The sequence below is a fragment of the Sphingobacterium sp. NGMCC 1.201703 genome, from assembly GCF_047784615.1.
In the GTDB taxonomy this organism is placed as follows: domain Bacteria; phylum Bacteroidota; class Bacteroidia; order Sphingobacteriales; family Sphingobacteriaceae; genus Sphingobacterium.
This window is the reverse complement of record NZ_JBLOHD010000011.1, coordinates 1-230,686: the sequence shown is the minus strand read 5'-3', so window position 1 is coordinate 230,686 and position 230,686 is coordinate 1. Positions and strand designations below refer to the sequence as shown.

The following is a 230,686-nucleotide window of genomic DNA, read 5'->3' as shown; positions in this document are numbered from 1 at the left end:
GAGACCGCAAATGCACCGGCTCATCTCCGGGTCGCAGATAATGTAACTGTAATATTGAGCAACATAGATGCTTTCCGTCGATATGATCTAGCGAATGAGCCATCAGCAGCAATTTTTCGTAAGCAATTGCGAGATTGGAAAGCCAAATCCGCACATGTATTTGTCTGGGATTACCTAACTCAATTTACCAACTATCTCGCGCCTTTTCCAATTGAAGGAACATTGCAAAATAATCTGGCCTATTTAAAACACGCCGGGGTAGAAGGTCTTTTTCTCCAAGGTGGTGGCGCAAGTTATACCGATATGGCTGAGCTTAATACCTATCTTTTGGCTCATTTGGTCTGGGATAGCGATATTTCTGCTGATATGCTTGTAAAAGAATTTGTACAAGGATATTATGGGAAAGCTGGTATTTTGGTATATGAATATCTTCAAGCAAGGCGAAAAGCACTACCTCCAGCTGCATCTGCACTTTCTATTTATGGCAATCCGATTGACAATAGAAGGGACTTTCTAAGCCCCGCTGCAATGGACCATTATAGTAACTTGCTGGCAAAAGCCGAGGTGCTGGTAGAAGGCGATACGCTGTTGGAACAACGCATTCGACGGATAGGCCTTAGTCTGGATTATACTTACTTACAGCAAGCCAGGTTTTATGGCCCCCGTCAACATGGAATATTTGAGGAGGTCGATGGACAATGGGTAGTTAGGCCGCTTGTCAGACGGAAAGTACAACAGTTTGTTGAAGATGCTAAAAAATTAGGCGTTTTGGAGCTTTCCGAAGGCGGCGCAAGCCCAGACCAATATCGAGATGAATGGGAAGATATATTTGTGGCTGGGCTGCGCCTAAATAAAGCGTCAGCTGCGCAAATGAAGATGCGGAATCCTTTCGACCCTTCATTTCCGGCAAATGGTATAAAAACATTGACTGATAGTGTATCAGGATATTCGGATTATAGCTATAACTGGCTACTATGGACCGGAGAACCGATGGATATTACTTTTGAGTTTAAGGAGAGCAGTAAGATCGGTGTTGTTGAGCTTAATTTTCTACAAGATCCGCGACATTGGATTTTTCCGCCTGAGGAAGTTCGCATTAGCATCTCGGTTGATGGGAAAAATGAGCAAGAGGTGCTAATGCAGCGAACGGAAACATTGGACGAAGATTATACGGTTCAGAAAGTAAAATTTAGCACAGCTATAGAAAGAGATGTGAAGGTTGTGCATATCGTGGCCAAGCCATTCCAGCATCTTCCCGAATGGCGCTATCATCCCAGACGAAAAGTCTCGATGGCTTGTGATGAAATATGGTTAGAATAAAATCGTTGAAGTTTGTTTTAAGTGTGGATATTGTTCTACAATAATTTTTTCGTTATTCTTCTTTTATATAGAAAATGAGTAAATTAGAGTTAACTAAGTTATAAACAGATTCATATGGAAATTAAAACATCTTCAAAGTTTGTTGCCGAACTAATTGGAACATTTGGTTTGGTACTGTTTGGTTGTGGCGCAGCTGCTATTGCTGGCGCTAATACCATGGGTGGACTTTCAGGGCTAGGCCTTTTGGGCATTGCGGTAGCATTTGGTCTATCGGTTGTGGTCTTCGCTTATGCCATTGGCGGCATCTCAGGCTGTCATATTAATCCAGCCGTGACAGTAGGCGTACTATTGGCTGGAAGAATGTCTGCTAAGGATGCCATCGTCTATATCATTGCGCAATTTATCGGTGCACTTTTGGGCGCATTTGTGTTGCAACAGATTTTAGGTGGTCAATTAGCTGGTTTTACAGCTGGCGAATGGGCTTACGGATCTAATGGATGGGGGAAAGGTTATCAAAATGAATATGGTACAGCTTCGGCTTTCCTTATTGAAGCTGTTTTAACTTTTCTCTTCCTTTTTGTCATATTGGCTACAACATCAAAGGTTGGAAACGGTACAATGGCAGGTTTAGCAATCGGATTTACATTGCTTTTGATCCACTTAGTGGCCATCCCGGTGACGGGGACTTCGGTTAATCCCGCGCGTTCTTTTGGTCCTGCAATCCTTGCTGGAGGAAATGCATTATCGCAATTGTGGTTATTTATCGTAGCCCCGTTAGTTGGTGCTGCGGTCGCCGCTGGCGTTTGGAAAGCCGTGGAACCAAAAGATTAATGTTTGATATAAAATTGAAGCGCGCAAGGAAATAACGTATTCTTGCGCGCTTTGTTTGTATCGTGCGCCCATCGCAATAAAATGTTCGTCTTAATTGATTACGCTTCCTGTAGATCCTTGATAAAGGCCGTCACTTTTTCTTCATCCGTTGCCCAGGAGGTGATAAGTCGGATAGCAGCATAATCAGTATTAATATGTTTCCAAATATAGAATTGATAATTCCCACTCAGCTGTTCAATGACTTTATTTGGAAGAATAGGGAACAACTGATTTGTACTGGATTCCGTTAGAAATGTATAACCTTTCTCCCGGACTGCCGATGCAATACGCATGGCTAATGAATTTGCCCTTCGGGCCAGATCAAAATAGAGATTATCTTTAAATAGTTCCAGAAATTGAATCGAAAGGATACGTCCTTTTGCCAACATCGCACCTTTTTGTTTGATGGCATAGTCAAAATCGGTCGCCAATTCAGGTTTATTAAAGACAATGGCTTCTCCTAAAAGTGCACCATTTTTGGTTCCGCCGATATAAAAAACATCGGTATACTGGCTAATAGCTTCAAGTGTCAAATCGTTATTTTCAGCAGTAAGGGCATGCCCCAACCGGGCACCATCCAAGTACAGCAGCAACTGATGGGATTGACAAAATTCAAAGAGCCCCCTGAGTTCAGCATGCGTGTAAATTGTGCCAATTTCTGTTGAATTTGAAATATAAACTATTCTTGGTTTTACCACATGGGGAGCAAGCGCATACTCCGCCAGAACATTAGCGATATCTTCGGGTCTTAATTTTCCGTCCACGGTTTCAGTAGTAATGACTTTATGTCCCGTGGCTTCGATTGCACCAGTTTCATTTGCTGCAATATGTCCGGTTTTTGCACTTATTACCGCCTCATGGACACGTAATAAGAACGATATGACCAATAAATTCGTTTGTGTTCCACCAGATACAAAATAGATACCCGCATCTGGGTTGTTTATTTTATCTTTCAAGACTGCTTTTGCCTGTTGTGCATATTCGTCCTCCCCATATCCGGATTGCTGTACGAGATTGGTTTCAATGAGTTTATCTAAAATACGGGGGTGAGCCCCTTCCGAATAATCGTTTTTAAAATTGTACATAGTAAGTGTTTTAGCTCAGGTGTCTTTTTAATTAACCAATGGGTATTGCTGCTTTTTCCAATCTCTCTAGTAAAAGGATGAACAGAGAAAAGTCAATCACCGCTTGCGTTTTCAAATGTATAAATACGTTCTTACTTTTTCCTGATTTTGAACAAAAAACACGTTCGGAATAATTGATTACCTTGTTTTTTGTTAAAGCTGCGATGCGGGAATCCTAAAAAACAGAAACCGCTTATCATTATTTTCTGACAAGCGGCTTTAGTTAAAGTATGCACCTATCTGAAACTTCATTTTACATCCAAACAAATTGCGCAATTGCAGAATATTACTGTCAGAGGAGTTGAAATCCACCGTTATAGGCTGCGGAAGAAATTAGAGATTGATACGGAGTTGTCATTAAATGATTATCTGAATGCGATTTGAGAAAATTATACCTGTAAATTAAAACGCCGATAAGCGATTTATTTAAGGCTTAATCACTACATTCGTTACGGACAACAACCGATTAAAATATGAAAAGAATCTTTTTTATTGTCAGTATATTATCAGCGTTTTGTATGGGTTATGCTTTTAACCTTATTCTTTTCTATTTTTTCTTGGATCGGTGAAAAGATCGATCCAAGAGAAAAGCGATAGCAGATCCAGCGATGTAGGCGATCAAGTCAGACCAGAGAAAGCCTTGGCCAAATAGCAGTCGTAATAGCGGATGGTTTCTGACGCTGATCAATAGTGGACGTTGTACCAACTGTAAAAACTCAATTGTAAAGCAAAATGCCAGTGAACTTACAAAGCAAAAGCTGAAAGACCGCTGAGAAAAAATAAACCGACATAACCAATAGATCATCACGGCATATAAGCCGTCGCCCATAGATAAAGGGATGCCTGTAATTTTCCGCGATAATAATCCAAAGACTATTGTCGTGCATATTAAAACTAGGTAGTGGACTCTCTTTAATTTTATCATTGGGATTATGCCTTTAAAATAAATGGTGGTATGGATTAATGGCTAAATATAAAAAGAAGTTTATAGAGCATAAGGTTATAGGGCAAAAAAGCTCTTGTAGAAGGGGGGCTACTAAACTATATTCCTCGTGCTGGGTTCATGTTGCGGCTGTTCTTTAACGATTTTTGACAGTATTTTAATGACTATTTTATATTTTAGGTCAATAATTTCATTTATGGCAAAAATATTATTTTTCCTATGTATTTTTTTTAGTTGCAACGCTCTATTCGCTCAAATCCGTATCGTTGATAGTTTAAGTGGCGAACCTGTGCCTTTAGTGAATATTTACGCTGAAGACGGGACATTATTAGGTGTAGCAAATGCGAAAGGGGAGTTCGATATTGATTCGCTTGGACAGGATGCAAACGTAAAAATCATATTACAGCATATTTCTTATAATAACTATCAGGAATCGACTTTGGAGCTGCGCAAGCAGAAGCTGATCAAATTGATTCCACGTAGTATAAAAATAGATGAGGTAGCAATCGGAGATAAGAGTCAGTATGACTTTCTGATTTTGAAGGGATATTTTAGAAATACCACTTTTTTCAATAAGCGTACACGTTATTTCTACGACGGAATAATTGAATATTATATTCCGTTGAAAAACAAAAATGGAAAGGTCTATCATCGGATTTTGGATTACCGGATTTTCGAGGATTCCATCACTACGCAGAATTTTAGAGAGGTGATGGGTAATTTTTGGCAATGGAAACCGCATGTGATGCGTATGAAGACACAGTCTGTTGCGAATGATCTTCCTTCAAAATTTGTTCTGGTTCAGGATAAAGGGCGGAAGATCATCAGGACGGGTAATCTGAATACAGGATATATCCAAGAAACGGCCCGTGGTGATGTACAGGTATATTTTGATATTATCCCACCCAATAGCCAAAAAGAAGTAAGCTTCTTCAAGATCAAAGGACAGCAATATACCGGCGTAACCATGGAAAATTATTCGCCTACAAATCTTGATCAACCTGAACAAGCCAAGTTGGTCAGCAGGGTGGTCATGAATGTCGGTGCTATTAAGAGAGGTCGTAAATCGGAATTTATCCCTTTTGATTTTTTGAGCGAGTTTTATACACAGGAACGTCGATTTATCACAAAAGAAGAATTCAAGAATATAAAGAAAGAGATTACTTCAGGTCTTTGGCTCGAATTGAAAAGTCGGTATACAAACAAATTTTGGTTAGACAATACTAAATTCGGCATCCCACCGATGAATCCCTTTATTGAGAAAAAATTCGGCAAAGAACTGCTGGAACTAAAGTAAGTTGGGATGCTGTGCTCTTGCTAAAAACAGGATTACCTATTTCTAACAATAACATTATCGTTGTTGTTATTGTAACGCAAATGTGCTAGAAGATCCAGCTTTTTCAAGCTTTCTGACAAATCTTTTTGGATTTTTCGGTATCGCCTCTTAGTAATACTTAGTTCAAGCGCTGTAGAAAGTGTTTTCACACGATTGCCGTCTTCGTCCAAAGGATAGATAAAAAAATAACGTGACCGACCCGTATATTTTGTTGAAAATGTCCGATGGGTAAAGGTGTCATAGGTTGGGCCTACGACAAACTCATGATCTATATAGTGAAATGATTGGGGCTGTTGAAAGTTTTGGCGGAGTTCGAGCCGATCTGCATAGATGATTAATTTGGTTCCAAATCTTTCGTAAAGGCAATAGCAAAAATAGAGAAAAGAAAATAAAGCAAAGCCTATAAAAACCAGGGAAAAATCCCTTTCCACAAATATGAAATAGCAAAGACCTACCCAGATGATGAGCGGGGAAATCATATAAAATGTCCATTGGTTATTGGGATAGTATACCTTCATATAATATTTTTATGCTATTAAAGACCTTGGCGTTATTTGAATTACTTAAGGGATGTTAATCTGCTTCAGTTTTAAAGCTTCCTTAAGTAGGACATAGTCTCAATAGGATTACCAAAGATCTTCCTGCTACCTTTTTCTTGGGTGAAGAATGTGTGCTGAGCGATTTCAGCAGCAATTCCATAAATGATTTGCATATCCTGTTGGGGGTGGATCGTTATGATTAACTGTCCTTGTTGATCGAAGATCTGCAGCTGATTAACCAATGAATGGTTTATCTTCATGCTATAAATGTCCTCTAGAGGGATTTCCTGATCCGGTTTCTTCTTTTGTTTGATCAGCATATGCTGGGAACCGATATGTACTTCTATTTTGGGGTTAATTAGCTGCAGTATCACAACAAATGGACCAATGACAAGTATTGCGACCAAGAAACCCAGCGCTTTAGCTGATCCAAAGTTATTGACTGCATCGGCCATCCCATTGATGCCACCGTAGATAAGGCTGAAAATAATAAAAACAATAATCAAATAGCTGAATCCAAAGATTAAGCCTTTTTTAACATTGTGTGATTTAAACTGAAAAGTCTTCATAAGTCAAATGTTAATTACTCATCTTCTATCTAATATTCATTAATTGGATAAATATAAATATCTTTATTCAATTAATGATATACAAGTGATTAAGAAAGTAATCCTTATTTTAAAGCGCTGAGACTTGAGAAATAGTATTAAAATCGAACGAAAAAAATTAGGTAAAAAGGGGGATTATGCCACTTTGGTTTTGTTTGGCCTTATTTTTTTATTAGGCTTTCTTTCCATCTTTTGGGATTTGAAATTAGGTATAGTTTCTGTGGTCTGTGTGATTATTAGCTATTTTCTGAATCGAAAAATAGACCTCATCTTGTATCTAAAATGGTTTTCCATTGCTTTGGTTCTTTTGGCACTGCTCGTATCCTGGTTATTACGGCTTTCTTTTTGGATATTTATCCTTCAATTTCTGGCATTAAGTTGTATTCATGCTGTGATAGCTTTAATAGCCGCTATTCAGGATGATCATACGGATATTATTTTTTCAATGAATGCGGATAAGTTTTCTTGTCTCTGTCCCGGAGATGATTATAAAGGCTACGCTCTTAATCCAATGGGGTATTTAAAGCACTTTAAAACAAAGGATATTGATAGTATTCAGCAAGACAAGCATGGGTTGCTTATTGTTGTAAAAGGGGAGAGTTTGCGACCACGGGAATTAACAGCATCTGAAATAACACAAATTTTAGCCTACTTCAAAGCCGAGGAATTTAACCTGGTCGAGGTTATTCCTACTCGTGATATTCATCATGCTGAGTCCGAATTAGCATGGGGGAAAATTATGGCCATTGGTGTTCCAGTTGTGTTAGGTTCGCTTTCGGCCTACTTTTTGGGTGATAACGGACGAAATACAGTCGTCAGTATGGCCAGTTTATTAATACCCTTGCTATTGATTCCACTACTGTTGAAACTGGTCAATAGATGGAAACATCGGTCGGAAAAGAAGTAAGATTTATTTTAAGAAATTTGCATACCAGTGGCCTGAGGATTTTATGATACGTTGCTGGTTTTGAAAATCTACATACACCAACCCAAATCGTGGTCGATATCCTTCCGCCCATTCAAAATTGTCTAAAAAAGTCCAGACAAAGTAGCCTTTCACATTTACACCTTCTTCTTTTGCCTGATAGACATGTTGTATGGCTTCCTGCAGATAGTTCAATCTTTTAGGATCATGTACCTGTCCGTGCTCAATGTGATCCTTAAAGGCAGCACCATTTTCGGTGACAATGAGTGGCGGTATATTGGGGTAGCTACTGAATTTTTTCAGCATTTGATAAATGGAGCTGGGGTATACTTCCCAGTTCATTTCGGTCATTTCAACTTTACGTTCCTTCGCCGTCACGATTTTTGCCTGAAGATAGGGGACAAACATTGCGTAACGGATTATCTCCCGGGTATAATTTTGAATACCAATAAAATCCATATCAAACTTTAAATCGTTCTCATCACCTGGTTTGATGTATTTTTCAATTCGATTGAGAATTTTGATTTCCTGTGTTGGGTAGCCCATACCCAATAGTGGCTCGATGAACAACCTATTGAGTAATACATCGGCTTTTTTTGCCGCAATCACATCTTTTTCTCTTGCTGTGAATGGTTCTACATGGGAGCAGGAAAAAGTGGTACCCACCTGGCTGTCCGGTTGTAAAGATTTTATGATCCTAGCGCCATGGGCTTGTGCTAGTGCAGCATGGTGAACCGCTGCAAGAAAATTGCCCAAACCTTTTCTTTCCGGGGCATGTACACCAAAGAAGTATCCTGCGGCCGTAAATACAGTCGGCTCGTTGAGCACCATCCAGTTTTTTACCCGATCTCCATAACGGGCAACACAGGTGGATACAAATTCACCAAACCAATCCTTGACATCACGGTTGACCCAGCCCCCCCTTTTTTCCAGCGCGTGGGGGAGATCCCAGTGATATAGGGTAACCCAAGGTTTAATCCTCAATTCCAGTGAGAGGTCGATCAGACGATCGTAAAAGTCCATACCTGAATGATTGGTCTGTCCAATACCATTCGGCAAGATACGACTCCAAGCTAGGGAAAAACGATAGTTAGGAATGTGCATACCTTGCATTAATGCAAGGTCTTGTCTGTAGCGGTTATAGAAATCACAGGCATGATCGCCATGTTGATTCTGAAATATACGGTTTCTTTTCTTTACAAAGATATCCCATATAGAAGGGCCTTTGCCATGTTGATCATGTGCTCCCTCGATTTGATAAGCGGCGGTAGATACTCCCCAAATAAAATCTTTGCCAAAGGCATCTTTGGTTAAATGCATTTATTGAAATATAGCTGTCGGATGTGTCATCCGACCTGAATATGAATTAATTTTTGTGAAATCTTAATGGTGAATAGAACGAACTGAACCGACCTAAAAAGATTCTAAATATAATCCGTTGGAAAAAATAGTTGATCGTTTTCATAATTGATACATTAACCTGTTGACTGCATTAACTATCCTATTATAAAGGAACGAAACTGATATTAACTGGATATGAATTATTTATTAAATATATAAAAAAATATCTACTAACCATTTTGTGATAACTAGCAATCAAATTGTGCCGTACCAATAAGCGGATATCTGCAGTGGATGGAATGATGATTGTTCTCGATTCTTCGTAATCATGTGGATTGGGGAGAGGTCGACATTGAATTCGGTATTATTTATTTTTTTTAACGATTATGGAATCCATTTATTTACTGCATCCTTTCAGAAAAAAAATGCTCATATTTAGTAGATATTTAGCGTCATATTATATGAAAAGATACATCTGGTTATTGTTAACATGTCTCCCGATCTGGGGGTTTTCGCAGGAGCTTAAGCCAGGCAAGGTGGAGGCAAAGTGGAATGAGGTCGAAAGACTTATTGCAATTAAAAACTTCACACAGACATTGCCCATATTGGCAGATATTAAAGCCGAAGCTCGACGCTCTGGCAATCAAGCCGAATGGGTACGTGCATTTTTGGCGGAAGGGAAAGCGTTGGAAGTAAACCAATCTGAAGACTCCGCTTTTTTGCGTATCCAGAAACATTTTGAAGACAATATCCGGATTGCTGAAAAGCTGGATAAATCGGTTCTCCAAAACTTTTATGCCCTTTATTTATTTTCGAATATCAACCGATATGCAAGTAAGAGCCAAAACAAATTTGTAGCAAAAGATGCAAAAGGTAAAGTCGGTATGATCGATTCTATTTTTCGTCTCTCGATTTCGGATGTAAACAGTTTAAGTGCGGAACCTGTAGCGCGCTGGAAGGGGCTGTTTGTCGAAACACGAAATATGAGCTTGAATCCCACTCTTTACCATTTTTTAGGTTATCAATATCTGGATTTTTTGAATACATTAAAAGCTACTAATGCGGCTGATAAGGATAAACTTAAAAAGCAATTGTTGGCAATCAGCACCAAGAATGATTATCCAGATGCAAGCAGCTATATCATGTCTTATGATTGGAAATGGAATAATATCGAAGAGCGGGAAGGCGACTACCTGGAGCATATAAAAACCTATAAAAGTGACTACAACGCATTTTTACTTTATCGGTTGGCGGCAAGTTTCAACGACATCGGGAAAAAGACAAAGGCAATTACATATCTTGAACAAGCGTTAAAAGATTATCCAAAATCAGCCTGGATTTCTAATGTAGATAATTTGACGAAGGAAATAAAAAAGGCTTTCATCCAACTAAATCATAAGAGAATGACGCCGACGGATGAATATGTCCCTTTCCAGATTAACCACACGAACGTGGATACTTTATATATCAGGGTTTATAATACAAGTCCTACAGTTAAGGACGCAAAAGATTTTACGGTAAAATACGATTCTGCAAGTTACCAGACTACAGTAAATGCGCCAGTAGTCTATGAGGAACAGGTGGCATTGAAAGCCTTTAAAGATTATACGACGCACAATACAATTTATAAAATTAATCCCCTTAAAGCTGGTACCTACACGATTTTGATCGGTAATAATAAATCATTTCAAGATAATGGTCAGGATCGCGATGTGGCTGTTTCTCAGCTGATTGTTTCTGACGCATTTTTGTCTGGAAATATAAATATAAAACCTCAAAATGAATTTGTATATACGGGTTTGCTATTGAACCGGAAAACGGGCGCTCCCTATGCAAATGAAATGGTGGAACTTTATCAATTGAGAAATAAAGCCCTGCCTAAACTGATCACGCAATTAAAGACCAATGCCGCGGGCGAGTTCAATTACAAATCCACCTATTCTCCCAAAAATGCGGCCTACTTACATAATCACATGCTGTTGCTTCATGGGGAAAAAACGATGATTCCTTTGGATCAGCAACAAAATAATGTTTATTATGAAGATCGGATGAGGTCTGTAGTGGAGAGCAATAAAAGAACAAATATGCGTGCGCTCAGCTTGATGGATAGAGCCATCTACCGTCCTGGGCAAAAAGTCTATTTTAAGACTATTCTTTACGATGATCATGTACAACAAGGCAAAGTCCTGGAAAAGCAAAATGTGAAAATCTATCTTCAGGATGCCAATCGTCAGAAGATTGACTCGATCAGTTTGACAACCAATCTTTTTGGATCTGTCCATGCGAGTTTCCAATTGCCTTCAAAGGCATTGAACGGAAATTATAATCTATTGGTTTTTCGCGATTCTAAACAGCTTGATCAGCAATATTTTCAGGTTGAGGAATATAAACGTCCAACATTTGAAGTAACTTTTGAGCCAAATAAGTTCACCTATACTTCGAAAGATACAGCGGTGTTCGTTGGCAAGGCGGAGAGCCTATCAGGTGTTTCGCTAGTCGGCGCAGCAGTGAAGTATAAAGTTTCGTTCTATAATGCCAGGGAAGGAAAGGATATCGTTTATAGTGATTCTACCACTACCGTAGACGAGAAGGGGAACTTTACGATACGCGTGCCATTGATGGATCGTCAGTTTCACGGGCTGAAAGATTATGTATTGGTATACAGGGCTGAGGTGATCAATCAGACCGGGGAGATGCAGATGGCATCTGGAGATTATACCTATTCATCCCGTCCATGGCAGCTTCAGATTCAGGTGCCGAATTTGATGGAAGAAAAAAAATGGCGGAATATTACCATCTTAAAGCAGAATCAAAATGGCTTTCCACTAAAATTCAGCGGAAAGGTCAACATCTATAAGTTGGAGCAGGCAAGCCTAGCGCTGACAGATGAATATCGGGGGAGTTTCGCAAGGGCTGAGTACCATTTGCTTTCAAAAGATCTCTATAACAAGTATTTTCCGCTTTATTTCGATCCAGCCTCGCTCGACAAAGAAGAGAAAAAAACGAAGATTGCCAGCTATGATTTTGATAATGCAGATACGAGCAAGATCGTACTGGATTCATTACAATTTGATTGGGGGCGGTATCAGATCGAAGCCATCAGTATACAGGAGGGGGATACCGTACGTGCTATTGGCTACACCAGCCTATATCGGTCGAAAGATAAGAAACTAAGCGACCAGCAGTTTTTCTCCTATCGGTTGGATAAAGTCAAATATAAAATTGGCGATCAGGTTACCATCCATATGCAGACGGATGTTAAAAATGCCAAGAAACTACTGCTGTTTCGCGAGCGGGCTTCGCAGAAATTAGAGACAAAGGTATTAAGTTGGAAAGAGGGTCGTATTGCCTATCAATTTGTGCTGACTGAGCAGGATGTTGTAGGGCAACTGCAGCTGAATGCATTATTTTTGGTTGATAATAAAATGACACTATCCCATATTGCTGTTCCTATTTCACAACAAAATAAGGAACTAACAATCCAAACCAAGACCTTCAGGGATAAAATAACACCCGGTCAAAAAGAAAAATGGAGCTTTACAGTAAAACAAGAGGATAAACCAATCGCGACAGAGGTATTGGCGACAATGTATGATGCATCTTTGGACGCATTCGCTAGCCACGCTTTAGGTTCTTTCCAATTTCGTTATCCGTATTATCCAAGGTCAAATAACTACTATATTATAAATGCTTTTCAACAGCAAACCTATTCAGGGAACATTTTTACTTCGAATTTCTATGGAGCTTATGCAGATAATCGGCGCGATGAAATTTACAACTATGATCTATTGTCAGCCCGCCGGGGCTTCATTGGAAATTCCCTGGAACAGGATGCCACATACGAGGAGTTGATCGACGAACAAGCTTATCGTGCTGCGGCAACACTATACTTTGGATCAGGGGAACCACGTCTTAGAAACGGTGGTTCCCGGGTTGTTCTTCGGGGTATGTCTGTGGCAGCAAAGCAGTCGGCGCCATTGCCTACTTCGGCAATTATGTATGAGCCTTTGGCTGCGGAGGATGCAGTAAACGCAGAATATATGGTGGTGAATGAGGAGGTCGCCCAGTCTGAGATGAGCGGTAGTGCGACAGCTAACGGCGGGATGGACTTACCAGCGTATAAACAGCTACAACATATAAAAGCCCGCACCAACCTACAGGAAACTGCTTTCTTCTATCCCAATTTGTATACGGATGAAGCAGGGAATATCAGTTTTGAATTTGATAGTCCCGAAGCATTGACGAAATGGAAATTGCTGCTTTTCGCCCATGATCAGCATCTGGCATCGGCTAGTGGGACGTATTTTACACAAACCCAAAAGCAGTTGATGTTGCGTCCGAATATTCCGCGCTATTTTAGAACGAACGACCAGCTAACGATCAAAGCGCAAATTCAAAACCTGAGCAAAGAGCCTATTCAGGGGAATGCAAAAATAGAGCTTATCGACCCACGAAATAATCAGGTAGTTTCAACTGCTTTCCAGATCGATTCTGCGCTAAAAAACTTTAGTGTTGAGGCATCCAATAACAGCATGGTAGCGTGGTCGTTAAAGATTCCGGCAGAGTATCCGACGATACAGATTCGTATCGTTGCAGCTGGCGGCGAGTTTTCGGATGGTGAGATTGTTGAAATCCCCGTGCTGCCAAATAAGATACTGATTGGCGATACTGAGAAGATTGTCCTAAAAGCCGGTGAATCCAAAAATTTCACAGTAAAGGGAAGTGCGAAGGATAATCTCATGGGGAGAATCCAGGTACAAAGCAATCCCATTTTAGAAATACTCTCCGCACTGGACTATCTGAAAAATTACCCTTACGAATGCAATGAACAATTGAGCAGTAAGTGGTTTGGTCTCAAGATGGCCCAATATATTCAGTTGCATTATCCAGCAGTGACAGACTACTTCAAAAAATTGAATGTCGATACAAGAAAAGGCCGATTGGAAGAGAATAGTAGTTTAAATGAGTTCAAAATGGAAGAAATGCCCTGGCTGCGTGACGTACAGGGCGATGCCGAACGATTAAAGAAAATTGCTGCGTTCTTTGGAACAGATATACAAGCGGAAATCAATACTGTTGAGCAGAAAATACGTAATAATCAATCCGCAGATGGTTCATTTCCATGGTTTGATGGGGGGGAGCCCAATACTGAAATTAGTATCCGTATGCTGGAAATCATTGGAAAGGTGCTCTATTTGGACAAAAGCTTGGTCAATAGCGATATCCGTGCGATGGCCTCAAAGCTTACCCAATATCTCGACCGGGATCCAGCTATATTTTCGCCAAAGTCCAGCACTGATATGGGGATAGACTATTTGTTTGCACGAAGGTATTGGACGGAATTTAATCCTATACCAAAGGATTCCCTGCAGTTATTGCAACGCAAATTGCTCAATTCTTCATTAAGTAGCGCTGGTCGTAGCGCGGGATTGGCCGCAAAAACATGGATTGTGAGTCAGATCTTCGGTCAGGGCAAGCAGAGCATGGAGATCAAGAATAGACTTGATCAGGAAGCGGTTATCGATCTACAAAAAGGAATGTACTGGAAAAGTAACGAAAATCAATACAATAAGATTAGTTTGCAATCTTATCTGGTGGAAGCTTACAAAATAAACAATCCGGCTAAGCTAAATCAGGTTACCCAATGGATCTATTACAATAAACAGATAAATCATTGGTATAGTACCTGGATGACTGTAGATGCGATTTATGCATTACTACTGGCCAACAATCCAAAAGATTTCGTTACTGAAAATACCGTTGCGATCTCAATTAACAACAAAAAGACCGAATTAAGCAATACTGTTTTGGGCGAAGTCAGTAAGCAGTTCGATAAAGTCGATTTGCAGACCGATCTCGATATTCAAGTTCAAAATCATAACGAAAGAACAGTTTATGGTGCTGTCGTTCATCAGTATTTTGCTGATCTTGATCAAATAAAATCAAGTACAAATGCACTTTCGGTTCAGAAAGTATATCTAGTGGAACGAAAAGGGCAATGGGTAGAATCCAAGGAGGCTAAACTGGGGGAACGTATCAAAGTTAGGATTACGGTAGTTAATGATGAGCCAATGCAATACATTCATCTGAAAGATAGCCGTCCAGCTGGTGTGGAACCGCTGTATAGTCCTTCGGGATATCAATGGCGGAAGAACTATTATTTCAGCTCGAAAGATGCTTCAACAAATTATTTTATGGATCGCTTGCCTAAGGGAAGATCTATGTATGAGTATGAGGTTAAAGCGAATAACCTGGGGATTTTTAATTCAGGAATCACGACAATAGAATCTATGTATGATCCTGGAGTTAACGCACGGAGTACAAATACAGTATTGACTATTGTGCCTTAATTGTTTTTTAAAAAGACCTAGAACTTTGGCTACTCTTGGAAATCTCTGGGAGTAGCCTTTTTATTAATATACCATGAAATAGCAAGTAGGGGTGGTTTTCTAATCTAAAAATAAGTACGCTAGACAGCTTTTTTTATCTTTTTTGTGAAAATTGGGTTTAAATTTATTGAATATAAATAAGTGCCGGTAGTCTATTTTTGTTGTTTAAGAGTGTTATGAGGAAATAATTATACTTATTAGATTGTTTTTGTTTTAGTATAGTAAATAATATAAGCGAATGACGAAAGGTTTGTTGTCAGCCTGAATTTATAAGCTTGTTTTGAATTTTAAAAATATAGATTACTTTTGTTTAGAATTTGTCTAAATAAAATATTCAATAGCATTAAAACCATTACAATTTTTATGAAAAGATCGATACTTTTTATCGTCTCAATCCTGCTGTTTTTCACAGCATTTGGCCAGAAGGCCGATCGTATATCCGGCAAAATCATGGTAGACCAGTCCGTTGTTGCCAAGGATGCCATTGTCCGGCTATTAAATACATCTTACCAGGGGCGGACAAACGCTGCTGGAGAATTTTATTTAGAGCATGTTCCTCCTGGTGATTATATTCTACAAGTCAGTCTAAATGATATCGAATTATTGCGGGAAAATATTCATGTTGACAACCAGACAACTGTCCTTCCGACGATTTATGGGACTAAAAACAATTATTATTTGGATGGGGTGACCGTGTATGGTTATCGACGCAATAAATTCTTAGAACGCGATAGCTCAAAAGTTGCAAAGGTGCAGTTGGGCTATATGGAAAACCCACAGTCCTATTCCAATGTCAACAAAGAACTAATGAAAGAGCAGTTGACCACAGATTTGTCGGAGGCTGTTAAAAACGTTGTAGGGATGGTGAAAGTGCAGGGAAGCCCAGGCCGTGGGTCAGATGGTGCTATTTATTACAATCTGCGCGGATTCCCAACGAAAATAGGTTTGGTGGATGGCCTCCCTGCAAATACGAATGGTGAAATTGATCCTGCGGATGTGGAACGTATCGAGGTCATAAAAGGTCCTTCAGGTACTTTGTATGGCGGAGCAGCGACCTCTTTCGGTGGATTGGTCAACCTCGTCACGAAGAAACCTAAGGATTACTACGGCGGCCAAGTATCTTATTTATTTGGCAGCTACAACTTAAATCGCCTGACAGCGGATGTATTCGGACCTATCACCAGCAACCGTAAGACCTTGTTTCGTTTAAATACGGCCTATCAGTACCAAAACGGTTTCCGTGATTCGGAATTTAGAAAATCATTTTTTGTTGCGCCAACATTTAACTATGAGGTCAATGATCGGTTAACGTTTAATCTGGGAGCACAGCTATACAATTACGAAGGCACCAATACCCCCATAATCTTTCTCACGCGCACACGCCAGTTTATTGCAAAGAGACCTCAAGACCTTGGATTTGACTGGAATAGATCCTATTCGAATAATGATATTACGCTGAAAGCCCCGTCCATCAATATCAAAGGTGAGGTAAATTATAAGATTTCAGATAATTGGACTTCTCAGACGTTGATCTCCAGAAATTTCAGAAAAACAGAAGGTATGTATCAATACCAATTCATTCGGGGCAAGGAAAGTGATGCGCTACTTGAACGCAATGTCCAATGGCAGAATACCGAAGGAAGTTCTACGAGTATCCAGCAAAATTTCAATGGCAGCTTCCAGATCGGAAATGTTAAGAATAAAATTTTGATCGGCGTAGATTACCTGAACCAGACCTTACGGAATAACAATTCACCTATTGTTGTGTTTGATACCATCAATGCGTTGGATTTAGAAAAAGGTTATTTGCCCATATCCAATCAACTCGCCTCACAAAAAATACAACTGTCTACAAGACCACTACAACGTAACTATTCCTCAAGCAACATCTATGGCGCTTATATATCCGATGTACTGTCTCTGACGGATCGTCTAACAACTATTTTGAGCTTACGAGTAGACCATTATAATAGCCGTGGTCAATTGAACTTAAGTACAAATGTAAGAGAGGCAAACTTCAAGCAAACGGCGCTTTCACCAAAGTTTGGAGTTGTATACCAGATTCTTAAAGATAAATTGTCGGCTTATGGTAATTATATGAATAGCTTTAGTTATGTGCCCCCAGCTTTAGAGAATCCTGAGGGACAAAGAGAGATGAAACCGCAATTGGCCAATCAATGGGAAGCGGGGATCAAAACCAATTTCTGGAATAACCGTTTTAATTTTACGGCATCATATTACGATATCGTCGTGAATAATATGACTCGTTTGGCTGCCAATGATGGTCCTAAGATAACAATTCAGGATGGGGAACAACGCAGCAAGGGTATTGAGTTGGAACTGATTACCAATCCGATAAGAGGTTTGAATATTCTTACGGGCTATACTTATAATGATAGTAGATTCCAACGGGCAGATTCTACAGTAGAGGGACGACGTCCTGCTTCTGCGGGTCCGGCGCAAGTTTTTAACTCCTGGTTCAGCTATGTCTTACAGACTCCAAAACTACAGGGACTGGGTTTTGGATTTGGTGTCAATCATGTTGGAAAGCAGGTTTCTGCTGATAATTCTACAACAGGGAAATTTGTTTTCCCATCCTATACCTTGCTTAATGCTTCGATCTCTATTGAACGTGATTTCTATCGTTTTGGTGTAAAGATGAATAACATCAGTAATGCACATTATTTTTCTGGGCAGGGGGTAGTTGTCGCCCAAATGCCACGGAATTTCGCTGCCGAATTGAGTCTCAAATTCTAACATAATTGCGGCGAAAAATGCTAAAAATATCATGTAAAGGCTGGTGGGAATAGGCAAACAAAAAAGCAGGCACTCCTAGTGCCTGCTTCATTTTATAAAGAGCTGCTAGCATTAATAAATGCTCTTCGCATAGGTTTTAAGTTGCTTTTGTAGTGACTTACGTGCCATATGAATACGCGTTTTCACGGTTCCTTCGGGAATTTGTAGGTGTTCAGCAATTTCATAATATTTAAATCCTTCTAAAAATAGAGCAAAAGCATTGTAATAATCCTTCGGTAGATTATTGAGTGCAAGCTGAATATCCGATGCAACAAAGTTATTTTCGCAACGATTACGGGTAGTCTCATTGGCATAACCAGTGCTTATGTATTCATTACGGTAATTCTCCAACCTTTTATTGCGAGTATATTGATTGATATACGTATTTTTCATAATGATGTATAACCAGGACATGAGTTTAGGATGCTTTATAAACTTCTCTATGGAAGATAATGATCTGACCATAGTTTCCTGCACCAAGTCTTCTCTTTCATCTGGATCACTTGTAAATTGAGCGGCCAAATATTTTAATGTAGGTCTCTTTTCCTTAAACAGTTGATCGATTGTTGTAGTTTCCATATTATCAATTTTTAAGTGTCTATCAGTGCCAAGATTACTACAATTAGGGTGCTAGAAAAAACGATAAAAACTCATGTTTTTAAGTTATAAATCAATCCAAATAATTTTCTTAAAACTCTAATTAACTGAAAGTCAGTGTGTGTTTTGATTTTTTGAGGTTATAAGGCCAGCAATTGCTAAATAGAAATTAAGGTGTTTTTTACTTTAACAACAAGTGTTTTCCTTGGCTAGATCGATCCTTTATCCCATGGTGTACCGTATTTATACGTAGTACTATAAACAATACAGTATCTTTTAGCATTTTATCAGTTTTTGAAAACTGTTCGAGTTTGATAATGGTTATTACTCGTAAGTAAGAAAAAAGAGAATACTATGGGGAACGATGACGAAAATTTATTCTTAGATCGATCACAGCGAAACGAGGGGGGGCGGCAGGATCTAAATCTGATTTGGGGTGGAAGCCAAGAAGAATTTTACAAATCCATTATCCGGAGTCAACAAGAAGATTTGGGACGTATCGGGCGTTATTTTAGGGATGAACTTGCGCAGGAAGTTTATGGAATGCGCATTTCCCTACAAAATTTTACGAATAAACATGGTGACTTTGAAGAGCTGCGCTGCTTGCGTGATTCGTTGACTTCTCTCGTGATCGAGCTGCGCAACAAAGCTACACTGCTGTATAACCCAATCTTGAATGACCTTGGGATTTTCCATGCGATTGACGAAGTCGTCGCCTCCTATAAACAGAAGCTGGGTTTTACAATAGATATTATTCTCGATCCCAATTTAAAAGAACTTCAGCGGCATGTCCAAGTTCGTCTTTTTAAATTGCTTACCGCATTATTTGAATATCTGAAGGAGGAAATGCCTGTTGAAGCAAGCTCGATATCTGTACAGCTTATTGATTTCGCGGTTTTCATTAAGGTGTTGCCTTATTTTAAAGAAAATAATACACTACAGACACCCAAGCGCGCGGACAGTCCTTTGCGTTTAAAAAAAATAACGGAGCTTTATAGTGCTCAGATTATTAGTGACAGCCCCGAAAAGAGTATGATACTTAAATTAACTTTTTAAAAAAACGATATGATAAAAATCCTATTGGTAGAAGACCATATGGTGGTGCGTAATGGTATTAAATTACTTTTAGAATCCCAGGACAGTTTCGAAGTAATTGGAGAGGCTTCCAATGGGATGGAAGCCTTAGATTATCTTGAATCGAACCCTGGATCAATGCCGGATATTATTTTAACGGATATCAGCATGGACGAAATGGATGGTATCGAACTCCTGCGGATCTTATATAAACAATATAGCAGTATAAAAGTAGTCATACTGTCGATGTTGAACCAAATCAACTATGTTATTGAAGGGTTCGAGTATGGACTTATGGGGTATTTGGTGAAAAATATCGGTTATAATGAACTACTTTTTGCACTCAAACATATTGCTGCTGGAGGTCGGTATATGAGTGAAGAAATCTCCATGTTGCTATTGGAACATATCCGTTCGGGTCAACGTTACGCGCAGGACTCAATAGGAATGCGAACAGATTTCGAAATTTCTGAACGGGAACGGGAAGTCCTGGAGCTGATAGCTGAGGGCTATACCAATATCGAAATTGCAGACAAGATATTTTTGAGTAAACGTACAGTAGAAGGGCACCGCCAAAATCTCATTGATAAAGCGGGTGTAAAAAATACCGCGCATTTGGTCAAGTTTGCCTTCGAGAACGGGATATTAAGTTAATCATTTAAACCCTTATTTTTTGATCGTTTTTCTCAGCTCGGTTTAGCTGCTATTTTTATTGAGCACTTTACCTCGCGTGGGGCATACGGCATCGGTGTCCAAATTTAAGCTAGTATAGCATGACAGGCAATGGCGCAACGCTCGCATGCTTTTGCGCAGCTTTGACAATATTCTTCGTGATGTTTGAAACATTCTTCGGCACAGTTGGAACATATTTCTGCACAAATTTTAATAAGTTCTTTTGCATAGAAACTATTTATTGCAAGTAACTGCGCCGTAGATGTACATATTATAGCACATTCGATATTTAATGCGATGCATTTTGCTTTTATGGCAATGTCATGCTCTTTTGTAGATGCAAGGGTGCAATGCTGACAGGCTGTAATGCACTGCCAACAGGCCGCAATACAATGCTGATATTCCTGTTTATCCATCGTTAGTTATCCTTTCTAAATTCTGGTTAATTGATAGATTTTGATGCAGCAAAACAGTCCGCTAGATATTTTAGTATATTATCGTAGTCTGATTGTGTAATCTCCCCAGCCTGAAGTTTACGTGCAGTATCATTTTTAATTCTCTGGATCGCATCTTCTTTATCCATTGCTTCTAGCGCTGTTTTGGCGTTGATACGATCCACAACAGTTTTTCCCAGTCTTGTATATAATGATTTCGCTTCTGCGTTGGAAAGTTGCGGTGCGGGAATTTTGGAGATAGCCTCGTTCGCTGCTGCTATATTCGAATAAATGACCGCTTCCGTATTTTTAGCAGCTGCGCTTTCAGATGTCGCCATCGCATCTTCGCTAGAAGCCTGGGCTTTATTTTCGGCTTTTTCCATTTGGTCGGTAGCTTTTTCTTGCGGCGTTTGGTTGTTGCATGCAAAAAATATCGCACCCATAGCCAACGACATCAAATATAATTTTCCTTTTTTCATCTTTTTTGTTTCAAATTGAATGAGCTTGCTTTTATTATAAGAACAGGTGTAAAAAATAAATAGTTTTTTTTAATGATAATTCAACGAAATGTCGCTCATCAATGTTCATCAGATAGAATGATTTTAAAATTTGAAGACAATGGGTATGGAAAATAAGAACAATTCGACCAAAAAGGTCAAAGGCAATACAGTCTTAAACAAAAATAATCTCGATAGTAGGGAGTCAACAGAAAACGAGATTAAAGCTGGAAATACCACGCACAATAAAAAAGAAACCAAAAGTGAAAATAGGAAAAAAGGGACAAATTGACCTTTGTTTATTATATACTGTATGGTAAGAGGTGCTGCGCTATACAATACGTAAGCTCGGGATAGCGCTTCAGCATGGTACTAAATAGGCTGACGTTAATCTTCATTTTCCTTTGGTTTAGTCGTTTTTTTCGAAATAAGGGACTGGTTTGGTTTTTTATTAATTAGATGCTGTCTGACATCGGAAATGTCGGACTTGTCTTCATCTGTATATTGTGTATCTTTCTTGGGACATACGATTCCCTCGTCACTATCCTGCATAGATGTAGTTGTATTTGAGGCCGGCACGCGGTTTTCTGTAAATAGACATTTACGATACCATCTATTGCTGAAATAATATAGAATAATTAAACCTTGTTTTACTATCGAATGTTGTAATGTCTTTTCCATTGTTTCAATAATTGAATATGAGAGCTATGTCCTTTAAACTATTGTTTTATAGAGAACAATTACAAACTACAATTGGTTTAAACTAATCAGATTCAAACCACTTGGAGCTGACAGGAGTTCTCTATATTTGATAAACAACGTAAATTATAATGAGAACACCCCATACTTTAGCGAATGTATTGATAGCCATAGTAACGCAACCCAGGCAAACAGAAGCATTAAATACAGGGAATTCAAATGAATGGTATACTGAGCCCGGGATTTGGCTTTTTGTCTTCATTTTTATTTTTGTGATGACTTTAGTAGTCTATCGAAAGTTAACGAAGAAAAATTAGCGTTAACTTTCGTAAAGTCTCCGCCTTCATTTCCTGTAGCGGCCTGAAGAAACCAATCCACCTGTATATGGTTAATCATTGAGCATATGTTCGGGAAAAGGGGCTACAATAGGGAAATATAAGTGAACTGTCGTTCCTAATCCGACCTTGGATTCGATTTCTATAGTACCACCCAAACGTTCCATGACACGCTTAACAAGAGATAAGCCAATGCCTGTGCCCGGAATTCCACCAACATTGTCTGCCCGTGTAAACATTTCATAAATATGTGGCAGATGTTCTTGAGGGATGCCTATACCATTATCTTGGATGCAATAATAGGTCATATCATCTTGGTTGGTACTCTCAATTTTAATCGTCGGTTTTTCTGATTGACCGGAATATTTAATTGCATTTACAATGAGGTTTGTGAATATTTGATAAACAGCGCTCTTTTCTCCCCATATGGGTAGCAATTGTCCAAAATGGGATTGACATTCCGTTGCATCATATAATATTTTGTTTTCCTGGAAGATCCGCTGTAATGTGTAAGCCATTGGAAGAGGCTCTTTATTCAGAACACTTGCCCGATTCTGGCTCAATTGAACGATATTATTAATAATGTCTTCGATATTGGAAACACTTCTGCTGAAATTTTGATACCATTTGTTGGTTTTTGAAAAATCGATGTTGTCGGAATGCTGTTGTAAAAATTGAATACCCATTTTTAAGATCGATAAAGGATTTTTCAGATCATGTGATAGGGTATAGGTAAACATTTCTAACTCATTATTCAGGCTCAGCAGTTCTTCGTTCAATAATTGTCTTTCTTTGAGCTTTCTAAATATAGATTCTTTGATAATTTGATTTAAACGCAATACGAAATTGATTTCAGCATCATTCCAGGGTTTTGCAACATCATGACGAACGTCTTCCCATAACTCTAAATGATCAGGGTGTTGTAGCCGGCTTCGATTCGGTTTGATTTGCATTACGCGACTTTGAGTTGCTTGTCTGAACCATACAAGGTAATAATCGTTTTCGAGCCCAACTTTGAGATACATCAAACCCGCGAAATTCAATTTTTCTTTAAAATGATGCTGATGATTTAAGCTAAAATTGTAATCCTTGAATAAGGCTTTATCGCTGTGTTGTTGGAGAAATTGAATGATTTTATAAAATAGGGGTTTAGGTGGTGTATAACCGTGACTGAATACATCGCCCTGATTGAATATCGATAACCCATCAGCATTCACTAACTGCGTCAAGGTATCCATGTGCTGAACTAAAGCACAATTGACCATCTTATTTTCAGATAAGCTTTTTTTTAGTTCAACTTCTGCGATATTGAGGAGTTCAGTTCGTTCAAGCAGGTTTTGTTTAATATGACTCTCATATTTGTTGGTCGCTGCCTGTATAGCAAATGTACAAAGTTTACGCTGCTGTAGGTCAACAACTTTTTCTTCAGCATGTTGAGCGATAACGAGGCCCCAAAATTCATCGTCAATGCAAATCCGGAAAAATAACGCACTCTGTACATGGATTTTTTCCAAAAAAAGACGATGGAGATGTGGAAGCGGGCAGAGCAAACTGGAGAGCGTGTCAATGCTATCTTCTTTATACACAAAATGTTGGTCATTTTTCCTAATATTGGGAACATAACGGTATGAATAGCCACTGTAATAATCCATTGCCTCTTTGGGCATAAATTCCCTGGAAAATTCCTTCCCTTTAAAATAAGGTTTCCCGTCGGCCGTGTGTTCAGCGATTACTTCACTATAGCCTGTTTCCTGAACTTGCAAAACAAAAACACGATCGTAATTCAACAATTTATTGATCGCCAGACAGACCCGATCCCAATTATTGGGTTGGATCGTGTCAAGTAAAAAGTTGAATTCGTTTATTTTTCTTGCCGATATATATTTTTTATGTTGTTGTTCCCATTCAATGTAAAAACGATTTTTATGAATCTTAAACTTAAAATAAACCCGTTCCCGGAATACTTTAATTGGAAGAATATGACGTGATTGGCCATTTTCGCGTAATTCGCTCAAGGTATTCGCTATTTTTTTTATAGCGTCTCCAAAGACGGTACCAAAACTTTCAAAAAAATTAGTCCCCAATAGGGTGTTGATCGCGCCGGCAGCTTTTTCAGCTGCAAATTCGCTCAGCGCCAGAATAGTATATTCTTCATCAAGAACGACAAGACTACCAAAATGCTGAAGTTTGATCATATTTTGGTTGTTAGATTGAAAAGCAGTACTCATAGTAACCGAAAAACTCCTTATGATATTACTTAAATGTACGAAAAAAAATAATACAAACTGAATGGTTAACTATGGCAAATAGCATATTTTTAGTTGCTGGATTTCAATCTTTGAAATTATTTTCTTTGAAATAGATTTATATTTAGCTGTGTTCGCTGCGGATATGGTTTGCAAGACCTTTGACGAGCAATTTCCATTGTGGATAAGAGGCACCTACCTTAGCTGCCATTCCGATGATTAAGTTTCTGAGATTGTCTCCAAGGTTATGATTTTCTACGTTGATAATTTCGTTTCGTCCGGCATATTGAATTAAAATGCTATTGCGTCGTTGTTCTACGAGAAACGTAGAGGAAGAGACCCCTTCAAAAAAGTGGGCAGTATCTTTATTTTCTGGATGCCTTGGATCGGGGCAAGGTTTCAAGGTTAAAGCATATAATTTATACTCGGGAGTTGAATCTTGAGTGATATTGACGACATTAACCCAATCATATCCCGCACTACTGGGAAGGCCAGGTCCCGGAATATCCAACCTAATATAGTCATGCAGCGCCAAGGGACGGTCAATAGGAAAGCCGTTATGATCCGTTAACTGAAAGGTCGTCGCCGGAATGGCGGCTAATTCATACCAGTGATTAACCTGGGAGAGATGGAAGCATGCCGAATCAAAGGCTGTATCCGCTATTATAGTACTCTCAAAGTCAACTGACTCGAAGCAATCCAGTTTCTTGCCTTCTTTTTGTTCGGGAATAATATTTTTCATTGCCTTTTTTATAGAGAACCCAATTCGATTCAATTTGGTTTGACCAGAATTTTGTGAATTTAGCGAGTTCAATTAAATATGGAACATCTAAAAATCCTGGAAATAAGCTTGTTTATCGTTATTAAAGTCAATACAGCAATAATAAGAATGCAGCATATTCGGTTGAACGTTTTAAAAGATAATCCAAAACTTTTTCCTTTTGTATTTGGTTATAAGTGCATTTGTTGGAGACTGATATGGATTTAAAATCTAATGAACCTTTTTGGTTGGTAAAAAATGGAATTATACAGACTTATCCCTCATTGCATCAGGACAAAACCTGTGATATTTTAATTGTTGGCGGTGGAATTACTGGCGCACTCATTGCCCATCAATGCATAGCCATGGGAAAGAGCTGTATCCTCATTGATAAGCGGGAAATCGTGAATGGGAGTTCCGCAGCAACGACTTCCATGTTGCAGTATGAGATTGACACACCACTGTATCAATTGAAGAAACTGATCGGTGAGGAGGGGGCTATTGCCAGCTATAGAGCCTGTAACAAAGCGATAGATGATATTGGCTCAATTGCTCGGCAGATTAAATCTAAAGCTGGTTTTCGCAGAAAGGATTCACTATATTATGCAGCACGTAAAAAAGATATTTCATGGCTAAAGGAGGAGTTTATGGAAAGGAAGTCCGCGGGGTTTAAGGTTAACTGGTTATCCGCTGATGATATTCAAACCGGATACGGTTTAGCCAAAACTTATGGAGGAATACTTTCCAGGCACGGTGCCAGTCTGGATGCCTTTTGTTTTGCTCATGAATTGTTGAAGTATAATACCAAACAGGGATTGGAAGTATTTGATAAAACTGAACTTATTTCTGTTAGGAAGAATAGGCTGCACAGTCTGGTTAAGGTGTCGACAGGGGCAACCATCCGGACAAAAAAAATTATATATTGTACGGGCTATGAAACCGCTAGTGTCATCCCCGAGAAGTTTGTAGACTTACTGAGTACTTTTGCCATCGTCTCCGAAGTGGATTCTGTATTGTATCAGCAGTATAAAGACATATTGATCTGGAACACTTCTGAACCTTATCTTTATATGCGAACGACTGATGATGGCCGATTTTTGATCGGCGGAGGGGATGAAGAGTTTCACAATCCCCAAAAGCGAGATGCATTGATTACTCGAAAGTCGAAAACACTGGAAAAGTCTTTCCAAAAGATCATCAATAAACCATTTTTTACAGATTTTAGTTGGGCAGGAACTTTTGGAGTAACCCATGATGGCCTGCCGTATATTGGGGAACATAGAGAATTTGAAAATAGCTATTTTGTTTGTGGCTTTGGTGGTAATGGGATTACATTTTCGGTCACGGCAATGGAAATGGTTGCCTGTTGGTTGGAAAATAGAAAACATCCCTTATCCGAATGGTTTAAGTTTGGGCGTTAGGGGATTTGCTCGCTTTTAATAAGAAGCGGAATAGCCGGTTTTCTAGTTTGCTGAGTGTCAGTTTTTCCTTAATGAATGGAAATACTCCTTCCAGAAATGTGATTTGTATAGCCGGATGGATATAATAATTTTGAGAGACTGTTTTGGTATTACCAAGCTGTTTGGCCACTGTTTTTATGACTTCATTAAGTTGCTTTTTTCGTGTATTTAAAGTGTCACCTTGTTTTATCTTGGATAATAGATTGAAAGCCTCGCGGCTAGCTCCCCATACGCGGATATCCTTACAGCTGATTCGGCCAGGACAATGTTGCTGCAGATAAGAATTAAAAGCACGGCCGCAGAACGTATTTTCGCATTGTGTTTTATCAAGTTGGAATACATTTTTTCCCTTAAACTGGAGCAATTCTCCAAGTAATTTCGCTTGTTGTTTGTCTTTCCAGGATTTTTTCTGAAAAACTCCTTTCTTCCCTTTATAGGTTAAAGTAATCTTGTTGTCTATTATTTTAACATGCCTTTTTTCGAGGGTACTGAGACCATAGGATTTATTTTCTAATGTGTAACGCTTGTTTCCAATCCTTACAAGTGTGCTATCCATTATTTTAAAAGCAATTGCGCATAATTTTTCCATATTCCAGTCTTGATATTTCAAATGGCGCGAGGTTATCTTTCTGAGTTCTTGTAGATACTGCCCCATATAGCGGATATTCCTAAATTTCTCTTCCTGTTTTTGTTGAACAAATTTGTGATGATAGATGTATTGTTTGCGGGCTTTTTGATCAAAACCATAAGCCTGTAGATCACTTTTCGCATTTTTTGAAATCCAGACATCTTTCCAATTTGGAGGAATGGCCAGAAGATTTATTCTTTCTAATATCTTCTTATCCGTAATCTCATTACCTGAATAATCAAAGTATCTAAAGGTCTGTCTAACTTTTCGTCTTGTATATCCTTTGCTATCCCTTGTTTTCATATAGGTTATTTAGTTTTTAACAAGCTGTTGTATTAAAAAGATCCTCATAATTGGATAATAAGGATCTTAGTTCGGTTGGATAAAAACAATATGAATTAAGAAGCATTATCCCGTAATGTTTTGATGTATTCGTGAGCTTCAAGTTGTATGGCGAGCTGTTTTTCGATCAGAAGGAGAAGATCGTGGGTAATTTCCCAATCTTGATTGTCTATGACATCCTTATAGGTCTTTTTAAAAGCATCTTCGCCCTGTTCGCAACTTGATAATAAACTTTTTTCATCGTTTCCTGAAATGGCAGATTTGATATCCATCCATATTCTAAAAAGCTTACCACTGACCATGTTGCCATCAGTAGCCGCTTTAGCTTGCTGTTCCAGATATGGTTTGAGTTCTTCAATAAATATTTGGGATTGACTCATATATTCAACAAAGATGTTATTTAAGTTACCGATATGTAATCGCTTAGCAATTTCAATAGCTTTTTTATATCCAGCGATACGGTCGTTATTGATTTGTATCAAATCATTGATTAACTTGCTATCATTTACTGTTATCGTTTCCATTATTTTTTATTTAAATGCATTATTTCCTGTCAATCTAAGAACTCATCCTACCCCAGTTCCGTTTTAAAAAAACAACGTACAGGTATTTTTACCTCCCTGCACTAGATAGCAAGTGAAAAAGAATGTAGCCTTGTTGATTGCTTAACAAAAAGAAAGACCACTTTAATCGAATAAAGTGGTCTTCTTTTATTTAATTGTTTTTTTACTTTGTTTTATTAAAACCAGTTTTTTTTTCCGCTTCTGTGTTGTCCGTAGAATGTTTTTTATTTACAGGCGTGGCTGTATTTGATAAAACAGCTGTTTTGTTATTTTTCTTTCCAATGGGACCACCACAAATAATCAGCAAAATCGGCATATAGTGCTGATTGAATTTTATAATTTTAGACTCCATATTAGTATTTTTTTGTGTATTGTTAAATTTTGTGCAGAACTAGTTCTATGTTAACAGCAAAAATGATATTTAGTTTTATTTAAGTTGGTATACTTTTAACTGTTTCTGTAGTTTTTTACGGGTCATATGTATTCTTGTCTTGATTGTCCCTTCCGGCATGTCAAAATAGGAGGCTATTTCATGATATTTATAACCTTCCAGAAATAACTGAAAGATTTGGTAGTTTTCCTCCGAAAGATTACACATTGCTTTTTCAATATCATCGGATACAAATTTGTTTTCACCTTTATTTGATTCTGTTGTATTGTAGGATTCGAGACCAATATAGGTTTCATGGATATCGTTGGTTCTTTTGGCCTTACGGTACTGATTAATGTAAACATTCTTCATAATCACATATAGCCAGGACATTAATTTGGGATGTTTAATAAAGTCATCGATCGACTTCAATGCGCGAATAAGCGTTTCCTGAATCAAGTCCTCCTTTTCGTCTGGATCAGTGGTGAATTTTCCAGCGAAATGTTTTAATAAGCTTCTTTTTTCTTCGACAAGTAAGTTTAAATTGGAATTATTCATGATATCTCTCGTTTATTGAATTGACTGATTTGTTAGCTGAATAGTACAATTAGAGTGCTAATTTTTGCTGTAATAATGCGGTTAACGCTTGTTTAAACAGCTAAATGCGGAAAATACGTATAGTCGGAATTTTATGCCTTGTAGCGGAAATACTACAAGCTAAGCTGATTTATGGGAGAAATATTACTCTTTAAACAATTCACCTTACTTTTTTTGCCACGAATGAATAGGGTATTTATTCCCGCAAGAAATGTCTTAACTACGTGGACACAAGTATGGCCGTGCATCCTAATGACTGTTCAGCTTTAGGGGCATATTAGACAGTTTTCATTTTTTTTGAACTAAAGATTCTTGAACGGGGTTTCTTTAATAAAGATTAGTAAACAAAAATAAGTCAAATATGAAAGAAGTAAAGACGTTAATCGCTATCATTGGAATTGCACTGCTCTTTGGCACATCATTATCTTCCTGTGGAAATTCTTCAAATAGTAAAGAGGGAAGCGGGCAATCGGATAACATTGCTCCGAGCGATGCTGATGAGACAAGATATAACTTAAGTGAGCAGCAGAAGATGAGTATGCAAAAAGATACAACCTTACTGGACTCCACACGAAAAGACAGTTCCATGGATGTCAGATAATTGACGGGTTATAAGCGGGGTAATAGGAAGCCGCTGACCAAAAAAAACTCCCTTTACTAAGGGAGTTTTTTGATTAGGAACGAATCGCTTTGATCAGTTTTTCTTTAGTCATTTTATGGCGCCCTTTTATTCCAATTTTCTTTGCTTCAGCGAGTAATTCAGTTTTGTTTCTTTGATCCAAATCAGGGCTTTTACCGCCTTTTTCCCCAGAATCGGGTGTGTTGGCTATACGGGCTGATTTTTCTTTACTATAACCTTCACGACGTAAAGCTTCATACTTTGCGTCATCTTTGATCTGTTTACCATGATTTTTAGTCATAACGTCTATATTTTTAATCCTTGATTATAAGCCTTTTTCCTCCACATCCTCATCCTGATCAGCGTCGGGCGTATAGATATCTTCTTCTTTATGATCTGGCTGCTCCTGATGTTTGTCGTGGTCTGGATCAATATGGGCCAGATCATCTCGATCCCGTTGTTCTTCCTCTGTGGGATCGGGGCCTTCAGCACTTTCTGGATAATATTTATCGGGTATTACTTCTTCCAAATCAGGAACTTTTGGTGCTTTACGGATGCGGGTACCATCATCGGTACCGGGATTATTGCCGATAGGATCTATTTCGTTTAATAGCATAAAAGCATCTTCGAATGTCATCGGCATACCACTACGAAATTGAATTGTTGTTCTCATGATTTCTTTTTTATAGTTGAACAGTTTTCAGCATCGAATCGTTGACTTTTTCGTGCGATGGATCCGCTATTGGCGAGATAAGATAGTTTCTGTAATAAAAATCAAATTAATAATAAATTCAAAATTTTTCAAAGAGAGAGCTTGTTATTAAATTAAAGTAATTTATTAAAGAAAGATACTATGAGAAAATTTGCACTACTTTTATTGATTACAGGCGGTATTTGTTTACAGGCGAATGCACAGAAAATCGAAACTACCCCACAGATGTCGTCAGATGTTGGCGTTGAGCCAATTCGCCAAGGGAATTGGATGGTCGGTGGATCAATTGGTAGTTTGGGTTATAGTTTCGAAGGAAAGTCATTTAATGCTGCACTGCAACCACGCGCAGGCTATTTTGTATCAGACGGTTTAGCCATCGGTGCACAGGCTAATCTTGGATTGCGAACACAGAAGGATGCGGACAATGAATGGACCTATGGTATAGCTCCTTTTGTTCGCAACTATTTTCCGAGGGGAGGCTCGTCTACAGGACGTTTTTTCGGTCAGGGTGATATCGGTATTTCTGGGAGCTCGGTTGGAAAAAGTGCAGCATTGGCATTAGGCGCTAATGTTGGCTATGCACATTTTATTACCAAAACGGTCGCTCTGGAAGCAACTTTCGGTTACAATTATAGCAAGGCCAGTATTAATACCGGTACCGGAGCGAGCGGTTTAGGGGTAGGTGTTGGATTCCAGATCTATTTGCCAGGGAGACGATAAAATTTACTCCATGGGTCCTTTAACATTAAGTTTCCATTCCGAAAGGTTTGGAAACTTTATTTTCAATCGAGCATGTTATCAGGGTATTCTCAATGAAATTGGGGAATTGGAAGCATTGGTAGCCTAGGTCGGAGATAATAGCCTACTCGCGTTAGGATCAATAGTAAGGGTAGGTAGTCAACAGCTCAGCGGACGTATAAATACGGTGGTCTTCACAGTAAACACTTGTTCTGTTTTTTTGCGTTGAATTTTTGAAACATTTGATCTTTGACAACTGTTCTAAAAATAGAAAAGACAATAACAATGGTGAAAACAAAAGACATCGGATTGATACTTAGAGATCGAATGGGAAAATGGTCTTCCTACAACATTCCATTGCTGAAGGAATGCCACCTGAAGGATAAGATCGTTAGAAGCAACGAACTTGAAGGCATATTTGTGATCGGAAATATTGCTACAGGTTTGTATATTTTTTCACTATATAAAAACCGCTTTATTGATCTAATGGGTAAAAGTATCGGAATGGAAGAGATATGTGAACATTTCGATGAATATAAACAAACGCTGATATAAAAATCTTTAATATAATAGAATATATCAATTCATTTTTAAACTAAAAAAGAAGTATTATGAGTAATTTAACATGGAAAGGACGTTGGAACGAGTTAAAAGGAAAAGTAAAGCAACAATATGCTGATTTGACCGATGATGATTTGTTATATGCAGAAGGTAAAGAAGATGAGTTGTTGGGTAAGTTGCAACAAAAAACCGGTAAGACAAAAGAAGAGGTAGAAGATTGGTTAAATAAAATGTAAGCATTCGATTAATTGTAAACTTACATATAATAAAGAGAATGCGGTCAGTATTATTTGACCGCATTTTTTGTGCGTTATAATGAAAAGATGGGTTTGTCCAATTTAATGGCGAGGCGATATACAGCGTTCATCAATCCTACGTGGCTATAGGCCTGTGGAAAATTGCCCCATTGGCTACCATTATCTTCTGTAACATCCTCACTGAATAAGCCCAGATGGTTACTGTAAGTTAACAGCTTTTCCAGTATTTCTTTTGCTTCTTCAACTCTTCCAACGCAGGCCAAAGCTTCTACATACCAGAATGCACAGACCAAAAAGGTAGATTTGGGTTTGCCAAAATCATCTTGGTGCTTGTACCGATAAAACAGTCCATTTTCACCTTTAAGTTCTTTTTCAAGCATTTGAAGATGCTGTCGGGCCCGGTCTGATTTAGGATCTAGGTAATCCATGACAATCAGCTGTAGCGTGCTTGCATCCAAATTCTGACTGTCCAATGCATTTTGATAAACTTTTCTTTCTTCGTCGTAACAGGCTTCGATATAGGCGGCGGCCTTTTCGAGCAGGACAGTGGCCCGCTGTTCCATATCCTGATAACCATTTTGGCGGGCGATAAGCAGGGCTGCCTTGCAGCCAACCCATTGGAAAAGGTTGGAATAACAGTGGTGGTTGGCAAAATTTCGAAATTCCCAAATTCCGGCATCTTTCTCGTCGATCGTTGCTTCTATTTTCTCCAGGATAAAGTTTACCCAACCCAGTACATTTTTGTTCTCGTGGATTTTGAAACGTTGATCTGTAAACAGTGGGAGTAAGGCTATCATTGCCTGTCCATATACATCGTTTTGGATATGTTCGAATGCTTGATTGCCGATGCGAACGGGGCCGCTATCCTGATATCCTTTTAGATAGGGTAGAATATGCTCTGTTAATTCGGAGGTCCCCAGTATGCCATATAGGGGCTGAAGTCGGCCGGGATTGTGATGTGTAATACCGGCGATATAATTAGCAAAACTTTCCATTTCTTCAAACTGGCCAATATGTGCTAACGCGGTCAACACATAATAGCTGTCACGTACCCAGCAGTAGCGATAATCCCAATTTCTTCCTGAGTCCGGAAATTCGGGCAAGCTTGTGGTCGATGCAGCAATAATAGCTCCGGTATCTTCATATTGGTGTAGTTTGAGTACCAGGGCCGAACGAATCACTTCTTTTTGGTATATATTGGGGATACTGCATCGCTTAATCCAGCGTTGCCAGTAGCTTAGTGTTTTATGCAGGAAATCTTCACAAGTGCTTGCAATTGCGGATTCAAAAGCGGCGTCATAAGTCAATATAAGATATTTATTCTCGCTGATGATCGTCCAGCTGTCCTGTTGGAAAAAATGGGATATCGGCACATCTGTCGTTAGGCGGATGCGTTCACCGATATCAGCACTGCTATAGAGAATATGGTTGCTTCCCCGTGTAGCTTTTAGCATATTGCGGCCATAATTTCCGGTTGGTTGACATTGAATATTGACACTAGGGGCACCGCGTAGCGGTTCTATTTTCCGGATCAACATCAGCGGTTTGAAATATCGTCCAAATTGTTCGAACCGGGGTGCGAAATCTGTAATGCGATAGGCAAAAGATTCCGTATGGATTTCTGTACAGAGGATATTTGAGTTTTTGATGTAATATTGTTTCGTTTCCACAATTTCCTCTTCCGGTTTTATGGCAAAGCGGCCCCCTTGGTTTTTATCGATTAGGCCCCCAAAAACAAAACTATCCTCAAAGGAGGGCCAACACAACCAGGAGATATTGCTGTGGATGTCTACATGGGCTATATAGGAGCAGTTACCAATGATCCCTGCTTGATATATATGTCTGTTTGTTGCCGTATTTTCCTTCATGATTTTATAATAAGTTGATTTAAAAATTGAAGCACATCTTCCTGTTGATCCAAATAGTATTTTGCAGCGGATTTATTGCTGCCAACCTTGATGCTTATGGTTGAGCGGGGCAGGTATTTGAAAAGATCTTCATCGGTGACATCATCACCGATAGCCAATAAGAAATCGGCCTTAATATGTCCCGCGATCTCTAGCGCAGCTTTCCCTTTATTGACTTCGGTATTTTTTACTTCAATAACGGCATTTCCATCAAGGAGCTGTAATCCATAGTCATTCAACATGGGATTTAAAATTTCCTTCAGTTCTGCCGCTTTGAGTTCTCCAAGTCCCTGTTCCACTTTACGGTAATGCCAGGCCAAGGAATATGGTTTAGCCTCTATATAAGCACCGGGTGTCTGATCAGCCAACTTTTCCATGAGCTTTTTGACTTCGGGCATCCAGTGTAGGGCTAAGCCCTTTTTATAAGCCCAGTTAAAATTGGGGAAATTAGACCAGATCCCATGTTCAGCGACCAAATAGTAGGAGCGTCCATCAAACCAAGAGGACAGACTTTCCTGCGAGCGCCCGCTGATGATAACTAGGGTATTGAGCGGATCAGCTATAATACTATCCAGGAGATTGTACAAAAGAACGGTTGGGCTAGCCTTTTGCGCATGATTTTGAAATTTGACCAGGGTGCCATCATAATCCAAAAAGAATAACCTGTTGTGGCTTTGTCTGTAACGTTCAGCTATACTGTTAAAAACCTTATCCGAAATCCGTCGGGCCCATTCATCACGTTGTATGGCTTTCGTTTCTGCCATACGGTTTAAAAAGAGACGAACCCAGTGTTGTACATTAAATTTCTGTATAATCTGGCGATTCGCTTCCGTACGCTCGCGAATTTCATCTGGTGGCATTCTAAGCGCGTAATGGATACTCTCCGCAGTTTCCGCTCGGTTGTAGGGATTGACAATAAGTGCATCTACAAGTTCCTTCGAAGCACCGGCAAATTCACTCAGGATCAATACGCCATCAGAGCTGGTCTTGGAGGCAATATATTCCTTGCTAACAAGATTCATTCCATCCCTTGTAGAAGTAATCATGCAAATATCGGATGCAACATAGAGTCCTACGAGTTCTTCAAACGGAAGGGATTTATAAAAATAGAGTACGGGAGTCCAGCTCAGATTACCATAAATTGAATTGATCTCGCTTACTTTTCGGTTGATTTCATCTTTCAGTTTTTTATATTGGGACACCTTATCCCTGGAAGGAACAATAAGCATATACAGTACTACTTTTGAATGCCATTCCGGATATTTTTCAAGGAAGGTGAGAAAAGCGCGCAGTCTTTCCAATATGCCCTTGCTATAGTCGAGCCGATCTACAGATATTATTATTTTTTGATCTGGAAAATGACTGCGAAATTGGGTAGCGATGGCGTTAACCTGGGGGAGGGAACTGGTGTGGGCAAACTTGTCGTAGTCTATTCCCATCGGAAAGGATTCGACAAATATATGTCTATCTCTGTATTTGAGCTGATTATGACCGCAAGGTACGTGTAATACTTTCTTACAGGCGTTAAGAAAATTCTGACTATCTGCAAAGGTGTGAAATCCAACAAGATCAGCTCCCAGTAAACCTTCGATAAGCTCCTTCCGTTGGGGAATATTCATGAATAGCTCCTCTGACGGAAAGGGGATATGATGAAAATAGCCAATATTGAGTTCCTGATTTTCTTGACGTAATAATTGTGGTAGCAACATGAGCTGATAATCTTGTACCCAAATAAAATCGGGAGATTGTTGTGCTGATAGCGCGGCATCACAGAATTTTTTATTGACAGTAACATAAGTTGACCAGTATTCCCGATCAAAGTGGATATAGCTGGGTTGATAATGGCATATTGGCCAGAGGACTTCATTCGAGTACCCTTCATAGAAGTTGCGGATTTCCTCTTTTGATAAAAAGACGGGGAGTAGGTTCATCGGTTCAAGCAATGCGATGATTTTCTCCTTTTCACGGTCATCTTTAGGGACGATTCCCGGCCAGCCAACCCAGAGGATTTCAGTTGGGTCAAAGGCTGAATTTAAGCCCGTCGCCAAACCACCAGCGCTCGGTTTGATGATAAGTTTTTCTTTTTTTCGTTCTATTTGTATCGGCAGTCTATTTGAAATTATTATTTTCTTTTTATTCTTCATAAAAATATTAGATCGATTTATTTGCAGTGTAGAAGAGTTATAATGAATATAACGATGGGTGCATATCTACATAATTGAACAAACCCTGGCGCAAAATCGTTTTGATTAATTCAAATAAAACCTATAGATGATTTTTTATTAAACTTAAATAGAAAATTTAGTGGAAGGCTGGGTACTGTTTATATTTAGATGTAAGTGGAGGATAGCTCTTACAAAAAAAAGCCTGTAGCTTACGCCACAGGCCCTTTTATAAGGTATCCAATCTTCTTAAAGACTGGGGATGTCTATTTTTTCTTTGACCAGTCGGTCACTCATAAACTCATCGAGGATCGTCCCTAATCGTCCGGAAATTTCACCAAGGATACTTTCCCAATCTTTTACTGTACCATCACAGTTATCTGAAACGATCTTAATACTGTGAAAAGGTAAATTTTTTAGCATGCAGAAATTTGCCAGCGCATAGGATTCCATATCAAAGGCCAATGGGTTCAGGTGTTTGATATCTTGATAGAAGGCCGTATTGACATTGATAAAACGATCAGAAGTCAGGAGTGCTTCCTCGTAGTTAAATTCGTCAAGAGAAACCGATTCGATTGTTCCTTGCCCTTTTAGGAAAAGTGTATTTTCTAAAAAGAATCCATCTGTATAAGCATCACCCTGTGCATAGTAGTTCGGATACAATACATGCCCGATTGGATGTCTTGTGCATCCTATTGTACCGACATTCAGTAGCACAGGGTTGATGCCCAGTGCTTTGATGTCTTCATAGAGCATTGCCAGTGACAATACTGCGTTTACTTTTCCAACACCTATTTCATAGATGAAGGTTGATTTATTTTCGGTAGTAAAAGATAATTCATTTTTATTTGCTACCAGAATGATTGTTTCAATCTCTTTGTTAAGAATCATTTAATTTTCTTCAATATAAGGGTATTCGAAAGCGAGCTCTCCAGCATTGATCAAATGCAAGAAATTGACACAGGCTTGTTTAGATGAAGGGAAATCCATGAACGTATAGTTACCACAGCTGATCGGGTTTTGGAAAGGAACTTCATAGCCTTCGGTCAAGATTGTTTCCAGGACTTCTTTCATCAATTCAGAAACAGCCTGAGGGCTTCTGTCTGTACCAGCTAAAACCACATAAAACCCGGTGCAGCATCCCATTGGACCAACATAGATAACTTCATCGCCCAAAATTGTTCGAATTTCTGTCGCAAAACAATGCTCCAAGGTGTGCATTATCTCCGGAGATAACATGCGTTCCGGCGAATTCGGTCTGATCATGCGGATATCGTAAGTCGTATAGCTTTCAATTGCACTACTGTTGGTATTGGAAGCTTTGGCATATATCCCTTGTTTCAATTTGGTATGGTCTACCGTGAAACTGTTTACTTTAGCTTTTTCTTTTGTATACATCGTATTCTGTATATAGCCATAAAGTCCGAGACTTTACAGGGGTTAAAAGTTGAATTTATAATTCCTACAAAGGTAGTAGATATTATTGAAAAAGATGGATGAAAAAACTATTTTAACACTTCATAATGTTCCACTGTCGGGAAGGGGTCATAATAGTGATGTAATAATTTTTCCCATTCCTTAAACAATTGAGATTCTCTGAAGCCTACTGTATGGTCCTCTAAAGTTTCCCATTCAACCAATAGAATATACTGATTATCCTTTTCAAGGCATTTGCGGAGTGAATGTGTGATGTATCCCTCGCTAGCGCTAATGTACTGGCAAGCAGTCTTATAATCACGTTCGAAATTAGACTGTTGTCCCTCGATAATTTGTAGTACGGCTACTTCTAAAATCATAATTTGTTTTTTTAAATGTATAGTCAAGTAAATATATCAAATATTTCTACGATAAAAAAGGTCTACGTTTCCGTAGTGAGGCCTTTCGGGCCCTGAGAAGCAATAATATCCAAAACGAAGGGTATCCCTGGGTTACGGTTTTCGGCATTCCATACCAACGATAAAGTGGTTCGCTGTGCCAAGCTATCCAGTTCAAGAAAACGCACATCAACCTGATAACCATTTTTTAAAGATGCCGGTACAATGGCGACCCCGAGTCCCTGTGCCACCATATTAAATATGGTTAATGCATTTACTGTACGGAGCGTAACTTTTGGTGTAAATTGATGATCCTGAAAAATACTCATGACCAAATCATAATAGGAATGACTGTAATTTTTGGAAAACAGAATAAAAGATTCGTTCTTCAATTGATATAGATCAGGTTTCTCCTGTTCTAACATGGGATGATTGTTTGGCAGTACCAGACTGAAATGTTCCGTATGGATAGGAAGGCTATGCAATCCTATCGGTGTTGCGGTAAGACGCACAAAACCAAAGTCAAGTTCCTTTTTTTGAATGAGGTCCAATTGTGTTTCATTGGCAAGTTCGTGTAGTGATAGTTCGATGTCGGGTTGCTTTTGTTTGAGGGTGACCAACAACTGAGGTAATATTGTTTGTACTGCCGAGCCTATAAAGCCCAACTTTAAGGTGCTGATCTTCCCATTGGCCAAACTCTGGAGTTGGGTTTCAATCTGATCCATATGCCTAAACAGTTCTTTAACCTCGTCAAATAGATAAGCTCCGGCTTCCGTCAAAGAGACATTTCTTTTATTACGTTCAAATAGCGTTACCTGGTAGTTTTCTTCCAGCTGCTTGATCTGTCTGCTCAGTCCCGGTTGGGCTATGAACAGCCGTTCAGCAGCTTTTCTGAAATGGAGCTCTTCGGCTAATACTTTAAAATAAAGAAGATGTCTAAGTTCTATTTGATAATTCATGGTTATCAATTGATGATAAAAATGGTATTTCTGATTATTAAATATAGCGGCTAAATTTGATAAAAGCTTTATAATAATGGAAAAATTTTTATATGGCAGTGGACACTTAACAAGTTCCATTGCCTTGGCAATAGCAAAAGGGGAAGTCAAAGGAGAGATCTCGGCACAGGTGAAGGCCGATATCGATCGGAGTGCAGCCTATGTACGTCAGATTGTCGAACGCGGACAGGTGGTTTACGGTATCAATACGGGGTTTGGGCCGCTTTGCACGACACTGATCGATGCGGATCAGACGCAGGTATTGCAGGAAAACATCCTGAAGAGCCATGCTGTTGGGATGGGTGAGCCCATCGCAAATGATTTGGCCAAACTCATGCTTATATTAAAAGTACACGCCCTAGCCAAAGGGTTCTCAGGTGTTCAGTACAGTACATTAGAACGTATTATATGGCACATCGAAGAGGATATTATTCCCGTTGTACCCAAACAGGGCTCAGTTGGTGCGTCAGGAGATCTGGCACCATTGTCCCATCTTTTCCTGCCTCTGATCGGGCTTGGAAAAGTGAATGTCAAGGGCGAGATTTATGCGACGGAGACTATTTTAGCGCAACATGGCCTCAAGCCTATTCAGTTAGGCGCTAAGGAGGGTTTAGCCTTGATCAATGGGACGCAATTTATGGCGGCTCATGGTGTGAAAGCTGTTAGCGAGTTCAAAAGAGTACTTCAAAATGCAGATATTATTGCCGCATTGATGATCGAGGGACTGAATGGATCCATTAAACCTTTCTTTTCCGAATTACATCAACTGCGTCCACATGCTGGCAATCGCTATGTTGCTTCAAATATCCATTCCTTACTTTATGGGTCAGCTATTTTAGAAAGTCATAAAGATTGTTCGCGTGTTCAAGATCCGTATTCTTTACGTTGTATCCCACAGGTGCATGGTGCTTCACGTAATGCATGGCTTCACTTAAAGGACACGATCGAGGTTGAAATCAACTCGGTAACAGATAATCCTGTTGTTATAAACGATGAATTAACGATCAGTGGTGGTAGTTTCCATGGACAGTCTATTGCTTTACCTTTGGATTATGCCACACTTGCTGTATCGGAAATAGGTAATATATCAGATCGGAGGGTGTATTTATCCCTGGAGGGGCAAACCAATGGCGTGCCTAAGTTGTTGATGAAATCGACAGGGCTTAATTCTGGTTTTATGATTCTTCAATATAGCACAGCTGCTATTGCAAGTGAGAATAAGGGTTTGTGTTTTCCAGCAAGTGCGGATAGTATCCCAACATCACTGGGACAAGAAGATCATGTGAGTATGGGATCTATATCGGGTAGGAAGCTGCTTCAGGTCATAGATAACGTGGATAAAATACTAAGTATTGAATTGTTATGCGCAGCACAGGCGAAGGATTATCATCACCCGCTGCGGTCTACTCCGGCATTGGAAGCGGTTCATGAACGCATCCGGCAGTTTATTCCACATATTGAATCCGATCAGCCAATGGAAGCTTTGTTAACGAATGCATTGGAATTGGTCAAATCGGGCGAACTGATTACCCTACGTCAGCAGACTAATCCGAAGCAAGATGTTGAAGCCGCGCTGGTAGAACGTTTTGATACATTTTAGATTGGCATATCATGGAAAAAGAGTTAAAACTTATAGGTCCTTTCAGGCAATTATTGACAATGGATCATATTTCATTGAAAGGTGCTATAAAGGATGCCGAATTACAGATTATAGATCATGCTGGCATTTTGATTGAAGGCGAAATCATTCAAGAAATAGGTGATTTTGACCTTTTATGTCAACAATGGCAGGAAAGAGGTACCATCATCCATCTTGAAGGTGATCAGGTTGCTTTACCAGGCTTCGTGGATTGCCATACCCACATTAGCTATGCAGGGCAGCGGGCAAATGATTTTGCGCTTCGTAACGCAGGCTCTTCCTATCTGGAAATTGCGGAATCCGGTGGTGGAATTTGGAGTACAGTATCCCACACAAGGGCCAGTACAGAAGATGAATTGGTTCAACTCACCATCGATCGCGCTAATTTTCTATTGCGTCAAGGTATTACAACCATCGAAGTTAAAAGTGGTTATGGTCTTCAAGTTGAAGAAGAACTTAAGATTTTACGCGCTATTAAGAGGGCAAATAACCAGACTGCTGCGGATTTAATACCGACTTGTCTAGCAGCACATATGCTGCCTAGGGACTATAAGGGGTCGGCAAAAGATTACCTTGATCTGATGGAGGCAACGCTCTTCCCCGAATTGAAGGCGCAACAGCTGGCTAACCGCGTGGATGCTTTTATTGAGAAAACAGCATTTGACGCCCAAACAATCAGACCGTATTTGCAACGGGCCAAAGAAATGGGCTTCGATGTGACGGTCCATGCGGATCAGTTCAGTACCTCCGGAAGTCAAGTCGCAGTGGAATTAGGCGCACGATCAGCCGATCATCTTGAAGCATCCACAGCATTAGAAATTGAACTTTTGGCGCATTCAGATACCGTTGCAGTGGCATTGCCTGCGGCGTCTATCGGTATTGGCTGTGCATTCACACCAGCACGTAAACTGTTGGACGCTGGTGCAAGTTTAGCAATCGCAAGTGACTGGAATCCGGGTTCTGCACCGATCGGCCAATTGCTGACCAGTGCCTGTATATTGGCAACAATGGAAAAGCTCAGCAACGCGGAGGTTTTGTCAGCATTGACCTTCCGGGCAGCACATGCCCTGAATCTGCATGATCGGGGCAAGCTGGTTAAGGGAATGCGAGCAGATTTTAGTTTATTTCAGACCGATAATTATCAAAATATCACTTATTATCAAGGAAGTATGCAGCCTTCGGCTGTCTGGAAAAATGGTAGAGAAGTGATTTCAATTGAACGATGATGGACAATGTATTTAGTCGTGTAGTGGCCGAAGGAATTCCTTCGCAGCTGCCCCCAAAGATAGCGCGTGATCTGACTGTAAGTCATGCACCGCGACGCAAAGATATTCTTTCGAAAAAAGAGGAAAAGCTTGCGCTCAGAAATGCCCTGCGTTATTTTCCAAAATCATGGCATGCGGAATTAGCGCCAGAGTTTTTGGACGAATTAAGAGCGTATGGGAGGATCTATATGTATCGTTTTAGACCAACTTATGAAATGTACGCCCGTCCGATAGCAGCCTACCCGGCAAAAAGTAAACAAGCAGCAGCCATTATGCTGATGATTCAGAATAACTTGGATCCTGCTGTTGCCCAACATCCCCATGAGCTGATTACTTATGGTGGTAATGGTGCTGTATTTCAAAATTGGGCACAATACCGCCTGACGATGCACTATCTTTCCCGGATGACAGATGAACAGACCTTGCATATGTACAGTGGTCATCCAATGGGCTTATTTCCGTCTTCGGAACATGCGCCCCGGGTTGTTGTCAGTAATGGTATGATGATTCCGAATTATTCGAAACCCGATGATTGGGAGCGGTACAATGCGCTGGGTGTCACCCAATATGGGCAGATGACTGCAGGTTCCTATATGTACATTGGCCCACAAGGTATTGTGCACGGAACAACAATTACGGTCATGAACGCCTTCCGTCGGCAGCTTCCAGTTGGAGAATCTATCCAAGGAAAAGTGTTTTTGACCTCCGGCCTTGGGGGGATGAGTGGTGCACAGCCGAAAGCAGGCAATATTGCTGGCTGCATTACCGTCTGTGCTGAGGTCAATCCAACAGCCGCGAAAAAAAGACACGAGCAAGGTTGGGTAGATGTATTGGTGGAAGATATTGCCCAATTGGTGGATCAGGTTCGCGTAGCGATGGATAAAAAGCAGTCGATATCTTTTGCTTATATCGGCAATATTGTGGAGGTCTGGGAAGCCTTTGACCGCGAGGATATTTATGTGACTGTCGGATCGGATCAGACTTCGCTCCATAATCCTTGGTCAGGAGGTTATTATCCGATGGGTTTATCGTTTGATGAATCCAATGCGCTGATGGCCGCTGATCCTGTTAAATTTAAACAATTTGTACAGACAACATTGGTCCGTCATGTAGATGCCATTAATAAACACGTTGCCAAAGGGACCTATTTCTTCGATTACGGCAATGCATTTCTGCTGGAAAGTAGCCGCGCTGGGGCAGCAATATTGGACTCGGATGGGGATAAATTCATCTATCCGTCTTATGTTCAGGATATTTTAGGTCCCATGTGCTTTGACTATGGTTTTGGTCCTTTTCGTTGGGTGTGTACTTCGGGAGAACCTTCGGATCTGGAAAAAACAGATCAACTTGCGATGGATGTACTGACATCGCTTCAGGCGATAGCGCCAAAAGAGATCCAACAGCAAATGTTGGACAATATCCAATGGATCAAGGAGGCCGGAAGGAACAAGTTGGTTGTTGGATCGCAAGCCCGTATCCTGTATGCAGATTCTAATGGCCGTATCGCTATTGCCAAAGCATTTAACGAAGCCGTTCGAAATGGAGAACTTGCTGGTCCAGTTGTATTGGGACGAGATCATCACGATGTCAGTGGAACGGATTCCCCTTATCGGGAGACGAGCAATATCTACGACGGAAGTCAGTTTACCGCGGATATGGCGATACATAATGTGATCGGTGATAGTTTTCGGGGTGCAACCTGGGTTTCCATTCACAATGGTGGCGGTGTTGGCTGGGGCGAAGTAATCAATGGTGGTTTCGGAATGTTGCTTGATGGTTCGGTAGCCGCAGATGGTAAACTGGAGAAAATGTTGTACTTTGATGTGAATAATGGTATTGCCAGGCGTGCCTGGGCGCGTAACAAAGAGGCAAACCAAGCCTTGGATAGTGCGATGGCAAGTAATCCAACGTTACAGGTTACCCGGGCACAACTTGTGGACGACCATATTATTGATGAATTATTTAATGAAAACGAATGAACCTTTTACTTAACCAGCAGGACTTATATACCCCGGGGGACCAAGCCGTCTGGAAAGGACGGATCGATGGCGAACAAAGGGATTGGATGCGCTGGCATCAATTAATGGAATGTACTGACCTGATGGTCAATCCAGATTTGAGTCAGTCAGTGGTGTTTCTGGGATTTTGCAGTGACGAAGGTGTCGTCCGCAACCAGGGGCGGATAGGCGCGAAGGATGGACCTGGTGCCATAAGAAACGTACTTGCTAATCTTCCGGTTCATTTTTCATCTAAACTTAAACTTAAAGATGCTGGTGATATTTTTCTAAAAGATAGTGATTTAGAATCTTCACAATTAACGCTAGGATATGCCTTGTCCTCTATTCTTAAAGCTGGCGGATTTCCGATCGTTTTGGGTGGTGGACATGAGGTAACTTATGGCCATTATCTCGGAATAAAAGACTATTTACGTGACGGTGGGCATAAGATTGGTATGATCAACCTAGATGCGCATTTGGATATGCGTGCGCTTGCTGGGGGAAAGGGAAATTCAGGAACCGGGTTTTATCAGATCGAAGCGGACCGAAAAGATACGGACCAAGCGTTTCATTATATGGCGATAGGTATACAGGAGATCAGTAATACAAGTGGACTTATCAATTATGCAAAGTCTAAAGGTACACAGATTGTTGAACGCAAAGACCTGGTTCCAAGTAAACTCAATGCTATTAAGGATCAAATTGAAACATTTGCCAGCGAGGTTGATTATATCTACTTAACTGTTGACCTGGATGCTTTCGCGGCTCCGTACGCACCCGGCGTAAGTGCGCTAGCCTTTAATGGCATTGTTCCGGATGATCTATTTTTCGATTTGTACAGCGCTATTATGGGGCTGCCTAATATGAAATCCATGGATATTGCAGAGTTAAATCCATATTTTGATATCGATGCCCGTACAGCAAAACTGGCGGCAGATCTTATCTTTAAATTTGTAAATAGATTTTAGTCAGGTGTATCCGGATTAGCTTCGGTAAAATAATAAGGTTTATCTAAATGATAAAAGCAGGTTGGATTTTTTTCCAGTTAGATTCAACCTGCTTTTATTTTTCCCATCACGCTAAAAAAGCACATCAGCCAACGCTGCTTCTTTGTCAAACACTGACTTTGCAAAGGGGCAGAGGGGGAGGATTTTAAGATTTTCTTTTCGGGCAAATTCGACTGCAGCCATTAGTAGTTGCTTGCCTAATCCCTTGCCCGTATAGTTTTCGTTGACTTCGGTATGGTCAATGATAAATTTTGTTGGTCCAGCCCAGGTGTATGTCATTTGTGCAGCTGATTTTCCTTCGTCTACTGCCTCAAAACTGCCATGTTTTTCGTCGTTTTTATGTACTATTTCCATTGATGATAATTTGATATGTTATATAAAAGTATATCCAAAATAAGCAAAATCTTATCAACATTATTTTTAAACTGCTTATCCTATCAAATATGGCTGAAAATTGACCAAATGATAGTAGGCTGATCTTAGTTATTCTGCGATATAACATTACTTTAAGCTCTTTCGTTAAATAAATGCTAAAATACATAGATATACTAAATATGTTAGTATATTTGTTTTAGGAATGACTATGAATCGGAGCAAAAAACAAGAATTTGCCATTGTGGATATAGAAACCACAGGGGGTAATGCAAAATCCAGTCGGATTACTGAAATCGCAATCGTTATACACGACGGTAATCGCGTGTTGCATCGTTGGGAGACTTTGGTAAATCCAGGCGTTGAAATTCCAAATTCTATTTTTGCGCTTACCGGTATCGATAATGACATGGTTGCGGATGCACCTTTATTCGAGGACGTTGCAGCAGAAATTTATGCATTATTGAAAGATCGGGTTTTTGTTGCACATAACGTCAATTTTGATTATTCCTTCGTTCGCTTTCAGCTTCAGGAGGCTGGAATAGACTGGTCTTCCATTAAATTGTGTACCGTACGCTATGCCCGTAAGATCAAACCAGGGCTTTTATCCTATAGTTTGGGCCGTTTGTGCGATTACCTCGATATACCCATCGAAAATCGGCACCGGGCAGGCGGTGATGCCGACGCAACAGCGATTCTGTTCGCTTATCTTCGTGCGCTTGATACAGCACAGGTGTTTCAGGAAATGATCAAACATAAGGCTATCGATCAGCGGTTTCCGCCGCATCTAGATCGGAAGGAATTCGAGCAATTGCCCGATACTGCCGGTGTTTACTATTTTCATGATAAAGATGGAAAGGTGGTCTATGTGGGGAAGGCGGTCAATATCAAGAAAAGGGTGTTATCCCACTTTACAGGTAACAATATTCAGGCGCAGCGACAAAATTTTTTAAAAGAGATCTATCACATTAGTTATGAGTCCTGTGGCACAGAACTGATGTCCCTGCTACTGGAATGTGCGGAGATTAAACGACTTTGGCCCAAATATAATCGCGCACTAAAACGGTATGAACCAAAATTTGGTTTGTTTTGCTATGAGGATCAAAGCGGGTATCTCCATTTGGCAATAGGTAAAATGAATCGGATCCAAGATTGCATTCAGCTATTTCAACGCGAATACGATGCCATTCAATTATTACAGTCCTTTATGAAAGAAGGAGAGATTAGCGCTCAATTTTGTCATTTTGGCACTGCTAGTTTGGCAGCTAAATCTGTCAGTCGAGCTGATTTGCCTGACAAAGCATTGCATAACACACGTGTCGAGCGTTGTATTGATGAATGGTTGAAACAAAGACCATCTTTTGTATTTGTCGATAAGGGGCGGAGTATAGAAGAAAAGAGCTGTATTGTCATTGAAAATGGCCGATTTTACGGTATGGGATATATTGAGCTATATGGCCAGTATGTAGATTTTGAAGATATCAAAACCCAAGTAAAAGTTTATCCAAGTAATCATTATATGATGGAGCTGGTCAGGCAAATGGCTGAACGCTATCCAAATAAGGTGCATTTTCTGACGCAAAATCCGGCTGGACTTGTCGCGGCTGAAGCTGACATGGATTATGACAAAATTACCACAGAAAAGCTCTTCCAATAATATTAAATATCATAGTTTGTAGTGCCCGAAAGAGGAGATCCGTCATATCAATCTCAGCAATGTGTTAAAAAAATGTGAAATATAAAATCGACACTCTTTTTGGTCTAATAGTTGAAATATTCCTTGTGTAGAATAATAAAAAAAGACTTTTCATAATTTAGGTTAATAATTGGTTAGTTATGACCTGGGGCTCCCAACCTCAGGTCTTCTTTTTTATATGCTAAGACACGTCTGTTTTTGATCTCGTAGATGCAAAGCGCTTCTGATTTAAAATGGAATCCTGTTATTTTTATTAAAAACATACTATTTGTGATTTTATCGTGTAACAGTAATAGTTTGTATATCAATTTATTGTAATTTGTCCCCCTTTTGTCCCCCTTGTTTTTTTCTCTAAAGGGTTAATTTGACTTACTTTAGTACATGCGTACTGTAATGGCGGAATTAGTAAACAAATATGGGGCGTTTTCTAAAAGTAGCTACGGTATATCTTATCCATATCTTTATATATAAAAAGGGCTTAGGCCCTTTTTTTGTGGCATACTGCTGGAGCCCGCTCCTTTGTTCTCCAATAAATCAACCTGCTGTTGCGCTTCATTAGAAGATTTGATGCTACTTTTTTGTACAGCTATCTAGGCTTAATTGTGTCGGGTGTGCTTATCTAGTAGTTAAAATGAATAGAAGTGTCTTTTTTTCTATTTTCTCCGTTTTCAGGAGTTCAATACCTCGTTTAAAGTACTGCTAAAGTACATATTGTTTTGTAACAAAATGGTACTTTATCTGTGCTTTATCTGTACTTAAGAGGTGCTATATCTGTAGGGGGGAAGTGGGACCTCCGTTTAGCCGCATTGAACGAATAGATAAAGTGTACTTTTTTAACTTTTGTATTTAGAATATTTCTTTATGTTTAAGGCTAAAATGCCGCTTACTTATGTTAAACAAACACGAAGTGAAGTAGTCGTATGAATGCACAAAAAAAGTAACAATGTCGGGGCAGCCCTGATTTTCATTAGGATGGAAGGTTGTGGATAGATGGCGAGTGCACGAATACACAAAAAAGAGTATCCAATTGCTTAGATACTCTCTTTTTTTTTGTATTATTTAATGTTATAGCGATTAGAAGTTCGGTTTTAACAGATACTTATCATAGAAACGGAAGATATGATCTGCTGCTTCTTGAGCAGTATCGACAATACGGAAAAGTTTCAGATCTTCTTCACTGATATATTTGTTTGAAAGCATGGTGTCTTGCACCCAGTCTATAAGGCCCTTCCAGTACGCTGAACCAACCAATACAATTGGGAAGCGGGCAATCTTACCTGTTTGAATTAAAGTAATCGCTTCAAAGAGTTCATCCATTGTTCCGAAACCACCAGGCATAACGATATAACCTTGGGAGTATTTCATAAACATTACTTTTCGTACAAAAAAGTATTTGAACTCAAGCAGTTTATCGCGATCAATATATTTGTTGTGAAATTGTTCAAATGGAAGTTCGATATTCAAACCCACGGATTTTCCGCCAGACTCATAAGCACCTTTATTTGCTGCTTCCATAATCCCCGGGCCACCTCCAGATATAATACCGTAGCCACGTTCCGTTAGTAGTGCGGCGATATCTACAGCCATTTGATAATATTTGTGTTCACGTGGTGTGCGTGCCGAGCCAAATATGGATACGCAGGGACCAATTTTAGCCAACTTCTCGAACCCGTCCACAAATTCTGACATGACTTTAAAAATCTGCCATGAATCTTTAACCTTAATTTCCTGCCATGTTTTGTTCTCAAAAGCGCGGATAATTTTATCTTCTTTTGTAATGTCCATATATAACGTTATACATTTAATTTCTAAAACCCATTTTTTTTCAAAAAGGAATACAATATAGCTATTTTTTTAATACTAGCTACTTTTTACGATTATTCTTACATTTGCATTATGAATTTTTCTTCTAAACTTCTTGAGAACGCGGTTGCGGAATTTGGTAAATTACCAGGTGTGGGACAAAAGACAGCATTAAGGCTGGTTTTACATTTATTGAAGCAATCTGATTCCGAGGTGGCGCGTTTTACGGCGTCTATTGACCGTTTGAAAGAAGATATTCAATATTGTCAGGAATGCTTTAATATTTCGGATCAGGCGACCTGCGAAATATGTGGATCATTTAAACGCGAAAAGAGTTTAATCTGTGTAGTGGAAGATACGCGTGATGTGATGGCCATCGAAAATACAAATTCCTATCAAGGTGTGTACCATGTACTGGGAGGACTGATTTCGCCAATGGACGGTATAGGACCCGCTGACCTTAAAATTGAAGGATTGCTTAACCGTATTCAACGTGGTGGTGTTGAGGAGGTTATTTTAGCCCTTTCAGCGACGATGGAAGGGGACACAACCATCTTTTATCTGTACCGAAAATTGCGTGAGTTTAATGTCAAGATTACAACAATCGCGCGTGGTATCGCATTTGGCGGTGAACTGGAATACGTGGATGAGCTCACCTTGGGCCGGTCAATCGCTACCAGGGTGCCGTATGAGCGTCATGTTGGGTAGTTGTATGTCAAATAGATCTGTTTGACTCTCTCGTGGACTTTTCGGCCTTCCCGTATTTGTTGCTGTCGAACCTCATCCTTTAAGATCCGGCTGTTTTCTTTTTTGTTTTTAAGAATGTTGAAGTAGGCGATCTTACCGATGTTCGTCTTTTCCAGTCCCAATAGATTACAGGAGTAATTGCCCAGTAGATAATGGTTATAGTACAAATGTACTTCCCGCATTAATTTTCTGCCAAACTTGTTTCTTGGATAAGCTGCATGTATGGGTTCTTCCATGAGGGCCTGGGCTAATGCAATGCTATCCTGATCTCCTTCTTTTTGGGTCATGGTCCAATAATATAGGGCTTTGATGGCTTCTTCCTCAGTGTCTGGAAGCAGATCCAATGGGATACCCAATAGGCTTCCGATATATTTCCAAAGGTGCATGATTCCATTTATTTCTATTTCTAATAAATTGAATTTCATTTGTTTAAGACCTACCAGATAAACTAATGAAAAACCTAAGTTTGTTGCCAACATATCCCAGGTATTTAAGGGGATACCCCATTTATCAGTTCTCCAATCGCCATGTTTCAATATATTCAAGCGTGCGAAGGAATGGATACATCGTGTCAATAGGATGGCTTCAATGCCCATACCACCTTTTCGTAATGCCTGGTCAGCGGTGATGTCAACCCAAAATGTTACCGTCTCGGTTAAGCGCTTGACTGCGCCTTTTTTAAGTGCTCCGGTAAAAATCAAGGGTTTATTGATCGCGCTGGATTCATAACCACCCATGAGGCAATAATCGCGTAATACAATGAGCCCAGTCAATCCCGAACGCTGACTGAGTGCAATTCCCTGTTGTATCTTTTTCCAATCGAGCCACTGGGGCTCTATTGGAAATGTGTTCATAAAATCCGAAATCAGTTTATCGTAAACGCTGTCGATGGCTTTGCCCTGCAAATAATCCCGAATCAATTGTTGCCCTTTTGCAAAGCCGATTTTCAGGTGTAAATGTTCTACCAGTCGGTCGCAGGCCTCATCGTACTGATATAACAATGGAATATATTGATCCGCATCAGCCAGGTTTGGTTTATTGGGCAACTTATCTAACAACTTAGCACCGATGCCCTTGGTCCAATAATAGGAAAAGGAGCTTGCGTTAATTTTATAGCGCTCGGGGATGTTCATTTTTAAATGGGGCATGTCTAACTCGAAATCAATTGATCTATTATTGATCTTGAATGGCTAATTTTATTGAATTGACCACGTGGTATAACTTCCTGTACCGTAGATTTTTTTATCTTCTTTTATGAAGTTAAAGTCCATGTAGTCTGTCTGACAGGAGGATATATCGCTACAGCAGAATTGTCGGGAAATTTTGAAATGAAGGCGAAAGGAACCCTTTAGTGTAACGGGATCAAAGATAATATTGCTGATACTAAAATCTGTCAGTGTCGGAGCGCCATCTTGATCATCGAGCTGACCAACAACATGATCATCAATCAGTCGCTGCTGTTCGGTGCCTAGTAATTCTGAGAATTGTATTGGATCATTTTTCAAAGATTCAAAGCTGCTGTCTCCTGGTATTGTTAATTGTATGCTGATGCCTGCCATGTCTTAATATACGTTTAATGCCCTCCAGTTGGGGATGTACAAGTTATAGATCGCTTCTGACTCTTTCCTGTTTTTTTTGGAAAATTTACAAAATGCTGCTAAAACAACCAGATTAATCTGTTCTTTATCGAAATCAATCAATCGGGGTGAAAAATAAATTTCATTGCCCTTGATTTTATAATTCCTGGTTGATAGCTTGCCTATACGGATAGCTGAAATAGCGTAGTTATCCAGCTGTTCTTCCCAATAGCTTATCCTTTTGATCAGTTCATTGTACAACAGTTCATGACTCCAGGCTTTCAGCAACTTGAGTGTATTTACAGCCTTTCGTTGATGAACGCAGATACTGCTTGATTTAAGTTCAATAATTGCTGCTGTTGAGGTTTGAAAAACCTTAACCAGGTAGGGTTTTGCAAATAAATAATAGGGGTCTTCCAAGTAGGAATAGGACTGATCATGTCCGGAAGATGCTGGTGGATTGAGCATGATATATTGCTTGAGGGAGGCAACATCATAAAAAGGTGGTGCATACACCCGAAAGGGGGAACAGGTACCTTGGATTTGGATATAATCTTTGTCCCAACTGACTATTTCATAATAATTGTGATCAATTTCAATCTGCATATGAAGGAAGTGGTGTTTTATAAAACAAGTTCAAAGTAACTATATTTTTGTATTAAAAACAGGATTAAGTGAAAATTCATGCCGAGTTCATATTTTATGCCGCAGCCATAATATTTACAAATGTTGTGATAATATCTACAAATCAAAAGGGGCTAAATAGCTTAGCTTTGAAAAAAATGATATTTTCATGAACGAACTCAATCAGCACAACGAACAGTATACTTTAGAAAATGTACGATTGGAAACAGGTTTTCTCTATAGTGAAGGGAAAATTGTTGGAACCGATACAGCACTCTTTACGGTAACAATCGCGGGCGGAAAGATAAGGGAAATTCGGCTGGGTCAGACGACAGTTGGGGCCGGAGGATTCGATGCGAAGGGAAAATTGGCCTTACCCGCCTTTAGGGATATGCACATCCATTTGGATAAAACCCTTTATGGTCTACCCTGGAAAGCTGTATTTCCTAAAAATAGAACCGTGAAGGATATGATTGCCCGCGAGCAGGAAATTATTCCAGAGCTGCTTAAAACCTCGGTGGAACGGGCTGAAAAGCTAATCATGCTGCTACAGGGCTACGGAACTAATTTTGCAAGAACACATTTTAATGTCGACCCAACCTCTGGTACCAAATCATTGGCAAATCTATTGCTGGCATTGGAACATGTGAAAGATTCCTTTGGCGCGGAATTGGTCGCTTTCCCACAACATGGCTTATATTATACGGACTCTGTCGGGCTGATGAAGGAAATTGCCGCTTGGGATAAGGTTGATTTTATTGGCGGTCTAGATCCCTTTAGTATCGACGGAAGTATCGAAAAACCCATGGACTTGACTATTCAGTTAGCTTTGGATAACAAAAAGGGAATCGATATCCATCTGCATGAAGGGGGTGAATCTGGTGTCAAAACGATCCATTATTTAATAGATAAAGTACTTGAGAATCCCGCGCTGCAGGGACGGACATTTATCAGTCATGCTTTTGCATTGGGCTATATGTCTCAAAAAGATCTTCAATATACAGCTGAACGCTTGGCTTCCGCCAAGGTCGGTATTGCGAGTTCAGTACCGTTTCGCAATATGCTAATGCCATTGCCTCAACTGCGGAAAGCAGGAGTGGAGGTACTTACCGGAAATGATAATGTGCAGGATCACTGGGGGACGTTTGGCAGTGGAAATATGTTGCAAAAAGCGAATCTTGCTGCACAGCTCTATGGTTATGAGACGGAATTTGATTTGTCCCGTTGCCTACACTATGCGACAAATGGAAAATTACCTTTGGACGACAGTGGTCAGCCGGTATGGCCAAAGGTAGGAGATGAAGCGAGTTTCCTATTGGTGGATGCAAGCTGTTCTGCAGAAGCTGTATCACGTATCTCAGCTGTCGATGGCCTATTGCATAAAGGGAATATCGTCAAGTGGAGCAATTCGTCTCCAATTTAATCGGCTTACACGCCCCATTTATTGTTTTATTATATGGCCACTTTTTATCCGTTAGTAATAGAAGGTGGCTTTTTTTCGAATTGTCCGGTTTTTGTTGATTCGTTTTTTTTCATTCAGTTATCCATCAGTTTATCACAGTCTGTTTAATGATTAGGCAGAACCATCCGTTGATTATCCTCGCTGTGGTACGGAAGGCACGAAGAGTTTATTGTACAAAGCTTGTCTTGCAATAATCAATTTTATAGTTACTGTTTTCAAGAACCAGCTGAACCTCATTTTGCGTTTTTATATTGTTACCATAATCTATAAATACGCTGTACTTGTCTGTGCTTAGCTTCTTTATTTCGACGGTATTAATGGCCAGGGCATCATCATTACCTCGGCCGAATAACCACATTTCCTGCGTGTAGAGCGGGTAAATTTTTCCCCACTTCGCTTTGTATTGCGCTTCCGCCACCAGTAATTCTGCGTCTGTTAGATTGGAGGGGCCATAGATTTCATTGGCATCTGCTAAGAATTCCATAAAACGTGCCGTGCAGAGGGCTTCTTCCTTGTCCAAATAATAACAATACTTCCCTGATTTATCGTCATCGCAGTGAAAAATTCGCTCCAGCCATACTTTGGCCGGATCAAGATCTGTTGTTGACTTTACCTGATCGCTGGCTTTGGCAGTATCAGCGCTACTTTTTGTTGTTAGGCTGTCGCCAGCGGGCTTTACAGCATTATTTTTAGGATTTGAACCCGTGCAACCTGTAGCGACAAAATAGATAGCCAGTAGAACCAATAATGTTTTTGCTCTCATTTAATAAATTCCAGTTAATTATAACGCTGTAAAAATAGCACTTCTATCAGTTAGCTTTCTCATGGTAATCAGTGATATTTATTGTTATCTCATGATCATTTAGGCAAATCTCTCGTCTAGTCACTGTTAATCTACGCAATATAAATGCGCAATTTGGTCCCTAATTTTTAATGCTAACATTTGTTTTTAAATTTTTATAGCTTATTATCAGTATGTTGTGTTTGTTTTTGTTATTTTATTTGTGTTTTATTTCATTGCGCAAATGGTCTGCACGTTAACAGAGTGATCTTTGTAATGTCAGCAATGATAAACGTTCTTTGATGAAACTAGCAAAATGCTTTTAAGATATGTACTTCTTTTTAGGAGAAGTATAAAAAGACTCTTATTCTTTGATTTGCATCCTAGTCTCCTGTTTCTGTATAGCAGGATAGTATTGTTCCCGATGGGACTCAATATACTGATAAGAAGAGGAGAATGAGAGAAGGTTGCCACCAGGGTTGAAGGTTCGAATCCTTCCCTCGAAAGAGGTAGCTCAAGGGTAGAGCACGGCAGTTCCGTTGTAGGTCGCAGGTTCGACTCCTGCTCCTGAGCAATCAGGATAGTTCAGCTTGGTTAGAACAACAACTCAATCGTGTGGGTTCGAATCCCACTTCCATTTTCGGATGGAATAGCATAAGGGTATTGCACAGAATTTAGGTTCTGGTTTTGAAAGTTATGCCTTCTTTAAAAAGGTTATTAAATAAAGCTTGCTATAGTCTGTCCGGCACTGAAGAGAACTTCGTTTTTCTTCATCGCAGTCGGTGGTGAGCCCGTGATCGGGAACATCTCATACAGAGACGATACAGGAAGAGCGTTGTTATGAATTGCTAAGGCGGCCATTTCGAATGCTTCTACGGTAAAGCTCCGTATGGGCTCTTTTTGATCCCGCTCGGCATCGATGGACAGCTCATAGCAAGTTTTGTCATTGGTAAATAGTATAAACAATAAATATGATGAAAAGAGTACAAGTAAATGTCAATGAGATTGGATTGGTTGTTAAAAATAACCAAGTTATCCGTGTATTGGAAGCCGGTAAGTACTGGTTGGGTTTCGGTGAGAAACTGGAGACATACAATAGGGCAAATTCGTTTCCATCTAACCATAACATTGATGTGCTCTTGCAGGTGGAGGGCTTTCGTGAACTGGTGGATATTGTCGAAGTGGCGGATACGGAAATTGCGTTTGTTTTCTTAAGCAATAATTTTGAAAAGACCTTGGCGGCAGGTAGACATGTGTTCTGGAAAGGGTTGCAAGTGCGCAAATTTCAGCTGGAGGATATTTCGGAGATCGAAATACCAGTTTCTGTCAACCGTCAATTGTTTGAAAAGCAAACGTTGGCTTATTATATCCGTCAATACAAAGTTGAACCAAATGAAAAAGGATTACTTTTTGTTGATGGCGTGTTTACAGAAATTTTGGATCCAGGAACGTATTATTGGTGGAAGAACGCAAAGACCATTGCGGTGTCAAAGGCAGATATGCGTGTGTTAACTTTGGATGTGGTGGGTCAGGAGATTCTATCGCGGGACAAAGCACAAATACGGATCAATTTCACTTTACAATATCAAATCGTTGATATCGTCAAAGCGTTATTGGATAATAAGGAATATGAGAAGCAATTGTATGCTGTGATGCAGTTAAATCTCCGGACCTATATCGGTCAGATGACGCTGGATGAACTGATGGACAAGAAGACAGAGATAAGCACTTATATTTTGCAAAATACGATGGAGTATATTGCTGGATTAGGCTTACGTCTATTAACTTGCGGAGTCAAAGATATTATTCTGCCAGGGGATGTTCGTGATATCATGAACCAGGTGTTGATTGCTGAAAAGCGCGCTCAGGCAAATATTATTATGCGTCGTGAAGAAACTGCTTCTACTAGAAGTTTGCTTAATACGGCAAAACTTATGGAGGAGAATGCGATGCTGTTTAAATTGAAGGAAATGGAGTATGTGGAGAAAATTGCCGAAAGGATCAATAACATCTCTATTTCGGGAAATGGGCAGATTGTAGATCAATTAAAGCAGTTGTTTGTGAAGTAACAATAAAGGGAAGTTAATAAAATTGAGGACAAAAGAGGTGCGGGTAGCAATTGTAAAGAGGTATTGCTACCTGCTTGGGATTGGAAAGATCCCCCTCGTTAAAAAAGATAAAAATGGAAAATAAAAGAATTAATGGCAATGATCTGATTGCTTTAGGATATAAAGAGAACCATACATTGGGTGCTGCGTTGAAAATCAACAGCAAGCGGCATGGTTTTACGCGAGCAGAAATGTTGGCCAAATTTAAATCAGTGCTGGAAAATCCAACAGCGTATACTGAGGATACTATTTTCAGTGTATTGGCGCAGGCCATATTGGGACAGGATGTTGTTGATGCTACATTAATTGCTTTGAATGAAGATCCTGTGGAATATACGATTTATGGCGCGTCCGGAATAGAAGCGGGAGCTAAAGAACAGATGAAAGTAGCCATGAAGCTGCCGGTTACGGTTGCTGGCGCTTTGATGCCGGATGCCCATCAAGGATACGGACTGCCGATTGGTAGTGTATTGGCTACCGATAATGCTGTAATTCCTTACGGAGTAGGCGTTGATATTGGTTGCCGAATGGCTTTGTCCATCTTTGATCTGCCAGCATCCCTATTGGATACAGATACAGCGACATTAAAAGAGACGATTCTGAAACATACGCGATTCGGTGCCGGAAATGGCTATCTGAAGCATGAACGTGTGGATCATGCGGTACTGGACAATAAATTGTTTGCAGAAAATGATCTGCTTAGATCCTTAAAAGACAAGGCATGGACACAGTTAGGTTCTTCCGGCGGGGGGAATCACTTTGTGGAATTTGGGATTGTGGAGTTTGTTGAAAAGGATGAGGTGCTGAACATTGAGAAAGGACTTTACCTGGGTTTGTTGACACATTCGGGATCCCGGGGTCTAGGCGCAACTGTGGCTGCTCACTATACCAAATTGGCGAAAACTTTATGTAAGTTGCCCTATCAAGCTCAAAATCTGGCTTATCTGGATTTAAATACAATGGAAGGACAAGAATATTGGTTGGCAATGAATCTGGCCGGTGATTATGCATCAGCCTGCCATGAGGTTATTCATGACAAGATCAAAGATGCTTTGGGTGCTGAGTTGCTAGCGAAGATTGAAAACCATCATAATTTTGCATGGAAAGAGACCTGGAATGACCGGGAGGTTGTGGTGCACCGAAAAGGGGCTACTCCTGCGGCAAAAGGCGTGATGGGAATTATCCCAGGTTCCATGGCTACTCCTGGATTTCTGGTGCGCGGAAAAGGGGAGATGGCTGCTATCCAATCGGCATCTCATGGTGCAGGACGATTGATGAGCCGTACACAAGCAATCAAGACGCTCGCTGCTACTGAGTTGAAAGATATGCTTGCTGATCGGGGGATTACGCTTTTGGGAGCCGGGATGGATGAAGCACCCATGGCCTACAAAGACATCCATACCGTCATGGCCTCGCAAGAGGAGTTGGTGGACGTCGTCGCAAAGTTCTCACCAAAGATTGTCCGTATGGCTGATGATGGTAGCCGCGAAGATTAGCGATATTTTGAAGCTTCATTGAATCAACTAAAAAAGGATCAAATTCTTAGTGAATTTTGATCCTTTTTCTTGTTTGTTAGTATTTTCAAAGCTGTTGCCCAAATTTAATTTTGGTTTACATTTACAATTTTCAATTTGGAGACAGCCCCTTGAAGCCAATGCTGGCTGCTAGTTATGGGCGACTTCCTTGTAGGTATATACATTATAAGGATAGATCCTTTGGGCAAGTATTTTAGCGATGACACAGACCACCAATAAGGGTGCAAATAGTAGATAACCTGAAGGGACGATGCTGGCAATAATGAAAATTGCAGTAAATGGCGCATGGATGGCAGCAGAAAGCATCGCTGCGGCACCAAATAGCGCAAAATTAATGACAATAAGATGGGTGCCCAGATAGTGATTGCAAAGTTGCGCAAAAAGTACACCTAAAAGTGCGCCTGTGACAATACTGGGGGCGAAGACACCACCATCACCACCAGCCCCTAAGGTAAGTGCTGCTGCAAGCGGTTTTAACAGGACTAATAGCAGTAACGGCAGAAAGTAGAGCCAATTGATAGATCCATGTAAACTGCTTTCCAGGATCTCTCCGAGACCGTGATAGCTGTCGCCATATAGGGCAGGCAAAAAGAAGATCAGGATTCCCACTGTAACGGCTCCCAAATTGACCCGGATAAAATTATTCTTTATTCCGGCAAAGAAAGATTTTGCGTAGATCACAATTTTTGTGAAATACAAGGCTAATAGACCAGCGATTAAGCCTAGTACCACGATAAAAGGGACAGCCTGCCATTGCCATTGCTTCGCTGCAAAGTTGAACAAAGGATTGTTATCCATATAGTGTACGAATAGCGCGGCGACCAGCATGGAGCTGATGCCACTGATCAATAGTGTTTTGTTGTATTTTCTGGCGATGACTTCAAAGGCAAATAGCAAGCCCCCAAGCGCACTGCCGAATAATAGTGTTACACCGGCAATAACGCCCGCGCAGATCAGTTCTGTTTTATAGGCCCAAGCAGGGTGAAGACGCTTATAGGCCTGGTTTCCCACGGTGGCTGTGGCTACTACAGTAGAAACTTCAATCCCGGTTGATCCACCAAAAATAACGGTCAAAAAGCCGTTGATATAGTGGGATGGTATTTTGAAAAAAGGCAAATGATCCTTCCGGGTTTCCAGCGTTGTGTAAATTTCCTTGATTCCTTTGTTTTTCCGGTTTTGAAAAGCATACTTTCGTAGAAAATATATTGCCGTAATACCTACACTTGGTAAGAGGATAAATAGTCTAGGATCCCAGTTTAAAACGCCTTCAGCTATTTTTTCCTGTACATATCCGGTCATATGTTTCAGGCTATAAGCGAGTAGGCAACAAATCAGGCTTACCAAAACTGAACTTCCGATTAATTTTATGTAGCTGTATCGTACGATTTTCTTACGGTGGGCTGTGGTGTCCTGCATTTTAGTTTAATTAAATCGGCACAAAGGTAAAAGATATTTTGGCCAAAATAAATGCAAGAGAGGTCCGACATACGTTTTGTTACATTCACAGGGAAGTAAATAAAAATTGTCAGGGCTTCAACAGGTTTGAATGTTGTTGCCCTGACGAATAGTGTAACAGAATTCTTGACTATTGAAGCGCAATGAAAATATCAACCTTCGCCTGCTCTGGGTTTTGTGCTTTCTCACCGTATATTTCAAAATCTGCTGAAAATGCTCTTGGAAGACCGGCTTCCCAGATGTTTAACCAGGCATTGTAAACAATACCTGCCGCCAGGTTGCCTTCAGCCTCAACATGATGATACAGACTTTCTTCGATGCGTATGCCATCCATATCTTCCGGGAGATCATCAAGATGAGCAACCTTACAACCCAATAAGGTGGTGTAGGGTAAGGTGTGATCCCTTTCATATTCTGTGTAAACACAATAGAGCTCATTGGAAACTTTATTTGGAATCCTGCTCATGATATCGTTTTCAAAAAATCTGGCCCATAGTTCAGGAATATCTTTGGCGGCTTGATTATTCTGATTGCTTGTACGTATAGCAATTCCAATAATATTAAAAGAAGGGATAGATCTATTTTCCATGTGTTTTTATATTTTTCTCAAAAATAGATCTGACAGCTGACAGCAGTTTGTCATTAGTAAATGCTGGATCGAAAAAAAATGGTTCTTCCCAATGGACTCAAAATCTTATGCAGGCTAGTCTCAATGTGCTTTTTTCCATATTTTTTCAGAAAAAGGTAGGTATTCGGGTAATGCTGCTGAGCCGTACCAAGAATAGTATAAAGCTTCCAAAAGGCCATTTTTAATAGCCGGATCTGTCTGAAGTAGTTCTTTGGCCTGTTCAATTGTTGCGACCTTATTGAGGATAAAAAGACCTCGAAAGCCACTGTCATTTTTTCCAAATGGGCCGGCTACAATCAACTGCCCATTCTTGACCAAACGGCCGATGTTTTCCATATGTCCTTTAAAACTTTCGCTGATCAGTTGTTTATCTACGGTTTTGTTTTGGCCAGTTTTTAGCAGTACGAAAATATAACTTTTCATTCCATAATCGTCAGCGCCCAACTTGGCTGCTAAGTCGCGGTCATAATTGGGGTTGTCACCCGCACTGTCATTTTTTATTTTGTGGACATAAAAAGCATGTGGCTTTCCGGATTTCCCTTCAACTGAAATATGAATACGGTCTCCGGCAAGTTGTTTATAACGTATTCGATTGGGAAAATCGTGGCGCTCATTGACAAACGAATAGGTGCTATCCTTAAAAGTCAATTCGAAGTCTATTTCTTTTCCGTTATTTTGACCGATTACTAAAGCGGTATAAATAACTCTGTCGCCGACTTTTTTGATTTTCAGATACTCACTGACGATCTTTTGGTCATTTTTAATGCTGTAAGAAACACCCTTTAATTCACTGTCACTGATACGATCCCAGTGTTCATAGCGTTCTTTATCGGCTACTTTCCAGGTGCCCTGGAGAAATGCGGGAAAGGGGGATTGCGCGAATACTGATCGCGAAAGCAAAATGCAGATGAGGCTAAGCCATAAAATAATCGACTGTTTCATTTTGGATGTAATCTATTTTAAATTAGCTTGTTGTTCCTTGTGAATTAAACGTATAATACCGCCCGAAAGCCACGCGCCGCATAGTAGGAGATGGCACCATTGTGATAGGTAAAAACATGGTCATAACGTCGGTCACAGAATAGGGCGCCTCCGAGTTTACGGATATCGGCCGGTGTCTGTATCCAGCTTGAAGTTTTCAGGTCAAACTGCCCCAGTGTTTGTAACTGTCGATATTGTTCTTCCGTTAGCAATTCGACTCCCATCTGTTTAGCCATTTCCAGAGCGCTGCCTACAGGTTTATTTTCTTTTCTGGAGTCCAAAGCAGCTTGGTCGAAACATAGGCTTCTTCTTCCTTTTGGGGTTTCCTCGGCGCAGTCAACAAACAAATAAGCTGCATTAACCGGATCTATTCCAATAACATCAGGTTCGCCGCCACTCTGTTCCATTTGATGTAGGCTCCAGACCCTGGCCGGATTTTCTTCCAGTTTATGTTGTATATGTTCCCAAACAAGAAGCTGATGTCTGTTCATATTGGTCTCAAATCGCTGCTTTAGTACTTCGTATAATGCGGCCTGATCGGTAGCTGAAAGTGATTTTTTCATATTTGGTATAATTTGAATCTAAAATACACAATTAAAATAAATCTGTTTGTAGTCTATTATTGTCATTCAATTAAATTACTTATTTGGGAATTGAATTAAATTTATATTTTTACGTTCAAATTTTTAATAAAATATGGCTTCAGGAATATTTGCAATATTAGATGATATTGCGGCTTTAATGGATGATGTTGCAGTTGCTAGTAAGATAGCAACCAAAAAAACAGCTGGAATTTTGGGTGATGATTTGGCCGTGAATGCGGAAAAAGCGACCGGGTTCTTGGCATCTCGGGAATTGCCCGTTCTGTGGGCGATTACAAAAGGTTCACTTATCAATAAATTGATTATTGTCCCGATCGCATTGTTATTGAATGTCTTTTTTCCGATCGCCATCAAATATATCTTGATCTTGGGTGGATTTTATCTGGCCTTCGAAGGGGTAGAAAAGATTATTGAGTATTTGTTTCATCGTAAACATCAGGAGGGCGAATCTAAGGTTGAGGAGGTTATTGAGGAGAATGATATGGAGGCTGAAAAGTCAAAGATCAAGGCAGCTATTACGACTGATTTTATTCTTTCTGTAGAAATTGTGATTATTGCATTGGGGACGGTACTTGATAAAAGTCTGAGTTTGCAAATCATTACCGTCTGTGTGGTTGCTTTACTTGCGACAGTTGGTGTATACGGCATTGTGGCATTGATCGTCAGAATGGATGATGCTGGATATAAGTTGATTAAAAGCGGGAAAGAAAAAGGTCCGTTGGCCAGTTTAGGTAGATTACTGGTTCGCGCTCTGCCTTTTATTATCAAATTGTTGGCTGTGGTAGGTACGATTGCCTTGATTTTGGTTTCGGGAGGTATCTTTTCCCATTATATAGATTTCCTACATCATGCCTTGCCTAATTTCCCAGGTATGGTTAAAGAGCTCTTGTTCGGTTTGGGAGGCGGTATTATCGCTGTGTTACTTTTTACGGTAGGTAAGAAAATTTTCGGCAAGAAGAAAGCGGTAAGCACAAATTAATAGCGCAAATAAGTAAAACAATAGGGGTTGGTAATATTACCAACCCTTATTTTTTTGAATGCCTTGTTAGGCCTTAGATTTCTTCGGCTGCTGCTTCAGCAGCTGCATCCAATTCAACCTGTTCCCCTTTTGTATTGATTAGAATGACGTCATCTGAACCTTCTTTTGTAACGGATGCTATGCCGTCGCTAAATGCTGTAGCACCGCTGTAGATAAAAGGAATGGCAATTTTTCCCTGATCATTTAAATAGCCGTATTTGCCGTCTTTACTCGCAAGGAAAAGATTCGGCTCTTCGGTTACTGAAATAAAATCATAAGCGGGGGCTAATGCTTTGTTTGTTTTAATATCAATGAGACTATATTTGTCATTTTCGACACTAATGAAATGGGTGCCATTATTTTCAGAAATGAAACTATAACTAGCCGGTACAATGATTTTCCCAGCTTGATTTAAAATACCATATTTTTCATTTTGCTGAAAAACGGCATAACCACCATTGATAAAGGAGATCATATCGTAATTTGCTGGGATAAGGACTTTACCTACCTTGTCAAGTAGGCCATATTTTTCATTAAGGCCGAATAGAAATTGTCCCGAATTATCGTCATAGCTTAAATATTCGTATCGAAAGGGGATAATGGCTTTTCCTGCAAGATTGATTGCGCCATATTTCTCATCTTTAAATTGCACCACACTGATTTCACCTACAAATGGTGTAATGTAATGATATTGAGCCGGTACGACGATTTTCTGCGCATTATCTTGCAATCCCATAAGACCTGAAGTACTATCTTCAAATAGGTATAAATTTTCGGCCATTTGATTGCTTTCCTCACCTTCCTGGTCTTCTTCGTAGATCGATTCCACTTGATCATAGTCCTCGGGAACGATAAAGTCATTATCATTTAACTGACTGTTAGCTACACTTTGTGCTACAATATCCACACCCAGAGGTGTGGTTACCTGAAGCACAGCCCCAGGAATTTTTTTGAAGATATCAAATCCTTCCCAATAGATAACTGGTAGCTTCTCGCTGTACCAGATGGACAAGTTGGTATTACCTTCGATATCTTCGATATTCGGGAGCTCAATCTGTGCCAGTTTGCAAGCATAACCCGCAATGGTTTTAGTTTGACCGGGAACCAATTTTATAGAGAAGGAAGTTGCTTCATCTTCGTGCACGATGTATTTCGATAAAGACGGATAAAGGATGGTTGATTTATCTTCATTCTTTTTCGCAAGAAAAATGGACTCTTGTCCCTCCGTCGAAGAAATGACTTTTATCTTGTCGTTACTGACATAGGCTTCATACAGCGACACAGGGGATTCTTGTTCCGAAGCTTCACTGTTGTTTGCGAATACGATGGCGTAATTAATTTTAAACGCTTTATTGACCTGCCCGAAGGATATTGTACTAGTAGCCAATAAAATTGCGAATGATAAGAATGTTTTTTTCATCTATATAAATTTGCTTTTTAGTGGTGAAGAAGCGATCATGAACCCATATACATAGGAATATTCACTATAATAAGGTCATTATCCTTTCATCTACCTAAAATTGATAAGCAAATATGATGATTTAGAGCAGGCTCTTTTATCCCTGAAATCCGTTATTTCGTAATTTATCGCTAGAGATTTCTTCTGGAATGCTCTCCATCAATCGATCAGCAATTGATATTTGCTTAGCAAGCCGGGCAGTTGTTCTGATTCAAATTTGCTCTTTTTCATACGATTGTTTTCTGGATCCAGCTGGATATTAACTGAGGTACGAAAATCACAGCCTTCCAGATTGCATTGTTCAAATCGGGCACGGAGAAAGTCGCAATCTTTAAAGATCACCTGTTGAAGGTTTGCTTTTTCAAAATCGACATGCTGTAGTGAACACTGGTCAAATTTGAATTTTTTCATATTCCGTTCGAAAAAAGAAGCATAGTCGAGCGTGCTATTTTTCACTTCGATATGGAAAGCGAATGAGCTACATTCGTTGAACTGTATGCCCAACATCTTACAGTCCTGAAAAACGATATGATCCAATTGGGTTCCCTGGAGCTTAATGTTGGATAAATTACAGGATTTAAATTGACAATCTGTAAAGATCATGTCTACCAATGCGGCATTTTGGAAATCGCAATATTCAAATGTGCATTTATAAAATTCTTTAATTTGCTGCAATTCACTATTGAAGCTTACTTTAGAAATCGTCTGTTTTACCAGTTCATCCATGATTTATCCTTCTACGTAAATATTGTGATCGATAGCCTGCGAAAATACATTTTTAGGCTCGATAATGGAAGCATAGCTGACATAATTGCTTATTTTGCCGAAAAAAAACACCTGACTTCAGGGAGTAAAAACGATTGTTATGGGATGTAACTTTGGAGCAGTTGCCGAACAATATTGTATGTTGGCCGGAAATATTTTCCATTGAAACTCTGGTAGGTTTTATATAGGTTGTGGAAAGGGGCATAGTTTTTATCTTGCCCCTTTTTATCTGTAAAATGTGCTGTTAGTCAGTTGGATTTATTATTAATTGTTCTTCAAATATTGTCTTAGCACATATTGTAATATACCATCATTCTTGAAATATTCAATTTCGATGGCAGAATCTAATCTTGCTTTGACTTGAAATGTTGTCGTGTTCCCGTTGTCATGTACAGCTTTTACGTCTAGCAGTTTATGTGGTATTAGTTCTTTTGCTAAGCCGGTGATGGAATAGACTTCAGTGCCATCAAGTCCAAGTGTTTCTGCATTTTCTCCATTGATAAAGACTAATGGAGCGACACCCATACCGACAAGATTACTTCGATGTATACGTTCAAAACTTTCGGCAATTACGGCCCGTACACCAAGGAGAAAAGTCCCTTTGGCTGCCCAGTCACGGGACGAGCCCGATCCATATTCTTTTCCCGCTAAGACAATTAAAGGTGTATCTGTTTTGCGATACTCCATTGCCGTATCGTATACTGTTTTAACCTCATTCGTTGGGAAATACCTGCTATAGCCACCTTCCCGGTCTGTAATTTTATTTTTAATCCGCACATTGGCGAAGGTGCCACGCATCATGACTTCATGATTGCCCCGTCTGGAGCCATAGGAGTTGAAGTCTTCTTTGTTGACCTGGTGCAACTTGAGGTATTTTCCAGCAGCAGTATCTTCTTTAAAAGATCCGGCCGGAGAAATATGGTCTGTGGTGACTGAGTCGCCCAAATAAAGTAAGACTCTTGCGTCCTGGATGTCCTGAATAGGTGCCGGAACTGCCTGCAAGTTTTCAAAAAATGGAGATTCTTTGATGTATGTCGATGTGTCATCCCATTGATAATTCTGATCAAGATTGACTTCCAGATCCTGCCAATCCGTAGAACCGTCAAAGATGACGTCGTAGACCTCTTGGAAATCAGATTGTTTGACGCATTCGTTGACTGTTTTCATAATTTCTTCACGACTTGGCCAGATATCTTTCAAATAAACGGGCTGTCCATTCGGATCATAATCCAGCGGGTCTTCCATCAAATTGATATCCACGCGGCCAACAAGGGCATAGGCAACAACCAGCATCGGAGACATTAGGAAATTCATTTTTACCTGTGGGTGAACCCTTGCTTCAAAGTTTCTATTCCCTGACAATACTGAGGCAACGATCAATTCCCCTTTCTCCACTGCTTCTGCAATTTGTGGTGGGAGTGGACCTGAATTACCGATACAGGAAGTACATCCGTAGCCTACAGTGTGGAATCTGAGTGCATTAAGATCTGCATTGAGCCCCGATCGTTCCAGGTACTGTGTGACTACTTTCGATCCTGGTGCCAAGGAGGTCTTTACCCATGATTTTGTCCGTAACCCACGTTCAATAGCATTTCTGGCCAATAGCCCAGCGCCAATCATGACTGTTGGATTAGACGTATTCGTACAGCTTGTAATTGCAGCAATAGCGATACTACCGTCACTAACAATATATTCCTTGTGATTGTGTTTGATGCGTACAGCATGTATGGACTCCGAAATGACTTGATGTGGTGAATCATGTTCTACAGGTACTTTCCCAAAAGTAAATTCGGTACCCGAGCCGCCATCTGCCAACCAGGCTGATTCGGAACGTTGTGGCATCGGTACGTATTGTCTATGGTGTTCGCTATCAAGAAGCTGTGAAAACTTATTGTTTAAATCCTTGACCAAAATTTTGTCCTGTGGACGTTTGGGGCCCGAAACTGTGGGTTCGAGTGTACTTAGATCGAATTCGACAACGGCAGAGTATAAGATCTGTTCTTTTCCTGTGCGCCAAAGCAGATTTTGTTTGCAGTACTCTTCCACAATCTTGATTTCCTGCTCGGTTCTATTGGTGCTATGCATATATTCCAATGTGCGGTCATCTATCGGAAAATAGGTGACCGTACAGCCAAATTCTGGCGACATGTTGGAGATGGTGGCCCGGTCTGTTACAGAAAGGGTATCTAATCCTTCCCCAAAGACTTCGACAAATTTTCCGACAACACCTTTATCCCGTAGAATTTTGGTGATGGAAAGAACCATATCCGTAGCTGTACAGATATCGGGAATACTACCCGTCAGCTTAAGTCCGATAACCTCTGGACAGGTGAAGAAAATGGGTTGTCCCAACATTGCTGCTTCGGCTTCGATACCGCCAACACCCCAACCCAGGACACCGATACCATTAACCATAGGCGTATGGGAGTCTGTACCGACTAAGGTATCCGGAAATAACCAATTATCACGGGAAATAACACCTTTGGCGAGATATTCTAGATTTACCTGATGGCAAATTCCCATCCCCGGAGGAACAACAGTGAAATTTTTTAAGCCTTTTTGGGCCCATTTCAGAAGCTCATACCGCTCACGGTTGCGTTCATATTCCAATGTTACATTTTTGTCGTAGGAATACTCGGTGCCAAAATAATCCACCTGTACGGAATGGTCAATAACCAGGTCTACTGGGATCGCTGGGTTAATTTTTTGGCCATCCTTGCCATGCCGAACAAATTCCGCCCGTAAAGAGGCCATATCTACCACCGCAGGGACACCGGTAAAGTCCTGCATGAGAATGCGCGCTGGCTTGAATGGGATATCTTTATCGACAGGCTGAGGTGTCCAGTTGATTAATGTGCTGACATGCTCATCCGTGATACTAAATCCATCATAATTACGTAGCACATTCTCCAGGAGAATCCGAATACTGAAGGGCAGGTGCCCGATCTCACCTTCAGGCAGATTTCTTAGCGAACTATACTGATAAACTTTTCCATTGATCTCGATTTCCTGGATTGATTTTTCCTTGCTCATATTGATTTACTTATTATATAGTATATAATAATCATATCTGCCAATTTGTTTGTAATAACTTTTAGACAGATCACGGCAATCGATCGGTCGTTTCACCAAAAAAAATGGGATTGTGAATAAATCGCCATTTGGTTTTGTTGGGTTTAGATCCCCGTTGGACAACTTATTATGTCTTTATTTTATAGTTGGTTGCTTTTGTTAAAAGACAGTTTAAAATCAGCTTGATGTATTTAAATCTTCAAGTTTAGCCTTTTGTTGGCATGGAGTTTTAGTTAAAATGCTAGGATAAATTAAATTTTATTGTAGTTTGGCCTGATGAACACAATCAATTTATACAATAAACGTTGATTGTGTGTCCTTCATGAAAGAAACAATATGCAAAGAAAAAATAGAATTGGATCTGTTACGATCAGCATCTTATTGTTGTTGGCATCTGCCTACACATCTTGTTATGCGTATGGAAATGATCCGACAACACATCCTAGCTTGCGCCTTAAGTATGAGGAAGTCAGTTTCAAAGATAGTAGGGGCAGGGTGATTTCGTTAAACCAGCTCAAGGGTAAAGTTGTTTTGATCAATTTTTGGGCGACGTGGTGTCCACCTTGTTTAGCAGAAATGCCCTCTCTGGATAAACTATATAAAGATTTTCAAGGGAATAGCCGAATAATATTTCTGTCAGTGGACGTTGACGGTAACCTGAAGTCTTCGGAGAAGTTTTTAAAGAAAAGAAAATATAGTCTTCCGGTCTATCAGTTAAACTCTGCATTACCAAAAGATCTTCTTACGACGAGTATTCCCACAACCATCATTATAGATAAAGCAGGCAAATTGGTCAATAAGCACGTGGGCGGGATGAATTTTGGCTCGACGAAGTTTCAAAAGGCCCTACGACAATTGACCGAAGAATGATCTGAATGGGAAAAGTTATGATTTGATGCAAACTTAAATTTGCGGTTTCATTTAGTATTCTGCCATTTTCTTGTTAATTTTGCATGCTAATTGTATAAGGAGAAATTTATATATGCCAGTCAAACTTCCTAATAACCTTCCTGCGATCGAGCTTTTAAAAAAGGAGAATATCTTTGTAATGAGTGATCTAAGGGCAAATGAGCAGGATATTCGACCATTACGTGTGTTGGTCCTCAATCTGATGCCGCTTAAGATCACAACAGAGACCGATTTTATCCGCTTACTTTCCAATAATCCTTTGCAAGTTGAGATGGAGTTCCTTCGATTGGAAACTCACGTTTCAAAAAACACACCCGAGGAACACTTAGAGATGTTTTATAAAAGCCTAAGTGAAGTGAAGGAGAATTTTTATGATGGTATGATCATCACAGGAGCTCCGGTTGAAATGGTCAGATTTGAAGAGGTAACCTATTGGAATGAAATTCAGACGATATTTGACTGGGCAAGAACGCATGTAACTTCAAGTTTGTATATCTGCTGGGCGTCACAAGCCGCATTATATCATTTTTATGATGTGGAGAAAAAACCTTTGGATGAGAAGCTTTTTGGTGTATTCAAACATACGGCTCTCGACAAAAGACATCCGTTGTTTCGTGGATTTGACGATGAGTTTTTTATTCCCCATAGCCGGCATACAACCATTGAAAAAGATGATCTGCTTGCTAAAAATGAGGTAGAAATTCTTTCGGAGTCTCTTGAAGCGGGTATTGCCATCGCATCCTCCCGTGGTGGTCGTGAATTTTACCTGACTGGTCATTCTGAGTACGCACCATTTACTTTGGATGAAGAATATAAAAGGGATTTGGAGAAAGGTCAGACTATTCGTATGCCAGCAAACTACTATAGAGATGATAATCCGGAAAATCAACCTTTGGTGCGTTGGACGAGCCATGCGAACTTGTTATTTAATAATTGGCTCAACTATTTTGTATACCAGGAAACGCCTTTTGATTTAAAAGATGTCGTTCATCTGGGTGAGATCAGACAAAAAGACTGAATACAAATTTTATCTTAAGCAAACAAAATAGGCTGGCGGAGCATTCTATCTATATAAGGTAGATCATATGAAAAGAATGTTTTTACTGTTTTGTTTGCTATTTTCCATTATTAAACTTCATGCAGAGGTGCCGATTGAAGAAAATCAAAAGCTCAAGGAGGCAAACGGCACGTTGTGGTATGCCAACCCCTGGATTTGGCTGGGTGGAGTGGCACTTTTCCTAGTGATTTTCCTTCTTTTGCTCCGTAAATCAACACAAAACAAAACACAGACATAGGTTAATATATATTACTTCAATTGTCTGCAAAACTATGTTTTGTATTAGGAACAATAGCAAAACTTTTCTTAAGTTTGTTTAGATACATAACAAACTAAAATTTATATGAAGAGAAATATACTTTTGGCTGCTTTGTTGGCATGTGGTTCTTTGGCCGGCCATGCGCAAAATAATGCAATCAATGTAAATTACATGGATAAAAGTGTTCGTCCACAGGATGATTTCTACAATTTTGTGAATGGTCAATGGATGAAAACGGTTAAAATTCCGTCTGATAAGGCACGTTGGGGTTCTTTTGATGAGCTGCGTGAAAATACAGACATCGCTACATTGAAAGTGTTGCAGGAATCATTATCGGGACAATTTACAAAAGGAACTGATAACCAAAAAATAGGGGATCTTTACCGTTCTTTTGTAGATATGAAGACGCGTGATAAATTGGGATTAGAACCTGTTCAGCCCTATTTGACAAAAATTACTGCGATCAAGAATTTTGACGATCTTTATAAATACCTGGTCGAGGTGGCACCTATCGGAGGAAACCCTTTCTTTGGTGGATATGTATATGCGCATCTCAAAAATTCTAATGTCAACACGGTTTATTTGGGCGGTGGGAGTCTAGGCTTAGGCCGTTCTTATTATCAGGTTAAGGATCAAAAAAATGAACAGACATTAAAGGATTATTCGGAATATATTTCCGCGCTTTATGCCAAATCCGGGCAACGTACAAGAGATCTTAAAGGTCCTAAAATTGTTGCATTTGAAAAAGAATTGGCTGCTAATCTAAAAACTGTAGAACAGTCGCGTGACGCGAATGGCCGCTATAATCCGGTGGCGGTTGCTGATTTGAAAAAGATGGTAAAAAACGTCGACATTGCTAAATATCTAAGCGATGTAGGATTCAAAGCGGATACTGTTATTGTACCCGAACTAAAATACTATGAAAATTTAGATAAGATCTTCAATCCGGCGAACCTTCCGATTATTAAAGATATCTTGACATTTCATTTATTAAATACCGCTGCATCGTATACAACTCAGGAATTAAATGACCTTTCGTTTGATTTCTGGGGCCGTAAGTTAAAAGGGCAGAAGGAACAACGCGCACTGGACAAAAGAGGAGTAGAATTTGTTAATTCTATCGCTGGAGAACTTTTGGGCAAACTATATGTAAAAGAGAATTTTCCGCCAAAAGCCAAAGCCGATGCGGAGGAGTTAGTAAGTTACCTTGTAAAGGCATTTGGACAGCACATCAATGGTCTAACATGGATGTCTGCAGATACAAAAGTGAAGGCGCTGGAAAAGTTGTCGAAGTTTAAAGTGAAAATTGGTTATCCGGACAAATGGAAGGATTATAGCAAACTTGATATCGGAACATCACTTTACGATAATGTTTTATCATCCAGCAGATGGGCCTTTTATGAGAACCTTGCAAAACAGGGTAAGCCAGTTGATAAATCTGAATGGGGAATGACACCACAGACCGTCAATGCTTATTATAGTCCACTTTTTAACGAAATTGTATTCCCCGCAGCAATTCTACAGCCGCCATTCTATGATTATAAAGCAGATGCGGCCGTGAATTTTGGTGGCATCGGTGCAGTCATAGGACATGAGTTATCTCATGGTTTTGATGATCAGGGTGCAAAGTATGATGGTAATGGAAATTTGAACAACTGGTGGACTGATGGTGATAAGGCTAAATTTGAAGCTGCAGCGGACGCGTTGGTCAAACAATTTGAGGCTTATGAACCAGTTCCTGGAGTTTTTGTAAATGGTCGTTTCACTTTAGGTGAGAATATTGGTGATTTGGGTGGTTCTTCTGTCGCTTTCGATGCACTACAACTGTATTTAAAAGACAAAGGAAATCCTGGATTAATCGATGGTTTTACACAGAATCAGCGTTTCTTCCTTTCCTGGGCTACCATTTGGAGAACCAAGACAACAGATGAATTTGTTGTGAACCAGGTGAAAACAGATCCACATTCTCCGGCGCAATATCGTGCTTTCGCGCCAATCATCAATTTGGATGCATTCCATGCTGCTTGGGAAACGAAAGATGGTGATAAAATGTTTATCCCTACGGATAAACGTATTAAAATCTGGTAGGGAAATCCACCGATCTTATTTAAAAGATAAAAGGGACATTTCATTTGAAATATCCCTTTTATTTTTTATCTCATCCATTTCAGCACAAGGTAAAAACCGAGTCCTGTAAGGGAGAGGGTCAGTGCTGTGGCCCACCACAATGTTGTAAAGCCAAAGGAGTCGACAATAGAAGTTCCAAGCAGCGGTGAAAAGATATTTGCTGCAGAGAAAGCGAGTGAGTTGAATCCCATGTATGCTCCCTGAGTTTTGGGCGTAGAACGATTGACCGATACGGTTGCCATAAAGGGTAGTGTTAGCATTTCCCCGAGACCGAAGATGAAAAATGTGAAATATAGCCAGCCAAGTCCTCCCATATAGTTTAACATGGCATAGGAGAGCGCACATAAAATCGTTCCAAACACCAGGGTGCTGATCAGCGAAAACCTCTTTTCGGCAACATGGACGACAAACATCTCCAATAAAACGATCACAAAACCACTCCAACCCAGTAGAAATCCGATCTGATGATCGTCCAAGTGGTGTACTTCGCGATAAAATATAGGTAAGGTCGTAATGAGCTGGAAAAAGCAGAACGAGAAAATGCAGCAGAATATATTAAATAATATAAAGGGAACGTCGGTGTATGGATTACGACTTTGTTTTACGGTTAGATTGCCGTCTACCAATGCTTCTTTTTTTGCTTTTACATCTGTTCTTTTTTGCCTTTTATTAAAAAAGATAAAGAAAATCACAGCGGCACACATCACTGCAAAGGAATTTCCATAGAATATCCAGTTAAACGAGATCGTCGCCAGAAAACCTGCGACAGCGGGACCGATTGAAAAACCCAGATTAATCGCTAAACGATTGAGTGAAAAGGCTCGGGTAATGTTCTCCGGTTTAGCGTAACTGGCCACTGAAACAGAGTTTGCAGGTCTAAATGCATCAAAAATTAGACTTAATGTAAAGATCATGACAGACAGGGATTGAACCTCTTTAAATAAGGGAATCAACAGAAATAGGGGCGAGGCCAATACTAAACTTCCGAATTGTACCTTAAAGCTGCCAATCCGATCTGTCAACCATCCACCGATGTAGGAGCCGCAAACGGAGCCTATGCCATAGCTCATTAGTACGATCCCAACTTGTTTGATATCAAAATGAAGGACCTGTGTCATATAGAGTCCAAGGAAAGGGATGACCATACTTCCCATTCTGTTGATCAACATAACAACTGCCAAGAGCCATGCGGCCTGTGAAAGGCCTTTGAAGGAGTCCAAGTATATGGATATGATTTTTTTCATGCAAATAATTTGCTTTTTTAAAGCTGGTCATTTATGATGAGCGTTTCCATTTTTCCGGTATGGGCTGGTTTTGGCTCACAAAAACTTCAACGGATTCTGTCAAAAAAATGCCAAATTGATTTGGTCAATTTGGCATCTATTATAAATGGATAATATTATGCCAGTTGCGATTCTGCTATTGACGGGTTTACCTGATAGGTGCTTGCTATCATCTGCTTTTTGCCTGATCCCGGTTCCATAATAAAATCGATGCGACCAAGATTGATACCCGCAAAACCAACCTGGTTGACCACGGTCTGCGTACCTTTTAAATTTGTGACCAAGGTCGGTTCATTTAAAAAAGTATGGGTGTGCCCGCCAATGATCAGATCGATATCTGATGTTTTGGCTGCCAGAACCAGATCTGAAACTTTATCATTCTCATATTGATAACCGAGGTGTGAAAGACAGATAACAAGGTCGCACTTATGTTTTTCTTTCAGGATTTTAACGATTTTGTTGGATATCTCAATCGGATCCAGGTATTTCATCCCTTTATAATTATTGGGATCTACCAAACCTTCGATATCAACCCCCAGCCCAAACACACCTACCTTGATACCGCCCTTATGAAAGATTGTATAATCCTGGGTCTTTCCTTCAAGTACGGTACCTTTGAAATCATAGTTGGCAGTCAGAAATGGAAATTTGGCGTGATCTAGATATTTCACGAGTCCATCCAGGCCATTATCGAATTCATGGTTGCCAAATGTCCCTGCGTCGTATCGCAATTTGGTCATCAGATCGAGCTCTAATTTACCGCCAAAGAGGTTGAAATAGGGCGTTCCCTGAAACATATCACCTGCATCCAATAATAGTAGATTATTTTCCTCGCTACGGATCTTATTGATCAGTGTGCTACGGCGAGCTACACCACCCAGTCCCTGATACTTACCACCATCCATTGGAAATGGCTCAATGCGACTATGCACATCATTGGTATGTAAAATGGTCAATTTGATCTTTTTACTTTTTGCCGCTGCCTGAAAAGGTAAGGAACCCAATGCAAGTGCTGCAGAAAATCCACCGGCCTGTTTGATAAAGGTTCTCCGATTAATTGATTTTAATTCTTCCATCTAATTCCGCATTTACTTGTTTACCTGCTTTTGTTAATTCACTTACATATTCTATCAAACCTTCACGCATCCGTTGGGGATAGTTGGTTCTAGCGATCGATTGTGTCAATAGGACGAGATTATCGCCACCATTGGCCAGATAATCATAGGTGACGAGTTTGTATGTTTTATTGTCATCTATTGCCTGTCCTTTAATTTTGATCTCCTGTACCTTATTTCCCGTTATTGTTAAGGTCATACCTGCAATAGGCTGGCCGTGTGTTGTTGCGATATAGTCAGCAAGCTGGCGTATCTGGCTGCCTTTTAGTTCAATAATCGTCAATGTATTTTCAAAGGGCATGACTTCAAAGATATGTCCTACCGTGATATTCCCAGCTTTGAGATCATTGCGAATTCCGCCTTTTGTTGCAAAGGCAAGGTCGGCGGGATTGTGGGCAAAATGGTCACTCATCCATAACAATGCTTCACAAAAGAAATTACCCATTAATGTTTCAGGGGTCTTCTCTTTTGTCAATGCCTTATTGGCATGTCCGATAACGCGGTTCATTTCAGTTTCCATTTTTTGCTTGAATGGTTCATAGATGGAAACGATGGTGGGATCTGCTTGTACGTCCTTGTTAATTTGGTATTGTTTGAAGTCCTTTTGTGTAGGGTGGAGTTGCTTTGAACAACCCGTAACCATCAAAAGCGCAGCTACTCCAAAACTACCCATAAAGGCAATTTGCTTTGATATATTCATTCTAGTTAGTTTAGCCAAATACTAGGGCAAAGTTAGCCAATTTAATATGAAGAAATCTTATTCATCCTGGTCTAATTTTGCTAAAAAGATAAAAACAATAAAAGCTTAACATAGATCTACGTTAAGCTTTATCATATAATTAGAAAAATAACAACCTAGTGTACTAATTCTGCTTCGGGAAGATCATCTATAGTGGATTGACGATCATCATGCTTTGGTAAAGTATCCAATGTACCTCCTTGCAGGATCTTTTTGTTTTTATTTTTAGCTGACAATTTGGTGCGGTAAGCCTTCCAGTTCATCAGTAAAACAGAGAACAAAATAACGGCCAAACCTACAATCTGTAAGGACGTCACGGCATGTGAAGTGAAAAAATGACTTAATATTAACGCAATGATGGGATTTACGTAGGCATATGTGCTTACTTCCATCGCTGGGCGCACCTGTAAGAGCCAGATATAGGAGCTAAATGCTAGGATAGAGCCAAAGGTGATCAAGTAACCCAAATTAAACCAATCAACAGGGGCAACGCTACTTAAATCAAATGATGCATATTCGCCTGTGAAAAGGGCGGTAATATTAAAAAGAATACCTGCAGTGACCATTTGCCAGGCTGTTTTGACCATAACGTGCAAATCTTCTTTTTCTTGTACTTCTGATTTTTTGAAGTATTTAGATGCCAAGGAACCTACTGTCCAGGCAATGGAGCCCAATACCAAAATACATAGCGCAATGATTTTCAAATTTCCATTGGCATTGTCGTTGGAAGCCATGATCTGTTCTGCAAATAACATAACAACCCCAATGAATCCGAGCACAACACCGGCTACTGTGGTGACACTGCTAAAATTTTCTTTCCATTTGGGTTTGTCAAGTAAAATAAACCAGATTGCGGCTGCTGCAGCTATAATCGCGGCTACTCCTCCCGAAACATATTGTTCGGCCCAGATGACGCCGGCCATATCCACAAATAGAAGTAAGAATCCTACGAAGGCAGCTTCCAATATGGAACGTTTATTAAAAAGTTTATAACCTTTTATGGCACAATAACTCATCAGTATGGCACTTGCGGTAACAAAACGAAACGAACCTAATATAAATGGTGGAAAGCTATGCAACGCTTTTTCTATAAAGAAAAAGGTGGAGCCCCATACCACATAAATAATAAAATAAGCAACTACAACCATTAGAGGGTTTGCAGCTTTTTTGTTTCCTTGCAACATAATTAAAGCCTCCTTTCTGTTATTCAGGTATGACAACCTGTTGATCTTCTTTTACCGTCTGAAGTACGATTGTGGTACGTGTAGAAATTATACCTTCTATTTTACCCAGTGTATTCCGCATTAAATCGACCAAAGCTGTTGAATCTGCCGTTCTAACTTTGATAAGATAACCGTCATCTCCAGCTATGTCGTGTACTTCTTGTACTTCCGGAATTTCCGCAAGCGCAAGGCCCACGCGTTGTTCACCAATGATATCATTGGCTTTGATGAAAATAAATGATAAAAGTTTTTGATCAACAGCCGCAGGATTGATCTTGGCGCTGTACTTTAAGATCACATCTTTCTGTTCGAGCTTCTTGACCCGCTCCAGTATTGCTGAAGGAGCCATGCCTAATTCTCTGGCAATATCAGCATTGTTGATACGCCCGTTATCCTGCATTAAACGAAGGATTTTGTAATCTACCTGATCTAAATTATATTCTACTTTTGTCATTTCGACTGCAAAGGTAAGGAAAAAAGTAGAATATTCAAAATATTGGTGTTAATAATGAATATTATTCTGAACAATTGGTTTTCGTTACGAATTTTATTCGATAGATAGCCTTGCTAATTCGCTGGGTTCGCTTTAATTTATTGGTTGAAAAGAAGTTACCTATGTGCTCTGGTTTATGCAACTCAACAATTATACCGATTTCTCAATTTAATAATAATATTTCGGGTGGATAGGATGACACCTAAACCGATCAAACATCCTACACAAACACAACCGAAACGGTCAAGAGCGGCAAAATAGGAGCGACTTTCCTGCTCATGTAAGTAGACAATAATTAACGCCACCATAGATGTGCGGGCCACAGCCATAATATTTAAAGCCTTGCAGATAACCAAAGATGCGAGTATACCAATAATCATAGCGTAAAGTTGTGGAATTGGCACGAAATATAGACTAAGGCCGATGGCGGAGCCAATAAAATTTGATTTTGCACGGTCAATGGCAATTTTTTTTGACTCATTTTCCTGCGGGGATATGACCAGGATAATTGAAATGAGTGTCCAGGATACGGAGTATTGTGGAAAGCTAACAAATAGCATATAGCCAGGCAGAAATCCCAGTAATACCCTTATTGCATATATAATAAAATCTGAATGTAATGTGTATCGGAGGATAAGATTACGCATATAACGGAGAAGATGTTAATTCGTTAAAACAGTGTTGCTGTAGCAAAAATACGAGCAAATGAGGAAGATGCGAAATAAAATTCAAGTTTGTTGCATTTTGCATTTGCGTCTTTATGCGTTTTGCATTAAGAAGTTGTGCGTTTCTTGCAATTAAGCCTTTTCCCAAAGAAGAAATTTCACTAGATTTGTTTTCTACATTTAAAAAATTATATCCAGTGAAAGATCAGAGTCAATTAGCCCTATTGGCAACTCAACTAAAAGGAGAGTTGTATTATACAGATGAAGCGTCACACCAAACGATGTTGTTTGCTTATTCGACGGATGCTTCGGTATACCAAGAGAAGCCGTTGGCTGTCGCTATTCCAGCAGATATAAATGACATCAAGAAGCTGATTGATTTTGCCCGGACAGAGCAAACAACCTTAATTCCCCGTACAGCAGGTACATCCCTAGCTGGTCAGGTTGTCGGAAATGGTATCATCATGGATATATCGCGCCATTTTAACCGAATCCTGGAATTGAATGTGGAGGAGAAATGGGTGCGTGTGCAACCTGGAGTGATTCGTGATGATCTGAATAGTTACCTGAAGCCTTTTGGACTGATGTTTGGCCCGGAGACATCCACGGCAAGTCGGGCTATGGTGGGTGGAATGATTGGAAATAATTCCTCAGGTCTCCATTCCATTGTTTGGGGTGATACCCGTCATAACCTCATCGCGGCAAATGTACTTTTAGATGATAAATCTGAGGTAAGTTTTGTTGCACTGGATGAGGCAAGTTATTTCAAAAAACTTTTACAGGCAGATCGTGAAGGGGATATCTACCGTCACATGAATGATCTATTGACAGATCCTCAAAATTTAGCGGCGATTGAAACTGGTTACCCCAAACGTTCGATTACCCGACGAAATACGGGCTATGCCTTGGATATTTTGAGCGATCGCGCACAACCGTTTAATATGTGTAACCTTTTGGCGGGTTCAGAGGGGACTTTGGCGATTGTAACGGAGGCAAAGCTTCGCTTGATGGATTTACCGCCACAGGAACTTGGACTATTATGTGTTCATTTTGCTGATATGGTGGAATGCATGCATGGAAATGTCATCGCGTTGAATCATCAACCTGCGGCATCTGAGCTGGTTGATAAATATATCATGGATTTTACGGTCGGGCATCCGACTTATAAATACAACCGCTTTTTTATTGAGGGTGATCCTCAGGCACTGTTGATCGTAGAATTTAGAGCTCATACTGCTGCGGAAACTGAGGCCAAGGCGATGGCTTTAAAGGCTGAACTGATTGAGAAAGGTTTGGGCTATGCCTATCCTTATATTACCGGAGTGGAGCAGACTAATCTTGTCTGGGATGTTCGAAAAGCTGGACTAGGGCTTATTCGTAATCTTCCCGGAGACAGCCAACCGGTCAATTTAATCGAAGACTGTGCGGTTTCTCCAGAGGATCTCCCAGCCTACGTCAGTGACATCCAGAAACTTTTGATTGAAGAGGGGGTGCATGCCTCTTACTATGCACATGCCGGAGCGGGTGAGCTACATATCGAGCCTTTTGTCAATCTGAAAACAGCAGAAGGTAAGCGCACTTTCCGCTCCATATTGGAAAAGACAAGTGACCTTGTGTTAAAGTATAACGGGTCCTTGAGTGGGGAGCATGGTGACGGACGTTTGAGGGGCGAATTTATTGGTAAAGTACTCGGAGAAAAAGTTTATAAACTTTTGGAGGAAGTAAAGTTAATCTTCGACCCCCTAGGAGTTTTTAATGCAAATAAGATTGTAAACACTCCACCAATGGATGCCCATTTGCGTTATGACAATGAAAAAAATAGAACGGACATAAAAACCTATTTTGATTTTTCCAAAGATGAATCCATTCTCCGTTTGGCTGAAAAATGTTCGGGCTCGGGTGATTGCCGTAAAACAGAAATTACCGGTGGCACGATGTGTCCATCTTTTATGGCGACACGGGATGAGAAGGATACAACACGAGCACGGGCGAATATGTTACGTCAATTTTTGACCAACTCCACGAAAAAGAATCGCTTTGACCATGAGGAAATCAAGGAAGTGATGGATCTATGTTTGAGCTGCAAAGGCTGTAAAACGGAATGTCCGTCGAGTGTGGACGTTGCCAAGATGAAAGCCGAGTTTTTACAGCATTATTACGATGAACATGGGGCTGGGTTCAGGACCAAATTGATCGCGAATTTTACTGATTCCCAGAAACTGGGATCGCTCGTCGCTCCAATCTATAATTTTGTTGTGAAAAATGACTTTTTATCCGGGTTGGTAAAGAAAACCGTAGGGTTTGCGCCAAAACGCTCTCTTCCTACGGTGAATGGAACGACGTTGAGCCAATGGGTCAGGAAGCAAACGACAGTGCCGCAGACCAAACGCAAGGTCTATTTATTCGCAGATGAGTTTACGGAATATAACGACGCTGAGATAGGTATTACAGCTTACAAGCTGTTAACGGCATTGGGCTATGAAGTGATTATTCCAAAACATGTACAAAGCGGACGGACTTACCTCTCCAAAGGATTTGTCAAAGAAGCAAAAAAGATTGCCAATCAAAACATTAATTTCCTAAAAGGCCTGATTACCGACGAAACACCGTTGTTGGGTATTGAACCATCTGGCATCATTACATTTAGAGATGAATATTTAAGTCTGGTTGATGAAAATCTTCGTACTGATGCACAGTTGGTGGCTAAAAATGCACTTATGATTGACGAATTTCTATTGGCGGAAATCGAGGCGGGCCGTATTCATCAGGAGCAGTTTACAGCTGTGGAAAAGAACATCAAGCTGCATGGACATTGCTATCAGAAAGCTTTTCATCTGGTGGGCATTACCCAGCAAGTCTTAACGTTCCCGTCCAATTATTCCGTTGAAGTGATTCCGTCGGGCTGCTGTGGTATGGCGGGGTCATTTGGATACGAAGTTGAACATTATGATGTCTCGATGAAAGTCGCCGAACTGGTTTTGTTGCCGGCTGTACGTAACACAGATACAGCGACTCTAATTGCTGCTGCGGGTACCTCGTGCCGTCATCAGATCAAAGATGGTACTGGAAGAAAATCTTTTCACCCCGTTGAAATTTTATACGACGCTTTATTGAAATAAAATAAAAACATTGCGAATAGTTGTTTGTTATCAGTAATAGTAGTAATATTATAGGAACAATATTTCAATGATTACTGATAATAAACAATTCACCATGTACAAAATTCAATCTATAGCCCTTCTTGCAACAGCTACGATGATGGTGGCTGCTTGTGGAAATTCCAATCAGAAGAAAACTGATGGAAGTGATACTGCGACAGCGAATACCATTGAGCGGGTGCGCATCGAACAACTGACGAATGGTACTCCAGGACCTGAAAAAAAGAACTTTTTTCTACGTATTACCGACGAAGTTAAAACCGATTCAAGTCGCATTTATACAACGAAGTCAATTTACAATAAGGATACAGTAGGTGCTAAAATTGAAGTCGTTGATTTTATCCCAGCAGGTATTATCGATGGTCAGCCAAGTGATGATGTGGGCTTTACGAAAGGAAAAATTAAAATTACAACCTTAGGAACGCAATCTGATAACTTAGTTAAAGCTTTAGGTGAATTGTTTCAAATGCCAACTACTGATGGTTTTACGAAAGAAGTAGTTCTGCCAAATGTATTTTCATCCAATAAAGTGAATGTTGATCTATCAAAGAAAACTGCCTATAGTTTCAAACTATTTTTAGAGAATAAAAAGGCGGAACCTGCGGAGTTATTTTTTAATGTGGATACCTATAAACACTCGATTGAGTTTTCCGAAAAAGATCCATCGTTCCGTGCTGGATTTATATCGGCTTTGACTGGAAAGTAAATCTTTAACTGTTGAAAGAGATTAAGTAACCGGCTTTGACCGGTAATATATTGAAATAGCGAGAAGGCTGTATAATCACACGATTATACAGCTTTTTTTATATTCGGTCATTATTGGTCTGATTTCCTGGTTTTACATGCTACTGATTTCCTTAGGCATGTATAGGGTTTTGGTGTTGTAAGTGATAAACCCCAATGCGCTGGATCTCTTGTTTAACAAATAAAAAGCGCTACATTTGTACTAATATATTTAGTTTTATTTATGAGGCATTCAGGAACGGCGGATTTGCCGCTACACTATGGAAAGGTACCGGCTTGGCTGTATGAACGGATGAGTTCACTGGGCAAATCCATTGTGGAGGTCATCCTGATGGATTATGGACAAGACGAGGTGCTCCGGAGATTGGCAGATCCGTTTTGGTTCCAAAGCTTTGGCGCTGTACTCGGCATGGACTGGCATTCATCAGGTATTACAACATCGGTTATGGGCGCTTTAAAACGAGCGATCAATCCCTGTGCGGATGCATTCGGGCTCTATATATGTGGCGGTAAGGGTAAATTTTCTAAAGACACACCACAGGAGCTACTTTATTTGGCAGATAAAACCGGTTTGGACGGGAATAAATTGGTTCGAACAAGTAAGTTAGTGGCCAAGGTGGATAATACGGCGATACAAGATGGTTATCAGTTATACCTCCACAATTTTATTGTCAGCAAGGACGGTCACTGGGCTGTGGTACAACAGGGTATGCATCATCATGATGGAACTGCCCGCCGCTATCATTGGCATTCAGAGAAAGTTCGCTCTTTCATTGACGAACCTCATGCTGGTATTGAAGGGCGTTCGCAGGGCCTTATTTTGAATTTGACAGCTTCTGCTGCAGCCCCTAACAGGACAGGCATTATGGCTATCGTTAACGAAGACTCTTCCCGTGCATTATTGGACTTTAAAAAATTGGTCATGCCTTCCCATCACGATGTACGTGCTGCAGATGTCGATCTCAAAAGGTTAGGAGCAATGTTATATGTGGCGCGGGAAAATCAGCCTCAGGATTTTGAGGAGCTCTTGCTGTTAAAGGGCATGGGGCCGCGTACATTACAATCCTTGGCATTAGTCAGTGAGGTGATTCATGGCGCTCCGGCGCGATTTAAAGATCCCGCGCGCTTTTCTTTTGCCCATGGCGGAAAGGATGGTCATCCTTTTCCTGTCCCTTTGGATATTTACGACCAAAGCATTCAAATCTTACAAAAGGGTATCGAAAGGTCAAAACTGGGGAATAGCGATAAATTAAAATCCATGCATAAACTCCATCAGATCATATTGGACGCTGAGCGTAATTTCACACCCCAGTTTGATATTCAACAGGTCATAGCGGAAGAACGTAGAGACTCCTGGAAGTACAATGGTCGAACCGTATTTGGTCAGGCAAAAGCTCCGAAGGATGGCGACATAGGGCTACAGTTGTCGCTTTTCTAAACATTATTGTTGGATTGTAATCATTTTGTTAAATTGTGTTAAACCCTATTGAAATTGTTTATACGCTAGTATATTTGCCCTCAAATGAAAGTGGTTATTACAATTCTATGTTTTATAGTGTTCCTATTGATAAGGAGCGGTAATAGCCATGCTGTGCTAAACGAATCTGATCGCCCTACGGTCAGTTTTATGTACCAGCACAATGATGCCAACCTGAAGGACAGGATTAATACGCTAAGTGCTCACATCGATCCTTTAAAAGCTGGAAGCGTACATGATGAGAATCCCGTTATCGAAGAGTTTAACAGTGAGAATTTCCAGTTGACCAAAGACCTCGAAGCAGCTTCCAATTTTGTTGCTTTATTGTTCTGTGCGGTTGTACTTTTTATCTTTGTATTTCGTTTTGCAAAAAAGATTCCTTTTTGCAATTTTGTCGCTTATTTACACCCCCAAAGGTATATTCTTCAACAAAACTGGAGGATTTAATAGCCAATCCCCGAAATAACCCAACTTTATTTTCGTTGTATTCCGAATAATTCACTTTCATCGAGAGATGAATAATCCTGTGTTTTTACGTGCATTACAACGATCTAAGAGTTAGTTTATTTCAACTACCATATCAACAAACAATCAAACTTATTTTTAATTAGACGCTTACAAATGAAAAGAGTATTTATGCTCGTTAATTTGGCTATGGTATTATGCCAAATTGGGTGTACTTCCAAAAAGGAAGAGAAAGAAGAAAAGGAAAAATTCAATGTTACCTCTCCCGTACAGGTGGATACTACAATCCGTAAGGATTTTGTTTCTCAGATTAAATCATTTCGCAATATCGAATTACGTGCTCAGGAGAAAGGATACCTGGAGCAGATTTTTGTGGATGAGGGACAATTTGTACACAAAGGACAGCTACTGTTTCGCATTATGCCCAAAATGTATGAAGCAGAGTTTAAGAAATCTATGGCGGAAGTGAGTGTCGCCGAGATTGAAGTGCAGAACACCAAGAGCTTAGCCGATAAAAATGTCGTATCCCCCAACGAACTTGCTATGGCGAAAGCCAAACTGGAGCAAGCCAAAGCGGCTTCCGCAATTGCCAAACTGCACCTTTCTTTTACGGAAATAAGAGCACCATTTGATGGTACAATTGACCGTATCCCGCTAAAACTAGGAAGTTTGGTGGATGAGGGCGAGTTACTGACTAGCCTCTCCGACAATAGTCAGATGCTGGTATACTTCAATGTGTCAGAACCGGAGTACCTCAATTATCAGACAAACGTGAGTAAACGCGGCGATACCCATGTTGGATTATTGCTTGCCAATAACGAATTGTTCCAAGAACATGGTGTGGTTGAAACCATAGAGAGTGAATTTGACAGCGAAACTGGTAACATTGCTTTTAGGGCGAGATTTCCAAATCCCAATCGATTATTGAAACATGGTGAAAGTGGTAAAGTCGTAATGAATTTTCCATTGAAGCAGGCATTGATTATTCCACAAAAGGCAACCTACGAGTTACAGGACCGGAAATATGTTTATGTCGTGGATAAAGCGGGCAAGTTAAAAGCGCGTTATATCACAATCAGCAATTCCCTTCCTGATCTTTATGTGGTCAGCAGTGGACTTCAAAAAGATGATAAATTCCTATTGGACGGTATACAGAAAGTGAAAGAAGATGAAAAAATCAGCTATAGTTTCGTTCAGCCCAAAGAGGCCATTTCTAATTTGAAGTTAAAAACAGAATAAATTCCCATACTCTTAAATTACTATGTTTAGTCGTTTTATAAATAGACCTGTACTTTCGATTGTCATTTCATTGATCATCGTGTTTCTGGGGGTTCTTTCGATGGTACAACTTCCAGTAACTCAATTTCCATCCATATCGCCACCTAAAGTAAACATTACAGCAGAATACCCGGGTGCGAATGGGGAACTCATGATAAAATCTGTTATCATTCCACTTGAGCGCGCCATCAATGGGGTTCCGGGAATGAAATATATGGCTTCAGATGCCGGTAACGATGGTGAAGCCAGCATACAGGTGGTATTCAATTTGGGTACAGACCCGAACCAAGCTTCATTGAACGTACAGAACCGTGTGGCTTCTGTTGTTAATAAGCTTCCACCGATCGTTGTACGCGAGGGGGTGAAAATTACAAGGGAAGAATCCAATATGTTGATGTATATCAACCTATATAGCAAGGATAAAGACCTTGATGGAAACTTTATGTACAACTTTGCCGATATGAATATTGTTTCGGAGTTACGACGTGTGGACGGGGTTGGTGTGGCAAATATTCTTGGAACACGGGAGTTGGCAATGCGGATCTGGTTAAAACCTGATCGCATGACAGCCTATAAAATATCCGCTGAGGAGGTGATGAAAGCTCTCTCAGAGCAAAGTTTGGAAGCATCTCCGGGCAAGGCCGGCGAGTCTTCCGGGATTACTTCACAGTCTTTTGAATATGTCCTGAAATATCCGGGACGTTTCACAACAACCGAAGGCTATGGAAATATCGTATTACGAACAAATGCAAACGGTGAAATGTTGCGCTTGCGCGATGTTGCCGATATTAAATTTGGATCCGCCATGTATGATATTTATTCTACCTTGAATGGGAAGCCCTCTGCCGCTATTGTCCTGAAACAATCCTATGGTAGCAATGCTTCTCAGGTAATCCAGGATGTTAAAAATAAAATGAAGGAACTAAAGTCTTCTTTTCCGAAAGGACTGGATTACGAAATCAGTTATGATGTTTCTAAATTTTTGGATGCTTCAATCGAAAAAGTGATCCATACCTTAATTGAAGCCTTTATACTGGTGGCAATTGTTGTCTTTTTATTCCTTGGGGACTGGCGGTCTACCTTAATTCCAACCATTGCCGTACCGGTTTCCTTAGTGGGATCATTCCTGTTTATGCAATTTTTTGGTATCACAATCAACCTGATCACACTGTTTGCCCTGGTATTGGCGATAGGTGTCGTTGTGGATGATGCCATTGTCGTCATCGAAGCCGTACACGCCAAGATGGAGGAACTGCATATTTCAGCCTATAAGGCAACGAAGAAAGCGATGCATGAAATCAGCGGTGCTATTATCGCTATTACATTTCTGATGGCGGCCGTATTTATTCCTGTTGCCTTTATGTCGGGGCCTGTCGGTATTTTTTATCGCCAGTTCTCCATTACGATGGCGACATCTATTATCCTTTCCGGTGTAGTTGCATTGACGTTGACACCAGCGTTGTGTGCGATTATGCTGAAGAACAATCATGGCAAACCTCGTAAGAAATCCATCGTGGACAAATTTTTGGATGCGTTCAATAGATTGTTTGATAAGATGTCCAACAAATATGTTTTCTTACTGAAAGGTATCGTTGATAAGCGTCTTTTTACTTTTGTGGTATTGATCGGATTCTGTATTGGCGCCTACTTTTTAAATAATTCCGTACCAGCAGGCTTTATTCCGAACGAGGATCAGGGGATGATTTATGCTATTATCCAAACGCCACCGGGATCGACCTTAGAACGGACAAACCTGGCCGCTCAAACTTTGCAGAAGGAGGCGGAGGACATCGATGGTGTGCAATCCGTTTCTTCATTGGCCGGTTACGAGATATTGACTGAGGGAACCGGTGCGAATACCGGAACCTGTCTGATCAATTTAAAAAGTTGGGAAGAGCGTAAGGAATCCTCGCAGGAAATTATCGAACAGCTGGAAAATGCAGCGAAAAATATTCCCGGAGCTTCCATCGAGTTTTTCCAGCCACCAGCAGTACCGGGATATGGTGCCGCAGGGGGATTTGAGTTGCGGCTTTTGGATAAAGCGGGTTCGGGTGACTATAAAAAAATGGAGACCGTAAGCAAGGATTTTGTCCGTGAATTGAATAAACAACCGGAGTTGTCCTCAGTTTTTACATTTTATAGTGCTAGTTTTCCGCAGTACATGCTCCATATCGACAATGATATGGCCCAATTAAAAGGGGTCACTATTGACAACGCACTGAATACGCTTTCTACGTTGGTGGGAAGTAACTACGAAACCAATTTTATTAAGTATGACCGGCAATATAAAGTCATGGTACAGGCATTACCGCAGTATCGGGCTCTTCCTGAGGATATCTTGAAATTATATGTGAAAAACGATAAGGATGAGATGGTGCCTTTTTCGGCTTTTATGCATATGGAAAAGGTATATGGGCTCTCCGAGATCACGCGGCACAATATGTACATGGCTTCTGAAATTTCAGGTTCTGCCGCTCCTGGATATAGTAGCGGTGAGGCTATTGAAGTGATCAATGCCGTAGCTGCGAAAACCTTACCACAGGGCTATGGTATTGATTGGGCTGGTATCTCCAAAGATCAGGTGGGACGTGGTAATCAAGCGATCTATATCTTTTTGATCTGTTTGGGCTTTATTTATCTTATTCTTTCAGCACAATACGAAAGCTTTATCATGCCATTTGCGGTTCTGTTATCATTGCCAATTGGTATTTTTGGAGCCTTTTTCCTGCTCAAAGTTTTGGGACTGGAAAACAACATCTATGCACAGGTGGCCTTGGTCATGCTCATTGGATTATTGGGTAAGAACGCGGTTTTAATTGTTGAGTTTGCCACACAACGACATGCGCAGGGACTCAGTATCATCGAAGCAGCTTTGGAAGGAGCCAAGGTGAGATTTAGACCTATCCTAATGACATCATTTGCGTTTATTGCAGGTTTGATTCCATTGGTAATGGCTTCTGGGCCAGGAGCGATCGGCAACCGGACCATTGGTACCGCTGCGGCAGGAGGGATGCTGTTTGGAACTGTCTTTGGTATCCTTGTCATCCCAGGGCTCTACTTTATTTTTGGAACAATCGCATCCAAACGTAAGCTTATCAAACATGAAGATGAAAATCCATTAACTGAAGAAATCGATAACAATGGCTAGTCAAACAAATAAATATTGGGTAGTAGGGGTTTTGCTGTCCGCAGCAATGACAGGCTGTAAGGTTCCTAAAGCGACTCAGATTCAGGAAAACAAGCAAGTGCCACAGCAATTTGCTGAAGCACTTGCACAGGATACAACGAATTCGGCCAATATGAAGTGGCGTGATTTTTTTAGTGATCCTAATTTAGTTGCTTTAATTGATACGGCATTAAAAAATAATCAGGAGCTGAATGTGACCTTGCAAGAATTGGCTATTGCCAAGAATGATATATTACTGCGAAAAGGTGCATTGAAGCCGAGTGTGGGTTTACGTGCCGGTGGCGGTGTGGAGAAGGTCGGACGCTATACAAGTCAGGGAGCTGGGGATGCCAGTACAGAGATCGCACCAGGGAAGGAAATGCCCGATCCACTGGGTGATCTAAAGATAGGTGCCTATGCAAGCTGGGAAATCGACGTCTGGAAAAAACTGAAAGATTCTGAACAGGCGGCATTGAACAGGTATCTTGCTACGGTGGAAGGTAAAAACTTTGTTCTGAGCAGTCTTATCGCTGAGGTTGCGCGATCTTACTACGAATTGTTGGCTTTGGATAACCAGCTAACTATTATCAAACAGAATATCGAGTTGCAGGACAATGCATTGGAGGTCATAAAGCTACAGAAGCAGGCGGCGCGTGTGACAGAACTTGCTGTTCAAAAATTCCAGGCAGAAGTGTTAAAAACCAAAGGAATGGAATTTGAGACACGCCAGCAGATTAAGGAAACTGAAAACCGAATTAATTTCCTTTTAGGACGTTTTCCACAGGAAATCAAACGCGATAAAAGTAACTTCGTGGATATGGTACCTGCGAAAGTACAAACGGGGATACCGAGTCAACTCCTGAGCAATAGGCCTGATATCCGTGAGGCTGAATATGAGCTGGCCGCAGCAAAATTGGATGTACAGATTGCGCGGAAGGAATTCTATCCTTCTCTGGAAATATCAGCTGCGCTGGGTTTGCAAGCTTTTAAGCCATCCTATCTGTTTAAAATGCCCGAATCGATGTTGTACAACATAATAGGAGAGTTGGCAGCTCCGCTGTTAAACAAAAATGGATTGAAAGCGGAATTGAATACCGCAAATTCGAAGCAGATACAGGCAGTCTATAATTATGAGAAGGCAATTTTAAATGCCTATTTGGAAGTGTCTACCCAACTGTCTAATATCGAAAACCTTGGCAAGAGTTATGATTTCAAAACCAAGGAAGTTGAAGTGCTCAATAATTCGGTGACGGTATCAGACGATCTGTTTAAGTCGGCACGCGCCGATTATATGGAAGTGCTGATGACACAGCGCGATGTATTGGATTCAAAACTTGAATTGATTGAAACTAAGAAGCAACAGCTTAATGCGGTTGTTAATATCTACAAAGATTTGGGAGGAGGCTGGAAATAAGTTGTTTGTTTGAATGGACCCTGCTAGGCGGGGTCCTCTTTTTTTGTATCAATGCGATGTAATTCGACAGGCTCTGCTTAAATTATTTATTGTGAAAATCGAATTAATGCTTATTTTTAATGTATATTAATACATTTTATTTAACTGTTTATGGAATCACAAGAGTATTTACTTGTCAACGATGAGGCTGAAAGAGGCGTTTTCTATAAAAAAACGTATCTACACGTTGCTCTTTCTATTTTGGCATTTATCGTTTTGGAAACCCTATTGATAAAATTAGTTCCATACGATCTTATTGTATGGATGGTCAGTGGGAAGTTTATTTGGTTGTTCCTTCTCGGATGTTTCTGGTTGGGAGCTTCATTGTCCTCTCGATGGACATTAGCGCAGAGCCGTCAGACCCAGTATCTTGGACTGGCATTTTACATTGTATTGGAAGCTATTATTTTCCTACCGATGATTTTTATTGCCGCTTCGATGACTGATGGTGCGGGTATGCTATATCAGGCAAGTATAATGACGCTGGCCCTGTTTACAGCACTTACAGCTGTTGCTTTTATGTCAAACAAGGATTTCTCTTTTCTGAAAAACATCCTTGTTATTGGTGGCTTCCTAGCATTGGGGGCCATTGTCGCGGGCGCATTATTTGGATTTCAATTGGGACTTTGGTTTTCTATCATCATGGTGTTGATTGCTTCAGGAAGCATTTTGTACCAAACACAAAATCTGAAATATAATTACGGCAATGAACAATATGTAGGGGCTGCATTACAGCTATTTTCTTCTATCATGTTGTTGTTTTGGTATATTTTACGTATTCTGATGAGTCGTCGTTAATTTAATCCGTTTTTTGAAGAAAAGGTATTTAAAGATCATTTGATTATGCTTTAAATACCTTTTTTTATGATGTATGAAACTATTTCAAGACATCTTTTAAGTTTTTGAGCCCCTGATCAAAATCCTTATCCATATTCATAAATAGGCTCATTAGATTCCAGGGGTAAGGTGACTTACCGGTAATGCCCCAGGTCACCGCTGTCTGGTTCGGTGATATTTCCTTCAGCGTAAAATAACCTTTTGACGGTTCGCCGAATCCAAAGTCAAGTGATGTTTCGATCGTTTCTCCATCTACGATGCGCGTAATGGTTTGCGAACCTTTTCCAACTTTCTCGCCATCCCAGCTGTATTTAAATCCAACCTGACCATCGGTACCCTGTTCGGATTTCTTCATTTGTGGATCGGAAAGCTGCCATACTCCAAAGTGATCTTGATTTCGAAGCATTTTCACATAGTTGAAGACCTCCTGCTTGGGTTTGTCAATGGTAATCTCACTTTTTGCTTCAAAATCTTTAGGAACAAAAAGAGCCACGATTAAGGGAATGGCAATGAGAATAACCAAAACAATTAAAAGTTTTTTAATGATTTTCATTTTTCTGCGTTTAATTGGTTTAATAAACTTTTTCGGATTAAAGATAGCTGATTATTGTGATTTGTGGGCTGGTGGATTTAAGATTTTATCGACTGGTTATTTTAAACGAAAATGGGGCCGTTCGTGCTAGACCGCCCCCATTTTTATAGATTCATTTACATCCTATCGGGAGCGATTGAATTCGCATCCTGGCGGATATGCCCCTGGTTTACCTACTTTAATAATTCCAAATGTGTGCTTATACCAATTCTATTCCAGGCATTGATTGTAATAATAGCCATAATGATCTGTGCAATCTGTTTTTCGTCAAATTGTTTCTTCGCTTTTTGATAAGTTTCCTCTGTCAGGCCCTGTTGATGAATTAGGGTAATCTCTTCAGTCATCTCCAATAAAACCTGTTCTTCGGCATTAAATAATTCAGTCTCACGCCAGGCGTTCAGCAAGAATATACGCTGTGGAGTTTCACCATACTTTAATGCATCTTTGGTGTGCATGTCAAGGCAAAAAGCACATCCATTAATTTGGGATGCTCTTATCTTAATAAGTTCTTTCTGGATAGGGGTAAGAAAGATACCAGTGAGGTAGGTTTCTAAACCCATCATCGCTTTATAAGCTGTTGCATCTAATTTTGCAATATTTAATCGTGCTGTCATTGTTTTATATTTTGATACGACAAAGTTGCAGGAAAGATTGAATAATAAACTTAAACTGGTTTAAGAAAGCACGCGTCAAATTAATATCTGTTAAATCTAACCAACGCATATTGTTGCGGACGAAACTTCTTATTCTGAAATAATCAGGTAATAATTGTCAGGATCACGGAGGATAAACTGATTTCTTAATGAATTTTCATTGTAGTGAATTTCTTTTTCGAACATGGCATCGAGTTTGGTGGCATTTTCAAACACTTCCTGGAGATTATCTACCCGAAAGAATAGGATTAGACCATTCCCGGCATTTTTGGGTTGGAGCATGGTGGGATGTGCGTGTTCACCCCATTTGTGAAGGCATAAAATTACATTATTTTCAACTGTTAGAATTTCAAAAGTCTCGCCACCATGTTCGCTGGTACAACCTAGCAAATCCTGGTAAAAGGTTGAACTTTTAGAAACACTTTCTACAGCGATTATTGTTTCTGTTCTCACCATTGGTTTATTATTTTGGTATTTTAATTTTTCCTAAGCCCGCATATAGCTATGCTGACTTAGGAATTAACAAGCAAAACTGGAATTCGGTTTTGCAAACGATTTAATTTAAGGGATCTGATCTATTAGTCAAATAGGCTCAAATGGTTGGCCTTCACCAGATCTAGGATCATGTGATAACCTGCAAGTGAGTTGCCGTGTTGGTCCAACGCCGGACTAAAAGCGCCTATTCCCATACTATGGGGAACGCTGACTACGATTCCGCCACCTACACCAGATTTACTCGGGAGCCCAACGGTACGGGCATATTCACCACTGAATTCGTACATGCCGGCAATCAGCATTTGTGACTGAATAAGCTGTGACAGATTAGCATCTTGAAATTGTTTGTTTCCATCATATCGGACACAGTGATTGGCAAAAAAATAACCTATTTTGGCAAGATCCTCTACTGTGATTTCGATGGAACATTGCTTGAAGTAATTATTGAGCTTCTCTTCTCCTTCACCATCAATTAACCCACTATTTCGCATAATGTAGAACATACCGCGATTCCGATGACCTGTTTCTCTTTCTGAGTTATATACCGCATGGCTATAATCTATCAGTTCATTGTTTGTAATGAAACGTATCATCTTGAGGATTTTAGCGAAGGGTTCTTCAGCATTCCCTTTAATAAGGGCGGTGGTCAATATAGCACCTGCATTCATCATGGGGTTAAGCGGTTTACCCATTGTTTCTAAATTGCCAAAGTGATTGAAAGGTTTGTCGGTTCCAAAATATCCCATTTTCTCAAAAACAGCTTTTTCACCATTCTCCTGTACCGCAATCATCAACGCAATTATTTTTGATATGCTTTGGATCGTAAATTTTTGATGTATATCTCCGGCACTTACCAGCGTACCATCGTTATTTACAACAGATAGTGCAATGGATTGTGCATTTGCTTTGCTCAGTTCTGGAATGTAATCTGCTACTTTTCCCAGTTTAAAGCGCTGACTATTCTTTTCAAGAATGCTATTTAATGTTGCTTGATCGATCTTTTTTGCATCCTTTACCGTTGCGGTGCTTGTCGTCTGCTGCGCCCGGCATACGTCTGTCCCCCCTGTATAGCTTAGGATAAGTAAAGCTGTTATCAAACCAAAAGTTCTATTCATTTCTTCAATCTATTTATGAAAGCCCAAAGATAGGAAAGTGCCGATACTTTAGCTGTTCGAAGGTGCAGGATCAACATTCCAACCCGAAAGTATGTCACCATAGAAAAAGAAGGTCACATAGAAGTTTTTGTTACTGACCTTATCCTTTACAAGATATTTTTTTGTGACATCGTACGCATCAACTTGCTTATAATTAGATAATACCACAGGATTTGCTGCCGGATTTTCAGCTTTTACCATGTCTTGAATTTTTTGGGTGATCAATTTCATAATCCCAGCTTTCTTAAAAGGGTCGTTTTCTACTTTATTGGTTGAAATACGAGGTAAGGTTCCATTATTTTTTTCTTTTTTGGATTTAGCTGCTGTCGTATAGGCTCTGAAGCGCTCTTTAATTTTTGGATCTCGGAGACTGTGAATGGTGAAAATAGAGATTCCTTGAGCACCATTATTTAAAGCCTCATCCATATCGACAAACATTTCATCATTGTTTTTAGCCATCAATCCACAGTATAAAGTGGTATTCGCGGCCTTATCTCTGACATTTTCTATAGTACAATCTTTTATAAAGCTTGGGTCCTCGGTGTAAAAGTTGCTGTATACCATAGGGAATACAACGTCCAGTTTCCATTTACCCCAATCTTGACGAACCATTCTCGAAGCCATTTTTGGTGTAGGAAAAGGTGAGGCTGCCATAGTCTTTCCATGGCTGTGGACAACATCAGCAATCATATTAGCGATGTCAGTGATCTGGTCACAGCGAAACTGCCTCCATTTCAGATCTTTTGATGGGTCTTTTTGTGTCCTAGGATCATAACCATATTGTTTTTTGAATTTCTCTATGGCAAAGGGGTGATATCCATAATCCCATGCGGGGTATTCGCGATCTTGAACGATATTATACTTTGGCCACAAGGTGGTTGGTAATACAACATCTACATAGCGGTTGTAATCTATTGATATACCATCGAGACCTTCAACTTCGCAATAAGACTGGATTTTTTGTTTAATATATTCTTTTACTCCTGGTACAACAGGTGATAGGAATTTGTAGTAGCCAACATACGCAGTGGTATCAGCCAGACTTTTTCCATTTCTATTGACACTAAACCAGTCTGGATGCTCTTTTAGGATCTTATCCCGATCATGCTCCAGGTTCATCGTCCATAGCCAGGCAATTACCTGTATCCCATATTTCTTTGCAATAGGAATGGCGACTCTATATTCATCCGGACTAGCTGCATTCAGCATAACCCCGTCAATACCCAGGTAATTCATCTCACGGCAGATAGAATCAAAATTTGTAGTTGGATTATAATCAAGCCAAGTCCAAAACATTGCCAGCTTCTCCCGTTCCGCCGCGTTGGAAACAGGGATGAAAAACCCATAAATAATTAGTACAAGGCAAATACAGCATTTTCTGATTAATTGTTCTTTCATATGATTTATTGATTCTAAAATTTATCTACAATCTGTTCTTTGGATATTTGGTATCTGTTTCAATCTTGAAATTTTTACTAATTCAAAAATTGAAACCTGGATATATCCAACCGTGAAAATACACAAAAACGTGGAATTTAATCAATTTGAGCTCTCTTTGGAGAAAACTTTCTTTTAGTTACAAAATTTATAAAAAAAAATAAAACCATCTATCAGTTAATATGTTATTAAAGCGAGAATAATTTTGAATAGATCATTTATTGACGGTGAAAAGTGTGCTGGGCTACTAGCAAATAGTTAATTATTTTAGATATGAGGAAACTTTACATTCCAATTTCTGTCTTATACTTATTGTTATACACGGCTGTAAAGGGACAAGAACCGGGTCCAGTTGAGCCGATAAAAAGAGATTCTGTACAGCAAATCAAAGAAGAAATCACCTATCCCAAACTGCAGATAAAGGGGCTTTTTCAGGCGCGATACCTTGTGAGCACAACTAAAGATGTTGACGTGAATGGGCTTCACCATAGTGATGGTTCTGGAACCGACAATAATTTTATGGTGAAATATATGCGGGTGCAGATGCGCGCACAGATCAGTAAACGAACTGAAGTAGCTGTTCTGGCCAATTTAGCCGATTTTAAAAGTGACCCAAAAACAAAGGTACTTGAAAATGCATATTTAAAATATACGTTTAGCCCTAAGCTGGCCATTACAGTTGGTCAGTTTCGACCATGGTTTGGCATTGAGGAAACTTATCCAATAGACATTATTAAATCGTTGGATTGGTCAAATCAATACCTTGAGTTTGGTAAATTAGGCTGGGCGAGTTTCCAGATTGGAATGGCTGCAACAGGGGAGGTCAGTTTAGGAGATATGCCGTTCAGTTATTCTTTTTCCGTGGTCAATGGAAATGGTAAAAACCAAATCGTCGACAATGACAACGGAAAGCAATATTCAACACGCTTGGTATTTGGGCTTTCAAAAAAATATGGAGTCAATCTTGGGTTGAATGGCGGTGTGGGTGAGGTCATGAAAAAGCAAGTACATGCGCTGGGAGTGGATCTGAGCGGAAATGTAGATTTTGGCAAACGTTGGAACCTGGATATGCAGCTGGAAGCAAAACAGGCTATCAATCATAACTTATATTATGCGTTGGACGAGAGTTCGCGTACCTCAAAATTAAGTGACTATCTCGTCCGGGGTATCTATTTCCTGCCGAATTTAAGGTATGAAGTCAACTATTATAACCTCAGTGCATTTGAGCTTTCCTGTCGTTATGAGTATATCGACCCAAATTATAAGTTAAATGCAAATGCAAGGCAAACTTTTACGCCTATGTTTGGTCTGGAGTTTTTGAAAAATTATGGCGCCCGGATACAGCTCGGTCTTCAACTCGATCGCTATAAGAAGCAGACTCAGAATACCAATGAATACAATAAAAACTTATTTATCGTACAAGTACAAAGTAGATTCTAGTCTTTTAAACCTCAATTATTATGAAAGAAATTAGTATCAAAAATGTAGCCATCACCTTTATTGTTGCGCTCATTTTGTGGTTTATTCCAGTTCCTAAGGGCGTTAGTCCCGAAGCGTGGCATTTGTTTGCCATATTTGCTGCGACCATACTCGGGATCATTCTGAAGGCCGCGCCAATGGGTACGATGTGTATGATGGCGATTGGATTTACGGCGCTGACACAGGTTCTAGCTCCAGGAGATGCGGGTAAATCTATTACGAAAGCCTTGACCGGCTTTGGGGATAAGGTGATCTGGCTGATCGGGATATCTTTTTTTATAGCACGCGGGTTTATCAAAACGGGCTTAGGCAATCGTATTGCATTTCTTTTTATTCGGGTTTTCGGAAAAAGTTCGCTTGGGCTGGCTTATGGTTTAGGCTTGGCTGACGTGTGTCTGGCACCCGCGATACCTAGTAATACGGCCAGAGGCGGTGGTATCATTTACCCGATCATGAAATCTATGGCCATCAGTTTTGATTCTGTTCCAGACAAACCAGAGACGCATCGAAAGCTGGGATCCTATCTGACACTGAATAGTTACTACATGAATTTGATTGCATCCTCCATGTTTTTAACCGGGACAGCGAGCAACCCGATGTGTCAAAAGTTTGCTGCTAATCTAGGTATTGATATTACGTGGATGTCTTGGGCCGTTGCAGGATTTATTCCGGGCATCGTTGCTTTTTTTGTTGTTCCGCTTGTACTTTATAAACTGTACCCACCTGAATTAAAAAAGACAGGCGATGCCCCCAAAATGGCTGCGGAGAAATTAAAAGAAATGGGACCCATATCCAGGAATGAGTGGTTGATGTTATTGGCATTTTTTATACTTCTGGCACTTTGGATTTTTGGAGGATCGCTTTCGATTGATGCGACGACTACTGCATTTATTGGTTTGACTTTGCTTTTGCTGACATCGGTACTGACCTGGGAGGATGTAAAAGCAGAGAAAGGGGCTTGGGATACCATTGTTTGGTTTGCCGTTTTAGTCATGATGGCCAGTTCGCTGAATGAACTTGGATTTATAGGTTGGTTTAGTGATTTGATCAAGGTACAGATTGGCGGGCTGAGTTGGCAGATTGCATTCCCCGTAATTGTTTTGGTGTATTTCTTTAGCCATTACATCTTTGCGAGCGCGACAGCCCACGTTGCCGCAATGTATGCGGCATTATTGGGAGTAGGTGTATCATTAGGTATCCCGCCCATGTTGTTGGCTATGATGCTTGGGTTTCTGGGTTCCATATATGGCGTGTTAACACATTATGGTCATGGTCCGGCACCCGTATTCTTTGGTAGCGGTTATGTTGACCTTAAGTCATGGTGGTTGCGTGGTTTGGAAATCGGGATCGTGCTGCTGATTATCTATATGGGTGTAGGTGGTTTATGGATGAAAGTTATTGGTTATTATTAAATAAAAGGCTTATGCTATCGACCTTATCAAAGAAAATACTTATGTGCTTAACGGGGTTATTTCTCGCTTTCTTTCTGCTTATCCATTTTCTGGGAAATTTGCAGCTATTTTTACCTCAGGAGCAGGCACATCTACAGTTTAATGCCTATTCACACTTTCTCTCCGGAAATATCCTGATTAAAATTGTTTCTTATGTCCTTTACCTGAGTATTGTACTGCATGCTATTGATGGATTGGTCATCACTATAAAGAATAAAAAAACAGGTGGGGATTATCAGTCAGACCAGCGTGGACGCGCGAGCAAGTGGTATTCCCGAAATATGGGAATTCTGGGCACGCTTATTCTGATATTTTTGGTCATCCACTTTCAGAATTTTTGGTACGTATATAAGTTTGGAGCTCTACCACTGGATGCAAAAGGAAATAAGGATCTCTATGTATTGGTTATTGCAGTGTTTCAACAATGGTGGTATGTGCTTATTTATGTCTTGTCCATGGTGGCCTTATGTTATCATCTTATCCATGGGATTCATAGTGCGGTGAGAACCCTCGGACTGTATCATCCAAAATTTGTCCATTGGTTTAAGGTAATTGGTACAACCTATTCCATTGTCATCAGCATAGGGTTTGCGTTAATGCCAATTTATATATTTTTTACTGTTAACTAAAGGCGAAGATATGATTTTAAACTCAAAAATACCAGCGGGACCTTTGGAGCAAAAGTGGACACGCTATAAAAAAACTGCAAAGCTTGTCAACCCTGCCAATCGCAAAAAATTGGATGTGATTGTTGTGGGGACGGGTCTAGCGGGAAGCTCAATAGCGGCATCTCTTGGCGAAATGGGCTATCAGGTCAAATCATTCTGTTTTCAGGACAGTCCCCGAAGAGCTCATTCTGTAGCAGCCCAAGGTGGTGTCAATGCTGCGAAAAATTATAAGAATGACGGCGATAGTGTCTATCGTATGTTTGTGGATACTTTAAAAGGGGGTGATTTTCGTGCGCGTGAAGCGAATGTCTATCGAATGGCTGAATGTTCGTTGAATTTGATAGATCAGGCGGTGGCGCAAGGTGTCCCTTTTGGACGTGAATATGGAGGGTATCTAAATAACCGTTCTTTTGGAGGGGTGCAGGTAAGCCGAACATTCTACGCAAGGGGGCAGACCGGACAGCAGCTGCTATTGGGAGCTTATCAAGCCCTGATGCGGCAGGTTGGTAAAAAAACTGTTCAGCTCTTTTCCCGCCATGAGATGTTGGATGTCGTTGTCATTGACGGGAAAGTGCGCGGTATTATTGTTCGCAATTTAGATACTGGAGAGATTGAACGACATGCAGCGCATGCTGTTATACTTGCAACAGGTGGATACGGCAAAATCTATTATCTATCTACCTTAGCAATGGGTTGCAACGGCTCGGCAATTTGGCGGGCACATAAAAAAGGTGCATTGATGGCATCCCCAAGTTGGATTCAGGTTCATCCGACCTCTTTACCGCAATCAGGCGATTATCAATCCAAGCTGACGTTGATGTCAGAATCCTTACGTAATGATGGTCGCATTTGGGTTCCATTAAAACAGGATGAAAACAGAGCCGCCAATGATATCCCAGAAGAAGATCGAGATTATTACCTCGAACGTCGATACCCCGCATTCGGGAATCTTGCACCGCGGGATATATCTTCTAGAGCGGCCAAGGAGCGGATTGACGCTGGTTTTGGTATAGGTCCTTTAAAAAATGCCGTCTACCTTGACTTTGCGAAAGCAATCAAGGAACAAGGGAAGCAAAAAATTGAAGAGAAATATGGTAACCTCTTTGATATGTACCATAAAATAACGGGCTATGATGCGTATTCTGAACCGATGATGATATCTCCTTCGGCCCATTTTTCGATGGGTGGACTTTGGGTTGATTACGAGCTGATGACAACTTTGCCTGGGCTATTTGCACTTGGTGAAGCTAATTTTGCAGATCATGGCGCTAATCGCTTAGGGGCAAATTCGTTGCTTCAAGCCTCAGTGGACGGTTATTTTATTGCGCCTTATACCATCGCCAATTATTTATCGAATGAAATTCACACTGGAAAGATTTCTACAGATCATCTGGAGTTTGAAAAAGCGGAGTTAGCGGTTAAAAAGCAAATTGATGAATTATTACAGATTAAGGGGAATAAAACCGTCGATTATTTTCATAAAACACTTGGGAAGCTGCTGTATGATTATTGTGGCCTAGCCCGGAATGAACAGGGACTTAAATATGCAATAGCGGAAATCAAGAAGCTTAAGCAAGAGTTTTATCGTAATGTCATGGTTAGCGGGCAACCAAATTCTTTAAATACCGAATTGGAGAAAGCTGGACGTGTTGCGGACTATTTTGAAATCGGTGAATTGATGTGCTATGATGCGTTGACACGTGAAGAATCCTGTGGCGCACATTTTAGGGAGGAATATCAAACAGCTGATGGAGAAGCGCTGCGGAATGATGCTGAATTTCAATTTATATCTGCTTGGGCCTGGAAAGGAGAAGGGGAAGAACCAGAATTGATCAAAGAGCCATTAACTTTTGAAGAAATACAACCTACTGTAAGAAGCTACAAATAAAATGAACAATTATGAATCTACATCTTAAAATCTGGCGGCAAAAAGATAATCAAACAGCAGGGAAACTGGTAGCCTATGATCTACAGGACCTTAATCCACACATGTCTTTTCTTGAAATGTTGGATTCCTTGAATGAAAAGCTCATTGTGAGCGGAGAGGAGCCCGTTGAATTTGACCATGATTGTAGGGAAGGGATCTGTGGACAATGCGGTGTGATGATTAACGGTATAGCACATGGTCCGTTAAAACATACGACTACTTGTCAGTTGCATCTACGCTCGTTCAACGATAATGATACCATTGTGATAGAACCGTTCCGCTCGTCTGCATTCCCGGTGAAAAAAGATCTTAAAGTGGATAGATCTGCTTTTGACCGAATTATTTCACAAGGGGGCTTTGTATCTATCAATACTGGCCAGGCACCAGATGCCACAGTTATTCCCATTTCACATGAACTCGCTGAAGAAGCATTTGATTCGGCTGCTTGTATTGGATGCGGTGCATGTGTTGCCACCTGTAAAAATGGGAGTGCAGCGTTATTTACTTCAGCAAAGATTACGCATATGGCCTTACTGCCGCAAGGAAAGGAGGAAAGAAATCAACGTGTACTCAACATGATTAAGCAAATGGATGCGGAGTCTTTTGGACACTGCTCAAATACAGAAGCTTGCGAGGTCGAATGTCCACAGGGTATATCTGTCCTAAATATTGCCAGGATGAACTTTGAATACAATAGAGCTTTGATTTTTAAAAAAAGATAAACTGTTGTAACATGTTGACCATCTCTCCGATGATAAATGTGATATTAAATCTCTTAGATAAATATTTTGGTTGCTTTTGTAGCTGTTTATCACGGAAAACAGGGATTTATAAAATATTATACTTTTTAAGTTGGTTTTTATAGTATTTTTGAAAAGTAAAAAATCACTTAAGTTATTAGGATAGATATGAAGTGTAGAAGGTTATTGGTTGCAATGTTCACATGTGGTGTGATTTTGGGTAATGTGTCGTGCAAAGATTTCTCCAATAAAGTATTGGGTAGTGGTAAAGAGGCCGGTAGGGACACTTTAAACGAAAAGTTGACCCAAATGGAAAAAGTACCTGTTCTTTTGAATAAATGGGATTCTCTTCAAAAAAATCAGCTACATTTTACAGTCGATAGTTTGCATCCTATTCCTGTAAAACAACAAAAACGCAACTTGAAAGACTCCTTGAGGAGAGCTTTTGATGCCCATCCCAAACATATCTATTTGACATTTGATGATGGGCCTTTGATCGGAAGTGCGGCGATAGATTCATTGGCAAAGGAGAAAAATATAAAAGTAAGTGTTTTTCTCATCGGTAAGCATGCAAACATGAGCAAGGGCAGAAAGCGGGATCTTCAGAAATATGAAAGTAATCCATTAATTGCTTGCTATAATCATAGCTATACGCATGCAAATAACCAATATTCACGATTCTATAATAATCCGGAAAAAGCTTTTGCAGATTTTGAAAAGAATGAAAAGGATCTTAATCTTCAGCATAAAATTGTTAGACTTCCGGGTAGAAATATCTGGGTGTATGATGATATCCGCAAGATAGATTTAAAAAATGGCTCTACAACAGCTGATATGCTTCATAAAAATGGTTATCGTATTTTTGGCTGGGATGTGGAATGGCGTTTGAATAGCGTTACCGGTAACCCGATTGTGAGCCAAGAAGCGACTTTATCCCATATACGCAACTTTATGAACAATAAAAGTTCAATGGTACCCAATAATGTGGTGTTTTTAATGCACGATGATATGTTTCAGACTAAAAAAGGGCAACAACAATTATCATCATTGATCGATGCACTTAAAAGTGATGGATATCAATTCGAGTTTATGCAGGATTATCCCATTAAATATTAAATAAGAAAAGGGTTGGCTGCTACATATGGCCAACCCTAAGTTATACCAAACTCTTTTGGATAGACCACCATTCCCTTAACTCCGACGAGAGCCTCCGGAAGGAGTTCGATAATCATACAATTTTCATCCGGAACGTCAAATGGCATTTTAATACCATATTTGACCATTTGCACATAGCCATATCTCGGATAATAATCTGCATGCCCCAATAAGATAATAGATCCGAAACCGAGTTGTCTTGCAATCCGATGAGCTTCCTTAATGAGTTTGCTTCCAATCCCTTTTCCTTGAAAATCAGGTAGTACTGCAATTGGGGCCAAAGCAAGGGAGGAATGTGCCTTCTTATTTTCTTCATCGACGATTTTGATCTTTGTAACTAATATATAGCCCACAGGTCTACCATTGATCTCCGCGATCAGTGCGAGCTCAGGTATAAACCCGCTCGATTGACGTAGTTTTTGAACGAGAAACTGTTCTTGATGATCCGTATACTCAGCATGTTCGAATGCTTTCTGTATAAGTTCAAAAACGGTTTCATAATCTTCTGCACTTTCTTGTCTAATATGTATTTTCATTTTTTAGCAGATTTTTTTGAGAAAAATATATTTTCCAAATTACTGTGGTTGTTGCGGTTCGCAATTAACAAATAAATACGTTGATAATAAAAATACGTGTTTTTATATAATTATTGCGCCATTCTAATTAAAACTTATAATATGTTTTTTTAATAATACAACTGTTCTTTTTTAAGTAAAATGATGACACATTATGTATTTGAACGGATATTTTCGATGACTTTCAGATAGCAGGATTTATATTATATATTGAAGATAGGAGGCCTAGACACGATGACATTTAGAAAGATTCTTTTAGCACATTTTTATCTATGGTATGATTGTTAATTAATTGTAAGTAAGGTGATTAATGTGTAGTTTGTAAATAGTGTTAAAATAACACTTGCATTGTTTATTTATTTTTGTATTTTCATATATTCAAAATTCAATTATAAACCGCCTTTGATAAGATCCTAAACCGAGCATCTTGTGGAAGCAAATAAATAACTAATAAACATACAATTTTAAACCATTAAGCAGTTTTTATGATTAATTGCCATTATTTCTCAAATCAATGGAAGAGAGCATTTTGGACCGGATCAATATGCTCTTTAGTAGCATTAAGTCCCCAGTCCGTGAATGCCGCCGGTTTCGCGCATTACGCAAACCTCTTTCAACAAGAACTAAGTGTTACCGGTGTTGTCCGAGATGAAACAGGAATGCCAATTTCTGGAGTAACCGTTTCGGTTAATGGAACTAATTTGGTGACAAAAACAGACAATGAAGGTCGTTACAAATTAGACAAAGTTCCTTCTAATAGTACTGTCAATTTCCGGATGGTCGGTAAACAGAGCATGGACGAAGTAGTCAATGGTCGACGTGCCATAGATGTGACATTGCTAAACTCCCAATCCAGCTTGGATGAAGTCATTGTGGTTGGTTATGGCAAACAACGGAAAGAAACCGTAACTGGTGCAGTCGCTACGGTAAAAGGGAGTGATCTAGCACAATCGCCAGCGTTGAATGTTTCCAATGCGATGACAGGCAGAATCCCGGGTGTAATAGCGACAAATGGTAGCGCGGAGCCTGGATATGATGGTTCTACCATTAAGATCCGTGGTACGAATACCTTGGGAAATAGTAGCCCGCTCGTGGTTATTGATGGTGTGCCAGCCCGTGAAGGGGGAATCGAACGGCTTAATCCTCGCGATATAGAAAACATCTCGGTGCTAAAAGATGCGTCAGCAGCGATCTATGGTGCAAGGGCAGCGAATGGTGTTATCCTTGTGACAACCCGTCGTGGAAAGACAGGTAAGCCACAATTTTCTTATACCTTCAACCAAGGATATTCCCAACCAACAGTAATTCCAAAGTTGACGGATGCCACACAGTTTGCGGAAATTCGCAACGAGCTCGAGATCTACAATTTACCTGTGGACGAATGGTCAGCAGCATTGACCGCTATAAACGGGACAGGATCTTATACAAAAAAGGACGGAACCGTATTAGGGGCACCTTTTAAACCTGATGATATTCAGAAATTTAAAGATGGTTCAGACCCCTGGGGACACCCGAACACGGATTGGTATAAATCTACCCTAAAAAATTGGTCGCCCCAACAGCGTCATAACCTTCAGATCAATGGTGGTACCGAAGATGTAAAATACCTGTTGTCCCTGGGTTATCAAAATCAAGATGCTTATTACAAAAATTCTGCAACCGGTTACAAGCAATATGATTTACGGATTAACCTGGATGCGAATATAAGTCAATATATCAAAACACAGTTTGGGGTTTTGGGAAGGCAGGAAAACCGTAATTTCCCTACAAAAAGTGCGGGTACTATTTTTAGGATGTTGATGCGCGGAAATCCGACGCAACCAGCGATCTGGCCTAATGGAAAACCTGGTCCTGATATTGAGAATGGCGAAAATCCTGTTGTCATTACAACGAATGCCACCGGCTATGATCGTGATAAGCGATATTACTTCCAGACAAATGGACAGGTAGATATCACGAATCCATGGGTTGAAGGACTAAAATTGACGTTAAATGCATCCGTAGATAAATACGTAAAGAACCAGAAAACCTGGGTAACTCCCTGGACCTTGTATTCCTGGCCGGGCGCCTACGAAGCCGACGGTAAAACACCTTTATTGCAGGCTGGCCGACGTGGCCCAGCGGACCCCAACTTAAATCAAAGTAATGAGGATCAGCTCAATATCCTATTAGGAGGAATTTTAAGCTTCGACCGGAAATTTGGAGATCATCAAGTGAATGCAATTGCAGGGGTAAATAGAGAAACGATAGATAACGACAAATTCAGCGCCTATCGACGTTATTTTCTGTCAAATAGTATAGATTATCTATTTGCAGGTGGGGAACAGGAGAAAAATAATGACGGAGCAGCCTGGAAGAGGGCGCGCTTGAATTATTTTGGGCGTTTTGGTTACAACTATAAAAGTAAATATATCGCAGAGTTTCTTTGGCGTTATGATGGCTCCTATATGTTTCCTGAAAGTGAACGTTTTGGATTTTTCCCAGGTGCAATGGCTGGTTGGGTAGTATCTGAAGAGAATTTCTGGAAAGAAAATATTCCAGTTATCAACTATTTTAAAATTCGCGCATCGTATGGGCAAATGGGTAATGACAATATTTATTGGGAAGATAAACTGCAAGAGTATCAATATTTTTCTACCTATTCATTTGGAACCTACATTGTGGATGACAAGCTGGCCAAAACATTATTTGAGAGCCGGGTGCCAAATGAAATGGTTACCTGGGAGGTTGCCAATAATTATAATTTAGGTTTTGATTTCCAATTCCTACAAGGCAAGTTAAATTTTGAGTTTGATATCTTTAAAAATCGTCGGAATTCGATCCTATGGCGAAAAAATGCTTCTGTTCCGCAAAGCACGGGTATGACGCTACCTGCTGAAAACATCGGTAAGGTCGATAATAAAGGTTGGGAATTTAATCTTGGCTATAAGGGTAAAGTCGGCGAACTTGGATATACTGTCGGAGTCAATGGCGGTTATGCAAAGAACAAGATTATTTTCTGGGATGAGGCTCCTGGAGCTCCTGCTTGGCAACAAAGTACAGGTAAACCTATCAAGACCGATATCTACTATATTTATGATGGTGTGTTCCGGGATATGGATGATATCGCCGCTAATAAACTTGATTATAGCGCCATTACCAAAACTTTGCGTCCCGGTGATATGAAATATAAAGACTATAACGGCGATAACAAAATTACTCCAGACGATAAAGTAAGAAGAGACAAAAATAGTGACCCAACATTCCAGGGAGGATTTAATTTCAGTTTGAGCTATAAGGATTTTGATTTGTCTGTTTTGTTCCAAGGAGCAACAGGCGGAGAAATCCGTGTTGGTACCGATGAATCGGGTTCTATTGGTAATTTTCTGGAAGAATTCTACGATAAACGTTGGAGTATAACTAATCCGAGCAGTGAACACCCTCGATTAACGGATCGTAGTAATCAATATTACTCATATAACAATACCTATTGGATGCGGAGTACAAACTATCTGCGTCTAAAAAATGTAGAGTTGGGTTACAATCTTCCGTCAACAATCTGTGATAAGATTGGTATCGGCTCATTGCGTGTATATGCAAACGGGATGAATCTGATCACTTGGAGCAAAATCAAGATGTATGATCCAGAGGCTGTAAATGCACTGGGACAATATTATCCACAGGCAAGACTTCTTAATGCGGGTGTGTTGTTATCCTTTTAAATACTAAAGAATATGAAAACAAATGAAGGGCTAAAGGGGATCGCTTCTGTATATGCAGGCTTCAAAGAGAATGAAAGGCCTATGAAAACTTATTCTCAGAAATATAAATTAGATAAGAAAATGAAAAAAATCGCAAATATATCCCTATTATTAGTTGCATTATCGGCTGGTTTTCAGTCTTGTAATGACGATTTTGTAAATACAAAGCCACTCAGCGAGGTGCCAAATGAGCTGGTTTGGTCCGATGCCGGATTGTCGGAGGCTTTTGTTATCGAAATATATAACGGTTTTGGTGCTGGCGGTTTCTACGAGCAAGAAATGGCTTCAATGACAGATGAAGCACTATTTACCCACCCAAATCGGGGGATTAATACGGTAACTGAATCACGGTCTAATCCGGCTGATCAAGGCTATATCATGGATACCTACGAATATGGACGTATGTATGTACGTATCCGGGCAAGCAATATGGCTATTTCAAATTTGAGACAGGCCAAGTTTGATCAGGAAAAAGCGAATAAAATACTAGGCGAAGCATATTTCTTGCGCGGATATTATTATCAACAACTCTTGCGTTTCTACGGAGGTGTACCAATAGATAATAAGATCTATACCTTAAATGATAAGGATTTTATGAAGCCGAGAAATAGCTATGCCGAATGTGTCGATGCGATCGTGAAAGATCTGGATAGTGCAGCGCTACTTTTAAAAGATGTAACGCCAGCCAAAGGGAGAGCAAGTGAAACGGCAGCTTTGGCGCTGAAATCCCGCGTGCTGTTATATGCTGCCAGCGATCTTCATGATGCGAATAAAGCTGGTATGAAGTCCGCACTCTTAAAAGCTTATACCAAACCGGAATACCTAATGTACACGAGTGGGAGTCAGACCGAACGTTGGAAAAAAGCGAAGGAAGCAGCAAAAGCAGTCCTGGACCGGGCAAGCTTTGCTTATAAGCTGGATCTGTCCGCTCCCGTAGCTGCAACAGAAGGAACTGCAAACTATATGGCCTTGTCCTTAGGTGGAGGAAGTAAAATTGCCGACGTCGCAGCAGCAAAAGACATTATTTTGGGCCGTTTTTTTATTAATGAAAAAGACGAACGCGGAGGATGGGTTGGACGTGACAATGGACCGAATGGATATCATAACTGGGCGGGGAATACGCCGATCCAATTACTCGTTGATGACTATGAAACGGATAAAGGACAAAAGTTTGATTGGTCAAATGCTACGATGGCCGCGGCGCCTTATCAAAATCGTGACCCGAGAATGAAGGCAACAATTTTATACGATGGCTCCGACTGGAAACCGAGGACAGCAGATGTAACAAAAAGGGATCCCAGCAATCAGATCCAAACCGGTCAGTACGAAATTGTTAATGCCCAAGGTAATAAAGTCACACATTTCGGCTTGGATACCAGAAAAAGCCCTGTTGAAGACTGGAATGGTTCAAGAACAGGATATTATATGCGTAAGTTTGTCGACCCAGATCCTGCGCAGGAAGATCAAAATACTAGACAGCGTATCCCTTGGCCGATGTTGCGCTATACTGAAGCTGTATTAAACTATGTGGAGGCTTGTATCGAACTAGGTGAAGAGGCAGAGGCAAGAACTTGGCTAAACCGAATCCGGTTCAGAGCAGGGATGCCCGCGATTGCTGTTCAAGAGACTGGAGTAGCACTTAAAAACCGATACCGTAATGAGCGCCGTATTGAACTCGCTTATGAAGAGCATCGCTTTTTTGACGCAAGACGTTGGATGATAGCAGCCGAAACGATCGGGCGCAAAGCGAATATCATCAATATCACGGGCACGCTGAAAGATAATAAAAAAGTAACTTTGTATAAATACGATCCGACTAGTTACACTTACAGATATGTCGTGAGTAATATTGATCCGGGAATCGAAAATAGAAACTGGGATGATAAGATGTATTTTACTTCTTTACATCGTGACGAAATCAATAGAAATACCCAGCTCATCCAGAATCCTGGATACTAAACTTTTTAAAAATATCTCACCGATAATTTTCGGTGAGATGTTTTTTTATCGGGCTTTTTTGTGATGCTCAATGTTAGGTAATAATCCCGTCGCAATACCGATCAATGGGAGGTAGGCGCAGATGTCAAAGACATGTTCAATGGACGTTTTGTCGGCTAGCCACCCCAAAAGGGCAGAGCCAATTCCACCCATCCCAAAGGCGAGTCCAAAGAAGAGTCCTGCGATCATGCCTACTTTGCCGGGAATCAATTCCGTGGCGTAAACCAATATAGCTGAGAATGCAGAGGAAATAATCAGTCCGATCAGGATAGACAGTATCATCGTTAATGTCAGCCCGACATGTGGCAAAAGTAGAGTAAAGGGAGCCACACCCAGTATTGAAACCCAAATGATGAGTTTACGTCCATAACGATCACCTAGGGGACCGCCGAGTATTGTTCCGATAGCCACTGACGCGAGAAAAACAAAAAGATAAATTTGTGATTCTTGCACAGTAATGCCAAACTTGTCAATAAGATAAAATGTAAAATAACTGGTCATCGATGCCATGTAGAAATACTTTGAAAATATAAGGATTAACAAGACCACTAAGGCAAAGATGACTTTAGATTTGGAAAACCTCGAATTTACCTCGGTATTATGTGTTACTGCAGTAGATTTTGGTTTTAGATGCAATTGATACCAATTTCCAACATAGGTAAGAATTAAGATGGCTAGAATTGCCAATACACCAAAAACGCCGATGTATTGTTGGCCAAATGGGATAACAATCAGCGCAGCTAGGAGGGGACCTATGGCACCACCAGCATTTCCGCCGACCTGAAAAATAGATTGCGCCAATCCCTTTTTGCCACCTGAAGCTAAATGCGCAACACGGGAGGCCTCGGGGTGAAAAATAGAAGAACCCATACCAATTAGGCTCACCGAAAGCAAAATATAAATAAAACTCGAAGCGAAGGCAATACAAAGCAAGCCTGCAAGTGAAAATAACATACCGATAGCTAAGGACCGGGGCGTAGGATTCTTATCGGTGTAAAGTCCAACAAAAGGCTGTAGAATGGACGCTGTCAGTTGAAATACTAAGGTAATAATGCCAATTTGAGTAAAACTAAGGGCATAATTAGATTTTAACAGCGGATAAACAGCCGGAATAACTGATTGAATAAGATCATTCAATAGATGAGAAATACTAATTGCAAATAAAATAGGGTAGACTGTCTGGGAACTATTCCAAGAACCATCTGCTTTTAAGGATTCTGTTTTCATAGACTAATACATCAGGTCATCTGATGTTTTGTTTTGTGATTACTTATATTTGATTGTCGGGATGGCAAATTAAAAGGAACTTAAGGGATTATTTGTGCTGGATAATTTGATTGGCTACTGCAACAGCTTGTTGGATATTCTTGTCTTTAATTGCGTCCATTAAATCCTCGTGTTGCTTCTGCGAGACAAGAAATGGGGTAGTGTCCTTATAAATTTCAAGGAAAAATTTGTTAACGTGAGTGGATAAGGTATGATACAACGCTGTCAGAATGTTATTTCCACAAGATTCAGCTATAGCGCTATGAAAGGCAATATCCGCCTCGATACAAGCGATTAGATTTTCAGCAGCGGCATATTTTGCTCTATTTTTAAGGGCTATAGCCATGTTTTTGAGACCTTTTGCTGTTCTATTTATTGCAGCCTTCTCAATAATTTTCAATTCAAGAACATGGCGCACCTCAAAAATATCGTTGAAATTACCCTTTTCAATTTTAGCGTCGAGCGCATGATGTCCGGTCACACTTTTAATAAATGTCCCCAGTCCCTGCTGCACATGTAAATAACCAGACTGACTTAAATACTTAACGGCTTCACGAATTGTTGATCTACCCACTGCAAACTGTTTCATTAATTCCGGTTCAGTAGGTAGTTTTGAATCTAAAGGAAAATTGCCCAATTTGATCTTTTCTTCAATTGCGGCAGCTACCTCTTCAGCCAACGATCTTCGTACGATGTGTTCAGTCTTCATATAGTCATATCATCTGATGATTTCAAAGGTAGGATAAAATTCCGCTTACACAAAAATAATTTTCAATTTCCATCTAAGTGTACTCATCGTTCTCAAGGTGTTGTACTATTTTGAAAAGAACAATTTTTAAGATTAATCAAATCTCGTAATGCTTTAGCGGGAACCGAATTTACTGGTGCGAGCACAAATGTAAATTTCTGAGATGCAGATATACTTTAATAAGTTTTTTCTAAATTAGATCTTTAAATTGATCCCATGAAAAAACTTCCGATTTTATTTTTTCTACTGATTTCTAAAATACTCTATGCTCAAAATATTACACCCTACGAAAAAGGTAATGGCAATCAGTCAACGACTTTTGAGGAAATGCGTGAATTTTATATAAATTTGGCGAAGCAATTTTCCACAATAAGTTATGAAACAAAAGGGGCAGACGATAATCAAGCTCCGATTGATGTCGTGATTTTCAACCCGTCTCAACAGTCTTTAGAGGAGGGGCGAAAGGACAAATCAGTGCTGTTTATAAATAATGGTATTCATCCGGGGGAGCCGGATGGAATTGATGCAACCATGATGCTCATGAGAGATTTGGCGACCGGAAAGATAAGCGTACCTAAGCATGTTATTATCGCTGCAATTGCGAGCTATAATGTAAGTGGGATGTTAAACCGAAACGGTTTTTCCCGAGCGAACCAAAATGGGCCAGAAGAATACGGTTTTCGAGGAAATGCAAGAAATTATGATCTGAATAGGGATTTTATTAAAACAGATACTAGAAATTCGCGGAGTTTTCAGCAAATCTTCCAATGGATAAAACCTGATGTTTTCATTGATAATCATGTTAGCAATGGCGCAGATTATCAGTATACCTTCACCTATATTTCGACTAATAAGGAGCGTTTGGGAGGAGTTTTGGGTAGTTATTTTAACAATGAAATGCAGAGAATACTGCTAGGAGATCTTGAAAAAGATGGGTTTATCTCTGTTCCCTATGTCAATATCCATAATGATGTTCCCGACGCGGGATTCCCAGTTTTTATGGATTCCCCAAGGTATGCAACGGGCTATACCAGTCTATTCAACGTCATTGGAACAGTGGTCGAAACGCATATGCTAAAACCCTATAAACAACGTGTAAAAGCGACCTATGATTATATGCTAAATACGCTCAATTTCATTGAGCGCAATTATAAAGTTATTCAACAGAAAAGAGTGGACAATCTAAAACAGTATAAGATAGGGAGTAAATATTCCATTGCTTGGAAACTTGACACAACGCAATATGAAAATATCGATTTTAAGGGGTTTGAAGCAAAATATAAACCAAGCGATATTTCTTCAGAAAATAGGTTGTGGTATGATCGAAAGTCCGCATTTTCAAAACAGGTCAAGTTGTATAACACTTATGTTCCTACAAAGGAGGTGATTATTCCAACTTACTATGTCATTCCGCAATCTGAATGGAAGGTGCTTGACTTATTAAAAATTAATAATATAAAAATGTACCCGATTCAGCGGGATTCTGTGATAGCTGTAGAACAGTATAGAATCAAAGATTTCAAAACTACTTCTACTCCTTATGAAGGACATTATGTACATTACGATACCGATGTTATCAAAGAAGAGAAGGAAAGGACCTTCAGAGCTGGGGATTTTTTGGTTCCGCTGGATCAAGAAGGTGTCAAGTATCTGATGGAGACGCTTGAGCCCGAAGCGATAGACTCATATTTCAACTGGAATTTTTTTGATGCGATTCTTGGACAAAAGGAATATTATTCTGCGTATGTTTTTGAAGACACAGCGGCTAAACTTTTGAAGGAAAACAACGAAATAAAATCCGCTTTTGACAAAGAGAAAGCCAGCAATCCAAGATTTGCTACCCACGGGCGTGCCCAATTAGATTGGGTGTACAAACACTCAGATTATTATGAAAAATCACACTTATTGTATCCGATTTTCAGGGTTGTACATCAATGAGGTTTATATCAACTAAGTTTACTTTAGAAAGCCGTATATAAACTGACCAAATGAAATATTCAAAGCGATCCATTAGACACAGGTATTTTCACCTCTTTTGAATGGAAATTTTTATATGATGTTTATTTGTCCTCAGGACTTATAGGAAGATTTGAAGGAGTGATATTTTTGATGTCAAAGTCCGCATTGACAAGAACGACAGACGTTTCAATCTGGCGGATTGGAATATTCCAGTATTTTCGCAATAGCATTTCTTTTTCCATATAACTTACTTGTCTAAAGCCATGTTTTACGTAAAAACCAATTGCCCAAGTGGCATCGGCCCATGTTCCGATCAAGATTGGCTGATCAGTAAGACGCGACAAATAAGTCAATAATTTTCCTCCAATTCCTTTATTTCTCGCGATTGTTTTCACGTAAGCGTGGCGGATTAAAGTTACATCTGATCTATGCTGTATCCCCATTACACCAAGTATTGCCTCATTTTCGAGATAACACCAAAATTCAATTCCATCCGCAATTTGTTCCCTAAGTTCATCTTCATCCATATACGGTTCTTTCCAACAGTCGTACGGTATTTTACCTTTATAAGCCGAAGAAGCGTCGTTAATAATTTCGTAAATTGTATTAAAATCAGATTGTTGGCTTTTTTGTATCATGCCATTCATAATTTGATTGTATGAAATGTTGCTTTATATTATTGTATTTATCAAAAATACAGCGTTAAGGTGGTATAGTATTTTACATATGTTGAGAAACTTTATTTTAGCTGTCTACGAATCCTGCTTAGTTGGGTTGGGGTAATTCCCAAATGGGAGGCAATATCCTGTAAGGGCACATATTTTTCGATATGTCGAGTACTTTTCAATAATTTCTCATATCTGACCTGAGCGTCTTCCATAACAATGGATATTTCTCTTTCTTCTTTAGCAATGACCCAATTCTTTTCCAGATAATAAATATAAAAAGATTTTAGGTCATCAGTTTTGAAAATCAGCTCCCTGAATTTCTTGTAAGAAAGATGAAGCAATGAACAATCGGTTATAGCCTGAATAGTAAATTTTGACGGTTGACCCAACAGACAGGAAACTGTCGAAGCGATGAAATCACCTTGAACAGCGATATTTTTTGTATATATTCGCCCTTTTTCATCGCTAATATAAGCACGCAGATAACCGTTATATAAAAAACAAAACTCACGTGCAATGGTATCTTGATGTACGAGTATCTCATTTTTTTTCAGATGTACAACTGTTGCAAGTGCTACAAGCTCCTGAAATGATTCCTCTGAAATAGGATGATAATAGTTTATCTTTTCTTTAAATTGTTGTATCAACGATGTTTCCATATGAATAAATAACAAATTTTAGAGGCTGCTAATAGAATTTACTTTGAACATTTAAATATGTTTATTTTTGGTTCTTAAAATGCATAATGGATTCTATAAAAACTTATCCGTAAACAGAATAGTCTTCATAACAAACGTAACAATTTTTAAAATGGTGAAATGCCATTGACTTCACGTTGTAATTCATCTAAAATCAGCTTTATGAACTGTTGAGGAACTAACACCCCATTCCAATAGAAGGGGTGTTTTCTTTGGGCAATCCGCGCCGATTTCTTATGCCTGTTTACAAACTGATGGCGCGAGTTCCGGTCTACTTGTCTCGTCCTCGGTTTGTGGCTGTAGGAAAGTAACAAAACTCATGGCAAATGTTATTGCTAATAATAGGATACTCACCCATAAAACATTATTTATGCTGTAATGTACGCTTATCATTCCTCCAAGAAAAGCCCCTAAGGAAATTCCAATATTGAATGATGAAGTGAGTAAGCTATTCACAAATTCAAGTGCATGATGAGGGATTGATTGAGTTGTCCGAATATTTGAAACCAAAAATCCTCCTGTATGAATCATTCCCCAAATGGATACAATAATAACCATTGGTATAAATATCCCACCTAAATAGTAAGCGAGCACCTGTACGGCGATCAAAGACGTCAAAAATAATCTCGCTGTCAATAGTACATTTCTGTTTAACGCTAGACCCATCAGCCAATTTCCTACCGTTCCCATACTGCCGAAGAGAAGTAACATAATACTAATCTGTGCGCCATCCATTTTAGTAATTTGTTCAAGATAGGCGGTAAGATAGGTGTAACTGGAGAACATCGCTGCTAATGTGCATATGGTAGAAATCAAGTTAAGCCATAGGAGAGGACTTTTTAGTATGGTCATCTGATTCTGTATAGTTTTCGTATTATCCGCTGGAATAGAGGGTGTAAAAAGCAATAGGCCAATAAAAGCAATTAAACTGATTGCACTACTGAGAAAAAACGAGGCTTGCCAATTATTGAAAAGATCTACTGCGTAAGTTGTTAATGGAATTCCGAGTACAGTCGCTAAGCTAAGTCCCAGCATAACTGTTGAGACACCCTTTGCTCCATTATTCTTAAATGCAATAGCGATAGAAATATTCCAAAAGAGGGGATGTAATATTGCTGGTAGTATACGGGCTACCATCAGCATTGCGAAATTTGAAGAAAATGCGGAGATCAAGTTGGAGAGAACAAATATGCTCATAACCAGGCATAAAAGAAGCTTTCGGTTTATTTTTGTTGTAAAAGAGGTGATGAAGGGAGAGGAAACTGCGACTGTTATCGCAAAAGCACTAAGTAACCATCCAGCAGTATCTATTGATACTTGGAATTCCCGGCTTATGGTTGGAAGGATGCCCACTATTCCAAACTCAGTAGTAATTATGCCGAATGCACCCAGTGCCAGGACGTAGATCGATTTTTTCATTGATGTCTAATATTTATATAGCAAAGTTGAACAGAAAAACTCTAAAAAATCAGTATATTTTAATGATAAAAAAGTATTTTTACATGATGAAAAGAGAGAATATCGATCAACTGGTTAAGGTAGAACATCATAAAGAGGTAAACTGTCCGCTAAGAGACAACCAGTTCTCTTTTTTTCAGATCATATATGTTATTTGTGGAAAAGGCTTTCTGAGGATAAATAACAACACAACAACCTATAGTGAAGGCAGTCTGATCCTCCTTACGCCCAATGATCAGCACCATTTGGAAATCGTTGAGAAAACGGAACTTTTGCTTATTAAATTTAGCGAACGTTATGTTAAAGATTACAAGTGGAACAGTATTAATTCTATGGAATGTTTACTATATGGCGCGTCCTATTTGTCGGGTTGCATTTTACAGAATAAGCCAGATGTTATTTTGGTTGATTCGATCGTATCGTCACTTCTTCATAACATAAATCATCCGGATCTCTTTCATGAAGAACTCACATTACATTATGTGAACGCTATAATTGTAATCGCTGCACGCAATATTTCAAAGATGCGAGTAGAACATGTGGCTTCCAACACAGACAAAAGAGCTCTGGATATTATCAACTATATTCAGGGAAACATCCATGATCCGGCCTTGTTGAAAGTATCGTCGATAGCACAAAAATTTGGATTTTCCGAAAGCTATCTTGGAAGTTATTTTAAAAAACAGTGCGGTGAAACAATTCAGCATTATATATCGAATTATAAAATGAGGTTAATTGAACATAGACTTCTTTTTAGCGATATGCGGGTTAACGAAATTGTCTCCGAGTTTGGTTTTTCCGACGAAAGTCATCTGAATAAATTCTTCAAAAAAAGGTACTTAATGAGTTTGACTGAATTCAGAAAGGCAAAAGGACAAATAGAATTATACCTTTAAATAGCATATAGATATTCTATCACCCAAAGAGGTTTAATAGCTATAGCAGGCTATTTGTTATTGATGGCAGAGTAGATTTTAAGGATTTTATTATTTTCTAAACTACGGATCGCATATAAACATACCTTAAAGGCGAATTACAAATGGCAGCCATCGAATATGTAATTGTGGTTGGTTACAGCAAAGAATACAATAAATTTAATTTGAATTTAGAACAGATCGGGCATCGAAATGTTAGAGATATGGATAAGGATGTTTGAGTTGATAGCATTTAAAATGCAGTTTATAATATAGATATTTACCAGAGATTATATGAAAAAAATAATATTTAGGTTCGCACTATTTAACCTCCTAATAGGTGTAGTACTATTTATTCTTTATAGAGTTGTTATTAGCGGACTAGAGCCTGTCAACACGAACTTCTTTGAGCGATTTCTTAGTATTATGGATTTATTTCTAAGTCTTGGTTTATCAACTATATATGTTATCATTATTGCTGTTAGTACCCTGTTGTTTTTTCTTAATCAAATTGAAAAAATTAGAAAAAGTTATTTTTTGTCTTTGCTGACATTTTCGGGCATACCTTTCCTTTGTATTATCATTCTATCTATCAATATTTTGACAGATTTTTATCAATATAATATAACACCTGTTTCTTTAAAAATATTGTTAAGCTTTTCAATAGTCTATTTGCTATGTACCTTTATTGAATTTCTGATGTACAGAAAAAAGATGCGAAACCTAGCTAATATATGATTTCAATAGGACTGTATGCTGTGAATATTTTAAACAGTAAATGAATAGAGATAAGGCGCAATTTCTCTGATTCAGTCCTTGGCTTTTAGGTAAAGAATTGTCTATTTTTAGATATTAAAATGACGAACATGATTTTATCTCAAAGGAGCTTTGCTGCTTTCATTTCCTTACTATGTTGGACCGCCATTGTTGCTCAATTTTTAATTAGTTATAGTAATTCCACAATAGCAGTTGGCGAATTGGTTGTTAGGTTCTTTAGTTATTTTACAATCTGGACAAATCTGATGGTGGCGATCTGCTGTACTTGTATCGTACTGTTTCCAAATAAAGCAATAGGAGACTTTTTTACCAAGCCGACAACGATCACGGCAGTCACACTTTACATCCTAGTCGTAGGACTAATTTATAATATTGTACTTCGCTTCTTGTGGCAACCTATAGGAATAGCACGGGTTGTTGATGAAATGCTTCATTCAGTGGTTCCTATTTTAGTTTTAATTTTTTGGTGGCGTATGGCGGATAAGCGAATTGAACATTGGAGGTCTATATTTAACTGGCTAATATATCCCTTTATTTATTTGCTATACACCCTATGGCATGGAGTGCTGTCCGGATTTTATCCATATCCTTTTGTAGACGTTTCTGTATTGGGAATTAATCGCGTACTAGTGAATAGTGTGATGATAACTTTTATCTTCTTGATAATAGGATTGCTTTTAATTCAAATAAATAGACGGATCGCCAAAAAACGCTAATAATGAATGTTTCTGTATTAGGAATGAAAACAAACAGCAAGAAATCAATCCACTATCTAAACAGTGGAAGTTTTGTAATTTTAGAGGATAGGATAATTAAAAACAATTTTAATTTTATATAAGTTGAAATATATGTTTGATATGAGTGAAATTCTAAAAGAACAGTTTCAGAAGATTATTACCATAGAACCAGCGGATTTCGAATATATATTGGGCCATTTTACCTATAAAAAGTTTAAAAAACACCAATTTTTAGTACAAGAGGGCCAACAAGTTACTTTCGATTATTTTTTAATTTCAGGATGTGTGAAATCTTATTACACTGATGAGAATGGGAAGATGCATATTCTACTTTTTGCACTAAGAGACTGGTGGATTACCGATTATGAAGCATACTATTATCAGAAACGTGCAATTGTCAATATTGACTGTTTAGAGGACACGGAGGTGCTGTGTCTGAGTAATGATAATAGAGAAAAATTATGTCAGGAGTTCCATCAGGTTGAGCATTTCTTCAGAAGGAAAACCAATCGCAGGAATGTTGCTCTGCAGAATCGCGTTCTTTCTTTATTGAGCAGTAATGCAAAACAACGTTATGAAAAATTTCTTTTAGAATATCCCTCGCTTGCACAAAGATTGCCAAAGCATATTTTAGCATCTTATCTCGGCGTTACCCGCGAAACACTTAGTCGATTGTATGTACAAAAATAATTTTGATCTACGTCACATTATTTTTGTGCGGTAGATCCTTGTATACCTTAATACTTACAGCGAATTTTATCTTGTTAAATGATAAAAATGAAGACAATGTGGAACGATACAAAATTTACACGATTATTAGGGATTGATTTGCCCATTGTTCAAGGACCTTTTGGAGGAAAAGTGTCATCTATTGATCTTACTGCTATTGTTTCCAATAGCGGGGGGCTGGGTTCATACGGTTGTCAGCCTTTTGATGCAAATGAGATCGTGAAAATTTCGGAAGGGATTAAGAAAAAGACAGACAAGCCTTTCAATCTCAATCTTTGGGTAAAAGACCGAGATGATAAGATAAGGGATTTTGACGATTTAGCGCTTCGTGAGGTAAATCAGCTTTTTAAACCTTATTTTAATGAGGCGGGAATCGAATTACCACGCTTTCCATTTGCCGATAGCCCTTCATTTGAAAACCAAATTGAAGCTATTTTTACAATAAAACCTGCAGTATTTAGTTTCGTTTATGGTATACCATCTGCAGATATTCTAGAAAAATGTCGTCAATTAAATATCAAAACGGTGGGTGCCGCTACGACGCTAGACGAAGCCATTGCTATTGAAAATGCTGGCGTTGATGCATTAGTCGCTACAGGTTTTGATGCTGGGGGGCATCGGGTTTCATTTCTTGATAAACCTGAGGAAAGTCTCATCGGAACATTTTCGCTGATCCCCCAAATCGCTGATCACGTGAATATTCCGGTTATAGCAGCCGGCGGGATCGTAGATTCTCGAGGTTTAAAAGCTGCTTTTTCACTAGGTGCTGATGCTGTGCAGATGGGGACAGCATTTCTAGCTACCGAGGAGTCAGGTGCAAGTCAAGCACACCGCAAGAAATTATTCTCTAAGGAAGCACGATACACTACATTAACAAAGGTATTTACAGGCAGATTATCGCGAGCAATAAAAAACAGGTTGACAGAAGAACTTAAAGCTTATCAGGAGCAATTAGCCCCTTATCCATTACAGGGTAAGATTGTAGGAAAACTTGGTGCATACCCTGCAAATTCTGAATCCGATCCGGAGCTAAAATCATTTTGGTCAGGGCAGGCAGCGTCAATCTTAAAATTTCATCACGCCAAAGATTTAATTGATCATATTATTGCTGATATGGGAACATCTTAATAGAAAAAAGAAATCGCCAGCAATTATCCTGTTGGTGTGGTGATGCTAATCATGACTCCGACATTCCGCCACTTTAACCCCAGTCTTTCTCAGGTAGAAAAGCTCTGGAGATATCATTTTGTGAGCCGGATAAATGTTGAGTGTTATTTATTTATTTATTTAGGCTTTAAATAAGCTGCGCCAAAAGACTTGGCGCAATTCCAAATTGCTTCTTAAAAGCATAGGAAAAATGGGAAAGGTTTTCGAAACCTACTTCATAACATACTTCTAGCGGCTTTTTTTTCTTTTCAGCAAGTTGATAATAGGCAAGTTCCAGACGCTTAAATGTTAGCCACCGTTGTGGAGTCATTGTAAAAGCTTTTTTAAAATCACGTTTGAATGTTGTCAGGCTTCTACCTGTCAGATAGCCAAATTTCTCCAGTGGAAGATTGAACATAAAATTCTTTTCCATATAATTGGCAAGGTCGATTTTCCCCGGTGCTTCAAAATTTGCGAGGACATGATCGATCTCCCTATTCAATGCCCTGAGAATACTTATCGCTTCCGTAATTTTAATAGATGCAATGTCGTCAGGGACACTCGCCATCTCAAAATAAGGCATAAGTGATAGCAGGCAGCTTTCCAACAATGGATGGTTATTGAAACGGAAAATCTTGGATGATTCTTGTGATTGACAAACAATGTTCTTGCCCGCGTAAAAATTCTTTAATATTTCCAAGGATAAATGCATGACCACTGTTTTGTGGGGCTCACCGTCTTTAGGATAATTAATAATGGTAGCTAACTGGTTTCTCGGGATCAAAAAAATGTCTCCTTTTCCAAATAAATATGTATTATCTGCTTGTACGATCTTTGTTTCACCTGAAAGAAACCATACTAACATATGTTGGTCAAACATAATGTCTGACCTGAAGAATTTGTCTTCATAGCTGGAGAGTTTTATATCTTCTGTAATATATCGGGCTTGGTATTCCATGATTTTTTAGCTTTTTGCAGGAAATCAATAAAGTAAAGATAAGAATTTTTCACCTTCTTATAATTTTAAGACAAGTGATCCGAATAGGCCAAAGTATATTCAAACCACTTGTCGACGTCAGCATTTATGGCCTAAACACAATTCCGCTCATCTCCTCACTCAACTTCCACAGTTTCTTTGCATAGTTTTCATCTAACGAATATGGATTTACACCTTTTTTATGATTGATATCCGATGATACTTCGGCAATATCACCATCTTCACAGTATACGCCACCGATATGATCCAATAAAGGGCTCGTTGCACACCATACCGTTGTTGCTGCTCCTTGTGGTACGGATTTTAAAGATGCAGCGATTTCAGGTAGCATATGACCATCTGCATCTACAAATCCCATTTTTTGAAACATCTCCAAAGGAGCCTCTCTGCCCAACTCTGTTCCACTGATAGAACCTGGATGAACAGCATACGTTCTGATATTGGAGGATCGCCCGCGGATGTCCAACTCGACAGAAAAAAGATTAACCGCTGTCTTGGACTGTCCATATCCCAGTAGGGTTTCATATTCTCTGTTGAGAAAATTAGGATCATCAAAATCAAAAGGCGCAAAATGATGACCATGAGAGGAAACATTCACCACTCGCGCGCCATTAGCTTTTTTTAATGCAGGCCACAATCTTGCGGTTAGTTGAAACAAAGCTAAGTAGTTGGTAGCAAGTTGTGATTCTATATTTCGTTCATCTCTACGCAATGGAACCCACATAATACCGGCATTGTTGATCAATAAATGCAGAGGTCTTCCAGAAGCAATAAAATGATTGGCAAAGGCATCAATCGACAGGGGAGACATTAAATCCATTTCAGTAATTTCTACATTGGCCAAACCTTGCAGATTCTGTTTTGCTTTTTCAATATTTCGTGCAGGTACGATTACGGTAGCCCCAGCTGCTGCCAGTACTCGCGTGGTTTCTAGCCCGATCCCCGTGTTCCCTCCTGTGACGACCACTGTTTTTCCAGTAAGACAAATGTTATTAACAACCTCGTTCGCTGTTGATTTTGCATTAAAGCCTGATCCTATAGCTTGCTGTAGAGTCCCTTGATAATTATTCTTTTCCATGTTGACTATATTTAACTGTTATTGAATAATACAAAGTTAAGGTAGATCCTCAGGTGCCGTTTTGTTTAAAAGGCCTAATTCACTTTGTTCAAAAGGTCAGATTATTTTGAACGGGTTAGCCGTATACACATCTCTGATTTTAGAAAACCAAATTTCAATAGCCTCAGAGCTCGCGCGATCAGCTTTATCAAAAAAGAAATGCTCCCTGACCTCGAAGCCACAGTAGGTATAAATGCCTTTATCTGAGGTTAGCAATAAGGCCTTATCCATACCAATTGCAGCATACTCTTCATTGGATTTCCCATGAGTATTAATGATTATAGCCTGTTTCCCCCTTAATAGTCCTTTCTGCATTCCTTGATCATAGCTATAAGCAAATCCATAGCTAAATACCTTGTCAATGTACCCTTTCATTATTGCTGGCATACCTGTCCACCAGATCGGATAGATAAAGGTGACGAGATCCGCCCAAGAAATGTATTCTTGTTCTTTTTTAATGAGGTCATTGACGATGCCTTTTCGCTGTCCTGTCATATCGTCCAGAGACAGTACTGGATCAAATCTTATACTGTAAAGATCTCGGACGATTACTTCTAATCCCCGCTGTTCCAGCATTTTTTCTATACACTGTTTAAATTGAGCATTCAAGCTTTCTTGATTTGGATGCGCGTAAATAATAAGATGTTTCATACTGTTATTTTAATTGATTGAACAGTACAAATTTAAAATAGGGAGCACCGGAAAAATTGTAAGAAAACGAAAAGGCTATTGATCGATAGGTTGGCAGATATCCCGCTGAAACTTTAGGTAATTTCTGGGTGATAGCCCTATAAAATACTGAAAGTCATGGATAAGTTGGCTTTGATCATAATAACCACATTGGTCAATGATTTTAAACCAGTTTATCTTTTCATTAGACAAATTAATCTGTTGAATCAACTTTATGGTTTTTAAAAAGCGATGGTAACGCGTGATCTCTTTTGCACTGAAACCAAAGTGTTTTTTATGTATCAATTGGATGTTTCGTTCACTTTGTTGCTCTTTAGCTGCTATAGATTTGATTGGATTTATTGCGCTCGATTTAAAGTTGGCTAAGAGCTTGGAAGTGGCATTTTGTGAATTGAGGTAGGGTCGGCAGAAATTGATTATATACGCCACCTTTTCCTGAACGCAATTTATGCAGTTCAGTTGGGTCCATATATAGGTGAAACAATTCTCATTAAGGGCTTCATCGGGATGAATAGGCAGATCGTTTGATAAAACGGCTTTACCGAAAAAGCGGTAGAATGAGTCATCTTTGAAATTCGCAACCAGTATGCTGGAATTTTGGGGGATACCATATTCAAATGCAGACTTAATAGGCCCCAGGACAATACATTTCCCAATTTCAATTTTCTTTTTTTGCTTAGAAATCAAAAAAGCAGCGGGCCCGAAGCTGAAAACCATTATGGTTTGGAAAGACGGTAAAAGCGTTTTGGTGATTGTTGTTTTAGTCTTATTCTCGGCAAAATAAAAATGAGAGAATATTGCTTCAAACTCTTGTGGAACAGGAATTCTATGATCATCATATTTTAATTTGTCTGAGTCCATTTATTGGTCACAATTTAGGAAAAAACGAACGTTATCTTGGTATATTAAAATGTATTTCTATAAAACTTTTGGTTGTGAAGACTTGTTCGATAAATAACTATTGGATTGTAAGGTGAGCTTTAATAAGTTAAAATAAACAAACGCAGTCATACGAATTCTTTTGGAAGAGGAATAGCCAGGATACTGCAGGTAACGTATTAATATTCATGAATTTATATTCCAATAAATTTAAAGAATTACCTTACTTGCATTATAAATTAAAACTATAAAAATATGAGAGCAATCTGGAATGGAGCAATAGGTTTTGGATTGGTAAATATACCAATCAAACTGTATTCAGCTAGTGAATCGAGCACGTTAGATTTAGATATGCTAGATAAAAGAGATCTCGGCAACATCAGATATAAAAGGGTAAATGAAAATACCAACAAAGAAGTTCCTTGGGAGAATATTGTAAAAGGCTACAAAATAGAAGATAACTATATTGTATTGGATGATGATGATTTTGAGGCAGTAAGCCCGGAAAAATCAAAAATTTTGAGCATCAAACAATTTGTTAGCGAAGATGAAGTAGATGTGGCCCTTTTTGAAACACCCTATTTTCTTGAACCTCAAGCACATGGTGATACTGCCTATAAATTATTGTTAGAAGCACTTCTGAAAACCAAAATGGCAGGCGTGGGATCCTTTATCCTTAGAGAAAGGGAAATCCTCTGTATGATTCGTCCTTACCAAAAGGAAATTTTGATGGTAAACAGAATGCGATATCCTGAGGAAATGAGAAGTTATGCAGACCTGAAAATTCCAAAAGGAAAAGCACCTAAAGCCGAAGAACTGCACATGGCAGAAGCTTTAATTAAATCATTAGCGGAGGCTTTTGATCCGTCGAAGTATAAAGATACCTACAATGAAGACCTACTGAAAATTATAAAACAGAAAGCAAAGGGTAAAAATATAAAATCTAAAAAAACAAAAGAGCCAGAAGAAAAAACAATAGATCTTATGGCAATGCTAAAAGCTAGCCTGGAATCTGGGAAGAGAAAAGCAGGATAGATTATCAAAGTTGGACATTTGTAATCATCATTGCTTTAACTTTTAAGATGGCACTAGAAGAATCTCCTATGAAGAGAAACTTTAAGTCGACTTGCTGCTTTCGTCAAGGTTTTTAAACATAAACCTCAATGGTGTGGAACTCAATAGTCAACCCACCTTTGCCTAACATTTGTCCAATATCACACCCGCATTACACCCGGTCGCCTTGCCAATGGCAAAACATATTCAGGCAGATAAAGAATATTTTGTCCACTTCAGTCTTGAGCTGTCCGCAGATAAACCTTGGATCATGAAAGGGCAGTGCTTGCCGCCGAACAGATTCAGTTGAGCGGTCCTAGCTATCCCAAAAAGATTACCTTTGCCGACTTAGGCAAAAATGGCTCCTGGAAAAATATTCGTTCGGGAGCCGTTTTTGTTTAACGAAATACGAAATTGTATGTTAAAATAAAGTTCGGATACTTTGCTCCACCTTGGGCATAATCATTTCACTAAGCAATTTTTATCTTTTATACTTTGATTTTCGTTAGTTTTGTCATTCATCTAACATTGAAAATAACCTTTAATGGATAATATCATTACATCTATACATAAACATTTCGATATAAATAGCGAGTCTTTGGAAATATTGCTTAAGAATTTAAACCTGCTAAATGTCCGAAAAAAGACAAAACTGATACAGCCAGACAGAACTGATAAAAACATTTATTTTGTCGAAAAAGGTATTGCCCGGGCCTACACCATACTCGATGGAAAAGAAGTTACTTCGTGGTTCAGCGAAGAGGGAGACTTACTTTATTCAACAAATAGTTTTCACGGACCTGTGCCAGGGTATGAGACAGAAACAGTGCAGGTTCTCGAAGATTCGGTGTTGTATTATATGGCAATTGACCAATTGGAAGTACTTTGCCGCAGCCATATCGATATTGCCAACTGGATGCGGTATGTGCATCAAAGAGCTTTTGTGCAGATGGAACGTCGGCTAATCAACCGCTTTTATCTTTCTGCCGAAAAAAGATATGAAGATTTTATGGTTAACCATGCTAAATTGATCCGTCGGGTAAATTTGGGATATATAGCGTCTTATCTTGGAATATCACATGTGACCTTGTGCGCGCTGCGAAAATAGTGCTATTTCTTTAACTACTTAAAAATTACTCAAAGCCAGATTGTTTATTTTTGCATTTTAACCAACTATTTTGAGCATGCAAATTTCTAATGCTAGTATTGATCAGGAAAGAAAGGTCTGGGTTGATGTATTGCGTTTTGTCGCTATATTTATGGTGATTGCCATTCATTGTTCGGACCCATTCAATGTATCGGCCGAGGCAAGGTCTAATCCAGATTTTAATTATTGGGGATCCATTTATGGATCAGTGCTCAGGGCCTGCGTACCTATTTTTGTGATGATTACGGGATTATTGTTGCTGCCTGTGAAAATGAGTATTGGTGAGTTTTATAAAAAGCGTCTGCTGCGCATTACTGTTCCGTTTTTATTGTGGTCCGTACTTTACAACCTTTTCCCCTGGATAACAGGGTTATTAGGACTTCCGTCAACGATCATTTCAGATGTATTTGCCTATGCAGCAAAAGATTCTTCACAGTCTTTGGAAAGCGCACTTGTTCAGATTTCTTTAATTCCGATTAAATTCAATGTCTATACCGTCCCAATGTGGTATATCTATATGTTGATCGGTTTATATCTTTACATGCCCTTCTTTTCTGCATGGGTTGAAAAGTCAACCTTAGGCCAGCAGAAGGTATTTTTGGGAATTTGGTCATGCACACTGGTTTTACCCTATGCTTATTCGTTTTTCTCAAAAGAGTTATTTGGACTCGGTACATGGAATACTTTTGGTACATTCTATTATTTTGCAGGCTTTAATGGATATTTATTACTCGGATATGTATTAAGCCACAGTTTGAAAGCATGGTCTTTTCGCAAAACACTTTTAGTAAGTATACCATTATTCACTGTCGGTTATGCGATTACATATATTGGTTTTAAATGGATGGCATCTAATCCGAATTCTAGTGAAGAACAGATCGAGCTGTTCTTTTTATATTGTTCCCCCCAGGTTCTTATGATGGCTTTAGCTGTTTTTTTGTTGGTCCGCACCATTAAGCTAACTTCAGATAATTGTAAGAAAGTTTTCTCAAATATTGCAAAATGCGGATTTGGCATTTACCTGGTGCATTATTTTATAGTTGGCTTTGGCTATTGGCTCGCTAATGTATTTTCCATCCCCATATCGCTAAAGATTCCCATTACCGCTGCGATTGTCTTTTTGATTTCTTGGGCATTTGTTGCATCGTTTTATAAAATGATGCCAAGAGTATCGAAATGGATATTCGGATAACGAATTGTACCTGATGTTTTATAATTAAATACTACTTAAACAGCAACTAGCTGGGGCTATAATTAATTAATGATCGAGATTTCCATATCTGCCAACATATTCAATATAAATTAAATAATTAGACTAGGAATAACAATGTAAAGATGTAAATTTGAGGCATCACCAATAATAAATTAAAGTTATGATATATCTAGGAATTCTCATCTTTTTCGGACTTATAACATTATTTGCTTCTTTTTATACCGTCAAACAGGAGTCTGCTGCTGTGATAGAAAGGCTAGGCAAATTCTTAAAAGTGAGCCATGCAGGTTTACATTTGAAAATTCCGTTTTTTGATCAGATATCTAAACGTCTGAATCTTAGGATAAAGCAGTTGGATGTTATCATTGATACCAAAACGCTAGATAATGTTTTCATAAAGATGAAAGTTTCTGTTCAGTATCAGGTAATCAGAGAAAATGTAAAAGATGCATACTATCGTTTGGAAAATCCTGAAAATCAAATTACATCCTATGTTTTTGATGTGGTGCGTGCTGAGGTACCAAAAACAAAGTTAGATGATGTATTTGTCAGAAAAGATGATATTGCAATTGCAGTAAAAAGCGAATTGCAAGATGCGATGCAAAGTTACGGTTACGATATTATCAAAGCTTTAGTAACCGATATTGACCCGGATGAACAGGTAAAACATGCAATGAACAGAATCAACGCTGCCGAACGTGAAAAAACTGCCGCAGAATACGAGTCTGAAGCCCAAAGGATACGAATTGTTGCAGTAGCTAAAGCGGAAGCTGAATCCAAAAAGCTTCAGGGACAAGGGATTGCAGATCAAAGAAGAGAAATCGCAAGAGGATTGGAAGAATCTGTAAAGATGCTGAATGCCGCTAATATCAATGCTCAGGAAGCATCTGCTCTAATTGTGGTTACGCAGCATTATGACACCTTGAATGCTATCGGAGCAAATAGTAGAAGCAATTTGGTTTTACTTCCCAACTCGCCAACAGCAGCGAGTTCCATGCTGAATGATCTAGTTGTTTCCATGGCAGCAGCACAAAAAATAGACGAAGATGCTAAAGGTCAATTCCCTGTACTTCCGAATGATAGGGGACAACAAGAATAGAAATCCGCAGGAGTTTCATATGCAAAAAAAATAGCCAGTATTGAACTGGCTATTTTTTTTTAACCCTTACTCAATTAAGAATACCCTCCATTCATGTTCATGTTTCCATTTTACATTCCACATTCTGCCATCCAACTGGTCGAGCAAGATGAAATTATAAATATTCACGGTTGGATAAAGCATGAATCTACCATTTTTCTCATCGTCTTTATTTACTAGGGCGGCATCCGATACCGGATTTACTTTTTTATTTTTCGTATCCCACTTGACTTGCCACATCTTCCCATTTCTTGTATTTAATTTGATAAAAGTATAGCCATTTTCCGTCGGAAAAAGTCGAAATACCCCCGTACTATCAGTAGCAGTATGCTGAAAAGGTAGATTCGATGCCTTCTGAGCAAAAGATGTAATTGTAAATAATATAAATAGTAGGGTTACCAATCTTGTTTTCATAATAATTGTATGCTTAAGAACTTAATAAAAAATAAAATAATTGTTTTGAAATTACAAATTGTAGATGGATTATGCAACATATTGTTTTAGAATTACTGTTAATAATATTAGTTTTACCCTCTGTTGAAAATCGATTTTTATTTTAGGGATTTAAAATTGCTTTACAAAACCAACTGTGAACTGTCTGTTGCTATAGCCCGGAAACAAAGAAATCGTACGCTGATCATCTCCGCCGATATGGATTTTATCGTAAAGCCAATAAGAGAGTGTCGTGGATAGGATACCGACGCCAGCCCCGGCAGCAACATCACCCAGCCAATGTTTATTATTATACAGGCGCAGAATGCCCGTTCCGGTAGCCACGGCGTATCCCCCTACACCTATCCAGGGTGATACATGCCAATACTCCCTACGCAAGAATTCAGCAGACGCAAATGCCAGTGTCGCATGTCCCGAAGGAAAAGACCGCCTATCACTTCCATCAGGTCGTTCTTGACGGATCAACCTTTTGGTAGAAAACACAGTTGCCGTTGAAATTCCTACAGACATGGCATATACAACCGCTTCTTTTTTTACAGAGCTTTCACCTTTTATACCAAATGCCTGAAGTGCGAAAACCGCTGCTCCCGGCACAATTCGCGTATAATCATCGATCTTTGTTTTGAAATTGGGGTGATTTGCTACGATCTCATTTCTGACATCAAGATTTATGTTTTTAAAGAATTTAGCATCTGTTGCTAGGAGACCATACCCGATTAGCGCGGCAGGTACAATAAATTGTTTTGCCTTAAGTTTAAATGGAGATGAATTAAAAAGACTATCGGTATTGTTATTCTGTATAGTTAAATCATCATATTTTGGCAGACTAGCCAAGGAGTCAGTCTGTGGGGAGACTGTGAATGGTAGTAATAGTAATAATAGAAATCGCATCATTCGGTACATTTTAAATAAACATTATTTAAAAGAGGAGGAAAAATAATTAATAGAAAGAGCAAAGCTACCAAAAATTCTATATTACAGCAATTGATAGAGGAGAGAATGAAATGGTCGATGGATGGGTAAATTCTTTGATTTTAAACTGTTCCATACTTGTTCATTCAGCTTTTGCGGAGCCACATTGCCAGGGGGCTAATATAAAAGTCAGTCCCCGAAGTATTCGAAAGAAAGGGCTGAAATTACTACTGTGACTGAATAGCAAATCAATATCCGAAAGTCCAAGCTTCCATTTTCTGAATGGTTAAATTGCGTATATTTGAGTGTTAGCTGCAATAATTTAATCAAGATGATGTCAAAAATCTTTTATACCTTTTTAATAGCTGCATTACTACTATTTCAAAATTGTGGTGGTCGAAAAACAGAAAAGAAAACTACGGAAATAGAACCAACAATCGAAGAGGTTGCAAAAGACAGTACCTATCTAAAATCAGATATCGATTCCTATGCTGATAGTGGTTTGCTGTCAAAACTCCCTGTACGGGATTTTCCGATAATAGACAGCACCAGATTTGAGAGCTTTGAAAAGTATGGTATTCGTGACAATGATTTTCTGAAACGAATTAAGTTTGATGCGGGGCACGCTAATGCGACAAATTTTAGGATCAACTATAGAGTTCCTTTCTCTGAGAATTTCGGTACAGTAGTCATATCCTATCAAAGCGGTGAGCACGAATTATTCACCACAATGATTACTATAGATAAGCACAATAAAATAATCGATAAACTAGACATTTCCTATGACGAAATAGCTGAATCTGCGTTCAGTAAAACTGGTAAAATAGAAAAACACAAAATCACAGTAATAAGCAATAATTGGATGAATGAAGTACCTGTTTTTGAAAGTGAAACGTACATTTTAGATAACAATGGTAAGTTTAAAAAAATACAGACCGATCCGAGAAGTCAATGAATTTACACTGAGAACCTAGTAAATCCAATTAATTTAAAGATGTTAAACTGATGCCAACAAAACTAAAGATTATATCGCATGAATTTGTGAACGAGAGTTATCTTCGGCTCGTAATAGTTTCAGATAATCAGCCTTGCGGCACCATCGATTTGATTACAGAAAAAGCAAATTTCAACATCACTGGCAAATATTTCTTTAAGGGAATGGAAACTATTAAAAATATCCAATTGGAATATAAAGGCAAGGAATTGGTTTTTACATTTAGCAATAAAAAGCATCTATTGTTTACTTGTGATAGGACGATGTTCACAATAATCAGTACGTACACGCGAGCTTTTCAATAGCACGCAAAAAAATAATAGAATTCACTAGGATTAATCTGGTTTATAGCGATAATAACTAAAAACTAAAGGAGGCTGTTTTTTTATTAGGGACAACCTCCATTTATCATGAATAGTAATTTATGAGAATAATGCTTTTTTTAATGCTAGCGCAGCAAGCTCTGTTGAAAATTTAACTGCTTCTATACTATCCAAAGGATTTAGTAATCCATAGTCATGGATAAAGCCATTGAATGTTTGGATGGTCGTTGGAACTCCAGCTTCATCTAATTTTCTTGCATAGGCTAATCCTTCATCGAAAAGGATATCGTTTTCCGCCAAATGAACTAGGGCAGGGGGAAGACCTTTCAGTTTTTCCAATGCTGCATTGAAAGGAGTTGCATAATACTCTTTTCGCTTTTCGGTATCAGGCAGATAATTATCCCACATCCATTTCATTAACGGCGCGGTAAGGAATCTTTCTTCAGCATATTTTTGCCAGGAACCGCGGGTAAAATCAGCATCAGTCACTGGCCATAGCAACAATTGGAATTTGATTTCCGGTCCCCCTTTATCCTTGGCCATCAAACAGAGTACAGCTGTCATATTACCACCCACGCTATTTCCAGCAACGGCCATATTCTTCCCGTCCACACCAATTTCAGCGCCATTTTCCGAAACCCATTTCGTGGCGGCATATATTTGATTGATTGCTACTGGATATTGTGCTTCGGGAGAAGGGCTATAATCTGTAAATACTGCTGCTGCGCCACTATTTACAACCAGGTCTCTCACTAATCTCCTGTGAGTGGGGTAGTCTCCCAAAATCCAGCCACCTCCATGGGTGAACATAAACACCGGAAGATTTTCAGAAGTAGCATTAGCTGGTTTTACAATATGGATATTGACTGTAATGCCGTCCTGGGTAATCTCTCTTTCAGATTCGATAATACCCGAATAATCCACTTCTACTGACTTTTGGGCATCAACCAATACCTGTCTGGCCTCCTGGGGTGTTAATGTTTCCAATGGTTTTCCGCCGCTGTTATTCAAAGCCTTTAGAAAATCTCTAATGCCGGAAAGGATCTGAGGATCATTTTCTGCCTTAATGTTCTGTGCCATAATTTAAATATTTATGATTAATAAGTAATAACCATATTCAGGTCATCAATGTTTATATTTTTTCCAGTTGCTCAACAAGTACTTTTGCTATTTCTTTAGAACTGAATGGATTTTGGCCTGTAACGAGGTTCTTATCCACTACAACATTTGAGGTCATAGGAATAAAAGCTTTTCTTAAATTGGCGCCTCTGTTTTTGATCGCTGCCTCGAGATTGAAGGGAACCTCGCGTTTGCGTCTGGCAATGGTTTCCTCGAACCAATCAAATCCGGTGATTGATTTCCCTGTGATCATATTTTCACCATTGCTCAGCCTTACATTTAGCAATCCACCTACACCATGACAGATTGCGGCGACTAATTTGCCATTTTCATATTGTTGGCGAATAATTTCTTGGATATTCTCATTGTCTGGGAAATCATACATGGTAGCGTGTCCACCAGCAAGATAGATACAGTCAAAAGGTTCATTAATTACTTCATTCAGATCTTCCGAATGGTTCAGTTCATCCCTAAATAATGGATCTTCATAATAATTTTTTGATATTTTGTCCAGAACTAGCGGTTTCAGGCTTTCAGGCTCAATAGGCACATGACCGCCCTTTGGACTTCCTATTGTTATATCCCATTTTTTCTCTTTTGCCTTATGATAAATATGGGTCAGCTCACTGAGCCATAGTCCAGTTGGTAGACCACTTGCATATCTATCGATGTTGGTAACTACTAATAAAAGCTTTTTCATGAATCAATAATTTGACAATCCTAAATTCGCAATATGCTTTGATCTGACGGTAGCCTGATTACTGGAATTAGTAACGGAATCTCTGTATTTCAATTTTTCTTTTAAATCGATCTCATTAATTTAATGACGATCTGAATTCAAGTGGGGAAACTGAGGTACGGTTTTTAAAAAGACGGTGAAATGACTGGGGATGTTCAAAACCAAGTTGATAGGCAATCTCTGAGACCGACATTGAACTGGTAGAAAGCAGTTCTTTTGCTTTTTCAATCACTCGATTCTGAATATGTTGCTGTGTGGTTTGTCCTGTTTGCACTCTTAACATATCGCTCAAATAATTTGCGCTCAAGTGTAATTGATCAGCAATGGAGTGGACTGAAGGTATACCGTTGATGGTTAATTTATCATTTTTGAAATAGTCATCCAATAATAGTTCTAACTTGGAAAGAAGATCACTATTCACTTTCTTTCTGGTCAAAAACTGGCGATTGTAATAACGATCACAATATTTTAACAAGAGATCAAGGTTAGAAACAAGTAGATCCTGTGTAAAGGAATCCATATTGATACTAATTTCTTGTTCAATATTAGCGATGATATCAAAAATAGTTTTCTCTTCTTTTTCGGAAAGATGCAAAGCTTCATTGGTTGTATAGGAAAAATAACCGTATTCCTTAATCTCAGATGCCAGTCTATAACCATGCAGAAAATCTGGATGGACCACCAAAACGAACCCTCTTACTTTATTAAGCAGTATATCGTCAAACTGAAGGACTTGATGTGGGGCAATGAAATACATAATACCTTCGTCAAAATCATAATATTGCTGGCCATATTTGCATTTTCCGCCAGCACAGTCTTTTTTTAGAGCAATAACAAAAAAATCAGTAGTTATTGCACTAAGTATAGTCTCCGGTTCGAGTTTAACATCATCAAAATTAAATACGCTTATCAGCGGGTTAGCGGGTTTCTTTAATCCCAGGAATTGATGGAGCATACTTATTGATGATACTTTTTCAGGAGTTTTCATATGCTGATTTTCAGATTTACACATGACTAATTTACTTAAATATTTTGTTTCCTGAAAGCTGTTCATCTTTAATGAAGCTGATTCCCTGTTTATATGATGTGACTTGAAAATCCGGAAATTTCCTTCTGAATTTTGAGTCATCAAATACATTGTCGTGCTCATATCTGGGAAGGAGCTCCAGAAGCTCCTTTACACTTTTGTTGAAAAATGAGCCTATTTTGAATATCAATTTTGGGACAACAGAATATTTCAGGTCTCTGTCGTAAATTCTTGAAGCCATTCGGATAAACTCTTTATAGGTTGGATGGCTCTTGTCCACAGGCAGATGCCATGTCTGGCCAAATGCGTCCGGGGTATTCCCGATCAAAGCAGTGGCACGGCTCGCATCAGGAGTCCATATCAGACTTCTCTTTTTGCTCACGCTCAATGGAACCTTCAGCTTTTTATCTTCTCTGATGTTGTTAAAAATCAAGGTATTGGTAATACTCTGTGTTTTGCCGGGACCGTAAAATTCCGGAGCGCGGCAGATCACGGCTTCAAGTTCACCTGATTCAATTTCCTTCAACAGCATTTCGGCCATTTTTCTTCTGACTCTTCCTTTTCTACCCACAGGTGCAAAATTCGTTTCTTCTGTCAATATGCGATCATCCTGCGGGTACATATAGGTGTTGTCAAAGAATACGAGTTTTGTACGGTTGATCTTACAGGCTTCAATTACATTACCAAGGATCAGTGGAAACTGATTCTCCCAGATCTCCGAACTGATCGGAAGGCCTAATGTGAAATAGACAATTTCACTGTCTTTTACCGCTTCAATCGCTTTTTCTCGAATTGAGAGATCCGCAGAAAAGACCTCGTCTGTGTCATTTACTTTTTTCGCATTCCTGCTGACAATTCGTATAGATGAAGTAAAATTTCTTTTAAGCTCTCTTGCGAGCTCTTCGCCAATCTGACCATTAGCTCCTAATATGGTTTGCATATCTTTTGCAGTTTTAAATTATTATACAAATTTCAGAAGATCTGCAAAGATCTGAGTAGCTCAATTCAGGTAAGATGTAACGGAATCTCTGTATTAATTAGAAAAGTCTCATTAAAATGTTTTATAATGTATATAAAAATTACCCCCTTCCATGATGTGATGTTGGCTATTTCGAGTAACCTGTTTTATTTATGTATTGTGTGCATTACCGTCTATGTGCTTAAATCAAAACTCAGCTTTTTCAAGTATTATTGCATGTTCTGTTTGTTTATATTTTACTTTGCAACATATTTGTATATTACAGGACAGTGGGGCTTGCTATCATTAATACAGAAAATTAATAACGGCCGCACCATTATATTAATTATAGAACTCGAATATTTTACGGATCAAAGCGATTTTTCCATAAGGAGGTTTCAATGAAGAAATTATATTTAATCATATTCGTCGTTTCGGCGCTCTTTTTTGTTATCCTATTTTTCAGTCGTTTTATGATTGCTATTGTGCCAATTATTGCTGCAATTACAATCTGGTTTGCTAGTAAAACTTCTATCAAACTAATTAAAACCAAATTTACCTCGATCAATGCTGTAAAGGAGGGGTCGGTTAAATTGCATGGTACTATTACAGCTCCTGATACCTTTATCACGCCATATTTTAAGCAAGAATGTATTGGCTACCATTATAAAAAAGCAAATCTAACTTACGACAGCGAAACCGGCAGTGACTATGAGATCAATGCAATCATTGATGAAAAATTCCAGGACTTGTTTATTGCCGATAGTACGGGAACCATCAAGGTGACTTCACAAAGATTTAACCTTTCATTTTTACCGGTTAAAACAGCTACCCTTCATAGCTTCGAACATGCCGTAGATGATGTAAGACATACCGAAAGAACCTTGAAAAATGGTGACAGGATATCGGTCATGGGCTATGCACGAAAGAATGCCAATGATGGCTTCGAAATTATTGAACAGCCAAACAATCCCGTGGTGATCAGCAATGCTTACTTTGAAAATAAGAGTCGAAAATCATTCCAGGTTTTCAAATATTTACTGCCTTATATCGTACTGATGTACTTATCAGTCAACTATTTTATGTTTTTTGCTCCGATAAAGCACTGGCCGCAGCATGACGCTTTAGTGGTATTTGGCTTCTTTGGTGTACCTATCTTAGGGCTGATCTTTGCTGTTTTGGGCAAACGAGTAACTGGATATCCGAAGGTATTTTTTACTGTATTAGGAGGAACCCTTCTCTTCGTATCTTTACTAACTTTTCCGTTATTGTGCCTACTCTTGATCACCAAAACTGCCTTCTACACTATTGTTTGCGTATGGCTTTGTGTCTTCAGTTCTACATTGCTAGGGATAAGCATCAATCATAAGAAATTGTCCGATCTCAACGAATAAATACACATACAGCGAATTGTAAATTCAGTACGTACTGATGAATCAATCGCTGAGTTCTTTTCGGACGGAAGAACAATTGTATGATTGGGTTTTACATAACCGCCAAAACGGGCAATTTACCGACTAATTCTTCTTATTCACCGAAAACTCTTGGTGAGAATATTATCAAATGGATATAATGCAATAATTTATTCTTAAACTATATTTAAAATATGAAAAAATTAATTGCAGCTGTATCTTTGATTGGATCGTCAATAGCAATAACGAAAGCGCAGACGATGGAAAATACTATGAATTTGGAAAAATTGATTATGAAAGCATACCATGCAGACCAAGAAAATAGGACCATTGTCGAGAAGCTTCTTCTAGATAAATCAACTCCCCAAGATAGCTTGAAGAAATATGCACTACAATTGAAAAAAAGTGATATGATGAATCAGAAAGTTGTGTTACCTATTTTAGATAAATATATAGCGAGTGAAGTTAAATTATCTGATTCCTCATTGAATGCTGCATACTATATTGTTCAACATGCAAGCAAAGAAGATCAAGAGAAATATTCAAATTTTGTTGGAAAATTGTATAAAAATCAGGTTATCAATAAAAATGAATATACTCGATTTATCGATAGAGTACTAATAAGGAACCATAAGGCACAAGTCTATCTAAAGCAAGCTCACATGGATACAGACATTAAAGACATCTATCCATTTCCACTAAAGGCGAATGCCAAAGAGATTGCAAAAAATAATAACCTTCTGGAAGAATTGGAAAAAGAAATTGACATTAAAGCCAAAAGCTTTCCTGCGGAATATGCTCCTGTATTCGTTGTTGATGATGAGTTTGTAGTGTTTGGTCATATCAAGAAAAAAGAAGAGCAAAGCAATGTACCAGTCAGCGATGTAGAAATTTCTTACGGAGGTAAGGTATTGACAAAAAGTAACAAAAATGGCTTTTACAGTTTTAAAATTATTAAATCAGCTACGATAGGTGATATTTTATTTACGAAGGGATCTATTTTTATGAATAAGAAGCTGGATAGTATGGATAAAGACTGGCAGATGATAGATGTTCTTTTTTAAATCCGACTTCACGTTTTTCATTTAATCAATATTGAACCTTTTTTTTGCTAATCGCTCGAGAGTATCAATAGGGAGGACGGTCGTAGCCAACCCCCTGAAACCGAAATCCGTTAGATGGTAGATAAATTTATTTCATTCTGTATTAATTAGTTAATTAATACAGAATTGCTGCGTACTGAAATTTTCTTTAATTTGCCGTTTTATAATTTCTAATTTCTTCAATTTATGCTTTTCATTTATACGCGTTACGAATACGTGCTAGGAAGTAAAGATATCACGGCAACATTAAAAAATGAGACTAAACCGCAGCGTTTTAATCTTCACATCATTACACCTGCGACTAAATTTTTAGGATTTCCTGTTGGAGGCGGCTTGGTAAAAATGTCTCGGCTAGTGAATCAACAAGGACAGGTTATCCACGCTAGAAATTATTCGCCTGAAATAAAAGAAGAGGTGAAGAATTTTAAGAAAACACTCACGATTCCATATTTCAAATTATGGAAGGGGTATTTGTTTATTGCCTCGATAGCGATTGTTGGATCTATTATTTACGGTATTAAGCTCAATTCAGATGGCAAAAAATACCGAAACGAAAAAGAAAATCTTGCTAAATCAGCACAACAATTACAAACAGGCCAACTCTATGGAGCTAATTTCTTTACCGATGCAGAGGGAAATAACATACAAGGCTTACCTGCTGGCTGGGTTAAAATCGTAAAGATAGAAGGCGATACCGTTTTTGTTCAGCGTTCTAAGAAAACGTCAGATCGCGCCATGTTTGAAATGAAAGATCTGGCATCGATCAAACCCACATCAGACGCAGATTGGAATGATCATATAGAAAAAATGAATTATCCATTATTTAAAGAAGCTATCCAGAATAAAAATTTATCAGGCATAGATTTGTCATACATTGGTGTAGACCATGATAAATATCCTGGAGTTATTATGTCCTTTAAAGGCGTTGAATAATAGTTTTAAAAAATAATAAAAGAAAGAATAGGGGATAAAGCTTGTCTATAAACAATTTGGATGGAAGCGGCTGCTTTTTTCTCTATTCTGAATTTTATACCGATATCCGGTCTATTTTCTTTTCTTCTTCGCAGCTTTTGCCATGGGGTTATAATCAAGACAGATTTGTATCCAATGTTCGAAATCATGAGGTTTTTGAAAACCGATAGGTTCTACATAACAATATCCTTTTAATTGCTTTCCTTTCATAGTCATCGGTAAGAAGCCTTTTCGTTCCGAAACTTCATCTTCTAGTTCAGCATTATAACGACACATCAGATTGTCATGGCTGACATTGACGCACATTTTTCCATTCACAAGAAAAGATAATCCGCTAAACATTTTCTTTTCCTCGACTTCGATGTTTTCTTCCATTGCAAGTCTTTCACGGACTCGGTTGGCAAGTTCATTGTTATAAGCCATCACTTTAGTTTATCTGATATTTAATTAAAAGAATTCGAGGTGCATTTTTCATAAGTATTAAATACTAATATATTTTTTGAGTACTTCAAGAAGGTCTGCCCGCCGTATAGGTTTGGGGAGAAAGTCATTCATACCTGATTCGAGGCATTTTTCTTTTTCACCGAGCACATTTCCAGCTGTAACGCCTATGATAGGTATATGTTGATATTCAGGCAACATTCTAATATTTCGTGTTGCCTCGATACCACTCATTATCGGCATCTGTACATCCATAATAATAATGGAGAATAGCTTTTTACCGCATTCTTCCAAAGCCTGTAAACCATTGGCAGCTTCCGTCAGATGTATATTGGGGGCGAGAGATTTCATGATCCTATTATTCAGTACCATATTCACCGGGTTATCATCAACCAAAAGGACCTCTAATCCGGGGGCAAATAGATCTGAATCTTTCCCAGACTCATCCTGAATAATTTCTACTGCACTGCTTTGGTCTACCTTTTTAAGGGTTTTGTACAGATCATGTGATTTTATAGGCTTCAACAGTAAATGGGTATTTTCTATTTTCCTAACTGAAGCAAAAATATCCAGTTCTTCCGAAGAAGATGAAAGTATGATAAATGGAGCAATCTCATTTCGCTGACTTAACAACCCGATAATTTTATCTATTGTTTCCAAACCAGACATAATAGGCATATGATAATCCATTAGGATTACATCGAACCGTTCACCTTTTAGCATGAGATCTAGTGCTTCCATACCATTGGAAGCCAAAGTAGATTTAATGTTTTTATAAGTAAGCATGTGTTCAAGAATGATCCTGTTGGTTTCATTATCATCCACCACTAAGGCTGTCTTGATAGACATTGCATCCTCTTCTCTCAGTTCGGCAATTTCGTAGGGCACCTCAATATCAAAGAAAAATACGGAACCTTTTTCCATTTCGCTGGTCAGCGACAATCGGCTCCCCATATATCCTAATATATTGTTTGAGATGGTCAGCCCAAGCCCCGTGCCGCCATATCGTTTGCTGATGGAACTGTTTTCTTGGGTAAAGGCATCGAAAATATATTTTTGTTTCTCAACAGGAATGCCAATTCCTGTATCTCTTACCGAGAAGCGCAAAGCAATAGTATTATCATTCATGCGCAATTTCTCTACTTTTAGCTCGATCTCGCCCTTTTCAGTGAATTTTACAGCATTCCCCAGGAGATTGATCAAGATCTGTTTTAACCTTGCTTCATCAATGAAAAGTATTTTTGGGAGGCCCGGCTCAACATTGAGCAGGAGTTCTATATTTTTTTTCTGGGATTGATAAAGAATAACATTAATGACTTGGCTTAACATATCATATATATCACTTTTTTCAATCAAAAGTTCCATTTTTCCAGACTCTATTTTAGAAAAATCCAGTATATCATTGATGATGCTAAGTAGGTTTTCCCCTGATTCATTGATGTAATTCAGATATTGTTTTTGTGTTTCATTCAGCGGTGTCCTGAGTAGGAGGTCTGAAAAACCGATAACTCCATTCAGAGGAGTACGGATCTCATGACTCATATTGGCCAGAAATTCGGATTTCGCCTTGCTGGCTATATCCGCAGTTTCCTTAGCATTTTTCAGTTCTTCATTTATTTTTACGGCATTTGTAATGTTCTGAATGGAAATAATTATACCTCCAATGTCATCGGTCGTGAGATACCAGGGGCCCACCTTAAGGTCATAATGCTGGATTTCTTCTTTTCCTTCAACGTTCAGCGCAAAATCCCCGTCATTATACGTTTTTCCCAAAAGTGCATCCATGTAAATCTTCTTTCTTTCTTCGGGAACATGGGGCGATATTGTAAATAGGTTATTGCCGATAAGATCTACATTATTCATACCAAATTCATCTTTCCATCTGCTACTTACAGCAACGTAGTTAAGGGCTTTATCAAACATGGCCAAAGGAATGGGAACATCATGGGCAAAGGACTGCATCATAGCTTCCTTTTGGGCAACTTCCAGAAACATTTTTTTGAAGGCATCAATGTCCTGAATAATTCCAAAGACCCTGATGCAAATGTCATCTTTAAATTCGGGAATACCTTTTACTCTTACCCAGATCGTAACGCCGTCATCACGTAGAAGCTGAAGTTCTTCATCAAAAGAAATCCCTTCTTGTATTGCCCTATTAATGAGATATCTTATTCGCTCTCCGTTTTTTCCTTCGTAAAATCCAAGGGCATTTTCAAAAGTTGGCTGGAAACTATTGTTGACTTTGTGAATTTCTCTTGTACTTTGGGACCAGAAGACCTTTCCGGTCTTCATATTGGCTTCCCAGCCTCCCACTTGGGCAACTGCATTTGTTTCCTCAAGCATTTCCTTCGTGTAAAACAGATCTCTTTCCAGCTTATCCCGGCGGACAAGGTCAGATTTTACCCGTATATAGACGAAGACAGAAGCACCGATGGCGGCAATGGCCGAAAAGATAATGAATAAAACGGTCCGTTTGGAAGATTCATTTAGATTCTCATTTTTTATAGCAAGCTGAACTTCCTCGTGTTTTACAAATTCCCGGACGAGCATTCGACATTTATCCATAGCCCTTTTGTTATGCGCGAGTTCTTCCGGGCTCATTAATATTCCCTTTTTACGATTCTCAACGAACAAGTCGTATCCTTTCATCAACAGATCCGAGGTATGTAACAGTTCACTAAGAGTATTAATCTGGTGTTTATCTTTAAGACTAAGCCTATCTTTGTTAGAAATAAGCCGTGGGTATTCATTCCTGCTTTTATTTAAAGGTTCAAGGAAATTTTCGCGGCCAGTCAGCTGATAGCCACGATTTCCTGTTTCCGCGTCCAACAAGTTGTATAAGATATCTTTGATTAAGCTGATAGATTCCCTGCTTTTTAATAAGCTTTGCCTGTTTTCCATCTGTTTATGTATGCTGATATAAGATGCTATAGAACTCGCAATCAGCATTATTAAGAAAAGCACTAAGCCTATCTGAAGATTTCTTATAATTTTTTTTGGCATTGGATGGTAGTTTGCTGTTAAGATAATAAAAAATATGAAAGTGAAATAATGTGATATCCACGTTTGATTGGTAAATGGTAAAAATTATATTTAGTTTATCATCTCGGATGACCCTAGGGAAATGAAACCTGATGCCAATGCATTATTGGCAGGTAGCACTCATTATTTGGAGGAGGATGGCCTGAATAGCGGTAAGCCGCATTGTCTGTTTTAATGCCGTCCATAATTTAGTTGCAAGATAGCTTGGAATAAAAAAATACACGATGAAAACAGGCCAATTGATAAAGGATTTAAGACTTAAAAAGAGCATGTCCAGAAAATAGGGAATACACGATCAAAAAGTGGGAAATCGTTTGGGTTTCTTGCCAAAATTTCTTTATATTAACGACAGACCGGCTATTAAGGACAGTTTTAAAAACGGTCAATGAAAAATGCTCAAGAAACTATTTCAAAAAAAGAAAACACCTGCGGAGCAATACTTAAATCATTTGAATAGGATATTTAAGAAAACACCACTTTTGTTCAAAGAGGGTAGTTTAGATGAAGGTCTTCCGGATGTCACCACTATTGTGTATGAGAACACGCCCGAAAAGGGCATGATTACAGCATTTACATATGGTCTTTCCTTGGGACATCATCCCGATTGGCGAAATGGAAGGCCAGAACTTACATTAACCGTAAGATCAGATGATTTTGCCTGGGGGAGAGTGTCAGGTTACTTAGCAAACTGGCTGCGAAATAAATGCCCTTTTTCTTATGGAAATCCTATCGACTTTGGGGAAAAGATTGCTAATGATTCCGAAATGGATGGATTTTTAGTATTTGCTCCCTCGATTTTTAGAGACAAAAGAAACTATGAAAATATTGATATTGGTGCAGGATATAAGATTTATATCAAAGGTATTTATCCCATATATGCAACGGAAATTGATGTAATTTCGAAACTCGGATTAGAAAAATTTTGGAAACATCCAAAATTTGACTTTTATAATATTCATAGAGAGCGAATTTCTGGATAAAGTAAATGAATCACTTGCCTTCAATCAAGTTCAGAAAATCCTATAGTCCTAAACAAATTCAAAAAACTTGATGCACATTCCCCATATCCTTTGGTTGTGAATAGAAATGAATATGGAAATATTTGGACGAATTAGAGGCTTGACTATGAAGGAATAAGGCCTTAATTAGATACGAAAAGATTAAAACCTTTTTCAGCCAATTGGTATACCAATTGGCTGAAAAAGGTTATTTGAAGTTGCTACATTTGACTGGAGTAAGGAGCATGGCCTGCTTCTCCGTATCGATAGGATACCAATGGTAACAATAAGCTATATATCGCCTTCCAAAACCATGGAATTAAAGTAAGAGAAATGTTAATGCTTTAAAGAATGCTGCTGTAAAGCGTTATATCTATCGTGCGGTCCTTTGCTACTTGGTGAGTGCCATATCCCCAGCCATAGTTACCGTAGAGCGTGTGGTGAACAATAAAATCAAAACTTTTGTTGGCAGGTACTTTTAGGCTTACGTATCCATTTTTGTCTGTGAGCCCCTTTAGCGTCGAACTTTTTACTACATCAGCGACATTATCAGAGGTGACATGGATCTTATCGACAGGAAATGCGACAACCCCCTGACCGTGAATAGGGGTACCGTTTTGGTACGAGAGTAAACGAATTTTGAGGGTACCCGAAAAATCGGTTACCTTTGTTGTCTTTTTACGTTCTACACCCGCTGTAATCTGTACATATTCATCGATGCTGTAATCATTGTTATTTAATTTGATATCAGTCTTTAGTTGATAATTATTAGGTAACAAATCACTAAAAGAGACTTCGCCATCACTGTTCGTAATGGCTGAATCTATCCGTAAATTAGGTTCTTGTTTGCTCCCAGGGTCATAAAGGTAAACGTTGAGGCCAGGCAATCCCTTACCGGTATCGTCTGTTAATTTGTAGTTTAGCTTTCCCGTAGTTTCACCTTCTACCAGATTGACAATGACTTCCTTTTTACAGGAGACGGTTGCAATCAACAGCGTGAGCACAATAAAAAAATAGCCTTTCATATCATTAAAGTTTCCTATCAGCTATTTATTGATAAAAACCTGCAAAATAGTTCATCGTCGTACCTTTTTGGACGGACGTTGTACCCGAGCTAACATTTGAAAGTGTTGTTGTATTGTAGAGGCAGACAACATAATCTTTGCCAGATGCAATCTTAAATGTAGCGATACCATTCTCGCCGGTCACACCTTTAAATTCTGCGGTGGCTAAGGATTTTGAAATATATTGCTCATATTCGTAATTACTAGCAGGAATAATAAGTACACCTACATTTTTTGCAGGTTGATTCGTGTAATAGGAGGTTACTTTAACGACTAAGGTTCCTGAAAAGTCTGTCACTTTGGTCTCTTTATTCCTTGTCATACCGGTAGTGACCTGAACATAATCTCGAACAATATAATTTACATTATTTACTTTCGCCGAATCAGCGACTATTAGATAACTTTTCGGATTTAGATCGCCAAAATCAACTTGACCGTTTCCGTCGGTACGACGCTCATCTATTAAGATACTGTTGCTTGCATAATAGCTATCCAAGTGATCGAACAAGGATACCTTGACATTAGACAGACCTTTACCATTTGCGTCGGTTAATCTGTAACTAAGTTTTCCACTATTAGAGAGCGACATTTCTACCTCAGTGGTTTTCTTACAAGATACAAATGCTAACGACAAGAGCATTAAATAGGCTAATTTTAATTTCATAAATGTTAATAAATTGTTTGAAGTTGCAAATATATAATTTTAGTTGTGATGTCGCACTTTTCAAATGACGTCGCATAAAATAATTTTTGTGATAATAATCTGCAATTTTCCAATCATCTTTTTTAAATGATCTTTATTTATGAATATATTCGTTCAATATTAAAATCTGTCGCCTTGAACACTAATGTGATAAGTCTCCCTCTGATAAAGAACTGAATTTTAAAAAGAAGAATGAACAAGATATATTAGAAGATATACCTTTAAGACAGAGGGGAATAGCTGTATTGCTTCATGATGAATAGACTGCATAATACAGGTATTCAACTATGAAGAAGAATACCTGTAATGCGTAAATGGTTAACGTTTTTTCATTTTCTTAACCTCTTCTAAAATTCTGGCGAAAGATTTATCCCTTTTGCGTTTTTCATGCTCCGAAGTAGAAAAATGCCAAGATTCTTTCTGCAGCTTGAGGTAACTATTGTATATTTCAGGTTCTAACAGGCCATTGTTTACTGCTTCTTTGACAGCACAGCCAGGTTCACTTACATGTTTACAATTTTCAAAACGACAGGATTCTGCAAAATCAGCAAGCTCGAATATCTCTGCTAATGTTTCAGAATTGTCTGAGGCTAAACCAAATTCCCTAACACCAGGCGTATCTATTAAAACTCCACCATCCTTCATCAATATCATTTCCCTTCGGGTCGAGGTATGTCTTCCTTTACCCGATGATTTGCTTACCTCAGAGGTCGAAAATATGGTCAGTTCACACAAGGCGTTGATCAAAGAGCTTTTTCCGACTCCAGATGATCCCACAAATACGATAGATTCTCCCTGCTTGATAAATTTTCGCAACGGATCTATTGTTTCAGGAGATAGCATGCTGGTGAAAAGTATTGGCATTTGACGTCTTATATGTTTCAGCGATTCCTCTACTTTATGGCGATTGAATTCCAAATCCGATTTAGTGAGGATCAATATCGGATGAATGTTTTCTTCCACAATCTGGACCATAAATCGCTCCGTTCGGCGAACGCTGAAATTGGCATCAAGGCTTTGTACAATAAATGCTTTGTCAACATGGGATGCTAAAGCTTGCCTATCGGTCTGCGTGCCACTCTTTCTTCGGTATAACGTATGCTTGCGGGGTAAAACATCCACAATTATTCCTTTGAAATCGTCAAAAGGTTGAAAAATAATCCAGTCACCGGTACAGGGAAGTTCAAACGATGATCGTCCATAAAGCATATTGCCTGCCAGTTCGCACAACAGCCGACCACTCTCGGCGACGACCTCATAATTGGTTTTGTTTACCGCAGCCACACGACCATGAAAAAGATGTTTATATTGTGAAGCTTGTTTGAGTTGGAACAGCGTGTCGTTCCAACCATATAATGATAAGTTATTCACTTCTTAATAATTTAAAATGATGAAATAAAATTGCTTAATTCTCTGTCATCCGAATGGTTTGTTCCATATCAACGCCTTTGGTAATACTTAAACTACCAAACCGATGATTTAGAAACAAGACACCCGGAATTAGGCAATCATTCCAATCGTCAAACTATAATATGTGAATAGTTGTCTTTGCATAAGATACAAAGATATAAAAATTTAATTCAATACGTTAATCAGTTATTTAAGAAGAAGTTGCTTTGGATTTTTGTAACTTACCCAACCTTATCGTCTGACTTTACTTGGCGCCATGCCAAACTTTTTCTTGAACGCCTTACTGAAGTGCTGTAAGGAACAGTACCCCAATTCAAATGCTATTTCAGTGGCTTGCTTTTTGCCCTCCAATAGCTCATTTTTTGCCAGATCCAAACGTAGGTCAGCTAAATAGGAAAAAGCAGTTTGATTAAATATCTCTTTAAACCCTCGTTTTAGTTTATATTCATTTACCCCGGCTATTCTCGCCAATTCTATCAACGTTGGGGGTGCCCCGATATTTTTAACCAGATAATCACGGGCATATACAATTCTTTCTTTATCATAATCGTGTTTTATGTATCTTGATGTTGAATCCTGAAGGTTATTTAAAGACTCTGCTTGCAAAACAAGCAGCTCAATGGTCTTCGAAAGAAGAAACAGTCTCTTTAACCCTCCGGAATAATCACATTTCAAAATCGAGTGGATACAGGTTTGTATTGGCAGGTCAATATTTAGACTAGAATTTGAAAAAGCAACCGGAGTTCCCGAAACTATTTTATCAGCAAACCGCTTTAGGGATTCGTTTCCATCTTTTGATATTGTTAAAAAAGAGTCTTTTTGAAATTGCACCATAAATGATTTCATCTGCAAACCATCAAATTTCATTTTACCATTAGCCTTGGTTCCATAGAATAAATTGTGCTGATTAGCATTTAATTCAAAGGAATTGCTCATGCCATTCTGTACTATTGATGTTCTTCCTTGCAAATTAAAGTGCATGGTTACCAGTTCAGAATCTCCTTTCCAATCCAATTCGGTCGGTTTATCAAGGTCAGTTTCGGAATATAAGATCTTAATACCGTCAAAAAGCCATTGTTTAGCAGTTAATTGTCCGAAAGGGATATTCGTTTTAAAGGTGTTTTCTTTAAAACCATGATCACCAAGATCATTCTCTTCAAAGGCTATTTTAAAAGCCTTTTTATCATTTTTCAGTTCAAATCCCATTGCGCCCGAATTTACCAGTTTAACTCCTTTTTTTGCAAGCGCATTCTTTGACAGCGCGGTACTTTTGCTAAGTGAGATAATGTAAGAAGTAAATTTAAAAAAGTTTATACAAATGGGAAATACATACCAATACCCGAAAGCTACTCGATGGCTATTTTATTCAATCTGCGCATACTTTATAATGAATGGAGCCCAGTTATGGGAAACTGCTATAATGGTACCTGCATGGACATCAGCTCCGCCTTCTTCATTTATCTTTTTTCAAAAACCTTACGGGCTGGATTTTAAAATGTTTTGGATAATAACCCATGGAATTCATGAATCGATATTTATTACAGCTTTGATTTTTAACTGGAGGATAAAGACCCGTAGGAAGTTGATATTACCGGTTCTTGTTGCGCATATTGCAGTTCGGATATGGACATTAATGTATTTCGCGCCCCTTATCACGGAATTCCAGCAATTACCATATAGCGATACCCTTGATATAAACTTGCAGGAAAAAGCAGCTCAATGGCGTAATTTAAATTATGTGCGCGTTTTCATTTTTTTTGCATTGAACTTATTACTGCTGCCCGGATTAAAAATAAAGGAGGAAAACAATGCATAAAAAAGTACTCATTATCAGTGCTGGCTTAGCTGGGCCAATACTAGCTTTACAACTGAAAAAAATAGGTTTCGATGTTGAAATATTTGAAGCGAGATCAGAACACAATACCAAATGCCTTTTTACAAAGAACATACTAGCTTTATTTGTTATAGAAAACTTTAAATTAAATGGGAATTAGCTATATTTTTGAATGAAGTTTATCAATGTTTAATAAAAAGGGAATAATTATTGTACCTTCAAGTGGAAAAGATTATTTTAAAAAGGGGAGAGCGATTACATCGTCTCCCCAACACTCAAATACTATTGACTTCATCGATTTTTCTTCCATTTTATTTCTCCACGCTGTATCATAGCAATGTACTTTTTTATATGGTCATCGGTCAGTGCTGTATCATCCTCCAGATGATATTTAAACTTCTTTGAAAATTGGTCATATTGAATGGAAGCCACATAGGTAGTATTAACATACACATGCCAGATACTTGCTTTTTTAGCGCTTATCCTAACGATATTTCGTTTACCGCTGTTATAAAACAGCTCGGGTGAATCGTGGTCGTATCTCAGAATGAGTGCGTCGATACAGGCCTCCCGAACATCGTCCGGCATGACACCGTCGACCAATTCCCAGATACCCTGCGACCTTCTGAAGATATAGTATGATCTGCCATTTTTTCCATACAGATAATAATCACGCATACCCATCCCTTTATCCGCTATAGTCATTTTCACGAACATGATACGATTACGGCAGTGAACTTCTAACGGTTTCATAAAAACAAAAATACTAATATAATTAGTATTTTCAATTTATCATTGTATATTTGACTGATAACCAATTCATAAAAATTATGGCTAGATCAAAAAAACAGCTCGGTAAGTACGTCGATCCGCGTACGGATTTCGGCTGGAAATTTTATTTCGGTAGAGAGGACAACAAAGTGTTACTAAACTGCTGAAGATGTTGCCAAAGCCGTTATTTATCTGTCAGATAACAATGTGGCAAGCTTCATGACCGGAACTGAAATCCTTATGGACGGCGGAATGGTATTATAACCTTCCGCTCCTAAGGTCGTCCATCCGCTCGCATTAAAAAAATCGGACAAATTGCAGATCCTTTTTGATTTCATCAAATTTCCAGATAAGGCCGATTTTGAGAATAAGTAATAGGGCTCGAAATAAAAAAAATTTTTTTGATCTAGATCATCGTTTTAAGCGATCGGAAAAATTGAACTTTGAATAGTTTTCAATAATTGAATTCTCTCAGATTAAATCAGTAATTATGGAAATAGGAATAGATAGTTTTATAGCTACCGGGGCATACAATGGTAGATTGAGTTCAGAGGAGAATATGACAGCCATGGAAGCCCTGTTGTCAAAGATAGCATTTGCAGATCAGGCAGGATTACATGTCTTCGGGCTCGGGGAACATCATAGAAAAGAATTTTTAGATGAATCACCGGCAGTCATACTGGCGGCAGCGGCAGCCAGAACTCAGCATATCCGTCTAACGAGTGCCGTTACTGTGCTGAGTGCGGCAGATCCGGTAAGAGTATTCCAGGAATATGCAACATTGGATATTATTTCTAAAGGGCGGGCTGAGATTGTAGCCGGAAGAGGATCATTTATTGATGCTTTCCCATTATTTGGATTCAACACACAGGACTATGACGCACTTTTTGAGGAGAAAGTCAAATTGCTCCTTGAAATACGTGATCACGAAACAGTAACCTGGAAGGGTAAATTCCGGGCAGAGCTCATACAACAGGCAATATATCCGAGGCCGGTGCAGGATCAGCTACCTGTCTGGATAGGAGTAGGAGGCACGCCACAATCATTTATTCGCGCCGGAAAACTGGGGCTCCCATTAATGGTCGCCGTCATCGGTGGTGAAACCCGTCGCTTTCGGCCTTTAATAGATTTATATTATGAGGCCGGAGAAAAAGCCGGGCATCCTCGGGAGAAGCTTAAAGTAGGATTACATTCACTCGGTTTTGTTGCGGATACAACATCGAAAGCTAAAAATCTCTATTTTCCGGGATATCAGGAAATGATGGGCAAAATTGGAAAGGAGAGAGGCTGGTCGACGCCCACAAGGGAAATGTTTGAAGCCCAAGCTGAGCCGGCCGGCGCCTATGTTATTGGCAACCCCGAAGAAGTTGCAGAAAAGATATTGCGGCATAGTGAGGCATTGGGTGGTATCTCAAGATTTACATTTCAGATGGATAATCCAGGACTGAGCAAGGACGATATATTCAGAGCTATTGAATTAATCGGAACAAAGGTAATTCCCCTTGTAAATCAATCCTGATTATTTTTTGACTGCCCGGGACCTGATTCTGCTCAGCGTTTCTTTGGTAATACCTAGATAAGATGCAATCAGCTGCTGTGGAAATCGCTGTGTAAATTCAGGATAGCTATCAATAAGCATATTATAGCGTTCTTCAGCCGTCATACTTAGGGCGGCATTGATCCTTTTTTGGCTTGCATAAGAATAATTTTCGTCCAATCGGCGTGTAAGTTCATTCATGATTGGAAGGGAAAATACCTCCTCTGCGGCGTTCTTGGTCAAGATAAGCAAATCAGTATCTACACAAGCTTCTATATTGAATGCGGAGGGTGTGATTTTTGCAAAACTTTCACGATCACCGACCCACCAGCCTTCAATATAAAGGCTCATGATGTGCTCGGTACCTTTCGCATCTATACTGTATTTTTTCATAGCACCTTTAACAAGAAATCCCATGTAATTACATATCTCACCTTCCTGCAAAAATGCCTGACGTTTTTTGATTCTGCGGTGGACAAAATTATTTTTTAGGATCCCGATTTCATCTAAGGTTAGGGGGCTGGAGACCCGCGAATTGACATAGTTGATTAAAGTATCGTACATGAGCCGTTGTTTTACCTGACACAAAAGTAAATATACCTTCTTTCATTTTTATGAAATTTTATTTGTTTGGAGTCTTCGGCTTTGATTGACTTTTCGAAAATTGTTTATATTCGTTAATGTTTATTTATCAATTAGATATAATAAAATAATTAAAAAGTGGAACAAATTAAAAATAAACCTATGTGGCAATATTATATAATCCTGGGAATAGGTATAGTGTTCCTTTTACTGGCAATATTTAGCTTCCGCAATACAATGGTATTTCTAAAAAATGGAGAAAAAACCATTGCAACTGTTATTGACCTTCACAGGTACGAATCAGAAGGCGAAGTATTTGCGCCGATCTTCACTTTTCGTACAAAAGATGATCAGTTAATTACTTACGAATTAGCCGAAGGAAACGGTCCTCCAACCTGGGAAATAGGGGAGACAACAATTGTCATCTATGATCCTGCCGATCCGTCGAAAGTAGTTTTGTATAGTTACTTCAGAGTATTTATATGGACATTGATTCTGCTATCAATAGCACTTCCATTATTAGTTATTGGGGGCGGGTATTTTATCGCAGCAAGATTTATTCTTTAATACCCAAACTATTCCAATAGCTTTATTTAAGGAAGGTAAACCGCTTTCCATTTAAGCACTTAAAAATTATGGACTTTTTTCCTATGCCATTTGAAATGAATACCGTACTAATCGCTTAATAAAACTTCAACATATTTTGCAAGTGTTTTAAACCCGACGGCGAACCATCCAGCCATATGAGCGTACATAATAAGAATTTGGTAATTTTTAATGGTACCAAGAGGGACTTCCTTTTAAAATTAGTAATTCATCACCGAATTCATTACTTTTAAATACTTCAGTTTTTTGGTGAGAGGTCACAAAAATAGAATTATGCATGGATATAAATTTCATCAAAGAGAAATTACGCTTTCTACAGGATAACCCGAATAAATTAAATAAAATTACACCAAAAGAGTTTTTTCTTAATCCTCCTATTCCCGAATCCGAGGTTTTTTATATTGAACGCAATCTAAGGATTAGGTTTCCTGAAAATTATAGAGACTTCATTACCAAAATAGGGAATGGTTGCAGTGGACCAGATTATGGGCTTTTGTCCTTAGAGGAATCAATGATAGACTTTAAACTTAAAACAAAACCTGCTATTGATCTGACAATGCCATTTACTTATTCTGAAAGCTGGAATGAAGACTGGGTTTTTGATATTGATTGGGAGAGTGGAGAGCGACCGGATGAAAATCAGTTAAATTCATATATGGATACAGGGCATATACATGGATGTTTGCAAATTTGCCATATTGGACATGGTTGTACTTATCTTTTGGTTGTAAATGGAATTGAATACGGCAATATTTGGACAGATGAGAGGCCTGACTATGGGGGAATAACCCCTTTATTAGATACTAATGGCTTGAGGGTGTCTTTTGAAGATTGGTATACCAATTGGTTGAAAGAGGTTATTTGAAGTTATCACGTGCCGGTATTTTCATAAAGAATGGCCTAGTTAATGGAAGGATAACCCCTCACTAACATGGATGGAGTGAAAATGAAAGTTTGACCTTTTTCATAAATTTAAAAAATAACAAAAAGCTGTTGTTAAGGAGCTTAATGCAGTATGATTTTTTTGGTGCCAGATATATCTGATATAGAACAATACTTGAATAACTAAGTGAATTGCTAATTTTTAGAAAAGTATGATGATACAACAAGCATTTGCATATAAGGCAAAGGAAATTTTAGAACCGGACGACAATGTGATTGGTTTGGCAATTGCGGGATCCTGGCTAACAAATGAAATAGATGACTTTTCAGATCTTGATCTAGTTTTGGTAACGAGACAGCGAGTTTCCGAGGACAAAAATATTATGCTTGACTACGCAAAAAGATTAGGAAATTTTCTATCCGGTTTTACCGGAGAGCACGTCGGAGAACCAAGATTATTAATTTGTCTTTATGCCGATCCTCTTTTGCATGTTGATATAAAATTTTTAACAATTGATGAATTTAAAGTCCGTATCGAAAATCCAACACTGCTAATCGATAAAGATAAACAATTGGAAAAAATAATTTCTCAGACAGTTGAAAAGTTTCCCTATCCAAATTATCAATGGATTGAAGACCGTTTTTGGACCTGGGTACATTATGCGTTGTTGAAAATAGGACGGGGGGAATACTTTGAAGCATACGACTTTATGGCATTTTTACGGGCGGTTGTTTTTGGTCCATTGTTGCATATCAAAAATGACAATTTACCACGGGGTGTTAGAAAAGTCGAATTGGACTTGCCTTCCGCAGATCTCGAAATACTAAAACTCACTCTCCCCATGTATGATAGGAAATCTTTATTTGATAGTTTGAGAAATGGAGTATTGTTATATAGACAATTGAGGAGAGATCTTTTTGACGATGGAGTTATTTTGCATAACGAAACCGACAAGAAAGTAATGTCGTATTTTGAAGAAATTGAAAGGCAAAGATAAGTCTCGTTCCTAATAAGCGAATTATGCTCATAAGTTCAAGATTAATAGAATTATATTCATGAAGTACAAGATCTCAAAGAAAAGAGCCGAATTTTTAAGCGATACATTTTTTGAATACAGTTTTAAAGAAAATGTATTTGATATAAAGTTGCTAGCAGAAATTACCGAACCAATTGAGTTGGACTTTATTGCAAAAAAACACAATTACGATGACGGAAATCATTTGCTACTTTCTATTGTAAACCATCCTTGCTGTGATATTTCGACCGCTAAGATGATCTTACATAGGGCTGATGTAGAGGGATATTTAAAAAAAGGCGAGGGGTCAGGTGATTACAAGTTGGTACACACCATTATTAGCCATATGAATACTGGATTTTATAAGCATGAAAAATTTTATTATGATCCTAAGAATGACCCTGAAACATTAACCTTTGATGAAGAGGAGTTAAAGAAATTCATTAAAAATGATTCAGTTATATTTGGTAAACCAAAAGGAAAGAAGTGCGAAATATCATTTTCAGATAATTTTCATCGCAGAAATTTAAAGTTTTATGATGGAACTATAACAATTGTTAGCAATTCTGATGGTCTTTGTGTGAAAGCTGCTAATTATAATTTTACTTTTCAAGTTCCTGAAGGAGGTTTTAGAAAAGTAGAGGAAAATACAATAAAGGATTTTATAGCTTGTTATACATTTCCATCAGGCCTAAAAGATCTGTCCGGAGTAAGTGAGAGACAATTGAGAAAGGTCATTATAATGCCAAATCTGGTCATTGAGAATGATGAGATCCTACTTGTTCTATTTCTTTTTAACAGCCGCGCGTTACAGTTAGAAAATGCACTCGCCAATGTTTCGACAATGATGCGCAATGAGTTTTTTTATATTCAGGCTTTTGTTGAAATAGTAGCAGTTGAAGCAGACTTTGAAAAGATCATTCGCATTAAAAAAAACGATGTATGGTTTGCAGTCAGTAAAGTAATGCAGGTCAAAATAAGTAATGTAGAAAATTTAAAATTCCTGAAATTTATTTTAGTGGAAAAAGGAGGTATCTTATTTTCGTTCTTGGTTATTTCAGATCAGCTTGAAAAGTTGGAAGAAAAGGTGATTAAAGATCTGATACATAATTGTTCATTCGAAACGCTCAGGATGTGAGATAGTCCCATTAAGTGTAAATAAAAATTGCGGAATTTAGTGAATCGCTAATAACATATGCGAGCCGGTGATGAACGTCTGTTGACGTTTTCCTTAGAGGTTGTAGTTGTTTAGTATTATTTAACATTAATTATAGAAGTATATTAGCTATCTTGTCTTTGCTAATAAATCTATATTATGAGGAAAGTAATCATGCCTTTGCTGTTGACCTTTGTTTTGGCTGTTTTTATTTCAGTTTTTACCCATGCGCAACAAGTCAAATCCTATAACGTTGATCAGCAGATTATTAAAAACGGGCTGCCAGCAGGTTGGTTCAAGGCGGAATCCCGAGGCTATTCTTTCAACATTGAAAAGCATAGCACGCAGCCCGATAAAACGCAATTAAAAATTAGCAGTATAGCCGACAGCAACGGGTATTCGGGTGTCTTGATGTTGAATATTCCTGAAAACCTAGAAGGTGAGCATATCTTTTTTGAAGGAAGAATCAAGACAGAAAATATAGCTCCTGATGGATTTGCCGGATTATTCCTCCAATTAAAACCCAAAGTTGATATCGAGAATATGGAATCCCTGAAATTGAATGGAACGCATGACTGGGAAACCTTTGGTGTCAGGCTCAAGCTAAAGCCAAAGGAAACACGGAGTATTGCCATTGCGACTTATATCATTGGTAAGGGAACAGCCTGGTTCGCTGATCTTAGCCTTAAAATAGATGGTAAGGATTATACTCAGGCGCTGAAATATCCAAGTATTAACAAAGCCGATACCATCTATAATTTTAAGTCACAGTTGAAAGAAATACCACTGACAACAGATAATATTACCAAATTAACCCATACGGCCCAGATCTGGGGGATGTTAAAATACTTTCATCCAGCCGTTACTGCAGGAAAATGGGATATGGACACCGAGCTTTTCAAATTCATTCCACACCTTTTAGCCAGCAAGGATCAGTCCACTACCGAACAACTTTTCGATGAATGGATTCATCATTTTGGGCCCTTTCAACCAACTGTGAAGCAGCCGGCCATTGCTCAAGAGCAAATTGCAGCATCGACCAACGATGCATGGATAGAAAAATTACCGTATTCGAACAAGCTCAAAGAAAAACTTGCGGTACTGTCCCATGTACTACCGCTATCACCAAACCGATACGTAAGCTATTATGATGGTGTTGGCAACCCCCAGTTTTATGAATACAATTATAAGACAGTTCCGCTTTCCGACGTAGGTTTTCGGCTTTTAGGTTTATTCCGATACTGGAATGCGATACAATATTTTAACCCTAACCAAAAGCTTTCAGCACAGCCATGGGACCAGGTACTGACAGATTTTATACCGCAATTTATCGGAGCGACAACCAAAGCATCGCTGGAGGGAACTTATCTTAAGCTTTTTTCCAAAATCAATGATACCCACGCGTTTTCCTCCTTTACAGATTACTATTATAAAGATATATTTGGCCCACGTGCTGTTGGGTTTAAGGCCCGTTTTATCCAAAATCAGCTGGTAGTCACTGCGCTGTCAGATGATCAGTTCAAAACAGGACAGGAGTTACAGGTCGGCGATATCATTATGGAGATCGCAGGAAAGCCCGTTTCTGCTATGATTGATTCATTGGGACAATACGTCGCTGCGTCTAATGAAAGTGCCCTTAAGCGCGACCTTCCGAGCCGGATGTTAAGGACTGCAGATTCCCTGTTGTTGTTGAAAGTTCAGCGTGAGGGTAGAGAATCGGATGTTTATATTCCCACGCGTGCCGTCGAATCCATAAAGTATGCGGATGAAAAACCCAATCCTGCGATCCGGAAATTGAAAGATGGCATTGTGGTGGTCGATATCGGTGTGTTTAAGGATTCAGATACCCAACGGCTAAAAGATAGCCTTCAAGGACAACGTGGGCTTATTTTGGACTATCGTACTTATCCATCAGCGAGCATGCATGATGAACTGCGTGATATAGTCTTTCCATCAGAAAAAGACTTTGTCATCTTTTCGACGAGTAATGGCATGCGTCCCGGATTGTTCAGATACACTGAGCCGGTCAAGGCAGGAGCGGTAAATCCGAAAGCTTTTACCGGTAAAGTCGTTGTCCTGGTTAACGAGACCTCCCAGAGCGCATCTGAATTTCAGGTGATGGCATTTCGTACTATACCCGGATCTCAGGTTGTTGGCTCTCAGACCGCGGGTGCGGATGGCAATATCAGTTCGGTTCCACTTCCATTGGGCTATTCCACTGCATTTTCTGGCATAGGGGTTTACTATCCTGATAAAAGCGAAACACAGGGTATAGGTATTGTACCCGATAAGGTTGTATATCCCACAATTGACGGCATCCGGAAGCATCAAGATGAGGTACTCCAAGCAGGTATTGATCTGATATTGAGACCATAATTTCCCCCTGTAAGTAGAGTATACTTTCATTTTTTTCTTCCAAGCGTTAGGTCAAAAAAATACTTGTTAATTTTTCGGTTGTAGATGGATTCCAGCACTAGTAAATTTGTTCTATAATCATAGGTAATTGTATTATGGAATTAAGTTTTGAGCAAATGTACCAGGCAATACTAGACAAAGATATCAAGTACGAAGGTGTGTTTTTTACTGCCGTGAGGACAACGGGTATTTTTTGTAGGCCGTCTTGTACAGCAAGAAAACCGAAAGCAGAGAATATTGAATTCTTTAGGTCGACTAAGGAGTGTATCCTTCGAGGATATCGGGCATGTAAGGTATGTCATCCACTTGAAATGTTGAGCGAGACGCCTTCCTATATCAAAAAGATTATCGCTGAGTTATCCGCAGATCCGAGCTTAAAATTTAAAGATTACGATTTGCGCCAGCGTGGTATTGAGCCACATCAGTTGAGACGCTGGTTTTTAAAAAATCACGGTATGACATTTCACGCCTATCAACGAATGTACCGGATAAATTCTGCTTTTAAGAAGATCCAAAACGGCGAATCTGTGACAGACGTCGCTTTTAACTCAGGGTATGAATCACTCAGTGGTTTTGGGGATTCTTTTAAGCATATCTTTGGAGTCTCTCCCAAAAATAGTAAACAACAAAATATAATCGATCTTAAAAGAATAGAAACTCCCTTGGGCACCATGTATGCATGTGCTGTAACTCAAGGAATATGTCTTCTCGAGTTTACGGATCGGAAAATGCTGGAAACAGAATTTAAAAATTTAGCAAAAACACTAAACGCAACGATCGTGCAGGGCGACAATCCCCATTTTCCTTTGCTGGAAAAACAATTGACGGAGTATTTTGAAGGTCATCGGCAAGAATTTACAGTACCACTTTATAGCCCTGGAACGGAATTCCAGAACAGGGTATGGGAAGCGCTTAAAAACATTCCCTATGGCAAAACCAAGACCTATAAGCAACAGGCAATTGCCATAGACAGTGCAGATTCGGTGCGTGCGGTCGCAAACGCGAATGGTTTGAATAAAATTTCGATCTTGATACCCTGTCATCGCGTCGTTGGAACAGACGGAAGCCTGACCGGTTATGGCGGCGGTATCTGGCGTAAAAAATGGCTCTTGGAATTGGAGAGCAAAAAATCCTAGGCACTCCCGTTATCGATCTACAATACTAATCCTTTATTCTTATGAAAACTGTTAACAAGTGGTTTGCACTATGTGTAGTGCTTACTGCACCCCTGCTATATGTAATTGATATCTTTATTATCAATATCGCGATTCCGACGATCAAGACAAATCTACAAGCCACTGATGGTGAAATACAATTAGTAATAGCCTCCTATCTATTGGGCAGTGCCTGTTTTTTGGTGACTGGCGGGCGAGCCGGAGACTTTCTTGGTAAAAAGAGGGTTTTCTTTTGGGGAATGCTGGCATTTACAGTCACATCCTGCATTTGCGGATTATGCCAAAATGCGACACAATTAAATATCGCACGTTTTTTTCAAGGTGTTAGTTCCGCATTTATGGTGACGCAGTCTATTTCATTAATTCAAGTTTTATTCACTGAGAGCAAGGAGAGAGCGGTTGCAATCGGCTGGTATGGGATAACATTGAGCATAGCAGCCATTATTGGACAGGTTTTAGGCGGGTATTTAGCAGAGACACATTTTGTAATAGAAGGGTGGCGTTTAATATTTTTCATTAATTTGCCTGTTGGTATATTGTCTTTATTGACCATACATTTTTATCTGACCGAAACACCAACATTGGAAAAAGTGAGGTTCGATTACCAAGGAGCTTTGTATTTAACAATCGGATTGGCCTGTATCATCTATGCATTGACCGAAGGTAGAGATAATGGATTTCCTTGGTGGTTTTATACGTTAATATTTTTATCGATCCTTTTTTTGGCGAGCTTTATTGTTATTCAACAAAGAAAACTGACACGCAATCAAGACCCTTTAATTGATATTTCTTTATTCAAATTAAAAGGTTTTAAAATAGGCTTATATGCAGTACTATTTCATTTTATGCTGCACACTGCTTATTTATTGATTGTTGCAGTTTATCTACAAAGTGGATTGGGCATATCCGCATTGGCCTGCGGTATGTATTTTATTCCCCATGCTATTCTATTTATGATTTCATCGGTCTTTGCTGGAAAACTCCTCCCTCGATATGGTAAGCGTGTTCTACAATTGGGTTTGTCTATCATTTTAGTATCCTTTGTTTTACAGATGATATTCTTTTCGCACAGGGACATTCCATTCCTTTCTATGCTCTTGATAGGTTTGTATGGATTGGGCAACGGTTTAGTTCTTCCGTTTCTGTTAAATGTGGTTTTAGATAATATTGAGGAGAAAGATGCAGGTGCTGCTTCGGGAATATTTTCTACGTTTCAGCAGACAGCTTCCGCATTGGGAATAAGTATCATCGGTGGAATTTTTTATTCGATTTTGGAGCATGAATACTTCAAAGATAATTATCTTTTTGCGCTACAAGCAGGGTTGTCGACGGGCATTTTTTTTCTGATCATTGTATGGTATATGTTATCAAAATTACCTTATTCTTATAAATCCGAAAAAGCTGCTTTACATAAACTGGATTAAATCGCTCGAAGTAGCATGTTGGCGGCCGCTCATCACGTGCGGCCTAATCAACCGAACAAAACCTTATCTATTCAAGTTGGGCTCATATCCATTCCATCGCACAGGGCTTGTCAATCTGGGTAGACTATTCGCCCAGTTTCATCTTTACCGCCATGATATGTTTGCAGAGCCCTCTATTCGTCCTATTATTCGTAAACCAGGTACAAGTACATTGCAGATCATTACCTCTACCGACAACAATATAACTCAGGTCAGCACTGCCTTTCACTTCAGCCCTAATACCATTTTTGTCATTCTGGAGGAGCAGCACTGCATCTTCATGAAACAATTTAATTGCATTTTGCAACCTTGGATTAAAGCGTTTTAAGCGTGAAAGTTTAAAGGGAAGCTTTCTGTAAAAATAATTGTTGCTCAATAAATCGTAACCCAATAATCCCATGCTGGAAAGTGAGGCCTGCATGGTTTGCATGGTCCCCAACTGAATGTCATGTTCTATGGAAATCAGCGTAGGCTGAAAAACCTCATTGGTTTTAAAATAATTATTGATACCCAATAGCCATTCTTCTGGCAGTTCAACCAGCAGGTTTTCGATATGCTTACTTTCACCGGAAAACCCGCGGTATACGCTCTCCGAAAGTAGAAACAGCATTTGTATGTCCTTGAAGTCAAGTACTACTGCTGTACTTTGCTGATCTTCGTGTTTATAGAAAGAAACACTGTCTATATGCACCAATAGGTTTTCTAGTAGATTGAGCCTGTGAATGCCTCCTATTTTTAAACTATTGGGTTTGGCAGTTGCGGAAAAAGTATAGCTGTTCCCAGACCTAAATAAAAAGTACTCGGGCTTAACCGCTGTTTTAGGTATGGCTTTAAAGAGCTGCAAAGCTTCAATTTTATTCAATTTAAAGGCAAGCTCCATTTGCGATAAGTAGACCTGCACATTTCCCAAGCCCTTAATCCAGCGATCAGGCAAACTCACTTTTTTCTCAGTGCTCTCCGTGCGCGCTGTAATGATCTTCAGCTCATTGGAACCTACGCCAACGATCAATTTATCTGTCCGGCCGACGGTATTAAAAGCGCGGATCGTCATATCGTTAAAATCCACATTGGTACAGCCGGATTGGATAAACTCTCCGTCTATTCCTGTTTGTAGTACATCAATGCGAGCGTAAACACTGTTACAGGATGAAAAAGCCTCAAAATGAAGCTGATTATTCCCGACAGAAACGATCGGATCACGCATATTGATGCGCTGATCCGGGCTGATAGCAAAATGGGAGCGTACTGTTTTACCGAGCGTACTCAAACATTTTGAAGCGACAAATGAATTGATAATATTCCCATGAAAAAAGCAGGGAACCTGATTGTCCTGTTCAATTTCAGAACAATGCGCCAGGATAAAGGATTTGTCCCGTCCCCCCGTAGCGATCGTAGAAGCATGTTGATACTGATATTCAAAGTCTATATTCATTTGCGTTTTACTTTACTTAGAAATGCCTGATTTACTTCTTTATGAAGTTGGGCCGAAATCTCTATATAATAAGCGACTAATTTTTTGCTGTTTACAGGGAGATGCTGGCCATCGAGATGTTCCAGGGTCTTCTCCATACATAATAATTGGAAATCCTTGATCTGCTGTGAGACAGATGGACGATCCAAATATTCTATAAACCTATTAACAGGTGCATATCCGCCGGCAAGTAGTCTCCCGATAGCAAGAGCAAGGTAAGAAAGATCCCATTTTCTATCTATCAGTGAAAACTGAACATATTCTACCGCCAGATCCCTCGAAATCTTCTTTTCAAACAATAAACAAACCGCAATATATAGCCAACCGCTACCATGTACTTCGAGGCGATGATCCATCAAAAACTGCATGGGGTAGAGGCCGTGTTCCATTTCTTTTACTTCATTTCCCGAAGCTGTATCTGGGATATACCGGCATAGCAGCGGACCGGTGTATTGAGGTGTTAAACTGAGTTGAAAAGCAATGGCCTCCCGAAATGCCGTTGAAAAAGGCGCGGTATTATAAAAGAGTGGGGGATAATATTTGGTTTCTTCGCTTTTAAACCAACTATAATTCCAATTATGTTCCAGCAATATCCTGTGCCAGGTTGAGTATTCGTTTTTGTCAATGATAATTTCGAATGAAATCTCAAAAGGGTTAACGACGGCCGGATAATTTTTGGCCGTTGTATTTTCAAATTCCGGAAATATATGGTCCGGCTGTTTGATCCGTGTTACCTGCGTCCAGAGTGCCAATACATCCGCTGTGGGTTTAACCTCGTCTGTAGCTCCTAAATAGTATTGTATTGCAGCAGCGTAATTCCCCTTTAAGGTCTTCACAAGGCGAATGGTCTCTTCATCAGTTTGTTGATATAACAGTCTGTTACAGGCCACGATCAGATCTTCCATTTCAATAGCTACCTTTTTTTGCTCATACTCGAGCAAGCGTTTTACCAGTACTTTAGGGAGCAGATAAAAGGGTAGGTGGCTTGGTGTCGACAGAAATGGTAAGCTATTGTTGCTTGCGAGTTTTTGTCGCATCCAATCCAGCTTATGCTGTGCAAAGGGAATGCTGTCACTTTCATCGCTTGATTTTTCCAGATTATCATCGCCAATCCAATAGTGCATAAACTGGGCGAAAAAGCCCATGTAATCAATATCCCAAAATCGGCTAAACAGCTGCTTGCAATAAGGTTTCAATTGCTTTTTGTAATCTTTGGGGATATCATTCTGCAACTGATTCAGCCCTTCTAAGAAGAGATCAAAATCTAAGGCAGACTTCGTTCTGATGAAATGACCGATCTGAAATAACAGAGCATCCCAAGTTGAAGGGATCGTGACTTGTTCCAGTAGCTCCGCCTCCTCTTCAAATACGGGTTCTGCTACGGATGGAGTCGCCTGACCTAAGCCGAGAATTTCGAGGGTCTTGAGTTTTAAATTACTGCGGTGCGGTTCAACCAGATCCTCCAGTATCTCTGGCTCAGCTTGTTCCACTAAAAGTCGGGCACCTTTTTCCTGTAATTTTGGATCCGTCTGGAGTAACAGCATGGATAGCTCTGCGGAAATGTCAAGCGTGTTATGTTCTTCTTTTTTCAGAATGTATTCGACGATATCCAGGCACTGTAGCAGGGATTTTTCTATTTTCCCCTTTGGGAAAATACTGCTCACATGATCAATAAATCCAATTTCATCAAAACCATCCATTTTATAGATTGTCTTGATCTGTTTGACCGAAAAATTAATAAGGCTTGTATTCGAGGTATTCAGTAGCGAAAACAAGAGCTGTTGCTGCTGCAGATAATCGTATTGTGTAGTATTAAACAAGTTTAACAGTCGGATATGCCAATCTAAGTGTGGTTTCTTCCAGTTATTGAGTAGAGATTCCATTAAATTGGGAATAATAACGCGGTCAAATACATAGCCCTTCTCTTGCATGATCTGTATAACTTCCGTCCAATATTCAGTCACCTTTTTACAGACAAATCCTTCACGGGCTTTCCATTTGGAAATGTCGAGCACAGGAATCTCATATTGGTGGAATCGAAAAAACACCTTGTCGATAGCATCCTGATTTTTCAATAAAAAATTGGCCTCCATTTCTGTATCTCTGTCAAACATCGTTATCGTAAACAAACGAGTAACAAAATAGCTTTCATCAAAAGCGATCCAACCTTGTTCGTAAAATGCCCATAGCACTTTGAAATCGATGCCGCCAAAACGTTCCTTTTGTGAAGCCTTAACGATTTTATGCAGATAGTCGGGCGGGAACAGCTGATAAAAAGCCAGTAAGGGTTCCACACCAATAGTAGGATTGTTCAGGTAGGAGGTTAAAGGACACGAAAGCCATTCTCCTTTTAAGTATTCAATCTTTGCGATATCCTCAAATTGGCGGGTACAGGCGATAAGTGCAAAATTTAGCGTTGCATAAACCCGTTTACGGTTCTCATAAAAATCAAGTCGAGCCGGTACATCTAAGCTGTGGCCATCCTTTTCTAAAATATCGCGGTCAATATCCAGCGAATGCAAGTATTGTATAGTTGCTGCACGTTCATCGGGATTCAGCACTTTACATTGATCTAGCACTTCTACCCAATTTTTGTCTTTGATATACTGTTTGAGTTTATTCATACGGTTAATTAAATATTCAAAAATATCATAAATCTAATGCGCTTCTATAAAAAATATTTTTTTCTTTGCGATATCAGCAAGCATAGCCCGTAATTATTTTATACTAAAAAGCTCTCAAACTATCATAGCTTGGGTTCATCTGGTCGTCGCGACTATATCCCCTTGCTCGTAAAAAACGGATTTAGAGGGGATTCTATAAATTATGCCGGTTCTTAAAGAACATATTTTGGGAAATGGTGTTTCTTATACAGTCAGTAGATAATCGTTTCTATATTAATCAATTTCTTTATGGCATATAATATCCCCAGTCACCTTAAAGGTCTCAGTCAGGACGAAGTAAATCAGGCTAGGGCAAAATATGGGTATAACCAGTTGGCGGCAAGCCATAGAAGTACATGGCTGGAATTGCTTGTTGGAGTTTTAAAAGAGCCCATGCTGATTTTGCTGATCGTTATTTCACTGATCTATGTGATCGTGGGCGACTATGCTGAAGCGGCTTTTATGTTGCTGGCCATCGTGGCGGTAACAGCGATTTCGTTTTATCAGGACAACCGTAGCAAGAAAGCGCTGGAAGAGCTTGAAAAACTAAATGAGCCGCTGAGTGTGGTCATTCGAGATAGTCAGGTGGTAAAGATTGCTACGCGGGAAATTGTGGTAGGGGATCTCTGTATCACAGAAGAAGGACGCATGATAAATGCTGATGGAATTATAGTACACAGTAATGATTTTTCTGTCAACGAATCATCGCTCACGGGTGAGAGTTTTTCAGTTTTTAAGGATGGTACGACAACCGACAATTTAGTATATAGCGGAACACTAACAGTTTCGGGGCTTGCTGTTTTTCAGGTACAAAAGATAGGCAAAGAAACACGCGTCGGCAAGATCGGCGAATCCATGCGGACGATAAAAGAAGAGATTTCACCTTTGCAGATTCAGATCCGGAAATTTGTTAAAGCAATGGCAATCATCGGAATTGTTATTTTCCTGCTGGTGTGCCTATTCAGTTATATCAATACCCACAATATTGTGGCGAGCTTGCTCAGTGGACTGACACTGGCGATGTCAGTGTTGCCTGAAGAAATTCCTGTTGCATTTACAACATTTATGGCGCTTGGTGCCTGGAAGCTCATGAGGGAAGGAATTATTATAAAAAGGAGCAGTATTGTTGAGACTTTAGGAAGTACGACAGTAATCTGTACAGACAAAACAGGCACTATTACGGCCAACATCATGCAATTAAAACACCTATATGATTATCGTTCCGATACCGTTTATGCTGAAGGTGAATTTGATGACAGCGCGCTAAATGAACTTATCGACTATGCGATGTGGAGCAGTGAACCTGTTCCTTTTGATCCCATGGAAATCACGTTACATAAGATCTACGAAGAAACACAAAAAAATGATCTGAGAAGGGCTTATCAGCTTTTTCATGAATATCCTCTTGCGGGTAGACCGCCAATGATGACACATCTTTTTGAAAATAGTGAAAAGGAGCGGATTATTGCGGCCAAAGGCGCTCCCGAGGCGATAATTAGCGTTTCCCAGCTATCCGATGTAGACAAAGATAAGATAAGGGGGGTGATTGAAACATTTGCTCAGCAGGGATATCGGATTCTTGGTGTCGCCAAAACACATTTTGAAGGGAATGACTTTCCAGCAAAACAACAGGATTTTAAATTTGAGTTTTTAGGGCTTACTGTCTTCTATGATCCGCCTAAGCAGGGCATAAGGGAGGTCTTTCAGCAGATCTATGCTGCGGGCATTAAAGTAAAGGTGATTACCGGCGATAATGCTGAGACGACAAAAGCGATCGCTTTGCAGGCAGGAATTGTCAATACTTCTCCGGCTGTAAATGGCAGTGAAATCGTTGGGAATACCGAAGATGAAATTATGACTATCGCTCAACGGGCAACGTTATTCACCCGAATGTTTCCCGACGTAAAACTTGCCGTGGTCAATGCGCTGAAAAAAAGTGGTGAGGTTGTGGCCATGCTCGGAGATGGGGTAAATGACGGACCCGCATTGAAAGCAGCGCATATCGGTGTGTCCATGGGAAATAAGGGAACCGAGATCGCCAAATCAGCGGCAGCATTAGTCATCACCAACGATGATCTGCAGAAGCTTATCGTCGGCATCGCTGCTGGCCGCCGGATTTATTCCAATATCAAAAAGGCTGTGCAATATATTATTTCCATTCATATTCCCATTATTTTGACTGTATCCTTGCCCTTATTTTTGGGATGGATCTATCCGCAGATATTTAGCCCTGTCCATGTGATCTTTCTGGAACTGGTCATGGGGCCTACCTGTTCTATTGTATATGAGAATGAACCTATTGAAAAAAACACGATGAAACAGCCACCAAGGGCGATGGGAAAGACGTTTTTAAGCATCAACGAACTGGGGATAAGCATCATTCAGGGAATAGCGATCACAGTCGGAATCTTGTTTAGCTATCAGTTTACTGCCCAGCATGGCGGAAGCGAAGAAAAGACAAGGGCGATGGTATTCTGTACTTTGATCTTTGCGAATATACTGTTGAGCTATGCCAACCGCTCTTTCTATTATAGCATAGTCGAAAGCTTTAAGAATCGTAATTTTCTACTGCTAGGAATCTCTTGTGCTGTGCTTATCCTACTATTTGTCATATTATATTGCAGACCTGTCGCCTCTTTCTTTGAGGTCACAGCCCTTAGCGTATCTGAATTGACTATAGCACTCGCTGTTGCTGCTGCATCTGTACTCTGGTTTGAAATCTACAAGCTTATTAGGAGAATATAGATACGAATTTTTTGCTGCCAAAGTGTTAGGGAAATCGAGTAAAAGAAAATCTATCATATTGGTTTAAAATTAATCGGTACACTTTCCTGAATGAAAGCATAACCATTAAAGTCTTTCCTTGATGTTACTGATTTGCTAAAAGCAAAAAATTGATCGTATCTAAAATTCCTTTATCTTATTTTGCTTCAAATTTTTGTGATGCTACCACTTCGCCATTTGGGATGTAGTACATCATCCGTATCGGTACAGGGCCTTTACGAATGGTGATAGGTACATATATTTTGACAGAGTTGTTATTGTATGATATTACTTTTGCAGGTACATCACCTACGAAAACATTCACCATACTGTACATATTTGCAAATCCTTTGCCTGTTATCGTCACGATATCTCCAGCATATCCGCTAGTCGGCGAAAAGCTATCGATCCGAATACCGGGTACATCAATTGTTTCACCTTCATCAGGATAAACAGGGTAGTAGTCGCCGCCACCAATGCCAACTTGAAACCTTTCTTTCCCAAAGTTGGCATTCCATAGTTTAAATTTTAACATGGAATTCTTTGCAGCCCCACTAAAGATCTCATAGTCATTTATCTTAATAACGTAATTACAATTATCTAAAAAATTTCCTTTTAACGTGACCTCATCCCCGATATAGTAAGGAACTTTATTTTGTATCTCATATTTTAACTTCTTAATTTCTATTGGCTTTTTGAGTACAATATTGCCATATTGTGGCGTATTTATAGTCACTTTGTAACTACCGTCAGTCAATTGGGGCATTTGAAAATGCATACTGTCCGGACCATAATAAACAGGTCCGGAAGAAAGACTATCACCTACAAAGATTTTCATGTTGTAATAATCCGATCCAAAATACCGTAATAAATTGGTGAATCGCATGGTATTCATCTGCCTTGGATGCGCAACAATATCTGTCGTTTCAAAGATGTCTTGATTGGGGCGGATCAGCTCAAGCTTTTGTTTGACAATAATTGTATCCACGCCATTGTAATACCCCAAACGGATAGACTGCTGGGTGATATTAAGCCCAGAAAGATTAATTTTGTCATTGTCATTGAAATAGGATAGAATGCTGTTGCCAACGATAAGGTTAAAATTCGAAACACTCCAACTGAGCCCATAACTTTTGATAGGAATATCATCACCAAAATAATGTGGACCATTCGCGTTGAATTCCACCTTCCCAAGCAGTTTGATATTGGCCAGACTTTGTTCTCTTCCAAAATTGGAGTTCTGCCCATTGATAGACTTACTGAGGAGAATTGTCATGGTCTGGCCATGGTTCCCCAGATCTTTGGGAATCAAAATGTCCATAAACTCCTTGTCCCGTTTTACTATGCTGAGTTCTCTTTGCGGATAGATGTTGCTTACCTTTACTATAGTGTAGTTGTTCAGCTGTTCAAATTTTCCGGTTAGATGGAGTGTGTCACCCAAAGTGATCGGCAATACACTTTGCTGATCTACCCAAAAGTCCTTAACCATAAAAGATATGGATTTACTTTGGTATAACTGTTTTTCGGTCTGTATATAGTAATAGTAGGAATAATAAGCATCGGGCTCAAAAACCGATTTTGATTTATACTCGAGGTTAATTGGCCCGGCTTTTACAGTCTTTCCAAGCGATACCTTTTCGGGATTACTGTTGTTTACTCCCATGATCATAAAACCATGGTCCAAGACGACTTCATCATTGAGATACTGAACCTCGGCATTTAGGGTCACTATTGAAGCCGTAACATTTCCTGCTGGAAGCGCTTCTATCTGTAGCGGTTTGGTATCCGGGATAATTTCCTCTTTGGTACTACAACCCGTCCATACAAAGCCCATCACTGTAATGAGAAAGATTTGAAAGAGAGAATATACATTAATTTTTTTCATATAGTTACAGGATTTCAATGTATTGGTTGGTAGCAAAATCTTTATTATTGTAATTGAACCTCAGCATTAATTTATACTTCCCTGGCAGGACGGTGTAGGGAATGGGGATCTGGATTGTTTCCCCATTTATATGTGAAGGAAAGAATGCATAGTTGTTTAAGAAAACCATATCGACATCGTTCAGCCCTTTTCCTGTAATTGTTATATTTTGACCTACAGATACTGTTTTGGGGCTGACATCCGTAAACTGCGGATCCAATATTTTTATGTCCTGTTCTGGAGCATCTTCCAATTTTAATTTGTAGTCACCGGCTGGGATACGAGGGATCTTAATATCGATCTCCGTAGCCGATTTAGCTTCAAAGATTTCTGACGATTGACCAATGGAGAGTACATACCCTTGTCCGGGTATAAATGCTCCCGTCAATGTCATTTGATCGAGATGATATACTTCTTTCCGGGGTAAGGGATTGAGCGCGAATTTTTTTAACACAATCATCATATCGCTTTTGACGGAGTACATTGGCGATATGAACTCCAAAGGATATTGACCTTCGGAGATACCTTTTAAATCAAAAATTAGACTCTGCCCCCCAAAGCGAGCATTAGTAATTTTGTGCGTTCCCACCCGGATCTCAGGAAGCACAGTCCCGTAATACTTATAAAAATCAAAATCATGGATGATAATAATTCCAGTGGAATGATATCCATTTGGTTCAAACTTCAGATGTGACAGGGAAGGTGCTTTAAATTGTATGGCGTCTTCAAACTCTACTACTTCATTTCCATAATCAATTGCCCATTTGATGGTATTACCTTTGAAGGGACCAAAATCGGCAAATGCAAGTCCGGATCTGTAGTCAATTGATTTGCCATTCATCAGTACTTTCAATGAGCCTTCGACAGCGTTTTCGATACCAAGCCCAGAGATCGGCAGTGCATCGGTATAGTAAAAGGTATTGGATGCTGGTTTATTTACGCTTCCGAGTAGACCCACCGTTAATAACTTTCGTCTGTATTGGTTAAGGCCATTTTCCTTTTTATGAAGCAGATAGATTTCCAGCGAGTCACCATGATTTTTATTTCGAGCGGGGACTATAAAGGAAAGCTCCGATTTATTTTGTCCGATTTCAAACGTTGCAGTTTCATTGGACTCCGCACCAAAACTGACGAGATAACTGCCGTTCAATTGTGCAAAATCCCCCTTTATCGTCGCCTTTTGACCAATCTTTGCATAGCGTATATTATCTTCATTAATATGGATGAGATCTACAGCAAAAGTAATTCTTTCGCCTTTATAGAAGGTCTTTTTTGTTTTTATATAAAAGCTAAATCCATAGGTCTGACCAACTACAAAGCTGGTCTTCGCTTTGTAAGTATAGGCGACCTTTCCTACTTTGGCGGCATCTTTCCCCATACTGATCTCAATCGGGTTTTGAGGATCCTTACTGAGGTCGTAGAGCATAAAACCCATATCCAGGATCTCCTCTTTGTTAAGGCTGCTGATATTTCCTATAAATTGGATTCCACTCTCCGAGATTATCTTGGCTTCCAATGTCTCAAGTTCGATCGCTACCAGATTGCTATTGTCAATCGTTTTTGTTTTTTCACAGGATGCCAAAGTCAGGGCAATAAGAAAGCAACAATAGTGTAAGATGTTCTTGTGAGTTATCTGCTTAATAGAGTTCAAAATAATCATCGCTCTGGTATAGTTTTTCGTTCATATAATAATTGATACGTACTTTCCCGGTCCCATTTATTCTTGGGATCGAAAAAGTGACCTTATTGTTGTTGATGATCACAGGTCGTAAATCTTGGTCACCCAGCATAAATTTGCTGGCGTAGGCTATTCCTTTTCCTTCAATTGTCAGGATATCGCCAGACATTCCGCGTTTGGGATAAAAGTTATCGAAAGTAAATCCTTTGGACGTGAAATTTAACGTCTTATCAATGATTACATATTCATTATAGCTCTTGGGGTAACCAAGTTTGATCGCTTTCACTTGATCAAACCAGTTGGTGATCTGAAATTTCAGTTCATTATTTTGAGCGATACCATCACCAATACTTTTTCCATCTTGGTCAAATACGATATATGGTTTACCCGAAATAAAATTTCCTTGAGCGGTTACAGTCTCTCCCCAAAAACCGCCTGAACGGTCCAATGTTGTCCAAGCCAGTTCCTGAACTTTTATTTTTTGTGGGTACTTATACGTATAGAAACGACTTTTTATGACCAGTTCCTGCTCTCCGGTAGGCACCTGTGAAGCTGCCATACTGAGTAGATAGGTCCTGTAATCATAACCACCTGTAATGGGCTTTCCTCCCAGGGTTATTTCCATATCTGGGAAAAACCAAGCCATATTTCTTGATTCCAGTGAAAATTCCCCGCTCGGGTGTAATGTTGTTTGAGCCATGTTGGCGTCCATTTCAGCAACTGGGACCAGTTCCAGCGGTTCCTTAAAATATACCGTATCTTTTGCGTTGCAATAGCCGATCCGAAAACTGGTTCCCTTTAATGTCTTATGGTCAGAGAGTATGATGAAAGATGAAAATGGGAGGACAAGATCATTGATCAAAATTTTGATTCGACTATCATTTTCATGCAGCCTTCCGAGGTTGGTAGACGACATGAGAATAATATCAGACGGATAGTATCGTTTTTTTGCCAATGGATCTAGCTTAGGCAAAAACTCAATCGCTAACACTTTTTGTTGGTACACATTAGGGTTTTCTCCTTTGCGTACTAGGGATATTTCGATTTCAGTACCTCTATTTAGATTGAGCGATGGGCCTATCTCGAAATGCAACGATTTTTTATCCTCGCTTTTTACATATGGTATGTCAAAAAGCTCAAATGCGCCGGAAGCCTTCAATCTATAATCGGAATCCAATCCTTCAAAATTACCCGTCACCGTAATTGTTTCTTTACCGTAAGCATATTTTTTAGGCTGGCTGTCAAAAGCTATATTATTTAGTGTAAAGCTGCGTTCTGGTCCTTTGTAAAATGCATTGTTGGTTTTTATATAAAAATAATAGTTATAATTGATCCGCTGTTCGAATTTTTCAGTAGGCTTCAGCAGTAAAGATGTTTCCCCAATTTGGACATTCTTACCTATACTATAATTTTTTTCGGCAGATTTTTTGCCATTGGCATCCACTGTGGTTACCATAAAGCCAGCATCCAAAATGGTTTCTTTATTTAAGCTCTTTACTGTGGCGAGCAGGGTGACCTGATTAGCCGTGATGCCGGAGAATGAGCCAGTTTCAATCACAATTGGCTCCTGAATGATTGCTTCTTCGTTGGGCAACGGTTCCTTGTCGCCACAAGCAGATAGCGTGCATATGATCATACTTATAATCAGTGCATATAGATGTTTCATGTCTACTAATATTTTAGCTCGAAAAACTGTTCAGAAGTGAACCATTCTCCATTTTGAAAAATTGATATTTTATATTTTCCTGGTAGGATATACATGGGCATGTAAAGATAGGCGTTTCCATAATCATCAATCGATGGGAACAGGACGTTCTCGCCGATGTGGACTGTCGCACCTCTTAGCCCTTGTCCTTGTAAGGAGATTTTAGTACTATAATTGCCGCTTAATGGCGAAATCCCAGTAAAAGTTGTAGACTTTATCGCAACTTTAAGATCGGTATCTATCCAGGTTGGGGGATTCCAGTCACTGCTGTATCCGATTTTTACGATTTGGAATTCCTTTGTATTTGAAACAGCATACACCTCAAGACTTCCATTGCGTGCAATGTTATCGTAGGTATATCCATTTTTTTCTACTACAGTATATCGTTGACCTTCCATAAAGTTGCCGAAAACTTTTATCAAGGCCATTGGTTCCACTGGCCCCGTACTTATCCCAGTAGGTTTAAGTTTTTCAACACGGAGTTTTTGCGTGCTTGTGTAGTTATATAAGTCCGTAAGAATTTCAATAGGATAGCTGCCTTCTGCAACGTTTCCTATTGTCAGATTGTCGTCCTGGCCCCATAGTATTTGCAGCTGTGCTATTTTACCTGCAAGATTGACCTTTGACTTATCCCAACTCAAGGGCAAATATTGATCTAAATTTGCTGCATCCACACGGAGAGTGCTTCCAGGGTGGGCAAATGTGTTGTAGAACTGGAATGCCGATTCAGACGGGATATTCAGTTTTATTTTTTTCGGAAAGATAATCGTGTCGGCACCATTAAAGTAACCTATTCTAAATTCTTTTCCCCTTTGTCCGCTCAGTAAATCACTTAAATGATATTCCACACTGTAGGGAAGCACTTTATTGCCAATAATGATTTGGAATGGAGCATCGGTATTCGAACTTAATCCCTGGCCATAGAAGCGGATAATATCGCTGTAGTTAAATTCATAGGTTTCGGGGGGAGATAATGTTCCGATGACAGAAACTTTTGCCAGGAAGGACGACATAAACCTGTTGTCCGCCAAAATAAAATCAATTTCATTACCATGCTTCAAGTTATGTGGTACAGCGAATGAAATACTTGTTTTGTTGGCATTCAGCGTATAGGGAACAGGATCAGCAGCAATAGAACTCTGAGAACGCATATAGATACGAAAGGTATCGTCAATTTTGGCAAAGTCGCCAGTTACAGTCAGTTGCTGTCCGATAGTCACTTTGCTATCTGCCAGCGCTTTTACTTTGATGGGTGTGGGGAGAAATTCGGTTGTATTGGCCCAATATTTTTTATCTTTTGTTTGCACATAATATTGAAGGCGAAAAGCTTGGCCACTAGGAGGAATAGTCAGGTTTTTTATCAATAAGCTATTGTTACCGGCTACGGGCTGGTCTATTATTTTTAGCCAAGTCGTGTCAGCAGCGCCTAAGCCCTTGGAAGTTATCAGCATAAAACCGTGTTCCGTAATTTTTTCACTGTTAAGTGCCAGTATACGTCCCAATAATTTGGTCCCCTGAGACCCCAAGCTCTCTGGTACAAGCGTTTCCAGCTCGATCCCTTTTTGTATCACTTCAACTTCGGGTTCAGTATTCGATTTTTTACAAGAAATTAATAGACAAATAGCGGCTATTATGGCAATAATTCTTTTCATCAATAAGTTAATTTTAACAAAAGTAAATAATTTTATGAATTTTCATATGAGGAAAGCTTAAAAACGCGGTTGATCTCCAAAGATTCATTTTCCAGCACATGGATATATATTCCCATTGGTACCTTTTCCCTTACATCAGAAACATGGATGTGGAGTTGGTTCAATGACCATAGTTTCGAGCCCAATAAGGACAGTACACTTGCTGTTATGGAATTTGGCCTCGAAAACGATTATCCAAAATTGACAGCGGGTACCTTCTCGGCTGATGAATTCGATTGTTGGGAGTTTACGGCGATATCATTAGCTACTTTGGGGGGGATAGGAGTATATAGAGCTCCCTCCGAAAAACTTCAAAGCTATCTTCTCATTACCGCTGTTTTGGAAGAAAATTCTCAGGAAGTTATCCATTTCAATCAGGCAAAAGTTGAATGCAAAATCCATGGGCGGTCGAGACCAGCATTTGTTTGTCAGCACCTTAACTTGGAGCATCCGAAGGGATTTGAAGAGGCTTTTGAAACATATAAAGGGATGGAACTTGGTGAAGATGACGATTTTCAAGCATGGTGTGACGAATGTGAAAAGGTCAGGATCAGAAATAATGGTTGGAACGAATACGCTGAAGAATTTGCAAAGATCAAACTGGTCTGTGAGTATTGCTACTTTGAACTAAAAAGCTTTAATTGCCATTAATCAGATATAGATATAATTATGTACAGTAAATTGTTTGATAAAAAGGAATTTACCGTTAATATAATGTTTGCTGATCTAAAATGCGGAAAAGAGATGATTGAAGCTTGGAAAAATTCTAAATTTGAAAAATAACAAGCACTGTGTCTAAAATTGTATTAACTAGCATGGATTGTGATGAACAGAGCAAAAGAAACAAAATCAACGATCACCGGAGTTTATGAATTTAAAGACGAAGATGGGGTCATCTATAAAATGAAAATACTGGGAAGAGGAGAAGAATTGTTTTTTCAAAAGAATGACAGCGCCCTGATTTGTGATATATCAGCAAGGTTTTCGGTAATTGATCCCGAAGGTATCAGGCAGTGGGACAACGGGAAGAAAATTTCAGATGAAGAACGAGCTTTTTTATTAGCAAAGATCATTGAATTGTATAAAAAAGCCTATAAAGATGATCTAACATGTTTGAAATTTTAGGAAGGGAGTTTTTAAAGGAGAAACATGATCTTAATTTTTGAATAAAATTTCAACACAGGCGAACAGGCAGAACACTATAAGACTCGAACGATATTTTGACGAAAAAAATAAAATCGCTCGGGATAATCGTCTCTCTTGGATGTATTCAAATGCGAAACTGTCCATATAATCAGTAGAGCTTACTAAACTGCTGTCTACGTCAACTGCTGAAGACAGGCAATTTATTCAACACCCTTTACACGCATGGGGATACAATAAATCGCTGTTGAAGCTGTGATAAATAGATCAGCTCGATCCTTGCCACCAAAACAGACATTCGATGTCCATGGTTCTTTTACCTCAATATGTCCTATCAGTACACCTATCGGACTATAGATAGAAACACCTTTCCCCGTAAGGTAGACATTTCCCTGATTGTCCAATGTCATCCCATCAGAGCCTTGGTCGATGACCGCCTTTTGTCCACTGAGCTTACCGTTAGATTCAATGATATACCTGTAAGTTTTATTTCGCACCCTATCCGCCACGTATAGGTATTTTCCATCGGGCGATCCCACAATGCCATTAGGCTTAGCTACATCATCAGCCACTACAATTGGTTTTTTACCTTTTCCCGGAGGGAGGTAGTAAACTTTTTGCCCTTCTATCTCTGGTTTTTTTCTGGTCCAGTAGTCACGCTGGTAGTAAGGGTCTGTAAAATAAATACCACCTTTCTTATCTGCCCAAAGATCATTTGGACCATTCAGTTTCTTTCCATCTACATCTGACAGCAAGACGGTAACTCTGCCATCATTGCTTATCGACCAAATTTCGTTTTTTTCGTCTGCGCAGGCAAGTAGCTGACCGCGATGGTTAAAGTACAGTCCATTGGCACGGCCGGCTGAATCTTTAAAAAGAGAAAGGTGACCTTCCGTGTTGTATTTCCAGATTTTGTTATTGGGCTGGTCAGTAAAATAGATATTCCCGTCCTTGTCCACTGCCGGCCCTTCTGTAAAGGCAAACTGCCGAGATATTAATTTCAGGCTGTCCTGATCAAACAATTGCGCCCTTACCTCTAAGCTTTTTAATGAGAAGAGGAATATTAGTAAGAATGCCGGATAGAACCTGCTGGAATTAATTAGATGTAGCATAGTAAAAGTAATTAACTAAATTATCCTTTATCCAAAAAAAATCAAGGAATGGTATTTAAGTATGGATAGTCTCTATTTCAAGTCCAATATATATAATTTTATAAAGACCCGAAAATATTACCTCTAACCCAGGTAAATAGGAGGCAGCCATCCAATTGCTGATATCGGTTGTTTTGGTAAGGAAAACTGCCTGATATAGAATTTTTAATGTGGTCTTGAGAGAAACCTGTCTTTTTACATTAGTTGTTCGTGGTATAAAATCCATAGCCAATTATTACAATGGCAATAATGGAACATGTGGTCTGAATTACCTTATATAGGTTTTCATTTACTTTCTTTTTCAGGAAAATAGGTGTATTTATAAAAGCTATAGCTAATAAATATATTGGCTTATTATCGGACGTAAAAAATATAAGTACACTTATTATTATAAAAAATAAAGGGATATAGTCTGACAAGGTTAAGTTCTTCATGAAATTTTAATGTGAGAATCTGACAGCTTATAAATAAACAGGTTGCGATGTGGCAAAATTATTTATTAGTACTAAGAAGAAAATACTTAAAAGCTTAAACGGTTTCATAAGTTATTAGCTTTAGCGTATCGTAAATCGGGCCCGAACTTATTCATATCCATTGAAAAATCCAGGTAATCAATACTCCTCACCATCAATTATAATCGTGTCTTCTTTTGATTTTGCGGCATCATCTTTCTTGCACGCGCCAAAGCCTAGCCCCAGCAATGCAATAAACATTAAAAATCTTTTCACTTGGTAATATAATTTACTAAAAAGATAAGTATTAATATCTTTGTATTTTCTTAATAAAGGGAAAATTACACAAAAGTGTAGGTTGATTAATTAATGACTCTCTTCATATATAAGAGAGTGAGCACCATATAGTGATGATATTTGAATTTACAAAATTAGGCTGGACTATCAATCTATGGCTAATATTTTTTATTATTAAATCGCAAACGGGTGGATTGAAAGTCCCCTATTAATTATTAGCTTAGTTGCCTTATGATCTTCTTTTTAGATATAGATGGTGTCATGGTACATGCCAATCCATATAGACATGTGGAGCAGGCAACCGATGGCTTTTATGTATTCAGTAGTGCTGCTGTAGAGACATTTAATGCGATATTCATTGCTAAAGAAGATCAAGTGATCCTTTCTAGCTCGCACCGTTTTAAATATACAATAGCAGAATGGCAAAAGATATTTCTTGATAGGGATATTCGAATAGATTCGCTCGCCTTGTTGGATAATGTTAAACAGCACTTAAATCATCGCTTTACACGTAAGGATCAGGTATTGGGTCAGATTGTGCGTCAAAATATCCTTCCAGATCAAATGATCATTATAGATGATGACAAATCATTAAATGATTTGCCACAAGAGCTAAAGTCAAGGCTAGTATTAACACCTTCTTATATCGGATTGACGGCAATGGATTTGCCCAATTTGAAAAATATGCTCAACAGGTAGTTTCAGACAACAATTTCTTTATATCGCCAATCAGGTAAAAACTAATGACGCAAATAATTATCGATACTTTATACATTTTACAATATCTACTATTTAGATACTCTTTTTTCAAACAACATCAGGTAGGAGTCATCAGTCTCACCAACAACCTTGAAACCCACGCTTAAATATAGACCCTTAGCTGGATTGGTTTTTAAGACACTTAATGTGATCGTTTTCTCTGATTCAGTAGCTTCCTTTATCAAATCATTCAATATTCTCGTACCGATTCCTTTGCCTTGATAGGAGGGAGCCACCTGAATTTGTATCAGTTCTATGTTATTTGCTTGTCTGTGAACCTTTAATAGACCTATGGCACATTTATTTATTTCAATTATTGTGGCGTGTACAAATTGATATTCAATCCTTTGTAAATGTGCCTCATCAGAGACCGGTAAGGAGCTTGCAATTAAATGCTGATTCATCGTCTGTATCCTGAGATCAAGCAGAAACTTCAGATCACTTTTTAATGCAGGTCTGTATTTTATTTCCCATACGTCCATAGCTATATAAAATTTAATCAAAAATTAGTAGCGGTCAGATAGCCCGATGATCTTAATCTTTCCAGGATGTGATTTGCCTCAGCTTGATCCATATCATTTGCAAATTTTATGGTTTTAAAACCATATTCAAATCGAATAGTACCTCTATTTCTAAAAATACCTAAACTATTCCCTTGGTTCCAAAAAACAAATTCAAAATGTTCTTCCTCAACATGAAATCTCTTCGCTTCTTGTAGATCATAAATCTTATGCCTGAATAGAATATCATTTTTTCTGGAAATACTTATTTGATCGCGATCTATTGTAATGATTTCTTTTCCAATGAGGTACCACATTAACGTTTTCATTACAAATAAGCCAGCTGCCGTCGAGAGGATCCACCAAACTATAAAAAATATCACCTCAAAGCTCAAACCTCCGTTTGTATCGTAAAAGTCTCCGAGTGTCGGGGCAAAAAAAATAATTGATTGTATCCAACCAAGCAGCCATAAACTAAAAATAATGATAATAGGTAAATGCTTCTTTGCCGGGACGATAATGGAATATCCCGTTGGAGTTTCGTAATGGGTTGCAATACCGCTATATGGCCTTTCCATAATCAATATGTTTTATAGGTTGTACCAATTCTAATGGTCTAATTTTCCGCTGGCTAATATGCAATAAAAAAACGAATATCCATATTATATTTCGTTTCAAATTCCATCCCACTTAACCCCAAATTCTGCGGCCACTTTTTTGTAATCATCATTAGTTAATGATCCGGGAATAAGTTTCTATTCATCCCCGCCATTTGCTTTCACTTAGGATGTAATCACGACCTCACATAATAGCAGTTTTTTCGACACCGTCTCATAAAGTGTGTAAGTTATAAAAATGCGGAATGGGAAAGGACTTCGCATTTTTTATTTATTTAACTTTATGAGACCGTGTCAATTAAAAGTACTAATGTTTTCACTTCCTAATAATATCAATAGCGTTATTAAGTATGCTATCTACTCCCATGGTCACTTCCTCTTCAGTAAGTGGAACATAGATGTCAGGTTTAATTCCGATACCATGGGTTTCTCCATGATCTGGGTATAGTATTCGAGTACCAGTGTACCAAAACCTAAACGTAGGACTTCCTATTAATGGGATTGTCACAACGTTACCGTCAGCCCCCATCGAATTTCGGCCTATTATTGTAATATCATCTGATCTCTGAGCAGCTCTCAACGCCATCGCTAGGAATTCTGGATTACTCCTTGATGCTTCCGAAATCAATACCACTATTTTTCTGCTATGACGATAGTTGGCTCCGCCCGTTGTCGTTATATCAGACTCAATTAGACGTTGAGGATAATGAGATAGCTTTTGTGTTTTTGCAAACAACAGGTCCGGAGAAATGAATGATTGTATATCAAGTTTACCGTTTGGGTAATTTCGTAAATCCAGTATTATCTTATTACTATGATTTATCCAAGCGTTGATAGCCGTCGATGTGTCAATATGTGCTGGATTTATATATGTAATACTATCATCGATATTATAAATTCCATGATGTTCAATAGACTTTTGAAGGGTTGCATTGTTGTCTTTTAGTTTGCTAAAGAGGCGGGAAAGACTAATATCTCCTTTTATCTTGATGGTTTTATCAATTTTATTCGTGGAGTAGCTTATATCTATGGTGTCCGATATGGGGATTAGACTCATGAGTTTTTCTCTATTGACGAGGTACTGATGTACATCTGGTCTAGGGCTTCCTATATAGGATGTTATTTTCTGATAGGACTCATGCAGTGGTACTCCATTTATTCTATCTATGAAACTACCTATTTGTATTCCAGTTGTTTTTGAAAACGAACTATCAATATTTGTCACAATAAAATCTTGCTTGAATTTCTTAATATGCATAGGCAGACCTATCGCGAAATTTCCGTAAACACTGTGAATAAAACCTATTGACGATGTTGGTATGGCACTATGTCCATCTTTAATGGTTGAATTCAATAAAACTAATTGTTTGTTATATTCCAGCGTAGTCGTTGCATTGATAAATTTAGGTATCAGCTCTTCTAGCAGAGAATCATTATCAAATTGCCCTGATAGTGTATATTTATATGGATATAAATATTTTATGATATTGCAATATCTGAATAGGTTGACAAGACGTTCATAAACGTTGGGTAATGTATTTTTGTGCAGTGTTTTCTCCTGAAGTTTTGTATAAACTAAATTATCAGATCGATCAATATATTTGTTCTTAAAAGCAGGAGGATTGTCTACTATTATTTGTAATCGTTTTTTTTGTATCGCGGAGAGCAATGATGACTTTTGGATCCACGAATTATCTAGGTTTTCGAGAATAAGACTATCTGATTTTAGTCCTATGGAAGCCGTATCGGGTTTTGAAGAAACATAACTAAGCAAGATATCTATGCTCTGTTTAGGTGTTTCAATATCCGCAAAGATCTTATACAACCGTTCAAATAAAATCTCATCCCAATCAATATCATTATATGAAATTGAAGGAGAATTATATTTGATAGCGCCCCAGGTTTGCGCTAATTCTACGAGATTAGACACCATTTCTTGACTTTTGATCTTCGTCACAAATCTTTCTTCCCATTGTCTCAATGTTTTGCCAAATTGTATTTCTGGACGAACTTCAATTTTTGAAAAACTAGAACTTCCTGAACTAATAAAAAACACCGAAATAGAGTCGACCTCCGCCTCAAAAGGGATATATATTTTCGAAGAAATTTTGTCAAATGGTATAGAGGTTTTATAATAGATCGAAGTGTATCCTTTATTTCCACCAGCAACGATGATGTCAAATTTTACAGGATTTACAGACAGAGGACGTACTTTTTTTAGTATTATATCCAGCGTCAGTTGGCCTTTGTCTACTTTTTTCAATTTGTAATATTTCGAATACATGATGCTATCCTTTATACTTCCATTGTTTAAGACTAGACTGCGGTCTTTATGTATTACCTGTTGTTTTATACCACTTACCCAATTTGTAGAGTATTCAATTTCTTGAGCAAAATTCATCGTATAGAAAAATGTAAGCAGCAATGTAAATACGAATCTCATACGTTGTTCTTTTTTAAATAAATAATATTTTTCGGTTATATTAATTACGACAGGCTCTTCGAACCTTTGATTCTGAATGAAAAGTCTATTTATAAACACCCATTATTGCTGACAATAGTTGCTCGGGTTTTGTTGTTTCCTCAAATTTAATGATCACCCCCCGAATAGATCCACATCGGCTCTGTTTGACCAGCTCGTTCAAAGCCGTTCTTTTTATAAAATTCAATAGCCTTACCATCGGCGGTGAGCATCTGCATATGAAAACCCTTATAAATCTCTTGCATTTTATCCATAATCAAACGCCCAATTCCTTTGCCTTGATAGGAGGGTAGCACTAGTAGATGTGGATAATAAACCACCAGATACCCATCGGAAATTGCATTGCCGAGGCCTACTAATGTTGTACCGTCCCATGCAGTAACCAGAGAATGCGAGTTTAAGAGTGCTTTGATCAGTAGTTCAGGTTTTTCGGCTGCACTCCATTTATTAGATTGATATAACTGCAGAATGTCATTTGCGTTCAAATCTCTATTTACACTAAGTTGTATGTTCATATATTATTCTGTAGGTTTTGTTTCCGCCGGAACCGTTATAGTTATCAGTTAGATTGAATGCATTTACTAATTCATAGCCAATTTTAGACATATAGTTCAATATGGAGGCATACGACTTTTTATTGGTTAATATTTCGGAAAGCTTTTCACCTTCTGCGATCTGTTCATCTGAGTCTCCCAAGTCCACTTTCACCTTTAGTTTTTTCGATAAGAATTTTCCTTCTACACGTATATACGCATACGAGAAAGTGTTATGTATTTCACTATTTGAAGAGTTGGTAGTGGATTGGGCAAAGCTACTATTTAGGCAACAGATCTTAAGGAAAATAATTAGCGATAATTTATACATAATTGGTTTTATTTCAGTAATAAGACTGTTGAATTTACAAAAGAGGATTTAAATAGACAAAATATATAACCTAATAACTATAATTTCCATACCTATTTTGTACCTTGATAGCACATGAATTTGAAATTCCAGATGAATCCGTTAGAAGAAATTGACGTCACAACTGTGAAATCATCAATATCGTGCATGTTGGTATGCTCGAAATATTATACACGGAGGAGGGAGTTGATCGGGAATGGATCAAGATGAATCTCAGTGAAAAGCTACAACCTTATTTCCAAGCTTGGTTAGAATATTATAGGTAAGATATTATATTAGAACAGCAATTTATATCATATTTACATGTAATGAGAAAAGTAGTATTTCAAAACATAGACGAGAAAACAAAAAAACTTATGCTTTGTCAGGCAGAAGGCGGAGTTTATCTTTTTGGTTATTACAGCTTACAGGATAGTTCTGCAGATTGGGATCATTTCTCTTACACTATGGAAGATGCAATGGAATGCTGCTTTGAAGAATATGGTGTTAATCGAGAGGATTGGATAATAATTGAAGATCAACCTAAAAATTGTTAACAGGACTTTATTATTCCAACAAGGATAAAAGGCAGAGAAGATGGAAATCCTGCGGTCGGACAATTACAACAATTCATTAAAGGACAGTGGGTAGACTATGAAATACCAGCGAAATGTATAAGTTTTGATGGACTTACAGGTGACCAGAGATTATTGACCACCGGACTTGTATTTGAGTATGAGAAGGCTTTAATTGAAGATAAGGAAAAAGCAATAAAAATTCTGACAGCATTAAACTTTGAAAGACCTTCGATTGATCAATTATTGGATAAACATAACACGAACCGGTTTTAAAGGATTAAAAAGAGTTTATTATTGATCATATCAAATATGAAGATAACTAACAAATGAGTTTGAATAAAATGGCAACAGAAGCGAACAGGCAGGACTATATAAGGCTCGAACAATATTTTGACGAAAAAAGTAAAATCGCCTGGGATAATATGGTGTATTGGGCAGAGAGTTACTGGACAGAATCCGTAGATCAGAAGCTATTGGAGGAAAACCTGGATAACAAGTCAGATATAGCTAAGGTAATCTTCGCAAAATTAAGAGAGGGAGGTCTGGACTGGATCGATCGGAAAATCCCAGCACTTGATAACCTGAGCCCGAAAGAGTGTCTGAACACGAACGACGGTATAAAAAGATTAAAAGAAGGATTATTAAGAATGGATATATAGGACATTTTATATTGAATGATTTTAAAAGGATGTGTACCAGGATATACCCAAAAAGGACATGATTAAATCATTTACAGACGGTTATAATTTACAACTTGTAAAAAAAAACACCCAAACTTTGATAATATTATTATGACAGACAAAAACTTACAGAAATTAAGACAGCAAATAGTTGACGAAACAGATGGGGGTAAATTTTCCAAACTGACAGAAAAATTATTGAAAAAATATTCATCAACTGACAGAGAATATGTTTTAAATATCTTAACAGATTACGCAAGGAATGGACAAATTTTGCATTGGCGAAATTTCCTAATGACTGATATTATCAAACTTGTAAACGAAGATGAAGCCAATTACGCTGACTTTTTCGAATGGTGCATCACTCAGCCTGAATTAACCTATTGGGGCATTGACGGACTATTAAAAACCAGCGGCAAACAATCATACCCGGCATTGATCGAAATTCTAAAAAACGAGAGTATTAATACATCAATACGTGCAAAAGCAATCAAAAGCATCTCATTATTTAGCAGACAAGCATTTGACAGGGAGCTACCTAAAGACCCAGGATATTGGAAAGTAACAGATTTAAGAATAGAAGAAATAGAAATCTGGCAGAAAAATGGCTTTCAGGACGGTGATGGCTATCCTAAACCGAAAACTCATAATTCGCTGGAAAATCCAAAAACAGAACTTGAAAAAATTGTTTCAAAACTTAACAGAAAACTCCAAGCACAAAGAGCTAAAAACCCAGATCTATCAAACCCTACAGACTGTCTAGTTGTTGCAGATAAAACCGACATTTTAAACATAGAGAAAAAATGGAAATTACCGGAAAATTATTTGTTGTTCCTTAAAAACTACTCGCCTTTAAACGTATTTATTGACAGCAAAAAATACTTTCAAGGTCTACATTTATATGGAGCTTCTGAGCTGATAACTAGACAGGAAGGCTATTCATTTAATCCGGTAACGAACAAATCAATTGCCGATTGGCCAAAGAATTTTGTTGTAATTGCTGATGCAGGAGCTGACCCGTATTGCATAGACATTAATGAAATAACAGAAAATGATGCACCAATTTATACAAGTATACACGGGAGTGGTGAGTGGGAATTTGAATTATATGCAGATAACTTCCTAACCTTTTTAAAAGAAATTGCAGAAAAATAATATTGACACTATGGACACAGCAGAATTCGACCATTTACCTGATGGACTTAAGGAAAAAATTATAAGATCCAGACAGGCTTTTCTTCAAGCACAAGATATCAGCGATAAGATTTCAGGCTCATTTCATATTTGTAATCTGAGTGTTTCTGCTACGGCGGACCATGCGATTTCAATAAGTGGCATAACTGACAATGAGGACGAAAAAATTGCTGTCCAAAATTTTGTATTACAAATGGAAAATGTTTCAAGTGTCTTCAATGGAATTGAAGTTCTATCAAATCCTACAGCGCTAAGCTTGGTTGCCAATGGAAAGGAGTTTTCCATCACTACGTTGGTGGAATTGAAAACTGTAGTTGAACAGTTTCATGAAACCGAATTTGTTGAATATACCCTTAGCGGACATGATGAAAGTTCAATTATATTATTGAAAAATTCAACTCATTCATTTGCAATATATCTCCGATTCAATGGCGACGCGGGTTACACTACGCATAATCCGAAAGGGACAACTAGTGAAATGAAAGACTTTATATTGACAAATGGACAAAGGGATGAGTACCCTACGGCATTGCTTGTTGATAATAAAGATGGTTTAGAAATACTACAATTTTACTTATTAACTGGAGAAATGTATCCCGGGATTAAATGGCAGGAAGAATAATTATGATTTACTAAGTCGCAAGGACATTCTACAACTGGAAGAAGAAATACGGCGGTCCGGGCGTCTCGGAGCTGTGTAGGCTCCGTCAGCTGGAAGAAGAGAACGCCCATGTTGCCGATCTGAGCCTTGACAAACAGGTGCTCCAGGAAGTATTTTTAAGAAAATCAAAACAAGATATCTACGCTTAAATTGATCGCCACATCTCCGACGCAATTAAAGCGTGGCGCGCTTCAGGGAACTGAGCTTATTACCTGATACCAAGGGCTGCAATCTTCGCACGCCACATGATGCATGGAAAAATGCAAAAAGACAGGATGTGGCTACCGATATTATTGCTTATATTCGTACCTATATGCCTGGATCCGCACTTGAAAGCTGAAAAGATCGTGTTAAAAAAGTCTTTCTACAGCTGTACCAGCAACAAAATTGGACCGTTCCGCAGATGAGTTTGCTCCAGCAGATTGAAAAGCAGATGATCGTCGAAGGCATTGTTACTTTCGAAGATCTCGACAAAGAGCCCTTTGATGAGATAGGTGGATTCGAACGGATCAATAAAAGGTTTGAAAATCACTTGCCCGATATCCAGCAGAAGATAAATATTTATATGTAAGAGAAAAGTGAGTTGGTCAGTGCCACTACCCAACTGAAACTTCTTGCTGCAGACGGGAAAAGGTATAATTCGGATATGCTGGATCATGATGGCATAATCGCTTTAGGAAAGACTTTCCCTAGCACCAAAGCAAACCGTTTTATAGAATGGTTTACCTATAGCGACGAAACCATCGACGGTAAGAGTAAAAGTAAAGCTTATGCCCTGTTTGAAAGCTCGTTCATAGAAAGCATTGAAGTAGGCACTGTCAAAGGTCTACAGCAGATACATGCCTATTTATTTGGTGGACTGTATGATTTCGCGGGACAGATCCGCGCAAAGAATATTGCCAAAGGAGGCTTTCAATTTGCGATGGCACAATTCCTACCTAATACGCTAAAAGACGTCGAAGCTATGCCGGACAAAACATTTGAGCAAATAGTAGATAAATATGTGGAAATGAACATTGCTCATCCATTTATGGAAGGCAACGGACGAAGTACGCGCATTTGGCTGGATCTCATATTCAAAAAGGAATTAAAAAAATGTGTAGACTGGAGCAAAATATCCAAAGCCGATTATCACCAAGCCATGATAAAGAGCGTAGCGAATAGTCAACCATTGAAAATATTTATAAAGAATGCGCTGACTGATGATATTCACAGTCGAGAGATGTTTATGAAGGGAATAGACTATTCCTATTATTACGAAGAGAATTAATTTAAAAAAAATGAGCGCTGAAGAAATCGCACAGAATCTTTGGAACCTCTATATGGAATTGCAACTACAAAGTGGAGAGAGACTGTAACGTAAACTGTGTCACAAGACTCCTATCAAGACCAAGATGATAGAATACTTTAATGTTTAGAGTTGATCAATATCTAAGACAAGGCGCTTAAATTGCGCCTTTTAACCTTGATCTTAGCCAGTTCGTCTTGGAATTGAAAACTGGTAATTGGAACTGAATAAAATGGATATTAGATACAGCAGGAGGGATGAAGTTTAGAATTTATTTTCTAATTTGCTGGATTGCGTATATTTGAGATTGATGCACAATAATACCAAGGCAGCGTGACAGTAGTAGAAAAATATATAACTGAACTCGACTTAGTCCGACAGAATCCAAAACTCTTGGACAATTATCGCTTTGACAAAGATGCCATAGATTCAAAACACTTTGACCGATTAAGACTAAATATTGCAATTTACAATGACCTTAAACAGACGGACTATGAAATTGTAAAATATCTTTTTGCAGAAGAAAAGGAATGGCGAAAATATGGGAAAGACGGTGATATTGATAATTTATATTTCTGTGCCTTCATTCTGACACTTTTCAATTCTCCCGAAATCGTATGGTTGTTTCTTGAAGCTAAAAATATTGATTTTGATAGCGGAATTGGATTTGACGGAGAATATTTGGTTTCGGCAGGGGTTAAAGAAACCTACCAATATTTAAAAACAGCGGACAACCCAATGAAAACTGAACTGTTAAAGTATATTGGAGAGGCGGAATATAGTTGTATCTATTCGCACGTAGACATAGACGATTGGAAAGAAATGAAAAAGTCCTATTTCAGATGTTACAAATCACCAATTCAGGATGAACTGTATTTTCTCTATTCGACAAATGAAAGAGAACTATTTTTGACAAAACTACCTGAATGGATCAAACAAGATAGAGCTTGGACTGAGGAAGAACTAGGTTTGTATAGGACATACGCGAAATATGCAGACGACAAGGTTTCAGAGATAGAGGCTTATAAATTGACACTCAAAAAAAATGATAAAGATTTTCTAACCGACATCTACAATCGACAATTGGCAGAGTTATATGTTGAGACCGGTGAAAATAATAAAGCTCTTGAAATCCTTGAGAGCGTAATAAAAGGAACAGATAACCGCAATATTATAAGAGATTGTATTGAACAACTTTGCAGAATAATTATTAGAACAAACAGCTCATCAGATGAGATAGCTAAAAATTCATATCATATTATAAAAGTTCAACATAAAAAGTACAGAAATTTTTCACCAATGGTGGACGGTTTAATTAAGGACGTGACAGAAATAATGAAAGAGGAAAAAATTACTGCACATAACAGCAGCTTGCCAAAAGCGGCGCGGACGTGGTGGCAGAGACTTTTAGGCTCCTAATATTAGAATTATGGGTAATAGCGAAATAAACATAAGCAAGTTTTTAAGTTTGGTATTACGACACCAACCTGAAACAATCGGTATTCAACTTGACCAAAATGGTTGGACTGATGTAGATAACTTAATTGAAAAAGTAAACAACTACGGAATAAAGTTAGACAGAGAAACGCTTAGTCACATTGTAGCAACAAATTCTAAAAAGAGATTTGCATTTAATGATACACTTGATAGGATAAGAGCTAGTCAAGGACATTCAGTAGAAATTGAGTTAGGCTACACAAATCAAAAACCACCAGAAATTTTATACCACGGAACAAGTGAAAAATCAGTCCAATCCATTTTAAACGCAGGACTTGAAAAACGAAATAGACAACATGTTCATTTAAGTAGCGACATTGAAACAGCAATAAAAGTTGGCCAAAGACACGGAAAACCATTTGTTTTCAAAGTGCTTGCAGAACAAATGTATAATGACAATTTTCGGTTTTTCATTTCCGACAATGGTGTTTGGCTGACAGAGGATGTGCCGATAAAGTACCTGAAACAAAATGATGAATAAAAATAAACCCCGCATAATTGGAAAGATAAATAGGAATAATGCACCACTTACGAAATTCTAATTTAATTTTTACGTTCAGGAACAGGAAAATTTTAGAGTTCCGCTGTCCGACAGAAGTCCTTGAAGCGGTCAGCACACATATTGAAACCTATAAAATCGATATTAAATATTCATAAGGTATGGAAGTTACAATTAACAGGTTTTGGAGCATTGATGACGATGAGGGTCTATCAAGAGCTTCTATTCTGCTCAAAAGGCCCCGAGTTGATGCCCAGATATCCCATTACGTTTTTGACTACACATGGACGAAAATATTGAGTCCCAAAAAGTTAATGCAGAAAGGGGATTATTCGTTTACATTATATTTTGATGTGATGAATGAGACCCATAAGTTTTTTTATGACTCTATCTACAATACGGATACGGTAAAATTTCATCCGGCCTACAGGAACAGAAAATACAATGGGATGACGACCACGGAAGTTTCTATTTCCTGTAAATGCAATCTTTTCGATGAGCAGATTACTCCCGAAGTATATGCCGGGTTCGTGTATGATATGTTTGGCTCTTATTTTGTTGAAGCCTTTAAAAAAGTCAGTAAGGAAGAGCTTGACACAGGCAAACAAAAAATGGATTTTTCTGAAATCAATAAATTTCCGTTTCCGGCATCTTTTGACAGCCAGAAATATAGTGGAGACAGCGGGGGCGTAGAAAAGAGAGTTGTCAATTTTGTCGTTGATGAATCATCTGATGCTTTTATGTTCAGGGAGACATATATTGCGCATTATGGATTTTAGCAATGAAACAAAATCAACAGCCTTGGTCGATGACCGCCTTTTGTCCGCTGAGCCTACCGTTAGATTCAATGGTAAGATGCATAGGGAAATAACTATATCTCACTTCCAAGTAAATATTACAGTTTAATAATGTTTTTAAATAATTTTCAATTCTTCTTCCGATAAGGTTGCTTATTCCATCTTTCGTTTTTATATTTGGCGGATTAACTAAACATGAAAGCGAAACAGTTCATATGGATCTTATTGCCATTGATGCTCTTACAGAGCTTCTCAAATGTATGGCTATGGTCTGTATTTGAATTGAACAGGGATTATATCGCACGCAATGAATGTGTGAATCGCTTTAATGAAAAAGCACTGTCCTGCCGTGGGCAGTGTATATTGATGAAGAAAATGCGCGAACATGAGGAAAAAGAACAAAAAAATCTTGAATCCCGTATTATTGACGTAGTCTTTATCGACAACTCCCACAATTTTTCTTTTGATATGTCTTCCTTAAACAATGAAGACTATATTAGTTTGTCTTACCCAGAGTACAAACAAGATTATTCCTACAATCCCACTTTTACAATTTTCCATCCACCATTGGTTTAAATTATTTTATAGCGTGTGAGCAATTGATAGGCTATTCGACGAGACGGCGTTTTCAATTGCAATTGTTAATAATAATTAAATCAAAATCTCATGAGCACATATTCCCGTATAGGGATAGTTGTGGCCTTATCTTCATTTTTGGCATGTCAATTTATTGCATGTACACTATCATCTCCTTCAGTTCCGCTCCCTATCTTAGGTGAGCGAGACATTAAGGAAAGGATTAACGATGGTGTTAAGGTCATCGATACTCTATACCATACAATACCCGATTTTACACTGTTGGATCAGGACAGTAGCATGGTGTCCAAAAAGACATTGAAAGGAAAAATCTACCTAGCTGATTTCTTTTTCACGCGTTGTCCTACAATCTGCCCGATCACCTCTCGCAATCTGCTTAAAGTAGCAAAGCACTTTGCGGACGACCCTAGAATCCTGATCGTATCGCACACCGTAGACCCCAAATACGATAGGCCCTATGTGTTGAAGCACTATGCAGCAGAACTGGGGGCACCATCCAATTGGCTTTTCCTCAACGGTCCGAAAACCGAGCTGTATAAGCTCGCTGGTGCTGACGGTTATTTCTCGTTTGCACAGGAAGATCCGAATGCTCCGGGAGGATTCGACCATAGTGGTGCTTTTACACTTGTCGATACAACTTTTCGGGTCAGAGCCGTATACGACGGGACAAAAACAGATTCAATTCCAAAAATCATAGCCGATATTCAGCTTTTGCTGGATAAAGGATAGCAAAAAACAATTCAATGAATTTATCAAAACAAGTATTCCAATTTCTCGTGGCACTTTCGGTCGTCCTATCTGCTATTGCCTGTACTGAACAGAATTCCCAGAAAAAACATGTTGGTGCCCATGATGCTACGACACCTGCTATTCCAGACGAATCCGACCTAATTGCTATCGCAGATACCGCGTACAATGGCTTAACATTTAAGGTCTATGCCGATGCTAAACTTTACAATAAATATCATACGGTTTATTTACAGGTAAGGGACAAAGATGGTAAACCCTTCAATAGTTCATCACTTGACTATTACCCACAGATGGATATGGGACTGATGAAGCATGGAGGACCTTTTGAACATCCTGTCGCCCTAGGCGAGGGCTGGTACCGGGGGGCAATGGTGTTTATCATGGCCGATATACCGGATATGGGACCGGGTTGGCATTTGTATACAATTCTTGAAACGGAAGGGAAAAAGGATACCATAGCCATAAAACTTCCCGTATCCGCTGCAAAGACAATGCGGACGATGAGTTCCGGTACACGGGATGATAGCCGCGTATTTATATCCAATCTGCTGCCGGATACCCTAAAGCAAGGCAAGCATCCTATCAAATTTCTGATGAGTAGGATGGAGCACCATGATTTTCCACCATTGGACGGATACCTCATCAAGCTGAAAACAAATATGCCAGCTATGGGGCATGGCTCATCGGGTAATAAGGATGCTGAATCCATTGGACAGGGTTACTATGAAGGAGAAATAAACTTTTCCATGGCCGGCCAATGGGAAATTATCGTTGAGTTGTGGAAAGACGGCAAGAAAGCAAATCAGGATGATATCAAATATCAAGTCTACATCTTTAAGTAAAAATTGGGGCGGTTACTGGCTGTCCCATATTTCATAAAGTTTTTAATCACCATAACATAAAGAGAAATGAACAAACGAATCAACGTAATCCTTTCCTGTCTCGGTATCATCGGGATAATCGCCTGCGGAGGCAATGGAGACAAGAAGAAAGAAAGCAACAGTAGTACGACAGCAAACCAATCAGCAGCTCCAACAGAAGCAGCAATATTGGATTTTAAATCAGATGGATCCAAAGGAGTGGGGCCTGTTAGCGCTGTCGAACGCAAACCATTTGACGCACAGCTAGCCAATAAAGGCCTGGAGCTCTTTGTGTCCAAATGTGCCATGTGCCACGATTTCGAACGTACCTTGGTGGGGCCTTCGTTGGATGGCGTTGTAAAGCGGCGTACGCCAGAGTGGATCATGAATATGATGCTGGATCCCGCGGCTATGCTCGAAAAAGACGCCGATGCAATAGCGCTGAGCAAAGGTTTCAGTTCTCCTATGATTAGCTTAGGACTGCAGCAGGACGAAGGCAGAGCTATTTTGGAATATTTGAGAGAACGTAACAGCGCTGCGAAATAAGCCCAGCTATGCAAACCCGCAAAATCAGATTGTTGTTAGTACCAGGATGGCTTGAGCTATATTGTTACAGGCAACAAATCTGTTGTGGGTATATATTGGTCAAATTTAATTTATTATACCCTTGAAAACGCTATACTTAAAGTCTTTTTTAATTTTTACGCTTCTATTTACAATTTTTAGCGCCGATGCGCAGGCGCACCATGCTGATACGCTATTGCCAAAACAGCTTGACTCTGTTTTTATTAAATCCCAGTTTAGGAAAGATAGGTCTAGCTATCAGTCAGCAAGGATAAACATACCTGATTACGAGAATCCACAGGTTACAACAAGTGTAGGTATCAACCTGACTAAAAATAGAAACTATTATACCCAGACAGCTATGTTGGCAAATGCAGCGGGGGTGACACCCAGCTGGGCAGGGGTTGCACCGTATTTCACTATTCGTGGATTTCGGACCAGGAGCAATTTTAGAAATGGCCTCAATGCTTACCTACACTATAGCGATGACAATAGCAATATACAGCAGCTGGATGTAATCAAAGGACCGAGTGGTACCTTGTTTGGTGGTACAAATATGGCTTTCGGGGGATTGATCAATGTTCTCACCTATATTCCCGTGGATAGTACATTTACAACTATTTCGCTCGCAGCGGGCAACAATGCCCTGCACCGTGGCAGTGTTGAAATAAATACAGCACTTGATTCAGCACACAGATCCCTGTTCAGAATGTTTGCGACATTCACCTCCAGAAAGAGTTTCCAGGATCAGGGATTGAATAAAAGCCTTTTTCTGGCACCAAGTTTTAGCTACCAGCTGAGTCCTGACCTTAAGGTTAGGATCGAGGCCGAATTCTTGCGGAGAAATACCACCAATAATCCTTTGTTTACACCTGGCAATCCCCTTATCGGCGGCGTTGCCACAAACGTACAGCATGCGAACGATCTCCATCTGGACTACTTCAGTTCTTATACGAATAACAGCTTGCTATGGCGAACCTCCTCACTCAATTTTTATGGAAAGATAAGCTATGCCATTTCGCCGTTCTGGCAGTCTGAAACAAACCTCGCCAGTACAAACAGCACGTCCAATGGCGATTATCAGACAAACCTGCTGCTCAACAATAATACTGCTGTAGCAAGGAAGGTATTACACTATGAATCCGAGGATATCAGCAACTATCAGGTTCAGCAAAACTTTATCGGTAATTTTAAGCTAGGAGGCTGGGACAATAAATTACTGATCGGTCTTGACTACCAGCGCTATAGTTATGCGGCAAATTATAAAAATGCAGGTTATGTGGATACAGTATTTCTTGCTGATCCTTCGGCTACAGCAAATTTATTTCATGCAGACCTGATCCGCGGTATCGTACTTTCCAGGCAGCCCAACAATTCGGTCGCTCCTCAGAACAGCTACTCGGCTTACATTTCAGATGTCATCAAACCCACCGATGCGTTGACGCTGATGTTCAGTGCCCGATACGACAGATTGATCAATTTGGGTACGAAGGATCTGTTGACTGCCGTTACAACTGCCGATTATAAGCAATCGTCCCTTACGCCTAAAATAGGTCTGACTTATCAGCTTGTTCCAAAAATTATAACAGTTTTTGGAAATTATATGAGCGGATTTCAAAATCTCGCACCGACAAGTGCCAACGGCATTTTATATAATTTCAAACCTCAATACGGCAACCAGTTCGAGTCCGGTGTCAAAATTGCGGTTCCCAACAATGCCCTTGACCTTACACTGAGCTACTATGATATCCGTGTACGCAATTCGGTGATTACAGATCCAGCGGATGCCACAAAATATATTCAGGGAGGAAAACAGTATAGTCGTGGTGTAGAGTTCGATATACAGTCCGAACCTCTGACCAATTTTTTTATCCATGCGGGTGGAGCGTACAACGCTAGTAAGTTAACGGTTGCTGATGCTGCCGTTCAGGGATTAAGGCCTGTAAATGCTGGTCCAAAATGGTCTTTCACCTGGTATGCTAGCTATGAACTGCCGGCAAATAAGGATAGCAAGTGGAATGTTGGGTTAGGAGGAAATTATGTTGGTCAGGATCTGATTATTAACAGTACAAGTGCTGGAAGTTTTTATACAGACGCTTATACACTTTGCAATGCTAATATAGGTTATGTTTATCGACAATTTCAATGTAAATTGACCGCCGAAAATCTATTTAATACCCGTTATTATTATGGAGGTAGGGGTTTTATCACTCCTGGTAACCTGCGGCAATGCATTTTGGCTATGGCCTTGCATTTTTAGTGCTGTGATCTTATCATCTACAATAGTTTATCTGTGCTTCTAAAACATCAGTATTTAAAAGATAAGGCAGAGAATCCGGAAAATGTAACTTTTCAGCTCTGCGATTGATTATCAATATAAATTACTTTCTTGTCTGTGTTCTTTTTTTTTTTGCTAATTATGTTAGTATTTTTAAATCTATTATTGTATATTTGCCTGATAACCAATTAATAAGCATTATGGCTAAATCAAAAAGACATTTAGGTAGGTATGTAGATCCACGTACCGATTTCGGTTGGAAATTTTACTTTGGTAGAGAGGACAACAAAATCTTACTAATTGAGTTTCTCAATAGTCTATTTCATGGAGAGAAGATAATTTCGGATCTGAGATACAAGCCTGTAGAACAAGATGGCGACTATGAGGAAATGCGTCGTGTTGTATTTGATTTACATTGTATCGGCAACGATGGCGAGGTTTTCATCATTGAGATGCAGCAGCTCTTTCAAGAATTTTTTAAGGACCGCGCGGTGTATTATACCTCACGTCTGATCAATAAACAATTAGCGCGAGGCAAGAAAGGTAGTGATTATTACCTACCGGAGGTTTACTTTATTGGTATTTTGGAGTTTGACATGGACAGAAACGGAAGTTCTGGTATATCCCGTGTCACAGAACGCCCTTATTTCTATGATGTGGCGCTGTGTGACAAATTGACCAAAGAAATATTTTATGATAAATTGGGGTATAAAATGATTTCGCTTCCATTGTTCAATAAACAGCCAGAGGAACTAAAGACAGTGATGGATCAATGGTTGTACTTACTTAAACACTTGAGTACCATGGATAGATTGCCATCATTTTTGGATAAAAGAATATTTGGTCTTATCTTTGAGATAGGAGAGATAGGTAAATTAACGGAGGAGGAACTCATGTCATACGAAGCAAGTTTAAAACATAAGCGCGATGCGGAGAGCGTATTCAATTCGGCCTTGAAATCCGGAGAAGCTTTAGGTCACGCTAAAGGTTTGGCGGAAGGTAAAGCTAAAGGTTTGGCGGAAGGTAAAGCTAAAGGTCTGGCAGAAGGTAAAGCTAAAGGTCTGGCAGAAGGTAAAGCTAAAGGTTTGGCAGAAGGTAAAGCTAAAGGTCTGGCAGAAGGTAAAGCTAAAGGTTTGGCAGAAGGGGAGCGCAAAAAAGCGCTTGAGACTGCTAAAGCATTTAAGGAAATGGGACTACCTATAGCTGATATCGCTAAAGGCACAGGGCTTTCAGTCGAAGAGGTCGAAAAACTCTAAGGTTCTATAATTGCAGCTATCTTAAAGGTTTTCTGTCTTCTGTCTTGCATAACGGAATTAATTCTATTTGCGAAAAAGTCCTTAATTAATTCCCAGTTACCTATATTTGTTATCTGCTATTTTTTTAATAAAAGTCACAGTAGAAATTCCATTCTTCTGTTTTCGCATTTTTAGCAAAATACATCGTTCCGCTATCAACTACATTCAAATTTGCTTTGTCGTCGGATGCAATTTGAAATACAAATTCAAAGTCGTTGCCAAAATATACGCCTGGTTGACAAAAGCTTGGATAACCTCCAAGTTTGTGTCCATATTGATTCTCAGCTATATCATAGTAACCTTCAATTATTCCAGAATCTTCAAGTTTTAATATTTCATTTTCCATTTCACTTGTTAAACCACCTCCATCCCACACAGGATAATCTTCTTCTATTTTTGAAGGTTTTAGGGGGAATGGTTTTAGTCCTGAATCAGGATTGTATAATTCTTTAATTATTAATTTGTCTGATTTTTTATATTCGCGCAATAGCCATTCTTTTCCGTTGGCTGTAATATCCATTGGAAGTTCTTCTGCTACAAAAACAGTAATCACCTTTGTATCAGCTAAAATATCAGGTCTAATTTCAATATCTTCTAAGCAAAGTTGGAACAAAGGAAACATTAGATTTCCATTTTTGTCTTTCGGAATTTCTTCATCTTCTTTGTATAAGTAAACTTTTCCTATCCAACTTTCAGAAATAGAATTTGTAGGCCTAAAACCTCCTGTTTTAAATTCTATAGCTTTTCTTACAATCTGTTGCTTTATTTTTTCTACTTCATTCATTGTGAATCGCGTTTGGGCAATTGCAGGTAATAACTGTATTAGCGAAACTAATATACTAAAAGTAGTCTAGGAAGTGTATCAGATCTGATGCAAATTCTTATTTTTAATCATATTTGAAACTCCAGATGAAGCCATTAGAAGAAATTGATGTTTTTATTTTTGATACATTAACAGGTATTCTGTTTGATAAAGTGCCCGAGTACAAGAAAATTGTTGAAATGGGAGAAGATAGTTTTTTCTCAGATCGTTCAACATACTTATTTATGAATGAATTTGCGACATATCTTGGTGGCCAGATCGTAGCAGATCGCACAAGCCCTTTTGTCGAAAGTTCCTTTGATTATATCAATTATATTGGGCAAAGTCACAACTGTGAAATCATCAATATCGTGCATGTTGGTATCCTCGAAATATTATACACGGAGGAGGGAGTTGATTGAGAATGGGTCAAGATGAATCTCAGTGAAAAGCTACAACCTTATTTCAAAGCTTGGTCAAATTATTATAGGTAGGATATTATATTAGAACAGCAATTTATATCATATTTACATGTAATGAGAAAAGTAGTATTTCAAAACATAGACGAGAAAACAAAAAAACTTATGCTTTGTCAGGCAGAAGGCGGAGTTTATCTTTTTGGTTATTACAGCTTACAGGATAGTTCTGCAGATTGGGATCATTTCTCTTACACTATGGAAGATGCAATGGAATGCTGCTTTGAAGAATATGGTGTTAATCGAGAGGATTGGATAATAATTGAAGATCAACCTAAAAATTGTCAACAGGACTTTATTATTCCAACAAGGATAAAAGGCAGAGAAGATGGAAATCCTGCGTTCGGACAATTACAACAATTCATTAAAGGACAGTGGGCAGACTATGAAATACCAGCGAAATGTATAAGTTTTGGTGGACATACAGGTGACCAGAGATTATTGACCACCGGACTTGTATTTGAGTATGAGAAGGCTTTAATCGAAGATAAGGAAAAAGCAATAAAAATTTTGACAGCAGTAAACTTTGAAAGACCTTTGATTGATCAATTATTGGATAAACATAACACGAACCAGCACCTATGAAATTAAATGAGATAAAAAATATACAAGATTTCCAGCGATTTCTATTCCAACAAAAGAATGAAAATTTTGTTCAGCCAGATGATTCTGATTATTCAAAAACAGTCTGCGGAACTGATTTCAGATCTGAAATTCTGTATATTTTACCATCGACTCAAACATTGGAAAATATCCGGTTTTATGACAACCTGAAAATTATCACCATCAATAACTATAAGATTGACCGTAGAAATCTTGAGATATTGAAAAAGTATAAGAATAATTTAATAGATGTTAGCCACTTACATATTTGGAACATCAAACAAAATGATTTGGATTTAATTTCATTGTTTCCAAATTTGACACATTTATTAATTTCACATGTCAAAAATGCAGACTTTTCATTTAACCGCTTAGATGAACTAATGAATTTGACCACGCTTTGTCTTTTAAGTCTAAACAAAGTATCAGACTTCAATTTCTTGCCAAACGTTTCAAAATCCAGAATTAAAAACCTTTCATTAACTTATACTTCAAACCTTAAAAGCTTGAATGGGATTGATAAGTTCGAAAACCTTGAACACTTATCCCTCTTTGCATCAACAACAGAGAGCAACAAAAAAGTGGATCTTGAAGATTTATCAGGAATTGAAAAACTATCAAAACTTAAAACATTTGAAATTGGTTATTTTCGGTTTAACAATACGGAAATGGCCAACAGACTTTCGGTTTTAACGGAATTAAAAGAGTTTGTTATTGATAATATCAAATATGCAAATAAATAACAAATGCGTTTGAATGAAATTACTGGTCTTATCTAGCGATTATGAAGTATAAAATATAGAGCCACGAATCCTAATAAAGATAACCAAGATATGAAGATACAATTGACAATGATTGTCCTGCTGACAACATTAACATTGACCAGCTGTGGACAAAATAATGATCATAAATCTGTACATAACTCGGCAGATACCACTTTTATAAAGTCATTGGAAAAAAGGGAATTAGGGAAAAGTAAATATTCTATTTCTTTACCCACAGATTATGCTATAGATGAAACCAATGGAGAAGATTTTTCCGTTTACTATTTTAATCCTGCTGACACTACAAATCATACAGGTATTTCGGGGGGGCTTGTATTTCGGTAATCATCCTAGCCAATTTCCAGCTAAAAGCAAAAGTTGCAAAACCGAGCATCTGAAAAATGAAATATTTGATCAAGATGTAAGCTGGACCATTTATAACTGTAATGGAGACTATTCAATTCAAAGCATAATGTATAGCAAAAGCGGCGAGGGATGGAATGAATTGGTTCATATGTTTGGCAATGCAAAATCGACTGAAGATCTGGACAAATTACTGTTTATTTTTTCGTCAATGAAAAAAATGGTAAACATAACAGAATTAGAAAGATGAAAATTAACTATTCGTTTGTAGTATTTTTATATACCTATTTGCACCAAATAGACCTTTCTTTAGATAGAAGTAGGTGGGAACCTCTTGGTAATCTGAGGGATTTTTATCGAAGCCAAATTTCTCCTCAAAAAGTTGCAAATTATCTCATTGATAATTTGGGACTAGATGTTAAAAAATTGAATAATTTGATTTTTATCGGTGAAGAGTCTTTGTGGGATAAAATTAAAGATTCATTATTATCTTCCTTCAAGAGAGATGTTATTTTGGAAGACGATAAAATATACTTTTTATGTCAGAAATTATTGCTTTTGGATAATTTCTTAGCAGATGGAGAACAAGTGCACAAATTAGAAATTGAGAAATTAAGGATAGAGTTTTCTAAACTAAATTATGGTACAGTCAAATTTAAACTTGCAAAAAAAGATCGTTTAAAGGCGAACAACATTGAACATTTCCTACAAAATAAAACATTGAGCACAATTAAAATTTGTGAGTTTAATAAAGGTTATTTTTAGATCAAAAGCTTATGCAGTTAAAAAAAGCACATGTGATATTTATGAAATACCATTTATTGGAATGTCAAATGAAGATTCTATTTTTAAAAATAGAATCTTTTCAGAATTTATTGAGGGGCTTACCTAATGTTTAGAAACAACTTAAAGTTTAGTATCCAACAATTTATTTCCGCAAAATAAGAGCATATGATAGAAATCAACAAACATCAAAATATGCGCACGCTTGCCATTGCACTATTTTCGGTGGTATTTATTTTTTCGTGTATCTCTTGTACTTCCCTATCGCCTAAGTATTTAGCACAAACTGCTGCGGCGCATAGCGTTTCGATGGTACGATTGAAGGAGATATACATCTTTGATAATTATCCCCAGAAGATAATAGGCCATAATAATAGAATTGAGGAGAAGAGTGCGGCCTATAATGAATATTGCCTATGGAACTATATTGAGCCTAATTACTATAAAACTGATAGTCTGCACTATCTTTACGAAACTTCATTGGAGCTCATCAAAAAAAATAAGATCCATTTCAAACTAATTGATTCCTTAGGAAATGTCGTGCGTGAAAGAACGAGGAAAGTTAAGCCCGAATCGCAAAACTTTGTTTCTTTCAGAAATACCGACCTTGACATCTATGTATTAGTCAATAGATTCTTTACCAAAACTATTTGCTTTGCACTAGATAACCATGGTGATTTAGTCGTGCCCAGTGAGTCGACAGCAGCAGGTTTTCTTATTCTCTTTCCGCTCGCCGGCGCCCTTAACCATGATGTATATACTTATCGTCGTGTGGATACAGTCGCCAATTGAAAAATATAGATCGGAAAGAAATAATTTTAGCGGATTTGTTTCCGTAATTCAACTATTCTTGAAAGACATTTTTGGTATGTCATTTTTTAGTATTCCTTAATTAGATGCAATTGAAGAAAACCGTTTTTAAGCTTCTGTCCTTCGTACCTGAACGTTGAACTTAACTCCTCATTGTTTGCTAAAATTGCTCCAGCTCCAGTGATTATAGGACTGACGTTAAAATAGATATCTGTAATCAAATCCTTGTCTAAAAAAGCGTTGAAAGTACCTGTTCCACCTCCGACGGCTATTTCACGCACTCCTTTTGCAGACATATATGCAATTGCCTCTTCAGGACTTGCTACAGTCTTGTAGCCATCAGCCGTATAAGATTTATCGGCCAATACGATGATTTCTATTCCATTAAAATGTTCTTTTACTTGATCTGGAAAATTTAGAAAATTTTCAAATGTTTTCAATCCTATTACTACATTTCCAACCTGCCTTACAAATTGTACGTAAAATTCCATCGCTTCCAGTGGTAGTTTATGATGCGGGTTATCGGATATCAAAATTCTTCCATTAGCCGAAATGTTTGCGATTACTGTTACTTTCATAACGATTTTTTTAAAATTTCTGTACCACAAAACTATTGGATATTGAATATATATTTACTATTCATTACCTTTAGGAAAGTAACTATCTGATGTGCAATAAAAATATTGATAAAGAAACTATATTGGCATTAAAAGATGGCATTGAATTGCTCAGTGGTAAATGGAAATTTTGTATCCTGCACAATTTGCAGAAACACGGCACAATGCGGTTTAAAGATCTGCAAGAAATGGCTCAGGGAATATCCCCAAAAGTTCTATCCAACGAACTTCAGGAATTAGAAGATAATTTACTGGTTAGTAGAACGGTTAATGACACCAAACCTGTGACAGTTTCTTATGCGCTTACCGGATATGCGAAAGAAACGGAAGAAGTTGCAAATGCTTTAATTAAATTTGGTCTAAAGCATAGAGATAAAATTAAAGCAAAATGACGTTTCTAAGATTTGTAGTTTGTACTGCCTAAAAGTGGCTAAGTTCTCCAACCTTCCGACTAACTTTTCAGGCTCACTACTACCTGAAATCGAAAAAGTATACTGACACAAATTATCTTTCATATCTTCTTGGAAGCCCTTGCGGTTGGGTTATATATTGGAATTGAAGATCCAAATGGAAAAACAGATATTCATAGTCATATTCCATGTTATGGGTTAGATGATTTGGGAGCTTGCGGTGCAGAATTATCATCATTTATTGAAAATATTAAAGCTGACAATTTAGTTTTATATCAAGAAGAGGATGGAAAATATAATTGGATAGAATCATTTGAATTTGAAAACCTCGATAACTGTAAAATGTTTTCATGGAGATTAATCGCGACATCACATAATATCAGTTTTTTCCCATCCACCCGAATACATACATTTGAAAAAATAATACGGTTGTCATTATCGAAGAGTGGGTTAATCTGGAGTATTCGTGAGGCTGATAACAATATCTGATGAGCTAACGCATCATCATCCTGATTCTTTTTTTCAATAATGGAATATTTCATCATCTTGACAAGACGATGAAAGATATAAATGTAAATTTGGACATGAGTAAAATTTTGCGAGAACAGTTCCGAAAATATATCGATATAACAGATGTCGAGTTTGATTATATCTTGAGCCATTTTAGCTTTAAGAAATTCAAAAAGCATCAATTCCTCATACAGGAAGGTCAGTTCGTATTAAATGATTATTTTTTGCTCTCTGGCTGTGTGAAATCGTATTATACTGACGAGATCGGGAAAATACATATTCTTCTTTTCGCTATTCAGGATTGGTGGATCACAGATTACGAAGCCTATTATTATCAAAAGAACGCAAAAGTAAATATTGATTGTCTGGAAGATACCGAAGTGCTATGCCTTAGCAATGAAAACAGAGAAAAGCTCTGTCGCGAATTCCATCAAGTCGAACATTTTTTCAGAAAGAAAACAAACCGCAGGAACGTGGCGTTGCAAAACAGAATCCTATCGTTATTGAGCAGCTCTGCAAAGCAACGTTATGAAAAGTTTGTACAGGAGTATCCATCGTTGGTGCAAAGGTTGCCAAAGCACATTTTAGCTGCTTATCTTGGTGTAACAAGAGAAACACTGAGTCGCTTATACTCGCCAAACAATTGATCTACCTCACATTTTTTTTGTGAGGTACGTCCTTTCTATCTTTAAAGAATACCCTGAATTTTGTCTTGTCAAACTAAAAATCAAGCACAATGACAACATTTAACATTCAAACAGAAAGCAGCACTGTCAACTGGACAGGGAAGAAAGTTCTAGGCTTACACACGGGAACTATTCAAATCAAAAATGGTTTTTTGAGTTTTGAAAACGATGAGATCATCGATGGAGAAATACATATTGACATGACTTCAATTGTAATCACCGATATTTCTGACAAATCTATTTACAAGGAGTTTTTTGATCATTTAAACCACGATGATTTTTTCTCGGTCGATCAATTTAAGACAGCATCTTTGAAAATCAACAATGGAAGAAAGGAAAATATGCATTACATCATTAGTGGCGATCTGACCATTAAGAATATTACACAGCCCATTCATTTTACGGCAACTGTAGAAATATTCAGCGATTTCTTGCATGCATTGGGCGAAATCAAAATTGACCGTACGTTGTACAATATTCGGTATGGTTCCGGAAAGTTTATTCCGAATCTGGGTGACAAGTTGATTTACGATGAGTTTGTACTACAGTTCAAATTAGTTGGGCAACGCTAAATTTATTCATATGTGGACAAAAACAAAATTCACTAAACTTCTTGAGATAGATTTACCCATCGTTCAAGGTCCCTTTGGTGGAAAATTATCCTCGGAGGACCTTACAGCACTAGTTTCAAATAAGGGCGGATTAGGGTCTTACGGTGGGCAGCCTTATGGTGCTGCCGAACTTATTTCTATTTCTAGAGGCATCAGAAAATTGACCTCAAAACCATTTAACATTAATCTATGGGTTAATGATCAAGATGCTACGGCAGGAGATTTTGATGAAAGGGATTTTCAGCAAGTTATCAAACTTTTGGAGCCATACTTTGAAGAGGTCGGTGCAGAACCACCCACATTTCCTTTGCCAGGCAGTCCTAAGTTTGAGGAGCAGATTGAAGCTATTTTTGAGATAAAGCCAGCGGTTTTTAGTTTTGTTTATGGCATACCCTCTGAAACAATTTTGGAGAAATGTCGGCGCTTAGGAATTATAACGATAGGAACTGCTACTACGTTAGATGAAGCTATCGCTATAGAACATGCAGGAGTAGATGCCGTGGTAGCCACAGGATTTGATGCAGGTGGGCATCGGGTTTCATTTCTGGATAAACCTGAGGAAAGTTTAATAGGAACGTTTTCATTGATTCCGCAAGTCGCGGATACCTTAAGAATCCCTGTCATAGGCGCTGGCGGTATTGCTGATGCCCGTGGGGTAAAAGCGGCAATGGCATTAGGTGCCGATGCGGTACAAATAGGAACTGCTTTTCTCGCTACACGGCAATCTGGTGCAAGTAAAATACATCGTGAAAAATTATTCTCAAAAGAAGCCCGTTATACAACATTGACCAAAGTTTTCACTGGAAGGTTGTCACGAGGAGTGAAAAACCGCTTGACAGAGGAGTTGAAAGAATTTCAAAATAGTTTTGCCCCTTATCCATTACAAGGAAAAATTGTCGGTAAACTGGGAGCTTATCCTGCAAATTCCGAATCGAATCCTGAATTGAAATCGTTTTGGGCGGGTCAGGCAGCCTCTATTCTCCAATATCATGATGCAGAAAAACTGATTGCAGCTATTATTGCTGAAATGGAAAGATAGTATGCCAACTACAGTCGGGATTTACGTATTTTACGTTGGCGGATCAGGTGTGGATGATCATGAAAGAATTTTTTGATAAAAGACCTCCCTTGACGGTTAACGAGGGAGGCCTTATTGTTTACTTTATTGTCTTATTAAACCTAAATAAATCAGCTACGGTTTCTCGTATAATTTCATCCTAAACCAACTTTAACTTTTTTCATGGTTATTGTAAACACATAGACAATGGATATATTTTTGGGATGGATTATCTTCTCGTTAGCAATAGGTGCTATCGGTGTTAATAGGAATATAAGTTTTGCAGGAGCATTCTTCCTCTCATTATTCCTATCGCCGGTTATTGGACTCATATTCACACCGGTGTCTAAATCAGACGATCAGGTTAAATTTGAAACAGAATTGCTATCCAATGCGAAAAAACTAACGCAGGGGCTTTTTAAAGCTGATGATCAGGGTAGGAAACAAGGGAAACTTTATCGATTTACCACAGGGAAGGGATAACGTTTTAGATTTCGACGTACATGCAGGCGAAGCCAAAGTAGTAATCAGTCCAACTGGAATTTTTGCTAGCGAAAAGATGGCCTATTCAATACGGACCCCGTCACAACTTCACATGAAAACATGACATCTACCGGAACAATCCATAGTCTAGGCGTCGGGTTTTCGGGTATGATTTTATTCGCATAGTTATTTTTTGTCTGGCAGTCGTCTAAAAACCAAATTTATAGTGAAATAAGAAAACCACTGACTTATTCTACTCTTTTACTTTGGATGTTCGTATGTGCAAAAAACACCATAAAAATCAAAGTATAAACCCAATGGTTAATATAAATAAACGGCTCATAAAAACTTAGCAACTATCTTTTATGGGCCGCTTTTTGATGTATATTGATGAAATTTTCCGCTCACTATTCATCCCGTAGACTGTCGACCGGATTGGCAACTGCCGCCCTAATGGCTTGGATGCTTACTGTTAATTGTGCAATCAACACCGCTGCCAATCCCGCTACTAAAAATACCCACCATTCTATGTTGATGCGGTAGGCAAACCCCTGAAGCCACTGGTGAATTGCCCACCAAGCCAGGGGCGAGGCGATGACCAACGAAAGCAATACTAATTTGATAAAGTCTTTCGACAGCAGCTCTACAATGCCCGTAACCGATGCCCCAAGCACTTTACGGATACCGATTTCCTTGGTGCGCTGCTTAGCAACAAATGTAGCCAAGCCAAATAAGCCAAGACAGGAGATAAAAATAGCGATACCAGTAAAGACCAAAAAAGTTCGCCCCATTTTTTCATCTGTAGTATATTGACGGTTAAACTCCTCATCCAGGAAAACATATTCATAAGGGCTTTGAGGAAAGAGTTTATGCCATTTCTTTTCTACGAAGGCCGTCGTTGAAGACAGGTCCGCAGTATTCAGTTTCAGGCTGATATAGTTAAACCGCCAGGGAACGACTGCCATAATTAGCGGTTCGATGGGCGCTTGCAGGGAACGGTAGTTAAAATTTTTATACACGCCAATAATCTGTCCCATTGCCTGAAAACCGGTGCTCAGCCGTTTGCCGATAGCCTCTTCTGGGGACGCCCAGCCAAATGCACTTACAGCTTTCTCATTGATCAAAAATGTAGTCTCTGCATCAGTTTGCATTCGTTTATCGAAAGGCCGACCAGCAATCATTTCAATTCCATACGTATTCAAAAAATTGGCATCCACAAACAGGTAATACATCGATTGGCTTTTGTCATCCGCTTCGCCCAATAAGGAAGCGCTATAATTAGCTACGGCTTTTCCGGGTATGCTGGAGGAAGCGGCAACGCTGACCACCGAAGAATGGCTGCCGAATTCATCCTTGAGCTGTTCCAGCCGGTCAGCAATCGATATACCACCCTTTATGGGCAGAATCAGTGTCTGCTCTTTGTCAAAGCCAAGCCGCTGATCTTTCATATGGTTCAACTGTTTGTACACGGTAAGCGTGCCCACAATCAAGATGATTGAAATGGTGAACTGAGACACCACCAATATTTGTCGCAGCAAGGTGCCTTTATTGCCCATATCTATTTTACCTTTTAGTACCGTCACCGGCCGAAAAGACGATAAAAACAATGCCGGATAGATGGCCGCGACGATCCCAACCAGCAAGGTAAGTCCCAGCAATAACCCTGCGAATTGAAAGGTGAAAATCTGGCCCAGGTGATAGACCTGACCGGACAGGTGTTCAAATAGGGGTTTAATCGCCAGGACAAGTAACAAGGCGGAAATAAGCGCGAATAGAGTAAGTAATATGGATTCGCCCAAAAACTGATTAAATATGCTGGTTTTAGCCGCGCCCACCGCTTTGCGGACCCCGATTTCCTTGACTCGGTTGGATGATTGTGCTGTTGTAAGGTTGATATAGTTCAGGGAGGCGATCACTATGATCAGCACGGCCAACACGATAAATATATACACATTCGCCGCGTTTCCCGGTGCTTCGGCTTCATTACTTAAATCCGAATGGAGGTGAATGCTTTTTATGGGTTGAAGAAAGTAGCGATAAGTAGTTCCCCAACCTTTTATCACATCCCCAACATAACGATTGGCAGCCGTTTCGATTTCTTTTCCAAAATCGGAAATATTGGTGTTCGGGGCAACCTTGATATAGGTGTAATACATAGTTGAATGCCAGTTCTGGATATCCTCATTAAACCAGCTTTCCTTTTCCACGGTTGCAAGCGAGGTAATCAGGTTAAACTTCAGGTGGCTGTTATCTGCTACATGTTCCATGATCCCCGTAACCTCAAACGGTTCATCATTGACAAGCACGGTTTTTCCGATAGGATCTTCCTCCCCAAAGTATTTTTTTGCCGTTTCTTCAGCAATGAGTAACGTGTTTGGCCGGTTTAATGCGGTTTCCATTGTTCCCTTGCTTAATGGAATGGTAAAAACATCAAATATCGAGGGATCGACCAGAAAGAAGTTATCTTCGTAGAAAGCATTTTTTTTGCCGTATTTTATCAGTTTATTATTCTGCCGCCATAATCGGACAGCCGCTTCCGCTTGGGGAAAATCCTTTTTGAGTGCAGGAGCGAGCGGCCCGCAGGTAGTGGCAAAAACCCGGTTGGTTTTACTGCTCTGGATATCCACGGCAACCCTGTAAATCCGATCGGACTCGGTATGATAGTCATCGTAACTTAATTCATTCCGAATATAGAAAGAAATGATCAGGCAGGCCGCTATGCCAATGGCTAATCCGGCCACATTCAAAAATGTATACCCCTTGTTTCTGTTCATATTTCGCAACGCGATTTTTAGGTAGTTTTTTATCATGTTTTTTTACTTTTACTCCGTCAGCCTATAAACAAAAATAAGATCGAAAGACCTAGTGATTTTCAGATAGGTCTAAAGAAGGCTTCATTCAACGGTTAAACGGTTTCAATAAGGTTGCCAATTGTAAAAGTGGCTTATATTCATGTGGTTAGTAATATTTTATTACGATAAGTGTTCGTATTTGAACACCCGTTGTTCGTATTCGGACAGCGGACTGGTTTCGGTTGGAATGCATATTTTTGATTAAAATATAGCCTGTTTTCCTCAAGCATTCGCAGCGTCATAATATAATGCAGAGTGTGTGAACGAGCTTATAAAGTTCTGTTTTTTTACCTAGTTCCACGATTAGCATTCTGTATTGCGGAAATTCTCATTGTATTAACATATAACTCAATAGCTAATTTACATATCTATTTTGTATTCTGCTGCAAGATGATAAATCTAACTGGAAGGTCGTTAATGGTTATGTTGCTTTCATCGATGGCTTTAAACATCACTCCTCTCCAAACTAGCAAAAATTTGAATCAAGGTGTAGGATGAATCGTTCAGGAATATCTCTTAAAGTAGGTTTATAGCTGTGTGAATTAACCAAAGGGATCGAGCAGGATAAAAATTATCAGTACATGGTGGATATCATGTTCTAAATGCAAGTTCATGTTAAGAAATTATGAAATCTGCTACTTTGCTCATATAATGGTGATAGGCTTTGTATTTTTGTCTGGTGAACTTATTGGAACAACTTAATATTCAATTTGGATTGTAGGGTTCTTACTAATTTTGTAGATTTATCTTTAAAAGGTAAAAGACCTTATCCAATTATGAGTTAGCTTTTAGACATCGTTTGTCTGGTTTGAATAAAAATCGTTATGAAGAAGGAGTACTTCAAAGACCTATTTAATAGATACCATAAGAAAGTATTTTTATTCGTTCAATACTATATTGAATCCCAAGATGATGCTGCGGATGTAGTACAGGAAGTTTTTATTCACCTGTGGCGTTATGTTCATAAGCTATATGGGGTATCCAATCCAGATGCAATAATTTTTAAAACCTCCAAACAGGAAATTGCCAATTTTTATAGAAAACAAAAGGTTCAATTTACTTCCCTTGATAGCGCATACGAGCTGACAGAAATCGAAGAGAGGTTTGACGAATCTGCCTATCAGATTAAAGTAGACAAACTGAATTTATTATTGTCAGCGCTGCCAGAACGCCGAAAAATAATGGTACTTGATAGTGTTGTGGATGAGTTAAGTTACAGTGAGATTGCTCATAAATTCAAAATATCCAAAACAGCCGTTGCTAAGCAGATCAACAAAGCCATGGCTTTTCTTCGCGCTAATTTTTAATTTTTTTCTAGATAGGGGGTGTACGATATAGGGGTATCGACGTAATAGTTTATAGATACCATCTATACGATATGGCAAAAGGGAAAAAAGATCCGAAGGAAATCTGGGATGCAATTTCAGAGGACCCCTCTGTGAAGCAAGAGACGTCTGAATCCTTATGGGAAAACATTGATCAACGTATCCAGAAAAAGGAACGGGCTAAAAGAAAAAAGAGGAAAAGTATGCTACTTATTCTTCCCGTATTGCTGTTAGGAACGTGGTTTATATTCCAACCCAAAAATGTAGCACAACAGTACACTTTTGTGACCATGAACAATCGTGATACTGTATACCTTAAAGATGGTAGCCATATCATCATGGAACCCTTTAGTGAGCTGACTATATCTCCCGAATTTGGGAGTAGTTTACGAAAAGTAGCTTTCAGAGGGAAGGGATATTTTGATATCGCTAAGGACAGCAATAAACCTTTTCAGATTGATGCAATGGATTTTGATGTTGAAGTGCTGGGTACAAAGTTTGATCTTATTCAAACGGATACCGACCATCGGGTGCAATTATTTGAGGGAAAAGTTAAGATTAATAAGGAAGGGAATACAACCTATTTAATGCCCGAAGAGGCCTGGTGTTTTAAAGCAGGATCGACACAAAAGCATTATATGCTACCATCCGCTAAGAGGACTTTTAAGTTTGACCACACTGAGCTAGCTATCGTATTACAACAACTGGAAGAATCGTACCAGATGAAAATAGCTTATCCAGATAGCCTAAAGGGCAAAGTTGTGAGTGGTGCTTTCAGTGGTAATTTTGAGGATATCCTACAGATTATATCTTTCCCATTAAACCTAAAACCGACGCGAATTAATGAACAACAATATAGCTTAAAATAAAAAAACACCGGTAACAGCCATTACCGGTGAATAAATCAATTCAAATAACTAGAATCAATTTTTCAAATCATTTCAAATTTATGAAAAAAAACAATTTTATAGCCTCTGCTATACTTTTTTCATTGTTTTGGTCCGGATTTCCTGAATCGGCAAATGCGGCTCCTTTCACCCTTGGTCAGCAGGCCAAGCTAAAATCACTGTCCTTACGCTCCGCGATCAACAACCTGGGGAAGCAGTTTGGTTACCAAGTGTACTATGTAGAAAGTGACCTGCAGGGGCTTTATGTGGAGGAAACAGCCCTTCAGTTCAAGACGATGAACGAATCCATAGATTTTCTCAAAAGGAATTTTCCGCTGGATTTCTTTGTTAAGGATAAGGTTCTTACGGTCAAACGTTTGATGAAGACAGCTAAACAACAACACATCCTAGTTGGCGTTATCCGTGATCAAGACAACAAACCTGTTAGTGGTGTTACGATAGAATTTCTGAATAGCAGCGTTAAAACATTGTCTCAAGCAGACGGGAGTTATCGACTAGCTGTGCCCAATGTGCCAGAAAAAGTTTTGATGGTTTCTCATGTGGGCTATGATACCTTCCGTACCACAATAGAGAGCCAAGATCAGCTTGACATTAAATTAAATACCAAAAATAGATTGTTGGATGAAATCGTGGTGATTGGGTATGGCGAGCAATCTCGGGCGAAAATCGTAGGTGCTGTCAGTAAGATTGACGCCAAAAGCCTAGAAAAGACTGCGGCGGCCAGTTTTGAGCAACAATTGGCAGGGAAGGTTTCTGGTGTTGTGATTAATCAGGCCGATGGCCAACCGGGAGCGAGCGCTCAAATTGTCATTCGGGGACGAGGCACATTGACTGCTGGGGCGAGTCCTTTGATTGTAGTTGATGGTTTCCCGTTATCCGAAGGAAATACATTAAACTCGATCAATCCTTCGGATATAGCAAGTATCAATATTCTAAAAGATGCTGCATCCGCAGCAATTTACGGTTCACGCGCTGCCAATGGTGTTATCCTGGTGACAACCAAGGAGGGAAAGATGGGGGCCGAAAAGACCAAAGTAGGCTTTGATGCCTATTACGGTTTCCAGCAGCAGACATCAGGCGTGAAACTTGTGGACGGTTATCAATTGGCTCAATTCCTGTCTGAAGCTCGAGATTGGGGCTATGTATCCAAAGATCCAATGAATCGCAGTGCTTCTGACCCAAATTCGGTACGTGTTACGAAAAAAATCAATGGCAAGAACATTGATGGGAGAGAGCTTTCGCTGGATTATCTAAGACCCTATCTTGACGGTCAGCAAGGTTTAACAAATACAGACTGGATGGATTTAGCGTTTCGAACAGCACCAATGTCCAACTACAATGTTAATATTAGCGGCGGCGGATCACAGTCAAAGTTCTACACCTCACTCGGGTATTTTAACCAAAAAGGAGTCGTCATTGGGTCTGATATGCAACGCTATTCTGCTGCCGTTAATTTGGAAACCAAAATATCAAGTAAACTTGATTTCGGGATTCATCTCAAACCAAGTTATACTCACCAAAATGCACGAGATCAATCTAGCAGAAGTGATGGCGCTTTGGGATTAATACCACTATCTTTCCCATTTTATAGTCCTTACAAGGCAGATGGTAGTTTGAATATCAGTGACCAATTGGTACAAGAGCAACGTATTCTGGAAGGGGTAGCGATTAATGGTACACCCGTGGAGAATTTGCTGGCGACGTCAACATTGGTCAAAAACCTCAACCAGCGGTTCAAAACATTTGGTAATATCTTTCTCAATTATGAGATTATTAAAGGATTAAAATACCGTTTTAGCCTAGGGGGTGATTACGATTCCTATTTAGCCGACTTCTATTATCCTTTAAGTGTAGGGGCATATCGGATTCCTGCACCCAGACCGGACGCAGATGGAACACAAACTCGGATATCAACTTATAATTATCTCGTAGAGAATACTTTGAATTATGACTTCCGGATTCAAAAGCACTCATTTAACGTGTTGATAGGTCATACTTTTCAGAAAGAACGGATCAATTTAAATAAAACTACGGGAACAGGATATGCGGATGACAATATCCAGAACATTGCTGGGGCGAGTGCAACAAGATCAGTTCCTAAGATTGATATGTGGACATTAGAATCCTTTCTTTCCCGTATTCAATATGATTATGATGCGAAGTATCTCGTCTCGCTAGCGCTACGCCGTGATGGTTCCTCTCGATTCGGTGAAAATAACCGATGGGGAAACTTTCCATCAGCATCCGTTGGATGGGTTATGAGCAAAGAGAATTTCTTTCCTGAAAGTGATTTTCTAAATTTTGCCAAACTAGCTTTAAGTTGGGGAAAGACAGGAAATAACCAAATTGGCAACTATAGTTCTTACGCGTTGGTTACCAATGTGAATGACTATACTAAATACAACTATGATTATCTCAATGGATCAACGGTTGCACCAGGGTATATTACGAGTACATCTTCCAATCCCAACCTTGGTTGGGAAATTGCCAATGCACAAAATATAGGCTTGGATCTAGGTTTTTTAAAAAACAGATTAAATCTCTCACTAGCTTATTACAAAACGAATACCAAAGGATTATTGCTCAAAGTACCTGTCCCGGCTCAATCAGGTTATAGTGAGGCGCTTGCAAATGTTGGAGAAATGGAGAACAAAGGTTTTGAAGCTCAATTATCCGGCAATAATTTTATGATTGGTAAGGTCGCTATTGGTTTTAATGCCAATGCTACGCGTAATAGCAACAAAGTGTTGGCGTTAGGGCCGGGTCAGAACAAGATAGCGACTGGTGTCGATCAAAATTTCGTAACTAAAGTAGGTGGTTCTATTGCGGAGATCTACGCCTATACCATTGATGGTGTATATAAAACGCAAGCCGATATTGATAATTCGCCACATCTCGACGGAACGCTGACAGGGGATTATCGCGTAATCGATGTCAACAACGATGGTAAGATCAATGTGGAGGATAAAACCTCAAAAGGTTCATATGCACCAAAGTGGACCTATGGTTTTGGCTCAGATATCACCTATAAGCGATTTAACTTTAGTTTTGATTTCGCCGGTATTTATGGACGGACATTGCTGGACGGTGATATGTCTTCACTGACTGAATCCGGCGAAGGCTTTGCTGTTCCCTCGCAGTACTATTTTGAAAACAGATATCATCCCGAAAACAATCCTGGAGGGTTTCTGGGGCAGCCTAATTTTGGTAACTTTTCCAATAGTCGAAAGCTGGTGCGCAGTTCTGTTGTTGTGCAGCGCAATAATGGCGACTATTTTCGGTTACGGAATGTGCGCCTCGCCTATACCTTTGATTCAAGCTTTTTGAAAAAGATAAAGTTAAGTGACCTGCAGCTTTATGTTTCAGGTACAAATTTATTTACCAAAACCAAGTTTAGGGGTTGGAATCCCGATGGTACCACCATGGGAAATATTTTAACATCAGGATACAATACAGGAGGAAACTATCCAATTGCGAGGACAATAACTTTTGGACTCAAAGCAACTTATTAAAGATAACCATAACAACATCGTGTAGACGAAATGTCAATCGAGAAATTAATTATACGAACGGAGTTTATTGAGATGAAAAAAATAATATACATATTTTTGATCGGTTCGGCCACTATGCTGAGCTGTACAAAGGAACTTAAGATCTATCCCGAAACAGAGAAGGTTGCGCAACGGTTTTACCGAAATGAAAAGGAAATCGAAGAAGCGATAAATGCGACTTATGCTTCTTTACAGTTTAAAGGAATCTATAACTTGGGCATGCTCGCCATTGGTGAAATCCCCGGTGAGGATGCCTATGATGAAACTCCCGCCAATGATAATGGCGAGTATGGCATGTTGGACAACTTTACCAATATACCACAAAGCGGCCTTATTGAGGCCGTTTGGAGAGATCACTATATGACTATCCAGAATGCAAATATTGTACTCAACAGAATTAAGGACATTTCGTTTAACAAAGAAGAATTGAAATCAAATAGGATCGGTGAAATGAAGTTTATCCGCGCCCTGCTTTATTTTAATTTGGTACGCTGTTTTGGGGATGTGCCACTTGTGGTTGATGAGATTAAAGATCCACAGGAGCTATTTGGTCAGGGGCGTACAGAAAAGGCAAAGGTTTACGACCAGATCAAAACAGATCTTAAAGAAGCCATTGCTTCGCTGCCGACACGTACAGAGTCCAATAAAGGCCGCGCGACAAAATCGGCTGCGCAAACCTTAATGGGGAAAGTCGAACTAACCTTAGGTAATTTCCAAAATGCCAAAACCTTTTTGGACGAAGTGATTAGTCCTGCCTCAGGGCAAGGGTTGCTTGATGATATCACACAGGTCTTTCCAGTGACCAATGAATTAAATAAGGAGATTATTTTTGCTGTTCAGTTTGCTTCAGGTGTTAATTCCAACAGCGAAGGGTCCGACGCTTATCGGATGTTTAATCCAACTGGACGTGTGGAAGGAAAGATGACCGGAACCAAAGGTCATGGTGTGCTGAGTAGCAAGTTCTATGGGCTATTTACAGATCAGGACAAACGTAAAGGAAGCTATGTCAAAAGCTTAGCTTCAGGTTTGGCTTATAGCAATAAAATTGCCGTTCCGGTGACTGTCGTTGAAGATGCCGGCAGTGATTTTGTTGTCTTGCGTTATGCGGACGTATTGCTGATGCTTGCTGAAATTGAAAATGAATTGGGCAGTACCACATCAGCCTTGAAATACCTTGATCAAATCCGGATGCGCGCAGGTATAGGCCCTTATGGAGGAGCTTTGACAAAACAAGATATTTTTGAGGAAATTGATATACAGCGTCGCAAAGAACTCGTTTTTGAAGGCCACCGCTGGTTTGATATTATACGTCGGGGACGTGCTGCGCTGCTTTTGGGATTGACAGACAACAACAAGTTGTTGCTTCCTATTCCTGCGAGCCAGACCGCGACTGATCAGCGTATCTCACAAAATCCAGGTTATACTAAATAATTAGAAAATTGAGGCTTTTAAATCCATGAAGATAAATATCAGGCTATTTTATTTCTATATGCTGCTACTTTTTGTACAGCAGTTACCAGCACAGGAGAGGGCTGCCAGCACTACGACCATCGAGCGGACAACAGCGCAACTGCGGAATTCACCCCGCGAAAAAGTTTGGGTCATTGCGCATCGCGGTGATTGGCGCAATGCGCCCGAAAACTCCATTCCGGCAATCAAAAACTGTATTTCAATGGGGGTGGATATGGTCGAGATCGATGTCCAACTGACCAAAGACGGAAAAGCGGTATTAATGCACGACTCCACTATTGACCGTACAACTACCGGAAAAGGAAGGGTTGGAGACTGGACGTTGGACAGTCTAAAGAACTTATTTCTCAAAGATGGACTCGGTATAGCCACTTCGCATCGTATCCCAACCTTAGAAGAAGCATTGTTAACCTGCAAGGGGCACATTCTTGTTAATATTGACAAGGGCTTTGAGCTGTTCCCTATCTGTTATGCGATTGCTAAATCTACAGGGACGCTAAATCAGATCGTACTTAAAGCCAATAAATCGTATGAGGAAATCAAAGAAAAACTGGGTAAAGGCTTTGAAGAGGTAAGTTTCATGCCAATTATTAATATGAACAGTTCCAATGCGATGGTTTTATTGGATAACCATCTTCGAAATTATAAACCCATCGCGGTAGAATTCACGATAAACAAGGGCCAGGAGGGCGTATTGAAAAGATTTCAAGAATTACGGCAACAGGGAATCAATATCTGGGTAAATTCACTCTGGGCCAAGCAGAATGCTGAACATGATGACGAAAGAGCTGTAACTGACCCATCCATTTATGATTGGTTTGTGGAGAATCATGTAAACATGATCCAAACCGACCGTCCGGCGCTTTTGATAAAGTATTTAAAGAGCAAAAAACAAAACCCATGAAGTTGATTAGAAAACTAGGGATGTTAGTGCTATTCTTCGCATTTGAAGCTCCATTACTGTTAGCACAGCTATCCCCAGTCAAGCATGGAACTTCAGCGCAACAGAAATTTCCGTTTTGGAAAAAAGGGTACATGGATATACATCACATTAATACAGGAGAGGGAAATTGCACCTTTATTATGATGCCTGATGGGACACGTATCTTATTGGATGCTGGAACAGTGGATAAAAAGGGCTTTGAGAAAAATAATGCGCCATTGAAAGCGATCGATCCCCGTTACACATCGACTGGTTCCATTCAGGATATGTTGATTGATTATATAGCGTGGGCCACTGAGAGCCAGGGAGGTCCAGTAGTGTTGGATTATGCTATTATCAGTCATTTCCATAGTGACCATTATGGTGCCGTAATGGATCTGCTACCGAGACTGGATGTTAAAACTATCATCGACCGTAATTATCCAAATTACGACTTTCCTTTGGATCTAAGAGTTAAATTGAAGGATGATAAGCTATTTCAGCAATATCTCCAATTGGTTGATAGTCGTTTGTATACCATTCAATCTTTGCAAGTTGGACGTCAAGATCAGATCGTGTTGACAAAAGATCCTAGCGCTTTTCCAATGGTACATATTCTGAATATCAAAAATAATGCGCAGGTATGGAATCCACAAAGTAATGAAATGACAGAACTTTTTTCGCCTAAAGATATGCTCGACTTCTACAAAGGGGGGTATAATGAAAATCCTTTGAGTATGGCTTTAAAGTTTCGTTATGGCAAGTTTGGCTACTATGCTGGTGCTGACAATACCGGTTTGCACGACGGCTCAGTACCATCTTGGTTTGATGTAGAAACTTCTATTGCCAAAGCTGTCGGACCAGTAGATGCGATGGTATTGGATCATCATGGAAATCGCGATGCTAACAACGCAAACCTTATAACGACGCTGGATCCAAAAATTGCCATTCAACAAGTCTATAGTTCAGACCAGCCCGGACAAGAGGTTTACTATAGGCTGCGGAATTTGGGGAAGCGAAAAGATAGGTTGTTATTTTCAACCAATATGCATGATGAAACTTTGGTTACTTATGGTCCATGGTTCCAAAAGGGATATCAGTCATTTCGTGGACACGTTATTCTTCGCGTATTTGAAGGTGGTCAAGGTTACAAGGTATATGTATTGGACGAATTCAACCGTGCTGTTAAATGGGAAAGCGGACTTCTAACGGCTGATGACTAGGGAACCTTGCCGATTGTATCAGAACGAATCTGAATTTATTGATAATTAGGCCACTTTGGACAATCTCAAAGTGGCCTTTCTTTTTGTTGGTATCTATATATAGCCCAGCTGCGATAGTTATAATTGCGGCAATATAATAAGTTTGCGAAATTGCATTTCAAGAGTGATAGGGTATAACTTTTCATCGCCAAATATGTCGCTGTTTTCCTTTCCTAGTACTTGACGGCAGCATTTTAGAGAAGGGCATATGTAGCTGATTTCTTGGGACAATTGCTTTTCATAGCCGTTTACCTATTATAAAAGATTAACAATATGAAACATTTATTATTACTGAATCTCTCTTTGTTTGAGATCATTGCATCGTTGGTATTTATTGTCATTATTTATCTTCTTTTCCTGAAATTTTTTGGAAAAAAATCTAATTAACTCTTAAGGGATACAGTTTCTCCCGAACTTTTATAGAACACGATAGCATCACTCTAAATGGGGGCGCACATCCAATTGTTGACATCAATTATTTTTGTAAGTAAAATACTCCTTAGAAGCTTGGTTATCTCATGATCATACTGAAAAGTATTGATTTTTTGACTTGAAAAATGAAACAGTTCATTATCGTTGATATTGTGTCATACCCAATAAGGTGTCCAGTTCGCTCAGCCGAATTTGTTCGTTTTTGTTTCCTCACTTTGAAGCAATTGCGTTCAGGTTTTAACCTTTGCATTGCAGCTCGATATTCATCGTTTTACTTTTGGCACCATCCATGAAATCAACTCTATTTTAGATTTAAGTGGTGTATTCCCAATAATGTGTAGGTTGAAGACAGACAATTTATTCTACTCCCTTTGTCCACATTGGGAGGCAATAAATTGCTGTTGAAGCTGTGATAAATAGATTAGTTCGATCTTTGCCACCAAAACAGACATTCGATGTCCATGGCTCTTTTATCTCAATATGTCCTATCAGTATGCCTATCGGACTATAGATAGAAACACCTTTCCCGGTAAGGTAAATATTTCCCTGATTGTCCAATGTCATCCCATCAGAGCCTTGGTCGATGACCGCCTTTTGTCCGCTGAGCTTACCGTTAGATTCAATGGTATACCTGTAAGTTTTATTTCGCACCCTATCCGCTACATAGAGGTATTTTCCATCGGGCGATCCCACAATGCCGTTAGGTTTAGCTACATCATCAGCAACTACAATTGGTTTTTTACCTTTTCCCGGAGGGAGGTAGTAAACTTTTTGCCCTTCTATCTCCGGTTTTTTTCTGGTCCAGTAGTCACGCTGGTAGTAAGGGTCTGTAAAGTAAATACCACCTTTCTTGTCTATCCAAAGATCATTTGGACCATTCAGTTTCTTTCCATCTACATCTGACAGCAGGACGGTAACTTTGCCATCTTGGCTTATTGACCAAATTTCGTTTTTTTCGTCTGCGCAGGCAAGTAGCTGACCGCGATGGTTAAAGTACAGCCCATTGGCACGGCCGGCCGAATCTTTAAAAAGAGAAAGACGACCTTCCGTGTTGTATTTCCAGATTTTGTTATTGGGCTGGTCAGTAAAATAGATATTCCCGTCCTTGTCCACTGCCGGCCCTTCTGTAAAGGCAAACTGCCGAGATATTAATTTCAGGCTGTCCTGATCAAACAATTGCGCCCTTACATCTAAGCCTTTTAATGAGAAGAGTAATATGAGCAAGAATGTGGGATGGATCCTGCAAATGATGCTAGCCAAAATGCAGCAAAGCCATGTCATAACTATTCTGATAATTTGCATAGTTCTATTTTTAGATTTAAGTTCCTGAATATCGATCCATTTTTCCTTCGCACCAATTTTACACGAACAAAACTGTGATCTGATTTTATGTGAAGAGATTTTCTATTTGCGCCCTGTCGTGGTCAAGAATCCAGTCTTTGTGGTTTTCGTAAATTGGCCTTAGTGTTTCAATATCACTAGCCACAAGATCAAGACCTCTGTCATCGTACATATTAAAAATAAGTTTTTTATTGATGTTTAAAAAGTAAATCTCTTTGTTCGAAATTATATGATTATACGCTAACCTCGGAAATCTTGAAGGAAAGTCTTGATTTGCAATTGCCATTAATAAGGTTTTATGATTTACTCTGCCTGACTTCAGTTTGATAATGGCAAGATTTCGAATATCAAATTTATCGCGAGGATCGTAAAGCCTTATTTCTTTCAAAAAACTTATTTCAGCAGCATGGAGATCCTGAATTTGTTTAAAAATAAAGTTCGAACACCGAATTTTTCTGCGTTTGTATTTATAGTCCATTAAAACTAGAAACACATCGTCTGAACTGTCAAAGGCACTTTGAAAAATTGTCGTTGTACGCCTGTTAACGTTGTGAAAGTATTTTTCTGTATTGGTTTCACCAATTTGTAAGTCAAATCGAAGCCCAAAATCACAACGGTAAAATAAAGGAGCTCTAAGCTTTAACCCTCTGAAGTGATTTTTTAAAAACTGTCTATATTCTTGTTTGGTTGTTTGCACAGTGAAGATTTAATTAGATGAATACTCGTCCAAATCCAAATCCAATACTAAAAGAGTTTCCTTCATATACTACGATTTCATTTATTGGATTCAGACTTTAATATCCAAATTCCTCGAAGTTCGCCCGGCCCATTGCTATCCAACTTTCCCAATATGGTCGACCAGTAGAACCCGCCCCGTCTGGATCGATAGCATAAAAGTCAGCGATTACTTCAAAATGTTTCCTTGTGTTAGTTTCGTTCAGAAAATGGGTTAAGCATGCTAACATCTTGCTGAATGACGAAAAGATAATTTCGCTCAATCCGTCGAGTTCACCATCATATTCATGGTCATAGACTCTGATTGGATAATCATTTGTTTCTACGGAGCCTCTCGTATCAAATACCAGTGGTCCAGTATCATTGCCTTCACTCGCAAATGGAATCAGGCCGAGTGGGATGAGTTGTTCAGGTATGTACCAGTCAAGATTGGATATTATTTCCGCTAACGGTTGGGAAGGTAAGGAGTGAGGTAGTCTGACGATTGAACAATCACAGTCGGCAAAGAAATAACGCCGATGCCATTCAATAAAGCTTTCAGGTAATGTAACACCAAATTCTATCTCCACTTTTTTGTAATCCGCAGGAGTCATTGTTCCTGGAATGGGTTTCCATTTATACCAGCCATCTTCGTCCTCCTCTGACGCTATCATGTCTTTTGGAATATCTTCTGTGTAAACGGAACTTACTCCTTTGGTCAAATATGCGTTAAAAAATTGTTCGATATTGTCAGTCATTTGCAGTCAGTTTTATCGCTCTAAAAGTATCGCTTTGCATCTAATATATAAAAAGAGTTTTTGGAATGGAGAATAAATTTAGCGCGAACCATCTAAGAGCTCAAAAGTAATCTCTCCAGTATGATGCCTCCTTAATTGATCGATTAATGGAATACAAGATTCATCATAAGCGATATGTGTAAGACCATATTTACTCCAATTATCTTCCATAGATTCCTATTTACGTGTTGAGCGTACTCTTTTCAATTTAAATACAGTGTATCCGATCAAGGGAAATATGGCAGAGAGAATAGTATAAATGCATTTGGCTTGGATTTAATCAAAAATTAGTAGCGGTCAGATAGCCCGACGAAAGTAATGATTCCAAGATGTGATTTGCCTCAGCTTGATCCATATCATTTGCAAATTTTATGGTTTTGAAACCATATTCAAATCGAATAGTACCTCTGTTTCTAAAAATACCTAAACTATTCCCCTGGTTCCAAAAAACAAACTCAAAATGTTTTTCCTCAATATGAAATTTCTTCGCTTCCTGTAGATCATAAATCTTATGCCTGAATAGAATATCGTTTTTTCTGGCAATACTTATTTGCTCGCAATCTATTGTAATGATTTCTTTTCCAATGAGGTACCAAATTAAGGTTTTCATTACGAATAAGCCAGCTGCCGTCGAGAGGATCCACCAAACTATAAAAAATATCACCTCAAAGCTTAAACCTCCGTTTATATCGTAAAAGTTTTCGAGTGTCGGGGCAAAAAAAATAATTGATTGTATCCAACCAAGCAGCCATAAACTAAAAATAATGATAATAGGTAAATGCTTCTTTGCCGGGACGATAATGGAATATCCCGATGGAGTTTCGTAATGGGTTGCAATACCGCTATATGGCCTTTCCATAATCAATTTGTTTTATAGGTTATACCAATTCTAATGGTCTAATTTTTCCGCTGGCTAATATGCAATAAAAAAACGAATTTAAATATATATACCGTTCCACTTCTATTCAAAAAATTTGATCAGTGTCTCTTTATTTATTTAAAAATCTGTGATGTTTTTTCTCAAATTTCTTCATCAAACGGAAAATGTAAATACCTGCCAAACCTTTCACTCTTTGGCTTTGTTCACTTTATGGATGAATTGGTAAAAACTCTTACACAAAATGCCGATTACCTCCATTTTATCAATGAAGGTTTCCAAACGTTACCGACACCATAAGACTTGGCATTTGTAAATGAAAGGCGTTCGATGCTTATTAGTTGACGTTACACATTTTGGTAATCAGAGATTGTCTGTAATTATTACTCCCCAATGAGAAGGGCAGCGATGCCAAATGAAATTGCACCAAGCTTTCTATTTCTAGCTAGAAATCGTAAATGGTTAGCCAACGAATAGCAAGATAAGCCCTTTACATTCTCATTGCCGTTTCTTTGTTCATATCTCTATAATAAGATTTTTATTAAATCCATTATACTGCTCATCAATATAGCCATGCGGGTTACATATAATTTCGGTGTTGCCGAGTTTATAGTTTACAGGAGTATGCAAATGGCCATGAATCCAGTAGGAGGGTTGATGCTTTAAGATAAAGGCTTCCATATCCGAGACATAGGCGGCGCTGATCGGATCGTCTAAATACTTCATTGGCAGGGATTGAATGCTCGGTGCATGATGCGTCACTACGATATTATGCTTCGCTTGATTGACACTAAGACTCTTCTCCAGCCATTGCCTTGAAGTTTGGTGGATTCTAAACGTATCGATGCTTCTCAATTTGGCATAACTGTCACCTAGTCTGATCTTCTTATAATCATTCATACGGCTTTGGCATAGCGATCCATATGCAGCTGGATTGCCCTTTAAGGAAAAATCAGTCCAGAGTGTGCAGCCATGGAAACAAACCTGGTCGATCTCCAAAGATTCATTTTCCAACACATGGATATTTGAGTTACTTGCGGCATCTTTGATTTTATATAATGTTTTCGGATAGGCCCCCTTATAATACTCATGATTGCCCAGTACATAAATGATCGGCATATCCAAAGAAAGCGATTTGAGCCAGTTGATCCCTTTCACCCCTAGATCAGTATCTCCAGCCAATACAAGTACGTCTGCTATATTCAGATTGATATCGTTGTATCCAAATTCTCTATGCAGGTCGCTAACGATATGGATTTTCATCTTTGTCTTTTTGTATCAATATCTAATTTTAAATTACCATTCCTAAATAATAGGGGGTATGTATATCCACATTTTACAGCACGACCATTTTGATATCCTGGTTTCCATGGGCTGGATTTTCTAATTAATTCAATTAATGCTTCCCCAGTATGATATCCAATATCCCTGGTGATCTGAAAATCACTTAGCTTACCATCTCTCTCAACCTTAAAATTGATAATCAGTCTGCCGCTTACTTTTGCCTTCTTGGCAACCGTCGGTACTTTATAGTTACTGATAATCCAATTTTTGAATCCAACTGCGCCGCCTGGGGGCTCAGGAAATACTTCATTCATTTGAGGAGGAAATTCCGCGATTGAGTCATCCATAACAAGTGACTGACCGACACCCTGAGATAATAGGCTTATTGATAAAATACATGTAAATGATAACTTACGAGCCGAGAAAATCCCCATTGTATTAATATATAAGTTAGTAGCTAATTTGATTCAGGTCTATTCCATTGTGGGATACCGATAAACATTTCATTTATAAACTGTTCTGTATATCGCTGTAGCCCGCCTTCTTCCTTGTCATAGTAAGCCTTTATTTTTGAACAAATTTTAGGGTTATAACAGAGTTTGATCCGTAGGTTTTCAATCCACTCGGCGCGGATTACAATCGTAATTAACCTTTTGGTATCCCTCGTCAATCCAATTACGGTAATATCTTTGCACATACCGGCGAACCAATCAATAATATAGACCTTGGTACCAGCGCTAAACTGTTTCGTGCCGATACGGGTCTGTCGTCCCCCTTCACCATAGCTAATTTTCCGTTTGATGTTAGCTACTAATGTCCATAATGCAGTCGGTTTTAAATTATCCATATTGATGCTGATTAATCCAAAGAGTTGATTGAATTTGCTTTTACGTTACCTTTTGACATATATAAATTCAATCTTATAGTTATCTCAAACGTGATTCGATAGTCCCTTATTATTAAATTAAACCGTGCTTTTCTGCATATTCTTTGAGGCTTGCTATTTTATATCGATTATAATTTTCTTTTGATATTTTCCTGTATTCAGCTCTGGCTTTATCCAGGAGCTTTAACTCTGCGAAAAACTTCATTTTAGCGGCGGTGTGCAGTAAGGTTTCAGAAGCTTCCAGTTCGTTGACAAGCTTTTGTACTGTGTTTAATTTTTCAAAGAATGGTAAAATAAAGCTTGAAATATTGTATTTCATTTCGGTAATTAGTTCTTCAATATCTGTCGTTGTTGTTACAGTATACCACGTATCGTCTAGCCCTCTCATCCAGCCAATTCTTTTTCTTATTAAACACTCAGGTTCAGTGGGATATGCTGGCACATCTTTGTTATGATAGTTAAAGCACGCTAACCAATACTCGGGTGAAAATATTCCAACGTTTATAGTGAAACGGATATCGTCTTTAGTGCTATAATAACTTTTTTGAATATTTATGATGTGACCGATTTTCTCAAGCGGCAAATAAAAATTGTTAGCCTTTTTTTTAAAACCAAGCGGTTTTAAGATTTCAATAAAGCTTTCCTTTATGATTCTGTCAAATTTTTCTTGAGTTTCTGTTTTCATAAATGACTGTGGTACTATATTATACTGGGCCTGTTTCAGACTATAATTGTTATTTTACTCCAAGGTGTATTCCCAAGAATGTTCTGTCTTGTCATTGCAGAGAAAACCCTCAAACAAATTGCTAGCGATAAGCTGATCCATTTTTTTATGATCTGTTGCGATGAGAAAGAAGAAGCTATCCCATTCAGTGGTAAACAGAATTTCTTTATCAGCCGAGTATAAGTAATAATCCTTACCGCCGATCTGATCACAGAATCCATATTCGGTTAGTCGATCAAGATCTACAGTTGAGGTCTGTTCATAAAACTCGTCGGTTATCATGATCTGGTCCCTTCCCAGGAGTTTGAACGCTTTATAGATAGCCATCTTTGAAAGCATACCCAAGTCACCTTCGGTCGGATGGTAGATACTTTCGCTATCCGTATAATTGTTAAGCTTTTCCATGAGGTCCGGTCTCGTAAAATTCCGGTTTAACGCACCTATTGAAGTTCGTAGGGCTGTATTGAGATCCGCATAACCTGCAAGATCAGAACCTTTCACGATATTGTGCCAACGTATTGGTTTGCCCTTCCAAAAAATCTCTTCATCGGCAGGGTATCGATCATTGTCGTAACTATAGATATCCCTATTCGCTTCGGTAAGTTTTTTTAATAAATCAATTTCCTTCAGCGCTTCTTCATGCGATAGTAACTTGGATTTTTTTAGATTAGCTTTATCAGTTTCCTTTCTGTCAAGTTGAAAGAAGGGGAGCAATGCAATGAAAACACTGTCATAATGATCTTTGAAATACTCTTTAATTGTACCTTGATGAGGGTATAACCTTTCATCGTCAAATATATCGCCCATAAAATATTGGTCAAGTATGTATAGCCTTTATTTTAAATCCAATATATGTAATTTCGTAGATAACTGAAAATTCGTTAATTGCCAACCATCATATAGCAAGGAATGTATATATCAATTTACAAGCTTCAAGGTATTTAATTTAAAAACTGACACCACGAATGAGAAATAAGATATTGACACTATTACTTTTATTATACAACTGCTCATTGTTTCGCAGAGAAAGTGCAATTGGTTTAGTCGCACTCTTTTCAGCAGAGGCCTAAAACTTTTACAAATCAAATCCAGTGAGTTCTCAATCCCATGGTCTCCGCAATAAACACTGATACTTAATCAGTTAAAGCATAAACGCCCAATTTTACACCCAAAAATGTAAAGTTGTTTTTTCTTATGCAATTTATTTATGTAAATTAGCTTAAGATTTTACGAAATACGTATATAGGTGTTGTTTTGCAAAACAGCATCGTATTTTGTTTCGTGAAAAAATAATGTTATACGCCATTTTCGAGAAGCTTAACCTGAAAACAAAACTACTGAACTAAATGTTTTTTAAATCAAAACGCTTAATTGAAAGATCTGAAGGTCAAAAGCTTCTAAATTCAATTTTAGAAGATAAAAATAAGTCATTAATTATTCATTATTCTTGTGAATCATTTGTCACTTCTCATGGTAGAACTCCAAGAATTACATCAATTTGTTTAAGATATCTAGCATCATCTCAAACTAAATCATTTTCGATTCATTTACAAGCTCAATTTGAAAATAAAGATTTTAATAATCTAACAATCGAAGAATATGATTTTTTAGAGAAAAAAATGCTAGACGAATTTTATGAATTTGCAAAATATCATAAAGATTATAAATGGATACATTGGAATATGAGAGATTCCAATTTTGGATTTGACGCTATTGCTAACAGATATAGAATTCTTGGTGGAGGACCATTTCAAATAGATGATGATAGAAGATATGATTTCCCAAGAATTTTAGGTAAAATTTACACATATGGTTATGAAAAAAATCTACCTGATGGCAGACTATTGAACTTAGCTAATAGAAATAAAATATCTATTAAAGATGCATTAAAAGGGAAAGAAGAAGCTGATGCATTTGATAATAAAGAATATTTAAAGTTGCATAAATCTTCACTAAAAAAAGTGGATATAATAGAAAGTATAATTGACCGGACAGATAAGAATGAATTAAAAGTAGAAGCGAATACAAAACAGATTTACGGTTTATCAGTATCTGGAATAATTGAAATTGTAAAAAACAATTGGATTTTAATTTCAACATGGACAATCTTGATTTATATACTAGGCGCTGCATCTGAACCATTAATTCAAAACTTTTTTGGTACTTCTAATTAATAAAAACGGCATATAACATGTGTTTTGGAAAATTACGGGTTTGAGGCGAAACTGAAATTTTAGGATTAATCCCGCAAAAGCCAATCATATTTCCTTTTTTTTATTTTAGTAAATATAAAAAAGCTGTTGCTCAAGTTAGTGCTAAATTTAAAGTTTTCGCTTTATTTTCCGCCACTTCGCAAAGCCAAGAACCGTTATAGCCAATTGTAGGACGACCACTCAACACAGACAAAAAAACTAAAAAATACGACACAGCATGGATTTCACAACATTAACAACAACAGGAAATATTGCCTTTTATGAGAGTTGTGAAGTAACCGAAATTTTCTTGTGCAGAAAAAGTGACAAAGCAATATTCAACTTCTTTACGATTGCTGTTCTTGAAGAAAAACCATACAATGGTTTTAATCGAACTTTTTTAGGCAAACGAATATCAATAAATGAAGATTTTATTTTAGGTATTCAACGTTACTGGCTTACGACAACAGAAGCAAAAACTAAATTTGACACACTTAAAGTTCAAAACAAATGGAGTGCAGACGGAACAAATTTTTCACTATTTCCACAGCTTAAATATTTGCCGAAACAGTATGTTCCTTCTGTTGATGGAAACAGAATAAACCAAATTTTAAAAAACAACTACCACAATGGTTCTTATACCATTGAATTTTTTGACGAAACAAAATCAAATCTTAGCTTTCTATTGCAAATAGAAGCATTAGATAAGTTAAACGACATATGTGCGAAAATTAAAAAAATAGTTCCGATAGACCTTTCTGTCGTTCGTGATAGAATTGGAAACTTCATATTTCAATTTCCAATAACCTTAATGGAAACACATTCCAAAGCTCTTTCAACTTGGGATGGTGTTGATATAAATTTTACTTGGCATAATTCTGTTTCTACTATTCCTGACTGTCTGATACAAGTTGAATCAACTTTTGATGAGAATTATATGGGAGCGGTGATCGAAGATTACAATAAGACCAACAATCAACAAATTTTCATTGGAAATCTTGACCAAATAAATCATATTAAAATATGGCGTAAAGAACCCTGTTTAATTTTATCTTCATTTAGCGGCTCATTTTTTCGGGATTTTCTTTTCAATATGAGCATAATAAATCCAGAACCAAGACTGTTTGAAGTTAACGGAGTAATACAAAAAATTGAGATTGCGAGTGGTGACAGAAGAGCAAAAAAGAAAAACGACATTAGTTACACAACTCACATCAACAACTATCTTTATGATGCAGAAAAAAAACAATTAGAGAAATCTCTATCATTTAAGCAATATAAAAAAGGGGGATTGAGTGGAATAGACGATTTACAAAAACTTATTCAACAAAAAGACGAAAATGGGGTTTACATTTGGGATCCATTTTTGAGTTCAACCGATATTCTTAAAACACTATTTTACTCTAAAACTGCTGGAGTTCCCTTAAAAGCAATTGGCTCCATCAATGATACTGTGAGAATGGTGTATCAACAAAAAGGTAAATCTGTGGCGGATATAATTGCAGAATATAAATCTACATTAGATAATCCAAATCACAATAATCATCTTTTAAATCTTGAGTTCCGCATTCAACATACAAATTTTGGCTGGTCTTTTCACGACAGATTTCTCATTTTCCCAAGTGGTGAACTGAAAAGACCTCAAGTATATTCACTAGGTACGTCCGTTAACTCATACGGAGACAATCATCATATCTTACAAGAGGTTTCTCACCCTCAACCCGTTGTTGATGCATTTAATGAATTGTGGGACAAATTAAATAACTCAGATTGTTTAGTATGGAAATTTCCGATTTAACATTAACACAAGCTTTAGCTAAAAGCAATTCATCTTCTATTCACATAGAACTTAAAAGTGTATTGCAAAAACTTGAAAGCAAAACACTTGAAGACTTTCTTAATGGTGAAAGAGAGGAAGAAATGCGTAGAATAGATAATGAAATTCGTAATATTGTAAAAACAAACATTAATCACAATCATAAATCTGAAAGTGAAAAAGTTGACCTAATCGCACAGATTATTGTTACAGTTACGGAATATCTTCGCAATGGTATTTCAAGTGGTGATGTAAGATCTATTCTGATTTTTTTAGGAGTGAATTGTTACTTACAAATAGAAATTGAAAAATTACTTTCTGAAAAGGAATTTGAAGATGTGTATACAAAGCTTGTCTCTGAAAAAGTTATTGAGATACTAAAAAGCATTAAACTGGAAACTAAGCCATTGCCCGATGCACCGTATCACGAAAAAGAAATGATGAGTGAATCATTAGATGGATTTTCGGAAAACAACATTGCCAAAACATATAGATTTATTGAAGCCATTGAACGTGGAGGCAGAGGGTTTCATTTCAACTTTTTATTAGAACATTTAATCTCATTTTTATATTATGTAAATTTTCCCCTTTTTATTAATACTTTGTCATGTTTGCAAAACCCAACTGATTTTGTCTTTTACTTTCAAAGTTTCAAAAAAGAAGACCTTATAAAAATATCCAATGAATCATCTCTTTCAAACAAATGGCTAAACTTTGAAATTATTCGTCAGATTGTAGAAAAAGAGAATAAGGAAAACATAGACCAATTAGAAGTGGAAGCATTAAAAAACGTCCTTTATAGAATAGGACTTAATGACTTTGCCTTCTTAAAGCAGACAGTTACATATTTCCAAAGAAGTAGATTATTTAACGCTTCATTAGGCGTTTTCTTAGCATCAGCCAGTAACACTCAAATAGAAGAAATTATATCTGATTTTGTTATTGATAAATTTTTATCAAATATACAAGCAAGAGATGCGTTAAGAGAGTACTTTGTGAAATTTGCATCTGACGAACAATTTGATTTAATCCATATTTTAATTTTCAATAAATGGAAAAACTATTTTGAAAACATTTTGACAACAGATGATTTTTATCAAAATAACCTTTTGCTAACTGACTTTGCAAATTTCATTTCAAATTATCATACACACTTGACAAAAGACAATGATTTGCTTTCCGAAATGGAAAGTTTAATAGATAATATTTTGTTTATTGACTCTCAGTGGACAACTTCTAATTCTGAACAAATAACAAAGTTTCATTTATATCATTCAGAACTCTTTTTATTCACCTTCGCTTACAGAAATAAAAGATTAAACAACTCGCTAATACTCACAAAATACGAGAAACTTATTTCTCATAAAATTCAACTTTCACGATACGTTTCAGACGAGACAAAAAACTATCTTGAACAAGGAAAAAGGAATATTGACTGGACAAAAGAATATGAAGTATGAACCACGCGACAAGAAAAACTACTGGCTATAACATGGGCTTCGACAAAATGGCTGATTTCAGCTAAGATTGAGAAACTGTAACATGAACTGTGTCAACGGAATAATTCAATAAGATTATTTATATTCATTATTCAAACGACACGGTCATGAAGGAAAAAGATCCATTCGACTTTGAACGCTTCAAGGCAGAAGCTATGCAAGGTCTTTACGAAGGTAAAAGTTTATCTCCCAATGATGGCGTCCTAACACCGTTAATGAAGCATCTGTTGGAATCGATGATGGATGGGAACTGGAAAACCACTTGAACGAAGAGAAAGCTTCGGGCAATAGCAATTGTCGAAATGGCAAGACAAAAAAGACAGTCCGAGGTCTCAATACCGGAACTTCTGAGCTGGAGACAGGCTGGGATAGATCGGGAACGTTCGAGCCTAAGTAGTACCTAAGAGACAATTAATCATCACTGAACAGATTGAGGGACACGTGTTGAGTATGTATGCCAAAGGAATGAGCACACGGGCGATAAGCGAGTTTATACGCGAAATGTATGCAATCGAGATCTCTGCCACAGAAATATCGCGTATTACAGAAAGTGTGCTTCCAGCGGTAAATGAGTGGCGTAGCAGGCCTCTTGAAGCTGTTTATCCCTTTGTATTCCTGGACTGTATGCACATCAAAGTTCGCCAGAATGGAACTGTTGAATCGAGGGCTATCTATAATATCCTGGGAGTTGGTATGGATGGTAGAAAAGATCTGATCGGTCTTTATAGCTCAGAAAATGAGGGAGCTAAGTTCTGGCTTTCAGTTCTTACAGATTTAAAGCAACGTGGCGTTGAAGACATCCTTATTGCTTGTATTGATGGTCTAAAAGGGTTCCCAGAGGCCATAGAGCTATTTTTCCAAAAAAAAAGATCCAGTTGTGTATTGTTCACCAAATCAGAACAAGTATGCGTTACGTAACCGAAAAAGATAAGAAGCTTGTCATGGAGGACCTAAACCCGGTCTATAAGGCTGTGAACGAAGAAATGGGATATGAAAACCTACTGTGTTTTGAAGAAAAATGGGGTAAGAAATATCCTCTTGCTGCCAAATCCTGGATGGATAACTGGACCAATCTTTCCACTTTCTTTGAGTACGAGGATCAGGTTCGCAAGATTATATACACTACAAATCCCATCGAGGGAATGCACCGTCAGATACGAAAAATCATTAAGTCTAAAGGGGCCTTCAACTCCGAACAGGCACTAATGAAATTGATGTATCTGATCATAAAGGATATCGCAAAAAAATGGACGATGCCAATGCATAACTGGGGCTTGACCATATCCCAACTTTATATTAGATTTGGGGATAGACTCAAGCTCGAAAGAGGTTTTTAAGTTTTAATCCTATGACACAGTTGGTGTTACACTCCCAAATTTCGCAATCTGAGACTGTAATGTAAACTGTCGTGTCAGAGGAATTATTCAAACGGCACGGTTTACGTTACAGTCTCGTTTCAAGTTCTTTAATCCCGATCCATTTTTCTTTGGCACCAATAGACACGAACAAAACTGTAAACTGATTTTATGTAAAGAGCTTGGAGGGACAGTCCTTCCGTATTTTTATTTACACACCTAGCGGGACAGTCCCAAAATAGTCATTTCAAATCAGAGTTTTCTATGTTTATATACTCCAGTTTTTTAGTGAGAAGGTCAAAGCCGGTGTTACGCTATAGAGGAATAGGACCGTTTATTATTTTAACCATGTGTGTTCCCAAAAATGAGTAAGTATTCCTGATTTGCAATATTCTCTTTTTCCTCTTATCTCATCATAGGAGTATTCAAAGATATCTTTGACAGAAATTTTAGTCTGTTCCAAATGCTTGATTTTTTGTAGGGTAGCTTTCATGCGAAAAGGCCCCGAGTACTGCGGCGTACCCATTAGCTCCCGTTCTCCGCGTTCAAAAGTAGCTACGATATCCTTAACTAGCTGAAATAAATAAGGATTATGTTTTTTTGACGAAAAGTGTTCTGAAGCTAAAGTACCATTTGTCGGATCAACTACAAAATACCCGTTTTCTTCCTTTTGTACTATTTGTAAAAATAGGTTTGGATTATTCAAGCTTATATCCCAGTCTACATAATAGCCCCCATAATGGTAAACTAATAGATAACGTGCTATGTCTGCTCGCTCCGCGTGATTTCGGGCTGTCAGATATGTATCTACTGCAAACTTATACTTAGCATTTAAAAAAGCCCATAGTTGTTCCTGGTCCCAATAACATATTTCAAAACCATGATTTTCCATTTCCAACCACGATTTTAGACAATAATGTATCGTATTAGAAGGTATCTCACCTAATGTAAGTGTCCCAAAAAATCATACAGCTTAAAACTGGACATAAATGTTTAGATTTAAGTAATA

Annotated in this window: 204 protein-coding genes, 1 tRNA gene and 4 pseudogenes (1 of these 209 cut by a window edge); 112 read left to right on the top strand and 97 right to left on the bottom strand. The window is 38.8% G+C overall.

Translation table 11 applies throughout. The features are described from left to right. Both ACK8HY_RS21205 and ACK8HY_RS21200 read left to right on the top strand, forming a co-directional pair. Positions 1-1,320 carry the 3' portion of a DUF4838 domain-containing protein gene (locus ACK8HY_RS21205; RefSeq protein ID WP_416134735.1) on the top strand. 879 nt of this gene lie to the left of the window's left edge, so the window shows 1,320 of its 2,199 coding nt (coding positions 880-2,199); the start codon falls outside the window, past its left edge; it ends in the stop codon at positions 1,318-1,320. Between the two features lie 114 nt (positions 1,321-1,434). Then, positions 1,435-2,151 (top strand): MIP family channel protein, encoded by a 717-nt coding sequence (locus ACK8HY_RS21200; protein ID WP_416134734.1) that lies wholly within the window; start codon positions 1,435-1,437, stop codon positions 2,149-2,151. Between the two features lie 98 nt (positions 2,152-2,249). Here ACK8HY_RS21200 and ACK8HY_RS21195 read toward each other — a convergent pair whose 3' ends face one another. Both ACK8HY_RS21195 and ACK8HY_RS21190 read right to left on the bottom strand, forming a co-directional pair. Beyond that, positions 2,250-3,275, bottom strand: a complete 1,026-nt coding sequence (locus ACK8HY_RS21195) for a threonine aldolase family protein (protein WP_416134733.1) — start codon at positions 3,273-3,275, stop codon at positions 2,250-2,252. Between the two features lie 586 nt (positions 3,276-3,861). Further along, positions 3,862-4,143 carry a DUF2809 domain-containing protein gene (locus tag ACK8HY_RS21190; RefSeq protein ID WP_416134781.1) on the bottom strand — a complete coding sequence of 94 codons (282 nt, stop codon included), beginning with the start codon at positions 4,141-4,143 and terminating at the stop codon, positions 3,862-3,864. Positions 4,144-4,453: 310 nt separating this feature from the next. Here ACK8HY_RS21190 and ACK8HY_RS21185 point away from each other — a divergent pair, with 310 nt between their 5' ends. Next, the gene (locus ACK8HY_RS21185; protein ID WP_416134732.1) at positions 4,454-5,554 is read left to right on the top strand and encodes a hypothetical protein; all 1,101 of its coding nucleotides are present in this window, start codon (positions 4,454-4,456) and stop codon (positions 5,552-5,554) included. A gap of 32 nt (positions 5,555-5,586) precedes the next feature. Here the strand turns inward: ACK8HY_RS21185 and ACK8HY_RS21180 are convergent, their stop codons facing one another. Together ACK8HY_RS21180 and ACK8HY_RS21175 are read right to left on the bottom strand one after the other, a co-directional pair. Further along, positions 5,587-6,111 carry a hypothetical protein gene (locus ACK8HY_RS21180; RefSeq protein WP_416134731.1) on the bottom strand — a complete coding sequence of 175 codons (525 nt, stop codon included), beginning with the start codon at positions 6,109-6,111 and terminating at the stop codon, positions 5,587-5,589. 71 nt (positions 6,112-6,182) lie between these two features. Next, entirely contained in the window at positions 6,183-6,701 is a 519-nt protein-coding gene (locus tag ACK8HY_RS21175) for a hypothetical protein (protein ID WP_416134730.1), read from the bottom strand. Between the two features lie 124 nt (positions 6,702-6,825). On the opposite strand from ACK8HY_RS21175, the gene ACK8HY_RS21170 reads away from it, so the two are divergent. Next, a complete protein-coding gene (locus tag ACK8HY_RS21170; RefSeq protein WP_416134729.1) occupies positions 6,826-7,647 on the top strand; it encodes a hypothetical protein in 822 nt (273 codons plus the stop codon). Positions 7,648-7,650: 3 nt separating this feature from the next. On the opposite strand, the gene ACK8HY_RS21165 is transcribed toward ACK8HY_RS21170, so the two are convergent. Then, positions 7,651-8,985: a GH1 family beta-glucosidase gene (locus ACK8HY_RS21165; RefSeq protein ID WP_416134728.1), complete on the bottom strand. Its 1,335-nt coding sequence runs from the start codon at positions 8,983-8,985 to the stop codon at positions 7,651-7,653. A 482-nt stretch (positions 8,986-9,467) separates the two neighbouring features. Here ACK8HY_RS21165 and ACK8HY_RS21160 point away from each other — a divergent pair, with 482 nt between their 5' ends. Then, entirely contained in the window at positions 9,468-15,356 is a 5,889-nt protein-coding gene (locus tag ACK8HY_RS21160) for an MG2 domain-containing protein (RefSeq protein WP_416134727.1), read from the top strand. Positions 15,357-15,758: 402 nt separating this feature from the next. Next, positions 15,759-18,152 carry a TonB-dependent siderophore receptor gene (locus ACK8HY_RS21155; protein WP_416134726.1) on the top strand — a complete coding sequence of 798 codons (2,394 nt, stop codon included), beginning with the start codon at positions 15,759-15,761 and terminating at the stop codon, positions 18,150-18,152. 111 nt (positions 18,153-18,263) lie between these two features. On the opposite strand, the gene ACK8HY_RS21150 is transcribed toward ACK8HY_RS21155, so the two are convergent. Further along, positions 18,264-18,770: an RNA polymerase sigma factor gene (locus ACK8HY_RS21150; RefSeq protein WP_077434122.1), complete on the bottom strand. Its 507-nt coding sequence runs from the start codon at positions 18,768-18,770 to the stop codon at positions 18,264-18,266. A gap of 372 nt (positions 18,771-19,142) precedes the next feature. Between ACK8HY_RS21150 and ACK8HY_RS21145 the strand changes: the two genes are divergently transcribed. Both ACK8HY_RS21145 and ACK8HY_RS21140 read left to right on the top strand, forming a co-directional pair. Then, the gene (locus ACK8HY_RS21145; protein ID WP_416134725.1) at positions 19,143-19,844 is read left to right on the top strand and encodes a hypothetical protein; all 702 of its coding nucleotides are present in this window, start codon (positions 19,143-19,145) and stop codon (positions 19,842-19,844) included. A gap of 9 nt (positions 19,845-19,853) precedes the next feature. Then, positions 19,854-20,516: a response regulator transcription factor gene (locus ACK8HY_RS21140; RefSeq protein WP_077434119.1), complete on the top strand. Its 663-nt coding sequence runs from the start codon at positions 19,854-19,856 to the stop codon at positions 20,514-20,516. A 104-nt stretch (positions 20,517-20,620) separates the two neighbouring features. Here the strand turns inward: ACK8HY_RS21140 and ACK8HY_RS21135 are convergent, their stop codons facing one another. Together ACK8HY_RS21135 and ACK8HY_RS21130 are read right to left on the bottom strand one after the other, a co-directional pair. Continuing rightward, positions 20,621-20,950, bottom strand: coding sequence for a four-helix bundle copper-binding protein (locus tag ACK8HY_RS21135; protein ID WP_139351032.1), 330 nt, complete (start codon positions 20,948-20,950; stop codon positions 20,621-20,623). Positions 20,951-20,976: 26 nt separating this feature from the next. Then, positions 20,977-21,447 carry a hypothetical protein gene (locus tag ACK8HY_RS21130; protein WP_416134724.1) on the bottom strand — a complete coding sequence of 157 codons (471 nt, stop codon included), beginning with the start codon at positions 21,445-21,447 and terminating at the stop codon, positions 20,977-20,979. Positions 21,448-21,592: 145 nt separating this feature from the next. Here ACK8HY_RS21130 and ACK8HY_RS21125 point away from each other — a divergent pair, with 145 nt between their 5' ends. After that, positions 21,593-21,757 (top strand): hypothetical protein, encoded by a 165-nt coding sequence (locus tag ACK8HY_RS21125; RefSeq protein ID WP_175991970.1) that lies wholly within the window; start codon positions 21,593-21,595, stop codon positions 21,755-21,757. A gap of 95 nt (positions 21,758-21,852) precedes the next feature. Here ACK8HY_RS21125 and ACK8HY_RS21120 read toward each other — a convergent pair whose 3' ends face one another. The 4 genes from ACK8HY_RS21120 to ACK8HY_RS21105 form a co-directional block, all read right to left on the bottom strand. After that, positions 21,853-22,146: a hypothetical protein gene (locus ACK8HY_RS21120; protein ID WP_077434115.1), complete on the bottom strand. Its 294-nt coding sequence runs from the start codon at positions 22,144-22,146 to the stop codon at positions 21,853-21,855. A 282-nt stretch (positions 22,147-22,428) separates the two neighbouring features. Continuing rightward, complete coding sequence (locus tag ACK8HY_RS21115; protein WP_262507808.1) at positions 22,429-22,560, bottom strand: hypothetical protein; 132 nt, start codon at positions 22,558-22,560, stop codon at positions 22,429-22,431. Then, positions 22,553-24,694 carry an ATP-binding protein gene (locus ACK8HY_RS21110; protein ID WP_416134723.1) on the bottom strand — a complete coding sequence of 714 codons (2,142 nt, stop codon included), beginning with the start codon at positions 24,692-24,694 and terminating at the stop codon, positions 22,553-22,555. Before ACK8HY_RS21110 ends, ACK8HY_RS21115 begins: the two co-directional genes overlap by 8 nt. A 175-nt stretch (positions 24,695-24,869) precedes the next feature. Further along, positions 24,870-25,487, bottom strand: coding sequence for a hypothetical protein (locus ACK8HY_RS21105; RefSeq protein WP_416134722.1), 618 nt, complete (start codon positions 25,485-25,487; stop codon positions 24,870-24,872). 236 nt (positions 25,488-25,723) lie between these two features. Between ACK8HY_RS21105 and ACK8HY_RS21100 the strand changes: the two genes are divergently transcribed. Continuing rightward, positions 25,724-26,926, top strand: a complete 1,203-nt coding sequence (locus ACK8HY_RS21100) for an NAD(P)/FAD-dependent oxidoreductase (protein WP_416134721.1) — start codon at positions 25,724-25,726, stop codon at positions 26,924-26,926. Here ACK8HY_RS21100 and ACK8HY_RS21095 read toward each other — a convergent pair. The 4 genes from ACK8HY_RS21095 to ACK8HY_RS21080 form a co-directional block, all read right to left on the bottom strand. Next, entirely contained in the window at positions 26,910-27,896 is a 987-nt protein-coding gene (locus ACK8HY_RS21095) for a DNA topoisomerase IB (protein ID WP_416134720.1), read from the bottom strand. The genes ACK8HY_RS21100 and ACK8HY_RS21095 overlap by 17 nt on opposite strands. Before the next feature lie 95 nt (positions 27,897-27,991). Beyond that, complete coding sequence (locus ACK8HY_RS21090) at positions 27,992-28,459, bottom strand: ferritin-like domain-containing protein (RefSeq protein ID WP_416134719.1); 468 nt, start codon at positions 28,457-28,459, stop codon at positions 27,992-27,994. A 202-nt stretch (positions 28,460-28,661) separates the two neighbouring features. Then, positions 28,662-28,850, bottom strand: a complete 189-nt coding sequence (locus tag ACK8HY_RS21085) for a hypothetical protein (RefSeq protein ID WP_077434103.1) — start codon at positions 28,848-28,850, stop codon at positions 28,662-28,664. A 75-nt stretch (positions 28,851-28,925) separates the two neighbouring features. After that, positions 28,926-29,426 (bottom strand): RNA polymerase sigma factor, encoded by a 501-nt coding sequence (locus ACK8HY_RS21080; RefSeq protein ID WP_077434101.1) that lies wholly within the window; start codon positions 29,424-29,426, stop codon positions 28,926-28,928. A 400-nt stretch (positions 29,427-29,826) separates the two neighbouring features. Here ACK8HY_RS21080 and ACK8HY_RS21075 point away from each other — a divergent pair, with 400 nt between their 5' ends. Continuing rightward, on the top strand, positions 29,827-30,066 hold the full coding sequence (locus tag ACK8HY_RS21075) for a hypothetical protein (protein WP_077434099.1): 240 nt from the start codon (positions 29,827-29,829) through the stop codon (positions 30,064-30,066). A gap of 73 nt (positions 30,067-30,139) precedes the next feature. Here ACK8HY_RS21075 and ACK8HY_RS21070 read toward each other — a convergent pair whose 3' ends face one another. Together ACK8HY_RS21070 and ACK8HY_RS21065 are read right to left on the bottom strand one after the other, a co-directional pair. Continuing rightward, positions 30,140-30,385 (bottom strand): Rho termination factor, encoded by a 246-nt coding sequence (locus ACK8HY_RS21070; protein WP_077434097.1) that lies wholly within the window; start codon positions 30,383-30,385, stop codon positions 30,140-30,142. Between the two features lie 24 nt (positions 30,386-30,409). Beyond that, positions 30,410-30,757: a hypothetical protein gene (locus ACK8HY_RS21065; RefSeq protein ID WP_416134718.1), complete on the bottom strand. Its 348-nt coding sequence runs from the start codon at positions 30,755-30,757 to the stop codon at positions 30,410-30,412. Positions 30,758-30,937: 180 nt separating this feature from the next. Here ACK8HY_RS21065 and ACK8HY_RS21060 point away from each other — a divergent pair, with 180 nt between their 5' ends. The 3 genes from ACK8HY_RS21060 to ACK8HY_RS21050 all read left to right on the top strand — a co-directional run bounded on the left by ACK8HY_RS21060 (position 30,938) and on the right by ACK8HY_RS21050 (position 32,331). Then, positions 30,938-31,516 (top strand): hypothetical protein, encoded by a 579-nt coding sequence (locus ACK8HY_RS21060; protein WP_416134717.1) that lies wholly within the window; start codon positions 30,938-30,940, stop codon positions 31,514-31,516. A gap of 303 nt (positions 31,517-31,819) precedes the next feature. Further along, positions 31,820-32,089 (top strand): hypothetical protein, encoded by a 270-nt coding sequence (locus tag ACK8HY_RS21055; RefSeq protein ID WP_077434091.1) that lies wholly within the window; start codon positions 31,820-31,822, stop codon positions 32,087-32,089. 56 nt (positions 32,090-32,145) lie between these two features. After that, positions 32,146-32,331, top strand: coding sequence for a CsbD family protein (locus ACK8HY_RS21050; RefSeq protein ID WP_077434089.1), 186 nt, complete (start codon positions 32,146-32,148; stop codon positions 32,329-32,331). A gap of 74 nt (positions 32,332-32,405) precedes the next feature. Here ACK8HY_RS21050 and ACK8HY_RS21045 read toward each other — a convergent pair whose 3' ends face one another. From ACK8HY_RS21045 to ACK8HY_RS21020, 6 genes are all read right to left on the bottom strand, one after another. Beyond that, positions 32,406-34,220: a glycoside hydrolase family 15 protein gene (locus tag ACK8HY_RS21045; protein ID WP_077434087.1), complete on the bottom strand. Its 1,815-nt coding sequence runs from the start codon at positions 34,218-34,220 to the stop codon at positions 32,406-32,408. Further along, the gene (locus ACK8HY_RS21040; protein WP_416134716.1) at positions 34,217-36,403 is read right to left on the bottom strand and encodes a bifunctional alpha,alpha-trehalose-phosphate synthase (UDP-forming)/trehalose-phosphatase; all 2,187 of its coding nucleotides are present in this window, start codon (positions 36,401-36,403) and stop codon (positions 34,217-34,219) included. Before ACK8HY_RS21040 ends, ACK8HY_RS21045 begins: the two co-directional genes overlap by 4 nt. 267 nt (positions 36,404-36,670) lie before the next feature. Further along, the gene (locus ACK8HY_RS21035; protein WP_416134715.1) at positions 36,671-37,312 is read right to left on the bottom strand and encodes a hypothetical protein; all 642 of its coding nucleotides are present in this window, start codon (positions 37,310-37,312) and stop codon (positions 36,671-36,673) included. Further along, positions 37,313-37,819: an S-ribosylhomocysteine lyase gene (locus ACK8HY_RS21030; RefSeq protein WP_416134714.1), complete on the bottom strand. Its 507-nt coding sequence runs from the start codon at positions 37,817-37,819 to the stop codon at positions 37,313-37,315. Positions 37,820-37,926: 107 nt separating this feature from the next. Continuing rightward, positions 37,927-38,217, bottom strand: coding sequence for an antibiotic biosynthesis monooxygenase family protein (locus ACK8HY_RS21025; RefSeq protein WP_416134713.1), 291 nt, complete (start codon positions 38,215-38,217; stop codon positions 37,927-37,929). Positions 38,218-38,279: 62 nt separating this feature from the next. Then, positions 38,280-39,194, bottom strand: a complete 915-nt coding sequence (locus ACK8HY_RS21020; RefSeq protein WP_416134712.1) for a LysR family transcriptional regulator — start codon at positions 39,192-39,194, stop codon at positions 38,280-38,282. Between the two features lie 76 nt (positions 39,195-39,270). On the opposite strand from ACK8HY_RS21020, the gene hutH reads away from it, so the two are divergent. The 4 genes from hutH to hutG are packed head-to-tail and all read left to right on the top strand — an operon-like array spanning position 39,271 to position 45,102. Then, a complete protein-coding gene (gene hutH, locus ACK8HY_RS21015; RefSeq protein WP_416134711.1) occupies positions 39,271-40,833 on the top strand; it encodes a histidine ammonia-lyase in 1,563 nt (520 codons plus the stop codon). Positions 40,834-40,844: 11 nt separating this feature from the next. Further along, a complete protein-coding gene (gene hutI / locus ACK8HY_RS21010) occupies positions 40,845-42,098 on the top strand; it encodes an imidazolonepropionase (protein WP_416134710.1) in 1,254 nt (417 codons plus the stop codon). Continuing rightward, positions 42,095-44,116, top strand: coding sequence for a urocanate hydratase (locus ACK8HY_RS21005; protein ID WP_416134709.1), 2,022 nt, complete (start codon positions 42,095-42,097; stop codon positions 44,114-44,116). Before hutI ends, ACK8HY_RS21005 begins: the two co-directional genes overlap by 4 nt. Continuing rightward, positions 44,113-45,102: a formimidoylglutamase gene (gene hutG, locus ACK8HY_RS21000; RefSeq protein ID WP_416134708.1), complete on the top strand. Its 990-nt coding sequence runs from the start codon at positions 44,113-44,115 to the stop codon at positions 45,100-45,102. Before ACK8HY_RS21005 ends, hutG begins: the two co-directional genes overlap by 4 nt. Positions 45,103-45,213: 111 nt before the next feature. Here hutG and ACK8HY_RS20995 read toward each other — a convergent pair whose 3' ends face one another. Further along, complete coding sequence (locus ACK8HY_RS20995) at positions 45,214-45,495, bottom strand: GNAT family N-acetyltransferase (protein ID WP_077434066.1); 282 nt, start codon at positions 45,493-45,495, stop codon at positions 45,214-45,216. A 223-nt stretch (positions 45,496-45,718) separates the two neighbouring features. On the opposite strand from ACK8HY_RS20995, the gene ACK8HY_RS20990 reads away from it, so the two are divergent. Beyond that, positions 45,719-47,170, top strand: a complete 1,452-nt coding sequence (locus ACK8HY_RS20990; protein WP_416134707.1) for an exonuclease domain-containing protein — start codon at positions 45,719-45,721, stop codon at positions 47,168-47,170. A gap of 1,113 nt (positions 47,171-48,283) precedes the next feature. On the opposite strand, the gene ACK8HY_RS20985 is transcribed toward ACK8HY_RS20990, so the two are convergent. Beyond that, positions 48,284-48,988 carry a TIGR00730 family Rossman fold protein gene (locus tag ACK8HY_RS20985; protein WP_175992021.1) on the bottom strand — a complete coding sequence of 235 codons (705 nt, stop codon included), beginning with the start codon at positions 48,986-48,988 and terminating at the stop codon, positions 48,284-48,286. 117 nt (positions 48,989-49,105) lie between these two features. On the opposite strand from ACK8HY_RS20985, the gene recR reads away from it, so the two are divergent. Beyond that, on the top strand, positions 49,106-49,720 hold the full coding sequence (gene recR / locus ACK8HY_RS20980) for a recombination mediator RecR (protein ID WP_077434060.1): 615 nt from the start codon (positions 49,106-49,108) through the stop codon (positions 49,718-49,720). On the opposite strand, the gene ACK8HY_RS20975 is transcribed toward recR, so the two are convergent. The 3 genes from ACK8HY_RS20975 to ACK8HY_RS20965 form a co-directional block, all read right to left on the bottom strand. Then, positions 49,708-50,892: an oxygenase MpaB family protein gene (locus tag ACK8HY_RS20975; RefSeq protein WP_416134706.1), complete on the bottom strand. Its 1,185-nt coding sequence runs from the start codon at positions 50,890-50,892 to the stop codon at positions 49,708-49,710. The two genes, recR and ACK8HY_RS20975, sit on opposite strands and share 13 nt — an antisense overlap. Before the next feature lie 63 nt (positions 50,893-50,955). Further along, a complete protein-coding gene (locus ACK8HY_RS20970) occupies positions 50,956-51,318 on the bottom strand; it encodes a hypothetical protein (protein WP_416134705.1) in 363 nt (120 codons plus the stop codon). Positions 51,319-51,321: 3 nt separating this feature from the next. Then, complete coding sequence (locus ACK8HY_RS20965) at positions 51,322-51,942, bottom strand: hypothetical protein (protein ID WP_416134704.1); 621 nt, start codon at positions 51,940-51,942, stop codon at positions 51,322-51,324. A gap of 187 nt (positions 51,943-52,129) precedes the next feature. Between ACK8HY_RS20965 and ACK8HY_RS20960 the strand changes: the two genes are divergently transcribed. Then, a complete protein-coding gene (locus tag ACK8HY_RS20960; protein WP_416134703.1) occupies positions 52,130-53,383 on the top strand; it encodes an amidohydrolase in 1,254 nt (417 codons plus the stop codon). A gap of 205 nt (positions 53,384-53,588) precedes the next feature. Here ACK8HY_RS20960 and ACK8HY_RS20955 read toward each other — a convergent pair whose 3' ends face one another. Next, complete coding sequence (locus ACK8HY_RS20955; RefSeq protein ID WP_416134702.1) at positions 53,589-54,185, bottom strand: hypothetical protein; 597 nt, start codon at positions 54,183-54,185, stop codon at positions 53,589-53,591. A 526-nt stretch (positions 54,186-54,711) separates the two neighbouring features. Here ACK8HY_RS20955 and ACK8HY_RS20950 point away from each other — a divergent pair. From ACK8HY_RS20950 to ACK8HY_RS20940, 3 genes are all read left to right on the top strand, one after another. Continuing rightward, a tRNA-Thr gene (locus ACK8HY_RS20950) sits at positions 54,712-54,774 on the top strand. Between the two features lie 400 nt (positions 54,775-55,174). Further along, positions 55,175-56,272, top strand: coding sequence for a slipin family protein (locus ACK8HY_RS20945; RefSeq protein WP_416134701.1), 1,098 nt, complete (start codon positions 55,175-55,177; stop codon positions 56,270-56,272). Positions 56,273-56,385: 113 nt separating this feature from the next. Then, the gene (locus ACK8HY_RS20940; RefSeq protein WP_416134700.1) at positions 56,386-57,807 is read left to right on the top strand and encodes an RtcB family protein; all 1,422 of its coding nucleotides are present in this window, start codon (positions 56,386-56,388) and stop codon (positions 57,805-57,807) included. Positions 57,808-57,975: 168 nt separating this feature from the next. Here ACK8HY_RS20940 and ACK8HY_RS20935 read toward each other — a convergent pair whose 3' ends face one another. The 4 genes from ACK8HY_RS20935 to ACK8HY_RS20920 form a co-directional block, all read right to left on the bottom strand. Then, positions 57,976-59,262: a chloride channel protein gene (locus ACK8HY_RS20935; RefSeq protein WP_416134699.1), complete on the bottom strand. Its 1,287-nt coding sequence runs from the start codon at positions 59,260-59,262 to the stop codon at positions 57,976-57,978. A gap of 169 nt (positions 59,263-59,431) precedes the next feature. Further along, entirely contained in the window at positions 59,432-59,890 is a 459-nt protein-coding gene (locus tag ACK8HY_RS20930; RefSeq protein WP_416134698.1) for a GyrI-like domain-containing protein, read from the bottom strand. A 120-nt stretch (positions 59,891-60,010) separates the two neighbouring features. After that, positions 60,011-60,871 carry a DUF6265 family protein gene (locus ACK8HY_RS20925; RefSeq protein ID WP_416134697.1) on the bottom strand — a complete coding sequence of 287 codons (861 nt, stop codon included), beginning with the start codon at positions 60,869-60,871 and terminating at the stop codon, positions 60,011-60,013. A 44-nt stretch (positions 60,872-60,915) separates the two neighbouring features. Continuing rightward, positions 60,916-61,473, bottom strand: a complete 558-nt coding sequence (locus ACK8HY_RS20920; RefSeq protein WP_416134696.1) for a DUF4256 domain-containing protein — start codon at positions 61,471-61,473, stop codon at positions 60,916-60,918. 133 nt (positions 61,474-61,606) lie between these two features. Here ACK8HY_RS20920 and ACK8HY_RS20915 point away from each other — a divergent pair, with 133 nt between their 5' ends. Next, positions 61,607-62,491, top strand: a complete 885-nt coding sequence (locus tag ACK8HY_RS20915; protein WP_416134695.1) for a DUF808 domain-containing protein — start codon at positions 61,607-61,609, stop codon at positions 62,489-62,491. Between the two features lie 73 nt (positions 62,492-62,564). Here the strand turns inward: ACK8HY_RS20915 and ACK8HY_RS20910 are convergent, their stop codons facing one another. The 3 genes from ACK8HY_RS20910 to acnA form a co-directional block, all read right to left on the bottom strand. Beyond that, the gene (locus ACK8HY_RS20910) at positions 62,565-63,950 is read right to left on the bottom strand and encodes a WG repeat-containing protein (protein WP_416134694.1); all 1,386 of its coding nucleotides are present in this window, start codon (positions 63,948-63,950) and stop codon (positions 62,565-62,567) included. A 198-nt stretch (positions 63,951-64,148) separates the two neighbouring features. Further along, a complete protein-coding gene (locus ACK8HY_RS20905; protein WP_077434036.1) occupies positions 64,149-64,715 on the bottom strand; it encodes a pentapeptide repeat-containing protein in 567 nt (188 codons plus the stop codon). A gap of 303 nt (positions 64,716-65,018) precedes the next feature. Beyond that, entirely contained in the window at positions 65,019-67,787 is a 2,769-nt protein-coding gene (gene acnA, locus ACK8HY_RS20900) for an aconitate hydratase AcnA (protein WP_416134693.1), read from the bottom strand. Positions 67,788-68,162: 375 nt separating this feature from the next. Here acnA and ACK8HY_RS20895 point away from each other — a divergent pair, with 375 nt between their 5' ends. The 4 genes from ACK8HY_RS20895 to ACK8HY_RS20880 all read left to right on the top strand — a co-directional run bounded on the left by ACK8HY_RS20895 (position 68,163) and on the right by ACK8HY_RS20880 (position 72,139). After that, positions 68,163-68,696: a TlpA family protein disulfide reductase gene (locus ACK8HY_RS20895; protein WP_416134692.1), complete on the top strand. Its 534-nt coding sequence runs from the start codon at positions 68,163-68,165 to the stop codon at positions 68,694-68,696. 112 nt (positions 68,697-68,808) lie between these two features. After that, positions 68,809-69,753 carry a homoserine O-acetyltransferase MetA gene (gene metA, locus ACK8HY_RS20890; RefSeq protein ID WP_416134691.1) on the top strand — a complete coding sequence of 315 codons (945 nt, stop codon included), beginning with the start codon at positions 68,809-68,811 and terminating at the stop codon, positions 69,751-69,753. 67 nt (positions 69,754-69,820) lie between these two features. After that, positions 69,821-70,030, top strand: coding sequence for a hypothetical protein (locus tag ACK8HY_RS20885; protein WP_139351030.1), 210 nt, complete (start codon positions 69,821-69,823; stop codon positions 70,028-70,030). 105 nt (positions 70,031-70,135) lie between these two features. After that, positions 70,136-72,139, top strand: a complete 2,004-nt coding sequence (locus tag ACK8HY_RS20880) for a M13 family metallopeptidase (RefSeq protein WP_416134690.1) — start codon at positions 70,136-70,138, stop codon at positions 72,137-72,139. Between the two features lie 65 nt (positions 72,140-72,204). On the opposite strand, the gene ACK8HY_RS20875 is transcribed toward ACK8HY_RS20880, so the two are convergent. The 6 genes from ACK8HY_RS20875 to ACK8HY_RS20850 form a co-directional block, all read right to left on the bottom strand. Next, complete coding sequence (locus ACK8HY_RS20875; RefSeq protein ID WP_416134689.1) at positions 72,205-73,422, bottom strand: MFS transporter; 1,218 nt, start codon at positions 73,420-73,422, stop codon at positions 72,205-72,207. A gap of 155 nt (positions 73,423-73,577) precedes the next feature. Beyond that, complete coding sequence (locus tag ACK8HY_RS20870; protein ID WP_416134688.1) at positions 73,578-74,537, bottom strand: bifunctional metallophosphatase/5'-nucleotidase; 960 nt, start codon at positions 74,535-74,537, stop codon at positions 73,578-73,580. Beyond that, a complete protein-coding gene (locus ACK8HY_RS20865) occupies positions 74,515-75,276 on the bottom strand; it encodes a 5'-nucleotidase C-terminal domain-containing protein (RefSeq protein ID WP_416134687.1) in 762 nt (253 codons plus the stop codon). The genes ACK8HY_RS20870 and ACK8HY_RS20865 overlap by 23 nt, the downstream gene beginning before the upstream one ends. A 155-nt stretch (positions 75,277-75,431) precedes the next feature. Continuing rightward, positions 75,432-76,499 (bottom strand): EamA family transporter, encoded by a 1,068-nt coding sequence (locus ACK8HY_RS20860; RefSeq protein ID WP_416134686.1) that lies wholly within the window; start codon positions 76,497-76,499, stop codon positions 75,432-75,434. Positions 76,500-76,518: 19 nt separating this feature from the next. Beyond that, entirely contained in the window at positions 76,519-76,992 is a 474-nt protein-coding gene (locus tag ACK8HY_RS20855) for an Lrp/AsnC family transcriptional regulator (RefSeq protein WP_077434018.1), read from the bottom strand. A gap of 182 nt (positions 76,993-77,174) precedes the next feature. After that, positions 77,175-77,678: an FUSC family protein gene (locus tag ACK8HY_RS20850; RefSeq protein WP_077434016.1), complete on the bottom strand. Its 504-nt coding sequence runs from the start codon at positions 77,676-77,678 to the stop codon at positions 77,175-77,177. A gap of 215 nt (positions 77,679-77,893) precedes the next feature. Between ACK8HY_RS20850 and ACK8HY_RS20845 the strand changes: the two genes are divergently transcribed. The 8 genes from ACK8HY_RS20845 to ACK8HY_RS20810 all read left to right on the top strand — a co-directional run bounded on the left by ACK8HY_RS20845 (position 77,894) and on the right by ACK8HY_RS20810 (position 90,235). Further along, positions 77,894-80,815: an FAD-binding and (Fe-S)-binding domain-containing protein gene (locus ACK8HY_RS20845; protein ID WP_416134685.1), complete on the top strand. Its 2,922-nt coding sequence runs from the start codon at positions 77,894-77,896 to the stop codon at positions 80,813-80,815. 94 nt (positions 80,816-80,909) lie between these two features. After that, positions 80,910-81,560: a hypothetical protein gene (locus ACK8HY_RS20840; RefSeq protein WP_259179027.1), complete on the top strand. Its 651-nt coding sequence runs from the start codon at positions 80,910-80,912 to the stop codon at positions 81,558-81,560. Positions 81,561-81,821: 261 nt separating this feature from the next. Then, on the top strand, positions 81,822-83,036 hold the full coding sequence (locus tag ACK8HY_RS20835; protein WP_416134684.1) for a DUF763 domain-containing protein: 1,215 nt from the start codon (positions 81,822-81,824) through the stop codon (positions 83,034-83,036). Between the two features lie 153 nt (positions 83,037-83,189). After that, positions 83,190-83,522: a hypothetical protein gene (locus ACK8HY_RS20830; RefSeq protein ID WP_139351029.1), complete on the top strand. Its 333-nt coding sequence runs from the start codon at positions 83,190-83,192 to the stop codon at positions 83,520-83,522. 174 nt (positions 83,523-83,696) lie between these two features. Beyond that, positions 83,697-84,779 (top strand): efflux RND transporter periplasmic adaptor subunit, encoded by a 1,083-nt coding sequence (locus tag ACK8HY_RS20825; RefSeq protein WP_077434008.1) that lies wholly within the window; start codon positions 83,697-83,699, stop codon positions 84,777-84,779. Between the two features lie 22 nt (positions 84,780-84,801). Then, positions 84,802-87,966, top strand: a complete 3,165-nt coding sequence (locus ACK8HY_RS20820) for an efflux RND transporter permease subunit (RefSeq protein WP_416134683.1) — start codon at positions 84,802-84,804, stop codon at positions 87,964-87,966. Continuing rightward, positions 87,959-89,398: a TolC family protein gene (locus ACK8HY_RS20815; RefSeq protein ID WP_416134682.1), complete on the top strand. Its 1,440-nt coding sequence runs from the start codon at positions 87,959-87,961 to the stop codon at positions 89,396-89,398. Before ACK8HY_RS20820 ends, ACK8HY_RS20815 begins: the two co-directional genes overlap by 8 nt. A 150-nt stretch (positions 89,399-89,548) precedes the next feature. Continuing rightward, a complete protein-coding gene (locus ACK8HY_RS20810; protein ID WP_077434002.1) occupies positions 89,549-90,235 on the top strand; it encodes a Bax inhibitor-1 family protein in 687 nt (228 codons plus the stop codon). A 79-nt stretch (positions 90,236-90,314) separates the two neighbouring features. On the opposite strand, the gene ACK8HY_RS20805 is transcribed toward ACK8HY_RS20810, so the two are convergent. The 5 genes from ACK8HY_RS20805 to ACK8HY_RS20785 all read right to left on the bottom strand — a co-directional run bounded on the left by ACK8HY_RS20805 (position 90,315) and on the right by ACK8HY_RS20785 (position 94,566). Continuing rightward, complete coding sequence (locus ACK8HY_RS20805) at positions 90,315-90,827, bottom strand: SRPBCC family protein (RefSeq protein ID WP_077434000.1); 513 nt, start codon at positions 90,825-90,827, stop codon at positions 90,315-90,317. Between the two features lie 212 nt (positions 90,828-91,039). Beyond that, positions 91,040-91,480: a carboxymuconolactone decarboxylase family protein gene (locus tag ACK8HY_RS20800; protein WP_077433998.1), complete on the bottom strand. Its 441-nt coding sequence runs from the start codon at positions 91,478-91,480 to the stop codon at positions 91,040-91,042. A gap of 129 nt (positions 91,481-91,609) precedes the next feature. Continuing rightward, complete coding sequence (locus tag ACK8HY_RS20795; RefSeq protein WP_077433996.1) at positions 91,610-91,975, bottom strand: VOC family protein; 366 nt, start codon at positions 91,973-91,975, stop codon at positions 91,610-91,612. Positions 91,976-92,097: 122 nt separating this feature from the next. Beyond that, positions 92,098-93,129, bottom strand: a complete 1,032-nt coding sequence (gene glsA, locus ACK8HY_RS20790; protein WP_077433994.1) for a glutaminase A — start codon at positions 93,127-93,129, stop codon at positions 92,098-92,100. A gap of 48 nt (positions 93,130-93,177) precedes the next feature. Beyond that, positions 93,178-94,566 carry a family 10 glycosylhydrolase gene (locus ACK8HY_RS20785; protein WP_416134681.1) on the bottom strand — a complete coding sequence of 463 codons (1,389 nt, stop codon included), beginning with the start codon at positions 94,564-94,566 and terminating at the stop codon, positions 93,178-93,180. A gap of 312 nt (positions 94,567-94,878) precedes the next feature. Here ACK8HY_RS20785 and ACK8HY_RS20780 point away from each other — a divergent pair, with 312 nt between their 5' ends. The 6 genes from ACK8HY_RS20780 (at position 94,879) to ACK8HY_RS20755 (ending at position 101,986) form a co-directional block, all read left to right on the top strand. Next, positions 94,879-96,045: a porin gene (locus ACK8HY_RS20780; protein ID WP_077433990.1), complete on the top strand. Its 1,167-nt coding sequence runs from the start codon at positions 94,879-94,881 to the stop codon at positions 96,043-96,045. A 20-nt stretch (positions 96,046-96,065) separates the two neighbouring features. After that, positions 96,066-97,496, top strand: a complete 1,431-nt coding sequence (locus ACK8HY_RS20775) for an anion permease (protein WP_077433988.1) — start codon at positions 96,066-96,068, stop codon at positions 97,494-97,496. 11 nt (positions 97,497-97,507) lie between these two features. Next, the gene (locus ACK8HY_RS20770; RefSeq protein WP_416134680.1) at positions 97,508-98,164 is read left to right on the top strand and encodes a succinate dehydrogenase cytochrome b subunit; all 657 of its coding nucleotides are present in this window, start codon (positions 97,508-97,510) and stop codon (positions 98,162-98,164) included. 10 nt (positions 98,165-98,174) lie between these two features. Beyond that, positions 98,175-100,091 carry a fumarate reductase/succinate dehydrogenase flavoprotein subunit gene (locus tag ACK8HY_RS20765; protein WP_077433986.1) on the top strand — a complete coding sequence of 639 codons (1,917 nt, stop codon included), beginning with the start codon at positions 98,175-98,177 and terminating at the stop codon, positions 100,089-100,091. Positions 100,092-100,102: 11 nt separating this feature from the next. Continuing rightward, on the top strand, positions 100,103-100,852 hold the full coding sequence (locus ACK8HY_RS20760; protein ID WP_077433984.1) for a succinate dehydrogenase/fumarate reductase iron-sulfur subunit: 750 nt from the start codon (positions 100,103-100,105) through the stop codon (positions 100,850-100,852). Between the two features lie 186 nt (positions 100,853-101,038). Further along, entirely contained in the window at positions 101,039-101,986 is a 948-nt protein-coding gene (locus ACK8HY_RS20755) for a polysaccharide deacetylase family protein (protein WP_254846182.1), read from the top strand. 35 nt (positions 101,987-102,021) lie between these two features. Here ACK8HY_RS20755 and ACK8HY_RS20750 read toward each other — a convergent pair whose 3' ends face one another. Then, a complete protein-coding gene (locus ACK8HY_RS20750) occupies positions 102,022-102,561 on the bottom strand; it encodes a GNAT family N-acetyltransferase (protein ID WP_175991965.1) in 540 nt (179 codons plus the stop codon). Positions 102,562-103,085: 524 nt separating this feature from the next. Between ACK8HY_RS20750 and ACK8HY_RS20745 the strand changes: the two genes are divergently transcribed. Beyond that, positions 103,086-106,301 (top strand): SusC/RagA family TonB-linked outer membrane protein, encoded by a 3,216-nt coding sequence (locus ACK8HY_RS20745; protein WP_416134679.1) that lies wholly within the window; start codon positions 103,086-103,088, stop codon positions 106,299-106,301. A gap of 12 nt (positions 106,302-106,313) precedes the next feature. Then, positions 106,314-108,299 carry a RagB/SusD family nutrient uptake outer membrane protein gene (locus tag ACK8HY_RS20740; protein ID WP_254846181.1) on the top strand — a complete coding sequence of 662 codons (1,986 nt, stop codon included), beginning with the start codon at positions 106,314-106,316 and terminating at the stop codon, positions 108,297-108,299. A 45-nt stretch (positions 108,300-108,344) separates the two neighbouring features. Here ACK8HY_RS20740 and ACK8HY_RS20735 read toward each other — a convergent pair whose 3' ends face one another. Further along, complete coding sequence (locus ACK8HY_RS20735; protein ID WP_077433978.1) at positions 108,345-109,565, bottom strand: MFS transporter; 1,221 nt, start codon at positions 109,563-109,565, stop codon at positions 108,345-108,347. An 88-nt stretch (positions 109,566-109,653) separates the two neighbouring features. After that, positions 109,654-110,313 carry a FadR/GntR family transcriptional regulator gene (locus ACK8HY_RS20730; protein WP_077433976.1) on the bottom strand — a complete coding sequence of 220 codons (660 nt, stop codon included), beginning with the start codon at positions 110,311-110,313 and terminating at the stop codon, positions 109,654-109,656. A 255-nt stretch (positions 110,314-110,568) separates the two neighbouring features. Here ACK8HY_RS20730 and ACK8HY_RS20725 point away from each other — a divergent pair, with 255 nt between their 5' ends. Beyond that, positions 110,569-112,290, top strand: coding sequence for a hypothetical protein (locus tag ACK8HY_RS20725; protein WP_416134678.1), 1,722 nt, complete (start codon positions 110,569-110,571; stop codon positions 112,288-112,290). Positions 112,291-112,412: 122 nt separating this feature from the next. Here ACK8HY_RS20725 and ACK8HY_RS20720 read toward each other — a convergent pair whose 3' ends face one another. The 3 genes from ACK8HY_RS20720 to ACK8HY_RS20710 form a co-directional block, all read right to left on the bottom strand. Continuing rightward, positions 112,413-112,949 carry a GNAT family N-acetyltransferase gene (locus ACK8HY_RS20720; RefSeq protein ID WP_077435777.1) on the bottom strand — a complete coding sequence of 179 codons (537 nt, stop codon included), beginning with the start codon at positions 112,947-112,949 and terminating at the stop codon, positions 112,413-112,415. A 101-nt stretch (positions 112,950-113,050) separates the two neighbouring features. After that, complete coding sequence (locus ACK8HY_RS20715; protein WP_077433972.1) at positions 113,051-113,638, bottom strand: Crp/Fnr family transcriptional regulator; 588 nt, start codon at positions 113,636-113,638, stop codon at positions 113,051-113,053. A 273-nt stretch (positions 113,639-113,911) separates the two neighbouring features. Further along, positions 113,912-115,096: an MFS transporter gene (locus ACK8HY_RS20710; protein ID WP_416134677.1), complete on the bottom strand. Its 1,185-nt coding sequence runs from the start codon at positions 115,094-115,096 to the stop codon at positions 113,912-113,914. A gap of 83 nt (positions 115,097-115,179) precedes the next feature. On the opposite strand from ACK8HY_RS20710, the gene ACK8HY_RS20705 reads away from it, so the two are divergent. The 4 genes from ACK8HY_RS20705 (at position 115,180) to ACK8HY_RS20690 (ending at position 119,420) form a co-directional block, all read left to right on the top strand. Continuing rightward, positions 115,180-116,031, top strand: coding sequence for an AraC family transcriptional regulator (locus tag ACK8HY_RS20705; protein ID WP_416134676.1), 852 nt, complete (start codon positions 115,180-115,182; stop codon positions 116,029-116,031). A gap of 884 nt (positions 116,032-116,915) precedes the next feature. After that, a complete protein-coding gene (locus tag ACK8HY_RS20700) occupies positions 116,916-117,542 on the top strand; it encodes a Pr6Pr family membrane protein (protein ID WP_254846179.1) in 627 nt (208 codons plus the stop codon). A 141-nt stretch (positions 117,543-117,683) separates the two neighbouring features. Beyond that, complete coding sequence (locus ACK8HY_RS20695; RefSeq protein WP_416134675.1) at positions 117,684-118,253, top strand: Crp/Fnr family transcriptional regulator; 570 nt, start codon at positions 117,684-117,686, stop codon at positions 118,251-118,253. A 96-nt stretch (positions 118,254-118,349) separates the two neighbouring features. Next, positions 118,350-119,420 (top strand): NAD(P)H-dependent flavin oxidoreductase, encoded by a 1,071-nt coding sequence (locus ACK8HY_RS20690; RefSeq protein ID WP_077433964.1) that lies wholly within the window; start codon positions 118,350-118,352, stop codon positions 119,418-119,420. A gap of 166 nt (positions 119,421-119,586) precedes the next feature. Here ACK8HY_RS20690 and ACK8HY_RS20685 read toward each other — a convergent pair whose 3' ends face one another. The 4 genes from ACK8HY_RS20685 to ACK8HY_RS20670 all read right to left on the bottom strand — a co-directional run bounded on the left by ACK8HY_RS20685 (position 119,587) and on the right by ACK8HY_RS20670 (position 123,103). After that, positions 119,587-120,396 carry a helix-turn-helix domain-containing protein gene (locus ACK8HY_RS20685; RefSeq protein ID WP_077433962.1) on the bottom strand — a complete coding sequence of 270 codons (810 nt, stop codon included), beginning with the start codon at positions 120,394-120,396 and terminating at the stop codon, positions 119,587-119,589. A 124-nt stretch (positions 120,397-120,520) separates the two neighbouring features. Next, a complete protein-coding gene (locus tag ACK8HY_RS20680) occupies positions 120,521-121,513 on the bottom strand; it encodes an SDR family NAD(P)-dependent oxidoreductase (RefSeq protein ID WP_416134674.1) in 993 nt (330 codons plus the stop codon). A 96-nt stretch (positions 121,514-121,609) separates the two neighbouring features. Continuing rightward, complete coding sequence (locus ACK8HY_RS20675) at positions 121,610-122,203, bottom strand: NAD(P)H-dependent oxidoreductase (RefSeq protein ID WP_416134673.1); 594 nt, start codon at positions 122,201-122,203, stop codon at positions 121,610-121,612. A 75-nt stretch (positions 122,204-122,278) separates the two neighbouring features. Further along, on the bottom strand, positions 122,279-123,103 hold the full coding sequence (locus ACK8HY_RS20670) for a helix-turn-helix domain-containing protein (protein ID WP_416134672.1): 825 nt from the start codon (positions 123,101-123,103) through the stop codon (positions 122,279-122,281). Between the two features lie 273 nt (positions 123,104-123,376). Between ACK8HY_RS20670 and ACK8HY_RS20665 the strand changes: the two genes are divergently transcribed. The 4 genes from ACK8HY_RS20665 (at position 123,377) to ACK8HY_RS20650 (ending at position 127,633) form a co-directional block, all read left to right on the top strand. Further along, a complete protein-coding gene (locus ACK8HY_RS20665) occupies positions 123,377-124,156 on the top strand; it encodes a Ku protein (protein WP_077433954.1) in 780 nt (259 codons plus the stop codon). A 562-nt stretch (positions 124,157-124,718) separates the two neighbouring features. Then, positions 124,719-125,282 (top strand): Crp/Fnr family transcriptional regulator, encoded by a 564-nt coding sequence (locus ACK8HY_RS20660; protein ID WP_077433952.1) that lies wholly within the window; start codon positions 124,719-124,721, stop codon positions 125,280-125,282. A 76-nt stretch (positions 125,283-125,358) separates the two neighbouring features. Then, positions 125,359-126,513: an acyltransferase gene (locus ACK8HY_RS20655; RefSeq protein WP_416134671.1), complete on the top strand. Its 1,155-nt coding sequence runs from the start codon at positions 125,359-125,361 to the stop codon at positions 126,511-126,513. A gap of 181 nt (positions 126,514-126,694) precedes the next feature. Beyond that, a complete protein-coding gene (locus ACK8HY_RS20650) occupies positions 126,695-127,633 on the top strand; it encodes an SPFH domain-containing protein (RefSeq protein ID WP_077433948.1) in 939 nt (312 codons plus the stop codon). Positions 127,634-127,699: 66 nt separating this feature from the next. Here ACK8HY_RS20650 and ACK8HY_RS20645 read toward each other — a convergent pair whose 3' ends face one another. Next, positions 127,700-128,086 (bottom strand): hypothetical protein, encoded by a 387-nt coding sequence (locus tag ACK8HY_RS20645; protein ID WP_416134670.1) that lies wholly within the window; start codon positions 128,084-128,086, stop codon positions 127,700-127,702. A gap of 150 nt (positions 128,087-128,236) precedes the next feature. Further along, positions 128,237-129,019 carry a phosphatase PAP2 family protein gene (locus ACK8HY_RS20640; RefSeq protein ID WP_416134669.1) on the bottom strand — a complete coding sequence of 261 codons (783 nt, stop codon included), beginning with the start codon at positions 129,017-129,019 and terminating at the stop codon, positions 128,237-128,239. A gap of 349 nt (positions 129,020-129,368) precedes the next feature. Between ACK8HY_RS20640 and ACK8HY_RS20635 the strand changes: the two genes are divergently transcribed. Continuing rightward, positions 129,369-129,992, top strand: coding sequence for a hypothetical protein (locus ACK8HY_RS20635; protein WP_416134668.1), 624 nt, complete (start codon positions 129,369-129,371; stop codon positions 129,990-129,992). A gap of 461 nt (positions 129,993-130,453) precedes the next feature. On the opposite strand, the gene ACK8HY_RS20630 is transcribed toward ACK8HY_RS20635, so the two are convergent. From ACK8HY_RS20630 to ACK8HY_RS20615, 4 genes are all read right to left on the bottom strand, one after another. Beyond that, positions 130,454-131,434 carry an alpha/beta hydrolase gene (locus ACK8HY_RS20630; RefSeq protein ID WP_416134667.1) on the bottom strand — a complete coding sequence of 327 codons (981 nt, stop codon included), beginning with the start codon at positions 131,432-131,434 and terminating at the stop codon, positions 130,454-130,456. Positions 131,435-131,486: 52 nt separating this feature from the next. Continuing rightward, positions 131,487-132,173 (bottom strand): type 1 glutamine amidotransferase domain-containing protein, encoded by a 687-nt coding sequence (locus tag ACK8HY_RS20625; RefSeq protein ID WP_416134666.1) that lies wholly within the window; start codon positions 132,171-132,173, stop codon positions 131,487-131,489. A 115-nt stretch (positions 132,174-132,288) separates the two neighbouring features. Beyond that, entirely contained in the window at positions 132,289-133,200 is a 912-nt protein-coding gene (locus ACK8HY_RS20620) for a helix-turn-helix domain-containing protein (protein WP_416134665.1), read from the bottom strand. 31 nt (positions 133,201-133,231) lie between these two features. Continuing rightward, positions 133,232-134,179 carry an NAD-dependent epimerase/dehydratase family protein gene (locus ACK8HY_RS20615; RefSeq protein ID WP_416134664.1) on the bottom strand — a complete coding sequence of 316 codons (948 nt, stop codon included), beginning with the start codon at positions 134,177-134,179 and terminating at the stop codon, positions 133,232-133,234. Between the two features lie 419 nt (positions 134,180-134,598). Here ACK8HY_RS20615 and ACK8HY_RS20610 point away from each other — a divergent pair, with 419 nt between their 5' ends. The 3 genes from ACK8HY_RS20610 to ACK8HY_RS20600 all read left to right on the top strand — a co-directional run bounded on the left by ACK8HY_RS20610 (position 134,599) and on the right by ACK8HY_RS20600 (position 137,645). Continuing rightward, on the top strand, positions 134,599-135,591 hold the full coding sequence (locus ACK8HY_RS20610) for a hypothetical protein (protein WP_416134663.1): 993 nt from the start codon (positions 134,599-134,601) through the stop codon (positions 135,589-135,591). Between the two features lie 212 nt (positions 135,592-135,803). Beyond that, positions 135,804-136,673 (top strand): hypothetical protein, encoded by an 870-nt coding sequence (locus ACK8HY_RS20605; RefSeq protein ID WP_416134662.1) that lies wholly within the window; start codon positions 135,804-135,806, stop codon positions 136,671-136,673. Positions 136,674-136,898: 225 nt separating this feature from the next. Further along, positions 136,899-137,645, top strand: a complete 747-nt coding sequence (locus tag ACK8HY_RS20600) for a hypothetical protein (RefSeq protein ID WP_416134661.1) — start codon at positions 136,899-136,901, stop codon at positions 137,643-137,645. Between the two features lie 111 nt (positions 137,646-137,756). On the opposite strand, the gene ACK8HY_RS20595 is transcribed toward ACK8HY_RS20600, so the two are convergent. Further along, complete coding sequence (locus tag ACK8HY_RS20595) at positions 137,757-138,107, bottom strand: TfoX/Sxy family protein (protein WP_416134660.1); 351 nt, start codon at positions 138,105-138,107, stop codon at positions 137,757-137,759. 57 nt (positions 138,108-138,164) lie between these two features. Next, positions 138,165-141,026: a response regulator gene (locus ACK8HY_RS20590; RefSeq protein ID WP_416134659.1), complete on the bottom strand. Its 2,862-nt coding sequence runs from the start codon at positions 141,024-141,026 to the stop codon at positions 138,165-138,167. 533 nt (positions 141,027-141,559) lie between these two features. On the opposite strand from ACK8HY_RS20590, the gene ACK8HY_RS20585 reads away from it, so the two are divergent. Beyond that, complete coding sequence (locus ACK8HY_RS20585) at positions 141,560-142,147, top strand: suppressor of fused domain protein (RefSeq protein WP_416134658.1); 588 nt, start codon at positions 141,560-141,562, stop codon at positions 142,145-142,147. A 362-nt stretch (positions 142,148-142,509) separates the two neighbouring features. On the opposite strand, the gene ACK8HY_RS20580 is transcribed toward ACK8HY_RS20585, so the two are convergent. The 5 genes from ACK8HY_RS20580 to ACK8HY_RS20560 form a co-directional block, all read right to left on the bottom strand. Further along, complete coding sequence (locus tag ACK8HY_RS20580) at positions 142,510-143,190, bottom strand: carboxypeptidase-like regulatory domain-containing protein (RefSeq protein WP_416134657.1); 681 nt, start codon at positions 143,188-143,190, stop codon at positions 142,510-142,512. 25 nt (positions 143,191-143,215) lie between these two features. After that, positions 143,216-143,893 carry a hypothetical protein gene (locus tag ACK8HY_RS20575; protein ID WP_416134656.1) on the bottom strand — a complete coding sequence of 226 codons (678 nt, stop codon included), beginning with the start codon at positions 143,891-143,893 and terminating at the stop codon, positions 143,216-143,218. Positions 143,894-144,250: 357 nt separating this feature from the next. After that, positions 144,251-145,303, bottom strand: coding sequence for a ribosome small subunit-dependent GTPase A (rsgA, locus tag ACK8HY_RS20570; protein WP_416134655.1), 1,053 nt, complete (start codon positions 145,301-145,303; stop codon positions 144,251-144,253). A gap of 270 nt (positions 145,304-145,573) precedes the next feature. Further along, the gene (locus ACK8HY_RS20565) at positions 145,574-146,548 is read right to left on the bottom strand and encodes a helix-turn-helix domain-containing protein (protein WP_077433906.1); all 975 of its coding nucleotides are present in this window, start codon (positions 146,546-146,548) and stop codon (positions 145,574-145,576) included. Between the two features lie 919 nt (positions 146,549-147,467). Continuing rightward, on the bottom strand, positions 147,468-147,929 hold the full coding sequence (locus ACK8HY_RS20560; protein WP_139351028.1) for a hypothetical protein: 462 nt from the start codon (positions 147,927-147,929) through the stop codon (positions 147,468-147,470). 508 nt (positions 147,930-148,437) lie between these two features. Here ACK8HY_RS20560 and ACK8HY_RS20555 point away from each other — a divergent pair. Beyond that, a complete protein-coding gene (locus ACK8HY_RS20555) occupies positions 148,438-149,466 on the top strand; it encodes an LLM class flavin-dependent oxidoreductase (RefSeq protein WP_416134654.1) in 1,029 nt (342 codons plus the stop codon). Here ACK8HY_RS20555 and ACK8HY_RS20550 read toward each other — a convergent pair whose 3' ends face one another. Further along, positions 149,467-150,048 (bottom strand): Crp/Fnr family transcriptional regulator, encoded by a 582-nt coding sequence (locus ACK8HY_RS20550; protein ID WP_416134653.1) that lies wholly within the window; start codon positions 150,046-150,048, stop codon positions 149,467-149,469. 180 nt (positions 150,049-150,228) lie between these two features. Between ACK8HY_RS20550 and ACK8HY_RS20545 the strand changes: the two genes are divergently transcribed. From ACK8HY_RS20545 to ACK8HY_RS20515, 7 genes are all read left to right on the top strand, one after another. Then, positions 150,229-150,633 carry a DUF3592 domain-containing protein gene (locus ACK8HY_RS20545; protein WP_416134652.1) on the top strand — a complete coding sequence of 135 codons (405 nt, stop codon included), beginning with the start codon at positions 150,229-150,231 and terminating at the stop codon, positions 150,631-150,633. Positions 150,634-150,949: 316 nt separating this feature from the next. Beyond that, positions 150,950-151,537, top strand: coding sequence for a hypothetical protein (locus tag ACK8HY_RS20540; protein WP_416134651.1), 588 nt, complete (start codon positions 150,950-150,952; stop codon positions 151,535-151,537). A 229-nt stretch (positions 151,538-151,766) separates the two neighbouring features. Then, the gene (locus tag ACK8HY_RS20535; protein WP_416134650.1) at positions 151,767-152,552 is read left to right on the top strand and encodes a hypothetical protein; all 786 of its coding nucleotides are present in this window, start codon (positions 151,767-151,769) and stop codon (positions 152,550-152,552) included. Positions 152,553-152,610: 58 nt separating this feature from the next. Next, positions 152,611-153,708, top strand: coding sequence for a hypothetical protein (locus tag ACK8HY_RS20530; protein ID WP_416134649.1), 1,098 nt, complete (start codon positions 152,611-152,613; stop codon positions 153,706-153,708). 177 nt (positions 153,709-153,885) lie between these two features. Beyond that, positions 153,886-156,102: a S41 family peptidase gene (locus tag ACK8HY_RS20525; protein WP_416134648.1), complete on the top strand. Its 2,217-nt coding sequence runs from the start codon at positions 153,886-153,888 to the stop codon at positions 156,100-156,102. Positions 156,103-156,236: 134 nt separating this feature from the next. Beyond that, positions 156,237-157,277 carry a bifunctional transcriptional activator/DNA repair enzyme AdaA gene (locus ACK8HY_RS20520; RefSeq protein WP_416134647.1) on the top strand — a complete coding sequence of 347 codons (1,041 nt, stop codon included), beginning with the start codon at positions 156,237-156,239 and terminating at the stop codon, positions 157,275-157,277. Between the two features lie 41 nt (positions 157,278-157,318). Beyond that, positions 157,319-158,740, top strand: coding sequence for an MFS transporter (locus ACK8HY_RS20515; protein WP_416134646.1), 1,422 nt, complete (start codon positions 157,319-157,321; stop codon positions 158,738-158,740). 124 nt (positions 158,741-158,864) lie between these two features. On the opposite strand, the gene ACK8HY_RS20510 is transcribed toward ACK8HY_RS20515, so the two are convergent. Beyond that, positions 158,865-160,211 carry an SWIM zinc finger family protein gene (locus ACK8HY_RS20510; protein WP_416134645.1) on the bottom strand — a complete coding sequence of 449 codons (1,347 nt, stop codon included), beginning with the start codon at positions 160,209-160,211 and terminating at the stop codon, positions 158,865-158,867. Next, positions 160,208-162,874, bottom strand: a complete 2,667-nt coding sequence (locus ACK8HY_RS20505) for a DUF6493 family protein (RefSeq protein WP_416134644.1) — start codon at positions 162,872-162,874, stop codon at positions 160,208-160,210. The genes ACK8HY_RS20510 and ACK8HY_RS20505 overlap by 4 nt, the downstream gene beginning before the upstream one ends. A gap of 288 nt (positions 162,875-163,162) precedes the next feature. On the opposite strand from ACK8HY_RS20505, the gene ACK8HY_RS20500 reads away from it, so the two are divergent. After that, positions 163,163-165,658: a cation-translocating P-type ATPase gene (locus tag ACK8HY_RS20500; protein WP_416134643.1), complete on the top strand. Its 2,496-nt coding sequence runs from the start codon at positions 163,163-163,165 to the stop codon at positions 165,656-165,658. 175 nt (positions 165,659-165,833) lie between these two features. Here the strand turns inward: ACK8HY_RS20500 and ACK8HY_RS20495 are convergent, their stop codons facing one another. The 4 genes from ACK8HY_RS20495 to ACK8HY_RS20480 are packed head-to-tail and all read right to left on the bottom strand — an operon-like array spanning position 165,834 to position 172,635. Further along, a complete protein-coding gene (locus ACK8HY_RS20495) occupies positions 165,834-167,561 on the bottom strand; it encodes an IPT/TIG domain-containing protein (RefSeq protein ID WP_416134642.1) in 1,728 nt (575 codons plus the stop codon). 4 nt (positions 167,562-167,565) lie between these two features. Further along, complete coding sequence (locus tag ACK8HY_RS20490) at positions 167,566-169,260, bottom strand: IPT/TIG domain-containing protein (RefSeq protein WP_416134641.1); 1,695 nt, start codon at positions 169,258-169,260, stop codon at positions 167,566-167,568. Next, a complete protein-coding gene (locus tag ACK8HY_RS20485; RefSeq protein WP_416134640.1) occupies positions 169,238-170,944 on the bottom strand; it encodes a hypothetical protein in 1,707 nt (568 codons plus the stop codon). Before ACK8HY_RS20485 ends, ACK8HY_RS20490 begins: the two co-directional genes overlap by 23 nt. Before the next feature lie 5 nt (positions 170,945-170,949). After that, complete coding sequence (locus tag ACK8HY_RS20480) at positions 170,950-172,635, bottom strand: hypothetical protein (RefSeq protein ID WP_416134639.1); 1,686 nt, start codon at positions 172,633-172,635, stop codon at positions 170,950-170,952. Between the two features lie 69 nt (positions 172,636-172,704). Between ACK8HY_RS20480 and ACK8HY_RS20475 the strand changes: the two genes are divergently transcribed. Both ACK8HY_RS20475 and ACK8HY_RS20470 read left to right on the top strand, forming a co-directional pair. Further along, a complete protein-coding gene (locus tag ACK8HY_RS20475; protein WP_416134638.1) occupies positions 172,705-173,325 on the top strand; it encodes a DUF6882 domain-containing protein in 621 nt (206 codons plus the stop codon). A gap of 174 nt (positions 173,326-173,499) precedes the next feature. After that, complete coding sequence (locus tag ACK8HY_RS20470; protein ID WP_077433866.1) at positions 173,500-173,799, top strand: hypothetical protein; 300 nt, start codon at positions 173,500-173,502, stop codon at positions 173,797-173,799. A 221-nt stretch (positions 173,800-174,020) separates the two neighbouring features. Here ACK8HY_RS20470 and ACK8HY_RS20465 read toward each other — a convergent pair whose 3' ends face one another. Then, positions 174,021-174,929: an SMP-30/gluconolactonase/LRE family protein gene (locus ACK8HY_RS20465; RefSeq protein ID WP_416134637.1), complete on the bottom strand. Its 909-nt coding sequence runs from the start codon at positions 174,927-174,929 to the stop codon at positions 174,021-174,023. A gap of 1,019 nt (positions 174,930-175,948) precedes the next feature. Here ACK8HY_RS20465 and ACK8HY_RS20460 point away from each other — a divergent pair. Next, positions 175,949-176,416, top strand: coding sequence for an HAD domain-containing protein (locus ACK8HY_RS20460; protein WP_416134636.1), 468 nt, complete (start codon positions 175,949-175,951; stop codon positions 176,414-176,416). 89 nt (positions 176,417-176,505) lie between these two features. On the opposite strand, the gene ACK8HY_RS20455 is transcribed toward ACK8HY_RS20460, so the two are convergent. The 5 genes from ACK8HY_RS20455 to ACK8HY_RS20435 all read right to left on the bottom strand — a co-directional run bounded on the left by ACK8HY_RS20455 (position 176,506) and on the right by ACK8HY_RS20435 (position 180,939). After that, a complete protein-coding gene (locus tag ACK8HY_RS20455) occupies positions 176,506-176,958 on the bottom strand; it encodes a GNAT family N-acetyltransferase (protein ID WP_416134635.1) in 453 nt (150 codons plus the stop codon). A 17-nt stretch (positions 176,959-176,975) separates the two neighbouring features. After that, positions 176,976-177,554 (bottom strand): hypothetical protein, encoded by a 579-nt coding sequence (locus tag ACK8HY_RS20450; RefSeq protein WP_077433858.1) that lies wholly within the window; start codon positions 177,552-177,554, stop codon positions 176,976-176,978. A 355-nt stretch (positions 177,555-177,909) separates the two neighbouring features. Beyond that, on the bottom strand, positions 177,910-180,036 hold the full coding sequence (locus ACK8HY_RS20445) for a S41 family peptidase (RefSeq protein ID WP_416134634.1): 2,127 nt from the start codon (positions 180,034-180,036) through the stop codon (positions 177,910-177,912). Positions 180,037-180,182: 146 nt separating this feature from the next. Further along, positions 180,183-180,590: a GNAT family N-acetyltransferase gene (locus ACK8HY_RS20440; RefSeq protein WP_416134633.1), complete on the bottom strand. Its 408-nt coding sequence runs from the start codon at positions 180,588-180,590 to the stop codon at positions 180,183-180,185. Then, positions 180,574-180,939: a hypothetical protein gene (locus ACK8HY_RS20435; RefSeq protein ID WP_416134632.1), complete on the bottom strand. Its 366-nt coding sequence runs from the start codon at positions 180,937-180,939 to the stop codon at positions 180,574-180,576. The genes ACK8HY_RS20440 and ACK8HY_RS20435 overlap by 17 nt, the downstream gene beginning before the upstream one ends. Positions 180,940-181,286: 347 nt before the next feature. Here ACK8HY_RS20435 and ACK8HY_RS20430 point away from each other — a divergent pair, with 347 nt between their 5' ends. From ACK8HY_RS20430 to ACK8HY_RS20350, 17 genes and pseudogenes are all read left to right on the top strand, one after another. Then, the gene (locus ACK8HY_RS20430; protein WP_416134631.1) at positions 181,287-181,514 is read left to right on the top strand and encodes a hypothetical protein; all 228 of its coding nucleotides are present in this window, start codon (positions 181,287-181,289) and stop codon (positions 181,512-181,514) included. A gap of 347 nt (positions 181,515-181,861) precedes the next feature. After that, positions 181,862-182,194 (top strand): hypothetical protein, encoded by a 333-nt coding sequence (locus ACK8HY_RS20425; RefSeq protein WP_416134630.1) that lies wholly within the window; start codon positions 181,862-181,864, stop codon positions 182,192-182,194. A 132-nt stretch (positions 182,195-182,326) separates the two neighbouring features. After that, a complete protein-coding gene (locus ACK8HY_RS20420; protein ID WP_416134629.1) occupies positions 182,327-183,370 on the top strand; it encodes an SMI1/KNR4 family protein in 1,044 nt (347 codons plus the stop codon). A gap of 10 nt (positions 183,371-183,380) precedes the next feature. After that, positions 183,381-184,031: a hypothetical protein gene (locus tag ACK8HY_RS20415; RefSeq protein ID WP_416134628.1), complete on the top strand. Its 651-nt coding sequence runs from the start codon at positions 183,381-183,383 to the stop codon at positions 184,029-184,031. Positions 184,032-184,054: 23 nt separating this feature from the next. Continuing rightward, positions 184,055-184,198 (top strand): annotated as a pseudogene (locus ACK8HY_RS20410) (IS3 family transposase); the annotation flags it as partial. A gap of 53 nt (positions 184,199-184,251) precedes the next feature. Further along, entirely contained in the window at positions 184,252-184,410 is a 159-nt protein-coding gene (locus ACK8HY_RS20405; protein ID WP_175991962.1) for a hypothetical protein, read from the top strand. A 12-nt stretch (positions 184,411-184,422) separates the two neighbouring features. Further along, positions 184,423-184,641, top strand: a pseudogene (locus ACK8HY_RS20400) (type I restriction-modification enzyme R subunit C-terminal domain-containing protein); the annotation flags it as partial. Between the two features lie 12 nt (positions 184,642-184,653). Continuing rightward, positions 184,654-185,340: a protein adenylyltransferase Fic gene (gene fic, locus ACK8HY_RS20395; RefSeq protein ID WP_416134627.1), complete on the top strand. Its 687-nt coding sequence runs from the start codon at positions 184,654-184,656 to the stop codon at positions 185,338-185,340. A 351-nt stretch (positions 185,341-185,691) separates the two neighbouring features. Beyond that, entirely contained in the window at positions 185,692-186,777 is a 1,086-nt protein-coding gene (locus ACK8HY_RS20390; protein ID WP_416134626.1) for a hypothetical protein, read from the top strand. Positions 186,778-186,787: 10 nt separating this feature from the next. Continuing rightward, complete coding sequence (locus ACK8HY_RS20385; RefSeq protein ID WP_416134625.1) at positions 186,788-187,336, top strand: RNA 2'-phosphotransferase; 549 nt, start codon at positions 186,788-186,790, stop codon at positions 187,334-187,336. Between the two features lie 179 nt (positions 187,337-187,515). Further along, positions 187,516-188,133 carry a hypothetical protein gene (locus tag ACK8HY_RS20380; protein ID WP_416134624.1) on the top strand — a complete coding sequence of 206 codons (618 nt, stop codon included), beginning with the start codon at positions 187,516-187,518 and terminating at the stop codon, positions 188,131-188,133. Positions 188,134-188,346: 213 nt separating this feature from the next. After that, the gene (locus ACK8HY_RS20375; RefSeq protein ID WP_416134623.1) at positions 188,347-188,727 is read left to right on the top strand and encodes a hypothetical protein; all 381 of its coding nucleotides are present in this window, start codon (positions 188,347-188,349) and stop codon (positions 188,725-188,727) included. A 90-nt stretch (positions 188,728-188,817) separates the two neighbouring features. Beyond that, positions 188,818-189,477: an SCO family protein gene (locus tag ACK8HY_RS20370; RefSeq protein WP_416134622.1), complete on the top strand. Its 660-nt coding sequence runs from the start codon at positions 188,818-188,820 to the stop codon at positions 189,475-189,477. 14 nt (positions 189,478-189,491) lie between these two features. Beyond that, a complete protein-coding gene (locus ACK8HY_RS20365; RefSeq protein WP_416134621.1) occupies positions 189,492-190,340 on the top strand; it encodes a FixH family protein in 849 nt (282 codons plus the stop codon). A gap of 66 nt (positions 190,341-190,406) precedes the next feature. Next, positions 190,407-190,904, top strand: coding sequence for a c-type cytochrome (locus ACK8HY_RS20360; RefSeq protein WP_416134620.1), 498 nt, complete (start codon positions 190,407-190,409; stop codon positions 190,902-190,904). A 121-nt stretch (positions 190,905-191,025) separates the two neighbouring features. After that, positions 191,026-193,182, top strand: coding sequence for a TonB-dependent siderophore receptor (locus ACK8HY_RS20355; RefSeq protein ID WP_416134619.1), 2,157 nt, complete (start codon positions 191,026-191,028; stop codon positions 193,180-193,182). 218 nt (positions 193,183-193,400) lie between these two features. Then, positions 193,401-194,456, top strand: coding sequence for an Rpn family recombination-promoting nuclease/putative transposase (locus ACK8HY_RS20350; RefSeq protein WP_416134618.1), 1,056 nt, complete (start codon positions 193,401-193,403; stop codon positions 194,454-194,456). Between the two features lie 124 nt (positions 194,457-194,580). On the opposite strand, the gene ACK8HY_RS20345 is transcribed toward ACK8HY_RS20350, so the two are convergent. Then, the gene (locus ACK8HY_RS20345; protein WP_416134617.1) at positions 194,581-195,279 is read right to left on the bottom strand and encodes a DUF1963 domain-containing protein; all 699 of its coding nucleotides are present in this window, start codon (positions 195,277-195,279) and stop codon (positions 194,581-194,583) included. A 125-nt stretch (positions 195,280-195,404) separates the two neighbouring features. On the opposite strand from ACK8HY_RS20345, the gene ACK8HY_RS20340 reads away from it, so the two are divergent. From ACK8HY_RS20340 to ACK8HY_RS20315, 6 genes are all read left to right on the top strand, one after another. Beyond that, positions 195,405-195,719, top strand: a complete 315-nt coding sequence (locus tag ACK8HY_RS20340; RefSeq protein WP_416134616.1) for a hypothetical protein — start codon at positions 195,405-195,407, stop codon at positions 195,717-195,719. A gap of 114 nt (positions 195,720-195,833) precedes the next feature. Continuing rightward, positions 195,834-196,358, top strand: a complete 525-nt coding sequence (locus ACK8HY_RS20335; protein ID WP_416134615.1) for a hypothetical protein — start codon at positions 195,834-195,836, stop codon at positions 196,356-196,358. After that, positions 196,355-197,119 (top strand): hypothetical protein, encoded by a 765-nt coding sequence (locus ACK8HY_RS20330; protein WP_416134614.1) that lies wholly within the window; start codon positions 196,355-196,357, stop codon positions 197,117-197,119. Before ACK8HY_RS20335 ends, ACK8HY_RS20330 begins: the two co-directional genes overlap by 4 nt. Before the next feature lie 90 nt (positions 197,120-197,209). Further along, positions 197,210-197,485: a hypothetical protein gene (locus ACK8HY_RS20325; RefSeq protein WP_416134613.1), complete on the top strand. Its 276-nt coding sequence runs from the start codon at positions 197,210-197,212 to the stop codon at positions 197,483-197,485. A gap of 264 nt (positions 197,486-197,749) precedes the next feature. After that, positions 197,750-198,268, top strand: coding sequence for a hypothetical protein (locus ACK8HY_RS20320; protein ID WP_077433814.1), 519 nt, complete (start codon positions 197,750-197,752; stop codon positions 198,266-198,268). Between the two features lie 186 nt (positions 198,269-198,454). Continuing rightward, entirely contained in the window at positions 198,455-199,078 is a 624-nt protein-coding gene (locus tag ACK8HY_RS20315) for a hypothetical protein (protein WP_077433812.1), read from the top strand. Positions 199,079-199,164: 86 nt separating this feature from the next. On the opposite strand, the gene ACK8HY_RS20310 is transcribed toward ACK8HY_RS20315, so the two are convergent. Beyond that, on the bottom strand, positions 199,165-199,674 hold the full coding sequence (locus tag ACK8HY_RS20310) for a dihydrofolate reductase family protein (protein ID WP_416134612.1): 510 nt from the start codon (positions 199,672-199,674) through the stop codon (positions 199,165-199,167). Between the two features lie 89 nt (positions 199,675-199,763). On the opposite strand from ACK8HY_RS20310, the gene ACK8HY_RS20305 reads away from it, so the two are divergent. From ACK8HY_RS20305 to ACK8HY_RS20280, 6 genes are all read left to right on the top strand, one after another. Continuing rightward, positions 199,764-200,105 carry a winged helix-turn-helix transcriptional regulator gene (locus tag ACK8HY_RS20305; protein ID WP_416134611.1) on the top strand — a complete coding sequence of 114 codons (342 nt, stop codon included), beginning with the start codon at positions 199,764-199,766 and terminating at the stop codon, positions 200,103-200,105. 129 nt (positions 200,106-200,234) lie between these two features. Beyond that, complete coding sequence (locus tag ACK8HY_RS20300) at positions 200,235-200,612, top strand: hypothetical protein (protein WP_416134610.1); 378 nt, start codon at positions 200,235-200,237, stop codon at positions 200,610-200,612. Between the two features lie 95 nt (positions 200,613-200,707). After that, a complete protein-coding gene (locus ACK8HY_RS20295; protein ID WP_077435765.1) occupies positions 200,708-201,280 on the top strand; it encodes a Crp/Fnr family transcriptional regulator in 573 nt (190 codons plus the stop codon). A gap of 89 nt (positions 201,281-201,369) precedes the next feature. After that, entirely contained in the window at positions 201,370-201,891 is a 522-nt protein-coding gene (locus tag ACK8HY_RS20290) for a YceI family protein (RefSeq protein ID WP_077433804.1), read from the top strand. 10 nt (positions 201,892-201,901) lie between these two features. Continuing rightward, on the top strand, positions 201,902-202,969 hold the full coding sequence (locus tag ACK8HY_RS20285; RefSeq protein WP_416134609.1) for an NAD(P)H-dependent flavin oxidoreductase: 1,068 nt from the start codon (positions 201,902-201,904) through the stop codon (positions 202,967-202,969). 225 nt (positions 202,970-203,194) lie between these two features. Continuing rightward, on the top strand, positions 203,195-203,470 hold the full coding sequence (locus tag ACK8HY_RS20280) for a hypothetical protein (protein ID WP_416134608.1): 276 nt from the start codon (positions 203,195-203,197) through the stop codon (positions 203,468-203,470). Positions 203,471-203,877: 407 nt separating this feature from the next. On the opposite strand, the gene ACK8HY_RS20275 is transcribed toward ACK8HY_RS20280, so the two are convergent. Beyond that, positions 203,878-206,244 carry an ABC transporter permease gene (locus ACK8HY_RS20275; protein ID WP_416134607.1) on the bottom strand — a complete coding sequence of 789 codons (2,367 nt, stop codon included), beginning with the start codon at positions 206,242-206,244 and terminating at the stop codon, positions 203,878-203,880. A gap of 902 nt (positions 206,245-207,146) precedes the next feature. Between ACK8HY_RS20275 and ACK8HY_RS20270 the strand changes: the two genes are divergently transcribed. The 8 genes and pseudogenes from ACK8HY_RS20270 (at position 207,147) to ACK8HY_RS20235 (ending at position 215,721) form a co-directional block, all read left to right on the top strand. Beyond that, positions 207,147-207,629 (top strand): RNA polymerase sigma factor, encoded by a 483-nt coding sequence (locus tag ACK8HY_RS20270; protein WP_416134606.1) that lies wholly within the window; start codon positions 207,147-207,149, stop codon positions 207,627-207,629. A 71-nt stretch (positions 207,630-207,700) separates the two neighbouring features. Continuing rightward, positions 207,701-208,516 (top strand): FecR family protein, encoded by an 816-nt coding sequence (locus tag ACK8HY_RS20265; RefSeq protein ID WP_416134605.1) that lies wholly within the window; start codon positions 207,701-207,703, stop codon positions 208,514-208,516. An 80-nt stretch (positions 208,517-208,596) separates the two neighbouring features. Continuing rightward, on the top strand, positions 208,597-212,067 hold the full coding sequence (locus tag ACK8HY_RS20260; protein ID WP_416134604.1) for a SusC/RagA family TonB-linked outer membrane protein: 3,471 nt from the start codon (positions 208,597-208,599) through the stop codon (positions 212,065-212,067). 72 nt (positions 212,068-212,139) lie between these two features. Further along, the gene (locus ACK8HY_RS20255; RefSeq protein WP_416134603.1) at positions 212,140-213,537 is read left to right on the top strand and encodes a RagB/SusD family nutrient uptake outer membrane protein; all 1,398 of its coding nucleotides are present in this window, start codon (positions 212,140-212,142) and stop codon (positions 213,535-213,537) included. Positions 213,538-213,562: 25 nt separating this feature from the next. Then, a pseudogene (locus ACK8HY_RS20250) lies at positions 213,563-213,985 on the top strand (glycerophosphodiester phosphodiesterase family protein); the annotation flags it as partial. Positions 213,986-214,106: 121 nt separating this feature from the next. Beyond that, complete coding sequence (locus ACK8HY_RS20245; protein ID WP_217700079.1) at positions 214,107-214,151, top strand: KxYKxGKxW signal peptide domain-containing protein; 45 nt, start codon at positions 214,107-214,109, stop codon at positions 214,149-214,151. A 5-nt stretch (positions 214,152-214,156) separates the two neighbouring features. Next, complete coding sequence (locus ACK8HY_RS20240) at positions 214,157-214,480, top strand: DUF4996 domain-containing protein (protein ID WP_416134780.1); 324 nt, start codon at positions 214,157-214,159, stop codon at positions 214,478-214,480. After that, complete coding sequence (locus tag ACK8HY_RS20235; protein WP_416134602.1) at positions 214,477-215,721, top strand: ComEC/Rec2 family competence protein; 1,245 nt, start codon at positions 214,477-214,479, stop codon at positions 215,719-215,721. The genes ACK8HY_RS20240 and ACK8HY_RS20235 overlap by 4 nt, the downstream gene beginning before the upstream one ends. 828 nt (positions 215,722-216,549) lie before the next feature. On the opposite strand, the gene ACK8HY_RS20230 is transcribed toward ACK8HY_RS20235, so the two are convergent. From ACK8HY_RS20230 to ACK8HY_RS20190, 9 genes are all read right to left on the bottom strand, one after another. Further along, positions 216,550-217,494 (bottom strand): SMP-30/gluconolactonase/LRE family protein, encoded by a 945-nt coding sequence (locus tag ACK8HY_RS20230; RefSeq protein WP_416134601.1) that lies wholly within the window; start codon positions 217,492-217,494, stop codon positions 216,550-216,552. 85 nt (positions 217,495-217,579) lie between these two features. Further along, complete coding sequence (locus tag ACK8HY_RS20225) at positions 217,580-218,230, bottom strand: DUF3885 domain-containing protein (protein WP_416134600.1); 651 nt, start codon at positions 218,228-218,230, stop codon at positions 217,580-217,582. Between the two features lie 97 nt (positions 218,231-218,327). After that, positions 218,328-218,921: an SMI1/KNR4 family protein gene (locus tag ACK8HY_RS20220; RefSeq protein ID WP_416134599.1), complete on the bottom strand. Its 594-nt coding sequence runs from the start codon at positions 218,919-218,921 to the stop codon at positions 218,328-218,330. Positions 218,922-219,324: 403 nt separating this feature from the next. Further along, the gene (locus ACK8HY_RS20215; protein ID WP_416134598.1) at positions 219,325-219,903 is read right to left on the bottom strand and encodes a hypothetical protein; all 579 of its coding nucleotides are present in this window, start codon (positions 219,901-219,903) and stop codon (positions 219,325-219,327) included. Between the two features lie 534 nt (positions 219,904-220,437). Continuing rightward, positions 220,438-221,184: a metallophosphoesterase gene (locus tag ACK8HY_RS20210; RefSeq protein WP_416134597.1), complete on the bottom strand. Its 747-nt coding sequence runs from the start codon at positions 221,182-221,184 to the stop codon at positions 220,438-220,440. Next, the gene (locus ACK8HY_RS20205) at positions 221,181-221,639 is read right to left on the bottom strand and encodes an energy transducer TonB (protein WP_416134596.1); all 459 of its coding nucleotides are present in this window, start codon (positions 221,637-221,639) and stop codon (positions 221,181-221,183) included. The genes ACK8HY_RS20210 and ACK8HY_RS20205 overlap by 4 nt, the downstream gene beginning before the upstream one ends. A 23-nt stretch (positions 221,640-221,662) precedes the next feature. Continuing rightward, a complete protein-coding gene (locus ACK8HY_RS20200; RefSeq protein ID WP_416134595.1) occupies positions 221,663-222,052 on the bottom strand; it encodes a hypothetical protein in 390 nt (129 codons plus the stop codon). Between the two features lie 112 nt (positions 222,053-222,164). Next, positions 222,165-222,776 (bottom strand): DUF4304 domain-containing protein, encoded by a 612-nt coding sequence (locus ACK8HY_RS20195; RefSeq protein ID WP_416134594.1) that lies wholly within the window; start codon positions 222,774-222,776, stop codon positions 222,165-222,167. Positions 222,777-222,830: 54 nt separating this feature from the next. After that, positions 222,831-223,622, bottom strand: a complete 792-nt coding sequence (locus ACK8HY_RS20190) for a DUF2711 family protein (RefSeq protein WP_416134593.1) — start codon at positions 223,620-223,622, stop codon at positions 222,831-222,833. Between the two features lie 539 nt (positions 223,623-224,161). On the opposite strand from ACK8HY_RS20190, the gene ACK8HY_RS20185 reads away from it, so the two are divergent. From ACK8HY_RS20185 to ACK8HY_RS20170, 4 genes and pseudogenes are all read left to right on the top strand, one after another. After that, complete coding sequence (locus ACK8HY_RS20185) at positions 224,162-224,989, top strand: hypothetical protein (protein WP_416134592.1); 828 nt, start codon at positions 224,162-224,164, stop codon at positions 224,987-224,989. 256 nt (positions 224,990-225,245) lie between these two features. After that, positions 225,246-226,805, top strand: coding sequence for a VPA1262 family N-terminal domain-containing protein (locus tag ACK8HY_RS20180; protein WP_416134591.1), 1,560 nt, complete (start codon positions 225,246-225,248; stop codon positions 226,803-226,805). After that, positions 226,787-228,283 (top strand): hypothetical protein, encoded by a 1,497-nt coding sequence (locus tag ACK8HY_RS20175; protein ID WP_416134590.1) that lies wholly within the window; start codon positions 226,787-226,789, stop codon positions 228,281-228,283. Before ACK8HY_RS20180 ends, ACK8HY_RS20175 begins: the two co-directional genes overlap by 19 nt. Positions 228,284-228,429: 146 nt before the next feature. Then, positions 228,430-229,659: pseudogene (locus ACK8HY_RS20170) on the top strand (IS256 family transposase). A gap of 355 nt (positions 229,660-230,014) precedes the next feature. Here the strand turns inward: ACK8HY_RS20170 and ACK8HY_RS20165 are convergent. Further along, on the bottom strand, positions 230,015-230,599 hold the full coding sequence (locus tag ACK8HY_RS20165; protein WP_416134779.1) for a glycosyltransferase: 585 nt from the start codon (positions 230,597-230,599) through the stop codon (positions 230,015-230,017). Positions 230,600-230,686 lie beyond the last annotated feature (87 nt).

Excerpts from the sequence above, each read along its gene's own strand:
- ACK8HY_RS21165 (WP_416134728.1), bottom strand. The coding sequence starts at position 8,985 with ATGCATTTAACCAAAGATGCCTTTGGCAAAGATTTTATTTGGGGAGTA.
- ACK8HY_RS21175 (WP_416134730.1), bottom strand. The coding sequence starts at position 6,701 with ATGAAGACTTTTCAGTTTAAATCACACAATGTTAAAAAAGGCTTAATC.
- ACK8HY_RS20290 (WP_077433804.1), top strand. The coding sequence starts at position 201,370 with ATGACAACATTTAACATTCAAACAGAAAGCAGCACTGTCAACTGGACA.
- ACK8HY_RS20505 (WP_416134644.1), bottom strand. The coding sequence starts at position 162,874 with ATGAATAAACTCAAACAGTATATCAAAGACAAAAATTGGGTAGAAGTG.
- ACK8HY_RS20230 (WP_416134601.1), bottom strand. The coding sequence starts at position 217,494 with ATGCAAATTATCAGAATAGTTATGACATGGCTTTGCTGCATTTTGGCT.
- ACK8HY_RS20415 (WP_416134628.1), top strand. The coding sequence starts at position 183,381 with ATGGACACAGCAGAATTCGACCATTTACCTGATGGACTTAAGGAAAAA.
- ACK8HY_RS20195 (WP_416134594.1), bottom strand. The coding sequence starts at position 222,776 with ATGAAAACAGAAACTCAAGAAAAATTTGACAGAATCATAAAGGAAAGC.
- ACK8HY_RS20455 (WP_416134635.1), bottom strand. The coding sequence starts at position 176,958 with ATGGACGTATGGGAAATAAAATACAGACCTGCATTAAAAAGTGATCTG.
- ACK8HY_RS20360 (WP_416134620.1), top strand. The coding sequence starts at position 190,407 with ATGAACAAACGAATCAACGTAATCCTTTCCTGTCTCGGTATCATCGGG.
- ACK8HY_RS20295 (WP_077435765.1), top strand. The coding sequence starts at position 200,708 with ATGAGTAAAATTTTGCGAGAACAGTTCCGAAAATATATCGATATAACA.
- ACK8HY_RS20420 (WP_416134629.1), top strand. The coding sequence starts at position 182,327 with ATGACAGACAAAAACTTACAGAAATTAAGACAGCAAATAGTTGACGAA.
- ACK8HY_RS21085 (WP_077434103.1), bottom strand. The coding sequence starts at position 28,850 with ATGGAGTCTAAAATTATAAAATTCAATCAGCACTATATGCCGATTTTG.
- ACK8HY_RS20520 (WP_416134647.1), top strand. The coding sequence starts at position 156,237 with ATGGAATTAAGTTTTGAGCAAATGTACCAGGCAATACTAGACAAAGAT.
- ACK8HY_RS20580 (WP_416134657.1), bottom strand. The coding sequence starts at position 143,190 with ATGAAAGGCTATTTTTTTATTGTGCTCACGCTGTTGATTGCAACCGTC.
- ACK8HY_RS20255 (WP_416134603.1), top strand. The coding sequence starts at position 212,140 with ATGAAAAAAATAATATACATATTTTTGATCGGTTCGGCCACTATGCTG.
- ACK8HY_RS20345 (WP_416134617.1), bottom strand. The coding sequence starts at position 195,279 with ATGAATGAAGTAGAAAAAATAAAGCAACAGATTGTAAGAAAAGCTATA.
- ACK8HY_RS20855 (WP_077434018.1), bottom strand. The coding sequence starts at position 76,992 with ATGACAAAAGTAGAATATAATTTAGATCAGGTAGATTACAAAATCCTT.
- ACK8HY_RS20280 (WP_416134608.1), top strand. The coding sequence starts at position 203,195 with ATGGATATATTTTTGGGATGGATTATCTTCTCGTTAGCAATAGGTGCT.
- ACK8HY_RS20205 (WP_416134596.1), bottom strand. The coding sequence starts at position 221,639 with ATGGGGATTTTCTCGGCTCGTAAGTTATCATTTACATGTATTTTATCA.
- ACK8HY_RS20190 (WP_416134593.1), bottom strand. The coding sequence starts at position 223,622 with ATGGGCGATATATTTGACGATGAAAGGTTATACCCTCATCAAGGTACA.
- ACK8HY_RS21120 (WP_077434115.1), bottom strand. The coding sequence starts at position 22,146 with ATGGAAAAGACATTACAACATTCGATAGTAAAACAAGGTTTAATTATT.
- ACK8HY_RS20185 (WP_416134592.1), top strand. The coding sequence starts at position 224,162 with ATGTTTTTTAAATCAAAACGCTTAATTGAAAGATCTGAAGGTCAAAAG.
- ACK8HY_RS20760 (WP_077433984.1), top strand. The coding sequence starts at position 100,103 with ATGAATCTACATCTTAAAATCTGGCGGCAAAAAGATAATCAAACAGCA.
- ACK8HY_RS20540 (WP_416134651.1), top strand. The coding sequence starts at position 150,950 with ATGGATATAAATTTCATCAAAGAGAAATTACGCTTTCTACAGGATAAC.
- ACK8HY_RS20550 (WP_416134653.1), bottom strand. The coding sequence starts at position 150,048 with ATGTACGATACTTTAATCAACTATGTCAATTCGCGGGTCTCCAGCCCC.
- ACK8HY_RS21195 (WP_416134733.1), bottom strand. The coding sequence starts at position 3,275 with ATGTACAATTTTAAAAACGATTATTCGGAAGGGGCTCACCCCCGTATT.
- ACK8HY_RS20645 (WP_416134670.1), bottom strand. The coding sequence starts at position 128,086 with ATGAAAACAAGATTGGTAACCCTACTATTTATATTATTTACAATTACA.
- ACK8HY_RS20210 (WP_416134597.1), bottom strand. The coding sequence starts at position 221,184 with ATGAAAATCCATATCGTTAGCGACCTGCATAGAGAATTTGGATACAAC.
- ACK8HY_RS20725 (WP_416134678.1), top strand. The coding sequence starts at position 110,569 with ATGAAAAAACTTCCGATTTTATTTTTTCTACTGATTTCTAAAATACTC.
- ACK8HY_RS20940 (WP_416134700.1), top strand. The coding sequence starts at position 56,386 with ATGGAAAATAAAAGAATTAATGGCAATGATCTGATTGCTTTAGGATAT.
- ACK8HY_RS20805 (WP_077434000.1), bottom strand. The coding sequence starts at position 90,827 with ATGAAAATCATTAAAAAACTTTTAATTGTTTTGGTTATTCTCATTGCC.
- ACK8HY_RS21060 (WP_416134717.1), top strand. The coding sequence starts at position 30,938 with ATGAGAAAATTTGCACTACTTTTATTGATTACAGGCGGTATTTGTTTA.
- ACK8HY_RS20235 (WP_416134602.1), top strand. The coding sequence starts at position 214,477 with ATGAAGTTGATTAGAAAACTAGGGATGTTAGTGCTATTCTTCGCATTT.
- ACK8HY_RS20335 (WP_416134615.1), top strand. The coding sequence starts at position 195,834 with ATGAGAAAAGTAGTATTTCAAAACATAGACGAGAAAACAAAAAAACTT.
- ACK8HY_RS21105 (WP_416134722.1), bottom strand. The coding sequence starts at position 25,487 with ATGAAAAATATTATTCCCGAACAAAAAGAAGGCAAGAAACTGGATTGC.
- ACK8HY_RS20555 (WP_416134654.1), top strand. The coding sequence starts at position 148,438 with ATGGAAATAGGAATAGATAGTTTTATAGCTACCGGGGCATACAATGGT.
- ACK8HY_RS20450 (WP_077433858.1), bottom strand. The coding sequence starts at position 177,554 with ATGGAAAGGCCATATAGCGGTATTGCAACCCATTACGAAACTCCAACG.
- ACK8HY_RS20915 (WP_416134695.1), top strand. The coding sequence starts at position 61,607 with ATGGCTTCAGGAATATTTGCAATATTAGATGATATTGCGGCTTTAATG.
- ACK8HY_RS20840 (WP_259179027.1), top strand. The coding sequence starts at position 80,910 with ATGTACAAAATTCAATCTATAGCCCTTCTTGCAACAGCTACGATGATG.
- ACK8HY_RS20810 (WP_077434002.1), top strand. The coding sequence starts at position 89,549 with ATGGAATCACAAGAGTATTTACTTGTCAACGATGAGGCTGAAAGAGGC.
- ACK8HY_RS21055 (WP_077434091.1), top strand. The coding sequence starts at position 31,820 with ATGGTGAAAACAAAAGACATCGGATTGATACTTAGAGATCGAATGGGA.
- ACK8HY_RS20495 (WP_416134642.1), bottom strand. The coding sequence starts at position 167,561 with ATGAAAAAAATTAATGTATATTCTCTCTTTCAAATCTTTCTCATTACA.
- ACK8HY_RS20430 (WP_416134631.1), top strand. The coding sequence starts at position 181,287 with ATGAGAAAAGTAGTATTTCAAAACATAGACGAGAAAACAAAAAAACTT.
- ACK8HY_RS21140 (WP_077434119.1), top strand. The coding sequence starts at position 19,854 with ATGATAAAAATCCTATTGGTAGAAGACCATATGGTGGTGCGTAATGGT.
- ACK8HY_RS21180 (WP_416134731.1), bottom strand. The coding sequence starts at position 6,111 with ATGAAGGTATACTATCCCAATAACCAATGGACATTTTATATGATTTCC.
- ACK8HY_RS20535 (WP_416134650.1), top strand. The coding sequence starts at position 151,767 with ATGATGATACAACAAGCATTTGCATATAAGGCAAAGGAAATTTTAGAA.
- ACK8HY_RS21150 (WP_077434122.1), bottom strand. The coding sequence starts at position 18,770 with ATGGAAACTACAACAATCGATCAACTGTTTAAGGAAAAGAGACCTACA.
- ACK8HY_RS20500 (WP_416134643.1), top strand. The coding sequence starts at position 163,163 with ATGGCATATAATATCCCCAGTCACCTTAAAGGTCTCAGTCAGGACGAA.
- glsA (WP_077433994.1), bottom strand. The coding sequence starts at position 93,129 with ATGAATAGAACTTTTGGTTTGATAACAGCTTTACTTATCCTAAGCTAT.
- ACK8HY_RS20530 (WP_416134649.1), top strand. The coding sequence starts at position 152,611 with ATGAAGTACAAGATCTCAAAGAAAAGAGCCGAATTTTTAAGCGATACA.
- ACK8HY_RS20660 (WP_077433952.1), top strand. The coding sequence starts at position 124,719 with ATGGATAATATCATTACATCTATACATAAACATTTCGATATAAATAGC.
- ACK8HY_RS20815 (WP_416134682.1), top strand. The coding sequence starts at position 87,959 with ATGGCTAGTCAAACAAATAAATATTGGGTAGTAGGGGTTTTGCTGTCC.
- ACK8HY_RS20775 (WP_077433988.1), top strand. The coding sequence starts at position 96,066 with ATGAAAGAAATTAGTATCAAAAATGTAGCCATCACCTTTATTGTTGCG.
- ACK8HY_RS21135 (WP_139351032.1), bottom strand. The coding sequence starts at position 20,950 with ATGGATAAACAGGAATATCAGCATTGTATTGCGGCCTGTTGGCAGTGC.
- ACK8HY_RS21095 (WP_416134720.1), bottom strand. The coding sequence starts at position 27,896 with ATGAAAACAAGGGATAGCAAAGGATATACAAGACGAAAAGTTAGACAG.
- ACK8HY_RS20575 (WP_416134656.1), bottom strand. The coding sequence starts at position 143,893 with ATGAAATTAAAATTAGCCTATTTAATGCTCTTGTCGTTAGCATTTGTA.
- ACK8HY_RS20375 (WP_416134623.1), top strand. The coding sequence starts at position 188,347 with ATGAAAGCGAAACAGTTCATATGGATCTTATTGCCATTGATGCTCTTA.
- ACK8HY_RS21190 (WP_416134781.1), bottom strand. The coding sequence starts at position 4,143 with ATGGGCGACGGCTTATATGCCGTGATGATCTATTGGTTATGTCGGTTT.
- ACK8HY_RS20640 (WP_416134669.1), bottom strand. The coding sequence starts at position 129,019 with ATGATGCGATTTCTATTATTACTATTACTACCATTCACAGTCTCCCCA.
- ACK8HY_RS20945 (WP_416134701.1), top strand. The coding sequence starts at position 55,175 with ATGATGAAAAGAGTACAAGTAAATGTCAATGAGATTGGATTGGTTGTT.
- ACK8HY_RS20665 (WP_077433954.1), top strand. The coding sequence starts at position 123,377 with ATGAGAGCAATCTGGAATGGAGCAATAGGTTTTGGATTGGTAAATATA.
- ACK8HY_RS20650 (WP_077433948.1), top strand. The coding sequence starts at position 126,695 with ATGATATATCTAGGAATTCTCATCTTTTTCGGACTTATAACATTATTT.
- ACK8HY_RS21025 (WP_416134713.1), bottom strand. The coding sequence starts at position 38,217 with ATGATTTTAGAAGTAGCCGTACTACAAATTATCGAGGGACAACAGTCT.
- ACK8HY_RS21185 (WP_416134732.1), top strand. The coding sequence starts at position 4,454 with ATGGCAAAAATATTATTTTTCCTATGTATTTTTTTTAGTTGCAACGCT.
- ACK8HY_RS20880 (WP_416134690.1), top strand. The coding sequence starts at position 70,136 with ATGAAGAGAAATATACTTTTGGCTGCTTTGTTGGCATGTGGTTCTTTG.
- ACK8HY_RS21005 (WP_416134709.1), top strand. The coding sequence starts at position 42,095 with ATGATGGACAATGTATTTAGTCGTGTAGTGGCCGAAGGAATTCCTTCG.
- ACK8HY_RS20460 (WP_416134636.1), top strand. The coding sequence starts at position 175,949 with ATGATCTTCTTTTTAGATATAGATGGTGTCATGGTACATGCCAATCCA.
- ACK8HY_RS20800 (WP_077433998.1), bottom strand. The coding sequence starts at position 91,480 with ATGACAGCACGATTAAATATTGCAAAATTAGATGCAACAGCTTATAAA.
- ACK8HY_RS20470 (WP_077433866.1), top strand. The coding sequence starts at position 173,500 with ATGAACAGAGCAAAAGAAACAAAATCAACGATCACCGGAGTTTATGAA.
- ACK8HY_RS20610 (WP_416134663.1), top strand. The coding sequence starts at position 134,599 with ATGAAGAAATTATATTTAATCATATTCGTCGTTTCGGCGCTCTTTTTT.
- ACK8HY_RS21080 (WP_077434101.1), bottom strand. The coding sequence starts at position 29,426 with ATGAATAATTCCAATTTAAACTTACTTGTCGAAGAAAAAAGAAGCTTA.
- ACK8HY_RS20385 (WP_416134625.1), top strand. The coding sequence starts at position 186,788 with ATGGGTAATAGCGAAATAAACATAAGCAAGTTTTTAAGTTTGGTATTA.
- ACK8HY_RS21155 (WP_416134726.1), top strand. The coding sequence starts at position 15,759 with ATGAAAAGATCGATACTTTTTATCGTCTCAATCCTGCTGTTTTTCACA.
- ACK8HY_RS20330 (WP_416134614.1), top strand. The coding sequence starts at position 196,355 with ATGAAATTAAATGAGATAAAAAATATACAAGATTTCCAGCGATTTCTA.
- ACK8HY_RS20220 (WP_416134599.1), bottom strand. The coding sequence starts at position 218,921 with ATGATAGCGTCAGAGGAGGACGAAGATGGCTGGTATAAATGGAAACCC.
- ACK8HY_RS20605 (WP_416134662.1), top strand. The coding sequence starts at position 135,804 with ATGAAAAAATTAATTGCAGCTGTATCTTTGATTGGATCGTCAATAGCA.
- ACK8HY_RS20825 (WP_077434008.1), top strand. The coding sequence starts at position 83,697 with ATGAAAAGAGTATTTATGCTCGTTAATTTGGCTATGGTATTATGCCAA.
- ACK8HY_RS20200 (WP_416134595.1), bottom strand. The coding sequence starts at position 222,052 with ATGGATAATTTAAAACCGACTGCATTATGGACATTAGTAGCTAACATC.
- ACK8HY_RS20510 (WP_416134645.1), bottom strand. The coding sequence starts at position 160,211 with ATGAATATAGACTTTGAATATCAGTATCAACATGCTTCTACGATCGCT.
- ACK8HY_RS20630 (WP_416134667.1), bottom strand. The coding sequence starts at position 131,434 with ATGGCACAGAACATTAAGGCAGAAAATGATCCTCAGATCCTTTCCGGC.
- ACK8HY_RS20720 (WP_077435777.1), bottom strand. The coding sequence starts at position 112,949 with ATGATACAAAAAAGCCAACAATCTGATTTTAATACAATTTACGAAATT.
- ACK8HY_RS21200 (WP_416134734.1), top strand. The coding sequence starts at position 1,435 with ATGGAAATTAAAACATCTTCAAAGTTTGTTGCCGAACTAATTGGAACA.
- ACK8HY_RS20380 (WP_416134624.1), top strand. The coding sequence starts at position 187,516 with ATGGAAGTTACAATTAACAGGTTTTGGAGCATTGATGACGATGAGGGT.
- ACK8HY_RS20955 (WP_416134702.1), bottom strand. The coding sequence starts at position 54,185 with ATGAGAGCAAAAACATTATTGGTTCTACTGGCTATCTATTTTGTCGCT.
- ACK8HY_RS20935 (WP_416134699.1), bottom strand. The coding sequence starts at position 59,262 with ATGCAGGACACCACAGCCCACCGTAAGAAAATCGTACGATACAGCTAC.
- ACK8HY_RS20285 (WP_416134609.1), top strand. The coding sequence starts at position 201,902 with ATGTGGACAAAAACAAAATTCACTAAACTTCTTGAGATAGATTTACCC.
- ACK8HY_RS20680 (WP_416134674.1), bottom strand. The coding sequence starts at position 121,513 with ATGGAAAAGAATAATTATCAAGGGACTCTACAGCAAGCTATAGGATCA.
- ACK8HY_RS20600 (WP_416134661.1), top strand. The coding sequence starts at position 136,899 with ATGCTTTTCATTTATACGCGTTACGAATACGTGCTAGGAAGTAAAGAT.
- ACK8HY_RS20910 (WP_416134694.1), bottom strand. The coding sequence starts at position 63,950 with ATGAAAAAAACATTCTTATCATTCGCAATTTTATTGGCTACTAGTACA.
- ACK8HY_RS20750 (WP_175991965.1), bottom strand. The coding sequence starts at position 102,561 with ATGAAAATACATATTAGACAAGAAAGTGCAGAAGATTATGAAACCGTT.
- acnA (WP_416134693.1), bottom strand. The coding sequence starts at position 67,787 with ATGAGCAAGGAAAAATCAATCCAGGAAATCGAGATCAATGGAAAAGTT.
- ACK8HY_RS20675 (WP_416134673.1), bottom strand. The coding sequence starts at position 122,203 with ATGAAACATCTTATTATTTACGCGCATCCAAATCAAGAAAGCTTGAAT.
- ACK8HY_RS21125 (WP_175991970.1), top strand. The coding sequence starts at position 21,593 with ATGGAAAATAAGAACAATTCGACCAAAAAGGTCAAAGGCAATACAGTC.
- ACK8HY_RS20925 (WP_416134697.1), bottom strand. The coding sequence starts at position 60,871 with ATGAAACAGTCGATTATTTTATGGCTTAGCCTCATCTGCATTTTGCTT.
- ACK8HY_RS20970 (WP_416134705.1), bottom strand. The coding sequence starts at position 51,318 with ATGGCAGGCATCAGCATACAATTAACAATACCAGGAGACAGCAGCTTT.
- ACK8HY_RS20715 (WP_077433972.1), bottom strand. The coding sequence starts at position 113,638 with ATGGAAACATCGTTGATACAACAATTTAAAGAAAAGATAAACTATTAT.
- ACK8HY_RS20850 (WP_077434016.1), bottom strand. The coding sequence starts at position 77,678 with ATGCGTAATCTTATCCTCCGATACACATTACATTCAGATTTTATTATA.
- ACK8HY_RS20735 (WP_077433978.1), bottom strand. The coding sequence starts at position 109,565 with ATGAAAACAGAATCCTTAAAAGCAGATGGTTCTTGGAATAGTTCCCAG.
- ACK8HY_RS20545 (WP_416134652.1), top strand. The coding sequence starts at position 150,229 with ATGTGGCAATATTATATAATCCTGGGAATAGGTATAGTGTTCCTTTTA.
- ACK8HY_RS20260 (WP_416134604.1), top strand. The coding sequence starts at position 208,597 with ATGAAAAAAAACAATTTTATAGCCTCTGCTATACTTTTTTCATTGTTT.
- ACK8HY_RS21065 (WP_416134718.1), bottom strand. The coding sequence starts at position 30,757 with ATGAGAACAACAATTCAATTTCGTAGTGGTATGCCGATGACATTCGAA.
- hutG (WP_416134708.1), top strand. The coding sequence starts at position 44,113 with ATGAACCTTTTACTTAACCAGCAGGACTTATATACCCCGGGGGACCAA.
- ACK8HY_RS20445 (WP_416134634.1), bottom strand. The coding sequence starts at position 180,036 with ATGAGATTCGTATTTACATTGCTGCTTACATTTTTCTATACGATGAAT.
- ACK8HY_RS21115 (WP_262507808.1), bottom strand. The coding sequence starts at position 22,560 with ATGATTAACCATATACAGGTGGATTGGTTTCTTCAGGCCGCTACAGGA.
- ACK8HY_RS20930 (WP_416134698.1), bottom strand. The coding sequence starts at position 59,890 with ATGGAAAATAGATCTATCCCTTCTTTTAATATTATTGGAATTGCTATA.
- ACK8HY_RS20315 (WP_077433812.1), top strand. The coding sequence starts at position 198,455 with ATGATAGAAATCAACAAACATCAAAATATGCGCACGCTTGCCATTGCA.
- ACK8HY_RS20870 (WP_416134688.1), bottom strand. The coding sequence starts at position 74,537 with ATGGAAGAATTAAAATCAATTAATCGGAGAACCTTTATCAAACAGGCC.
- ACK8HY_RS20465 (WP_416134637.1), bottom strand. The coding sequence starts at position 174,929 with ATGCTACATCTAATTAATTCCAGCAGGTTCTATCCGGCATTCTTACTA.
- ACK8HY_RS20180 (WP_416134591.1), top strand. The coding sequence starts at position 225,246 with ATGGATTTCACAACATTAACAACAACAGGAAATATTGCCTTTTATGAG.
- ACK8HY_RS20270 (WP_416134606.1), top strand. The coding sequence starts at position 207,147 with ATGAAGAAGGAGTACTTCAAAGACCTATTTAATAGATACCATAAGAAA.
- ACK8HY_RS20595 (WP_416134660.1), bottom strand. The coding sequence starts at position 138,107 with ATGGCTTATAACAATGAACTTGCCAACCGAGTCCGTGAAAGACTTGCA.
- ACK8HY_RS20765 (WP_077433986.1), top strand. The coding sequence starts at position 98,175 with ATGATTTTAAACTCAAAAATACCAGCGGGACCTTTGGAGCAAAAGTGG.
- ACK8HY_RS21035 (WP_416134715.1), bottom strand. The coding sequence starts at position 37,312 with ATGATTCTTAACAAAGAGATTGAAACAATCATTCTGGTAGCAAATAAA.
- ACK8HY_RS20785 (WP_416134681.1), bottom strand. The coding sequence starts at position 94,566 with ATGAAAGAACAATTAATCAGAAAATGCTGTATTTGCCTTGTACTAATT.
- ACK8HY_RS20485 (WP_416134640.1), bottom strand. The coding sequence starts at position 170,944 with ATGAAACATCTATATGCACTGATTATAAGTATGATCATATGCACGCTA.
- ACK8HY_RS21145 (WP_416134725.1), top strand. The coding sequence starts at position 19,143 with ATGGGGAACGATGACGAAAATTTATTCTTAGATCGATCACAGCGAAAC.
- ACK8HY_RS20635 (WP_416134668.1), top strand. The coding sequence starts at position 129,369 with ATGATGTCAAAAATCTTTTATACCTTTTTAATAGCTGCATTACTACTA.
- ACK8HY_RS20895 (WP_416134692.1), top strand. The coding sequence starts at position 68,163 with ATGCAAAGAAAAAATAGAATTGGATCTGTTACGATCAGCATCTTATTG.
- ACK8HY_RS20990 (WP_416134707.1), top strand. The coding sequence starts at position 45,719 with ATGACTATGAATCGGAGCAAAAAACAAGAATTTGCCATTGTGGATATA.
- ACK8HY_RS20875 (WP_416134689.1), bottom strand. The coding sequence starts at position 73,422 with ATGAAAAAAATCATATCCATATACTTGGACTCCTTCAAAGGCCTTTCA.
- ACK8HY_RS20615 (WP_416134664.1), bottom strand. The coding sequence starts at position 134,179 with ATGCAAACCATATTAGGAGCTAATGGTCAGATTGGCGAAGAGCTCGCA.
- ACK8HY_RS20620 (WP_416134665.1), bottom strand. The coding sequence starts at position 133,200 with ATGAAAACTCCTGAAAAAGTATCATCAATAAGTATGCTCCATCAATTC.
- ACK8HY_RS20590 (WP_416134659.1), bottom strand. The coding sequence starts at position 141,026 with ATGGAAAACAGGCAAAGCTTATTAAAAAGCAGGGAATCTATCAGCTTA.
- ACK8HY_RS20320 (WP_077433814.1), top strand. The coding sequence starts at position 197,750 with ATGAAAATTAACTATTCGTTTGTAGTATTTTTATATACCTATTTGCAC.
- ACK8HY_RS21110 (WP_416134723.1), bottom strand. The coding sequence starts at position 24,694 with ATGATCAAACTTCAGCATTTTGGTAGTCTTGTCGTTCTTGATGAAGAA.
- ACK8HY_RS21075 (WP_077434099.1), top strand. The coding sequence starts at position 29,827 with ATGAAAGAAGTAAAGACGTTAATCGCTATCATTGGAATTGCACTGCTC.
- ACK8HY_RS21040 (WP_416134716.1), bottom strand. The coding sequence starts at position 36,403 with ATGAAGAATAAAAAGAAAATAATAATTTCAAATAGACTGCCGATACAA.
- ACK8HY_RS21020 (WP_416134712.1), bottom strand. The coding sequence starts at position 39,194 with ATGAATTATCAAATAGAACTTAGACATCTTCTTTATTTTAAAGTATTA.
- ACK8HY_RS20515 (WP_416134646.1), top strand. The coding sequence starts at position 157,319 with ATGAAAACTGTTAACAAGTGGTTTGCACTATGTGTAGTGCTTACTGCA.
- ACK8HY_RS20265 (WP_416134605.1), top strand. The coding sequence starts at position 207,701 with ATGGCAAAAGGGAAAAAAGATCCGAAGGAAATCTGGGATGCAATTTCA.
- ACK8HY_RS20795 (WP_077433996.1), bottom strand. The coding sequence starts at position 91,975 with ATGGTGAGAACAGAAACAATAATCGCTGTAGAAAGTGTTTCTAAAAGT.
- ACK8HY_RS20325 (WP_416134613.1), top strand. The coding sequence starts at position 197,210 with ATGAAGATACAATTGACAATGATTGTCCTGCTGACAACATTAACATTG.
- ACK8HY_RS20425 (WP_416134630.1), top strand. The coding sequence starts at position 181,862 with ATGAGTTTGAATAAAATGGCAACAGAAGCGAACAGGCAGGACTATATA.
- ACK8HY_RS21090 (WP_416134719.1), bottom strand. The coding sequence starts at position 28,459 with ATGGAAACGATAACAGTAAATGATAGCAAGTTAATCAATGATTTGATA.
- ACK8HY_RS21130 (WP_416134724.1), bottom strand. The coding sequence starts at position 21,447 with ATGAAAAAAGGAAAATTATATTTGATGTCGTTGGCTATGGGTGCGATA.
- ACK8HY_RS20175 (WP_416134590.1), top strand. The coding sequence starts at position 226,787 with ATGGAAATTTCCGATTTAACATTAACACAAGCTTTAGCTAAAAGCAAT.
- ACK8HY_RS20700 (WP_254846179.1), top strand. The coding sequence starts at position 116,916 with ATGATTTTATCTCAAAGGAGCTTTGCTGCTTTCATTTCCTTACTATGT.
- ACK8HY_RS20780 (WP_077433990.1), top strand. The coding sequence starts at position 94,879 with ATGAGGAAACTTTACATTCCAATTTCTGTCTTATACTTATTGTTATAC.
- ACK8HY_RS20215 (WP_416134598.1), bottom strand. The coding sequence starts at position 219,903 with ATGGAAAGGCCATATAGCGGTATTGCAACCCATTACGAAACTCCATCG.
- ACK8HY_RS20585 (WP_416134658.1), top strand. The coding sequence starts at position 141,560 with ATGCTCAAGAAACTATTTCAAAAAAAGAAAACACCTGCGGAGCAATAC.
- ACK8HY_RS20655 (WP_416134671.1), top strand. The coding sequence starts at position 125,359 with ATGCAAATTTCTAATGCTAGTATTGATCAGGAAAGAAAGGTCTGGGTT.
- ACK8HY_RS20370 (WP_416134622.1), top strand. The coding sequence starts at position 188,818 with ATGAGCACATATTCCCGTATAGGGATAGTTGTGGCCTTATCTTCATTT.
- ACK8HY_RS20755 (WP_254846182.1), top strand. The coding sequence starts at position 101,039 with ATGAAGTGTAGAAGGTTATTGGTTGCAATGTTCACATGTGGTGTGATT.
- metA (WP_416134691.1), top strand. The coding sequence starts at position 68,809 with ATGCCAGTCAAACTTCCTAATAACCTTCCTGCGATCGAGCTTTTAAAA.
- ACK8HY_RS20710 (WP_416134677.1), bottom strand. The coding sequence starts at position 115,096 with ATGAAAAAATCGATCTACGTCCTGGCACTGGGTGCATTCGGCATAATT.
- ACK8HY_RS20690 (WP_077433964.1), top strand. The coding sequence starts at position 118,350 with ATGTGGAACGATACAAAATTTACACGATTATTAGGGATTGATTTGCCC.
- recR (WP_077434060.1), top strand. The coding sequence starts at position 49,106 with ATGAATTTTTCTTCTAAACTTCTTGAGAACGCGGTTGCGGAATTTGGT.
- ACK8HY_RS20695 (WP_416134675.1), top strand. The coding sequence starts at position 117,684 with ATGAGTGAAATTCTAAAAGAACAGTTTCAGAAGATTATTACCATAGAA.
- ACK8HY_RS20365 (WP_416134621.1), top strand. The coding sequence starts at position 189,492 with ATGAATTTATCAAAACAAGTATTCCAATTTCTCGTGGCACTTTCGGTC.
- ACK8HY_RS20745 (WP_416134679.1), top strand. The coding sequence starts at position 103,086 with ATGATTAATTGCCATTATTTCTCAAATCAATGGAAGAGAGCATTTTGG.
- ACK8HY_RS20965 (WP_416134704.1), bottom strand. The coding sequence starts at position 51,942 with ATGCAGATTGAAATTGATCACAATTATTATGAAATAGTCAGTTGGGAC.
- ACK8HY_RS20670 (WP_416134672.1), bottom strand. The coding sequence starts at position 123,103 with ATGGACTCAGACAAATTAAAATATGATGATCATAGAATTCCTGTTCCA.
- ACK8HY_RS20480 (WP_416134639.1), bottom strand. The coding sequence starts at position 172,635 with ATGAAAAGAATTATTGCCATAATAGCCGCTATTTGTCTATTAATTTCT.
- ACK8HY_RS21160 (WP_416134727.1), top strand. The coding sequence starts at position 9,468 with ATGAAAAGATACATCTGGTTATTGTTAACATGTCTCCCGATCTGGGGG.
- ACK8HY_RS20560 (WP_139351028.1), bottom strand. The coding sequence starts at position 147,929 with ATGAAACCGTTAGAAGTTCACTGCCGTAATCGTATCATGTTCGTGAAA.
- ACK8HY_RS20740 (WP_254846181.1), top strand. The coding sequence starts at position 106,314 with ATGAAAACAAATGAAGGGCTAAAGGGGATCGCTTCTGTATATGCAGGC.
- ACK8HY_RS21045 (WP_077434087.1), bottom strand. The coding sequence starts at position 34,220 with ATGAAGGAAAATACGGCAACAAACAGACATATATATCAAGCAGGGATC.
- ACK8HY_RS20860 (WP_416134686.1), bottom strand. The coding sequence starts at position 76,499 with ATGTTGCAAGGAAACAAAAAAGCTGCAAACCCTCTAATGGTTGTAGTT.
- ACK8HY_RS20275 (WP_416134607.1), bottom strand. The coding sequence starts at position 206,244 with ATGAACAGAAACAAGGGGTATACATTTTTGAATGTGGCCGGATTAGCC.
- ACK8HY_RS20490 (WP_416134641.1), bottom strand. The coding sequence starts at position 169,260 with ATGATTATTTTGAACTCTATTAAGCAGATAACTCACAAGAACATCTTA.
- ACK8HY_RS20995 (WP_077434066.1), bottom strand. The coding sequence starts at position 45,495 with ATGGAAATAGTACATAAAAACGACGAAAAACATGGCAGTTTTGAGGCA.
- ACK8HY_RS20525 (WP_416134648.1), top strand. The coding sequence starts at position 153,886 with ATGAGGAAAGTAATCATGCCTTTGCTGTTGACCTTTGTTTTGGCTGTT.
- ACK8HY_RS20340 (WP_416134616.1), top strand. The coding sequence starts at position 195,405 with ATGAAGCCATTAGAAGAAATTGATGTTTTTATTTTTGATACATTAACA.
- ACK8HY_RS20905 (WP_077434036.1), bottom strand. The coding sequence starts at position 64,715 with ATGGATGAACTGGTAAAACAGACGATTTCTAAAGTAAGCTTCAATAGT.
- ACK8HY_RS21070 (WP_077434097.1), bottom strand. The coding sequence starts at position 30,385 with ATGACTAAAAATCATGGTAAACAGATCAAAGATGACGCAAAGTATGAA.
- ACK8HY_RS20240 (WP_416134780.1), top strand. The coding sequence starts at position 214,157 with ATGCCAATTATTAATATGAACAGTTCCAATGCGATGGTTTTATTGGAT.
- hutH (WP_416134711.1), top strand. The coding sequence starts at position 39,271 with ATGGAAAAATTTTTATATGGCAGTGGACACTTAACAAGTTCCATTGCC.
- ACK8HY_RS20820 (WP_416134683.1), top strand. The coding sequence starts at position 84,802 with ATGTTTAGTCGTTTTATAAATAGACCTGTACTTTCGATTGTCATTTCA.
- ACK8HY_RS21050 (WP_077434089.1), top strand. The coding sequence starts at position 32,146 with ATGAGTAATTTAACATGGAAAGGACGTTGGAACGAGTTAAAAGGAAAA.
- ACK8HY_RS20705 (WP_416134676.1), top strand. The coding sequence starts at position 115,180 with ATGATGAAAAGAGAGAATATCGATCAACTGGTTAAGGTAGAACATCAT.
- ACK8HY_RS20975 (WP_416134706.1), bottom strand. The coding sequence starts at position 50,892 with ATGAACATCCCCGAGCGCTATAAAATTAACGCAAGCTCCTTTTCCTAT.
- ACK8HY_RS20435 (WP_416134632.1), bottom strand. The coding sequence starts at position 180,939 with ATGTATAAATTATCGCTAATTATTTTCCTTAAGATCTGTTGCCTAAAT.
- ACK8HY_RS20305 (WP_416134611.1), top strand. The coding sequence starts at position 199,764 with ATGTGCAATAAAAATATTGATAAAGAAACTATATTGGCATTAAAAGAT.
- ACK8HY_RS20565 (WP_077433906.1), bottom strand. The coding sequence starts at position 146,548 with ATGGGATTTGAACTGAAAAATGATAAAAAGGCTTTTAAAATAGCCTTT.
- ACK8HY_RS20730 (WP_077433976.1), bottom strand. The coding sequence starts at position 110,313 with ATGAAGACTGAACACATCGTACGAAGATCGTTGGCTGAAGAGGTAGCT.
- ACK8HY_RS20350 (WP_416134618.1), top strand. The coding sequence starts at position 193,401 with ATGGCTAAATCAAAAAGACATTTAGGTAGGTATGTAGATCCACGTACC.
- ACK8HY_RS20685 (WP_077433962.1), bottom strand. The coding sequence starts at position 120,396 with ATGGAATACCAAGCCCGATATATTACAGAAGATATAAAACTCTCCAGC.
- ACK8HY_RS20885 (WP_139351030.1), top strand. The coding sequence starts at position 69,821 with ATGAAAAGAATGTTTTTACTGTTTTGTTTGCTATTTTCCATTATTAAA.
- ACK8HY_RS21030 (WP_416134714.1), bottom strand. The coding sequence starts at position 37,819 with ATGTATACAAAAGAAAAAGCTAAAGTAAACAGTTTCACGGTAGACCAT.
- ACK8HY_RS20440 (WP_416134633.1), bottom strand. The coding sequence starts at position 180,590 with ATGAACATACAACTTAGTGTAAATAGAGATTTGAACGCAAATGACATT.
- ACK8HY_RS20835 (WP_416134684.1), top strand. The coding sequence starts at position 81,822 with ATGAGGCATTCAGGAACGGCGGATTTGCCGCTACACTATGGAAAGGTA.
- ACK8HY_RS20960 (WP_416134703.1), top strand. The coding sequence starts at position 52,130 with ATGAACGAACTCAATCAGCACAACGAACAGTATACTTTAGAAAATGTA.
- ACK8HY_RS20770 (WP_416134680.1), top strand. The coding sequence starts at position 97,508 with ATGCTATCGACCTTATCAAAGAAAATACTTATGTGCTTAACGGGGTTA.
- ACK8HY_RS20920 (WP_416134696.1), bottom strand. The coding sequence starts at position 61,473 with ATGAAAAAATCACTTTCAGCTACCGATCAGGCCGCATTATACGAAGTA.
- ACK8HY_RS20625 (WP_416134666.1), bottom strand. The coding sequence starts at position 132,173 with ATGAAAAAGCTTTTATTAGTAGTTACCAACATCGATAGATATGCAAGT.
- ACK8HY_RS20310 (WP_416134612.1), bottom strand. The coding sequence starts at position 199,674 with ATGAAAGTAACAGTAATCGCAAACATTTCGGCTAATGGAAGAATTTTG.
- ACK8HY_RS20865 (WP_416134687.1), bottom strand. The coding sequence starts at position 75,276 with ATGAATATATCAAAGCAAATTGCCTTTATGGGTAGTTTTGGAGTAGCT.
- hutI (WP_416134710.1), top strand. The coding sequence starts at position 40,845 with ATGGAAAAAGAGTTAAAACTTATAGGTCCTTTCAGGCAATTATTGACA.
- ACK8HY_RS21100 (WP_416134721.1), top strand. The coding sequence starts at position 25,724 with ATGGATTTAAAATCTAATGAACCTTTTTGGTTGGTAAAAAATGGAATT.